The sequence below is a fragment of the Gordonibacter massiliensis (ex Traore et al. 2017) genome (assembly GCF_019731765.1).
Lineage (GTDB): Bacteria > Actinomycetota > Coriobacteriia > Coriobacteriales > Eggerthellaceae > Gordonibacter > Gordonibacter massiliensis.
Window position 1 is genome coordinate 1 of sequence record NZ_JAASIO010000001.1, and the last position, 230,686, is coordinate 230,686.

Annotated in this window: 175 protein-coding genes, 4 tRNA genes and 1 riboswitch (1 of these 180 cut by a window edge); of the genes, 68 read left to right on the top strand and 111 right to left on the bottom strand. The window is 64.3% G+C overall.

Annotated features, from left to right (window positions below):
* Positions 1–205: 205 nt before the first annotated feature.
* Positions 206–952, bottom strand: coding sequence for a GTP pyrophosphokinase (locus HCH03_RS00005; RefSeq protein WP_080143957.1), 747 nt, complete (start codon positions 950–952; stop codon positions 206–208).
* 255 nt (positions 953–1,207) lie between these two features.
* On the opposite strand from HCH03_RS00005, the gene HCH03_RS00010 reads away from it, so the two are divergent.
* Positions 1,208–2,005 carry a MerR family transcriptional regulator gene (locus HCH03_RS00010; RefSeq protein ID WP_221687876.1) on the top strand — a complete coding sequence of 266 codons (798 nt, stop codon included), beginning with the start codon at positions 1,208–1,210 and terminating at the stop codon, positions 2,003–2,005.
* 285 nt (positions 2,006–2,290) lie between these two features.
* On the opposite strand, the gene HCH03_RS00015 is transcribed toward HCH03_RS00010, so the two are convergent.
* The 3 genes from HCH03_RS00015 to mazG form a co-directional block, all read right to left on the bottom strand.
* A complete protein-coding gene (locus tag HCH03_RS00015; protein WP_221687877.1) occupies positions 2,291–4,045 on the bottom strand; it encodes an FAD-dependent oxidoreductase in 1,755 nt (584 codons plus the stop codon).
* An 89-nt stretch (positions 4,046–4,134) separates the two neighbouring features.
* The gene (locus HCH03_RS00020; RefSeq protein ID WP_368042392.1) at positions 4,135–7,977 is read right to left on the bottom strand and encodes an EAL domain-containing protein; all 3,843 of its coding nucleotides are present in this window, start codon (positions 7,975–7,977) and stop codon (positions 4,135–4,137) included.
* A gap of 94 nt (positions 7,978–8,071) precedes the next feature.
* Positions 8,072–9,067 carry a nucleoside triphosphate pyrophosphohydrolase gene (gene mazG, locus HCH03_RS00025; RefSeq protein WP_221687879.1) on the bottom strand — a complete coding sequence of 332 codons (996 nt, stop codon included), beginning with the start codon at positions 9,065–9,067 and terminating at the stop codon, positions 8,072–8,074.
* Between the two features lie 156 nt (positions 9,068–9,223).
* Between mazG and HCH03_RS00030 the strand changes: the two genes are divergently transcribed.
* A complete protein-coding gene (locus tag HCH03_RS00030) occupies positions 9,224–9,688 on the top strand; it encodes a hypothetical protein (protein ID WP_221687880.1) in 465 nt (154 codons plus the stop codon).
* Positions 9,689–9,852: 164 nt separating this feature from the next.
* Positions 9,853–10,752: a VIT1/CCC1 transporter family protein gene (locus HCH03_RS00035; RefSeq protein ID WP_221687881.1), complete on the top strand. Its 900-nt coding sequence runs from the start codon at positions 9,853–9,855 to the stop codon at positions 10,750–10,752.
* Positions 10,753–10,794: 42 nt separating this feature from the next.
* Here the strand turns inward: HCH03_RS00035 and hcp are convergent, their stop codons facing one another.
* On the bottom strand, positions 10,795–12,456 hold the full coding sequence (gene hcp, locus HCH03_RS00040) for a hydroxylamine reductase (protein WP_246599399.1): 1,662 nt from the start codon (positions 12,454–12,456) through the stop codon (positions 10,795–10,797).
* A gap of 310 nt (positions 12,457–12,766) precedes the next feature.
* Between hcp and HCH03_RS00045 the strand changes: the two genes are divergently transcribed.
* From HCH03_RS00045 to HCH03_RS00055, 3 genes are read left to right on the top strand one after another with little or no spacing between them, the layout of a single operon-like run.
* Entirely contained in the window at positions 12,767–13,441 is a 675-nt protein-coding gene (locus HCH03_RS00045) for a Crp/Fnr family transcriptional regulator (protein WP_221687882.1), read from the top strand.
* On the top strand, positions 13,438–14,082 hold the full coding sequence (locus HCH03_RS00050; protein WP_221687883.1) for a cysteine hydrolase family protein: 645 nt from the start codon (positions 13,438–13,440) through the stop codon (positions 14,080–14,082). The genes HCH03_RS00045 and HCH03_RS00050 overlap by 4 nt, the downstream gene beginning before the upstream one ends.
* Positions 14,079–14,936 (top strand): TrmH family RNA methyltransferase, encoded by an 858-nt coding sequence (locus HCH03_RS00055; protein ID WP_221687884.1) that lies wholly within the window; start codon positions 14,079–14,081, stop codon positions 14,934–14,936. The genes HCH03_RS00050 and HCH03_RS00055 overlap by 4 nt, the downstream gene beginning before the upstream one ends.
* A gap of 519 nt (positions 14,937–15,455) precedes the next feature.
* On the opposite strand, the gene HCH03_RS16205 is transcribed toward HCH03_RS00055, so the two are convergent.
* From HCH03_RS16205 to HCH03_RS00075, 5 genes are all read right to left on the bottom strand, one after another.
* Positions 15,456–15,797, bottom strand: coding sequence for a DUF559 domain-containing protein (locus tag HCH03_RS16205; protein ID WP_246599515.1), 342 nt, complete (start codon positions 15,795–15,797; stop codon positions 15,456–15,458).
* A complete protein-coding gene (locus HCH03_RS16210; protein ID WP_246599638.1) occupies positions 15,794–16,387 on the bottom strand; it encodes a hypothetical protein in 594 nt (197 codons plus the stop codon). The genes HCH03_RS16205 and HCH03_RS16210 overlap by 4 nt, the downstream gene beginning before the upstream one ends.
* A 636-nt stretch (positions 16,388–17,023) precedes the next feature.
* Complete coding sequence (locus HCH03_RS00065) at positions 17,024–18,835, bottom strand: MDR family MFS transporter (RefSeq protein WP_221687886.1); 1,812 nt, start codon at positions 18,833–18,835, stop codon at positions 17,024–17,026.
* Positions 18,836–19,216: 381 nt separating this feature from the next.
* Complete coding sequence (locus tag HCH03_RS00070; RefSeq protein ID WP_221687887.1) at positions 19,217–20,074, bottom strand: TIGR04282 family arsenosugar biosynthesis glycosyltransferase; 858 nt, start codon at positions 20,072–20,074, stop codon at positions 19,217–19,219.
* Positions 20,075–20,171: 97 nt separating this feature from the next.
* Positions 20,172–20,603, bottom strand: a complete 432-nt coding sequence (locus HCH03_RS00075) for a universal stress protein (RefSeq protein WP_080143970.1) — start codon at positions 20,601–20,603, stop codon at positions 20,172–20,174.
* A gap of 360 nt (positions 20,604–20,963) precedes the next feature.
* On the opposite strand from HCH03_RS00075, the gene HCH03_RS00080 reads away from it, so the two are divergent.
* The 6 genes from HCH03_RS00080 to HCH03_RS00105 all read left to right on the top strand — a co-directional run bounded on the left by HCH03_RS00080 (position 20,964) and on the right by HCH03_RS00105 (position 26,371).
* Positions 20,964–22,334 carry a dihydrolipoyl dehydrogenase family protein gene (locus HCH03_RS00080; protein ID WP_221687888.1) on the top strand — a complete coding sequence of 457 codons (1,371 nt, stop codon included), beginning with the start codon at positions 20,964–20,966 and terminating at the stop codon, positions 22,332–22,334.
* Between the two features lie 200 nt (positions 22,335–22,534).
* Positions 22,535–23,101, top strand: coding sequence for a rhodanese-like domain-containing protein (locus HCH03_RS00085; protein WP_221687889.1), 567 nt, complete (start codon positions 22,535–22,537; stop codon positions 23,099–23,101).
* 227 nt (positions 23,102–23,328) lie between these two features.
* On the top strand, positions 23,329–24,699 hold the full coding sequence (locus HCH03_RS00090) for an FAD-dependent oxidoreductase (protein ID WP_221687890.1): 1,371 nt from the start codon (positions 23,329–23,331) through the stop codon (positions 24,697–24,699).
* Between the two features lie 211 nt (positions 24,700–24,910).
* Positions 24,911–25,294 carry a rhodanese-like domain-containing protein gene (locus tag HCH03_RS00095; protein WP_185903868.1) on the top strand — a complete coding sequence of 128 codons (384 nt, stop codon included), beginning with the start codon at positions 24,911–24,913 and terminating at the stop codon, positions 25,292–25,294.
* Between the two features lie 137 nt (positions 25,295–25,431).
* On the top strand, positions 25,432–25,581 hold the full coding sequence (locus HCH03_RS00100; RefSeq protein WP_185903869.1) for a DUF5679 domain-containing protein: 150 nt from the start codon (positions 25,432–25,434) through the stop codon (positions 25,579–25,581).
* 79 nt (positions 25,582–25,660) lie between these two features.
* Positions 25,661–26,371: an aquaporin gene (locus tag HCH03_RS00105; protein WP_246599402.1), complete on the top strand. Its 711-nt coding sequence runs from the start codon at positions 25,661–25,663 to the stop codon at positions 26,369–26,371.
* 107 nt (positions 26,372–26,478) lie between these two features.
* Here HCH03_RS00105 and HCH03_RS00110 read toward each other — a convergent pair whose 3' ends face one another.
* Both HCH03_RS00110 and HCH03_RS00115 read right to left on the bottom strand, forming a co-directional pair.
* Positions 26,479–27,375, bottom strand: a complete 897-nt coding sequence (locus tag HCH03_RS00110) for a LysR family transcriptional regulator (RefSeq protein ID WP_221687891.1) — start codon at positions 27,373–27,375, stop codon at positions 26,479–26,481.
* A 156-nt stretch (positions 27,376–27,531) separates the two neighbouring features.
* On the bottom strand, positions 27,532–28,452 hold the full coding sequence (locus HCH03_RS00115) for a LysR family transcriptional regulator (RefSeq protein WP_221687892.1): 921 nt from the start codon (positions 28,450–28,452) through the stop codon (positions 27,532–27,534).
* 346 nt (positions 28,453–28,798) lie between these two features.
* On the opposite strand from HCH03_RS00115, the gene HCH03_RS00120 reads away from it, so the two are divergent.
* The 3 genes from HCH03_RS00120 to HCH03_RS00130 are packed head-to-tail and all read left to right on the top strand — an operon-like array spanning position 28,799 to position 32,122.
* On the top strand, positions 28,799–29,794 hold the full coding sequence (locus HCH03_RS00120) for an acyl-CoA dehydratase activase-related protein (RefSeq protein ID WP_221687893.1): 996 nt from the start codon (positions 28,799–28,801) through the stop codon (positions 29,792–29,794).
* Positions 29,781–31,097: a hypothetical protein gene (locus tag HCH03_RS00125; RefSeq protein ID WP_246599403.1), complete on the top strand. Its 1,317-nt coding sequence runs from the start codon at positions 29,781–29,783 to the stop codon at positions 31,095–31,097. The genes HCH03_RS00120 and HCH03_RS00125 overlap by 14 nt, the downstream gene beginning before the upstream one ends.
* Positions 31,094–32,122: an acyl-CoA dehydratase activase gene (locus HCH03_RS00130; RefSeq protein WP_221687894.1), complete on the top strand. Its 1,029-nt coding sequence runs from the start codon at positions 31,094–31,096 to the stop codon at positions 32,120–32,122. Before HCH03_RS00125 ends, HCH03_RS00130 begins: the two co-directional genes overlap by 4 nt.
* 524 nt (positions 32,123–32,646) lie before the next feature.
* Here HCH03_RS00130 and HCH03_RS00135 read toward each other — a convergent pair.
* Positions 32,647–33,153 (bottom strand): nitroreductase family protein, encoded by a 507-nt coding sequence (locus HCH03_RS00135; protein WP_221687895.1) that lies wholly within the window; start codon positions 33,151–33,153, stop codon positions 32,647–32,649.
* Positions 33,154–33,506: 353 nt separating this feature from the next.
* Between HCH03_RS00135 and HCH03_RS00140 the strand changes: the two genes are divergently transcribed.
* Positions 33,507–34,028 (top strand): gamma carbonic anhydrase family protein, encoded by a 522-nt coding sequence (locus HCH03_RS00140; RefSeq protein WP_221687896.1) that lies wholly within the window; start codon positions 33,507–33,509, stop codon positions 34,026–34,028.
* Positions 34,029–34,297: 269 nt separating this feature from the next.
* On the opposite strand, the gene htpG is transcribed toward HCH03_RS00140, so the two are convergent.
* The 3 genes from htpG to HCH03_RS00155 all read right to left on the bottom strand — a co-directional run bounded on the left by htpG (position 34,298) and on the right by HCH03_RS00155 (position 39,781).
* Positions 34,298–36,223 carry a molecular chaperone HtpG gene (htpG, locus tag HCH03_RS00145; RefSeq protein WP_221687897.1) on the bottom strand — a complete coding sequence of 642 codons (1,926 nt, stop codon included), beginning with the start codon at positions 36,221–36,223 and terminating at the stop codon, positions 34,298–34,300.
* Between the two features lie 191 nt (positions 36,224–36,414).
* Positions 36,415–37,350: an SGNH/GDSL hydrolase family protein gene (locus HCH03_RS00150; RefSeq protein WP_221687898.1), complete on the bottom strand. Its 936-nt coding sequence runs from the start codon at positions 37,348–37,350 to the stop codon at positions 36,415–36,417.
* Positions 37,351–38,368: 1,018 nt separating this feature from the next.
* On the bottom strand, positions 38,369–39,781 hold the full coding sequence (locus HCH03_RS00155; protein ID WP_221687899.1) for a sodium-dependent transporter: 1,413 nt from the start codon (positions 39,779–39,781) through the stop codon (positions 38,369–38,371).
* A 165-nt stretch (positions 39,782–39,946) separates the two neighbouring features.
* Between HCH03_RS00155 and HCH03_RS00160 the strand changes: the two genes are divergently transcribed.
* Positions 39,947–40,144: a DUF4177 domain-containing protein gene (locus HCH03_RS00160; protein WP_185903880.1), complete on the top strand. Its 198-nt coding sequence runs from the start codon at positions 39,947–39,949 to the stop codon at positions 40,142–40,144.
* Between the two features lie 30 nt (positions 40,145–40,174).
* Here HCH03_RS00160 and HCH03_RS00165 read toward each other — a convergent pair whose 3' ends face one another.
* The 7 genes from HCH03_RS00165 to rarD (HCH03_RS00195) all read right to left on the bottom strand — a co-directional run bounded on the left by HCH03_RS00165 (position 40,175) and on the right by rarD (HCH03_RS00195) (position 50,286).
* A complete protein-coding gene (locus tag HCH03_RS00165; RefSeq protein ID WP_221687900.1) occupies positions 40,175–41,413 on the bottom strand; it encodes a LuxR C-terminal-related transcriptional regulator in 1,239 nt (412 codons plus the stop codon).
* Positions 41,414–41,573: 160 nt separating this feature from the next.
* Positions 41,574–42,986 carry an SLC13 family permease gene (locus HCH03_RS00170; RefSeq protein ID WP_221687901.1) on the bottom strand — a complete coding sequence of 471 codons (1,413 nt, stop codon included), beginning with the start codon at positions 42,984–42,986 and terminating at the stop codon, positions 41,574–41,576.
* A 12-nt stretch (positions 42,987–42,998) separates the two neighbouring features.
* The gene (locus HCH03_RS00175; RefSeq protein ID WP_221687902.1) at positions 42,999–43,817 is read right to left on the bottom strand and encodes a 4Fe-4S dicluster domain-containing protein; all 819 of its coding nucleotides are present in this window, start codon (positions 43,815–43,817) and stop codon (positions 42,999–43,001) included.
* A 4-nt stretch (positions 43,818–43,821) separates the two neighbouring features.
* On the bottom strand, positions 43,822–46,431 hold the full coding sequence (locus HCH03_RS00180) for a molybdopterin-dependent oxidoreductase (protein ID WP_221687903.1): 2,610 nt from the start codon (positions 46,429–46,431) through the stop codon (positions 43,822–43,824).
* 41 nt (positions 46,432–46,472) lie between these two features.
* A complete protein-coding gene (locus tag HCH03_RS00185; protein ID WP_221687904.1) occupies positions 46,473–47,783 on the bottom strand; it encodes an MFS transporter in 1,311 nt (436 codons plus the stop codon).
* Positions 47,784–48,161: 378 nt separating this feature from the next.
* The gene (locus HCH03_RS00190; RefSeq protein ID WP_221687905.1) at positions 48,162–49,253 is read right to left on the bottom strand and encodes a mandelate racemase/muconate lactonizing enzyme family protein; all 1,092 of its coding nucleotides are present in this window, start codon (positions 49,251–49,253) and stop codon (positions 48,162–48,164) included.
* A 52-nt stretch (positions 49,254–49,305) separates the two neighbouring features.
* Complete coding sequence (gene rarD / locus HCH03_RS00195; protein ID WP_221687906.1) at positions 49,306–50,286, bottom strand: EamA family transporter RarD; 981 nt, start codon at positions 50,284–50,286, stop codon at positions 49,306–49,308.
* Between the two features lie 168 nt (positions 50,287–50,454).
* Between rarD (HCH03_RS00195) and HCH03_RS00200 the strand changes: the two genes are divergently transcribed.
* The 3 genes from HCH03_RS00200 (at position 50,455) to HCH03_RS00210 (ending at position 53,702) form a co-directional block, all read left to right on the top strand.
* Entirely contained in the window at positions 50,455–50,880 is a 426-nt protein-coding gene (locus tag HCH03_RS00200; RefSeq protein WP_080143998.1) for a MarR family winged helix-turn-helix transcriptional regulator, read from the top strand.
* A 1-nt stretch (position 50,881) separates the two neighbouring features.
* The gene (locus HCH03_RS16215) at positions 50,882–52,891 is read left to right on the top strand and encodes an MFS transporter (protein WP_246599407.1); all 2,010 of its coding nucleotides are present in this window, start codon (positions 50,882–50,884) and stop codon (positions 52,889–52,891) included.
* Positions 52,892–53,015: 124 nt separating this feature from the next.
* Entirely contained in the window at positions 53,016–53,702 is a 687-nt protein-coding gene (locus tag HCH03_RS00210) for an HAD hydrolase-like protein (protein WP_221687907.1), read from the top strand.
* 87 nt (positions 53,703–53,789) lie between these two features.
* On the opposite strand, the gene purB is transcribed toward HCH03_RS00210, so the two are convergent.
* A complete protein-coding gene (gene purB / locus HCH03_RS00215; protein WP_221687908.1) occupies positions 53,790–55,133 on the bottom strand; it encodes an adenylosuccinate lyase in 1,344 nt (447 codons plus the stop codon).
* Positions 55,134–55,484: 351 nt separating this feature from the next.
* Here purB and HCH03_RS00220 point away from each other — a divergent pair, with 351 nt between their 5' ends.
* Entirely contained in the window at positions 55,485–56,021 is a 537-nt protein-coding gene (locus HCH03_RS00220; protein ID WP_368042393.1) for an MOSC domain-containing protein, read from the top strand.
* A 330-nt stretch (positions 56,022–56,351) separates the two neighbouring features.
* Here the strand turns inward: HCH03_RS00220 and HCH03_RS00225 are convergent, their stop codons facing one another.
* The 8 genes from HCH03_RS00225 to HCH03_RS00260 form a co-directional block, all read right to left on the bottom strand.
* Positions 56,352–57,029 carry a potassium channel family protein gene (locus HCH03_RS00225; protein WP_080144003.1) on the bottom strand — a complete coding sequence of 226 codons (678 nt, stop codon included), beginning with the start codon at positions 57,027–57,029 and terminating at the stop codon, positions 56,352–56,354.
* A 188-nt stretch (positions 57,030–57,217) separates the two neighbouring features.
* On the bottom strand, positions 57,218–57,883 hold the full coding sequence (locus tag HCH03_RS00230; protein ID WP_080144004.1) for a potassium channel family protein: 666 nt from the start codon (positions 57,881–57,883) through the stop codon (positions 57,218–57,220).
* Between the two features lie 267 nt (positions 57,884–58,150).
* Positions 58,151–58,966 carry a CMP-2-keto-3-deoxyoctulosonic acid synthetase gene (locus HCH03_RS00235; RefSeq protein WP_221687909.1) on the bottom strand — a complete coding sequence of 272 codons (816 nt, stop codon included), beginning with the start codon at positions 58,964–58,966 and terminating at the stop codon, positions 58,151–58,153.
* Positions 58,967–59,267: 301 nt separating this feature from the next.
* Positions 59,268–60,458 carry a PspC domain-containing protein gene (locus HCH03_RS00240; RefSeq protein ID WP_221687910.1) on the bottom strand — a complete coding sequence of 397 codons (1,191 nt, stop codon included), beginning with the start codon at positions 60,456–60,458 and terminating at the stop codon, positions 59,268–59,270.
* A gap of 34 nt (positions 60,459–60,492) precedes the next feature.
* Positions 60,493–61,872, bottom strand: coding sequence for a hemolysin family protein (locus HCH03_RS00245; protein WP_221687911.1), 1,380 nt, complete (start codon positions 61,870–61,872; stop codon positions 60,493–60,495).
* Between the two features lie 158 nt (positions 61,873–62,030).
* A complete protein-coding gene (gene trhA / locus HCH03_RS00250; protein ID WP_246599408.1) occupies positions 62,031–62,807 on the bottom strand; it encodes a PAQR family membrane homeostasis protein TrhA in 777 nt (258 codons plus the stop codon).
* An 81-nt stretch (positions 62,808–62,888) separates the two neighbouring features.
* Positions 62,889–64,892 (bottom strand): PH domain-containing protein, encoded by a 2,004-nt coding sequence (locus HCH03_RS00255; protein ID WP_246599527.1) that lies wholly within the window; start codon positions 64,890–64,892, stop codon positions 62,889–62,891.
* Positions 64,892–65,380 (bottom strand): PH domain-containing protein, encoded by a 489-nt coding sequence (locus HCH03_RS00260; RefSeq protein WP_185903896.1) that lies wholly within the window; start codon positions 65,378–65,380, stop codon positions 64,892–64,894. Before HCH03_RS00260 ends, HCH03_RS00255 begins: the two co-directional genes overlap by 1 nt.
* A 202-nt stretch (positions 65,381–65,582) precedes the next feature.
* On the opposite strand from HCH03_RS00260, the gene HCH03_RS00265 reads away from it, so the two are divergent.
* The gene (locus HCH03_RS00265; RefSeq protein WP_246599409.1) at positions 65,583–67,142 is read left to right on the top strand and encodes an ATP-binding protein; all 1,560 of its coding nucleotides are present in this window, start codon (positions 65,583–65,585) and stop codon (positions 67,140–67,142) included.
* 53 nt (positions 67,143–67,195) lie between these two features.
* Positions 67,196–67,639, top strand: a complete 444-nt coding sequence (locus HCH03_RS00270) for a GatB/YqeY domain-containing protein (protein ID WP_080144010.1) — start codon at positions 67,196–67,198, stop codon at positions 67,637–67,639.
* 103 nt (positions 67,640–67,742) lie between these two features.
* Here the strand turns inward: HCH03_RS00270 and HCH03_RS00275 are convergent, their stop codons facing one another.
* Positions 67,743–68,012 carry a helix-turn-helix domain-containing protein gene (locus HCH03_RS00275; protein ID WP_438821615.1) on the bottom strand — a complete coding sequence of 90 codons (270 nt, stop codon included), beginning with the start codon at positions 68,010–68,012 and terminating at the stop codon, positions 67,743–67,745.
* Between the two features lie 94 nt (positions 68,013–68,106).
* Here HCH03_RS00275 and HCH03_RS00280 point away from each other — a divergent pair, with 94 nt between their 5' ends.
* A complete protein-coding gene (locus tag HCH03_RS00280; RefSeq protein WP_185903897.1) occupies positions 68,107–68,373 on the top strand; it encodes a helix-turn-helix domain-containing protein in 267 nt (88 codons plus the stop codon).
* A gap of 96 nt (positions 68,374–68,469) precedes the next feature.
* Here HCH03_RS00280 and HCH03_RS00285 read toward each other — a convergent pair whose 3' ends face one another.
* The 8 genes from HCH03_RS00285 to HCH03_RS00320 all read right to left on the bottom strand — a co-directional run bounded on the left by HCH03_RS00285 (position 68,470) and on the right by HCH03_RS00320 (position 79,838).
* A complete protein-coding gene (locus HCH03_RS00285; protein WP_080144012.1) occupies positions 68,470–69,183 on the bottom strand; it encodes a response regulator transcription factor in 714 nt (237 codons plus the stop codon).
* 53 nt (positions 69,184–69,236) lie between these two features.
* On the bottom strand, positions 69,237–70,901 hold the full coding sequence (locus HCH03_RS00290) for an ATP-binding protein (protein WP_221687912.1): 1,665 nt from the start codon (positions 70,899–70,901) through the stop codon (positions 69,237–69,239).
* Positions 70,902–70,937: 36 nt separating this feature from the next.
* Positions 70,938–71,600: a TorD/DmsD family molecular chaperone gene (locus HCH03_RS00295; protein ID WP_221687913.1), complete on the bottom strand. Its 663-nt coding sequence runs from the start codon at positions 71,598–71,600 to the stop codon at positions 70,938–70,940.
* Between the two features lie 78 nt (positions 71,601–71,678).
* Positions 71,679–72,278: a 4Fe-4S dicluster domain-containing protein gene (locus HCH03_RS00300; RefSeq protein ID WP_221687914.1), complete on the bottom strand. Its 600-nt coding sequence runs from the start codon at positions 72,276–72,278 to the stop codon at positions 71,679–71,681.
* Positions 72,279–72,290: 12 nt separating this feature from the next.
* On the bottom strand, positions 72,291–74,903 hold the full coding sequence (locus HCH03_RS00305) for a molybdopterin-dependent oxidoreductase (RefSeq protein WP_221687915.1): 2,613 nt from the start codon (positions 74,901–74,903) through the stop codon (positions 72,291–72,293).
* A 243-nt stretch (positions 74,904–75,146) separates the two neighbouring features.
* A complete protein-coding gene (locus HCH03_RS00310; RefSeq protein WP_221687916.1) occupies positions 75,147–76,220 on the bottom strand; it encodes a DUF4190 domain-containing protein in 1,074 nt (357 codons plus the stop codon).
* A gap of 220 nt (positions 76,221–76,440) precedes the next feature.
* Complete coding sequence (locus tag HCH03_RS00315; RefSeq protein WP_221687917.1) at positions 76,441–77,262, bottom strand: 4Fe-4S dicluster domain-containing protein; 822 nt, start codon at positions 77,260–77,262, stop codon at positions 76,441–76,443.
* A 2-nt stretch (positions 77,263–77,264) separates the two neighbouring features.
* Positions 77,265–79,838, bottom strand: a complete 2,574-nt coding sequence (locus HCH03_RS00320) for a molybdopterin-dependent oxidoreductase (RefSeq protein ID WP_221687918.1) — start codon at positions 79,836–79,838, stop codon at positions 77,265–77,267.
* 297 nt (positions 79,839–80,135) lie between these two features.
* Between HCH03_RS00320 and HCH03_RS00325 the strand changes: the two genes are divergently transcribed.
* Entirely contained in the window at positions 80,136–81,632 is a 1,497-nt protein-coding gene (locus HCH03_RS00325; protein ID WP_221687919.1) for a response regulator transcription factor, read from the top strand.
* Positions 81,633–81,875: 243 nt separating this feature from the next.
* Here HCH03_RS00325 and cydB read toward each other — a convergent pair whose 3' ends face one another.
* Together cydB and HCH03_RS00335 are read right to left on the bottom strand one after the other, a co-directional pair.
* A complete protein-coding gene (cydB, locus tag HCH03_RS00330; protein WP_221688407.1) occupies positions 81,876–82,907 on the bottom strand; it encodes a cytochrome d ubiquinol oxidase subunit II in 1,032 nt (343 codons plus the stop codon).
* A gap of 8 nt (positions 82,908–82,915) precedes the next feature.
* On the bottom strand, positions 82,916–84,397 hold the full coding sequence (locus HCH03_RS00335; protein ID WP_221687920.1) for a cytochrome ubiquinol oxidase subunit I: 1,482 nt from the start codon (positions 84,395–84,397) through the stop codon (positions 82,916–82,918).
* A 377-nt stretch (positions 84,398–84,774) separates the two neighbouring features.
* Here HCH03_RS00335 and HCH03_RS00340 point away from each other — a divergent pair, with 377 nt between their 5' ends.
* The gene (locus HCH03_RS00340) at positions 84,775–89,403 is read left to right on the top strand and encodes a lectin like domain-containing protein (protein ID WP_221687921.1); all 4,629 of its coding nucleotides are present in this window, start codon (positions 84,775–84,777) and stop codon (positions 89,401–89,403) included.
* 50 nt (positions 89,404–89,453) lie between these two features.
* Here HCH03_RS00340 and HCH03_RS00345 read toward each other — a convergent pair whose 3' ends face one another.
* The 5 genes from HCH03_RS00345 to HCH03_RS00370 form a co-directional block, all read right to left on the bottom strand.
* Positions 89,454–90,773: a diguanylate cyclase domain-containing protein gene (locus HCH03_RS00345; protein ID WP_221687922.1), complete on the bottom strand. Its 1,320-nt coding sequence runs from the start codon at positions 90,771–90,773 to the stop codon at positions 89,454–89,456.
* A 53-nt stretch (positions 90,774–90,826) separates the two neighbouring features.
* Complete coding sequence (gene hypD / locus HCH03_RS00350) at positions 90,827–91,924, bottom strand: hydrogenase formation protein HypD (RefSeq protein WP_246599413.1); 1,098 nt, start codon at positions 91,922–91,924, stop codon at positions 90,827–90,829.
* Between the two features lie 263 nt (positions 91,925–92,187).
* A complete protein-coding gene (locus tag HCH03_RS00355; RefSeq protein ID WP_221687923.1) occupies positions 92,188–92,427 on the bottom strand; it encodes a HypC/HybG/HupF family hydrogenase formation chaperone in 240 nt (79 codons plus the stop codon).
* 50 nt (positions 92,428–92,477) lie between these two features.
* Positions 92,478–95,279 (bottom strand): carbamoyltransferase HypF, encoded by a 2,802-nt coding sequence (locus tag HCH03_RS16220; RefSeq protein WP_246599414.1) that lies wholly within the window; start codon positions 95,277–95,279, stop codon positions 92,478–92,480.
* Positions 95,280–95,553: 274 nt separating this feature from the next.
* Positions 95,554–97,260 (bottom strand): glucose-6-phosphate isomerase, encoded by a 1,707-nt coding sequence (locus tag HCH03_RS00370; protein WP_221687924.1) that lies wholly within the window; start codon positions 97,258–97,260, stop codon positions 95,554–95,556.
* Between the two features lie 265 nt (positions 97,261–97,525).
* On the opposite strand from HCH03_RS00370, the gene ngr reads away from it, so the two are divergent.
* Positions 97,526–98,290 carry a nigerythrin gene (gene ngr / locus HCH03_RS00375; protein ID WP_221687925.1) on the top strand — a complete coding sequence of 255 codons (765 nt, stop codon included), beginning with the start codon at positions 97,526–97,528 and terminating at the stop codon, positions 98,288–98,290.
* Between the two features lie 452 nt (positions 98,291–98,742).
* Here the strand turns inward: ngr and HCH03_RS00380 are convergent, their stop codons facing one another.
* From HCH03_RS00380 to HCH03_RS00390, 3 genes are all read right to left on the bottom strand, one after another.
* A complete protein-coding gene (locus HCH03_RS00380; protein ID WP_080144027.1) occupies positions 98,743–99,456 on the bottom strand; it encodes a LytR/AlgR family response regulator transcription factor in 714 nt (237 codons plus the stop codon).
* A gap of 339 nt (positions 99,457–99,795) precedes the next feature.
* A complete protein-coding gene (locus HCH03_RS00385) occupies positions 99,796–100,677 on the bottom strand; it encodes a tyrosine-protein phosphatase (protein WP_221687926.1) in 882 nt (293 codons plus the stop codon).
* 304 nt (positions 100,678–100,981) lie between these two features.
* Positions 100,982–102,394 carry a Sapep family Mn(2+)-dependent dipeptidase gene (locus HCH03_RS00390; protein WP_221687927.1) on the bottom strand — a complete coding sequence of 471 codons (1,413 nt, stop codon included), beginning with the start codon at positions 102,392–102,394 and terminating at the stop codon, positions 100,982–100,984.
* A gap of 286 nt (positions 102,395–102,680) precedes the next feature.
* Here HCH03_RS00390 and HCH03_RS00395 point away from each other — a divergent pair.
* Positions 102,681–102,763, top strand: a tRNA-Leu gene (locus HCH03_RS00395).
* A gap of 155 nt (positions 102,764–102,918) precedes the next feature.
* Here HCH03_RS00395 and HCH03_RS00400 read toward each other — a convergent pair.
* The 6 genes from HCH03_RS00400 to HCH03_RS00425 form a co-directional block, all read right to left on the bottom strand.
* Positions 102,919–103,146: a hypothetical protein gene (locus HCH03_RS00400; RefSeq protein WP_221687928.1), complete on the bottom strand. Its 228-nt coding sequence runs from the start codon at positions 103,144–103,146 to the stop codon at positions 102,919–102,921.
* Between the two features lie 335 nt (positions 103,147–103,481).
* Positions 103,482–107,312 carry a phosphoribosylformylglycinamidine synthase gene (locus HCH03_RS00405; RefSeq protein ID WP_221687929.1) on the bottom strand — a complete coding sequence of 1,277 codons (3,831 nt, stop codon included), beginning with the start codon at positions 107,310–107,312 and terminating at the stop codon, positions 103,482–103,484.
* A 115-nt stretch (positions 107,313–107,427) separates the two neighbouring features.
* Entirely contained in the window at positions 107,428–108,063 is a 636-nt protein-coding gene (locus HCH03_RS00410; RefSeq protein ID WP_185903910.1) for a hypothetical protein, read from the bottom strand.
* A gap of 74 nt (positions 108,064–108,137) precedes the next feature.
* Positions 108,138–109,010, bottom strand: a complete 873-nt coding sequence (locus HCH03_RS00415) for a phosphoribosylaminoimidazolesuccinocarboxamide synthase (RefSeq protein ID WP_221687930.1) — start codon at positions 109,008–109,010, stop codon at positions 108,138–108,140.
* 85 nt (positions 109,011–109,095) lie between these two features.
* A complete protein-coding gene (locus tag HCH03_RS00420; RefSeq protein ID WP_368041240.1) occupies positions 109,096–110,691 on the bottom strand; it encodes an ATP-binding protein in 1,596 nt (531 codons plus the stop codon).
* 55 nt (positions 110,692–110,746) lie between these two features.
* Entirely contained in the window at positions 110,747–111,457 is a 711-nt protein-coding gene (locus HCH03_RS00425; protein WP_015539178.1) for a response regulator transcription factor, read from the bottom strand.
* Positions 111,458–111,745: 288 nt separating this feature from the next.
* Here HCH03_RS00425 and HCH03_RS00430 point away from each other — a divergent pair, with 288 nt between their 5' ends.
* Positions 111,746–113,209, top strand: coding sequence for a Tat pathway signal protein (locus HCH03_RS00430; RefSeq protein WP_368042394.1), 1,464 nt, complete (start codon positions 111,746–111,748; stop codon positions 113,207–113,209).
* Here HCH03_RS00430 and HCH03_RS00435 read toward each other — a convergent pair.
* The 3 genes from HCH03_RS00435 to HCH03_RS00445 all read right to left on the bottom strand — a co-directional run bounded on the left by HCH03_RS00435 (position 113,206) and on the right by HCH03_RS00445 (position 119,776).
* Entirely contained in the window at positions 113,206–117,102 is a 3,897-nt protein-coding gene (locus HCH03_RS00435) for a bifunctional diguanylate cyclase/phosphodiesterase (RefSeq protein WP_221687931.1), read from the bottom strand. The genes HCH03_RS00430 and HCH03_RS00435 overlap by 4 nt on opposite strands.
* A gap of 466 nt (positions 117,103–117,568) precedes the next feature.
* The gene (locus tag HCH03_RS00440; protein ID WP_221687932.1) at positions 117,569–119,347 is read right to left on the bottom strand and encodes an InlB B-repeat-containing protein; all 1,779 of its coding nucleotides are present in this window, start codon (positions 119,345–119,347) and stop codon (positions 117,569–117,571) included.
* Between the two features lie 352 nt (positions 119,348–119,699).
* A tRNA-Met gene (locus HCH03_RS00445) sits at positions 119,700–119,776 on the bottom strand.
* Positions 119,777–120,025: 249 nt separating this feature from the next.
* On the opposite strand from HCH03_RS00445, the gene HCH03_RS00450 reads away from it, so the two are divergent.
* Complete coding sequence (locus HCH03_RS00450; protein ID WP_221687933.1) at positions 120,026–120,817, top strand: amidohydrolase family protein; 792 nt, start codon at positions 120,026–120,028, stop codon at positions 120,815–120,817.
* 112 nt (positions 120,818–120,929) lie between these two features.
* On the opposite strand, the gene HCH03_RS00455 is transcribed toward HCH03_RS00450, so the two are convergent.
* From HCH03_RS00455 to menB, 6 genes are all read right to left on the bottom strand, one after another.
* Positions 120,930–122,261, bottom strand: a complete 1,332-nt coding sequence (locus tag HCH03_RS00455; RefSeq protein ID WP_221687934.1) for a hemolysin family protein — start codon at positions 122,259–122,261, stop codon at positions 120,930–120,932.
* A 414-nt stretch (positions 122,262–122,675) separates the two neighbouring features.
* Positions 122,676–124,124: a uracil-xanthine permease family protein gene (locus HCH03_RS00460; protein WP_221687935.1), complete on the bottom strand. Its 1,449-nt coding sequence runs from the start codon at positions 124,122–124,124 to the stop codon at positions 122,676–122,678.
* Positions 124,121–124,699 (bottom strand): xanthine phosphoribosyltransferase, encoded by a 579-nt coding sequence (locus tag HCH03_RS00465; RefSeq protein WP_221687936.1) that lies wholly within the window; start codon positions 124,697–124,699, stop codon positions 124,121–124,123. Before HCH03_RS00465 ends, HCH03_RS00460 begins: the two co-directional genes overlap by 4 nt.
* A 362-nt stretch (positions 124,700–125,061) precedes the next feature.
* Entirely contained in the window at positions 125,062–126,624 is a 1,563-nt protein-coding gene (locus HCH03_RS00470) for a basic amino acid/polyamine antiporter (RefSeq protein ID WP_246599415.1), read from the bottom strand.
* A gap of 101 nt (positions 126,625–126,725) precedes the next feature.
* On the bottom strand, positions 126,726–129,539 hold the full coding sequence (gene menC, locus HCH03_RS00475; protein WP_221687937.1) for an o-succinylbenzoate synthase: 2,814 nt from the start codon (positions 129,537–129,539) through the stop codon (positions 126,726–126,728).
* A 57-nt stretch (positions 129,540–129,596) separates the two neighbouring features.
* Positions 129,597–130,436 carry a 1,4-dihydroxy-2-naphthoyl-CoA synthase gene (gene menB, locus HCH03_RS00480; protein WP_080144045.1) on the bottom strand — a complete coding sequence of 280 codons (840 nt, stop codon included), beginning with the start codon at positions 130,434–130,436 and terminating at the stop codon, positions 129,597–129,599.
* 259 nt (positions 130,437–130,695) lie between these two features.
* Here menB and HCH03_RS00485 point away from each other — a divergent pair, with 259 nt between their 5' ends.
* Positions 130,696–131,721 carry a hypothetical protein gene (locus HCH03_RS00485; protein ID WP_221687938.1) on the top strand — a complete coding sequence of 342 codons (1,026 nt, stop codon included), beginning with the start codon at positions 130,696–130,698 and terminating at the stop codon, positions 131,719–131,721.
* Positions 131,722–131,855: 134 nt separating this feature from the next.
* Positions 131,856–132,413 carry a TetR/AcrR family transcriptional regulator gene (locus tag HCH03_RS00490; RefSeq protein WP_221687939.1) on the top strand — a complete coding sequence of 186 codons (558 nt, stop codon included), beginning with the start codon at positions 131,856–131,858 and terminating at the stop codon, positions 132,411–132,413.
* A gap of 63 nt (positions 132,414–132,476) precedes the next feature.
* Here the strand turns inward: HCH03_RS00490 and HCH03_RS00495 are convergent, their stop codons facing one another.
* From HCH03_RS00495 to HCH03_RS00505, 3 genes are all read right to left on the bottom strand, one after another.
* Positions 132,477–133,343 carry an alpha/beta fold hydrolase gene (locus HCH03_RS00495; protein ID WP_221687940.1) on the bottom strand — a complete coding sequence of 289 codons (867 nt, stop codon included), beginning with the start codon at positions 133,341–133,343 and terminating at the stop codon, positions 132,477–132,479.
* Between the two features lie 391 nt (positions 133,344–133,734).
* Positions 133,735–135,642, bottom strand: coding sequence for a 2-succinyl-5-enolpyruvyl-6-hydroxy-3-cyclohexene-1-carboxylate synthase (gene menD / locus HCH03_RS00500; protein ID WP_368042395.1), 1,908 nt, complete (start codon positions 135,640–135,642; stop codon positions 133,735–133,737).
* A gap of 137 nt (positions 135,643–135,779) precedes the next feature.
* Positions 135,780–137,189, bottom strand: coding sequence for an isochorismate synthase (locus HCH03_RS00505; RefSeq protein WP_221687942.1), 1,410 nt, complete (start codon positions 137,187–137,189; stop codon positions 135,780–135,782).
* Between the two features lie 389 nt (positions 137,190–137,578).
* On the opposite strand from HCH03_RS00505, the gene mscL reads away from it, so the two are divergent.
* Positions 137,579–138,040, top strand: a complete 462-nt coding sequence (gene mscL / locus HCH03_RS00510) for a large conductance mechanosensitive channel protein MscL (protein ID WP_080144051.1) — start codon at positions 137,579–137,581, stop codon at positions 138,038–138,040.
* Positions 138,041–138,067: 27 nt separating this feature from the next.
* Here mscL and HCH03_RS16525 read toward each other — a convergent pair whose 3' ends face one another.
* Positions 138,068–139,552 (bottom strand): helix-turn-helix transcriptional regulator, encoded by a 1,485-nt coding sequence (locus HCH03_RS16525; RefSeq protein ID WP_281421032.1) that lies wholly within the window; start codon positions 139,550–139,552, stop codon positions 138,068–138,070.
* A gap of 422 nt (positions 139,553–139,974) precedes the next feature.
* On the opposite strand from HCH03_RS16525, the gene HCH03_RS00520 reads away from it, so the two are divergent.
* Positions 139,975–140,364, top strand: a complete 390-nt coding sequence (locus tag HCH03_RS00520) for a response regulator transcription factor (RefSeq protein WP_185903924.1) — start codon at positions 139,975–139,977, stop codon at positions 140,362–140,364.
* A gap of 347 nt (positions 140,365–140,711) precedes the next feature.
* Here HCH03_RS00520 and HCH03_RS00525 read toward each other — a convergent pair whose 3' ends face one another.
* Positions 140,712–141,950 (bottom strand): hypothetical protein, encoded by a 1,239-nt coding sequence (locus tag HCH03_RS00525; protein WP_147581395.1) that lies wholly within the window; start codon positions 141,948–141,950, stop codon positions 140,712–140,714.
* Positions 141,951–142,303: 353 nt separating this feature from the next.
* On the opposite strand from HCH03_RS00525, the gene HCH03_RS00530 reads away from it, so the two are divergent.
* Positions 142,304–143,977 (top strand): amidohydrolase, encoded by a 1,674-nt coding sequence (locus HCH03_RS00530; RefSeq protein ID WP_185903926.1) that lies wholly within the window; start codon positions 142,304–142,306, stop codon positions 143,975–143,977.
* A 72-nt stretch (positions 143,978–144,049) separates the two neighbouring features.
* Here the strand turns inward: HCH03_RS00530 and nhaA are convergent, their stop codons facing one another.
* Positions 144,050–145,582 carry a Na+/H+ antiporter NhaA gene (nhaA, locus tag HCH03_RS00535; RefSeq protein ID WP_221687943.1) on the bottom strand — a complete coding sequence of 511 codons (1,533 nt, stop codon included), beginning with the start codon at positions 145,580–145,582 and terminating at the stop codon, positions 144,050–144,052.
* Between the two features lie 328 nt (positions 145,583–145,910).
* On the opposite strand from nhaA, the gene msrB reads away from it, so the two are divergent.
* A complete protein-coding gene (msrB, locus tag HCH03_RS00540; protein ID WP_246599419.1) occupies positions 145,911–146,969 on the top strand; it encodes a peptide-methionine (R)-S-oxide reductase MsrB in 1,059 nt (352 codons plus the stop codon).
* Between the two features lie 8 nt (positions 146,970–146,977).
* On the opposite strand, the gene HCH03_RS00545 is transcribed toward msrB, so the two are convergent.
* From HCH03_RS00545 to HCH03_RS00575, 7 genes are all read right to left on the bottom strand, one after another.
* The gene (locus HCH03_RS00545) at positions 146,978–147,247 is read right to left on the bottom strand and encodes an ACT domain-containing protein (RefSeq protein ID WP_080144061.1); all 270 of its coding nucleotides are present in this window, start codon (positions 147,245–147,247) and stop codon (positions 146,978–146,980) included.
* Between the two features lie 26 nt (positions 147,248–147,273).
* On the bottom strand, positions 147,274–147,843 hold the full coding sequence (gene folE, locus HCH03_RS00550; protein ID WP_221687945.1) for a GTP cyclohydrolase I FolE: 570 nt from the start codon (positions 147,841–147,843) through the stop codon (positions 147,274–147,276).
* A 233-nt stretch (positions 147,844–148,076) separates the two neighbouring features.
* Entirely contained in the window at positions 148,077–148,934 is an 858-nt protein-coding gene (locus tag HCH03_RS00555) for an exodeoxyribonuclease III (RefSeq protein WP_221688411.1), read from the bottom strand.
* A 666-nt stretch (positions 148,935–149,600) separates the two neighbouring features.
* Positions 149,601–150,071: a 23S rRNA (pseudouridine(1915)-N(3))-methyltransferase RlmH gene (rlmH, locus tag HCH03_RS00560; protein WP_080144063.1), complete on the bottom strand. Its 471-nt coding sequence runs from the start codon at positions 150,069–150,071 to the stop codon at positions 149,601–149,603.
* A 358-nt stretch (positions 150,072–150,429) separates the two neighbouring features.
* Positions 150,430–151,260 carry an arylamine N-acetyltransferase family protein gene (locus HCH03_RS00565; protein ID WP_221687946.1) on the bottom strand — a complete coding sequence of 277 codons (831 nt, stop codon included), beginning with the start codon at positions 151,258–151,260 and terminating at the stop codon, positions 150,430–150,432.
* 193 nt (positions 151,261–151,453) lie between these two features.
* Positions 151,454–153,022 (bottom strand): LCP family protein, encoded by a 1,569-nt coding sequence (locus HCH03_RS00570; RefSeq protein ID WP_221687947.1) that lies wholly within the window; start codon positions 153,020–153,022, stop codon positions 151,454–151,456.
* Between the two features lie 144 nt (positions 153,023–153,166).
* Positions 153,167–155,518 carry a MurT ligase domain-containing protein gene (locus HCH03_RS00575; RefSeq protein WP_221687948.1) on the bottom strand — a complete coding sequence of 784 codons (2,352 nt, stop codon included), beginning with the start codon at positions 155,516–155,518 and terminating at the stop codon, positions 153,167–153,169.
* Between the two features lie 774 nt (positions 155,519–156,292).
* Between HCH03_RS00575 and HCH03_RS00580 the strand changes: the two genes are divergently transcribed.
* From HCH03_RS00580 to HCH03_RS00600, 5 genes are all read left to right on the top strand, one after another.
* Positions 156,293–157,423 (top strand): polysaccharide deacetylase family protein, encoded by a 1,131-nt coding sequence (locus HCH03_RS00580; RefSeq protein WP_368042396.1) that lies wholly within the window; start codon positions 156,293–156,295, stop codon positions 157,421–157,423.
* Between the two features lie 298 nt (positions 157,424–157,721).
* The gene (locus tag HCH03_RS00585) at positions 157,722–158,996 is read left to right on the top strand and encodes an ArsB/NhaD family transporter (protein WP_221687950.1); all 1,275 of its coding nucleotides are present in this window, start codon (positions 157,722–157,724) and stop codon (positions 158,994–158,996) included.
* Positions 158,997–159,156: 160 nt separating this feature from the next.
* Positions 159,157–159,232 (top strand) — tRNA-Thr (locus HCH03_RS00590).
* 554 nt (positions 159,233–159,786) lie between these two features.
* Positions 159,787–160,035: a helix-turn-helix domain-containing protein gene (locus tag HCH03_RS00595; RefSeq protein ID WP_221687951.1), complete on the top strand. Its 249-nt coding sequence runs from the start codon at positions 159,787–159,789 to the stop codon at positions 160,033–160,035.
* Between the two features lie 45 nt (positions 160,036–160,080).
* Positions 160,081–160,470 (top strand): hypothetical protein, encoded by a 390-nt coding sequence (locus HCH03_RS00600; protein WP_221687952.1) that lies wholly within the window; start codon positions 160,081–160,083, stop codon positions 160,468–160,470.
* Between the two features lie 162 nt (positions 160,471–160,632).
* Here HCH03_RS00600 and HCH03_RS00605 read toward each other — a convergent pair whose 3' ends face one another.
* On the bottom strand, positions 160,633–160,860 hold the full coding sequence (locus tag HCH03_RS00605) for a hypothetical protein (RefSeq protein ID WP_080144067.1): 228 nt from the start codon (positions 160,858–160,860) through the stop codon (positions 160,633–160,635).
* A gap of 292 nt (positions 160,861–161,152) precedes the next feature.
* Here HCH03_RS00605 and HCH03_RS00610 point away from each other — a divergent pair, with 292 nt between their 5' ends.
* Positions 161,153–161,431, top strand: coding sequence for a hypothetical protein (locus HCH03_RS00610; protein ID WP_221687953.1), 279 nt, complete (start codon positions 161,153–161,155; stop codon positions 161,429–161,431).
* A 108-nt stretch (positions 161,432–161,539) separates the two neighbouring features.
* On the opposite strand, the gene HCH03_RS00615 is transcribed toward HCH03_RS00610, so the two are convergent.
* Positions 161,540–162,034, bottom strand: a complete 495-nt coding sequence (locus HCH03_RS00615; RefSeq protein ID WP_221687954.1) for an HsmA family protein — start codon at positions 162,032–162,034, stop codon at positions 161,540–161,542.
* 247 nt (positions 162,035–162,281) lie between these two features.
* Here HCH03_RS00615 and HCH03_RS00620 point away from each other — a divergent pair, with 247 nt between their 5' ends.
* The 8 genes from HCH03_RS00620 (at position 162,282) to HCH03_RS00655 (ending at position 170,729) form a co-directional block, all read left to right on the top strand.
* On the top strand, positions 162,282–163,115 hold the full coding sequence (locus tag HCH03_RS00620; protein WP_221687955.1) for a stress response protein nst1: 834 nt from the start codon (positions 162,282–162,284) through the stop codon (positions 163,113–163,115).
* Between the two features lie 249 nt (positions 163,116–163,364).
* Positions 163,365–163,850, top strand: a complete 486-nt coding sequence (locus HCH03_RS00625) for a universal stress protein (protein ID WP_221687956.1) — start codon at positions 163,365–163,367, stop codon at positions 163,848–163,850.
* 206 nt (positions 163,851–164,056) lie between these two features.
* A complete protein-coding gene (locus HCH03_RS00630; protein WP_221687957.1) occupies positions 164,057–164,755 on the top strand; it encodes a response regulator transcription factor in 699 nt (232 codons plus the stop codon).
* Positions 164,756–164,979: 224 nt separating this feature from the next.
* Positions 164,980–166,554, top strand: a complete 1,575-nt coding sequence (locus tag HCH03_RS00635; protein ID WP_246599421.1) for a HAMP domain-containing sensor histidine kinase — start codon at positions 164,980–164,982, stop codon at positions 166,552–166,554.
* Between the two features lie 57 nt (positions 166,555–166,611).
* Complete coding sequence (locus HCH03_RS00640) at positions 166,612–167,556, top strand: TVP38/TMEM64 family protein (RefSeq protein ID WP_246599425.1); 945 nt, start codon at positions 166,612–166,614, stop codon at positions 167,554–167,556.
* 195 nt (positions 167,557–167,751) lie between these two features.
* Complete coding sequence (locus HCH03_RS00645; protein ID WP_221687959.1) at positions 167,752–168,123, top strand: demethoxyubiquinone hydroxylase family protein; 372 nt, start codon at positions 167,752–167,754, stop codon at positions 168,121–168,123.
* A 401-nt stretch (positions 168,124–168,524) separates the two neighbouring features.
* Entirely contained in the window at positions 168,525–169,337 is an 813-nt protein-coding gene (locus HCH03_RS00650; protein WP_221687960.1) for a family 1 encapsulin nanocompartment shell protein, read from the top strand.
* A gap of 231 nt (positions 169,338–169,568) precedes the next feature.
* The gene (locus tag HCH03_RS00655) at positions 169,569–170,729 is read left to right on the top strand and encodes an ATP-binding protein (protein WP_221687961.1); all 1,161 of its coding nucleotides are present in this window, start codon (positions 169,569–169,571) and stop codon (positions 170,727–170,729) included.
* A gap of 105 nt (positions 170,730–170,834) precedes the next feature.
* Here the strand turns inward: HCH03_RS00655 and HCH03_RS00660 are convergent, their stop codons facing one another.
* On the bottom strand, positions 170,835–172,676 hold the full coding sequence (locus tag HCH03_RS00660) for an ABC1 kinase family protein (protein ID WP_221687962.1): 1,842 nt from the start codon (positions 172,674–172,676) through the stop codon (positions 170,835–170,837).
* Between the two features lie 121 nt (positions 172,677–172,797).
* Here HCH03_RS00660 and HCH03_RS00665 point away from each other — a divergent pair, with 121 nt between their 5' ends.
* From HCH03_RS00665 to HCH03_RS00720, 12 genes are all read left to right on the top strand, one after another.
* The gene (locus HCH03_RS00665; protein WP_246599427.1) at positions 172,798–173,784 is read left to right on the top strand and encodes a DMT family transporter; all 987 of its coding nucleotides are present in this window, start codon (positions 172,798–172,800) and stop codon (positions 173,782–173,784) included.
* A 158-nt stretch (positions 173,785–173,942) separates the two neighbouring features.
* Positions 173,943–175,139, top strand: a complete 1,197-nt coding sequence (locus tag HCH03_RS00670; protein WP_221687963.1) for an ATP-binding protein — start codon at positions 173,943–173,945, stop codon at positions 175,137–175,139.
* 427 nt (positions 175,140–175,566) lie between these two features.
* On the top strand, positions 175,567–176,877 hold the full coding sequence (locus tag HCH03_RS00675; protein ID WP_185903943.1) for an FhaA domain-containing protein: 1,311 nt from the start codon (positions 175,567–175,569) through the stop codon (positions 176,875–176,877).
* A 55-nt stretch (positions 176,878–176,932) separates the two neighbouring features.
* Positions 176,933–177,346 (top strand): FHA domain-containing protein, encoded by a 414-nt coding sequence (locus HCH03_RS00680; RefSeq protein WP_080144081.1) that lies wholly within the window; start codon positions 176,933–176,935, stop codon positions 177,344–177,346.
* Positions 177,346–178,605 (top strand): Stp1/IreP family PP2C-type Ser/Thr phosphatase, encoded by a 1,260-nt coding sequence (locus HCH03_RS00685; protein WP_221687964.1) that lies wholly within the window; start codon positions 177,346–177,348, stop codon positions 178,603–178,605. The genes HCH03_RS00680 and HCH03_RS00685 overlap by 1 nt, the downstream gene beginning before the upstream one ends.
* A complete protein-coding gene (locus tag HCH03_RS00690) occupies positions 178,602–181,370 on the top strand; it encodes an FtsW/RodA/SpoVE family cell cycle protein (protein ID WP_221687965.1) in 2,769 nt (922 codons plus the stop codon). The genes HCH03_RS00685 and HCH03_RS00690 overlap by 4 nt, the downstream gene beginning before the upstream one ends.
* A gap of 87 nt (positions 181,371–181,457) precedes the next feature.
* Positions 181,458–183,437 carry a Stk1 family PASTA domain-containing Ser/Thr kinase gene (gene pknB / locus HCH03_RS00695; RefSeq protein ID WP_221688413.1) on the top strand — a complete coding sequence of 660 codons (1,980 nt, stop codon included), beginning with the start codon at positions 181,458–181,460 and terminating at the stop codon, positions 183,435–183,437.
* Between the two features lie 184 nt (positions 183,438–183,621).
* A complete protein-coding gene (locus tag HCH03_RS00700) occupies positions 183,622–184,323 on the top strand; it encodes a LemA family protein (RefSeq protein WP_221687966.1) in 702 nt (233 codons plus the stop codon).
* Between the two features lie 135 nt (positions 184,324–184,458).
* The gene (locus tag HCH03_RS00705) at positions 184,459–185,577 is read left to right on the top strand and encodes a C40 family peptidase (RefSeq protein WP_221687967.1); all 1,119 of its coding nucleotides are present in this window, start codon (positions 184,459–184,461) and stop codon (positions 185,575–185,577) included.
* Between the two features lie 122 nt (positions 185,578–185,699).
* Positions 185,700–185,775: transfer RNA gene (locus tag HCH03_RS00710), tRNA-Arg, on the top strand.
* Positions 185,776–186,107: 332 nt separating this feature from the next.
* A complete protein-coding gene (locus HCH03_RS16720) occupies positions 186,108–188,003 on the top strand; it encodes a putative Ig domain-containing protein (RefSeq protein ID WP_221687968.1) in 1,896 nt (631 codons plus the stop codon).
* 428 nt (positions 188,004–188,431) lie between these two features.
* The gene (locus HCH03_RS00720) at positions 188,432–189,157 is read left to right on the top strand and encodes a hypothetical protein (protein ID WP_221687969.1); all 726 of its coding nucleotides are present in this window, start codon (positions 188,432–188,434) and stop codon (positions 189,155–189,157) included.
* A 22-nt stretch (positions 189,158–189,179) separates the two neighbouring features.
* Here HCH03_RS00720 and HCH03_RS00725 read toward each other — a convergent pair whose 3' ends face one another.
* Both HCH03_RS00725 and HCH03_RS00730 read right to left on the bottom strand, forming a co-directional pair.
* Positions 189,180–190,559 (bottom strand): sensor histidine kinase, encoded by a 1,380-nt coding sequence (locus tag HCH03_RS00725; RefSeq protein WP_221687970.1) that lies wholly within the window; start codon positions 190,557–190,559, stop codon positions 189,180–189,182.
* Positions 190,549–191,229 (bottom strand): response regulator transcription factor, encoded by a 681-nt coding sequence (locus HCH03_RS00730; RefSeq protein ID WP_221687971.1) that lies wholly within the window; start codon positions 191,227–191,229, stop codon positions 190,549–190,551. The genes HCH03_RS00725 and HCH03_RS00730 overlap by 11 nt, the downstream gene beginning before the upstream one ends.
* A 158-nt stretch (positions 191,230–191,387) precedes the next feature.
* On the opposite strand from HCH03_RS00730, the gene HCH03_RS00735 reads away from it, so the two are divergent.
* The 4 genes from HCH03_RS00735 (at position 191,388) to HCH03_RS00750 (ending at position 194,579) form a co-directional block, all read left to right on the top strand.
* Positions 191,388–191,612 (top strand): hypothetical protein, encoded by a 225-nt coding sequence (locus HCH03_RS00735; protein WP_185903952.1) that lies wholly within the window; start codon positions 191,388–191,390, stop codon positions 191,610–191,612.
* Between the two features lie 18 nt (positions 191,613–191,630).
* Positions 191,631–192,575: an efflux RND transporter periplasmic adaptor subunit gene (locus HCH03_RS00740; protein ID WP_221687972.1), complete on the top strand. Its 945-nt coding sequence runs from the start codon at positions 191,631–191,633 to the stop codon at positions 192,573–192,575.
* 74 nt (positions 192,576–192,649) lie between these two features.
* Complete coding sequence (locus tag HCH03_RS00745; protein ID WP_281421055.1) at positions 192,650–193,438, top strand: ABC transporter ATP-binding protein; 789 nt, start codon at positions 192,650–192,652, stop codon at positions 193,436–193,438.
* Positions 193,416–194,579, top strand: a complete 1,164-nt coding sequence (locus HCH03_RS00750; RefSeq protein WP_221687973.1) for an ABC transporter permease — start codon at positions 193,416–193,418, stop codon at positions 194,577–194,579. Before HCH03_RS00745 ends, HCH03_RS00750 begins: the two co-directional genes overlap by 23 nt.
* 105 nt (positions 194,580–194,684) lie before the next feature.
* Here HCH03_RS00750 and HCH03_RS00755 read toward each other — a convergent pair whose 3' ends face one another.
* The 6 genes from HCH03_RS00755 to HCH03_RS00780 all read right to left on the bottom strand — a co-directional run bounded on the left by HCH03_RS00755 (position 194,685) and on the right by HCH03_RS00780 (position 202,850).
* Positions 194,685–195,647: a 4Fe-4S binding protein gene (locus tag HCH03_RS00755; RefSeq protein WP_221687974.1), complete on the bottom strand. Its 963-nt coding sequence runs from the start codon at positions 195,645–195,647 to the stop codon at positions 194,685–194,687.
* Positions 195,634–196,371, bottom strand: a complete 738-nt coding sequence (locus HCH03_RS00760) for a 4Fe-4S dicluster domain-containing protein (RefSeq protein WP_221687975.1) — start codon at positions 196,369–196,371, stop codon at positions 195,634–195,636. Before HCH03_RS00760 ends, HCH03_RS00755 begins: the two co-directional genes overlap by 14 nt.
* Before the next feature lie 717 nt (positions 196,372–197,088).
* On the bottom strand, positions 197,089–197,766 hold the full coding sequence (locus HCH03_RS00765; RefSeq protein WP_221687976.1) for a TorD/DmsD family molecular chaperone: 678 nt from the start codon (positions 197,764–197,766) through the stop codon (positions 197,089–197,091).
* A 704-nt stretch (positions 197,767–198,470) separates the two neighbouring features.
* Positions 198,471–199,349: a dimethyl sulfoxide reductase anchor subunit family protein gene (locus tag HCH03_RS00770; protein ID WP_221687977.1), complete on the bottom strand. Its 879-nt coding sequence runs from the start codon at positions 199,347–199,349 to the stop codon at positions 198,471–198,473.
* A 2-nt stretch (positions 199,350–199,351) separates the two neighbouring features.
* Positions 199,352–199,924, bottom strand: a complete 573-nt coding sequence (locus HCH03_RS00775) for a 4Fe-4S dicluster domain-containing protein (protein ID WP_080144099.1) — start codon at positions 199,922–199,924, stop codon at positions 199,352–199,354.
* 1 nt (position 199,925) lies between these two features.
* Complete coding sequence (locus HCH03_RS00780) at positions 199,926–202,850, bottom strand: molybdopterin-containing oxidoreductase family protein (RefSeq protein ID WP_080144100.1); 2,925 nt, start codon at positions 202,848–202,850, stop codon at positions 199,926–199,928.
* A gap of 1,304 nt (positions 202,851–204,154) precedes the next feature.
* On the opposite strand from HCH03_RS00780, the gene HCH03_RS00785 reads away from it, so the two are divergent.
* Complete coding sequence (locus tag HCH03_RS00785; protein ID WP_185903960.1) at positions 204,155–204,595, top strand: MarR family winged helix-turn-helix transcriptional regulator; 441 nt, start codon at positions 204,155–204,157, stop codon at positions 204,593–204,595.
* Between the two features lie 39 nt (positions 204,596–204,634).
* On the opposite strand, the gene HCH03_RS00790 is transcribed toward HCH03_RS00785, so the two are convergent.
* Complete coding sequence (locus tag HCH03_RS00790; protein ID WP_221687978.1) at positions 204,635–205,588, bottom strand: MSCRAMM family protein; 954 nt, start codon at positions 205,586–205,588, stop codon at positions 204,635–204,637.
* A 706-nt stretch (positions 205,589–206,294) separates the two neighbouring features.
* Positions 206,295–206,391: riboswitch (glycine riboswitch) on the top strand.
* A 114-nt stretch (positions 206,392–206,505) separates the two neighbouring features.
* Between HCH03_RS00790 and HCH03_RS00795 the strand changes: the two genes are divergently transcribed.
* Positions 206,506–208,035: an alanine/glycine:cation symporter family protein gene (locus HCH03_RS00795; RefSeq protein ID WP_438821616.1), complete on the top strand. Its 1,530-nt coding sequence runs from the start codon at positions 206,506–206,508 to the stop codon at positions 208,033–208,035.
* Positions 208,036–208,655: 620 nt separating this feature from the next.
* On the opposite strand, the gene HCH03_RS00800 is transcribed toward HCH03_RS00795, so the two are convergent.
* The 20 genes from HCH03_RS00800 to HCH03_RS00895 all read right to left on the bottom strand — a co-directional run.
* A complete protein-coding gene (locus tag HCH03_RS00800) occupies positions 208,656–209,021 on the bottom strand; it encodes a tRNA-binding protein (protein ID WP_368042397.1) in 366 nt (121 codons plus the stop codon).
* 9 nt (positions 209,022–209,030) lie between these two features.
* Positions 209,031–209,543, bottom strand: a complete 513-nt coding sequence (locus HCH03_RS00805; RefSeq protein WP_080144103.1) for a shikimate kinase — start codon at positions 209,541–209,543, stop codon at positions 209,031–209,033.
* Positions 209,519–210,592, bottom strand: a complete 1,074-nt coding sequence (locus tag HCH03_RS00810) for a DMT family transporter (protein WP_368042398.1) — start codon at positions 210,590–210,592, stop codon at positions 209,519–209,521. Before HCH03_RS00810 ends, HCH03_RS00805 begins: the two co-directional genes overlap by 25 nt.
* Positions 210,593–210,640: 48 nt before the next feature.
* Complete coding sequence (gene rarD / locus HCH03_RS00815; protein ID WP_221687979.1) at positions 210,641–211,606, bottom strand: EamA family transporter RarD; 966 nt, start codon at positions 211,604–211,606, stop codon at positions 210,641–210,643.
* 12 nt (positions 211,607–211,618) lie between these two features.
* Positions 211,619–212,890, bottom strand: a complete 1,272-nt coding sequence (locus HCH03_RS00820; protein WP_221687980.1) for an MFS transporter — start codon at positions 212,888–212,890, stop codon at positions 211,619–211,621.
* Positions 212,887–214,065 (bottom strand): hypothetical protein, encoded by a 1,179-nt coding sequence (locus tag HCH03_RS00825; protein WP_221687981.1) that lies wholly within the window; start codon positions 214,063–214,065, stop codon positions 212,887–212,889. The genes HCH03_RS00820 and HCH03_RS00825 overlap by 4 nt, the downstream gene beginning before the upstream one ends.
* Positions 214,062–217,058, bottom strand: a complete 2,997-nt coding sequence (locus tag HCH03_RS00830; RefSeq protein WP_221687982.1) for an acyl-CoA dehydratase activase-related protein — start codon at positions 217,056–217,058, stop codon at positions 214,062–214,064. Before HCH03_RS00830 ends, HCH03_RS00825 begins: the two co-directional genes overlap by 4 nt.
* 28 nt (positions 217,059–217,086) lie before the next feature.
* The gene (locus HCH03_RS00835; RefSeq protein WP_185903966.1) at positions 217,087–217,365 is read right to left on the bottom strand and encodes a hypothetical protein; all 279 of its coding nucleotides are present in this window, start codon (positions 217,363–217,365) and stop codon (positions 217,087–217,089) included.
* A gap of 129 nt (positions 217,366–217,494) precedes the next feature.
* Positions 217,495–217,827 (bottom strand): hypothetical protein, encoded by a 333-nt coding sequence (locus tag HCH03_RS00840; RefSeq protein WP_080144108.1) that lies wholly within the window; start codon positions 217,825–217,827, stop codon positions 217,495–217,497.
* Positions 217,828–217,869: 42 nt separating this feature from the next.
* The gene (locus HCH03_RS00845; protein WP_221687983.1) at positions 217,870–220,278 is read right to left on the bottom strand and encodes a molybdopterin-containing oxidoreductase family protein; all 2,409 of its coding nucleotides are present in this window, start codon (positions 220,276–220,278) and stop codon (positions 217,870–217,872) included.
* A 135-nt stretch (positions 220,279–220,413) separates the two neighbouring features.
* Positions 220,414–221,778, bottom strand: coding sequence for an MFS transporter (locus tag HCH03_RS00850; RefSeq protein WP_185903968.1), 1,365 nt, complete (start codon positions 221,776–221,778; stop codon positions 220,414–220,416).
* 375 nt (positions 221,779–222,153) lie between these two features.
* Positions 222,154–223,116: a LysR family transcriptional regulator gene (locus tag HCH03_RS00855; RefSeq protein ID WP_221687984.1), complete on the bottom strand. Its 963-nt coding sequence runs from the start codon at positions 223,114–223,116 to the stop codon at positions 222,154–222,156.
* Positions 223,117–223,740: 624 nt separating this feature from the next.
* Complete coding sequence (locus HCH03_RS00860) at positions 223,741–225,096, bottom strand: histidine kinase (protein WP_221688416.1); 1,356 nt, start codon at positions 225,094–225,096, stop codon at positions 223,741–223,743.
* A 90-nt stretch (positions 225,097–225,186) separates the two neighbouring features.
* Entirely contained in the window at positions 225,187–226,155 is a 969-nt protein-coding gene (locus HCH03_RS00865) for a sulfite exporter TauE/SafE family protein (RefSeq protein WP_221687985.1), read from the bottom strand.
* A gap of 126 nt (positions 226,156–226,281) precedes the next feature.
* Complete coding sequence (locus HCH03_RS00870; RefSeq protein WP_185903971.1) at positions 226,282–227,580, bottom strand: glycosyltransferase family 2 protein; 1,299 nt, start codon at positions 227,578–227,580, stop codon at positions 226,282–226,284.
* 231 nt (positions 227,581–227,811) lie between these two features.
* Entirely contained in the window at positions 227,812–228,393 is a 582-nt protein-coding gene (locus HCH03_RS00875) for a QueT transporter family protein (RefSeq protein ID WP_221687986.1), read from the bottom strand.
* Between the two features lie 344 nt (positions 228,394–228,737).
* Complete coding sequence (locus tag HCH03_RS00880; protein WP_221687987.1) at positions 228,738–228,992, bottom strand: response regulator transcription factor; 255 nt, start codon at positions 228,990–228,992, stop codon at positions 228,738–228,740.
* Entirely contained in the window at positions 228,989–229,687 is a 699-nt protein-coding gene (locus HCH03_RS00885; RefSeq protein WP_221687988.1) for a hypothetical protein, read from the bottom strand. The genes HCH03_RS00880 and HCH03_RS00885 overlap by 4 nt, the downstream gene beginning before the upstream one ends.
* A gap of 3 nt (positions 229,688–229,690) precedes the next feature.
* Positions 229,691–230,404, bottom strand: a complete 714-nt coding sequence (locus tag HCH03_RS00890; RefSeq protein ID WP_221687989.1) for a TorD/DmsD family molecular chaperone — start codon at positions 230,402–230,404, stop codon at positions 229,691–229,693.
* 145 nt (positions 230,405–230,549) lie between these two features.
* Positions 230,550–230,686: the 3' portion of a 4Fe-4S dicluster domain-containing protein gene (locus HCH03_RS00895; RefSeq protein ID WP_221687990.1), read on the bottom strand. Its footprint extends 484 nt past the window's final position; 137 of the gene's 621 nt are visible here — the last part of the coding sequence; the start codon falls outside the window, past its right edge; the stop codon is at positions 230,550–230,552.

Here is a 230,686-nt window from a genome sequence, read left to right on the forward strand (position 1 = left end):
CATGCAACAGTCCAGTGGACTGTTGCACTCCCGAGCACGCGGAGCGGGCGCAGGGAGGCGTCGCGAAGCGATGAGCGACGCAAGCCGCCGGAGTCGAAGGATCCCGTGCGGCGCCAGCAGCAAGCGCTTTCGGCTGGTGCCGCACGGGATCCTTCGACTCCGCGCTGGCGCGCTCCGCTCAGGATGACAGGTTGGCAGGTCTCGCCTAGTCGTCCATTTCCAGCGCGCGGGCCAAGATCTGCATGCGGGCCTCCACGTCCTCGATGATGCGGCTGCAGTCCTTCAGCTCGTCACGCGAATCGATGCCCTCCACCTCGCTCACGGCCTTGTACTTCAGGTCGTGCTCGAGGCTGGCCCAAAAGTCCATGGCGATGGTGCGCAGCTGCACCTCCACGGGTATGAGCTCCTTGTTGTCCAGGAAGTACACGGGGATGCGCACGATGACGTGCAGGCTGCGGTAGCCGTTGGGCTTGGGATTGGCGATGTAGTCCTTCACCGTGACGATGGTGAGGTCGTCCTGCTTGCGCAGAAGTTCCAGCAGGTTGTACACGTCGTGGATGTACGAGCAGATCACGCGCACGCCCGCGATGTCCATGATGTAGCGCTCCATGTTCTCGAGCGTGGGTTCCTTGCCGTAGCGCCCCAGCTTCTCGAAGATGCTCGCCGGCTTCTTGATGCGCGACTCCACGTGGTGGATGGGGTTACGGTGCTTCTTCAGGTTGAGGTCCTGGTCGAGTATCTCGAAACGCACTTCCATCTCGCGCATGGCGGCCTGGTACTTCTGGATGATCTCGCGCGTCTTCGCCTCCATGTCCTTGAGGCGGGTGAGCTCGTCGATGGGCTCGCGCAAATCGTCGGTGACGCTGAAGGGAGGGCGCTCGTCCGTCTCCTCCTGCGCCTCCCCCACGACAAGGCGATGGTCGAACGGCGGCTGCTGCGATGCGTCTGGCATGGTGTAGGCTCCTTGGCAATGATGGCAGTGCTCCGATTCATGATAACGCCCCGCAGGTGCAGGGCGCAGACCCCCTGCGCAATCTCGCGCAAATCACCAGATGCCTTAAGCGGGCGCGACGCAGCAGACGTTGCGGACGCGGCGATGCGGGCGGTGCGTTGCCCGACGGCACCGGCTTCCCTCCGCTCCCTCGCCCTGTGGTATGCTGCTCGCGGGGACGACCGCCGGCACGCCGGCGCGAGGGAGGGATTCGCAATGTACCGCATCAAGGAGTTCGCGGCGATGACGGGGTTGCCGCCGTCGAAGATCAGGTTCTACGAGAAGCACGGCCTTCTGGCCACGCGCCGCGAGGAGAACGGCTACCGCGTGTTCTCGCCCGAGGACGCGTTCCGCTCGAACGCGTTCCGCGTGCTGCTGCAGTACGGGTTCACCGTGGAGCAGGCCGTGGCCATGCTCGACGCCGAGCAGGGCACCGACGAGTTCAAGCGCTCGCTGGAAGACCAGCAGGCGAAGCTGCTGCGCGAAGCCGACCTGCTGCGCTACCGCCTGGCGAAGATCGACAGTGCGCTCGAGCTGATAGACGGAGGCGGCCAGGCCGCGTTCACGCTCATGGACGCGCCGGACCAGGTGTACGTGAGCGCGTCGAAGGGGCGCGATTTCGGCGTGTCGGTGGACAACGAGCGCGAGATCGCGCTGTTCTACGATCTGCTGAGCATCACCAGCTGCGCGCGCATCATCGCCAAACGCGACTTCGAAGCGCCCGGCGACGCGCTCGACCCCAGCTACGTCATAACCATGCCCGAGAGCGAGGCGCATCGACTGGAGGGCGTCGACCCGGCGCACCTCGGACATCTGTGCCTGGGGAAATGCGTCCGGTTCCGCCGGCGCGTGACGCGGGCCGAAAGCGTGCGCAAGGAGACGTTCGCCGACCTGTTCGCCTATTTGGACGATCACGGCTACGAGCTGCGCGGCGACACGATACTGTTCCCGTCGTTTTTGAACCTCGACGGCAACGGCAGCGACATCGAGACGCTGTTCGTGCCCGTGCGGTAGGGACAGGCACGCCCCGTAGGGCAAGGGCTCTGTCCTTGCCGTTCAACAAGCAGTGTTGTCGCAGGTAGCCGGCGAGGAGAGCCCTTGCCCTACGGGGAGGCCACCGAAAACACATGGTTTTGCGCCGCTTGAGGACGGCCTTCCGTTGGATCGTTCGGAACGCGCGCTGCCCCGCCGACGGAGGGAAGAGGAGAGTCGGCGGGGCAGCGCTTGGAGGGGAGGCCGCGCCGCCTTGGCGAAAAGGGCGGCGGGGCCTATGAGAGTTGTCTTACCGGGAGGAAACGCCTACGCCTTGAGGGCGGCCACGGCCTCTTCGGCGGCGATGTAGCCGGAGTCGATGCACAGGCCGTAGCAGTAGCCGGGGATGTCGTAGTAGGGCGAATAGTACAGGCTGCCCGCGTCGGTGCCGGCCGCGTACAGGCCGGGGATGGGATCGTTCGTCTCGGCCGCCAGCACGCGGCAGCAGTCGTCGATGCGCACGCCGCCGAACGTGCTCCATGCGCTGGGCTCGTTCTCGGTCACGTAGAACGGCGGCGTGGCCACGGGCGACAGGTACCAGGGGTTCGCGCCGAACTCGGCGTCGACGCCGGCGGCGCAGTACTCGTTGTACTGGGCCACCGTTTCCGGCAGCTCGTCGAGCCCGAAGTGCTCGGCCAGCTCTTCCAGCGAGTCGGCCTTGAAGCACCAGCCCTCCTTCACGCCCTCCTCGATGTCGGCGGGCAGGTTCGTGAGGATGCGGTCCTTGAAGTAGTTGCCGATGAACCACGTTTCCTCGGTGGCGCCCTTGGCCGTGGTGTAGTTGTACAGGCCCTCGGTGGTCATGGCGTCCACGTAGGCCTGATCGACCACGGCGTACCACGGCGAGTTCTTGAGGATCTGCTCGGAGCCGTAGCTCATGGGGTAGTCGCACAACAGGCCCTCGTTGATGAAGCGCTTGCCCTCGGCGTCGACCAGCAGGCAGCCGTACAGGCCGAACTTGAACGCGGTGTTCTGGTCGAACTTGTCCTGCTTGGCCGGGCGCGTGGCGTCGGCATGCGTTCCGCCGTACTCGCAGGGGCAATAGCCGTACGTCTTCTCCAGCGCGGCGCCGATCTTCTCGGCCGCGAGGATGGTGTCGCCGGTGCAGATGGAGTCGCCGCCGCGCGCCACGTTGAGCTTGCGCGTGTGCAGGAAGCGCTCCTGCAAATCGCGGTTGCCCAGGTAGCCGCCCGCCGCCAAAATGACGGCCTTGGCGTTGAAGGCGATGTTCTTCTTGTCCTTCTCCACGGCGTTCACGCCGGTGACGGCGCCGTCGTCGCCCGTGACCAGCGAAACGAGCGCGGTGGAGAAGCGCACCTCCACGTTGTTGGCGGCCAGCGCCTCCTCCCACAGCGTCGCGCGTTCGTCGGACGCGTTCATGATGGCGTGGAAGCCGCCCTTCTCGCCCATGAACGGCGTTTCGAAGCGGAAGTTCTTCTCCTCGAACGTGTAGCCGATCTCCTCGAGCTGGGCCACGGCGTCGGCCGACGTCTCCAGGCAGCGGCGCATGAGAGCCGGATTCGGCGTCCAGTGCGAGTAGTTCATGACGTGGGTGAACGCGTCGTCGACGGTGAGCGTGGTGCCGCCGGGCTTGTTCTGCAGCACGTCGGTGCCCACGGCGAACGGGCCGGATACGTAGATGCCGTTCGGGGCGGCCATGTTCTCGCCCTTCTCCAGCACCACCACCTTCGCTCCGCCCTTGGCCGCGCGCAGCGCCGCCATGAAGCCGGCCGCGCCGCAACCCACGACCACCACGTCGGCGTCCACCGTCTCCTCGGCTGCGAACGGCTTGTCGTCGGACGCCTGCGCGCCGGCAGCCGCGTCGGCTTCCTTGCCGCCGTTCTGCTGCGGCGCGCACGCCGCGAGCGCGCCCGCCGAGGCGATGCCGAGCGCCGACAGCGCCGCGCCCTTCAAGAACCCGCGACGGTCGATGCCGCGCTTCGGCGCCGTCTCCGCGGCCGCCTCGACGGCGACCTGCTCGATCTCGTTCGTCTGGATTCCCTCGTTGCCCTGCTTTTCCATGATGAGCCTCCCTTTCCCCTTGTGGTTGAAAAGCTGCTCTCACGGTAAGGCCTGAACCATGTCGAAGGTCAAGGGTTTTGGGGGGAACGCTAGCCGCGATGCACCTGAATGCGGTTCTTTCCCATTCGTTTCGCCTGATAGAGGGCCTCGTCGGCTTTAACGAACACATCGCGGTAGGTTTGGTCGTCCATGCGGGTGGCGTAGACGCCAATGCTGATGGACGGCGCGTGGTCCAAGCCCGGCACCGCCGTGGAGGATATCTGGTTTCGCACCCGCTCGAGCTTGCGCAGCACCACATCGAGGTCGATCTGCTTGAGCAGCATCACGAACTCGTCGCCTCCCACGCGTCCCAAAACATCGCTTTCGCGGAAGTTCGCGCGCAGCACGGAACCTACCGTGTGCAGCAGCGCGTCGCCCTCCATGTGGCCGCTGCTGTCGTTCACCAGCTTGAAGTCGTCTATGTCCAGCACGACGCACACGCTATGGCCCCGCACATCGGAGTCCGCCAGCGCGGCCGTGATCAAATCCTGCGTTGCCGCATGGTTGCTCAGGCCCGTGGTTGCGTCGTATTCGGCGCGGTAGCGGAGCTCGCGCTCGTCGTCGATGTTCTCGATGAGCCCCACCAGATGCCAAGCCCCCGCCTCGTCGTGCGCCACGAACAGGTTGGCACGATACCACGCGAAGCCGCGCCCGTAATAGTCGGCGCGGTACTCCACGCTCACCTTGTCCGCGCCGCTGCGGGCATCCTCGAACATTTGGCGCACGTCGTCCAAACTGTCGGGATGGATCACCTCGCTGCGCGAGCTGGCGAGGGTCTCCAAGTAACGGGGTATGATCTGGGCCTCGGTGCCGTTGCCCGTCAGGTCGATGTACAGCAGCACCGTGTCGGTGTCGGAGTCGTAGTCGAAGCTGATCTTGTGGGTCATCTCGCTGAGCAGGCGATAGCGCTCGTCCTGCCACGCCTGCTTGCGGCCTTCGGTCGCCATGCGCTCCGTCACGTCCTTGTTGCAGCACAGCAGGCTGGCATCGGAAACCCGGACGAACGTGCTCTGGCACCATCTGACCTCTTCGTCCGTGCTCACCTTGTAGGTGCAGGTGGACGGCTTTCTTCCATCGCCCTTCCAGCATTCTTCGGCGGTCTTGCGCAGCCCGGCCCGCTCCACGGCATCGGGAAGGCATCGCATCCACCGGCCGAACGCCTCGTCGAGCGGAAGCACGGCGCCACTCGCGTCGGGGCGCTTGGAGGAGTACAGCATGCGGTACTGGTTGCCCTGGTGGTTGAATTCGAATATCTCGTCGTACACCGAGCAGAGCACCTTCGCGTAGCGTTGCAGGTCGCGTTCGTGGCGCTGCTGCTGTTTGTCCGACACGTCGATGAACGCGCTCTGCACGAGCGGCGATCCCTCCGTCATCGCCTCGAGCGCCGAAGTCCCCTCGATCCATCCGACCGACCCGTCGCGCCGATAGTAGCGATACAGGAAATCGACGGGAGGGGCCCCGTTCGTGAGCATCGCTATCGTCTCGCGATGCCGGGGAACGTCGTCTTTGTAGATGGGCACGAGCGCGTCGCCGTCGGACAGCGCGAGGTACTCTTCCATCGACTCGTACCCCATGATGTCGCAGGCCTTGCTGTTGATGGACACGATGCGGGGATGCGCGTCGGCCGTGTAACGCACGATACCGCAGGGGATGGCGTCGTAAAGGCGCCGCTGGGCTTCGTTCTGCGTGCGAAGCCTGAGCTCGTTGCTCTTCTCGGCCGTTACGTCGATGGCCACGACCACCACGAAGAAGGCGTCCTCGTCGCGGTACACCACCGATGCCGACAAGTGCGCCCAACGATGCCCCTCCGTCCGGTGCTTCACGCGCACCGTGCACGACGCGCCCCGGTCTCCGGAGCGCAGCCTTTCCAGCGCGGCTTCGACAAGGGGCCGGTCGTCTTCGAGCACGACGGCAGCCGTGCCGGACTTCGCCCAGCTCAGGTATTCCTCGCGCGTGCAGCCGGCGAGCTCCGCGGCCGCATCGCTGAAGTCGAGCACGCGGGGGCCGTCTTCGTCCACCTCGTAGAACAGCAGCCCTCCCGGTATAGAGCTCGTCGTGGCCGCCAGCCGGTCGCGCAGCGCCTGCTCTTTGGTGGCCTCCTCCCCCATGAGGTACAGGATGCACGTGTCGCCCATCCGCGACAGCAGACGGAAGCGAAGGCGCACCCAACGGCCGATGCCCCGCCCGCTGTGGTAATGGAATTCGCACGCAGCGTCCGGCTCGCCATCCTTTGCACGGCGCAATGCCACGCATAGCGCATCGCGATCCTCGCGGGAAAGCACGGAGACGAGGTCCTTGCGCAGAAGGGCGGCGGTCTCGTCGTTTTCGGCTATGTCCAACAGCTCCGCGAACTCGTCGTTCAGGCGCACCAGCTCCAGCGAGCGACCGTCGTACTCCGCAATGGCCGCGGCGCCCACGTAGCCGTTGAATATGAGGGCCAGCTGGGATTCGGCGTCCCAGAACTCCGTCACGTCCTCCCGCAGCATTTCGGCGCGCGGGCGGTCGACGTCTTCGGCGTCCAGCTCGTCGAACAGGCTTTCGAACGCGGCGCGGTCCACGGGTTTCGAGAACAGGTAGCCCTGCATGTACTCGCAGCCCACGCTGGCCAGATACGCGGCCTGCTGGCGCGTTTCGACGCCCTCGGCGATGGTGGGCAGGTCGAGCCAACGCGCCATGCGCACGACGGAGGCGAGGATGAGGCCGCCGCGCGCGCCGGCATGCGCGTCGAGAAAGCCCATGTCGAGCTTCAGCACGTCGACCGGCACGTCCTTCAGCGTGTTGAGCGACGAGTAGCCGCTGCCGAAGTCGTCCATCTCCACGGTGAAGCCGGCCGCGCGCAGCTTCGTGACGACGTCGATAAGCTGTTCGGGGGCCTCCATGTAGGCGCTCTCGGTGATCTCCAGGTGCAGCAGGTCGGGGGGAACGTCGTAGCGCTCGACCAGGCCTGTGAGGTACGGGCACAGGTCGGAGCAGTAGATGTCGGCGCGCGACAAGTTCACGGACAGGCGCGGCACGCGCTGCACGCCGCGTTCGTCTATCCAGGCGCGCAGACAGCGGCACGCCTGGTCCCACATGTAGAAGTCGAACGTGGCTATGAGCCCGTTGCGCTCGAACACGGGGATGAATTCCATAGGGCCCAACAAACCCTTTACGGGATGGTTCCACCGGGCCAGAACCTCCGCCCCCACCATGCGCCCCGTGGCATAGCGGTACTGAGGCTGGAAGAACGGCACGAACTGGCCGTTTTCCAGGGCCACGATCATCTCCCCGGCAAGCTCCTGCTCCTTGAGCACCGAAGAGCGAAGGCCCTCGTCGTAAAGCACGTACTTGCTTCCCACGTAGCCGCTTTTTGCGGAGCGAAGCGCGAGCAGCGCGCGGTCGCACATGAGGCTGACGTCGAGCGAGGGGTCGTCGACGGCGTACAGCCCCAAGCGCACGAAGAACGTGAAGTCGTCGCGATAGGACGAGAACCATTCGTCGAACCGGGCGAGCAGCGCATCGGGATCGAACGAAGAGCTCGGACAGCAGCACACGAAATGGTCGGCGCGCAACCGGGCGGCCACCGCTCCCGAAGGCATCACGTCGCGTATCATGCCGCCGATATCCGAGAGCAGCCGATCGCCCATCGCCGTGCCGAACAGGTCGTTGTACACCTTGAAGCGATCGATGTCCCCGTATACGAGCACGTACTGCTCACCGGGATGGCTGTCCAAGAGGGTGCGGACCCGCTTGCCGAACCCGTTTCTGCTCAGCAGCCCCGAGAGCGCATCATGATCGGAAGACGAGGCTGGGAGCCCCCCCCCCCGCCTTCTTCTTTTGTCGACGAGCCTTTTGCGATTCCAAGTTCCCATGCAGGACGCATCGCCCTCCTCGCCTTCTCGCTCGACTTGCATACCTGATGTCGGAGGTACAGTTTAGCGCTTATGGGAGGGCAGCGCCATCAATACGACCTGCAAAGATTCGTTTAATCGCCCGGCGGGCCCTCCCCTAGCGGCCCGGTGCGGACCGCTCGGGACGCTCGAGCTCCTTGGCCTGGCGCCACAGGGCCTCGCGCCCGTCGGGGCCCATCTCTTCGAGAGAGACGCCCTGGGCCCACGCCGCCCCTTCCATGAACGACCAACGACGGCGGAACTTTCCGCAGGTGGAGCGCAGCGCGTTCTCGGCATCCACGCCCATGCGGCGACCCACGTTCACCAACGCGAACAGCACGTCGCCGAACTCGTCCTTCACGTTGGCCACCGCCCGCTCGGCCGCATCGGCGTCACCTTCCGCCACGCCGGCGTCCACTTTGCCGTTGGCCGCCTTCGGAGCTTCCGCGTACGCCTCCTGCAACTCGTGCACCTCTTCGCGCACCTTGTCCCACACGTCGTCGAGCGCGTCCCACTCGAACCCGGCGGCTGCGGCTTTCCGCGAGATCTTCTGCGCCTGCATGAGCGCCGGGAAGCTCGTGGGCACCCCGTCGAGCAGGCCTTTCGGCGCAGCAGTGCCGACGTTGTCCGCCGCAGCGCCCTTCGTCGCCGAGGCAGCGCCTTCTTCCGCAGGCGTTGCGTCCGTGGAAGGGGCTGCTTCTGCGCCCGCGGCGCGCTCGGCCATCTTCACCTGGTCCCACAGGTCGAGCACCTCGGAGGCGTTGTCGGCGCGGGCCTCGCCGAACACGTGGGGATGGCGGCGGATCATCTTCGCGTTCACGTCGGCGCACACGTCGTCGATGTCGAACGCACCCTCATCGGCCGCTATCTGGCTTTGCAGCACCACCTGCAACAGCACGTCGCCCAGCTCTTCGCGCAGATGCGCCGGGTCGTTCGACTCGATGGCGTCCACGGCCTCGTAGGCTTCCTCTATCATGTTGTGCGCGATGCTCTGGTGCGTTTGCGCCTGGTCCCACGGGCATCCGTCGGGCGCGCGCAAGGCCGCGATAGTGGCCACGAAGTCGTCGAAGGCGGGATGGTCGGTGGGCGCGATGCGCTCGTGCTCGGTCGCCATGGGTGCTTCCTTTCAGCCGATGGTCTGCAAGCAGTATACCGCTCGACACCGCAGGCGCGAGCGAATGCGCTACACTCGTCACGGTACGAACGCGAAGCGCGCGGCGCGAACCGGAGCACTGTAGGATTCCCTACAAGAGGCGAAAGGCAGCGGGCAATGGACAAGCGAGGGTTGACACGGAGCCGAAAGGCGGCAGGCGTCGCGGCGCGCGTCGCCGTGGCGCTCGTGTTCGCCATCAACGTGCAGTGCGCGGTGTCGTTCGTGCTGCGGCCCGAGGCGTACGCGGGCGGTTTCGAGCTGGCCGGCGTGCCGGGCGCGGCCGCAGTGCGCGGGCTGGGCGTGGCCTTCCTCATGTGGAACGCCACCTATCCCGCCGTCATCGCGAATCCGCGTCGTTTCCGCTCGCTGTACGCGGTGGTGCTGGCGCAGCAGTGCGTGGGGTTGATCGGCGAGGCGTGGATACGCTGCTCGCTGCCTGCCGGCCATGCAGCGCTCTCGGCCTCCATCGAGCGCTTCATCGCCTTCGACGCCGCCGGGCTCGCGCTCATGGCGGCGGCGTTCGTATGGATGCTGCTGGTCGATCGGCGCTGCGCGCGATCAACCGACGGCGGGCGCCCATAGCCTTGGGCTCTTGGTCCTCGAAACCCCGTCCGTAAGCCAGCCCTCGTCTGCGGTGCCGCATCATCGATTTCCCGTTCTCAGGTTTTCGCTTAAGAAGGCCGTCGGGGCTTTTGCACGGTATACTGGGGAGTCGTTCGCAACGGGACTATCGAGGAGCAAAGCACATGACCGAGAACGCTACGATCGCGCCGACGCTTTCGCCGGCGGCGCTCGCGCAGATACGCGCGTTCCAGCAAAACGAGGTGACAGAAGCCGCGGTGTACCGCCGCATCGCCGCGCGCACGAAGGACGAGGGCAACCGCACCACGCTTCTGCGCATCGCCGACGAGGAGGCGAAGCACGCGGGCATCTGGCAGCGCTACACCGGCCAGGAGATGCGCCCCCAGCGCGGCAAAGTGCGCCGCTACGCGCTCATCGCGCTCGTATTCGGCTTCACGTTCGCCGTCAAGCTCATGGAGAAGGGCGAGCAAAAGGCCCAGATATCGTACGAGGAGCTGGCGAAGGAAGCGCCGGAAGCGCTCGAAATCCGCGATGACGAGGAAGCGCACGAGAAGGCGCTGCTGGACATGCTGGACGAGGAGCGCCTGTCGTACGTGGGCAGCATGGTGCTGGGCATGAACGACGCCATGGTGGAGATGACCGGCACGCTGGCGGGCCTCACGCTGGCCATGCAGAACACGCGCCTCATCGCGCTGTCGGGCCTGATCACCGGCATTGCGGCCACCTTGTCGATGGCGTCGAGCGAGTACCTGTCGTCCAAGAGCGAGGGCCGCTCCGACGCGCTCAAGTCGGCCACGTACACGGGCATCGCCTACGTGGTGACGGTGGCGCTGCTCATCTTGCCGTACCTGCTGTTCGACGAGTCGCACTATCTATGGGCCATGGGCACCATGGTGGTCATCGTGCTGCTGATTTTGGTGGTGTTCAACTACTACATATCGGTGGCGCAGGACCTGCCGTTCAAGAAGCGCTTCGGCCAGATGGCCGGCATCAGCCTGGGCGTGGCGGCGCTGTCGTTCGTCATCGGCATCTTGGTGAAGCAGTTCCTGGGCGTGGACATCTAAATAGGTCCCAAAAGGGGCAGGCACCTTTTGGGACCTATTGCCTTACGAAAGGATTGCGGCCAAATCGTCCTCGGGAGTGCTGATGGGGCGCACGTCGAACTCGCGCACCAGCACGTCCAGCACGCCGGGGGACACGAACGCGGGCAGCGTCGGGCCCAGGTAGATGCCGCGGATGCCCAGGTGCAGCAGCGTGAGCAGGATGCTCACGGCCTTCTGCTCGTACCATGACAGCACCAGCGTGAGCGGCAGGTCGTTCACCTCGCACTCGAACGCCTCGGCCAGCGCCACGGCCACGCGGATGGCGCCGTACGCGTCGTTGCACTGCCCCATGTCCATGAGACGCGGCAAACCGGCGATGGTTCCCAAGTCCAGATCGTTGAAGCGGTACTTGCCGCACGCCAGCGTCAGGATGATGCTGTCATCGGGCGCTTGTTGCACGAAGTCGCGGAAGTAGCTGCGCCCCGGACGCGCGCCGTCGCAGCCTCCCACGAGGAAGAAGCGGCTGATGGCACCCTGTTTCACCGCGTCGACCACCGTATCGGCTGCGCCGAGGACGGCGCCGTGCCCGAAGCCCGTGGTGAGCGTGCCCGACGCATCGCCCGCAGCCGCGCAGCCGCCCTTGCCGTCGCTCTCGCCCGACTCGCCCTCGGTGGCGCCGAACGCGTGCGGCTCGGCGTAGCCGCCCAGCTCCAGCGCGCGCTCGATGAGCGGCGCGAAGTCCTTGCCGCCGTCCCCGTCTGCGCCGATGCGCGTTGCGCCGGGGTACGCCACGGGACCCGTGGTGAATACGCGGTCGGCGTAGGAGGCCGCCGGCGGCATGAGGCAGTTCGTAGTGAACAGGATGGGCGCGGGCAGGTCGGCGAACTCGACGCGCTGGTTCTGCCAGGCCGTTCCCAGGTTGCCTTTGAGGTGGGCGTAGCGCTTCAGCTCGGGGTAGGCGTGCGCGGGAAGCAGCTCGCCGTGGGTGTAGACGTTCACGCCGCGGCCCTGCGTCTGGTCGAGCAGCAGCTTGAGGTCGTGCAGATCGTGACCCGAGATCACGATGAAGGGGCCGACCTCCACCGTGCGCGCCACCGCCGTGGGCTCGGGCGTGCCGAACGTCTCGGTGTTCGCCTGGTCGAGCAGCTCCATGCAGCGCAGGTTCACCTCGCCCACCTTGAGCGACAGCGGCAGCAGCACGTCGGCGTCCGCCTCGGCGTCGGCCAGCGCGGCCAGGCCCTCGTGCAGGAAGGACGACACCGCATCGTCGCGATAGCCGAGCGCCGCCGCATGGTAGGCGTAGGCCGCCAGCCCGCGCAAGCCGAACAGCACGAGCGACTTGAGCGAGCGCACGTCCTCCGGCGCGTTCCACAGCAGGTCGAGATCGTAGTCGGGTGCGGCGTCCACGCCACCGGCCCCTGCGGCCTTATCGCGTACAGCGCGCACGCGCCCGACGAGGTCGCGCAGGTCGGCATCGTCGAAATCAACATTGGTGAGCGTGGCGAACAGGCCCTCCATCGCCAGATCGTCCGCCGCGCGCCGAGCGTCCCCGCCGGTGCCGGCCGCACGCACCGTCTGCGCAAGGCCCACGAGCGCGCCCGTCACCTCGTCCTGCAGGCGTGCCGTGCCCGCCTGCTTGCCGCACGCGCCTGCCGCACCGGTGCACCCGGAGCATCCCGCCGTCTGCTCGCACTGGAAGCAGAACATCGTCATCGTCTCGTTCATGATCGTCCTCTCTCGCGCTCTCATCCGTATGCCGTCGTTCAAAGGGCGGGGCTGCATCGAACGCGCCGCTCCGCCGGACCTGTAGGGCAAGGGCTCTGCCCTTGCCGCCCGACAAGGCACGTTTTCGCAGGTCGCTGGCAAGGGCAGAGCCCTTGCCCTACCGCGCGATCGCGAAGAGCGTACGTTGGCGACTTTTGATACAGCCCCGTTTTCCCGAACGGCCGCCGCACGCGCCGTCGCTTGCCTTGCGGGGCTCACTCTACGATAATGGGTTCGTTGTTTCCGTTGTATATACAACAAAGGAGTACGAATGGACGGCCACCTGCCTCTCATTGCGCGCTCGCCGCTGTTCCGCGGCATCGAGCCCGACGAGATCGAGGCCATGCTGGGCTGCCTGGACGTGCGGCAGCGGCACATACCCAAAGGCGATGCGCTGCTGCGCGTGGGCGACGTGACCACGTCCATGGGTCTGGTGCTGGAAGGATCGGTGCGCCTGGAGCGCGAGGACTACTGGGGCAACCGCGCGATCTTGGCGTCGTTCGGCCCCGGCCAGTCGTTCGCCGAGGTGTACGCCTGCGAACCCGACCTCCCCCTCGACATCAACGTGGTGGCGGCCGAGGACGCCCTTGTCATGCTCATGGACCTGCGCCGCATCACCACCATGTGCCCTTCCTCGTGCGCGTTCCACGCGCGGCTCATCCGCAACCTGCTGGGATGCGTGGCCCGGCGCACGCACGCGCTCACCCGCAAGATCGAGCACACGTCAAAGCGCACAACGCGCGCCAAACTGCTCTCGTACCTGTCCGACCAGGCGAAAGCCGCCGGATCGAACCGTTTCTCCATCCCGTTCGATCGCCAGGAGCTGGCCGACTACCTGTCCGTTGACCGCAGCGCCATGTGCGCCGAACTGTCGCGCATGAGAAAAGAAGGTATCATGGACTATCGGAAAAACGAATTCGAGCTCAAGGAGGGAAGCGCGCTATGATCGATCCTCGAAAAGCGGCACTCATCATCATCGACATGCAGAACGGGTTCATCGACCCGGCATCGGCGCTGTGCGTGGAGGGGGCGGCGGCCACGGTGCCGGCATGCTCGCGCGCGCTCGACCGGGCGCGCAGTTTGGGTATGCCCGTGTTCCACGTGGTGCGCGAGTACGCCGAAGACGGCTCAGACGTGGAAGCGGTGCGCCATGACGCGTGGCGCGACGGCGGACGGCCCGTGTCGCGGGCCTGCGCGAACCCGCATTCGCTGGACGAGCCCGCGCCGCTCGCCCCGCAACCCGGCGACCGCGTGATCGTGAAGCCGCGGTTCTCGGCGTTCTTCAACACGAACCTCGACAACGTGCTGCGCCGCTTGGACGTGGGCACGGTGGTGCTCACCGGCACGACCACGCCGAACTGCATCCGCACCACCTGCTACGACGCGCTCTCGCTCGACTACAACGTGGCCGTCATCGAAGATTGCACCTCATCGCGCACGCCCGCCGTGCAGGCTGCGAACATCGAGGACATGGCCCACATCGGCGCGCAGATGATCACCTGCGAGGAGTTCTGCAAACGCGGCTTGGACAACGTGCGCGACGTGTCTGCCGAGGTGGCGGCCGCCGTGCGGGGGCTGCGCCCGTGATCGTGCGCGTGGACACGCTGGACGACCCGCGGCTCGATGCGTACGCGCGGCTCACGGACGTGCAGCTGCGCAGCAGGCTGGAGCCCGAGAAGGGGCTGTTCATCGCCGAGTCGGGCAACGTGATCGAGCGCGCCCTCGAAGCCGGCATGCAGCCGCTGTCGCTGCTCATGGAGGAGAAATGGCTGGACGCCCTGCGGCCCGTCATCGAGCGCGCGGCCGCCGCGAACCCCGACGCGCCCGTGTTCGTCGCCCCGCGCGCCGAGCTGGCGAAGCTCACGGGTTTCGAGCTGACGCGCGGGGCGCTCGCGGCGTTCCGACGCCCCGCGCTGCCGAGCGTGGCCGACGTCGTGCGCGACGCCCGCCGCGTCGCCGTGCTGGAGAACGTGACGAACCACACGAACGTGGGCGCCATCTTCCGGTCGGCGGCGGCGCTCGGCATGGACGCCGTGCTGGTGACGCCCTCGTGCTACGACCCGCTGTACCGCCGCGCCGTGCGCGTGTCCATGGGAACGGTGTTCCAGATCCCCTGGACGCGCATCGGCGAGGACGGCGAGTGCACCGACCCCCGCAAGGCCACGAGCGGCGCATGGGCGACGGCGGGCATCCCCCTACTGCGCGAGCTGGGTTTCGCCACGGCCGCGTTCGCGCTGTCCGACGACTCCGTGTCGCTGGACGACCCGCGGCTGGCGGCCGAGGAGCGCTTGGCCCTCGTGTTCGGCACCGAGGGCGACGGCCTCTCCCCCGTCACCATCTCCGGCTGCGATTACACCGTGCGCATTCCCATGCAGCATGGCGTGGACTCCCTGAACGTGGCCGCCGCCAGCGCCGTAGCCTTCTGGGCGCTGCGACGCTAGCGACAAAACTGCAAAACCCTTCTATATTCCTTGCTGTTGCGTCGAAACCGGCACGCCTTTCGCATAGCCTTTGATAGCGACCCGGCACTATCCGGCTCGAACGGGTTTACGTGAATGCCGGTGCAGCGGCGTGCCGTATGCGTACTGGCACGAATTTACCGTTATGAACGATTTTCTTTGCTTGCTTTATCACTGTCCTCCTGTAATCCCAGGTCAGATTTTTTGATCAGCACAAGAATCGTTCATAACGGTAAATTCGTGCCAAGGCAAGCCGCATCCGCTGTTAAACCGCCATCGACACTACGCAAGCCAACGAGTTGTCATCCTGAGCGAGTGGAGCGAGTCGAAGGATCCCGTGCGGCGCCAGCCGGATGCGCCCCGGCTGGCGCCGCACGGGATCCCTCGACTCCGTCGGCTCGCGCCGCCTCCGCTCAGGATGACAACCTGGCCGGGTGCATGCCAATATTGGTTTATCAGCGGAAAGCCGCAAAGCGGATATTCGTATTTCCCGTTGGGCGCCTATCGTCCGAGCAGTTCCCGATGCAACCTCATGTTGACACGCGTGAATTCGGGATCTTTGTACCGAAGCCTCTTCCCAACCCGCTCGGCGATCACGTGCGCGATCCCGTTCAACGAGCCGCCGTGATCGATCTGCTGCTTCGTAACCGAAAGCGACGTGATCCCCATGGACACCAGCGCATCTCGGCGCATCGAGTCCTTCGCCATGCGCTCCACTTCGACATGGTCGCCGCCATCGTACTCAACGTCGAGCCGGGCCTCCGGCCAGTAAAGATCGCAGACGAGGTAGGTTCTGCCTGCAATGCGCCGCTCCCTTTTTCCTAAGTCGACTCGACAATTCATTGGGGCATCGGTATACCGTATCCTCCCATTCGATACGGCAGGCACAACAGCATAGCCAGCGCGGTTTCCCGCGGCGATGCCGAATTGTTCGCGACATAGCGCAGAGCGTAGCTCGCGTTCTTTTTTCCGTGCATAGGGCCAAGGCTCGCCAAGAATGCATCCAGTCGGTCGACGGTAGTCAACGGCGCACACTCCCGCACGTCACCGTTGGTCGTGTCGTAGGTGCCGCACAACTCGAAGCCTAGTTGGATGAGTTTCTCGATCCCCCACACGGCGGCCATTTGAACGAAGCACAACTCAGGCGAGCATACGCAAAAGCCGTTTTGCGTGTCGAGGACGGACCCGACGGGGAGCGCTGCACTTTCCACATGGCAGACCACCTCGCTCGATGTTCGACGCACGGAGTCCTTCGACACGAGCACGTGGAGAGGGCGCGCAAGCCACCACGGGCCGGGCTCGGCAAGTCCCCCTTTCCGGGGCGGCTCGTCAAGATAGAGTCTTGGATCGTCGACGGCAAGGAAGCTTCGCGAGCCGACGCGCACTGATCTCCAGTATTCCAACGCGGATATGTGGCACAGAACCGGTTTCATGCTCTCATATTATATTACCTACATTGTCAGTTATCTTTGCATTGGCACAAAAGGATGGTTATGAACGATTTTTCGCTAAAGCGAAAAATCTGACCTGCAGTTTTTTCAGAATATACCATCAGATATCATTGAAAATCGTTCATAACCGTTATTTTGCGCCAAAGCCCTCACACTCCGCTGTTAAACCACCGTTGACATGCACCCAACCAGGTTGTCATCCTGAGCGGAGGCGGCGCGAGCCGCCGCAGTCGAAGGATCCCGTGCAGCGACAGCAGCAAGCGCTTTCGGTTGGCACCGCACGGGATCCTTCGACTCGCTTTGCTCGCTCAGGATGACAATGCGTTGGCTTGCGGAATGTCAATGCTGGTTTAACAGCGGACCTCACGCCGGTGTGCGAATGGCCGGCAACGCATATCTGCGCGGAGTCGCAGTTTAATGCGGAACGCCGGACTGTTAACAGGGCAGCACGGCGAGACGCACTGGCGGGATCAACGGCGAGCCTCATGATGGCATAGAGACCAGCCGGAAAACGCGGACGACGGCGAGCCTGAGACCACGCCCGCGCGAAGGGCGCAGAAACGAAACCGCACGCACACGCAAGGCCCTGCAAAGCCGGCTCATAGCCATACCTTCATCCTACAGCGAGTCGTCGGAGGCGTGGCCGGTGTGGTTCACGCTCTTGGCCAGGGGGTTCTCCTTCAGGGTGAGCATGAGGAGGAAGCCCACGACAAGCAAGGGCACCACGTACAGGAAGATGGGCACGAGGGCGTCGGAGTAAGCGGTGGTGATGATGTCGCGCGCGGGGCCGCTCAAGTGGTCGATGAACTCCGGCGTGATGCGGTTCATGCTAATGTTGTCCGTTCGGGGCAGCTGCGCGGCCAGATCCGCCGCCAACCGCGACGTGAACAGCGCGCCCACGAGCGACGCGCCCAGCGTGGAGCCGATCTGGCGGAAGAAGTTGTTCGCCGCCGTAGCCGTGCCCACGATGGCGTGCGGAAACTCGTTCTGCACGATGAGCACGAGAATCTGCTGGCCGAGCCCGATGCCGAAGCCCAGCACGAACAGGAACACGCCCGTCACGAGCAGCGACGTGTCCGGCGTCAGGCGCGACAGCAGCACGAAGCCTACGGCCGCCACGGCGCAGCTGGCGATGGGCATCCACTTGTAGCGGCCCGTCTTCGTGGCCAGGAAGCCCGTGCCCACGGCCGTGATCAGCACGCCGGCCATCATGGGGAACGTCATGAGCCCGGCCTGCTCGGGCGCGAGACCGTCCACGATCTGGAAGTACGTGGGCAGATACGACACCGTGCCCATCATGCCCAGCATGATGAACATTCCCGTGACGGTGCACACCACGAAGTTGCGGTTCTTGAACAGAAGCAGGGGGATGATGGGCTCGGCCGCGCGCCGCTCCACGAGCACGAACACCACGGCCGCCACCAGGAACAGCGCGAACAGGCCGAGGATCTGCCACGACAACCACGGGAACAGCGTGCCGCCCCACGCGGTGGCCAGCACGAGCGACGACACCGACACGGCCATGGCCATCATGCCGCCCACGTCCACCGGCGGCCGATCCTGGCGACGCTCGGGATTCGTGAGGAAGAACGCCACGGCCCCGATGGCCAGGAGCGCCAGCGGGATGTTGAACGCGAACAGCCAGCGCCAGCCCGTCACCTGCACGAACCAGCCGCCCAGCAGCGGCCCCACCACGGTGGATACCGCGAACACCGAGCCCATGACGCCCATGTACTTGCCACGCTGCCGCGGCGGGATGATGTCGGCGATGGTGGCCTGCGCCAAGATGATGAGGCCGCCGCCTCCCAGCCCCTCCACGGCGCGCCCCGCGATGAGCCCGTCCATGCTGGGCGCGAGCCCGCAGGTGGCCGACCCCACGATGAAGACGGACAGCGCCACGATGAACAGGTACTTGCGTCCAAACAGGTCGCCCAGCTTGCCGTAGATGGGCATCATGATGGTGGAGGCCAGGATGTAGGCCGTCGTCACCCACTGCATGTGGTCGACGCCGCCCAGGTCGCCCACGATGGTGGGCAGCGCCGTGGCCGTGACCGTCTCGGACAGCGTGGACACGAACATGGCCAGCAGCAAGCCCGCGAACACGGCTGCCACGCCGCGCTTGCGCTCGGGCTTGGGCTCGGCAGCCGGCACGCCGCCTTGGCGGGCGGACGCCGCCGCGAGCTCGCTGGCGCGGGCGGCCGCGGCGCGCTCGGGTGCGGACAGGGAGGCCGACGACGGACTGGCGGCTTCGGATCTGCCGGCAGCCGCGTGCTCGTCGCGCACCTTCCCACCAGGCGCGTTCCCGCCGGAAGCGCTGCTCCCATCAGCCGCTTTGCCAGCCGGTCTACCGCTCGCCCGCTCCGTTTCCGCCGCCTCGCGCACGCGCGCCTCGTCAGCCGCCGTGCCGCCCGTTCGATCCACGCCTTCCATAGCCGCTCCTTCGCCGTTGCATACCTGCCGTCAAGTATCGGCGAAACGGTTGGCTTGGCGCGCCGCACCCTACATTGGAAAACGCGCCGTCAGCGTTTCGAGAACGGAAGGACAAGGCCCTTGCGGCGAAAGCGCCTGCGCGAGCCGAAGGCGCGCAGCCGAAGGATCTTCGGCAACGGAAGGCAACCTGCGCTGAGGATCCTTCGACTGCGCGCTACGCGCTCCGCTCGGGATGGCAAAAAAAGGGGGCGCGGCCCCTTGCGTCCGCTCGGGATGACAAGAGGAGACCCGCCCCGTTGCGTCCGCTCAGGATGGCAAGAGGAGACCCGCCCCGTTGCGTCCGCTCGGGATGACAGGGGGCGCGCTGCTGCAGCGAGCCTCTTACCGGTCGATCTCCTCGCGCGGGTCGTGCAGGTCGTTCGGCGGAACGCGCACTTCGTTCCAGCCCATCTGCTTGAGGGCGTCGGCGGTGCGCCAGGGCGGCGTGACGTCGTCGTGCCTCGCGCAGTAGCACAGCGCCTCCACCACGGTGATGGCGTGCATGAGGTCGGCCATGGTGTCCACGTCGGGGATAGGCGGCAGGTACAGCGCGGGAAGCCCCTGCTCGCGCGCCTTGGCGATGTAGGCAGGCAGCACGGTGAGCCCTTCGGCGTTGTAGAACACGCCCGCGTGGTCGAAGTCCGTCTCGCGGGTCCAGCCGATCACCGACACGCCCATCTCCTGGTCGGGCGCAAGCACGATGCCGCCGCCCGGCATACCGTCCAAGCGGTGCAGCGCGTCGAACCCGGCTATGACGTCGGCTTTCGTAAGCGCCGGCATGTCGGCGCCCATGGACAGCACGGCGTCGGCGCCGCGCTCGAACGCCTGCGCGAACGCATGGTTGTAGTGCTCGTCGAAGCTGGAGCCCTCGTCGGCGATGAACGTGATGGGGCGCGGCCACGCGCCCGCCTTGTGGTACAAATCGCGCATGACCTCGACGTTCGACGCCGGCGTCGTGGATATGATCAGCTCGTACACGTCGAGCACGCCTTCGGCTTCGGCGCGTTCGGCCGACCGCGCCTCAAGGTCGGCCATCGCCGCGCAGCAGATCTCCGTCACGTCGAACAGCATGCAATGGTACAGCGCGGAAGCCACCTCGGGCGTGAACACGCCGTCCTTGAGCGTGGTCAGGCGCGTTTTCACCAGACCCGGCACCGGCGGCTTGCTGAACAGCACCAGCGCATTCTTGCGTTCCCTCAAACCTTCCTCCTTGTTGCTCTCGGCAGACGCCGTCGCGTGCGGAACCGCCGCGCACGGCTCACATCGTGCGCTCCCCCGCGGCCCCGCACATCCTGTGCTACTTGGCGATGAGCACCGGCACCTTCGCGCCGTTCACCACCTTGTGGCTGACGCTGCCCATGTACTCCTTGAGCCCGCTCAAGCCGCGATTGCCGATGACCACGAGGTCGTAGGCGCGCTGCTCGGTGAGCTTGATGATCTCCGTCGCCGGGTTCACGCCCGTCAACAGCAGCGTTTCGGTGCGCGCGGCGACGTCGTCGCTCATGTCGCCCTCCATCTTGGCAAGCACGTCCTCGCCGTCGGAGATCATCATGTCCAGGATCTCCTTGAAACTCGCCGTCTGCGATTCGTCCAGCAGCGGGATGGGAACCACGTACACCAGGTCGAGATGCATGTCGGGAGCGGGAGCCGCCAGGGCCTCCGCCACTTCGAGCGCGCGCTTGGCACCCTCGGATTCGTCTACGGCCACGAGCACCTTGTTGATTTTCATGTCGCGCTCCTTTCGCGCGCGCCCCGTTCGAACGCGCTTGTCGCCTGCGAGCTTCCTTCACCTACCAGTATAAAGGTTTTCGCGGGCCGCGCGAGCCGTTGTTCGAAGGCGGTTGATTCGGCTGGACGATGAGCCCGTCCGCCGCTGCCCGCATCGCGGTTTGCCAACGATTCGGTTATGGCACGACGCACACCCGGTCCTGCAGGCAGGCAAAAACGGCTGCGGGCGTAGGATGGCGCTATTGGACATGATAGGCGAAGCGCCTTGCAGCGACGCGGCGGGAGAACCGCCCGACACCGCACGCACGATCAGCGTCGTTCGATGCGCAGGAGCAAGGCAAACCCGAGGAAAGGAAGAACCATGGACCAGGTGGACGCGGCGATCATCGGATTCGGAGCAGCGGGCAAGCCGCTGGCGTTGGACTTGGCGAACGCGGGGCTCACCGTGGCCGTTATCGAGCGGTCGAGCCGCATGTACGGCGGCGCATGCGTCAACACGGCCTGCCTTCCCTCGAAGATGCTCGTGCACGCGGCCGCCGAAAGCGCGTTTCAAGGAGGAGAGTTCCCCGAGCGCTCCGAGCGCTACGAAGCCGCGGTCGACGAGAAGAACGCCGCCACGGCGCGCCTGCGCGAGCGGAGCTACCGCGCGCTCGCCGACAACCCGCGCATCGAGGTCGTCGACGGTGAGGCGTCCTTCGAGGACGCAACCCACCTGATCGTGAAAACGGACGACGGGGAGCGCCGTATCGAAGCCGCCCGCACGTTCATCGACACCGGCTCTGTGCCCGCGCTGCCCGACATTCCGGGCGCGGACGGCAAGCGCGTGTACACGAGCGAAACGCTGCTGGACGTGAAAGTGCTGCCCGAGCGCGTGGTCGTGGTGGGCGCGGGCTATGTGGGACTGGAGTTCGCGTCGCTGTTCGCCGATTTCGGCGTGGACGTGACGGTGCTGCAGGGCGGCGAGGAGCTTTTGCCCCACGAAGACCGCGACGTGGCACGCGCCGTGCGCGAGAACTTCGAGCAGCGCGGCATCCGCCTTGCGCTGGGGGCGCACGTGAAGAGCATCGACGACGACGTGGCCCAGGTGCTCGTGGTGGCCGACATCGACGGCAAGGAGGAACGCATCCCCGGCGATTTCGCACTCGTTGCCACCGGGCGCAGGCCTGCAACGGCCGATCTGAACCTGGATGCAGCCGGGGTGAAAACGGACGAGCGCGGAGCCGTCGTCACCGACGAGCACCTGCGCACCACCGCACCGAACATCTGGGCCTTGGGCGACGCGACGGAGGCAAGGCAGTTCACCTACATCTCGTATGACGACTACCGCGTAGCGGCTTCGGACGTGCTGGGCGACGGCAGCCGCACGCGCGACGACCGAGGCGCCGTGCCGTCGTGCATTTTCGCCAACCCGCCCTTCGCCCGCGTGGGACTCACCGAGCAGGATGCGCGCGACCAGGGCTTCGACGTGGTCACCGCCGTGCTCGAAGCCAAGGACATGCCGAAAGCTCCGCTGCTGGGCAAGCAGGCGCTGCTTATGAAAGCCGTGGTGGACAACGCCACCGGCCGCGTGCTCGGCGTGCACTTGTACTGCTCGGACGCGCCCGAGATCGTGAACCTGGCGAAATTCGCCTTGGACGAGGGCCTCACCGCCGCCGATCTGCGCGATGCCGTGTTCACGCACCCCACCCTCACCGAGGAGCTGAACAACCTGTTCGCCAAGGTGGCGAAGTAAGCGCCGATCCTCCGCAGCAGCCGCGGCCAAACGCGCCGCGCCGACCGTGCGACCCGCAGGCTTCCGCGGGCCGCACGGTCTTTTCTTTCGAGAATCATCCCTTTTCTCCTTGACAGCGTTAACTGTACGCACTATTGTTACAGTCAGTAATTGTACCTATTGCGATTACATTTAGAATGCGACCGGAGAAAGGGGCGGATATGCGAGCCGACGGCAGGAAAAGGAAAGCGTTAGCCGCTGCAGCCGCTACGGTGGCCTTGGCGGCGGTGCTCGGATTGTCCGCGTGCGCGAACACCGCACCGAGCGAGGGAACAAGCACGTCGGGCGATGGAGGCGGCAGCGCGATGAGCGGGTCCGGCTCGGACGGCGGCATGACGGGCGGTTCGAGCAACGGCATGATGGAAGGCTCGAACATGGCCGGCAAGAGCGACGCCGCGAACGCCTACCGCAAGATCACGGCCGAGGAGGGCAAGGCCCTCATAGACCAGGGCGGCGTCACCGTCGTCGACGTGCGCACGCCCCAAGAGTACGCCGACGGCCACGTGCCCGGCGCCATCAACATCCCGAACGAGGACATAGGATCGACGCCGCCGTCCGAGCTGAACAGCCTGGACGACAAGCTCGTGGTGTACTGCCGCACCGGCGTGCGCAGCAAGCAGGCCTCCGACAAGCTGGTGTCCATGGGCTTCACCGACGTGAACGACATGGGCGGCATCGTGGACTGGCCCTACGACACCGTGACCGGCAACGCCCCCAACGGATCCTAGCGGCCCATCCCCCCTGCGCGAAGCATCCGTTTTCGAGCATTCGCGGGAGGGGTTCGGGGGAGCGCGCCGCCACGACCGAACTCGTAGTTGTGTGGGCAAACGCAACCTCAACGAGTCGCGCCACGTCGGCGCGCTCCCCCGAACCCCTCCCGCGCTCTCGACGCTTCCCGCATCCTGTCCGAACCCCTTTGCACCCCGTTCGCACTCCCCTCTCGAAAGGAGCCATCATGAAGCAGGTCGACGCAGCCATCATCGGTTTCGGCAAAGGCGGCAAGACGCTGGCGGGCGCGCTCGCCGGTGCGGGCAAGACGGTGGCGCTGGTGGAGCAGTCGCCGAAGATGTACGGCGGCACCTGCATCAACGTTGCCTGCATTCCCACGAAGTCGCTCGTGCGCTCCGCCGCGCTGTCGGCGGCCCAGGGCGGCACGTTCGACGAGCGCGCCGCGCGCTACGCGGCGGCCATCGACGAGAAAGACCGCGTGACCGACCTGCTGCGCACCAAGAACTACCGCAAGCTGGCCGACCTGCCGAACGTGGAGGTGGTGGACGGCACGGCGTCGTTCGCGGACGCGACGCACCTGCACGTGAGCACGCCCGACGGCGGCACGGAGACCATCGAGGCCGCGCAGGTGTTCGTCAACACGGGGGCCCGCCCGTTCGTGCCGCCCATCCCCGGCGCCGACGGCCCGCGCGTGCACGTGAGCGAGACGCTGCTCGACGTGCGCAAGCTGCCCGGGCGCCTGGTCATCATCGGCGGCGGCTACATCGGCATGGAGTTCGCTTCCATGTACGCGAACTTCGGCTCGCAGGTCACCGTGGTGCAGAACGAGGACGCGTTCCTGCCGCGCGAGGATGCCGAGATCGCGGCCGCCGTGCTTGCCAGCGTGGAGGAGCGCGGCATACGCGTGGTGCGCGGGGCAAACGTGCTGCGCATCGAGGACGAGGCGGAGCACGCCGTCGTGGCGATCGAGGTCGCCGGCGCGGAAGAGCGCCTGCCCGCCGACGCCGTGCTCGTGGCCACCGGCCGCCGCCCCAACGTGGCCGGTCTCAACCTCGAGGCGGCCGGCGTGGAGCTCACCGAGCGCGGTGCCGTGCGCGTCGACGAGCACCTGCGCACCACCGCGCCGAACATCTGGGCGATGGGCGACGTGGCGGGCGGGCTGCAGTTCACCTACATCTCGCTCGACGACTTCCGCATCGTGAAGGCCGACGTGCTGGGCGACGGCGCGCGCACCACCGAGAACCGCGGCGCGGTGCCGTACAGCGTGTTCATCGACCCGCCCCTCTCCCGCGCCGGCATGACCGAGCGAGAGGCGCTCGATGCCGGCTTCAACGTGAAGGTGGCGAAGCTGCCAGCGGCCGCCATCCCCAAGGCGCAACTGCTGCAGAAACCAACGGGTCTGCTGAAGGCCGTTATCGACGTCGACACCGACCGCATCTTGGGTGTGCATCTGTTCTGCGAGGAGTCGTACGAGATGGTGAACACGGTGAAGATCGCCATGGATGCCGGGCTTCCCTACCAAACCCTGCGCGATGCCGTGTACACGCACCCCACCATGAGCGAGGCGTTCAACGATCTGTTCGCCGTGATCGCATAACGCGGACGGGCGCGTTGCCCAGCCGTCGGCCAAGCTTGCCGCGATGCTATCGCGGCTGGACGGCGCGCCCCGATTCCCCTTCCGTCTTGGAAGCTTCCGCTTGACATGTCCCGCCAAGAGATTTACTGTTACCGTTGTAAACTGTAATTGTATTGGATACATTTAATCTCTTCTCGCATGGATCGCTTGAAGGGGCGGATGGGAGGACGGCATGGCAAACGAGGAAGGGTCGGTCAAGGTGGTCATCACGGCCGACGACCAACGGGCGCTCGATTCGGACGCGTACCATTTGATCTCGTCCGAGGCCGCCGAAGACCTTATCGACCAGGGCGGCGTGACCGTCTTGGATGTGCGCTCGCCCCAGGAGTACGCCGACGGGCACCTGCGCGAATCGCTGAACATTCGCTACGACAGCCTCGACCCGCTGCCCGCCGAGCTCGAAGGCCTCGACCGGGACGCTCCCGTGCTCGCCTACTGCCGCACCGGCAACCGCGCCCGGAAATCCTGCGCGCAGCTCATCAACAACGGCTTCACCAACGTGTACAACATGGACAAGGGCATTCTCGACTGGGCCGGCGTGACGGTGGCTTGGTAAAGGGGCACATCCGCCGAAGAACGGTCGCCCGATGCCCGATGTCAAGCCGTTCAACAACATTTTAACCGTATTGACATGGGATTACTCTCCAACGACGATAACAACGCCAACTATTGCTCAAGGAGAGGAGCCGACCCATGGCCGTCGAAGCGTACTGCATGAAGTGCAAGGAAAAGAAAACCATGAAGGACCCCGTCGCGGGCACGACGAAGAACGGCAAGCCCATCACGAAGGGCACGTGCCCGGTATGCGGCAGCACCATCTGCCGCATCGGCAGCATGAAGTAGCGGCCGGCCTCAACCGGCACGCTCGCGCTTCGCGCGGGCCAAACGCAAGCATTCATTCAAAGCAAGGGGAGCCTTTAGCATGGAAGTTACACCAATGAAGAAGTACGCCGCGGAGGCGTTCGGCACGTTCGTGCTCACGCTGTTCGGTTGCGGCAGCGCCGCCGTGGCGGGCGCGACGCTGGGCACGCTGGGCATCGCCATGGCGTTCGGCCTGTCTATCATCGCCATGGCGTTCGTCATCGGCAACGTGTCGGGGTGTCACATCAACCCGGCCGTGTCGTTCGGCCTGTTTTTGGACAAGCGCCTGTCGGGCAAGGATCTGATCGGCTACTGGATCGCCCAGTTCATCGGCGGCATCGTGGCAGCGGCCGCGTTGGCGCTCATCATCAGCATGTGCGATCTGGGCGGCGTGCTGGCCACCGGCCTGGGCTGCGACGGCTACGAGGCCGCGTCGGCCGTGGGCATCTCGCTCGCGGGCGCCCTTATCGTCGAGGTCGTGCTCACCTGCATCTTCGTGCTCAGCGTGCTGGGCTCGACGGCCGACGAGCGCACGGCGCCCTACGCCGGCATCATCATCGGCCTCACGCTGGCGTTCGTGCACATCATGGGCATTCCGCTGACGGGCACGTCCGTGAACCCGGCGCGCAGCTTCGGCCCGGCCCTCATGATGGCCTTCAACGGCGATATGACCGCGTTGTCTCAGGTGTGGGTGTTCATCGTTGCCCCGCTCGCGGGCGCCGCGCTGGCCGCGCTCGTGTGGATGGGCCTGAAGCAGAAGGCCAAGAAGTAGCCTTTGGGCGAACGCCCTGCGGAAAGCGGCCCCTTCGGCATATGCGCGGAAGGGGCCGCTTTTGTTTGGCGCGAACCGGTGCCCCGCAGAGCAGCGCCGGCCGCGCGCTACTTCAAGAAGGGAAGCCCACCGCTCAAGCGCAGCTTCTCCACCACGGAGTACGTCGCGGCGCCGTGGCCTTTCAAGCAGACGATGCAGATGGGCACGGCCATGGCGTCCTTCGAAGCCATAAGCCGCACCGTCAGCAGCGGGCTCGTGCGCCCGAGAGCGGGAATGCCCGTAGTGAAGATGAGGCCGCCCTCGCTTAGGAACTTCATGACGCCGTCCAACGAAAGCTCGACGAAGTTCAGACGCGCCTCTCGCTTGCGATAGTTTTCGACGATGGTGTCGTTGGCGCGATCGAACCAGCTCGAACGCGCTATCGGGTACGGGGCGAGGTCGTCCAAAGCGACCACGTCTTTGGCCGTAAGCGGATGGCGAGAGCCCATCATGACGCCGGCGGGAACGGTGCCGATAGGAAAGCAGTCAATGTCGGCATGGTTGAAGGCCCCCACGGTGACCAACGCGTCGAACGTGCCGTCGACCAGCCCCTGGTACCCCGCCTCTCCCGTGGCAAGATCGCAAGTGACATCGATCCCAAGCTGGCTCTTCATGAACGCCACGGTGTTTTCGCGCACCAGCTCGTTTCCGGGAAATGCCGGCGTATTCAACGCGAGCCGCAACCGACTGAGCACGCCTCCGCACTCGCCGTACGCGGCAGCGAACGATTCGAGCTCCATGAACCCCGTGATCACGCCTTGGGCCTTCTCGTAGAACGCTTGGCCGAACGGCGTGGCGCGCACGCCACGGCTGCCGCGTACCAAAAGGCTTTGCCCCAGCTCGCGCTCAAGGTCGGCGATGGCCTTCGAAACCGCCTGCACGGTGACGTACAGCTCTTTGGCGGCCGATGACAAGCTGCCGCGTTCTACGGTCTTCGACAGGTATACGATTTGCTTTATATTCAACGACGCACCTTACAGAGCCAGAAAAGTAAGCACAGCAACTGGCTATTGTACAAGGCCTTGCATACCGTTCACCGGTCATACGATCCATTCAAATATATTTTTAGGTATCTGCAATATTAAACTTGACAGAAACGAAGGCACCTGAACCAATCAAGCCTACTTCGTCGAAGCGGTGGGCGCGCCGCCGCCCAGAACCACCAGCTCTCCCGCCAGCCAGCGTTCGAACGCAAGGTACGAAGATGTTTTGCGGTCTTTCAAGCTCACCAGGCAGATGGGCACGGCCACGGCGTCGCCGGACGCAATGGGCCTTATCACCGTCCCGGGGTACATCTCGCCCAACGCTGGGATGTACACCATGAGGCAAACGCCGTTTTCGACCATGATATGGCGATCGAAATCGTGCGGGTCGAGCGTGATGAAGCTCATGTCCGTCTTGCGCTTGCGGTACACGGTGACGATGGACTCGTTGAAATTGTCGAACTCCGACGACAGGGAAACAGGATAGTCCGCCAAATCGGCAAGGCTCACGGAATCCCGACCCGCCAAGGGGTGGTTTTTCGCCATGACCACGCCGGGGGAAACCGTGCCCACCGACACGCAATCGACGGCGGCGTTCGAGAACGCCCCGATGGTGATGAGCGCGTCGTAGCCTCCCGCGCGCAGCTTCGCGATGCCCTCGGTTCCGGTGTCCAAAGCGACGCTCACGTCGACGCCCAGGCCGCGCTTCGCGAACAGGGCGATGCTCGCACGCGCCTGCGCGTTTCCGTAAAACGCCGGCGAGCACAGGGCGAGGTGCAAGGCGCTTGCCGTCTCGTGCTCCCGATACTCTTTGGCAAAAGCCTCGAGCTCGCTGAAGCCCTTCAGAACCAGTGCGGCTTTCTGGTAAAACGCCTTGCCGAACGGCGTGGGGTGCACGCCGCGGCTCTCACGCACGAACAAGCTGTGCCCCAGCTCCCGCTCGAGGTCGGCGATGGCCTTCGAAACCGCCTGCACGGTGACGAACCGCTCCTTCGCCGCCGCAGACAAGCTGCCAAGTTCGACAACCGACGCAAAATATCGGATCTGCTTGATATTCAATGGCTTCGCTTTCAAACCGCACCTCATGACATCTTCGTTAGAATTCTACTGCGCCGCTCTCGGCCCGCCCGCCCGACGGGACCCATTCAACTTCTTTTGAAACCCTTTTGTTACTCTTCTTCCGCACAGGGTAGCGGTACAACGACACCAGATCCCTATCAGCGGCACATTGTCGCCGGTCATCGGCCTACTTCCACATGAGGAAACATCGAACTGCCACCGCCGGGCCAAGCTTGAAACGACCCTCGGGCCGCTTGGAAGGTTTGTGGCGAACCGCGCGCCGGCACGGCGGGTTCCCCTCGAAGCGATACCATGAGGCCAACCGCTGAGCGAACGAAGGGATCGCATGGGCCTCCTCAAGCAGAACGACTACGCCGACGTGCGCAGCGTGGGCATCCCCCGGGCGCTGCTGTACCATCGATACGGCACGCTGTGGGAGGCGTTTTTCCACGAGCTGGGACGCGAGGTGGTGCTCAGCCGCGAAACGGACCGTGCGCTCGTGGACGAAGGAAGCGCCCTGTCCGTGGACGAATGCTGCCTGGCTTCGAAAGCCTATCTGGGCCACGCCGCCAGCCTGGTGGGCGCCTGCGACGCGCTGTTCGTTCCCAGCATGGGGAACATGGGTCACCATCTGGGGTTCTGCACGAAGTTCCAAGCGCTGCCCGATTTGGTGGAGAACACGCTGCGCGACCGCAACGTGCGCGTGGCGTCGTGCTTGGTGGACGTGACCGAGGAGCATATGCCGATGCGCGAAGCGTTCCTCGATCTGGCGAGCCGCTTCGGAGCGAATCCTCGCGAGGCGAAGCGCGCCTGGAAGACGGCTTTCCACGAGCAGGAGCGCGCCGATCGGGCGGCGACGGGCGCGCAAGAGCGGCTGCTGGCGTCGCTCGGCTCCCTGCAAGGCAGCGAACGGCCCTTGGCCATCCTGCTGGTGGCGCACCCCTATCTGGCGCACGACCCCTATCTGGGCGGCAGCGTGACGGACCCCCTCGAACGCATGGGGGCCACGGTGCTCTACGCCGACGAGGCCGACCGCGAGCGCGCGCTCAAGGCCAGCTTCGACTTCTCGGCCACGATGCCGTGGGTGGTGAACCGCGAGCTCGTCGGCGCCATCATGCTTTTGCACGAGCACATCGACGGCATCGTGCTGGTGAGCGCGTTCCCCTGCGGGCCCGACTCCATGACCGACGACGCCATCATGCGCTGCATCCAGGGCAAGCCCATCTTGAACCTCACCATCGACGCGCAGAGCGGTACGGCCGGCCTGGAAACGCGCATCGAGAGCTTCGTGGACATCCTGCGCTACCAGAAGAAGGGAGGCTACGTGCATGACCGGCACTGACGAAACCGCTTCGGAACGCGGCGGCTCCACTCCGATCGAACGGGGCCGCGCGTGCGACGGTGCGGCGCCCTCCGGAGAAGGCGAGCGCGGGATCGGCACGGACGTCGAGAACCTGCTCGGCCGCGCCGACGGATCGGACGACACGCTGCGCGCCCGCATCGCCCTGCAGATGGAACGCAAGCGCCCGCCGCGCCTCGTGCTGCCGCGCCCGCGCCCGAAGCGCGACCGGCACGCCCGCACGCGCGTGGCCTTCCTGCGCTACAGCTACTACGACATCGTGTTCAAGTTCTTCGTGGAGCACGTGCTGGACGCCGACTACCTGCCCCTGCCCGAGCCCACGAAGCGCACGGTGGAGCTGGGCAGCCGCAACTCGAGCGATTCGGTGTGCGCCCCGTTCAAGCACATACTGGGAGACTATCTGGAGGCGCTGGAGCTGGGGGCCGACGTGCTCGTGCAGTTCGCCGGCCCCTGCCGCCTGGGCTACTACGGCGAGCTGCAGGAATCCATCCTGCGCGACTTAGGCTACGAGTTCGAGATGCTGAACTTCGCCACCGTCACGGGCAAGCCGCTCACGGAGTACATCGAGGTGTGCAAGAAGAAGGTGAACCCGAACCTGTCCGTGCCGCACGGCGTGCGCGGCATGCTGATAGCGTTTCAGATGATCGAGTACCTTGACGAGGCGCAGGACTACTACTTGGCGCACGCCGGCTTCGAGGCCGAGCGCGGCTCGTTCGACCGCGCGCTGGCCGCCTACCACGCCGACCTGCGCACCGTGGCGAACGAGCGCGACCTGGCCGAGGCGCACAAACGCGGCATGGCCGCGCTGCGGGCTCTCGAGGTGCGCGTGCCCGTCCGGCCGCTGCGCGTGGGCGTGGTGGGCGAGTACTTCACCGCGGCCGACCCGCGCTCGAACCTGGGGTTGGAGCGCAAGCTGCTGGATATGGGCGTGGAGGTGCACCGGATGCTGAACATGACGAACCGCAACCTGCGCTACCACGAGAAGAACCTGCGGGCGGGCATCTCCGACTACGTGCGCTACGACATGGGCCCCACGTCGAGCATGACCATCGCCGCCACGCTCAAGTACGCGCAGGAGGGCTTCGACGGCGTGGTGCACCTGAAGTCGTCGGGCTGCACGCCGGAAGTGGACTGCATCCCCGTGTTACAGCAGGTCAGCCGCGACACGGGTATGCCCATTCTATATTTGAGCTACGACTCGCAGACCAGCGACACGGGTCTGGACACCCGACTCGAAGCGTTCTACGACATGCTGGCCATGAAGAAGGAGAGAACGGCATCATGACGGACGCCTACCTGGGCATCGACATCGGCTCCATTTCCACGAAGGGCGTCGTCGTGGACGCCGACCGCACCATCGTGGCGCGGTCGTATTTGTGGACGGAGGGCAACCCGGCGGACGCGGCTCGGCGCGTGGTGGCCGACCTGGCGATGCAGATCGACCGCGACGCCGTGCGGGTGCGCGCCGTGGGCACCACCGGCAGCGCGCGGCGCCTCGTGGGCGCCATGCTGGGCGCGGCCGTGGTGAAGAACGAGATCACTGCGCACGCCGTGGGCACGACGTACCTGCACCCGGATGTGCGCACCATCTTGGAGATTGGCGGGCAGGACTCGAAGATCATCTGCGTGGAGGGCGGCATAGCCGTGGACTACGCCATGAACACGCTGTGCGCGGCCGGCACGGGCGCGTTCCTGTCCAGCCAAGCGCACCGCCTGGGCGTGGAGGTGGAGGAGTTCGGCCCCATCGCGCTCACGTCGAAGCGGCCGGCGAACATCGCCGCGCGCTGCACCGTGTTCGCCGAGAGCGACCTGGTGCACAAGATACAGGTGGGCTACGCGCGCGAGGATATCATCGCCGGGCTTTGCCGCGCCGTGGCGTCGAACTACCTGAACAACGTAGGCAAGGGCAAGAAGATAACCGCCCCGGTGGTTTTCCAAGGCGGCGTGAGCAAGAACGTGGGCGTGGTGCGCGCGTTCGAGGACATGCTGGGCATGGAGGTGCTCGTGGATCCCGACGGCCACCTCATGGGCGCTTTCGGCGTGGCGCTCTTGGCCGCCGAGGCGAGCGCGGGCGCGAGACGCGGCGCGGGGGCGGCCGGGGAAAGCGACGGCGGCGAAGGAGACGGCGAGCCTTTCCGCGACGGCGCGTTCGACTTCGACGCCGTCGGGGATTTCGCGTTCAAGACGCGCGAGATCGAGTGCTCCAAGTGCGCGAACCACTGCGAGATCATCTGCGTCTACCGCGACGACGCGCTCATCGACTCCTGGGGCAACCGCTGCGACCAGGGAGCCGTGAAGGCGGGGCGATAGACCCGCGCGCGGGCTGACCCGAACACCCTTCGAAGCGCCCGCTCGCGCACGGCGCGAAAACCGCCCATCCGGGCTGGCTTCGCGGGCGGGTCGCCGCCCGCACGGGTTGGCGCAGGGGCAGGTCGCCACCTGCACGAGTGGCCGCGGGGCGGGTCGCCGTCCGGGTTGCACGCGGGCGTCGCTGCCTAGGTTGTCCGCAGGGCGTCACCGTCCGCCGGGTTCCCCTTTCAGACACAGCACGGAATGCATCGCGCGCGAAGCAAGTGCAAAGTTAACCTTGGTTTCGGAGCAAAAATCACGGTAGGGTACCGCAGCGGCTCCTGCACCCCGGAGGAGCGATTGCGTTTCCCCTGATCGCGTTTTCTTGCTTTCCCACGACAGGCGCGAAGAGCCCTTCAAGAGGCACTTTGCAGCCGAAAAGCGGTACCCAACCGTGATTTTTGACCCGAAAACGGCCTTCTTCGCGCGCCGGCCCCGCGCTTTCTCGCCGCGGAACCTGCGGCCGGGCTTTTTCCGCACCGCGTCTAGCTCAACCAGTGCACGCGGTCTTCCTCGTAGCGGTCCTTGCCCTTCGCGACCGGCTCGACCTCGGGGCGGCCGAGCGCGATGACGGCGAACGGCTTGAGGCCCGCCGGGGCGCCCACGATCTCGGACACGGCCGCCATGCGGTCGGGCTCGGGCGCGATCCCCATCCACACGGCGCCGAGCCCCAGATCGACGGCTTCCAGCAGGATGTTCTCCACGCAGGCGCTCATATCCTGCACGGCTATCTCGGGGAAGCGCAGGCCCTCCGTGCGCATGCACGGCACGATGGCGCACGCCGCGCCGGCGGCCGGCTTCGCGTAGGGGCTCGCCTCCGACAGCAGCTGCAGCGTGGCCCGATCGCGCGCCACGTAGAACTCCCACGGCTGCTGGTTGCCGCCCGAGGGCGCCGCCATGCCCGCGCGCAGCAGCTTGCGCACCTCGTCATCGGTCATCGGATCGTCCGTGAACTTCCGCACGCTCGCCCGCTTGAAAATCGCGTCCACCATGTTGTGCCTCCTTCTTTCGAGCAACTGTATGGGTCAATGATATCGTGCGTCGAGCTCGCCGTCGGATTTCGTTTTCCAAAATCAACAGAGGCTCGAGCCGCGGCGCCCTAGCGCGCTTTCCGTCTTTCGGCGCGCGGCGGCGCGATGCGATTGCCGGCAATGCCCGCCACCGGCGCTTGCACAGCCGGTCGCCGTCGTTCGACGATACCGGCCCCGCACTCGGATGTTCCCAGCCGTTAGGCGAAAGAACGCCTCCCGACGGTGCGCTTCGCTCCGAATCGCATGAATCTTGCGATGCGGCGCGGAGCTTCCTTCGGGATACTGCGTGGAGCAACCAAAGGAAAGGAACCGGCATGCTCGTGGAATTCAAAGGGATGTTCCCCGACGTTGAGAAGGCGGCGTTCATTGCGCCGAACGCGGCCGTCTGCGGCGACGTGATGATGGACGAAGGGAGCTCGGTGTGGTTCGGCGCCTCGATTCGCGGCGAGGTGGCGCCCATCCGCATCGGCAAGAACAGCAACGTGCAGGACAACGCCATGCTGCACAGCGACTATGACTGTCCCGTCACGCTGGGCGACCGCGTGTCGGTGGGCCACAACGCCGTCGTACACGGCGCCACTATCGAAGACGACGTGACCGTGGGCATGCACGCGACTGTGATGAACGGGTGCGTGATCGGCCGCGGCTCGATGATCGCGGCCGGCGCGCTGGTGAAGGAGCGTTCCGTGATCCCGCCGTGCTCGCTCGTGGTGGGCGTGCCCGGCAAGGTAATCCGCGCGCTCGACGCCGAGACGGTCGCGCGCAACATCGAGCACTCCCAAGAAGCCTACATCGCTGATGCGCGAGAATACGCGCAGGCCCGTGTGGTGCGGTAACGGCGGGACAGCGGTTGCGCGAAGCGCGAAGAACCATTCGGATAGATCGTTGGGGCGCTCTCCGAGCGCCCGTTCGCGCGAAGCGCGAAAACTATCGCCCAAGTTGGCGTAGTAAGTCAGCGAGAGGGGCCGGGGTGCGTCGGATTCGCGGGATCGCGCAGGTGCCGCGTACAACGGGTACGCAAGCCTGCGGGATCGCACGAAGGCGGCGTGCCCCGGCCCCTCGCAGCGTCGGCAGGTTCCGCGGGCCGGAGGCCCGCGGAACCAACCTACATCAGCTTCGCCACGTTCTGGGCGAAGGCGACCGGGTCGTCGATGGGCATGCCCTCGACCAGCAGCGCCTGGTTGTACAGCAGGTCGGCGTACAGGCGCACTTTGTCGGTGTCACCGGCTTCGTGGGCGGCTTTCAGCGTGTCGAACACGGGGTGCTTGGCGTTCAGCTCCAACACGCGCTGCGACTTCACGCCGTCGGGGCCTTCGGGGCCCTTCGACAGCACGCGCTCCATCTCCAGCGACACGGGGCCCTCGGTGGTGACGCAGGCGGGTGCGTCGGTAAGGCGCGCGGACACGGCCACCTTGGTCACCTGCTCGCCCAGCGCGTCCTTCAGGGCCTTGAACAGGTCCTCGTTCTCCTTCGTGGCCTCCTCGGCCTCCTTCTTCTCGTCCTCGGTGGCGAAGTCGAGGTCGCCCGATGCCACGTTCTTGAGCTCCTTGGCGCCCTCGCCGTCCTCGTTCGCGCCGTAGTCGCGCATGGCGGTGAAGCAGAACTCGTCAACGTCCTGCGTGCACAGCAGCACGTCGTAGCCCTTGCCCAGCACCGTCTTCACGATGGGCATCTTGTTCAGGCGCTCGACCGAATCGCCGGCGGCATAGTAGATGGCGGGCTGGTCAGCGGGCATGCCCTCCACGTACTCGGCCAGCGTCACGAGCTTGTCCTGCTTGGCGGAGTAGTACAGCAGCAGGTCGGCCAGCGTGTCCTTCTGCGCGCCGTAGCTGGCGTAGATGCCGTATTTCAGGCCGCGGCCGAAGTTCTCGAAGAACGCCTCGTAACCCTCGCGGTCGTTGTCGCGCATATCCTCCAGGTCGGACGTGATCTTCTTCTCGATCTTCTTGGCGATGGCGCGCAGCTGGCTGTTGTGCTGCAGCGTCTCGCGGGAGATGTTCAGCTGCAGGTCCTGGCTGTCCACCACGCCGCGCACGAAGTTGTAGTAGTCAGGCAGCAGCTCTTCGCACTTCTCCATGATGAGCACGTTGGAGCTGTAGAGCGCCAGGCCCTTCTGGTAATCCTTGCTGTACAGGTCGAACGGCGCGCGGCTCGGCACGAACAGCAGCGCGTCGTAGGACAGCGCGCCTTCGGCGTGCACGGAGATGGTGCGGGCCGGGTCGGCGAAGTCGTGGAAGTCGGTCTTGTAGAACTCGTCGTACTCCTCCTGGCCCACCTCGGACTTGCGACGCTTCCAAATGGGGATCATGGAGTTCACGGTGTCGAGCTCGGTGTAGTTCTCGAACTGCGGCACGTAGTCGTCGCCGGCGTCCTCGGGTTTCGGCAGCTCGCGCGACTTCGTCACCTCCATGCGAATAGGGTAACGCACGTAGTTGCTGTAGCGCTTCACCAGGTCCTTCAGGCCGTATTCGGACAGGTAGGTGTCGTAGTTGTCGTCGTCGGTGTTGTCCTTGAGCGTGATGATGACGTCGGTGCCGTGCTCGGCGCGCTCGGCCGGCTCGATGGTGTAGCCTTCCACGCCGTCGCTCTCCCACGCCCACGCCTCATCGCTGCCGTAGGCCTTCGACACCACGCGCACGCTCTTGCCCACCATGAACGAGGAGTAGAAGCCCACGCCGAACTGGCCGATGATGTCCACGTCGTCGCCCTGCACCTCGTCGTTCTCCATCTTGAACGCCATGGAGTCCGAGTGCGCGATGGTGCCCAGGTTGCGATCGAGCTCGTCCTTCGTCATGCCGATGCCGCTGTCCGACACGGTGACGGTGCGGGCGTCCTTGTCGAAGCTCACCTGGATGGCCAGCTCGTCCTTCGAAAGCTGGATGGACTTGTCGGTGAGGCTCTTGAAGTAGAGCTTGTCCACCGCGTCCGACGCGTTCGAGATGAGCTCGCGCAGGAATATCTCGCGGTTCGTGTAGATGGAGTTGATCATGAGGTCGAGCAGCTTCTTGCTCTCTGTTTTGAACTTGCGCATGGTGGCGTGCCTCTCCTTCGTCTGGAACAGTTGCTTCCACGGCAAGACCGCCGGACGGGCCGCCCCCGACGCGCGCTGCGCATCGACCTGTCTTAGCAGTCTAAGCCTTCGAGTGCTAAAACGAGATTGTAGTACGATGGCGGACTATGTCAAGAAACGCCATGCGAAAATGCGCCGAAGCTCACACGATCTCAGCAGTTGCGCGCACCCCGGTTGCACGCGAGCAACCACTGGCTGCCGGTGGCGCCGGCGTGGGGGCAGCCGATGCAGGAGGGTTCCTCGCAGGTCTCGGCGGAGGGCGGGGCGTCGGTCGCCGCAGCAGGCGACGTGGCGGCTTCGACGATGCTCTCGGCCAGCACCGTGGAAGCTCCGGAGGCGCGTTCGGCCTCCATCGCGCGCAGCACCAGCGCGGCGAACTGGCGCATGCCGCGCGCCGTGGGGTGCGTGCCCTCCAGGCCCTCGTAGTCGCGGCCGAGCGCGCCCACGTCGGCCACGCGGCAACCTTGGCGAGCGGCGGCGTTGCGGATGGCGGCGTTGTAGGCGTCGAGATGCACGCCGCGCAGGCGGTACGCGAACGTGGAGCCGTCGCGGCCGACCACGCGGCCCGGGCACAGGGTGCAGCACCAGATTTCGGCGCAGGGATAGGCGGCGCGCATCCGCGCGAGCATGGCCTCGTAGGCGGCTCCGAACCGCTCGGCCGCGTCGGCAGGCGCCAAACCGGGTTCGCGTTCCTCGCCCAGCGCGACAGCGTCCAGACACACGGGCAGCGCGTTGCCCCGGCCGGCCGCTTGGGCGTCCGCCCCACCCCATCCGTAATCGTTGATGCCGATGAACACGAGGATGACATCGGGGGTCTGCCCGTCGCGCGCGAGCGCCGCGATGCGCTCGGCGCTGTTGCCGGCCGGAAAGCCCGCGCCCTCCACCATGCTGCCCGAGTACGACCCGTTCGCCAGAAGCTCGCCGTCCAGCGCACCCACCACCTGCGCCCACCACGTGTCCTGCGGCGCGAGCACGCCGGTCGCCTCCAGCCGTTCGCTTTCGTAGAACACGCGGAAGCCCTCCGGATTGCACCCCTCGAACGTGCTGATGGAATCCCCCAGAATCGAGAACAGCCGCTTTTCCGTCATCGCTTGCCCTTCGTCGCCTCGTCGTATCCGGCCGCGCACGGCAGCGCGCGGCAGTTCGGCGACCATGATACTAGAAGCGCCTTGTTTCAGGTCATGCAACAACCCGAAACAAGGCGAAATGCAATTTCGCCCAAAAAGATGCCCGACCTCTTTTAAAGCACGGAGGAAGCGCCGGGAGCGTTTCGGAAACGGGACCGCAAGGAGGCTCGACCGCCGACGGGTTGGCGTCTGTTTGTCCGCCGTTAAACCAGCATTGACATTATGCAAGCCGGCGCGTCGTCGTCCTGAGCGAGCGGAGCGTTCGACGGTCCGGGGCTGTCGAGGCCCCGGGCACGCGGAGCGGGCGCGGGGAGGCCCCGCGAAGCAGGGACGGAGGATCCCCGTGCGGTGCCAACCGAAAGCGCTTGCTGCTGGCGCCGCGCGGGGTCCCTCGACTGCGGCGGCTCGCGCCGCCTCCGCTCGGGATGACAACCTGGGTGGGCGCATGTCGATGGCGGTTTAACAGCGGATTCTAGGCCGTCGACGCAAAAATCACCGACGCCCCCGTTTCCGAAGCGCCTGCGGAAAGATCATGCTGCTTTCAGCATCTTGCGACCTGCGGAAACATGCTCAACGCGCGAAGGCGGACGCCCCCGAGAGCTTTTGAGCGGGGGGCGTCGGTGATTTTTGCACCAAACGCAGGATTCTCCATGCTAAACCGCCGTTGACATTACGCGAGCCGGCGCGTCGTCGTCCTGAGCGAGCGGAGCGTTCGACGGTCCGGCGGGCTGTCGAGGCCCCGGGCGCGCAGAGCGGGCGCGGGGAGGCCCCGCGAAGCGGGGGCGGAGGATCCTGTGCGGCGACAGCTGCGACGGCCTGGTTGGCACCGCACGGGATCCTTCGACTCCGCGCTACGCGCTCCGCTCAGGATCACAGAGGGGGCGCGGTACTGCGCTCGGAGCGAAGGGCGCAGCGCCGCGCTTGGGACGACGGGCGGGGCGCAGGGCGCACTAGGAGCGGCAGGCGGAGGCGCAGCTGGTTACGCGAATCCCAACCACACGGCGAACTTCGGCACGTAGCCCATCACGAATATGACCAGGATCAGCGCCGGGATGCCGAATTTCAGCCACAGACGCGACCAGGCGGGGAAGCGCGCGCCCGTGCCCGTGTCGGCCTCGGCCAGGAAGTTGTCCCAGCCCCAGCCGCCCTTCGTCACGCAGAACAGCACGTAGAACAGGCTGCCCAGCGGCAGCAGGTTGTTCGACACGATGAAGTCCTCGATGGACTGGATGTCGCCGATGGCCGGAATCTGCACGCCCGCCAGCACGTTGAACCCGAGGGCGCACGGCAGGCTGAGCACCGTCACGATAACGGCCGTGCGCGCGACCGCCGTCTTGCGCGTCCAGCCCCACTTGTCCATGGACCAGCTGATGAGGTTCTCGAACACCGCGATGATGGTGGACAGCGCCGCGAAGCTCATGAACACGAAGAACAGCGCGCCCCACAGCTGGCCCATCGGCATCTGGTTGAACACGCTGGGCAGCGTGACGAACACGAGCCCCGGGCCGCTGTCCGGCTCCACCGCAAACGCGAAGCACGCCGGGAAGATGATGAGGCCCGCCACCAGGGCCACCGCCGTGTCCAATCCGCAGATGCGCAGCGCCTCACCCGTGAGCGAGCGCTCCTTGCCGATGTAGCTGCCGAATATCTCCATGGCCGAGATGCCCAGCGACAGCGTGAAGAACGCCTGGCCCATGGCCGCGTACACGGCGTCGCCGAACGTGGCCCACTGCTCGGCGGACGTCGCGCCCGCGAACAGCTTGCCGAAGTCGGGCACGAGGTAGAACTTGAGGCCCTCCAGGCCGCCCGGCAGCGTGACCGCGCGCACCACGAGCACCGCCATGATGCCCAAGAGGCACACCATCATCACCTTCGTGACGCGCTCGACGCCCTTCTGCAGCCCCAGGCTGCACACGAGAAAGCCCAGCACGATGACCACGAGCATCCAGCCCACCAGCTCGGTGGGGTTCGCCAGCATGTCGTTGAACACGGCACCCACGCCCGCGCTGTCCAGGCCGTTGAACGCGCCCGTGCCCATCTTCACCACGAACGACAGCATCCAGCCGCCCACCGTGGTGTAGAACATCATGAGCACCATGCACCCGATGTAGCCCCACCACGAGAACCAGTGCCATTTGCCCGACGGCTGCAGCTTGTCGAACGCCGCCGCCGAGCTCTTCTGGCTGGCGCGGCCCACGGCGAACTCCATCACCATGACCGGCAGGCCCAGGATGACGAGGAATACGAGGTACATAAGCACGAACGCCGCGCCGCCGTACTCGCCCGTGATGTAGGGGAAGCGCCACACGTTGCCCAGCCCGATGGCGCAGCCCGCCGATATCAGGATGAACCCCAGACGCGACCCGAACCGCTCCCGCTTGGCCTCGGCCATGCCACACCCCTCCGAAAAAGTCTTGTACGATATTGCCCCATTGGCAAAACGTTGCAATTGTACCCTAACAAGTCGGAGAAATGCGAAGCGTTGCGCGTTCTTGCGCGCTCGCCGCACAGACCCTATGATGTGCCTCAAGTCGGGCTTAATCGAAGGGGCGCGCCCATGAAAGAATACGAGTACGTAAGCGTCGACTACAAGATGATGGAAGTATTCATGCTCGGACGCGGCATCTCGGAGCATCGCGAGATCATCGACGACTACGCGGCGCGCGGCTACCGCTACGTCGACTCCATCATCACCGAGGTCGACAACGCCGCACACATTCGAAAGATCGACCTCGTTTTCGAAAAGGACGCCTAGCCGCGAACTCGCCCTACTCCTCGCCGCAGCTCAGGCGCCTTCGACCAACTCCTCCTCCACGAGGGCGAGCAGCTCTTCCTGGGAATGGATGCCCATCTTCTTGTAGATGCGGTAGATGTGGCTTTTGACGGTGGGGACGGAAAGGTACATGCGCTCCGCGATGGCCCGGGCCGTAAGGCCGTCCACCAGATGGCCAAGCACCTCCCGCTCGCGCGAGGAGATGCCGTAGCGCGCCTCGAGGTCCGCCAGGCCCTTCTCGTCGAAACCGGCGCCCTCCTCCTCGGCCTGTTTGAACGACGTGATGTCGCTCGGCACCAGCGAGAGGTAGGGCGACGCCGCGAGCCTCGAATAGTAGGCGTTCAGCTTCGCGATGAGGCTCTTGATGTACGGGCTGTCCAAGACCTCCTTCTTGGCCGCGAACCCGACTTCCAGGTAATACGGCTCCTTCATCTGCACCGCCACCGTGGCGTCGTCGCTCGAGTCCACCAGCTTGTGGAAGGCCGGAACGAACGTGATGGCCTCGTCGTTGGCTACGACGCGGAACCGAAAGGCGCTGTCGCTCGTAACCATGTAGATGGCGTTCTTCCCGAACACCTTCTCGGCCACGCGCTTGATGTCGCCGTCGGACGAGACGATGGGGCGCGATAGGATGTCGGCGCGGCTGAGCGCCCGCTTCGTGGCCAATTCCGACTTCTTGGACACGAGCACCTGGTCGTAGGAGATGAGGTACGGCTGGTATTCGAAGCCGTTCGACTGCAGCTTCTCGACAAGCGCCGCATTCCGCTCGTCGTCGGGGCTGAACAGGCAGAGCAGGCCGAGGGCGACGCAATCGTCCCCCTCGGCCTGCTCCAGAAGGTTGTCGACCACTTCCGCGTTGTCGCACTGGAAGTAGCGCGCGTTCGCGAATATCTGGTCGAAGCTGTCTATCAGCGGGTTGAACAGCGCCACGTCAAACGCGACGTTGTTCAGGTACACCAGAACGGTTTTCTCGGAAATGCCCGATTCGCTGGAGCGGATGTCGGCCACCCGGTCGATCATGCGCTGCTGGATGCGCAGCAGCTCCTTCGCGTCGTCGAGCAGGGCCTCGCCGTACGTGCTCAGAACCACCTTGCCCTGCGTCCGCTTGAACAGCTGGCACCCCAAGCTCGATTCGAGCGCGGACAGCGAGCGGCTCATACCCTGGGGCGTGATGAAATCCTCGTTCGACGCCGCGGCTATCGACCCGAGCTTCGCCACATCGACAAAGTACTTCAGGTAGTTCGTCTGCATTGCCTCACCGCCCTCGTCGCGCGCGGTCGCCGCGTTCGCACGAGCGCCAGCCGCGATCACCGGGCCGTGCCGCCAAGCTCAACCTGCGGCACGGCCGCGAAATCCAGATGCCTTTTCACCATGATAGCATGCTCGCGCGCGGCGCCTCGAGTCTGTGAACTTACGCCAATCCGAGCGCCCCGGCGATGAGCGGCGTGATGGAAACCGATATCACCACCATCACCAGGCTGGGGGCCCAACCCGTCTTCACCATGTCGCCGAACGAGAAGTACTTCCGGTTGCTCGAGTACGACAGCAGCGGCACGCCGTCCAGCGGAAGCATGAGGGCGATGGCCGACCACCACGCCACCATGACGCACGTGGCGGCGATGCTGCCGCCCATGCTCGCGATGATGCTCGCGAACGGCACCGCAATCAAGCCGGCGCACGCAGGACCGGCGGGTATGACGTTGTGCAGCAGGCAGGCGATAACGGAGAGCGCGATCATGGTCGCGAGGAGCGGCCAGGCGGTCATCGGCGCCATGACCACGTCGACGAGCCATTGCGTCGCGCCCGTGCCCATAAGCGCGGCCACCAACACGTTCACGGCCATCATGAGCAGCATCATGCCCCACGGGCTGTCTTCCAGGAAATCGTTGAACTGGATGGCATCGACGCCCGGGAAGAACATGAAGCCCAGCGCGATGAGGCTGACCACGGTGATGTCGATAAAGGGGATCCACGAGCTGAGAATCCACACGACCATGGTGACGAGCATGACCGCCAGGCCAGCTATCTCGTGGCGGGGGATCTTGCCGAGCGACTGGGCGCGCGCGATGCCGGAATCCACGGCGCTCTGGGTCAGCGGCTCGGGCTTGAATATCTTGATCAGCGCGAACCAGCCAGCGGGGATGGTGATGAGCGCCATGGGGAAGCCCATAGCGAACCACTGGACGAAGCTGATGGAAACGCCGAAGTTCTGCTCGATGAGCGTCATGGCCAGCACGTTGATAATGCAGCCGGAGGGCGTCATGGCGCCGCCGATGGCGGCTGCCCACGGGATGCCGATGGCTATGCACTTGGCGAACGCCGACTTCCCGCCCGTGGGGGTATCGTTGGCGTCGAGCACCGTGTAGGCGATGGGCAGCATGACGGCGCACAGCGGCAGGTTGTCCATAAGCGTGGAGATGAGCGCCGTGCCCACCATGAAGCCCAGGAGCACGCGCGGCGAGCTCGTGCCCGCCCACGACAATATCTTCCCCGTCAGGCGCACGGCCAGCGTCGACCGCGCGATGAAGCAGGCGAACGCGAAGCAGCACAGGTAGAAGATGATGGCGTTGTTGATGGAGGCGGTCCAGGCGCTGGCCGCGTCCATGATGCCGAGCAGGGGTATGAGGCCGACCATCGCCCAACCGGTTATGGCGATGGGCATGACCTCGGTCACCCAGAACAGGATGGCAACCACGAAGATGACCAACGACATCTTGCCGCCGAACGTCAGGCCCTCGGGGTTCGGCGCGAAGGCGACGGCCGCGAGGGCGGCGATGCCGGCCAGGATGATGACGAAGCGGATGAGAGGTGATTTCTTGCTCATGCTACAACTCCTTTATCGCGGCTGGTCGACGAGCACGTCGTCGAGCACGACGTCGGCGTGCGTGCAATCTGCCTCGAGCTCGATCGGCGCGAAGCCGTCCGCCTCGATGCGCACCCGGTAGTGCCGCTTGCCGCATTCGTCGTATTGAAAATCGCCGAACTCGTCGGTCTCGAGACTCGCCACGCACGAGCCGTCGTCGTCGAAGATGCCCACGCGGGCGCCGATGACGACCTCGTTCTCACCGCGGTTCGCCACCGTGCCGGCGATCCAGCGCTTCGGACGGTTCAGGTAGTACACGTGCGAACCCGCGCCTTCCAGCTCCTCGGCAACCGAGGCCGCGTCGAGTTCGTCCGCGAAGTCCTCCAAGTCGCCGTAGCGCAGGGCGCCCGTCGCGCACACGTCCACGCAGCGCGGCTCGCTCCAACCGTTGTCCATCAGGTGGGTGCACCCCGTGCACTTCTGGGGAACGTCCAGGGCCTCGTTCCAGTAGACCATTCCCAGGGGGCAGGCCTCGGCGATCTGCCGCTGCCCCTGCGCCTTCGCGGGATCGATGATCACCACGCCGTCCTCGCGGCGGTAGACCGCGCCGCCCTCGGCCGCCTTCATGCAGGCCGCGTCGTCGCACATGCCACAGAACGTGGGCGTGTAGGCCACGCGCACCACCGGCACGCGGCCGCGCTCTTTCTGCTCGACCTTGCACCAGAACTGACCGGTGGTCGGTTGCGGCAGCGCGTACGGGCTCCAGTCGTTGTCGCAATGCTCGTCTTTGCAGGCCAACTGGCAGTTGAAGCAGCCGTTGCACCTGTCCAAATCAACTACGAGGGCTTTCATGTCCCTACTCCTCCCCTATCAGATAGTCGCGAACGTCGGCGCCGTACTCCGGCGAGTAGTTCTTGCGACCGAATTCTTCCGGATACCGCGCGGCCAACTCGAACACGTCGACCTTCTCCACGCCGGCCAGATAGCCGGACGTCACCTCGCCGCTGGCGTTTTTCGAGGACGTGTGCGTGGGACAGATGAGGTTGATGTCGCCACCGCGATCCAAACCGCCGATGCCCGACACGATTACGTCGCTGTTCGCCCCATGATCCATGTACACCACGCCGTCGCGCACGCGCTCGGTGACCCGCGCGCCGCCCAGCACGGCCCCGCGCTCGTTGAACACGCTCACCACGTCGCCGCTCTGTATGCCGAGCTTCGCCGCGTCGGAGGGGTTCAACCACACGGGCTCGTAGGCGTAGCCGTCGGGGCCGACGACCTTGCACGTCTCGATCTCGCGGAACCACTCCACGTCGTCGAACTCCGCGTGCACGCGCCAGCGCGGGTGGTTCGACTCCACGAGGAACGGGTACTTCTTCGCGCGCTCGCTGTTCAGGCGGTCGTCGTGGCCGTCGCCCGCCTCGATCCAATGGGCCACCGGGCCGCGGATGTGGTCGTCGGGAAACTGCTCGGCGAGCGTGGGCGAGTAGTACTCGATCTTGCCGGACGGCGTCTCCAGCGGGAACATCTCGGGATTCTGCGCGAACCCGCTCAAGCCCACCATCTGGTCCTCCCAGCCCTCCACCGTGGGGATGAGTTGGTAGCGGTTGCGCTTGAACGCCTCGAAGTCCAGCTCGTCGGCCGGGATGCCGCACGCCTCGTAACCTTCCCTGATCTGCTGCTCGACCGTCTTTCCGCCGGTCATGCGGTGCTTGACGTCCTCGTAGACGCCGCCGTAGCGCTCGAGCTTCTCGGCCACGGCCTGCACGGCCTCCCAGTCGGACCGGGCCTCTCCCACGGGGTCGATGGCGGCCTGCTCGTAGATGACGGCGTTCCACTGGCCGCTGTCGCAATCGGTGCCGAAATCGCTCGTCTCGAACTTCGTGCAGATGGGCAGCACGATGTCGGCGAAGCGCGCGTCGTCTTCGAACCAGGGCGCCTGCACCAGGTAGAACTCCAGGTTGTCGCTCTTTAGGGCATCTTGGTACTCGTAGCCGCCGTTCAGGCTCGTGGAGAACGCGGGGTTGTCCGACCAGAGCATCTTGATGCCGGCGTTGCCGTCCGTGGGGAACTCCAGCTTGACGAACTGGTCGGGACGGTCGTTCGCCGCCGTGCCGTGGCCGTACCAGCTGAACGACTCGCCGCGCAGGGCCTTGTGCACGTGGCACTTCGCGATCATATGGTCGGCGTTGCTGCCGATGATCCACCCGTTGTAGGCCGCGGCCGTGCTCGGCGCGAGCTTCGAGGGCGGCATGGGGCTGCACGACGTCATGCCGAACAGGGTCCACTCGATGAACTTGATGGAGATGCGCCCCGGCATGCCCACGCCCTGCATGCCCAGCAGGTAGACTTCGAGGCGCGCCGGCTCGTGCGCGAACGCGGCGCGGATGAAGGAGCCGCCGTTGCAGTGGGCGATGGACACGTTGTGCCGCGCCCAGTAGCGGGCGAGCGCCTTGATGCGGTACGCGGGGATGCCGCAGATGGGCTCGGCCCATTCGGGCGTCTTCGGCACGCCGTCCTCGTTGCCCAGCACGTAGTACTCCAACCAGTCGAAGCCGATGGCGTGCGTTTCGACGTAGTCCTTCTCGTAGGTTCCCTCGGTCAGCCACACGTACGCGATAGCCAGCTGCAGGGCCGCGTCGGTGTTGGGAAGCACGGGGAACCACTTGTCGGCGTGCACCGCCGCGGTGTAGTTGCAGTCGGGCGCGATGGCGATGTGCTTGATGCCGCAGTCGTCGAACCAGTACGCCAGCTTCGAGGCGAGCTGCCCGCCCCACGCCGACGTCGTGGTCTCCAGGTCGCACCCCCAGTACAGCATGGCATCGCAGTTCTGGGCGATGTCCTGCGCCGTGTTCGTGGAGTGGGTGTTCTGCCCCACAGGGTCCATACCCCAAGCGTGCTTGGCCCCCCAGTACCAGCCCTCCCAGCTGTCGGGGTTGCGCGCCTGCACGGTGTAGCCGCCGCACAGCTCCAGCAGGCGCGTCATGCAGCCGTGGGGCGCATGCACCGCCTTGCTCTCGCCGTGGCCGTCGGCTTGGCACAGGATGGAGTACGGGCCGTACTCGTCGTGCACGCGCTTGATCTCGGCGGCGATGATCTCGGTGGCCTCGTCCCACGATATGCGCACGTACTTGCTCGTGCCGCGCGTCTCGGGGTGGCGCTCGCCTTGCGGATCCCAGTCGACGCGCTTCATGGGATGGGCCACGCGGTTCTTGGAGTACGTGCGCCGCTTGTACACCAGCGGGAAAGGCGGCGTGTACGACTTCATACCCGGTTCGAACGTCGTGCCGTTGCGGCCGGTCAGCGTCCAGTAATTCAACTCGTCCTTCGTGTACTGCTCGTCGTAGTGCACCGGCCTGATGCGCACAAGCTTGCCGTCCTTCACGTCGGCGGCGACCATGTTCGCCCCGCCTCCGCAGGCTTCCAACCCCAAATTGTGAACGACGGTCGTATCTGCTATCTTCATGCCTCTTCCTCTCACTCTTCGTCTCGTCTAGCAAGTCTTGGCTACTGGGCCTCCTCTGCATCTTGGGCGGCGCGCTCGGCCACGCGCACTTCGTGGACCTTCTTGTCCGATTTCACGAAAACGATGACGGCGACGGCCGCCAGAACCGCAAGCGGAGCGAGGACGAACTGGCCGTTCGCCTGCCAGCCGATGGAGGAAACCGTGGGCGAGACCACGTAGCCTCCCACCACCTGGGCCACGCCCGTGGCGAACGCCATGGTGGCGAGCGCGAGGTCCGTCTTTTTCGGCTCGGGCACGAGCACCGGCGTGATGGCGCGGGTCCCCGTGGGAACGAGCGCGCCGCACAGGCCCATGACGATGCTGGCCGCCCAAGGGCCGGTCATGTCCGACCCCGGCGTGAAGTACAGGAAGCCCATGCAAACGGCCACCAGCAGGTACCCTGCGGCGATCATCCACTTGCGGAAGTTGAGCTTGTCGGCCGCCACGCCGAAACCGATGCCCAGGGGAATGGAGATGAGGGCCGTCCAGTTGGGCAGCATCGACGAGTCGAACACGCTCAGGCCCTTGACGTTCTGCAGGAACGTCGGGTACAGCGTGTTGATGTTCGCCACGTAGTCGAACACCCACACGAAGAAGAACGCGCACACCACGATGCCGGCCACCATGAAGTTCTTGCCGGGGCGCTTGCGCTTCGACGGATCGCCGTCAAGAAGCTCGTTCTCCGGAACGGCCGGCATCTTGCAGCTGACCAGCAGCCAGACGATGGACACGACCTCCATGGCTATGGACACGTACCAAACGGGGTGCCACGAGAACGGAACCGCCGCGCCGCCCGCAGCCTCGAAGATCATCGGAGCCGTGAAGAACGCGATGACCACGCCCACCGGCGTCCACTGCGACCAGATGCCCATGCAGAGCCCCTGGTTCTTCAAGGGGAACAGACGCGGCATGATGTTCGGCCCGATGACGCAGATAAGGCCGTAGGATATGCCCTCGAGCGTGCGCCCCACCAGGAACAGCGCGGTATCCGTTGCGAACACGCACACGAGCGACCCCACCAACTGCAGAACCGAGGTCACGACGATCGAGAACTTGATGCCCAGCCGCTGCATGACCAGCATGCCGGGAAACGCGAGCAGCATGCCCGCTATCGAGTACACGCCCATGATCTGGCTGAGCATGTCCACGGACATTCCCAGATCGGAGCCGATGTACTGAATGGCCGGCGCGGCCTTGAACTGGTTGAACGTGGCGGTGAACCCCAGAAAGAACAGGGCCGCGAAGCATATCCACCGCTCTCTCGAGTTCAGCTGCCTGTCTTGAACCCCGTACTTCGCCACCGATGACGCCATAAGCCCCCTCCTCCTTCGAACGCACTCCCCTTATCGCAGCGGGGGACGGTTGGGAGCAGGGATAGCTCCGGCAGAAGGGACGATGGTCCTTGTTCGAATCGAACCCGTCGTCCGACCGTTCGACCGCGCAAGGATATAGTGTCAAAGGTGGGCGGCCGAAACCATAAACAACGAATCCGCCAGGGGTTCATACTCTGTTGCGACTCATACTGCGCAGGGAAACAGGGCATGCGGAAGCGTGGGCATGCTTGTCCGAACAGGCATTTCTTTGGGATTATGATCGGTTGCGAGCGTTTCGATGACGCGTTCGGTTAGATCAAATTGATACGGCCGCCATCCTTGAACGCCGCCCGCCCGGTATGATTTTTTGCGCCGCGCCTACCGCACTGTGTACTTCTCGACGGCTTCCTCGTTCAGCGTCACGCCGAGGCCCGGCCCGGCGGGCGGGTAGACGCGGCCGTCCTCCATGCGTATCTGCTCGTTGATCAGGCTGGGACGCGCAGGATCCTCGTAATCCATGAACTCGCAGGGGTAGCTGATGGTTTTCAGCGCGCAGCCCATATGCACGATGGCGGTCATGCCCAGATCGCTCTCGGACTGGCTGCCTATCATCATCGGACGGTGGTACGCCTCGCACAAAGCCGCGATCTTGCGACCGTAGGTGTAGCCGCTGCGGGGTATCTTGATCATCATCACCGAGAGCGCGTCGATGTCTATCTGGTGCGCGATGTCGTACAAGGTGAAGTTGCTCTCGTCCCCCGCGATGGGGATGTCGATGGCGTGCGCCAGGCGCACGCGGTCCTTCTCGTTCGTCGCGGCCATCGGCTCCTCGAAATAGTCCAGCTCGCCGCGCAGCGCATCGTGCACCCGCTTCGCCTCGAAGTACGTGTAGCTCTGGTTGCCGTCGATGTAGAGCCTCGTGTCGCGCGTGACCACCTGGCGCAGCGCGTGCACGCGGCGGATGTCGGCGTCCGCATCGACGCCGCCCTTCACCTTGAAGGCCCTATACCCTCTGCCGTTCAGCTCGCGCGCCTGGTCGAGCATGGCCTCGTCGCTGGTCAGCCACAGAATGCGGCTCGGCTCGATGCTGTCGCGGTAGCCGCCGAGCAGCTTGCGGCACGGCAGCCCGCACGCCTTGCCCATGATGTCCCACAGCGCCACGTCGATGCCGCCCTTGGCGGCGAGGTTTCCCTTGATGAACGCCATCTTCTCGTGGACCTTCTCCACGTCGAACGGGTCGATGCCCGCCACCAGCGGCTCCAGCAGGTCGTTGATCACGTGCACCATGCCCACCTGCGTCTCACCGTAGATGTTCTCGCGGGGAATGGCCTCGGCGATGCCCTCGACGCCTTCGTCGGTCATGATCCGCACCAGCACATGGGCCTGGCTGGTCATGCGCCCGGTGGCCCATTCCATGGGATGAGGCAAAGGAAGGTTCACCGGAACAGCCCGCACGCTTTGGATCTTCATGCTCGATCATCGCCTTTCGTCTGCGCCGGGGATCGAATTTCCCCGGCCGCTTCTACATCGCTCCGTCAGCCGGAACCCGGTTGGCGATTGCCTTCTTCTTCCTGCTGTTCAAGGCCGCTTCCACGCCGATGGCCGCGATGCCCAGCCAGATGAGCGCGAAGCAGATGCCGTGGGCGAGCGTGAACTGCTCGCCGTAGAACGCCACGGCCAGCACCAGCGCGATGGTGGGGCTCACGTACTGGATGAAGCCGATGACCGTGAGCGACACGCGGTTGGCGGCGGCGGAGAACAGCAGCAGCGGAACGGCCGTCAGCACGCCGCATCCCGCGAGCAGCGCCATGTCCGCCACCGGCCCGGTGACAGCCATGGCGTCGGGCGTGGCCGGCACGATCTGCCAGATCCACGGCGCGATCGCCCCCACGCCCAGCGCCACGGCGCCGATGAGCCCCGTCAGCAGCGACTCGAACGCCATGCCGGGCAGGGCCGGGTAGCCGCCCTTCTTCTTCACCGCGCCGTACACGCTGAACGTGAGCGCCAGCGCGAAGGCTATCCAGATGTCGCCGCCGTTCGCGACGATGAAGTACCCCACGCCCAGCGCGGCGAGCGCCGTGGCGACCTTCTGCATGGGGGTCAGCCGCTCTTTGAAAACGATCATTCCCAGCGCGATGCTGCACAGCGGGCACAGATAGTACCCGATGCTCGTCTGCAGCAGGTGCCCGCTGTTGGCCGCCCAGATGTACACGCCCCAGTTGCACGAGACGATGAGCCCCGAGGCCAAAAACGTGCGCACCGCGCGCGGATCGCGGAACAGGTAGAGGAAGCGCGTTCGCTTCACCAGCACGCACAGGGCGATAACCGCCGCGCACGACCACACCATGCGCCACGCCAGCACCTCGAACGCGGGAATGGCCGAAAGAAGCTTCCAGTACACGGGCATAACGCCCCACAGCAGGTAGCATCCCAGCCCCTGCAAGAACCCCGTCCGGTCGGTACGCTGTTCGCTTTCGCCTTCCGCCACTGCCTGCTCGCTCACAAACCCGCTCCTCGCTCTCGATATATCCGCTGCATTATACCTCTACGCCGGCTACCCCTCGACACCGAAACGCAACGGGTCGGTAGACCGAAGGTTGCTTGACGGTGTCGGAGGCAAACGTTATTGTTGTCGCTACAACTGTTTAGCTCGACCACCGAAGGACCGCCCATGTTCATGAACGACATATCCATCATCGTGCGCCACATGCGCGTGTTCGCCGAGCGCCGCATGGCCGAAGAGGGGCTCGGTTTCCCCGAGCAGCTCGTGATCATGTGCCTCGCGGCCAGCGGAACGTCGAACCAGGAGCGCATCGCGTCGTTCCTCGACATCGACAAGGGCGCCGTGGCGAAAACGGTGGCGAAGCTGGAGGCGAAGGGGCTCGTGGACGGCAGGACGAACGAGGACAACCGCCGCGAGAAGATACTGTCCCTCTCGCCCGCCGGCCGCCAAGCCATCGAGCGCATGCAGGACGCGCTGGCTTCTTGGGAGGACCACGTATTCGCAGGCGTCGACCGCGAGGACCGCCTTGCCGCCGAGCGCGCCATCGCCCGCATGGCGCAGAACTCGCACGCCATGATCAGGAACGAGGACTAGCATGTCGCGATCGAACAGCAAGGGCTACGTGATCGTGGCCGTCGTGTACCTTTTGGGGCTTTTCATCGGCGCGCTCGACACCGGCATCGTCACCCCCGCCCGCACCGTCATTCAGGGAAGCCTGCACGCCGACGAGCAGTTGGGTGTGTGGATAATCACCATCTACACGCTGGCCTACGCGGCCGCCATCCCCGTAATGGGCAAGCTGGCCGACCGCTACGGCCGCAAGCCCATCTACCTTACCAGCATCGCGCTGTTCGGCGTCGGCTCGCTGTTCTGCGGCCTGGCCCAGGACTTCGGCAGCTTCGAGCTGCTGCTGGCGGCGCGCGCGGTGCAGGCCATCGGCGGAGGCGGCATCATGCCCGTGGCCACCGCCGAGTTCGGCACGGCGTTTCCCGAGGAGAAACGCGGTATGGCGCTGGGCCTCGTGGGCGGCGTGTACGGCATCGCGAACGTGTTCGGCGCCTCGGCCGGCAGCTTGATACTCGACGTGTTCGGGCAGCAGAACTGGCAGTTCATATTCTACGTGAACATCCCCATCTGCCTGTTCATCATGGTGGCGGGCGCGCTCGTGCTGTCGAACTCCAAAGAGCGCGACGTCCGGCCCATCGACGGTTGGGGGATATGCGTGCTCATCGTCATGGTGCTGAGCCTGCTGTACGGCCTGCGCAACCTCGACTTCTTCGACTTCGGGAACTCCATCGCCTCCCCCGAGGTCTACCCGTTCCTCATCGCATTCGTCGTGCTGCTTCCCGTGTTCGTGTTCGTGGAGAAACGCGCCTCCGACCCGGTGATGAGCCTGGCGTATTTCAAGAACGCCAGTATCGTCATCACCCTCTTGCTCTCCATCATCACGGGCGTGGTGATGATGGGCATGATCTTCATCCCGCAGTTCTCGGAGAACGCCCTGCGCATGCCCGCCGGGTCGGGCGGCTATTTCGTCATCATCCTGGGCGTGTTCGCCGGGGTGGGCTCGCCTGTGTCGGGCAAGCTCATCGACCGGTTCGGCGTGAAGGTGGTGCTGGGTTTCGGGCTGGCCGCGTCGGTTGCGGGCTCGCTGTTTTTGGCCCTGGTGGCCACGGCCTACCCCACCGTGGTGAACGTGGTGGCAAGCCTGGTGCTCATTGGGCTGGGCATGGGCTTCACCATGGGCACGCCGCTCAACTACATGATGCTGGCCAAGACGAAGGAGGCCGAGGCGAACTCGGCGCTCGCCACCCTGTCGCTCGTGCGCTCCATCGGCACGGCCGTGGCGCCGGCCGTCATGGTGGCCTTCCTCGCCCACGCGGGGGCGACGGTGCAGGACAACCTCGCCGACGAGCTTCCCAACCAGGTGAACGTGCCGCTGCTGGACTACGAGCAGGAGGTTACGGACAAGCTGGACGAGCTCAAGGCGAACGACGCGCTTGGCGACCAACTCGGCGACATGGACCTGCCCGATCTGGCGTCCATGCACACCGTCGACGTAAGCATGGACGCGTCCGACGGCTCGGTCGACGTGCCGGACGATGCGATGGAGGCCATGAAGAACGCCGACGTCACCACGATCGTGGGCGACGCGAAAGCGCTTGCGTCCGCCATGTTCGATCAGATGGCGCCCACGATAACCAGCGATATCGATGAAGGGCTGGACAAGGGCCTGAACGGCGTTGACGCGGCGCTATCCGAGGTCGAAGGGAAGCGCGCCGACCTTGAGCAGGCCGTTGCGGCCATGGGACCTGCCGCCCCGCCGGCCATGCGCTCGGGTGCCGATGCGCTGCAAAGCGCGCAAGGCGAACTGTCCACCTTGCGCGACCAGATGCAGGCCATGAAGGACAGCGTGCCGAAGGCCCTCGAAGGCGCCAAGCAGGATTACCTGCACCAGATCGACGATCGCTCCGAAGCCATAGAGTCCGCGTTCCAGCGAACGCTCAACGAGGGATTCCGCGGCCTGTTCCTGCTGGTGGGAGCCTGTTCGGCGGTAGGGTTGCTGCTGCTGGCCTTCTACCGCAACGAAGGCGCGAAGGCGTAGGGAGCGCCGACGCAAGCTTGCATGCTTCCACGTCGATGCCGCGCCGAATACGCAGGTTGCCCGCTCTGCTACCATAGAGGGCAACCTGTTCGCCTTTGCTCACCTTCGAAACGGAGCGTTTGCTATGTACCGCTACGTGCTTTTCGACCTCGACGGGACTTTGACCGACCCGCAAGAAGGCATAACCGCCTGCGTTCAGCACGCGCTCGCCGCGTTCGGCATCAGCGAGGCTGCCGACCAGCTGACCCACTTCATCGGGCCGCCGCTGCATCGCTCGTTCATGGAATGCTACGGTTTCACCGACGCCGAGGCAACCGAGGCGGTGCGCGTGTACCGCGAGCGCTTCGGCACGCTGGGCATCTTCGAGAACCGCGTGTACGAAGGGGTGCCCGAGCTCTTGGAAGAGCTGGCCGACGCGGGCATCGTCACGGGCGTGGCCACCTCGAAGCCCGAACCTTACGCGGTGCGCATCCTCGAGCACTTCGACCTCGCTCGCCACTTCGACGTGGTGGCCGGCAGCAACATGGACGGCTCCCGAACCGACAAGGGCGACGTCATCTGCGAGGCCTTGACCCGTCTCGGCCAGCCGAGCAAGCGCGAGGTGATCATGGTGGGCGACCGCAAGCACGATGTGGAGGGCGCGCGACGCGAAGGCATCGACGCGATAGCAGTGAGCTGGGGCTACGCGCCCGAAGGAGAACTGGAAGCAGCCGCGCCCGCTTTCTTGGCGTCGACGTTGTCCGACCTTCACGACCTTCTGCTCCACTCGAATGGATGCTCGAAAGACAAAGGAGAACAATCGTCTATCTAAAATCTGCGATCAAAGCATTTCAGAAAAACGGGTGCAGATTCTAGACCTGCACCCGTTTCGATCTGACCAGCTTATGCGGTTAGCTCCTTAGAACTCCAGCTCCTTCAGTCGGTCGAACACAACGTCCTTGCGGGTGAGGAAGTCCCAAGGGTCAAAGATCTCGTCGAGCACCTCGGCTGAGAGGTTCGCCTCGGGGTCGGCTTCGAGGTTCTCGCGATAGGTGGGGCCGTCCACGGCGTTCTGGATGTCCTCCCACACCTTCATGGCGTTGCGCTGCACGATGACGTAGGCGTCCTCGCGGCTGATGCCGGTGTCCACCAGGGCCAGCAGCACCTTCGAGCTGAAGATGAGGCCCTTCGTGCGCCACAGGTTATGCTCCATCTTGGCCGGGTAGGTCTGCAGGCCGTCCAGCATCCACTGCATCTTGCCGAACATGTAGTCCAGCGCGATGAAGCTGTCGGCCAGCGCCACGCGCTCGGCGCCGGAGTGGCTGATGTCGCGCTCGTACCACAGCGCCACGTTGTCGAACGCCACCTGCGCGTTGCCCTTCACGGTACGAGCCAGGCCGCAGACGCGCTCGGCCGTGATGGGGTTGCGCTTGTGCGGCATGGCACTGGAGCCCTTCTGTCCCTTCGCGAACGGCTCTTCGGCCTCGATGACGTCGGATTGCTGCAGCAGGCGCACCTGCATGGCGATGGACTCCAGCGTGGAGGCCGTCACGGCCAGGCCGGCCATCACCTGCGCGTGGCGGTCGCGCGCCAGCACCTGCGTGGACAGCGGGTCGGCCTCAAGGCCCAGGCGCTCGCACACGTACTGCTCGACGAACGGGTCGATGCTTGAGTACGTGCCCACCGCGCCGCTGATGGCGCCCGTGGCGGCAACCTTGCGGGCCTCCTCCATGCGCGTCTGCGCGCGCTTGAGAGCCCAGGCCCAGCTGCCGAACTTCATGCCGAACGTCATGGGCTCGGCGTGGATGCCGTGCGTGCGGCCCACGCACAGCGTCTCCTGGAACTCGAAGGCGCGGCGCTTGCACGTCTCGCCCAGCTGCTTGATGTCCTCAAGAATGATGTCGATCGCCTGCGTGATCTGGTAGCTGAGCGCCGTGTCGCCCAGGTCGGACGACGTCATGCCGTAGTGCACCCAACGGCTGGGCGGCTCCTGGCCCTCCGGCACGTCGGCATCGATGTACTCGGCCATGTTCGTGGTGAACGCGATGACGTCGTGGTTCGTCACCTTCTCGATCTCGTCGATGCGCTCCACGGTGAAGTCGGCGTGCGCGCGGATCCACGCGGCCTCTTCCTTCGTGATGCCGGACTTGCCCAGCTCGGCCTGCGCCTCGCACGCCAGCACTTCGATTTCCTTCCAGATGTTGAACTTGTTTTCCAACTCCCAGATGGCGCCCATCGCCGGGCGCGTGTAACGGTTGATCACGCCGGTCCCTTTCCCACGTCGTACCTGATGGCAACCAGCATACCGCACCGCGGGCAAAGCGCGTCGTTTTCCACGGAAAGCGCCGAGGGAATGCGCGTCGAAAGAAATGGGCTGTACAGCGTCCTGCAAGCACCTCAGCACAAAATAACGGTTATGAACGATTTTCGCTTCTACGCGTAAAGTACGACCTGGGATAATACCGCGATCACTTGAAAACAAGAGGCCAAAATCATTCATAAACGTCATTTTGTGCTGAGGCAATCTGACGGATGCGCTATCGCTTGACTTCCTTATCTTTGTTCGAGTAGTATATTTCCTATTATTTCACTAGGTTATTAGGAGGCATCGAACGTGGATCAGGTATTGAGCGAGGGGTGCGCACGCGGGCGCGTTCGTTCCGTGAACGTGTCGAAGCGCAAGGGTGGCCGCAAGACGCCGTGCGCGGAAGGCGTGGCCGTCGAGGCCCACCGCGGCGTAGCGGGCGATGCGCATGCCGGCGACTGGCACCGGCAGGTGTCGCTGCTCGCATGGGAATCCATCGAGAAGGCGCAAGCCATGGGCCTGGACGTGGCAGAGGGCGACTTCGCGGAGAACGTCACCACCGAGGGTATCGACTTGCTGTCGCTGCCGCTGGGCAGCCGCCTGCGCATCGGGGGCGACGTGCTGTTGGAGCTGTCGCAGATCGGCAAGGTGTGCCACACGAAATGCGCGATCTACCACCTGGCCGGCGATTGCATCTTCCCTCGCGAAGGCGTGTTCTTCGTAGCGCTAGAGGATGGCGAAGTGAAGCCAGGTGATCCCGTCGAGGTGGTTGCCCTCGGCGACGACACCTGCGCCTACACCCCGCCCGAAGCCTTGGAGGAACTGCGCACGGCGCATGAGCGATAGGCTAAGCACACGATAGCTCGTCATGTCGAAGGGCCGCGCAAGCTGGGCGTGCGGAAACGAAATAACCTGAAGAGCCGTATGGAACGCGAGGGGGAAGACGCTCCGGGTAGACCGTAGGGGCGATCTCCAGAGCGCCCGTTCGCGCGAAGCGCGAAAACAGACCCGCAGGTTGGCGTAGTAAGTCAGCGAGAAGCCCCCTCGTGCCCGAGATTCGCAGGATCGCGGAGGCGAAGCGTACTTCGGTACGCGAGCTTCCGGGATCGTGCGAAGATCGGGTGCGAGGGGGCTTCGCAGCGTCGAGTCGTTCCGCGGGCCGTAGGCCCGCGGAACCTACAGCCCCTTGAACAGCGCGCGTACCTCGTCCAGGACTTCGGTGTCGGCTACGACGATGGCCTTGTCGCCGGGGTACAGCACGGTTTCCTCACCGGCCACTTCGACGTTGTCGTCGTCCTTGGGCGACACGGCCGCTATCAAGCTGTTCTCCGGCATGGGCACGGAGGAGGCCAAGATGCCCGCCTCGTTGGAGTGGTAGCGCATGCGCGGCACGGTGATCTCGGTGAGCAGCACGTTGCCGTGCGTGAGCGACGACGCGACGCTCACGCTGCCCAGCAGCGTTTCCTCCTCGATAAGGTTCGCGATGAGCGTGGTGGACGACACGCTCTCGATGCCCACCTCGCGGAATATGCGCAGGTTTTTCGGGTTGTTCACGCGCGCGATGCAGCGCGGCACGTTGAACACGCGCTGGGCGATTTCGCACGACACCAGGTTGTCGTCGTCCTGGCCCGTGGTGGCCACGAACACGTCGGCCTTGCGAATGCCGGCGTCCTCTTGGTACTTCGAATCGCAGCCGTCGCCGTGGATAACCAGGTAGCGCCCCTCCAGCACGATGGACAGATGGTCCGCCGTCTGCAAGTTCTCCTCGATAACGGCCACGTCGTTGCCGCTTTGCAGCAGCACCGAGGCAAGGTACTCGCCGATCTTGCCGCCTCCCGCGATAACGATGTACATTAATCTTCCTTTCATGACAAACTTACCGGTCCATCAAGGTCAGCGAGGCTTTCTATGGTGCCCCGTATTGCCGTGTTGCGCGGCCGAGCGTGCTTCGCACGCGAGGGTAAGCGCATAAGCGGCAAGGCGGGGTGCCATAGAAAGCCGCAGCGTCGACCCGTTCCGTCGGCTGGCAAGCCGACGGAACCTCAGTCCTGAATATAGCGAGAGAACTGGGCGATGAGCTCGTGGCGTACGCAGACGAGCACGGAGTCGCCGTGGTAGAGGATCGAATCGCGCGTGGGGATGGACGATGCCGAGCCGTCGCCGCGTTCGAACGCGATGATGCGCACGTCGTGGTCGCGCTCCATCTCCGACACGCGAATGGTGCGATGATCGGTGTCGCGCCAGCTGAGGTCGAGCGAGAAGCGCAGCAGCTCGAATTCGCCGAACGTGTCGATGTGGGCGCCATGGCCCGACACGATCTTGCTGAACACGTCCTCGGCCACCAGCGACGTGCCGCACACATGGTCGATGCCCAGCTGCATGTAGGCGCGCTCGTGGTCGGGGTTGTACAGGCGCGCGATGACGTGCGGCACGCCGAACAGGCGGCTTCCCACTTCGGCCACCATGAGGTTCGTGTTGTCGAACTGCGTGACGGCGGCGATGACGTCGCAATCCTCCACGCCCGCCTTCACGAGCGTCTCCTCGTCGAAGCCGAGGCCCTGCACCGTCGATCCGTTGAAGTTGCGGCCCAGGTTGGCGAACGCGTCGGCGTTGCGGTCGATGACGCACACGTTGCTGCCGTTGTCCGACAGCATGTTGGCCAGCTGCGAGCCCACGCGGCCGCAACCGACCACGATGACATTGCTCATACCGATCCTCTCATCAAGCGCATCGCATGCGCCGATTTTCTACTGAACCCAGCATACTGCATGTGCCGCGCGCACGGCCAGCATCGCCATCGAACGGCAACAAACAAAACGCCCATCGTTCCGCATCGTCCAACCCTCCAGAGTCGATCAGGAAAATAGGAACGGGCGTTTCACGAGAGAAAAGCCCGACGCGCAGCAGGGCCGCGATATGAAAAACGCCGGCTCAAAGTGGCCGGCGTTCCAAAAACTAGGCTCGCATGGGAGCGATTAGATCATCTGCATTTGGCCCAGCGTGGCGTTGAACCAATGGTCGGTGTTCGGCGGGCAGTACTTCGCTGCGTTCGCATACGTGATGGAGTAGCCGTAGCCTTGCGCCAAACCAGCCACATGGGCGTTGATGGCCTCTTCCCAGTTCGACCAGCTTCGGTCGCCCCAGCCCCACGCGTTGTACGGAAGGAAGCACTTCACGCCCTTCGAGCTCTCGGTGTTGGAAATGGCAGGCGACCAGCGCGGGTCAACGCCGTTGTCCCAAGCGGCCGTGGCGAACGTCACGCCCTGCCCCGCCAACGGCGATCCGGCCAGATAGGCGTCGATGCGCTGGGTCCATTCCGCGATGAAAGCTTCCTTGCCCACGGAGAAGTCCACGTCGGGCAAGCTGGCCAACGCCGAAGCGGCGCTGTCTTGGGCGGCCTTCGCCTGCTGTTCGGCCTTCGCGGCCTCGGCGGCGGCCACGCGAGCAGCCTCCTCGGCGCGGGCGGCTTCCTCGGCGGCACGGCGCTCGGCCTCTTCTTGCTCTTCGATAGCCTGGATGCCCTTGGAAATGTCGCGCTTGGCGGTGCTGACGAGCACCGTCGCTTCGCGCGCGGAAGAATCGGATGCGCTCTGCGCGAACGTCGTTGAGTCCGCATCGGACGCCGGCGCGCTCATGGCGTCGATGCCGAACGCATCGACTTCCTGCGCGCTGCCGCCTGCGGAGGCGATGCCGAAGCCGATGCACCCTGCGAGCACGATGGATGCGCACCCAACCGCCGCTACTTTCGCGACGATGCTCGACTTCCGCTGCTTGTATCGTATGTCAGCCAAACCTCGGTTACCTTTCATTGACAGCGCACGACCAAGCCGCCGAAGCGGTGACAGCGTAGTAGATTGTGGTGGGTGGTTGCTGCCGAAGGGCCGATATGCTGTTTTGTCGGGGTTCATTTTAGCTTATCGAACCCCTGGGGGGCAAAAAAGTATGGAGACGGCCTCCACGTTTTGTTCGCTTGACAAACGCAGATACCCCGGAGGCGCAGGTCGCCACCCATCATCGGACCATGCGTTTTTTTCGAACATTTCAACCCGTGGTGAAACGCGACGGGCAGCGGCGCGGGCCGCCGACGAGAAGTTAGCGGGCGGGCGTCACGCTCACCTCGAAGGGGAAGGAGAACTCTCGGTCGAAAGGCAGATCCACCACGAGGTAGTCGAGCGGACCGGGAACGGAGAACCACATGAGGCCGACGATGCAAAGCAGCACGAGGCACAGCGACCCCGCAAGCAGCAACCGCGGAGAGTGCATGGCGCCACCCGCGATAAAAAGCCCCGCCGCCACGATCAGCAGCGGCCACAGGTTGGCGAGCACGCGGGGCACGGTAGCCCATCCCACCACGCCCAAGCTCATGCTCAGCAGGGCGGTGCCCAAGAAGAAGAACGCAAGGCCGCCCGCGATCCGCGCCATGCGGCGGCCCGGCACCGCCGGCACCGCCAGCTGCAGAATGCCGATGACGATGAGGAGAAGCGGCCAGAACTGCCACCACGACACCCCGTCGATGCTCCCTGACAAAACCACGGCGACGCCGAAGGACAGCAGGAACGCGCCGAGCATCACGGCGGCCTTCACGACGTTCTCGCGCTCGGGCCGCGCGGCCCCGGCCCGAGCGCGCTGCGTTACGCAACGCGTTCGAGAAGCTCGAGGCTCCGCCGGGTGCGAAGAGCCTGCGAGGCCCGGCTGCTGCGGCATCGGTCGGTCGACGGCGTCGGATCCGGCAACCTGTCGCTCGGCAGAGGTCGAACCCGGCTCCTGGGAGCGGGCGCAGGCGGGCGGAACGCTCTGCGCCGCCCGCTCTCGCTCTTCGCCTGCGGGAGCTTGCCAGCCGGGAGCGTGCCATCCTGGCGGCGCCTGCCAGCGTGCCTGCCGAGCGCGCTCGGCGGCCTCGGCCGTGGGCGGTTCGGGAGGAACGTGCCCCGTGCCGGCATAGGCGTCGTAAGGCAGGTGCTGGCAGGCGGCCGCCACTTCCGATGCGGCGCGCGCGGCGTCGTCGGCCCGATCGCGCGCGGTTCCGTAGTCGATGGAGCCGTACGTGTCGGACCTCACGGAATGCGGCTCCACCTCCACGGGCCCGGACTCGTCCGGAGCAACCGGCAAAACGATCCACAGCACCGCATAGGCCACGGCGAACAACCCTGCGGTGAGCAGCGTGAGCGCGACGGCGAGGATGCGCGCCACCAGCGGATCGAGGTCCAGGCACTCGGCCGCACCGGCGCACACGCCTCCGATGAGCGCGTGGCGAGAGCGATAGAGCGTCCTTTCCGACTTCATGCCGCCTCCTGGCCGAACCGTTTGCGCCGCAAGGCTATAGCGACCCGCGGTGCGAAGCGCCTTCGGAAGCAGGCTCTTCGGCGCGTGTCGCCGACGCGCCCGCTTCGCTCCCTGCGGAACCGTCCGGCACCGCTTCGCGCGTCACCCGGATGTTCGAAATGCGCCTGCGCCGCATGGCTTGGATCTTGAACCGGTATCCGCCGAACTCGAACTCGTCTCCCACCTGGGGCACGATGTCTATCATGCCCATGAGCCATCCCGCGATCGTCTCATAGTCGTCCGACTCGGTGACGGGCCAGCTTAGCTTGAGCGCGTCCTCCACGGGGAAGCGGCCGTCCACGAGCCACGTTCCGTCCGACAAGGGCGTGATGAACTTGTTCTCGATGTCCGACTCGTCGATGATCTCGCCCACGATCTCCTCGACGATGTCCTCGACCGTGATCAGGCCGTCGGTGCCGCCGTACTCGTCGACCACGATGGCCATCTGCTGCCGGTTCGTCTGCATCTCGGAGAGCAGGGGGAACAGATCCTTCGTCTCGGGCACGAACATGGCCTCGTAAGCGTAAGCCTCGACCGGCTCGTTCTCCTTGCCGTCCATGAGGGGTGCCAGCAAGTCCTTGTAATGCACGATGCCCACGATGCGATCGATGTCCTCGTGGTACACGGGCAGGCGCGAGTAGCCCGTGCCGCGCATGCGCTCCACCGCCTGGCGCACGGTTTCGACGTCCTCCACCAAGATCATGTCCACACGCGGCTGCATGACCTCGTGCACCGTCATGTCGCCCAGATCGAGGATGTCGTGGATCATGCGCTTCTCGTCGTCCAGCAGCTCGTCGTTGTCCGTGACCATGTACTTGATCTCTTCCTCGGACACGGTCTGCCGCTCGTCGGCGTCCTTGATGCGCAGCAGGCGCGACAGGCCGTTCGCCGACGCCGAGGTCAGCGCCACGAGCGGGCGCGCGATCTTTTGGAACACCATGAGGGGGCCGGCCACCGTCTTGCTCACGCGCTCGGCGTCGGCCAGCGCCATGCGCTTCGGCACGAGCTCGCCCACCACGATGCTCAGGTACGACACGATCAGCGTGATGAGCACCGGAGCCAGGCCGGGCGCGATGAGCGTGATCCAATCGACGCCGAAGCTCGAAAGCCACTGCGCCAGCGGGTCGGACAGGTTCGTGGCCGCAGCGGCGGACGCGAAGAAGCCCACCAGCGTGATGGCGACTTGTATGGTGGCAAGGAACTGGCCCGAATCGCTGGCCAGGCCCAGTGCGCGCTGGGCCTTCTTGTCGCCTTCGTCGGCCTCTTTCTGCAGCAGCACGTGCTTGGCGTTGACCAGCGCCATCTCCGACATCGAGAAATAACCGTTTACCAATACGAGCAGGAAGGTGACTACGATGCTAATCCATATGTCCATGTAAGCGAAGCTCACTCCTTAAGCGTTGCGGATGCGTGCGGGCCCGCCCTTGCGATCCCGCCTTCGCGCTTTCGCGCCGACCGGAGGTGGCGGTACGGAGGCCGCCTCTCTCCGGCAACCGTGGGGCTGTCATGCCCGCGCGCTCGTGCACGCAACGGCTACATAATATAGAGCGCGATAGCGAGGAACTGGCACACGCTACCGGCAAGTACCCAGAGATGGAAGATCGAGTGCATGTACGGGATCTTCTTCAGAACGTAGAAAACGCAGCCCACGGTGTAGCACACGCCGCCGCCCACGAGCAGCCACAGGCCCTCGGCAGGCAGAGCGGCGACGAGCGCGGGAAGGAACCACACGACGCTCCATCCCAGCAGCAGGTAGAGCACGGCCGATATCCACCGCGGACGGAACACCCAGAAAGCCTCGCAGGCCACGCCCGCGAGCGCGACGGCCCACACGAACGCGCACAGCCACAACCCGCCTGCATCGGCGAGCGAAATCAGGCAGAACGGCGTGTAGGACCCGGCTATGAACAGGTAGATGCAGCTATGGTCCAGTATCTTGAAGATGCGCTTCGCCCGATCGACGGCGATGGCATGGTAGAGCGTGGACATGGTGTACTCGAGCAGCATCGTGAACACGTACACGAGCGCGGCGAACAGGTAAACGCCTCCCCCGTCGTCCAAGGCCCGCATCACGAGGATGGGAATGGCCGCGATGGCCAGCAAGGCTCCTATGCCGTGCGTTATCGAGTTGGCGATCTCCTCGCCCAAGGTGTACTCGCGCACGTTGCGCTGCTTGTTCACGGCGCTGGCCGACGTGGGGGAAACCTGGCCCCGGCGCGTGTGGGCTTCGGCCAAGTCGCGCGGCTTGAGCTGCGACGGCACCCACTCGGCGGCGCATTGGGGCGCGTGCGGAGGAGCGGCTTCGTCCAAAGAAGCCGCAGAGGAGGACGAGTCGGGGGTGATACTTCGACCGTCCCGAGCGTCAGATGTCGCAGGCACGTTCATAGTGCATTACTCTACCACATTTCCCCTCGGCTTGAGCCAATCGAGCCAGCTGCGGGCATCTTCTTCACAGACGTCAATCAGGCGTATGGTCGTGCCGCCCACGCCGGCGGCCGTGCGGGCGTTGACCGTGGCCGTGCGGGCGCGGCGTTGGAACGGGTTCGTTTTCGCGAAGCCGAACTGGATCTTCTTGCGCGGGAAACTCACCGTCTCACGCGCGAAGCCGCCGTTGCTCACCTGCATGAAGCGCTCGTTGTACGCGAAACCGGATCCGCGGAACCACAGCACCGCGCCCACGATGTCCAGCACGAACAGCACGATGCACAGGGCGTAGCCGATGAAGGCGCCCGTGTTGAGGTAGAACAGCATCGTCGTCCCGCCGGCATCGAGCGGAACGAACGCGTTGGCGCACACCTGGCCGACGGCGATGAGCACGGCCAGCCAGAAGCCGCTGCCTTGAAGGATGCCGCGCCGTATGAGCGCGCGACGCAACGCCACCGGCGCGACGGGCGTGCTCTGGACCGGCACGTCGGCGAACTCGGGAACCAGGCCCGCCAATATCTCGGGCACGCGGTCCATCTTCACGAACGGATGCACGACCAGCCCCGGGCTCAGGCTCTTCTGCTGCTCATCCGAGCTCTCGGCCATCGCGTCGATCTTGCCGAGCGAGAGCTCGCAGTAGCCCAACAAACGGCGGATGAAGCTCTGCTTCACGATGACGGACTGCACGCGATCCACGCTGACGCCCTGGAAACGATGCTGCAGCAAGCCGTGCTCCACCTCGATGCGGTTGTCGCGTCGGCAGGCGCGAAAGCCCCCGAACGAAAGGCAGGTGCCGATGATGGAGAACAGCCACACCACCGCCATCACCGCAAGCAGGAGCACGGCTCCAGCGGCTATGAGGTTGCCGCCGAACAACTGCGACCCCACCGAAACCAGCTGGCCGACAAACGGGTCGAAGCGCCCGGCAACGAGCGGAGCCACCTGGCCCGCGATCTGGGCCGCACCTCCCAAGAGGCCGATGACGATGAGCGCGAACGCCGTGTTGTTGGACAGGCCCGTGAACACGAGCTCCTTATTGCTCAGCCCGTACTCGTACGTCACCTGGCCCGTGTCAACGGCCGAGCCGCCGAACACGCCGCGCACGTCCGTCCATATCTCGGCCGGCGCGTCCAGCACGTTGCGGGGGGCCTGCGCACCCGCGGCGACCGCCTGCGCGGCGGCATCCGCCTGCGGCAGCACCACGCCGCTCGCCGCTGCCACGGCCAGGGCCGCCTCTTGAGGCTCCATGCCGCCCTGCACGGCCGCGGCGTATTGCTTGCGCGCGAACAGCTCCGCGCGCAGCTGCTCGGCCTGCGCTTTCTGCACATACGGCACTGTCACGGCCTTGTTCGACGAGCCGCCTGCCGTGTCGATGCTCACCGTGCACACGCCGAACACGCGCTGAAGCAGCGAGGCGCGCTGGTCGACTGATTGGATGCGCTGGTAGGGCACGTGCACGCGCTTCTTGTTGAAGATGCCCGAGAAGAGGTTGAACTCCTCGGCGCCCAGCTCGTAGTACAAGTGCTTGTACGACAGCCATTGGATGAGGGCCACCACCCCTATGATGAGCACGAGGCTCCCCATGGCGATGGCTATCACCAGCAGCAGGATGGGCAGGTCTCCCCCGATGCGCTCGCCCTCGGCCAGAGCCCCAACGAAGCCGGAGAAACCCGAGACGAGCATCACGAAGAACATGGCGACGCCCACCTGCAGGCTGCCGAGCCAGATGTAGCTGTGGTGCACATGATAGCGGCGAGGTTCCTGCGAGGCCTGAGGCGTCGGCTGGGGATACGGCTGGCCGTAAGGCGCGGGCTGCTGCCCCGGACCGGGCGCGTAAGGAGCAGGGTACGGCTTCTGCGCGGCATACGGGTCTTGGCCGTACTGCGGCTGGCCGTAAGGAGGCTGGCCGTACGGTTGCGGTTGCGGCTGCGGCTGAACCGGCTGCGGAGGCTGCTGCGGGCTCTGGGTCATCACACGTCCTCCTGTGCGAGACGGGCCAGCTCGGCTGCCTTGTCGCGCAGCTGTTCGGCGGTTTGCACGTCCAAGCCGGGGATCTCGTGCTCGCCGGCAGCCGTGGCCACCGTCACGCTCGACAGGCCGAAAGCGCGCAAAATGGGGCCTTGGCGCGTATCGGTGTTCTGCACGCGAATGAACGGGATGATGAACCGCTTGCGCCACACGATGCCGCGCGCGATATCAAGGTAGTCATCCGAAAGCTCGTAGCGCCAGCGCGCGAAGCGGATGGGGGGAAGCACGACCAGCCACACGATCAGGCACAGCGCATACAGCCCGACGATGATGGCCAGCGTCGCGAACAGCCAGCCGGCGGGCTCGACCGCCGTCGCGATGGCGAACGGCACGAAGCAGACGAGGAACAGCAAGGTGAGCCATATGGCGTCGTTGATGCGCCACACGCGCTTGATCTTCGGATTGAGCTGGTTGACCGGCAAGTCTCTCATGGATGTCCTTTGCTCGAACGATACGCGCGACCATCATATCAAAGCGTCGGGATATTCCCCTTGCGACCGGCCCACTTGTAACAATGTTTTTTCATGCAGGCGTGCTCGCTTGTTTTCTATAAACTTGTAAAAAATACTTGTAAAGCTTTGTTTATAAGTTTATAAGTAGAGAAAACACTCTTCACCACGCAAGGAGAACGCCATGCTTCCCGACATGAGCGACCAAGAATTCGAATACGCTCTCCATCGCATGCGCGTGGCAGGCACCGACACCCAAGGATTCGAAGTGAAGACCTGCGGCAAAGCGCTGAGCCGCGATATCGGGCGAACGATATCGGGATTCGCAAACGGTTCAGGAGGCATGATACTTTGCGGTTTGAGCGAAAGCGACTCGTTCAAACCCGTCGCAGGGTTCGACGCGGCCGCCATGCAGGACGCAATCGCCAACTTCTGCAACGAAAAGATGACGCCGCCCATCCGGCCCATCATCCAGCTGCGCCTTTACGAGAACGCCCCCATAGTCGCCGCCTACATTCCCGAGTTACGGCCCAAGCAAAAACCTTGCTATGTTACGGCTTGCGGTTGCTATGGCGGCTCGTTCATAAGGGTGGGAGATGGGGATCGCAGGCTTTCGGGATACGAAATCGATCGGCTGCTGAACGAGCGGGAGCAACCGCGCTACGATGACGAGATCGTGGTCGAAGCTTCCTTCGAAGACTTGGACGATCAGCTGGTCGCGGACCTTCTCGAACGCGAGCGCGCCATCCACGCTTCCCATTTTAGAAAACTGGACGACGAAACGGCACTTTGCAAGCTTCACGTGCTCAAACAAGACGAGAACGGGGCGTTGCACCCAACCAAGGCCGGCCTTGTTGCCCTGGGGAGCTATCCGCAGGAGTTTTTTCCCAGCCTCAACGTCACCTTCGCATGCTACGTTGGCAACACGAAGGGGGAATCGCTTCCCGACGGGCAGCGATTCGTCGACTCGTTCACCTGCGTCGGCCCGATCCCTACCATGGTGTACGATGCGGTAGCGGCGGTTCGCAAGAACATGCGCATAGGAAGCCGCATCGAGGGCGCTTTTCGCCATGATGTGCCGGACTTCCCCCTCGCCGCCGTACGCGAGGCGATTACCAACGCCCTCATGCACCGGGACTATTCGGCCGATGCGTGCGGCACGCCCGTTCACGTCGACCTGTACGCCGATCGTCTGGAGGTCACGAATCCCGGAGGCCTGTTCGGCACGGTGACCATCGACACGCTCGGCGGACGCTACACGATCAGCTCCCGCCGCAACCAGTACCTTGCGAACATCTTGGAAAGCACACCGTACGAACGCAGTGGATTTGTTGCAGAAAACCGTGGTTCTGGATACCAGGCTATCGTGTCGGAGTTGGCAAAGGCGCAGAAACCCGAGGTCGTTCCGTTCGATTCAATCTCCCTCTTCTCCCTCACGTTCCCGTTAGAAAGCAGGGGCAGCCTCGAACTCGGAGCCGCAGCAAGCAATGCCCCTGTTGCCAAGACGAGGGAAAGCGTCGAATACGCGATCGTCGAAATTGCCGCCGCCCGAGAAACGGTCAGCATGAGCGAATTGCTGGAATTGACCAAACGCTCGCGCCCCACCGTCCTCAAACGGGTGCGCGACTTGGTGGCGCGCGGCGTGCTCGTGCCCACCGAGGCTCGCACAAGCCCCAAGCAGCGCTATCGGTATGTCGGAAGCTCACAAGGCGATGCAGGGCCGCTTGCGCAAGGTCGTCGATAAGTGCGTTATACTCGGCATCGTAATGAAGAGCACACGAGGAAAGCGAGGACGGCATGAAGTACGACGAGCTTAAAGACGAGATCAAGGCCGCTATGAAGGCCAAGGACAAGCCCCGGCTGTCCATTTTGAGGCAGGTGCACGGGGAGATAAAGAACATCGAGGTGAACGAGCGGCGCGACATCGTCGACGCCGACGTCGACGCTATGCTCAAGCGCCTGATCAAGCAGACGAAAGAGACGCTGGACGGCTCCATCAAGGCCGCCAACGACCAGGAGCGCACCGACACGCTTGCCGCACAGGTGTCCATTCTGGAAAGCTACCTGCCCAAGCAGGTGTCGGGCGACGAGCTGGACGCCCTCATCGACGAGGTGCTCGCCGAAACGGGTGCTTCGACGAAAAAGGACATGGGCCGCGTCATGGGCGCCCTCACCCAGAAGACCGCCGGCAATTTCGACAAGGCGGCCGCCGCGAAAACGCTGGGGCAGCGCCTCGCGTGACCCGGCAAGCGCCCTTTCCACGCGACGCACCAGAACTGTTGCCGGAGGTGGATCCCGTCCCGCCTCCGGACTCGAAACGCGCGAACCGCTCCGCTTGCTCGATTCAGCGCAGTTCGACGGGATAGCACACGATGTCCCCGTCCGTCAGATCCTCCGCCGGCTTGAACGCCAGCAAATCACCCGGTTGACACCCCAGGCACTCGCATAAAGGATCCAGCGTCGAAAACCTCACCGCTCTGATCTTGCCGACTTTCATGTGGGACAGGTTGACGTTCGTGATGCCCACTTGAGCAGCGAGCTCGTTCAAAGACACCGTCTTTTCGCGCATCACCCTATCCAGAGTAACCACTATAGGCATTTCGATAACCGCCATCGTCGTCCACCGTTAGACCCCCATGCGAGCAACACCCTGGTTATGACTGGATATATGCCGCCATCGTTCCTTCATCATAACATACGCTGATCCCATGGAGCGCAACTCGAAAACCGATGGAACCCCCAACGTCAAGCCTGATGTGGGCCGTCGGCTTCGCGCGTACCGGACGCGCGAGGGCCTGTCGATTCGCAGGCTCGCGCTCATGACCGGCGTCGACCGCACCAGCATCAACAACATCGAGCTCGGCCGGCTCAACACCACCGTCGACACGCTATCGAAGCTAGCGGACGGGCTCGGCATCGAGCTGGGCATGCTCTTCGTCGACGAGGATCGCATCATTCCCAAGAACAAAGAGTAAGCGACCATCCGCCCGGCGCAGCTGAACTTTGCGAACGCGGGCGGGAAAACAGCTTCCCTCCACAGGTCGCGCGCGAACGCATCCGGGTTCGCGCGCCTACCGGCGTTCGGCGAATTTGTACCCCACGCGCCACACGGTGAGCAGGTACTGCGGCTGGGAGGGGTTGTCCTCGATCTTCTCGCGTATCTTGCGCATGAACACGGTGATGCTGCTCTCGTCCACCTCGCTGTCCTCGCCCCAGATGTGCGCGAATATCTGCGCGCGCGTGAACACCTGGCCGGGGTTGGCCGCCAGAAGCGCCAAGATCTCGAACTCCTTGGCCGTGAGGTCGACCTTCTGGCCGCGCAGGCGCACCTCGTACTGGTTGAAGAACACCTCCAAATCGCCTGTCGAGGAGCTGCCCTCGCGGTTCACGGCCTTCGCGAACGAAAGGTCGTCTTTGTGACGGCGCAAATGCGCCTCGATGCGCAGCAGCAGCTCGTCGGGGCTGAACGGCTTCACCACGTAGTCGTCGCCGCCGGCTTTGAAGCCGATGCTCTTGTCCACGATGTCGCCCTTCGCCGACAGGAACACGATGGGGATGCGCCGTCCGTCTTCGCGCATGCGCCGGCACACGTCGAAGCCGTTCATGCCCGGCATCATCACGTCGAGCAGCAGCAGGTCGGGCTTTTCGGCAGCGAGCACCGCAAGGCCCTCCTCGCCGTCGAACGCCGCGCAGAACGCGTAGCCCGCATCCTCCACGATGCGCCTCATGAGCACGTGCAGGCTCTCGTCGTCGTCGATGAGCATCACTTTCGCCGCACTCGTCATACCTCCCCCTTCGCCTTGTCCAACACAGCCGGTTTTTCCGAAGCCCGCCGCGCTCAGCGGTTGCCCACGCCGTCCACCGGTATGCGCACCGTGAACACGCTGCCAAGCCCCGGCTCGCTTTCCACCGAGATGGTTCCCCCGTGCATCTCGGCGTACTCCTTCGCCAGCGACAGGCCCAAACCCGTGCCGTTGTAGCTGCGCGACGCCGACGAGTCCGCCTGCACGAAGCGGTCGAAGATGCGCCGCTGGTCTTTCTTCGCAATGCCGATGCCCGTGTCCGCCACGCGCAGCCACACCTGCCCGCATTCGGGATGGTGGCTGATGGCAAGGTGCACGGTGCCGCCCTCCGGCGTGAACTTCACCGCGTTGCCGCACAGGTTCTCCAGCACGTGGCGCAGCTTTTCGAAGTCGGCCGTGATCAGCGGCACGTCCGCATCGATGTCGCAGGCGAACGCGATGTCCTTCCGGTTCGCCAGCGGCTGCACCACGGCCCGGACCATGCCGACGACGTCGCCCAGGTCTACCGTTTCCATGTTCATCTCTATTCTGCCGGCGTCGAGCCGGCTCATTTCCAGTATGTCGTTGATCATGAGCAGCAGCGCGCGGCTGTTCGCCTCTATCTCGCGCCGCGTTTCCGCTTCCTTCTCGTCGGCGGGGTCGCTGTTGCGGTTCAGCAGCTCCGTGAACGCGATGATGGACGTGAGGGGCGTGCGAAGCTCGTGGCTCATCATGGCCAGGAACTCCGACTTGTAGCGGTTCTCGTCGCGCAGCCGCTCGTTGGCCTCTTCCAGCTGGGCACGCTGCCGCTCGAGCACGGCGTTGGCCTGGGCCAGCTGCGCGGTGCGATCCTGCACCTGGGTCTCGAGGTTACTGTAGATGCCGGCCAGCTCGTGCGCCATCTCGTTGAACTCGGTCATGAGCGTGTTCATCTCGCGCGACGATTCGGTGTGCGCGAGCTCCACGTCCAAATCGCCCGTTTGGATGCGCTCGACGCCCGCCTGGATCTTCTGCAAGGGGCGCGTGACAAGGTAGGTGAGAGCCAGGTAGATGATGACCAGGCACATGACCAGCATGCCGCCGAAGAAGATGACGTCTTGGACCACGGCGCTCTTCTCGCTGTCCATGTACACGTCGAGCGGAATGACGATGCTGATGGCGCCGCCCACGTCGCCGGTCTTCCATCCCTCCTTGGCGTAACCGGTCACGTCGATCTCGCCGGCCGGCTCGCCGTGGCAGTCGAGGCAGTTCTCCTCGATGCGCATTGGGGCCGAATAGCGGAACACCTCTTCGCCTTGGAATTCGGTGATCTGGTAGAACTCGCGGCATTCGGGATCGGCGTAGAACGCGTCGAGCGCGACGGCCTCGAACTCGTCGGGCTGGTCGGAGGCGTTGCGCGGGTTGAAGTTCACGAAGCGCGTGGTGTAGGAGGACTGCGAGGTGAACAGCTGGCCGATGCTGCGGCCCACGATGGCGCAGTGCAGCCCTTGGTACACGCCGTCTTCCGTATAGGATATCTGCTCGAGGCGGTACTGGTTCGACGCCATGAACTCCCACACGGCGTCCATCTGCTGCGTGAGCACCATGCCCTTCTCGCGCAGCTCGTTCTCCATCTGGGCGCGCTTGTTCTCGGACGTCCACGCGAGGTTCGCCACCAAGGAGATGGCTATCAGCGCGATGATCAGCCCCGCGAACTTCGTCTTCAGCTTGATGTTCCCCATGACGCTCCCCTCCCCCTCCGGCGTCGTGGCGCGTCCTCACTCCAGGGACAGCAGCTCCTCCAACACGTCGACGTCGCGCGCGCAGACCAGCGCGGCCAACGCCGCGAACGACGGGTAGAAAGAGCTTACCTTACCATAGGCAAGCAGCCGATCAGCGAACGATCCCACCCACACGAGCAGATGGTTTCGCAGGAAATCGAGCTGGATGCGCATCAACTCTCTCGCGCGAGGCGTGTCCCCTGCCGTCAGCTTTTCACACGTATCAGAAGCGAGCGCAGCCATAAAGTCGAGCTCCGTGGCTACATGATCGTCAGCCTCATGCGGATATCCTGCCGCAACGTAACCGGCGTTTTGGTAGGCTTGGCGAACGGCTAGCGTGCTCTCTTGAAACAACAGCGGCTCGCCGGTAACATACACCGACTCCCATGGCGGTGCGGGCAGTTTATCAGGCCCAATGAAAAGCTTCGTATATTCGCTGCGCAAACATTCAAGGCCGCAAGAAACACTTGCCTTAACGGCAAGGAGCTGCAGGCGGGTGCCTTCGCCAGACTCATCATCCAAAAGCGCGCATTCCTCCAGCGTGTGAGCTTCCGCCACGACGTCGAGAAAAGCTTCATCGGGCTCAACCGCAAATGCACGGTTCACATAAGTATAAAGAAATCTTCGATTGCCCAACAGCAGCAAGATCGAGTCATCCATAGAGACCCCTCCCTGACGCGAGCCGCAGTGACAAGGAGGGAGGGTATCCGTCACTGCGGCTCTGTCATCGAATAATGTTTACAACACCACCGGGACCGGATTCGGCGTCAGCGCGACCTCCTTAGCATCGATAGCAACCGATGGATTCGTCTGGGTGGGGTCGGGCAGAATCGCGATTGCGTCTACTGCATCGGGATGCGCGGAACGCAATTCGTCTATCGGACCGAATTCCAATGCCCGCATGGGACATGCCGCCACGCACGCCGGCTGCTCGCCCATCGCTCGCAACTGAATACAGGCGTCGCATTTATGCACCTTGTTGATAGATTCGATGTACTGTGGCACACCGTAAGGACAAGCTTTAACGCAGTATTGGCAATCGATGCACTTCTCGTCATCATGTTGAACCGTGCCATCTTCTTCGTCGATGTACATGGCCGCATTCGGGCAAACTGCAATGCATGCAGGATCTTTGCAATGATTGCAGGTGGCTGCATAGTGATATACCTTAGCCGTCGGATACGAACCAACCTCGTAATCGGTTACATGACGAAACAATATGCCGATGTCGAGATCGTTCTTATCTTTGCAGGCAACCTGGCACGTTTTGCATCCAATGCAGTTCCGTTGGTTGAAATAGAAACCTTTGCGAACCGTTTCTTTCTTTTCCTTGGCCATTTCTAACCCCCCTTATTCCCCAGATACGATACGCAACGGCTTATCGGCGTCGGCTACAAGAGCCGCTCCGCCGTACTTCTCCACGCGTGCGATGCAGGTGTTCCAGCCCGAAGTTCCCTGTCCTGTGGGAATGGCACCGCAGAGAATATTGTCTGCGCCCGCTGTATCGGTCAAATCGGTCTCGTCTTTGTCAACCCACGCACCATGGGGCAGCATAATCACACCGGGCATTACGCGGTTCGTCAGCGACACTTCTCTGAGCGTTTGCCCATGAGGGCTCGTGAGCAAAACCGTATCTCCGTCGGCAACACCTTGAGCTGCGGCGTCCTCCGGATTCAAAAAGACAGGGTTTGACCAAGCCTCTCGCAACCACGGAATATTGTCGAATACCGTATGGGAGCGACGCAGATAGTGAATATCGCACACTTGGAAGGGGTAGTCGCCTTTAACCTTTCCAGCAAAGTCCGCAAACGTGCTCTCGTATCCATCTTCGGGAGCAATGTATGTTGGAATGGGTTTGATTTCGCTGTAACCGAAATCGTTGATCCTTTTAGCTAGGCCGCGTGAGTAGATCTCCTGCTTACCGCTTTCGGAGCTCTCCAGCGGATTAGCTGCAGGATCAGCCACGAAAGATTCATAGGCCACGTATCCGTAATTATCGCCAGGTTTGCGTTCAACTTGATACACGCCTTTTTCTTTTAGCTCCTCAAGCGCTATTTTGCCTTCTTGCGGCTGCCCTTCAACTCCCCAGTTCTTGATGTCGTCGTCCGTGATGGTAACGAGGGTGCTCCACGTTTTGCCGTCATCCTCGAGAACTTGAGCGCCCGCTATCTGATTGAAGAACTGCTGCTTCTCGTCGAACGGATACACCGACTTCTCATCTATATCTAGTTTTTTAGCTAGCTCCGTAGCGATCCACTGGTCGCTATGACCTTCGTACAACGGTTCGACAACCTGCGTGTACATAATGATCATCTCACGATTGCCCGTGAGAAATCCTCCAGGGCGCTCCCAGTACGTATCGAGGGGCAAGATGATATCGGAATACTTGGCATTCGTGGTAAGGAACTGCGCGTGCGTGACAACGAAATCGACTTTGCGGTGAGCTTCGATACCAACGTTCATGCCATCGTTTGTTTGCAGCAAGCATCGGCCCGCATGATAAATAACATGTATGTCGATAGGACGAACCTCGCAGGGGGCCTTTAGATTTCCACCGACACCGTTCCAATGGTAAGTGCCTTCGACGATTGCGGTCCACATTTCGGAGTAGTTTAGCGCATCATCAACAGGGTTCTTTATATTCTCCAAACCGTCTTTGCCAGCCTTCACCAAGTCTGGACCGTTGTTTCCCGCTTTGCCATGCGTGCTTAAACCCGTCATATGACCCGGCTTGCCCATGTGACCCGTCATGGCGCCGATGGTCATGATCATTTGCGGAAGACTGTCAGCGTTATGGTTGCGGCCCGTCGACCATGAAGGAAGGATTGCGACTTTTTTCGAAGGTTCCAACTCGTGCGCAAGCCATTTGATCTGTTCGGGCGAAGCGCCACACCGTTCCGACGCCCATTCGGTTGTCTTCGGCGTACCATCGTAGGTACCTAATACGTAATCTTTGAAATTGCCTGCGGGGTCTTCTCCTTCCGGCATATGCTCGGAATCGAAACCAATGGTGCATTTGTTCAAATAGTCCCAATCGATCAACGGGCTGGCCGGACCGTCTTCCGTGATAAGCACATACGCAACTCCCAAAAGTAAGGCAACATCCTGGCCCGGCCTGCAAGGAACCCACTCTGCATCTAGCAGGTTGTAAGTCTCGTTGTAATGCGGATCAATGCCAATGAACTTAGCGCCTGCCTTCTTCGCCTGCAAGAACATATAAGCAGGATTGCCTGCAGAACTCCACGCAGGGTTTCCTCCGATAAACACGATAGTATCGCATGTCCAAATATCAAAACGATCGTTGATACCGGCATCGCCCATACCGTCAAACCCAATATGACCAGGAGTAAACTTCCATGTGCCGTACGAAGTCGTACCCCAACCGGACGTGTAACCTCCAAACGCACTTAGCGTGCGCCCTATCTCTGTTCCTTGACAAAAGATGGAGTTGTTTCCGTACTTCTCTTTCGCTTTCTTGAGTTCATCGGCTACGTACGTTAAAGCTTCGTCCCAGCTAATACGTTCCCATTCGTCCACACCGCGCAACTGTCCATTAGGGTTATCGGGGCTCCAGCCCTTGCGCTTCAAGGGATATTTGATGCGATCGTCCGCGAAAACTTGCTTGCGCTGGGAGCGTCCTCGAACACAGGCGCGCTGCTGAGGATATTCGGGGCTGTCTTCGTGAGTGTCATCCGTTTTCTGCCGTATCACCACGCCGTCTTTCACAAGCGCTTTGTTCAAACAACGGCCACCGCAATTATGCCAGCAGGCGGCAGTCACCCATGTTCCATCGACAGCAGCGGCCGTTCCTTCAGCAGCATCGCTTGCCGGCTCAACCTTGTTTGCGCATCCCACCAAGCCTCCGCCTACGGCTAGCGCGGCCGTGGCCGCGGCGCCCGCCTTGACGAATCCCCTTCGGCTCATCGTCGAAGACTGCCGAACCTTCTCCACGTAGTTCGCCATCATTCCTCCTCTTGCTTGAATCTCCCCCTAGAGAATCGACACGTTCCGTGTCTACCTGCGAGATTACAAACTTGAAACATTAATAGCAATGCTCGCTACCTTGAATGTTTCTTAAGAAGATGTTTCCCGATTATTAATGATAAGCCTGCTCGTACTTTGCCCGAGCACGAAAAAGCGGGCCATAAAGGCCCGCTTTCACCGCATGCGAGGCTGCCGGCAGGCAGCCTGTTCGAACGGACGAGGTTAGATCGTGCCGAACAGATACTCCATCTCGTCGGCCCACGAGTCCTCGTCGACGGTCCACGTGCCGTCCTTCTTGGTCAAATCGAGGCTGACGTAGTTGTCGGTCATGTCCGCGGTTTTGGCCATGGCGGCGTTGAACAGCTCGCCGAGCTTGGCCTTCACGGTGGCTTCGTCCATGGAGCCGGCCTCGACGGAGTTGGCGAAAGCCTGCGCGTCGGTCATGAACGTGGACGCGAAGGCGTACGCGTCGCGCATGGTCACGTCGGCGTACACGGTTCCCGTGCCGTCGCTGTACGTGTAAGCGCCGTCGAGCTCGTAATCGAAATCGGCGAGCAGCCACTGGGCGAACGCCGCAGGGTCGACGCCCAGCTCGGAGAGGCTGTAGCCGGAGCTGGCCGAGAACTCGGTGTCGAGGTCGGTCGCGAGCTTCTGCACGAACGCCGCATCTTTGTTCTTCAGCTTGTCGAGCTCGGTTTGCACCGCCGCTTCAGCCTGCTTCTCGTCTTCGGTCTTCTCGAAGTACGAGCTCGCATCCGAGTACGAGGAGCCGTTGTTCGTCACCGAGACCGCATCGGGGTGGGCGGCCACATAGGCGAGCGCGCCGAACCCGATGACCAGGTACAAAATGAACGCGAGCACGGACAGTACGATGCCGATGATGCCGCACACTTTGCCGCCCGTGGCCTTGCCGTCCTTGCCGGCTTCCTTCACGGCCTTCACCGCGAGCACGATGGCGACGATGCCCAGGATGATGCTGGGCAGGATGGTCCCGGACAGCAAAATGGCGAAGATGCCGCACACCAACGCGGCCGTAGCCTTGCCGCTTTTGGCCGGAGGCTGCTGGTAGTAGCCGGGCATGGGCTGGCCGTACGGGTTCACCGGCTGGCCGTTGAGGCTCACGGGCTGACCGGGCGCCGTCGGCTGCTGGGATTGCGCGTAAGGCGATGCGGGCGGTTGCTGTCCCGGCGCGGGAGGAGGCGGCGTGGGCGACGAGTAGGGCGCGCCGGTCGGCTCGGGCTGCTGAGGCTGGGGAGCATCGGGCATGGGAGTGGGCTGGTCTTGGTTGTCTGCCACGATCATTCCTCTCTGGTTAGGTGCATGGTTAATCAATACCTTGCCACTATACTATAGAGAAGAAAAGGACCGGCTCGAAAATCGAGCCGGTCTTGGAGTTTCGCGTATTTTGTTACTTTGCATCGAGTAAAAACTGTCCGCTCAGCCCACACCCTTATGTCGCCATCCGTAACTCAAAAAACGAAGTTCATCAGCGAGAACGCGCAAACGAGCCAATAAATCAACTCAAAATCGGCCACATCCTTACCACGTCGAGATCTTTAGACTCGCGCAGGTCGACATCCGTGATGACCTTGCGCTTGTAGCCGTCTTTCGCAAAAGCAATCGTGTAATATCCTGGCGCCGCGACGTCGACGTGGAAGTCACCGAACGTTCCAGAATATCCCGTGACCTCCGCGCCCGTCACCTGATGCGTAACGGTGACGAGAGCCCCTTCGATGCAATCCTCGTCGTCCTTCGTCGCAAGCTCTCCCGCGACGAATTTTCGCGGCAGCTTGACATAGGCGACCGACGGCTTCGTGGCCAACTCGGGCATCAAACGCTCGATCGGTGCGTACAGGTTGTCTTCGGTGAGATCCTCGGTATCGACAAATTGCAGCGCGTCATTGGGGCACGCACGAACGCATCGCGGCATCTCCCAGCCGGCATCGAGCAGATGGGCGCACATGGTGCACTTCTGGGGAATCTCAAGCTCCTCGTTCCAGAACACGGCATGATAGGGACAGGCATCCACGATGGCCTTCTTGCCCTTGGCTTTTGACGGATCAATGATCACGATCCCATCGTCGCGACGATACACGCTGCCCTCTCCCGCAGCAATGCACGGTGCGTTCTCGCAGTGTTGGCACATGACCGGCACGCGGTGCAGCTTCATATGAGTGCCCGAGGCAGCCTCCTTTTCATATACTTTTACCCACCACTGGCCATCGCCTTGGGGCGCTGAGATCGGCGACCAATCGTTATCGCAATGCTCGTCTTTGCATGCAACCCAGCAGTTCGAGCACTGTAGGCAGCGAGAAGGATCCACAAGTATCGTTTTCATGCTTACGCCTCCCTATTCCACGTGCGGAACTTGCCGCTCCACCCCTCGGGATACTGTTCTGCGATCTTTTCCAAATCGGCTTTTTCGATCTCGATGAGAGTCGAGTTGTAAGCGCCTCCCAGGTGATGGACGGACATCTCCCCCGCATTGGAAAGCACCTGGCTGTCGCCCCCGCGATCGGGCGCCCCGAAGCCGCCGTCGAGCGGATCGTTCCATGCGCCATACGCGAACTGCGCTACGCCTCTCGGCACGCGGCAGGTAATCCGAAGACCGCCCATGGCGCTGCCTCGCGCATTGTAGGCAAGAACAATATCGCTCTCAACGAGACCACGGGCTTTTGCATCCTCCGGGTTCATCAATACGGGCTCGTACCAATAGCCGTCAGGACCCTTGACCTTGTACGCTTCCGTCAACCACGTGCAATCGTTGTATTTGCCGTGGAAACGGAATTTCGGATGAGCCATCAGCTGTTGCAGAGGATAGCGCTCCTTCAACTCGGCAGACTCGTACCCCTCCTTCTCGGGAATGTAGTGCGGCACCGGCGGTATCTCCTCGTTGTAGCCGTACTTTTCCCAAACAAGCGTGGAGAATATCTCAACCTTTCCCGTAGGTGTGGGCATTGGATTGGCCTCCGGGTCGTGATAGAACCCGTTGAACTGCTTGTCTGGCTCGTAATCTTGCGGAGCAGGCCACACGTAGTACCCTTTCTCCCGAAGGTCTTCGAACGGCACGGGGATATTCGTTTTGCCATGTATTTTTCGAAGGAAGTCCACTTCGGTATTGCCCTCTAGGTACGTGTCTTTGAGTCCGAATCGATCGGCAACCTCTGCAAGGATGTCCATATCGGTCACGCTCTCGCCCACCGGGTCGATGCATCGCTGATGGTAGATGGCAGAGCGGAGTCCCACGTAGGCGGCGGGGACGTATTGCCCGCAGCAAGCAGGCTCGGTGAGATCCTCGCGTTCGTACATCGTCGTGGTTGGCAGAACGAGATCGGCCATGCGGCAATCGCGATCGAACCATGGCGCACTTACGAAAAACGCTTCTATCTTCGGATTGCGAAGGAAAGCGAGATGCTTGTTGCGATCGGGCGGATTGGTGCAGCTGGAACCACGTTGCCACAGGAAATGAATCTCGGAGCAGCCCGGTTCCGGGTAGTCGCGCTCGTTGAAGTATTCTTCGGCGCACGTGTTGAAAAGATCGCCGCCGTAGTAATGAAGTTCGCCTTCCTCGATGGCTTCGGAGAGCTTTTGGAAGGTGAGGTGCTGCGGAACTGTATTGAGCTGGTAGTGCTCGCATACTGCGTTCATGCCGCCATCGGCATACCCAAAAGGTCCGATCTGGTTTACCTTGTCGTAGGGGCCAGAAAGCGACAGAAACGGGCCGATCATATTGGATCCCGGTTTGCCCATGGCCCTCATCATGCCGAGCGTGGCAGCCAAACGAGGGAACTCCTCCGCAAATTCGCGACGGCACGAGCCTCCGCAGAACACCCAAAACGACGTGGGACGCGCGGCCCATTCGCGAGCGAGCTTCCAGATAACGCGCGCGGGCACGCCGCAGTGCTCTTCAGCCCATTCGGGCGTTTTCGGGATGCCGTCGGCCGCTTCGCCAAGAATGTAGGACTTGAACGAAAGGCCCTCGGGGACACCCTCGGGAAGATGCTCCTCGTCGAATCCGATGCAATGAGTATCAAGGTATTCCTGCTCGTAAGTGCCTTCGACAATCCAAACATAGGCGATTGCGCAGGCCATTGCGCCATCCGTCCCCGGCATAATGGGAATCCACTTGTCGGCGTATGCGAGCCCCGTCTCGTTGTAGAGGGGCTCGATAAGAATTACTTCTTTACCGAGCTCTTTCCACCAGCGCCACAAACGTGCCTGATCGACTCCGCCGTAAAGGTTGTGGAACATCGGATCGTTGCCCCAGAGAATAATGAGGTCGTCGTTTTCGGAGATGTCGAAGAGCGTGTCCTGAGCGGGCGGGATGCCCTGAGAAGCCCAATGCCCCCACATGAGAGAAGCGCCCGCCGCCCATCCCTCCCAAGAGTTGGGGGTAAAGTCGATATGGGTTGATCCGATCATATCCCAGAAACGCACCCAATCACTGAAGAAATAGTGCAGGGAACCCCACTCGGGATGGGCTGAATAGAACTCCGAGAGAGCCGAATTTCCATAGGTCTCGATAATTCGCCTCATCTCGTTTTCTATGATGTCGAACGCTTCGTCCCACGAGATACGCTCGTATCCTCTCAGTCCACGGTTTTGCGTGTTTCGCTCGCCACGTGGATCCCAATCGACGCGCTTCATCGGATAACGCACGCGATTCTCCGAATAGGCCATCTGCTTGCCGATCATTCCCCAAGGAAGCAGCGGGTGGGTCAGCGGAGGTTTGTAGGTTTTCCCGTTCACGTCGCAGTGCCAAGAATCGACATCGTCTGGGTCGAATTGCATCGGCTCGACTCGGATGATCCTCTCATCGTTCACCGAAACCATAAGAGGCCCCGCCGTGGAGCAGGTTGTGCGTCTGACGCCTGTCACGTCTTCCGTTTTCATCGAATGAGATTTTTCCACCATGATTCCTCCTTCTCGTAGCCCAATTCCAACTCGTCTTCATTTCGCGCTCCTCCGCACGCGCATGCCCCAGTCAAGACCCCCCTATCGAAAAGAGCTCCTGCCTGATAGCGCAGCGAACGCGGAGGCTTTCCAGATTCGTTCCTCTCTGCTATCGTTTGGGTGATTCGACCGCCATCCGTCCTCATGCTCCTTGAAGACGAAAACTGCCGGTATCATCGGCGCTGAACGAGCGTCGGACAATCGGCATCGAGTCTGATTTCCGATGTCATGCAAATCGGCGACGAAAGGCAAACGCGTATGGCGAATTGCAGTATCGATAGCACTGACGTGGTGAAACGCCCCGATACCTTCATCATCGTCATATTTATCAGCGGGTTTTCTTGCTTTTTGGCTTGGCCGCTGATAACCGTGCTTTCCGCCTCGTTGCCCGACTTTGCCGCAGGCCCTTCGAGCGACCTCAACGCATCACAACTCGCCGCTCTCGCAGGAGCCCTTCTTATGCTTCTTTGCTCGCTGCTTGCCCCGGTTTCGAAACGACTCGATTCATGGCGTCGATCGAATGTCCTGTCATTTGTCATGGCGGCGGTTATGATAGCTTTTCCCTTGTGTGTGTTTTCCCGACTCGCAGGAACAGCTATCCCCTACGTCTTAGAACTCGTTTTATGGTTCTTGGAAGGAACATCTTTCGCTCTTTTGCTTCTACATTGGGGAGGGGCTTGGGATCTATACGTCCACGCATATGGGAAGAAGGACATCGCCGTCAACCTGCTGTCTTCGGTTGTGATCGTTGCACTCGTATGTGCGGTTTGCGCCTATGCTCTTTCGAGTTTTTTTCTCGTTGCCCTAGCCGTCGTTTCCGTCTTCTCGTTGGCGGCTTGCCGATGCTTCACCTTTCTCGCGTCAAAAGATGCGGGCTCTGAGCCCAAAACCTTGGACGGGATCGTGAAGCTTCCGCCTCGCCAAGCCTCGTTCGTGGTCGTGATCAGCTCGTACGGATCGTTCGCCCTCTTCCTCTGCGCCGGCACGATCGGCGGAACCGGCGCCCTTGCCATTGTTGCAGCGGCGCTGCTCATTGCCTGCATAGCGCTTACGGCAGTACGCGCGCTCAAAGGCACTGCCCCTCGGTTCCTTTCCGTCGAACGCATCTCTTTTCCCCTGGCAGTTTCGGGAACCCTTGCCGCACCGTTTATCGATTGGCCCATCGCCATGGTCGGCATGGCGTTCGTCAGCATCCTAGGCGTGAGCGCCTTCATGATCTCTCATTGGGAAATGCTTGTGAACTGGTCTTCCCATTTCAAACTTCAGTCCATATACCACTACTCCTACGGAACATTCACTTTGGCGGGAGGCTCCATACTGGGCGCCATCACGAGCTCGTTGGTGCTCATGGATTTCCTGCCGATCACGCTTTCCGCTTCGGCAGTCTGCATCGTCGCGTTGCTCTGCGTTGTGATAATTAGCGCGTTTTCCCCTTACGATTCCGAGCCAGTCTTCGACAGCTTCGAAGGCGGTATCACCAAAACCCATGAGCACAAAGGAATCTGGAAAGCCACTGTGGAAGACATTTCGCAGCACAATCAGCTCACGCCGAGAGAAAAGGAAGTGTTCGAGTATTTAGCGAAAGGCAGAAGCGTTAAATACATCAGTGCGAAACTCGTTATTTCGGAGCACACGACCAAAACCCATGTGTATCGCATATATAAAAAGTTAGAAATCAACGGGCAGCAAGAGCTGCTCGACATGGTTGAAGAGAATCTCGCTCAAGCGAAAAAAGCGATCGTAGGCGAACGATAACAATCGAACTTGGAGTCGATTTTCGGATGGACCATTGCACTCACGACAGCGACTTCAACCGTTTCGATTGAATTGACCAGCCTTCAGCGAAAGGCACGCCCGCCTTATCATCAACACCGCCAAATAGTCGCGACAAAACAAACCGCACCTCGAAAGGAGGTGCGGTTCTAAATCGACTCGAAGCATCGAGGTTCGCGGGAAACGCGGCTCGCCGACACGTCGCCGGCGAGCCGCGTCGATCGCCTAGTAATGGGCCAGATCGTCGTCGGTCACGCGCCCGCGGAACGTGCGGTAGATGATCACGTGGTACACCAGCACCAACGGCAGGCCCACGCACGTGATGATGGTCATCCACATGAGCGAGAGCTCGGACGAAGCGGCGCTCATGAGCGTGATGGAAGGCCCGATGCTGTCGGCAGAGGCGACCACCAGGTTCGGGAACATGGACGCGGCCAGCAAGCCCACCAGAACGAACGCCGACACCGACTGTCCGAGGAACGCCCCCTTGTCGCAGTCCTTCTTCTTCGCCAACACGATGGACGCCACGATGCCGGCAACGAACAGGATGGCGAACAACCAGCGCGCCACGCCCAGCAGCGGTTCCATATCGGGCTGGATGACGAAGTGGCCGTACACCGACACGCACAGGAACAGCACCAGCGCCACGATCTGCAGCGGCATGCGCAACTTGGCCGCACGCGCCTGCAAATCGGACGGCTTCGGCGCCTTGAGCGCGATCCACGTGGCACCCGCCGCCATGAACATGGCCAGGCCCAAAAGTCCGCACAGCAGCGTGAACGGAGTGATGAGGCCCAGCAGCGGCATGCCGTTGTAGTTGCCCGCCGCGTCCATGGGAATGCCCGCGTAGATATTGCCCACGGCCACGCCCAGCAGCAGCGCCGGCAAGAGCGATCCCACGAAGAAGCAGCCGTCCCACACCTTGCCGTACTTTTTGTCGTGCCCGCGGTACTCGAGCGAGACCGCGCGCACGATCAAGCCGAACAGCACCAGCATGACCGCCAGGTAGAACCCGGAGAACGTGGTGGCGTAGGCGGGCGCGAACGCCGCGAACAGCGCACCGCCGGCCGTGAGCAGCCACACCTCGTTGCCGTCCCACACCGGCCCGATGCTCCGACGCACCACGGCCTTGTCATGGTCGTTTTTCGCCACGAACGGGTACAGCACGCCCGCGCCCAAGTCGAACCCGTCAAGCACGAAGTAACCGGCGATGAGCACGAAGATCAGGAAGAACCACAGCACGTTGAAGAAAGTCATATCCACGGCTACTCACCGCCCTTCACAACAGCGACGTCGTCCACGGGAGCGAACCCGGGCACCGCTTCCCGCCGCTTGGCCTCGTCGTCGCTGGCAGCCTCGGCATCCGTCGCCTTCACGACGGGGCCCTCCTTGATGAAACGTCCCATAACGCGCGCCCATGCGAAGATCAGGAACACGTACACTAGGAAGAACAGCACCATGGTGATGAGCAGCTCGGGCGACGACACCGACGCGGACGCCGCGTCGTTCGTGGCCAGGGCCACGCCTTCGGGGCCGGTGGCCGACGGGTAGACCACCCACGGCTGGCGCCCCATCTCCGCCGTGAACCAACCGGTCTGGATGGCGATGAGCGGGAACACGGGCGATATGACCACGAGCCGCTGCAGCCACTTCATGTTCTTGATGGAACCGCCCTTGCGGAACGAGAACACGATGGCCAGAATGGCCGTGATCATGATCAGGCCGTACATCATGACCATGAGGTGGTACGTCTGGAACACGAAGCCCACCGGCGCCGTCTCAGGATCGAGCGCGCCGTACTGCTCCGTTTCGGAAAGCGAGTTCAAACCCTGGAACTCGGTGTCCCACGTGCCGGTGGCCAGGAAGCTGGTGCCGCCGGGAATGGCGAACGGGGTGACGACCTTTTGGTTCTCCTCGTCGACCCAGCCGAACAGGTAGAGCGGCGGAACCTCGTCGTCGTACATGCCTTCCATCATGGCCAGCTTCGTGGGCTGCTCTTCGGACACCACCACGGCCGACGCGTGCGCCGTGAAGATCATCACGCAGCTGGTGACGATGCCCACCACGGCACCGACGCGCATCGTTTTCATGGCGAAGTCGGAATGCTTGCCCTTGAGCAGGTACCAGGCGCCCACGGCCATGGCCACGAACGCGCCCATGATGAGCAGCGCTACGACCACGTGGCCGTAGCGGGCCATGAGCGACGGGTTGAACGCCGCGCCTAGGAAGTCGGTGATGACGGCCTTCGAGCCGTCGGCGGACAGCTCGGCTCCGGCCGGCGTCTGCATCCACGAGTTGGCAATGAGGATCCACAGCGCGCTCAAGCACGAGCCGAACCACACGAGCCATGCGCTCACCAGGTAGAACTTCGGCGACACGGTCTTGCGGCCGAACAGCAGGATTCCCAAGAACACCGATTCCAGGAAGAAGGCCAGCAGGGCCTCGGCCGCCAGCGGCGCTCCGAAGATGTCGCCCACGAAGCGGGAATAGTCGGCCCAGTTCGTCCCGAAGGAGAACTCCATCGTGATGCCCGTGGCCACGCCGATCACGAACGTCGCGGTGAAGATCTTCACCCAGAATTTGGTGGCCGCCGCGTCCTTCTCGTTGCGCGAGCGGTAGTACCTGGTTTCGTTGATGGCTAGGATCAGTCCCAAACCGATGGTCAGCGGCACGAAGAAGAAGTGATAAGCCGCCGTCAAGGCAAACTGAATTCGCGCCAGCATCACTGGATCGGAAAAGACATCCATGGCACACCCCCTTACATCTCTCGCCTTGCCCTCCGCGCCGCACGTTTCATGCGACGCGCTATAATTGCTACCATTTTAGCACCAATTAAACAGAAATGCTACGAGCGAGCGCTATATTTTCCCCTTCGCCTTCTTCGGCCGTTTTTCGGCTGTCTCGAAGCCCGTTACCCCATGGTAAGCGGCCTGGGCAAAACGCGTCGATTTCGATACAAAAACGTTGACCGGCGAGCCTCGTGTTTCAACGGAACGCCGCCGCGGCAGCCCTTTCACCCCGCGTTGGTGTCGCGAGATCGGGCATCCACGTCGCTCGCCCAAAATCTAGCAGACGAGAGCGCGGTACCGGCTATACTTCACGAAGATCGACATTGGAGGTTCCCATGATCATGCGCCGTGCGTTCTCGCTGCTCCTGTCCTTCTCATTGGCAGTGGGCCTCGCTCCCCTTGCGCCCCTTCAAGCGCATGCGGCGGAGCCGGACGACCCAGACGAGCTACGCGACAGCCTCGTACTTTCCGCGTCCGATGTCAACCCCGACTACCTGGCCTACCTCAACGGAGAAGCCGAGGTCGGGGCGTCGACGCTCGACCTTTCCTACCTCAACGATTCCATCGCAAGCGGCGCCGGCGCGGCGATGTATGCAAACGACCTTCTGCCGACGGCCTTCGACCTGCGCGACGAGGGAGTCGTGGGGCCGGTGCTCGACCAAGCAACCACCAGCAACTGCTGGGCATTCGCCAATTTGGGCGCGGCCGAGAGCAGCGTGCTGCCCTACTATCCCACCGCGCAGTTTTCTCGGGCCCATCTGGCCTGGTTCACCTACAACGGTAACGAGGAGCAGGAGGTGGACGGAGCTAAGCTCTACCCCCAGCAAGCCTACGAGACGGGAGCTTGGGACCAGCAGGCCATCGGCACCCTGGCCGCCTGGAAAGGGCCGGTGTTCTCCTCAACCGTACCGTTCCAAGCCGAATACGTGGACGAGAGCCTGCGCTACGCCTCCGACTTCCATCTGCAAGACGCCTACTACCTCCCCACTTCGCTGAACGGCATCTCGGGCGCCGCGCTCGAGCCCAGCATCGACGCCGTCAAGCGCATCATCCACGACGAGGGGGCCGTCACGGTGTCCATCGCCACGAAGGGCGATCACTTTTACTCCACCGACGCGGTCGGCGATACGGGTCGCCAGACCATGTACACGAGCCAGAAAACCAATATCGACCACGCTGTGCTCATCGTAGGCTGGGACGACGCGTTCGACCGGTCGAATTTCGGCGCTCCGGAAAACGAGCTGCCCACCCGCAACGGCGCCTGGCTCGTCAAGAACAGCTGGGGAGCCGACTGGGGCGAAAGCGGCTACTTCTGGCTCTCCTACGAGGATCGGTCGGCCGTGTACGGGGCCACCCTCAAGCTGGAATCGAAGGACAACTACACGGGCAACTACCAGTACGACACCATGGGCTGGCGCACGAGCCTCGCCGTTTCCGCAGGCTCGGATATCGAAAACCCCGACGCGCCCTCCACCGGCAGCAGGGGCACGGCGTACATGGCCAACGTGTTCACGGCGAAGGGCGACGAGACGTTGGAAGCCGCCTCGTTCTACACCACCGACGAGGGCACGGAGTACGCCATCGACGTCTATCTGAACCCCGAGGAGGGCAACCCGGCATCGGGCACCAAGGTGGGCGGAACCCAGGAAGGCGCCGAGGCCTACCCCGGCTACCACACCATCGAGCTCGGCCTCGACCTGCGCGCGTCCCTGCATGCCGGCGATACGTTCTCGCTGGTCGTGCGGCTGGAGAACCCCCAGTACGCCAACGCCGTTCCCGCCGAGGCGGTCATCGGACGCGGCGACGCGTTCCAGCCGACATACGTGGGCAAGGACGCGAACGGCAACGACGAGATCAGTTACGTGTCGGCCGACGGAACCACGTGGACAACGCTGGGGAAGTCGCTGAGGGACCCCGGCGGCGCGTCCGTGTACGCCACGAACGTCTGCCTCAAAGCGTTCACGCAGGAAGCGGGCGGCACCGGCGCGACGTGGCCGCCCGATGAGCCGACTTCGTCGCAGGTGAACGGCATTACCGTCAAAAAGACCGTCACGCAGACGCTCGAAGGTCGCCCCTTCGACATCGACTCCATCGAATACCTTGATCTCGGAAGCGCGCTCGAAGAAGGCGGGGCGCGCACGAGCTTCGACGTGTTCATGCCGGAAACCTCCTCCTTCGCAGAAAGCTGCTCCTACTCGGTTGCCATCCTGCCGACTTCGAACCAAGCGGTCACAGCGTCGCTCGACGGAGGCGAGACCGAGACGCTGGAGAACGGGAGGTTCGGGCCGTCGCTCGCTTTGGGGAACCTTGCCACCGGGCCGCAAACCGTCAAGTTGGTCAGCAGCGACCCGAGCGGATCGAAGGCTCCGACCACGTACGAGCTGCGCTTCCACGCTTCCGAAGTCACGTTCGACGTTGCGGCGGAAACCGTCAAGTTCGACAGCGAGCGCTTAAGCGTGCTGGCCCCCGACGGCGTCACCTGGCTCGCCCCCGGCGACCGCGTATCGGAGTGGTCAGTGGTGAGCGGCCTGCCCCAGCAGCAGATGGCCGTGTACCCCCGCGACCGGCAGGAAGGCGAGCCGCTGTACCGCGTTGCGGTGCCCTGCCGCGAGCCCGACCTGGTCGAAGGACGGGTGACGGTGAACTGCCCCACCGAAACGCTCATCATCAACGCCGACAACAAAGTGCTCACGGCTTCGTATCGGGCGGACATGAGCGAGCCTTTCTACCTCGACGAGAGAACCGTTTTGGAGCCGGGGCGGAGCCTGTACCTGAAAAGCGGCGGGCCGGCAGGACGGTTCTCCTCGCTGAACGCGCTCCACGTTGACGTGCCGGAACGCGCACCGGCACCCGCCGCGCCGACCGTGGCGGAGGCGACCGCGACCTCGGTGACGTTCGCCTATCGCCCCGACGGGCGCGCACTCGAGTACCGCTTGGCGGACGCTGCTTCGCAAGGCTGGCAGAGCTCACCGACGTTCAGGGATCTGAAACCTGGAACCAGCTACCCGTTCCAGGTTCGCGCGGCCGCATCGACGTCCGCCGCAGGCGGAGGAGGCGGTTTGGGGTCGGACGGCCCGGGGTCTGCCGACGGCGCGAGCGCGGATGCCGTCGCAGGCGCGGACGAGGCGACGGGCTCGTTCGCCTCCGAGCCCGTGGAGGTCGTCGCGAGCACGGCGACGCTGCCGAGCAGCTACGACCTGCGCTCGGAGAGCGAGCTTCCCGCCGTGCGCGACCAAGGACTCTACAGCACGTGCTGGGCGTTCGCGGCGTTGGCGTCGCTCGAGTCGAACCGCATCGCGCAGGGACGCGCCGACAGCTCCATCGACCTTTCGGAGACGTCGCTCGTGATGCTCACCTACCAGCACCGCGCGCTGCACGACGGCGATGCGTCGGTTCTGGACCGCTACGCGGTCTCCTCGAAGGACGAGGGGCTCGGGGCGCTCGGCCTGCTGACGGGCGGCACGTGGGGCCATGCGGTGAGCACGCTCGCGCGCTGGCAGGGAGCGGCGAGCGAGGAAGCATGCCCCTACGTGGTAGGCGAACCCGGCGAGTTCGAAGACGCCGCGAACGCCATGAACGCGGCAGCCGGGGCCACCGTAGGAGGCGACGGCGTGCGCTTGGACTACGCCCTAGAGCTGCCCAGCCCCTTCACGACAAGCACCGGATCGGGAGCTGCCGGCGGCGATCTGGGCGACGACGGGCAGAGCGCGGACCTGCCCGCAAGCGATGCCGCACGCGAACCTGCGAGCCGCTACTCCGCCCAGAGCGTGTCGGCCAGCGGGAGCGCGGGCGCCATCGACCCGCTCGCCTACGAGAAGATCAAAGCCGCGCTGCTGCGCAACGGCGCGCTCGACTTCGGCATGCGCGAGCCGTACGAAGACGACGGCTACTGGGCGAGCGCCGACGTGGCCCAAGAGGTTCGCAAGAACCACTGGTTCTACGACGCCGCCGAGCAGGACTATGCGGTGAATCACTCCCTCTCGCTCGTGGGCTGGGACGACGCCTACGCCAAGGAGAACTTCACCATCGAGGACAAGGACGGCGCGAAGCACACGCCGTCGACCGACGGTGCCTGGATCCTCCGCAACAACCGCGGCGAGGACTTCGGAGACGGCGGCTACCTGTACGTTCCCTATGAGGAGCGGGCCGTGCGCGCACCCGTCGCGCTCGTCGCCGAAAGCGGGGAGACGGGCACGTTCGACTACGAGAACAACTACCAGTACGACTCGCTGCACGCCGTGGGCCTGCAGGCCCCGGCGGACGACTCCACTCGGGCCGCCAACGTGTTCACGGCGCAGGGAGCCGAACGCCTCGAAGGCGTGGGCGTGTGGGTCACGTCCCCGAACACGCGCGTGAGCATCGACGTGTACACCGACCTCGCCGACCCCTCGAACCCCGAAAGCGGCACGAAGGCGGAGGGCGCCCACACCGAATTCGACACGCTGTACGCCGGGTACTTCACGCCCCAGCTGGCCGGCGCGGTCGATCTGGAAGCGGGCGAGGCGCTCGCCGTCGTGGTGACGGAGACGCAGCTCTACGACGCAAACGGATGGGCCCTCATGAGCACCACCGTGCCGCTGGAAGGTGCCCAGAAACTCGGCGAGGATGCGCACGGCTCGCCCCGCTACGACAGCGTGCCGCACGTCGATGCCGGCCAGAGCTTCGTGTTCGAGAACGGAACCTGGAGCGACGTGGCCGCCGTGGCCGACGCGCTCGCAGAGCGCACCGGCGCGCCCGTGGGCAACGTGGCGGTAAAGGCGTTCACGAACCCGGCCGACAGCCCCGTCCCCGTCGAACCGGGTACGCCCGACAACCCCGGCGATTCCGGCGACGGATCCACGCCGAAGGAGCTCGTCTCGACCGGCGATCCGCTGCTTGCGGCAAGAGCCGTCGGCATCGTGGCAGCCGCACTTGCCATGCTGGCGCTGGCCGCAGCCCGTCGGAGGCGCACGCGCTTGGGATAGGCGTGTGCCGCAACGGCCGGGCTCGCGCCGCGGCTGGGGCCGGGTAGCGGCTACCTCACCGGGGACTTCGCCTTCGCGGTGCGCTTGACGGCGTACATGCTCGCGTCGGCCACGCGGATGAGCTCGTCGTAGTCGCTGCCGTCTGCCGGGTAGGCGGCTAGGCCGACGCTCGCGCCGATGGTCCACTGGCAGTCCTCGAGGGCAAACGGCTCTTCGAGCGCCCGCTGCAGACGGTTGGCGAACTCCCGGGCATCGTCGCCGACGAGCCCGCTCACCGCGGCGACGAACTCGTCGCCGCCCACGCGGGCCAAGATACCCGCCTCGCCGCAGACGGAGCGGAAGCGATCGGCCACCTGCACCAGAAGCTCGTCGCCCTGCTTGTGGCCCAGCGTGTCGTTCACAGCCTTGAAGCCGTCCAGATCCAGGTAGAACAGGCTGAACGGCACCTCGCGCGGCCCGGCGCACCAACGCCCGATCTCCTCGGCGAACCAGCGCCGGTTGTGCAGGTTCGTCAGCTCGTCGGTGGTGGCAAGCTCGTGCAGGAAGCGCCGCTTGACCTGCATCTGCCACACCACCACGCCCAGCAGCAGGCTGACAAGCAGCCCCACCGCGCCCGTGGCCACCACCTTGCCCCAATCCACCCATCCGGCATCCGGCGCCACGCTGAGAGTCCAGTCGTGGTTGGGCACCGGCACGGTGTAGGTGACGGGATCGTTTTCCGGAAGCGCGCCGGACGAGGCTATCGTCAGATGCGCGCCGTCCTCCCCCTTCGTGTAAAGTTCAAAGCGATAGCCCTTCTCCTCGAGGTCCGAGAACAAGATGGGGTCGAGGGCGGCCGGCAGGTCGAGGACGATCACCGTGAAGCCCCAGAACGTTTCCTGCCCGTTCGCGTCGGTGAGGAAGATGGGGTTGCGCGCCACCAAGCCGAAGCCGCCTTGGTTCAGCACGTAGGGGCCCGAGAGCGTGATCTGCTTCGTCTCGAGCGCCAGCAGGGCGTCGTCGCGCCGCGCGGGATTCTCGAAGATGTTGCTTCCCAGCGTGGGCTCGTTGCCCTCGAAGGGGTACACGTAGCGCACGATGCCGTCCGGCAGGTACTGGATGGCACGGACGCCCGACCCTTCGGAAAGCGAACGGGCCAGGTCGATGAACGTTTTCTCCGTCAGCCCGCCGCCGTCCGCTATTATCATGGCCTCCATGATGTCGGTTTTGTGGAACAGGCTGTCGAGCAGCGAGGTGATGCGCGTGCTGTACACCTGGTTGGTGCGCATGGCCTCGTTCCGGTCGGTGCGCACATCGTCCCAGGCGAAGTACGTCACCAGCACAGCCACCACCAGCGCGCTGACGACGAACGCCACCGCGGGCAGCGGCATCTTCCCCCCGCTTCGTTTTCCCCTTGTCACGCGCCCCCCTCTTCCCTATCGGCCTAGTAGTAGCGGAAGTACGCGGCGCAGCTTCCTTCGCTCGACACCATGCAGGGGCCCACCGGGTTCTCGGGAGTGCACACCTTGCGGAACAGGGGGCACTCGTTCGGGGCCATGATGCCGCGCAGCACGTCGCCGCAGCGGCAGCCCTTCGGGTCCTGCGTGGGTTCGATGGGCGGGTCGAAACGGCGCACGGCGTCGAACTCCGCGAACTCCTCGCGGATGCGGTAGCCCGAGCCGGGTATCTCGCCCAAGCCGCGCCACAGCGCCGTGCACGTCTCGAACACCTCGTCGATGGCCGCCAGCGCCACGGGGTTGCCCTCGGGCATGACGCCGCGCGCGTAGGCGATCTCGATCTCGGCGCGGCCCTCGTGCAGCTGGCGCATGATCATGGCGATGCCCTGCAGCACGTCCACCGGCTCGAAGCCGGTGATGACCCCGGGGATGCCGTACTTCTCGGCCAAGAATTGGTACGGCGCGGCGCCGATGATGGTGCTCACGTGGCCCGGCAGGATGAGCGCGTCCAGCTTGAGCTGCGGGTCGTTGATGATGGCTTCCAGCGCGCCGGGCATGTTCTTGTGTGCGCCGAACACGGTGAAGTTCTTGAGGCCCGCGTCGCGCGCCCGCTTGATGGCCATGGCCACGAGCGGCGTGGTGGTTTCGAAGCCCACGCCCACGAACACGATCTCGCGCTCGGGATGCTCCTGCGCCAGGCGCAGCGCGTCGAGCGGCGAGTACACGATCTCCACCGAGCGGCCGGCCGCCTGCTCCTTGAGCAGGCTCGACGTGGATCCGGGCACGCGCGTCATGTCGCCGAACGTGGCGATGGTCACGTTCTCCACCCGCGCGAGCGCGATGACGGTGTCGATGTCGCGGTTCGACGTCACGCACACCGGGCAGCCGGGACCGGACGCCAGGCGGATGCCCGCAGGCATGAGGTTGCGGATGCCATTGCGCGCGATGGCCACGGTGTGCGTGCCGCACACCTCCATGAGCGTGGCGCTCTCCGGGGCCAGCTTCCCGATTGAGTCGATAAGCCCGCGAGCAAGCGTCGGGTCCTTGAACGCCGCGAGTTCGGCTTCCATGTTATGAGCGGTCATACATCCTCCAACGAAAGGTTATGGATCGAAACGCGTTCCTTCGAGTGCGTCGCGGGTCGTCCCCGAACGGGCTTTTCCGATACGCCGCGACCTCTTCCGTAGGGGGCGATCTCCAGATCGCCCGTTCCGGCGAAGCCGGAAAAGCAACCGATGGCCGCGTTCTCGCGCTCCGCGCGAGCGGGCGATCTGGAGATCGCCCCTACGAGGACGGCTCCCGGTTCGAATCGACGTTCCCGGTGCGGCTTGGCGGGAACAGCACCCCGTCAAGCAGGGATATCCTCGCCTGCCAGTTCGGGGAACTGCTTGATGAGGTCGATGGTCTCCTGCGCGTAGTCGGCGTCCACCACCTCGATGGCGAAGCCGGCGTGCACAAGCACGAAGTCGCCGACGCCGGCCTGCGGCGTGAGGTCGACGGCGATGTCTCGCGTCACGCCGAGGATGTCCACCGTCGCCAGGTGGTTGTCCTTCAGTTCGGTGATTTTAGCGGGTATGGCCAAGCACATGGTTCATGCCTTCTTTCAAATTGACGGCGCCCCTTGCAGCGGTCGCGCCCCTACGCGCCGCCCTCGGCAGCGCCCTCTTCGTTCGAGGCCCATGCTACCACAGCTTGGCCGAACGAGATGCACCCGTCGTTGGGCGGTAGATCGCGGTTGACGGCCACCGTGAAACCTGCACGCTCGAGCGCGGCCAGCGCGTGCTCCACGAGGTAGCGGTTCATGAACACGCCGCCCGACAGCGCCACGACTTCGATGCCGTACACGGTGCGCGCCAGTTCCGCCGCCATGACGACGGCCTGAACGAACGCATCATGGAAGCGGCGCGCGATCACGGGAACGGGCACCCCGGCCGCCTTGTCGTCCAGCAGCGCCTTGAACGTGGGCGCCGCGTCGAACAGCACGACGGACGTGTCCTGCGCGGTGCTTTCGGCCGTAGCGGTGTTCTTGACCACCTCCATGGCATAACGCGAAGAGTCATCATCTTGGGCGAAGGCGCAGGGTTGGTCTCTGTCATCCTGAGCGGAGGCGCGAAGCGCCGTAGTCGAAGGATCCCGTTTGGCGTCAGCCAAAAGCGCCCCCGCTGGCGCCGCGCGGGATCCTTCGACTCGCTCCGCTCGCTCGGGATGACAAGGGGACGGCTCCGCTCGCTCGGGATGACAAGAGGGCTGCTCCGGTCGCTCAGGATGGCAACAGGCATCGGATGTCATCGCGGCTTCCAAGAGGATGGCGGGCTCGCCTTCGTACGTGGGCTCGGTGCACACGCCCAGAAGCGCGCTGGCCGCGTCGAACAGGCGGCCGACCGACGAGGTCATGGGCGTGTTCAGCCCCCGATCGATCATCTGCTCGCACACGTCGGCCTGCTCGCCCAGCGCCATCAGCGCATCGGCAGCTCCCGGATGCTCCAGCAAGTCGAACGCCCACAGCGCGCCGTAGGCCATGCGCAGGGGATGCTTCACGCACGCGGCGCCGCCCGGCATGGGCACGTAGGCGAAGTTCGCGAAGCGCTCGAATGCGCGCAGGTTACTGATGAGCACTTCGCCGCCCCAGATGGCGCCGTCCACGCCGAAGCCCGTGCCGTCGAAGGCGATGCCGCACACCGGACCGGCCAAACCGTGCTCGCCCATAACCGAGACGACGTGCGCGTGGTGGTGCTGCACCTCCACAAGCGGCAGGCCACGCGTGCGGCTTTCCTCGTGCGCCCACTTCGACGTGAGGTACTCGGGGTGCAGGTCGCACGCCAAAAGGTCGGGCTTGATCTCGAACAACGTCTCGTAGCGGTTCTTCGCGTCGAGCCATGCGTCGTAGGTCTCGGCGTTCTCCATGTCGCCGATGTGCTGCGACACGAACGCCTCGACGTCGCGCGTGAGCGCGAACGTGTTCTTCTGCTCGGGCCCGGTGGCGAAGATGGACACCTTGTCATCCCGAGCGGAGGCGCGAAGCGCCGTAGTCGAAGGATCCCGTTTGGCGTCAGCCAAAAGCTCCCCCGCTGGCGCCGCGCGGGATCCTTCGACTCGCTCCGCTCGCTCAGGATGACAAGGGGACGGCTCCACTCGCTCGGGATGACAAGAGGAATCCTCCGGTCGCTCAGGATGGCAAGGGGACGGCATCGCCAACGGCAAAGGGGCGTAGCCGCGGGCGCGGCGGACGAACTGCACGGCTTCGCCCGCGCTTCCGGCGGCGATGACGCGCACCACCGAATCGTCGTAGCGCGCGCGTATGGCGCGGTCGTGGCCGATGAACGCGTCGGCAACGCCCGCCAGCTTCCCGTAGGCGTCCTCGTCGTCGATGACGATGGGTTCGTCGTGGATGTTGCCCGAGGTCATCACCAACATGCCGCCGCCCCCAGCTTCGATGAAGTCGTGCAGCAGCAAATGTTGCAGCGGGGTGTAGGGCAGCATGACGCCCAGCTCGGGCAGGCGGTCGGCCAGACCGGGGGCGAACTCCGCGTCAGAGCGCTTCTTCAGCAGCACGATGGGGCGTTGCGAGCCTTCCAAGACCGCGGCCTCGGCGTCGTTCACCTCGCACACGCGACGCACGTCGTCCGTGCTGGCGGCCATGACGGCGAACGCCTTGCCCTCGCGCCGCTTGCGGGCGCGCAGCTTCGCCAGCGCCTCGGGGTTGTCCGCGTCGCACACCAAGTGGAAGCCGCCGAGGCCCTTCACAGCCAAAATGCCGCCCGCCAGCAGCAGCTCCACGGCGCGCGCGAGGATGGCGTCGCTCTCCTCGCGCGTCGCGCCCCAGCTCACCGGGCCGAGCGGCGCTTCGATGTCGCCGCCCTCGTGCTCGCGCCAGCTGATATGGGGGCCGCACTCGAAGCAGGCGTCGGGCTGCGCGTGGAAGCGGCGATCGAGCGGGTCGCCGTACTCGCGGGCGCAGCGCTCGCACATGGGGAAGTCCTTCATCGACGTGCTCTTGCGATCGTAGGGCAGCTTCTCGATGATGGTGAAGCGCGGGCCGCAGTTCGTGCAGTTGATGAACGGATAGCGGTAGCGGCGGTCGTTCGGGTTGAACAGCTCGCGCGTGCAGTCGTCGCAGGTGGCCAGGTCGGGCGACACGAGTGTGGTCTTCTCCACGGCACCGGCATCGGAGAAGCGTATCTCGAACGAGTCGAAGTCCTCCAGCGGCACCTCTTTAAGCGTGATCTCCTCCACATGCGAGGCGGCCGGCGGGTTCTCGGACAGCTCGATGACGAACTCGTCGAGCAGCTTCGCCTCGGCCTCCGCATGGATGAACACGCCGTCGGTGGCGTTCAGAACCCATCCTTTGACCAGGTACTTCTTCGCCAAACGATAGACAAAGGGGCGGAAACCCACCCCTTGCACGATGCCTTTGACCTGTATGTCCAGCGCTTCGATCATCTGTCACCTCGTCGTCTATTCGCGCAAAGCGCGAACTATGCCGCACCGGTTTCGTTGCCAATCCCCGCAGGTTGGCGCTAGTAAGTCAGCGAGGGCGGCTGCTGCGTTGACCGGAGCTGTATCAAAAGTTCGAAACGTGCGCCTCTCCAAGGCCACCCGGTAGGGCAAGGGCTCTGCCCTTGCCGCCCGACAGAGGCGTCTCCGCAGGTTGACGGCAAGGGCAGAGCCCTTGCCCTACAAGACAGGCAAAGCGGCACGTTTGATGCAGCCCCTCCTAGTCCAGCGTTGCCAAGATGTTCGTGATGACCTCGGACAGCGCGCGCAGCGTCACCCCCGAGTTGTCCGGCAGATGCAGGTGCACGCAGCGGCGCCCGCGCTCGGCCAGCGTCACCAGGTCGCCGGAAGCCTGCGCCTTCGCAAGCGTGCCCAGGCTCTCGGCCTCTTGCGAAAGCGGGATGTCCTTCAACTCGTCGGCGGACAGGATAAGGAACACGCCGTTGTTCTGGCCGCCCTTCTGCAGCTGGCCTGTGGAATGCAGGTAGCGGGGTCCGACCTCCAGGCACGACACGGTGCGCCGGCTGGCCGCCACGCCATGGCGGATAAGCTCGAGCGCTTCGCGCCGACCCTCGCCCGTGAACGGAAGGAACGCGTTGAGCGCGAAGTAGTCGCCCGGCTGGATGCTGGTTAGAAGAGCGCGCAAGGCGCTGTGCACGTCGGTGCAGTCCTTGAAGCACGGCGCGAGACGCACTTCCACCTCGCCCATGTGCACGTCGCCGATGAAGTCCTGCACGAAATCGGGCTCGGGCTGGCCCCCTTCCAGAATATTGAGCACGACGGCCTTCGCCGAAGCCACGTCGGGCTGGTCGAACGGGCACACCTTCATCAGGTAGCCGCACATGGCCACGGCGTACTCCCACATGATGAAATGCTCGGCCAACTCCTCCACCGAGTCGATTTTGAAGTTCGCCCGCGGAATGGTGGGGTCGATGTAGGACAGGCTCATCTCGAAGTTCTTGCGCTCGTCCCACAGGTCGGTCTTCGTCTGGTACATGATGACGCTGCGGTCGCCTGGGTCGTTCGTGAGCAGCAGCGAGTCTATCTCGATGTTCGGCAGGATGCCCTGGCCGTCCTTGCCCAGGCTCTCGGCCACCAGCTGCTCTATCCACAGGCCGAGCACGCGGCCGCGCTTCGGCGTGAGGAACGAGAACTTGTTGCGTCCCTGCAGGTAGTTGTCGTACAGGAACGCCGCGAGCCCGATGGCCGGGTTGTCGATGGCGTCCTCGCTGCACCGCTGCTCGGCCTCGACGGCATGCTCCATGACCTCTTCGAGGTCGATGCCCACCAGTGCGGCGGGAAGCAAACCGAACACGGACAACGCGGAGAAGCGGCCGCCCACGGACGGCTCTCCGGGCAGCACGGCCGCCCAGCCCTCCTCATGCGCCTGCCGTTCCAAATCGGAACCGGGGTCGGTGATGGCCACCAGATGCTGGGCGAGTTCTTCCTCGGTCATGGTGTCGCCCACCGCGTCGCGCACCGCGCGCAAGGCGAGGCGCGGCTCGATGGTGCCGCCGCTCTTCGACGAGATGACGAACAGCGTGTTCTCGGGCTTCGCTTCGGCCAAGATGGCGCGCACGCGCACGGGCGAGTCGGAGTCGAGCGTCTTGAACGTTATCTTCGACGAGTCGGGCTTGTTGTACTTCGTGATGGTCATGGGTGCCTGCGTCGAACCGCCCTGCCCGATGAGCACGACGGTGTTGAGGCCTTGGGCGATGATCGAGTCGGCGAACGCCTGGATGTCGCGTAGCGGATACGGCGGATTGCTGGCAAGGTCCGTCCATCCCATATAGCGCTCGGCACACGACTGCGCTTGCTCTGAGAAATCGTACAAGCTCGCGTCCTTGGCATGAACGCGACTGGCAACGCACTCCTTCACGAGCGTTTTCGCGGAGGGATACAGTTTTTCCATATCACCGGAAATCATGGAACCTTCTTTCAGCGTAGTTCCGCTCATTCTAGCAAACGGCGAAAGGAAGTGCCCGCGATCCCCCCAGCTTGTGATGGAGTTGTGTACGTTCGGTCGTTAAACGGCCCTTCCAAAATAACATCATTTTGCTGGTATTTCTTATTGATTTTTATTACTAATTAATATATTGTATCGAAATGTAATCGAGCGCATGAGAGGGCCGCTCGAACGGATTGCCGATGCGCGCGTCGAAACGCGCGTCGCAGGAACAGGAGGGGTTTCCATGTCCGACATCTCCAGGCGAAATTTCGTGAAGAACGCTGCCGTTGGCGCCGCCACCGTCGGAGCACTCGGCCTGCTGGCCGGCTGCTCGCCCAAACAGGAGGAGCCGGCGCCTCAAGCGAACGCCGACACCGCCACCGACAACGCCTCGCCGACCGTACTCGACCCGAAAACGATGCCCGACGCCGCCACGGCCAGCAACTTCAACGTGGTGGAGGAAAGCGCCACCGCCGTGGGCACCACGCTCGACAACCTCAAAACGGCCATCACGGGCGAGACGGGCGCCACCACGAAGTACGCTGCCTGGGCGAAAGTCGCCGAGAAGGCGGGCTACGACCACATAGCGCGCCTGTTCACCTGCACGTCGGACGCCGAGAAGATCCACATCGAGCTGGAGTACAAGCTGGCCCAGAAGCTGGAGCCCGGATACCAGAAACCCGAGCCGCCCGAGGTGCCCGAGCATACGGTCGATCTCAACCTCATCGCCGGCGCGAACGGCGAAATCTACGAAACCTCGGATATGTACCCCTCGTTCATCAAGGTAGCCCAAGAGGAGCAGAACAACGAGGCCGTGCAAGTGTTCACCCGCGCCAAGCTGGCCGAGGCCTACCATGCCGAGCGCTACCTGGACGCGTACAACACCATCGACACGCCCACCGACGAAAAGTACTACCTCTGCCCCGTCTGCGGCTACATCCACAAGGGAGAGAACTTCACCACCTGCCCCATCTGCCTGGCTCCGAAGTCCTCCTTCAAGGAGTACTAGGCGTTTCTCCGCCCCCGTGGGACGTCCTTTCTCAAAGGAGCTTGCAGACTGCTGAAATGCACGTTTGCGACGACTGTTCCATAGGAGATCGTATCGGAAGCGGCCGCGGCGCACTCCCCTCGCGGCCGCTTCGTAGGAAGCCGCATCAAAGGGACCGATTCTCCGTTCTTGTAGGGCAAGGGCTCTGCCCTTGTCGCTCCATAGGCAGCGTTTCGGCAGGTCGACGGCAAGGGCAGAGCCCTTGCCCTACCGAGCGGCCACCGGAAACGCGCGGTTTGACGACCTTCGATACGGCCTCTCACACGAACAGATATTTCACGTGAAACACTCGGAAACTCAAATTCGTTCATCACATATTTCGTTCCAAAAAAAACGACTCGCCCCATGCTTCGAGGCGAGTCGTTTTTTAGTCGTTTGCTCCAGGTCGACCGAACGGGGCAAGACCTCGTTCGCTACAACCCCAGCGCCTTCTTCAGCGCGGACACGCGGCGGCGGGAGACGGGGATCTTCTCGTCCACGGCGTTCAGGGTGAGCAGCAAGGTGCCGCCGGATACCGATTCGATCTCCTCCACCATGGACAGGTTCACCAGGTATCCGCGGTGCACGCGGAAGAACCCGTGACCGTCCAGGCGCTTTTCCAACTGGGCCAGGCTCACCGTGGAGAAGTAGCGGTCCGTGTCGGTCTGCAGGTACGCGTAGTCGTCGCGCGCCATGACGAAGCGGATCTTGTCGATGCCGATGAGTATCTTCTTCCCGCCCTTCTCGACGGGGATGCGCTCGGACTTCTGGGCGGCCACGTGCAGCGACACGTGCTCGCGCACGCGGGAGATGGCCTGCGACAGGCGCTCCGTCTCCACCGGCTTCACCAGGTAGTCGATGGCACTGACCTTGAACGCCTCGAGCGCGAACTCGCTGTACGCCGTCACGAACACCACGGCGGGCGGGAACTTCAGGTGCTGCAGGGCCTCGGCGAGCTGCAAGCCGGTGGCCTCGGGCATGTTCACGTCGAGGAACATGACGTCGACCGGGTATTCCTTCAGCTTCTCGATGGCCTCGCGCACGCTAGCGGCCTCGGCAACCACCTCGGTTTGCCCCAACTCGTCCAGCAGGAACTTGAGTTCAGAGCGCGCAGGAGCCTCATCATCGACGATCATGGCCTTCAACACGTGAACCTCCTCGTTTTTCCGAACCCCTTGTTGCTTGAGTCTCTTTCGCCATCATTATAAATCATGAGAAGCGGAAACAGCGGAGAAGCCCGAATCTACGAAGTAACCAAACCGTTTTCGAGTGCGAACGCGACGATACTCGAAAATGCACCGGCATGCGGTGCCTCGAAGCGGGCGGACGGCACATGGGCAAGGATGAGGACGAGGGTGAGGGCGGAAGGGGCGAGGACGGCAGCTCGAAGCGGCACCGCAAAGGCCCTCGTCATAGCTCGCAAGCGCCCTGCAGGCTTTGCTTGCCTCGCACCCGTAATCCTCTGCCCTCCAGAAAGCGACCCCCTCCTACCCTTGCGGGTCGTCGGTCAAGTACCGCTCTCGCAGCGCCGCCCTCTTCTCGTCGGTCACGCCGATAGCCCGTTCGACGTAGGCGTCCAGCCCGCCGAACTCCTTCTCGATCGCATCGAGCGCCGCTTGCATGAAACGCGGATCGGCGGAGTTTATCACGTGGATGCTGGCGTCCAGCTTGTCGGCCAGATGGTAGGTGGCAAGCGCCTTGGCGATATCCTCGGTTCGCGACGCCACGTAGCGGTTCGTGGCCTGATAGTCTTTCATGATGCGGTCGCGCGAGGCTCCCAGCACATGCAGCATCAGCATCGTGGCCAGGCCCGCACGGTCCTTCCCGATGGTGCAGTGCCACAGCACCGATCCCTCTTCGGTGGCCAGCACATCGTCGAAGAACGAGGCGAAACCGCGCTGGCTGGCCTCGTCGAGCACCATGCGCTCGTAGATGTCCATCATGATCTGGGCAGGATTGTCCTGCACGGCGCGCAGCATCTTGAGCGCGCCTTTGATACCGCCTTCGCGCGTGACGCCCAGCGTGGAGGTGTTGAGCACAGGCGCGTTCTCGAAGCGAACGCCCATGAGCTCGTCTTCGGGATCGGGCTTCTCGCGCCGCTCCTCTTCGGTGCGCAGGTCGACCACCGTGCGCAGGTCGTAATCGTCCGCGAGCACGGCCAGATCGCGCGTCGTGGCGCCGTCCAGCGCGCCCGAACGCAGCAGGCGGGCATGCTTCACGTAGCGGCCGTCGGCCACGGGTATGCCGCCGATGTCGCGCGTGTTCGGCAGCCCCTCGAGTTCGATGCGGCCGTCGGGCGCGTCCTCGAGCCCTTCGGCGTCGGCGATACCGAGGACGGGCGAGAAATCGTCGGGCACGGTGTCCACCATGGTGGCCTTCCTTTCAACAGGGAAAAACGAATGCGAGTCACCGCGGGAAGCGGATCCTTCGACTTCGCGTCTTGTGACGCTCCGCTCAGGATGACACAGGGGACGTCTTGCGGCGTTCCGTTCGGGATGACGTAAAGCGAGTCCCTCGGCGCGCACTCGGGATGGCGCAAGGGAGGTCTTCGGCCACGCCCAGGATGACACAGGACGAAGCCTCCCGAGCGCTCAGGATGACTGAGCAGGCTGTCATCCTGAGCAACCGAAGGGAGTCGAAGAATCTTCGAGCAGCGAATCTGCCGCACATCCTTTACTTCAGATCGAGCCCCATGAGCTTGTCGATGGTGAGCGCGTAGATCTTGAAGGACTGCTTCAGCAGATCCTCGCTCACACCCTCGTCCGGGCCGTGCATCATGCCCACCCATTCGGGATCCTTGATCCACGGCTTCTCGGGACCGAAGCTCGCGCCGCTCTTGAACTCACGGGCGTAGGTGCCGCCGCCCATGGTGAAGGGCTCGGCCTGCTCGCCCGTGGCCTCGTTGTAGGCGTTCAGCAGCGCCTGGATGACCGGGCTATCCGGTTTCACCAAGAAAGGCTCCATGAGCAGCGTGTTCTCGAACGAACCGCCGATGGCCGCAGCTTGCTCGCGCACGCGCTCCGTGATCTCGTCGGCCGTGATGGATGTGGGGAAGCGGCTGTCGAGCGTCTGGACGAAGCGGTCGTCCTCCAGCTTGATGGTGCCGCCCACCACGGTGAGGGGCCCGAAGTACTCGTCGGCGCTCTTGATGCCGAGGCCGCTGCCGTCCGTGTGGTTCAGCAGCTTCTGGTCGAGCTCGAAGAACGCGCGCTCGTCGGCACCGCACAGGCCGTGCTCAAGCAGATAGTCCACGATGAGGCCGATGGCGTTCACGCCCTCGTCGGGCGTGGAGGCGTGCGCGCTCTTGCCGGTGGCGTCGAGGCGCGCGCGACCGGGACCGGCCTCGGTCACCACGATGCGGTCGGTGTTCGGCAGTTCCTTCGCATCGGCGTTGACGATGGCGTGGGCCAGGCCCGGAACCGCGTTCGTTGCCATGCCGCCCTCGAACTCGACCACCACGCGGGCGCAAGGCTCGATGGGTTTGCTCATGAGCATGCCATCGTAGCCGCCCTTCTCGCCGTAGCACACGGGGAACTCGGCGTCGGGCGTGAACAGGAAGGCCGGGTCATCGTAGTGTTCGTGGTAGTACGCCACGTCGGCCATGCCCGACTCCTCGTTCGCGCCGAACAGGAAACGGATGGTGTAGGGGAATTCGACGCCCTGGTCTTTCCAGAACTTCATGGCGTGCAGCGCCATGACGCTGGGCCCCTTGTCGTCCAGCGTGCCGCGGCCCACAAGGTAACCGTCCTTGCGCGTGACATCGTAGGGTTCGAAGTTCCAGCCGGGGCCGGCCGGCACGACGTCCATGTGACCGATGATGCCGATCTGGGTGTCGCTCTTGCCGGGGAAGTCGGCGAAGCCGATGTAGCCTTCGGCGTCGTGCGTCGAGAATCCCATGTCCTCGGCCATCTTGAGCGCGGCCGTGAGCGCGGCCTTGGGACCGGGGCCGAACGGGGCACCGTCGGCCTTCTTGTCGTCTTCCTGGAAGCTGGGGATGCGCACGAGCGTGGCGATGTCCTCCACCATAGCGTCCCAGTTGTCGTCGAGGTACGCGTCAATTTTCTTAGTCAGTTCTTCGTGCTCCATACCGTTTCCGCCTCTCTGTCGAGTGGGTACGTCGTTGGCGCCAACGCGGCCTAAGGAGGCGTCGGCGAAGATCATTCCATTATGCCCCTTGTCGAAACGCCGCGCCAGAACATCATGCATATGTTGAGGTACCGTAGGTGCGAATGTCCCAAATGGGGACGCTAGCGAGGATATCGGCGACCGGCATGGAACGTCGCGAGCCCTCCCTGCTGTCATCCGGAGCATTCGCGCAGAGGGCGATTTTCCCTCGACGTGGTCGGCGGGTTCCGGTATACTTTCTTCTTGCGCCCGAGTGGCGGAATGGCAGACGCGGCGGTCTCAAAAACCGTTGTCCTAGACGTGCGAGTTCGACTCTCGCCTCGGGCACCATCCGCAAACAGGCCGAGCTCGCCGAGGGAGATCTTCGCCTTGGCGAGCTCGCTGCTTTTCTCAGGAAATTCATCTTTTCCTGTCGGACGTTTCCCGTTCGATATCAGGGTGCGGTATAAACAAGCGCCGCACCAGCCACATCATCCAGCGACGATCTACGTCGTGATCGGCAGTTCCAAGTCTTTCACGGCCGCGTCGCTCAAGGTGAACTTGAGAGGTCGTTTCGAAACGACGGCAACAAGGCCCCTCTCTTCCAGATCTTTCAGATACTTCCGAGCCGTCTGCGTGCTCACTTCCGCATGCGCCGACGCATCGCAGTACGGCAGTGGAAATCCGCCGAAACGCACGAAAATGCGAGCAAAGTTGCGTTTCGAAACCTGCATTCGCAGCCACGCCTTCAAGCAATTCTTGAATTGCCTGTTCAGAGACTTAGTGCGTTGCACGACGAACGAGGCAGGGCATCTTCACCGCCCTGAAACGCAACATTGCTCGCATTTTCGTGCGTTTCGGGCATCCTCCACTGCCAAACCACCATTGGCATACACCCGGCCAGGATGGCAATGCGTTGGCTTGCGGAATGCCATGCATTGTCGCCCGAAAGCCGCGGTTTTGAAACTGAAAACGCGGCTTTCGGGCGACAATGCTCTCGCGCCGCGCCATGAAAAACGCGACGCACCCGGAGGTGCGCCACGCGAAGGCAACGTTCTGTGGAGTTCGCCTAGTCCGTGAAGTACCCCACGCCGCCTTCGAACAGCGGCTGGAACAGGTCGCCGGGGACGTTTTGGTACAGGCCGGCGCCGCGGCGCTCGCTGTGGCCCATCTTGCCCAAGATGCGGCCGTCGGGGCTCGTGATACCCTCGACAGCCCACGCGGAGCCGTTGGGGTTCACGTCCAGATCCAGGGACGGCACGCCCTGCTCGTCGACGTACTGGGTGGCGATCTGGCCTCTCTCCTTCAGCTCGGCCAGCAGTTCGGGGCTGGCAACGAAGCGGCCCTCGCCGTGGCTCACGGGCACCGTGTGGATGTCGCCCACCTCGCAGCGGCTGAACCACGGCGACAGGCTGGACGCCACGCGCGTGCGCACGAGACGGCTCTGGTGGCGGCCGATGTTGTTGAACGTGAGCGTGGGGCAGCTCTCATCCATGGGGCGGATGTCGCCGTAGGGCACCAGGCCCAGCTTCACGAGCGCCTGGAAGCCGTTGCAGATGCCCAGCATGAGGCCGTCGCGGTTCTGCAGCAGGTCGCGCACCGCCTCCGTCACCGCCGGGGCGCGGAAGAACGCCGTGATGAACTTGGCGGAGCCGTCGGGCTCGTCGCCGCCGGAGAAGCCGCCCGGCAGCATGATGATCTGGCTGTTGTTGATGAGTCGCACCAGCTCGGCCGTGCTCTCGACCACGGCGTCGGGCGTGAGGTTGTTGATGACGAACGTCTCGACCACCGCGCCGGCCGCCTCGAAGGCGCGGGCGGAGTCGTACTCGCAGTTGTTACCCGGGAACACGGGGATCACCACGCGCGGGCGCGCGATAGTGCCGTTGTAGGTGAGAGGGATGGCGCTTGTGAAGGACAGCGGCTCGACAGGGAGGTCTTCCTGCTGACGCCGCGCGGGATCCTTCGACTGCGCGCCTTCGGCGCTCCGCTCAGGATGACAAAGGGTAGGCGCTTCGGTGCTCTGGTCGGTGTGGCAAGGGGAGGGCCCTCCGGCGCTTCGGTAGGGGAACACGGGTTCCAGCTGGGCTTCCCAGGCTTCCTGCAGTTCGGCCAAGTCGGCGGTCTCGCCGGCGGCGGCGAACTCGTAGGCCTCGGTGGTCTCGCCCACTTCGTCCACGCGCAGCGCGTCGGTTGCCACAGGCAGCTCCACGCACGGCGCCAGCTCCACGAGGAAGCTGCCGTACGCGGGCGCGAACAGCTCGTCCGACGTCACCTGGTCGGCCAGCTTCACGCCGATGCCGTTGCCCATGCACATCTTGAACAGCGCCTCGGCCGCGGCCCCGTAGCCCGGCGTGGACACGGCCAGCGCATCGCCGCTGCCGATGAGCCGCTCCACAACCGCAAGGGCCTCCAGCAGCCCGGCGGCATCGGGCAGCACGCCGTCGTAGGCAGCGGGCGCGATGCGCACCACGCGGCTGCCCGCCTGCTTGAACTCGGGAGACGTCACGCGATCCACCGACCCCACCGCCGTGGCGAACGACACCAGCGTGGGCGGCACGTCGAGCTGCTCGAAGCTGCCGGACATGGAGTCCTTGCCGCCGATGGAGCCCACGCCCAGGTCGATCTGCGCCTTGAGCGCGCCCAGGATGGCCGCCGCGGGCTTGCCCCAGCGCTCGGGCTCGTCGCGCAGCTTCTCGAAGTACTCCTGGAACGTCAGGTACATGTCCTCGCGCTTGAAACCGGCGGCCGCCAGCTTCGCCACGCTCTCCACCACGGCCACGTACGAGCCGTCGAACTGGTTGGCCTCGGTCAGATACGGGTTGAAGCCCCAGGCCATGCCGCTCACCGTGGTGGTCTCGCCGAACACGGGGAGCTTCGCCACCATGGCCATGGCCGGTGTGAGCTGGCGCGCGCCGCCGAACGGCATGAGCGCCGTGGCCGCGCCGATGGTGGAGTCGAAACGCTCCGACAGGCCCTTGTTCGAGCACACGTTCAAGTCGGTGACCAGCGCGTGCAGGCGCTCGCCCAGCGTGTCGCCCGCCCACGTGCGCTCGTAGGAGCCGCCGCGCAGCACGTGCACGTCCTGGTGCTTCGCCGCGCCGTTGCTGTTGAGGAACTCGCGGCTCACGTCCACGATGGTCGTGCCGTTCCACTCCATGCGCACGCGCGCCTCTTCGGTGACCTCGGCGATGGGCGTGGCCTCAAGGTTCTCCTCGTGCGCGAGCGCGATGAACGCGTCCACGTCATCGGCCGCCAGCGCCACGGCCATGCGTTCCTGGCTCTCGGCGATGGCCAGCTCCGTGCCGTCCAGACCCTCGTACTTCTTCGGCACCTTGTTCAGGTTCACGAACAGGCCGTCGGCCAGCTCGCCCACGGCCACGGACACGCCGCCCGCGCCGAAGTCGTTGCAGCGCTTGATCATGCGGCACGCGTCGCCGCGACGGAACAGGCGCTGGATCTTGCGCTCCACCGGCGCGTTGCCCTTCTGCACCTCGGCGCCGCAGCTTTCCAGCGAGCCCAGGTTGTGCGCCTTGGACGATCCCGTGGCGCCGCCGATGCCGTCGCGGCCCGTGCGGCCGCCCAGCAGCACGATCACGTCGCCCGGCGCGGGCGTCTCGCGCCGCACGTGGTCGGCCGGCGTGGCGCCCACCACGGCGCCGATCTCCATACGCTTGGCCGCGTAGCCGGGATGGTACAGCTCGTTCACCTGGCCGGTGGCCAGGCCTATCTGGTTGCCGTAGGACGAATAGCCCGCCGCAGCCGTGGTCACCAGCTTGCGCTGCGGCAGTTTGCCGGGCAGCGTCTCGCTCACCGGCACCAGCGGGTCGGCCGCACCGGTCACGCGCATGGCCTGGTACACGTAGCTGCGCCCGGAAAGCGGGTCGCGGATGGCGCCGCCCACGCAGGTGGCCGCGCCGCCGAAGGGCTCGATCTCGGTGGGATGGTTGTGCGTCTCGTTCTTGAACAGGTACAGCCAGTCCTGTTCCTCGCCGTCCACGTCAACCTTCACCTTCACCGTGCAGGCGTTGATCTCCTCGGACTCGTCGAGCCCGGTGAGGATGCCCTTCGCCTTCAGGTAGCGAGCGCCGATGGTGCCCATGTCCATGAGGCACACCGGCTTCTCGTCGCGCCCCAGCTCGTGGCGCATGGCCAGGTACTGCTCGAACGCGGCGCGCACGGCCTCGTCGTCGATGACGATGTTCTCCAACTCCGTGCCGAACGTGGTGTGGCGGCAGTGGTCGGACCAGTAGGTGTCGATCATCTTGATCTCGGTGATGGTGGGGTTGCGCCCCTCCTCGGCGAAGTAGCGCTGGCAGAACGCGATGTCGGCCGCGTCCATGGCCAGGCCGCGCTCGGCGATGAACGCCGCCAAGCCCGCCTCGTCCAAATCGAGGAAGCCCTCCACCGTCTCCACCATGGGCGGCACCGGCTGCTCCATCGCCAGCGTGTCGCGCGGCTCCAAAGACGCCTCGCGCGCCTCGATGGGGTTGATGACGTAGTGCTTGACGGCGGCCACGTCCTCGTCGGACAGCGCGCCCTTCAGCAGGCACACCTTCGCGCTGCGCACCTCGGGGCGCTCGCCCTGGCTGATGAGCTGGATGCACTCGCTGGCCGAGTCGGCCCGCTGGTCGAACTGGCCGGGCAGGTACTCCACGGCGAACACGACGGCGCCATCCGCCTCGGGCATCTCCAAAGACGCCACGTCGGACTGCGGCTCGCTGAACACCGTGGGCACGCACTGCGCGAAGAGCTCCTCCGAGATGCCCTCCACGTCGTAGCGGTTCACCAAGCGCAGGCCCTCGAGGCCCTCGATGCCCAGAATGTCGCGCAGCTCGTGCGCGAGCTGCTGCGCCTCCACGTCGAAGCCGGGCTTCTTCTCCACATACACGCGAGAAACCATGGTGTTCTGCCTTTCCCCCTCGTATAATCGAACGGCGCTTCTCCATCTATGCGCGAACGGGCGGGGCAAGCCCCGCCCCTGCGGTTTCGACCGTGCGCGCAAGCGGACAGGCTGCTTACTTCTTCGAGTCCTGCGGCTGCTCCTTGGCCTCCTGCTTCTCGGCCTTGGCCTCCTCCGCCTTCGACAGGCGGAAACCGCTGCCGAACAGGCCGCGCTTCTTAGGCTTCTCCTCTTCGGCGGGAGCCTCGGCGGCCTCGATCTTCTTGGACTTCTGCGCGGCCTTCTGCTGCTTCTCTATCGCGCGCTGCTCTTTGGACTTGCGGCTCTCCATCTCTTCCTGGTAGGCGCGGCGAACCTTGCGGATCTTCGAGAAGTCAACGTAGAGCGCTCCGATGATGCAGACGTAGGCCAAGCCCAGCATGACGTAGCTCACCGGATCGGGGAACCATGAACGGCCCAGCCACGACAGGGCCGTGGCCGCGATGGCGCCGATGAGCAGCGCCCACCATATCTTGCGCAGGCGCTTGTACTGCGGCGTGGGCGGATTGTAGTACTTGCGGTCGAGCTCGCCCTGCTTCTGGCGGGCGACCTTCTTCTCGGCCTTCTTCTGCTGCTTCGTCTTCTCCTTGGGCTGCACGCGCACCGTCGCGGCCGCCTTCGATTTCGGCTTCATGGACGCGGCGCTCTTGCGGGTCTGGCCCTGGTGCTCGTCGGTCTGATAGCGGTCGTTCATGGGGTTGCGTTGGGACATGGGTTATTGCTCCTTCAACGACGGAATGCGCACAGCCCTCTCAGCCGCACGCATTCCGCTGACATGCACTGGTATTAGTACGCGAACTTCTTTCCCGTGATCTTCTCGTAGGCTTGGATGTACTTCTCGCTCGTCTTCTCGATGACGTCTTGGGGCAGGCGGGGCGGGTTGCCCTGGCGGTCCCAGTTGGCGGAGAGCCAGTCGCGCACGAACTGCTTGTCGAAGCTGGGCTGGTCCTTGCCCTCGGCGTACTCGTCGCCCGGCCAGAAGCGCGAGGAGTCGGGCGTCAGCACCTCGTCGGCCAGGATGATCTGGCCGTTCAGGCGGCCGAACTCGAACTTCGTGTCGGCGATGATGATGCCCTGCTTCTCGGCGTGGTCACGCGCCGTGGTGTACACCTTCAGCGCAAGGTCGCGCAGCTGCGAAGCGTCGTCCTCGCCGATGATCTCCACGAGGCGCTCGTAGCTGATGTTCTCGTCGTGGTCGCCGATCTCGGCCTTCGTGGACGGCGTGAAGATGGGCTCGGGCAGCTTCGAGGAGTTCACCAGGCCCTCGGGCAATTGGATGCCGCACACGGTGCCCTGCTTCTGATACTCCTTCAGGCCGCTGCCGGCCAGATAGCCGCGCACGATGCACTCGGCGGGGAACATGTCGGCCTTCTTCACCAGCATGAAGCGCCCGCGCAGGTAGTCGGCGTACGGCTGGAACTGCTCGGGCAGATCGGCCACGTCGGCGGAGATCAGGTGGTTCTCCACCACGCCGTCCAGCAACTCGAACCAGAAGCAGGACAGCTGCGTGAGCACCGCGCCCTTGTGCGGGATCTCGTCTTCCAGGATGTAGTCGAACGCGGAGATGCGGTCCGACGCCACCAGCAGAAGCCGGTCCCCCAGGTCGTAGAGATCGCGCACTTTGCCTTGCGCGTCGGGCTTGATGTCCATTCCGGTCATGGTCTGCTCTGTCCTTTCATCGACGCGCCGCACGCCTTGCGGCGGCCGGCGTTTTTCGTATGCGCTCCATTATCGCGCAGTTTGGCTATTTGCGCCCCTTGGGCCGCGACTTTTGCGGCTTTTCTTTCGCCCTGGGCACCTTCTGCAGCTTCGGCTGCTTCTGCTGGCGCGCCTTCGGTTGGCGACCCTCGTCGTACAGCGGAATGTGGATGGTGAAGCAGGCGCCCTCGTTCTTGCGGCCCTCCACCTGCACCCAACCGCCGTGGCGGTCCACGATCTCCTTCACCACGGCCAGGCCGATGCCCAAGCCGCCGCTCTCGCGGTTGCGTCCGGCGTCGGCGCGCCAGAAGCGCGAGAACACCATCTTCGCCTCTTCGGGCGAAAGGCCGATGCCCGTGTCGCGTACGGCGATGGACGCCATGAGGTCGCCGCGCTTCACTTCCACGGTGATGTGGCCGCCCTCGGGCGTGTAGCGCACGGCGTTGGAGATGAGGTTGGCCGTGGCCTGGCGGATCATGTCGGCGTCGCCCAGCACGCGCACGTCGTCGTCGGCCTGGTATTCCAGCGTGAGGCCCGAATCGGTGACGAAGGCGTCGTGCGTGGCGATGATGCCCGAGATGAGCTGCCCCACGTCCACGACCTCTTCCTTCATGGGGTTCGCGCGGTTCTCCAAGCGCGACAGCTTCAGCAGCGAGTCCACCAGACGGCTCAGGCGCTGCACCTCGGAGTTCACCGTTTCCAAGTGCTCGGGGTCGGCCTCGAACACGCCGTCGACCATGGCCTCCACCGTTGACTGGATGGCCATGAGGGGCGTGCGCAGCTCGTGCGCCACGTCGGTGGTCAGGCGCCGCTCGAGCTCGCGATCCTTCTCCACCGAGTCGGCCATCTCGTCGAACGTCTCGCCCAGGCGCGCGATCTCGTCTTCGCCGTGCAGGTCGGTGCGGGCGGACAGGTCGCCTTCCTTGATGGCCTTCGCCGTCTTCGTCATGCGGTTGATGGGGCTCACCAGGTTGCGTGCGAACAGGAAGCCAATGCACGATGCCAGGAGTATGGCCATGGCCGCCGCGAAGAACATGGCCTGGTAGGATTTGTCGCGGAACTCCTCGTCGGTCGAACGCAGCAGCGTGTCGGAGCCGAGCACCCACACGCTCACCGAGCCCACCGCCTGTTCGGAAGGCTGGCCTTGGTCGATGACGATGGGCACCGTGACCATCTGCTCGGGCTTCGCGTGCTTCGGGATGAGCGAAACGCCGTCCGCGCCGTCCTCCTCGTTTTCGATAAGCGTGGAGTCGAACACGATGGACGCCTCGCTGTTCGCGGGCACGAGGTTGTCGACGACGCGCATGCCGATGCTCGGCGTGACGTTGACCATGTATCGGGCGGGCGCGAGCGTTTGGGCGTCGAACGTACCCGACTTCTCGTAGTTCTCCGCGATGTCCTGGGCGACCTGCTGGGCCGTCCGTTCTATGTTGTCGCGCGTGTACGTTTGGAAGTGCTGCTCCCACACGAACGACACCACGCCGATGGCCACCAGCGCGGTCATGGCCGCGATGAAGGCGAACGCCGCCGTCACACGGGTTGTGTACGAAAGGTTGTCCCAGCCCAGCCGCTTGTGACTGCGCGCGTCCGCGTCGTCCGCGCCCGCCTTGCCGATGGGTCCGGTCGTCGCCGAGTCTTGCACGCTTTGCTCCTCCTGCACCGGTTACGCGTTCACGCTCGAGGCGTCCGCGCGGTGCTTACTGCTGGACTTTGGTCGGGTCTTCGAAGCGGTAGCCCACGCCGTGCACGGTGTGCAGCCACTTCGGGCTGCGCGGGTTGTCGCCGATCTTCGCGCGCAGGTTCTTCACGTGGCTGTCGATGGTGCGCTCGTAGCCCTCGAAGTCGTAGCCGAGCACCTTCTCCACCAGCTCCATGCGCGAGTACACGCGGCCCGGATAGCGGGACAGCGTGGTGAGCAGCTTGAACTCGCTGGCCGTGAGATCGATCTCCTCGCCGTTCACGAGCACCTTGTGGCCCGACACGTCGATGGTGAGCTCGCCGAACTCCAGCACTTCGCGCTGCGGCTCGGAATCGGCGTGCACGCGGCGCAGCAGGGCGCGGGCGCGGGCCACGAGCTCGCGGGGACTGAAGGGCTTCACCAGGTAGTCGTCGGCGCCCAGCTCCAGGCCGATGATGCGGTCCTCCACCTCGCCCTTGGCCGTGAGCATGATGATGGGCACGTCGGAGTTGTCGCGGATGGCGCGGCAGACGCGCTCGCCCGGCACGCGGGGCAGCATCAGGTCGAGGATGACCAGGTCGAAATGGTGCTTCGAGAACTCTTCGAGCGCTTCCTGGCCGTCGCCGACCGCCGTGACCCAGTAGTTCTCGCGCTCAAGATAGGCCGTCACCGCGTCGCGGATGGCCTTTTCGTCTTCAACAAGCAGTATACGTCGCGTTTCGTTGCTCATGGATACCACCTCTGGTCGTTACCGGCTCGGATCACGCCCGGACGCGTATCCCGTACGCGCCCAGTTCCGAGCGTCTAGGTCGTGTTTGCGTTTATTGTAGCAATTACCCTCGAAGCAGCTGGAACCCGTACGGGAAATGACACAATATCCACCATGGTAACCCGCAGATCAACACATGCTAACCACGCGAAACCCGGTGGCGCGACCAAGCGCAGCGCGCAGCGGCGCGGCGCCGCCTTGGGCGGCGGCACGTACGTCGGTGGAAAGAAAAGCGCGCGCGGCGGACACGTGGGCAACGTCGGAAGCTTTGGTGGCGACCTGGGAGGAGCGGGCTCTTCCCGGACGGCGGCGCGCAGAAGCGCGGCCGGCGCGGGGCGCAACGGGCAGAAGGCCTCCGTCGGCCCCAACGGCGCCCTCGGATCGGGCGGCGTGCACAAGCGCGGCGCCTCGGGAGCCGGCTCCGGCGGAGGCGGGGTTCGCGTTCCCACCCCGAGCGGCGGTGAAGTGCTCCTCACCCGACGCCACTTCCTGTTCGGCGCCGTCGGCGTGGCGGCCCTCGCCGCCGCAGGAGGCGCGGCGACCGTGGTCATCAAGCAGCGGGAGGAAGCCGCCAACGACGTGACGGTGCTCGAGGTTCCCGCCTCGTCCGTGACGACGCTGAACACCGCCGACACCGAAAGCTCGTTCACCCTGATAGAAGACACCGCCTCGCGCATGAACCTGGCCGCGCGCTTCGAGCTGCCTTACGGGTCGCTCGTCTGGGCCAGCGGCGACGACGTGGCCGCCTGCCTGGTGCCCACCGACCAAGGAAGCCCCCTTGCGCAGGTGGCCTTGCTGCTGCTCGGCAGCGGCAACCAGGCAACCGTGCTGGAACAGGCCGTGGGACAGGACGAAGGGTTCGACATCTACGACGTGCGCGCCACGGAGACGGGCATGGTGTGGGCGGAGGCCGACATCCTCGACGGCATCTGGCGCGTGTACACGGCGCGCCTCGACGGTGCGACCCTCGGCGAACCGCACCTGGTGGACGAGGGCGACAACCAGTGGGAAACGCCCACCATCGCGGCCGCGGGCTCCCACGCCTTCTGGCAGGTCATGCCGAGGCTCGACGGCGATAGCAGCGCGGAGGACTCGCTCGTGAAACGCGCGACGATGGCGTCGGGGGCGACCGAGACCGTCTACACGTCGCACGGCCGGCTGTGCACGCCGCCCTACGCGCTGGACGACTCGGTCGTCATCACGCCGCGTGCGGAAACGTCGGGCACGTACTACCAGCTTACCCACCTGGATGCGACCTCGGGCAACGTGCTGGACACCATGGTGCTGCCGCGGTCGATGAGGCCGCTGGAAGCGGGCTACGGCGACAACGGGTTCTCGTTCTCGTTCGATGCCTGGTACACCTACGGCGACGGCATCGCCAATATCGGCACGTACACGCCCGCCTCGCGCGTGACGGATGGGAACTACAGCGGCGCGCCGTGGTTCTCGTTCGGCTTGGCCCCCACCGCGCCGCCCGCGTGGTGCGGCGGCTACTTCATCGTGAAGTCGAAGCGCACCGTATGCGGCATCGACCTGAACACGAGCGAGTACTTCGCCCTGCAACCCGAGAACGGCTCGGACGATTACGGCGAGTACCTGGCGTCCACCGGATCGAACAACCTGGTGGTCACGTACGCCAACATCGACGACAAGCCCATCGACGGCGAACCGAAGAAGTACTGCCTCGTGAGGGCCTGGTCGCCGGTGAGCTAGAGGCGCGGCAAGAAGCCGCGCTCGAAGTCCTCGAGGGGCACGGGGCGGCTGTAGAGGTACCCTTGCCCAAGATGGCAGCCCAAACCCTGCAACATAGTCTCTTGATCGGGAGTCTCTATGCCCTCCGCTATGACGTCGACGCCCAGGTCAAAGCACATGCCCACGATGTGGCGCACGATGGTCTGCTTGATCTTGTCGTCGGCGAGCGTGTCGATGAGGCTCTTGTCGAGCTTGACCACGTGGAAGCTGATGCTGGAAAGGATGGAGAGATCCGTGTACTTCGTGCCGAAATCATCGAGCGACAACGAGAACCCGACGCGCAGCAGCTCGGAGGCCACCTGGTACAGCACGCCCCTGCCAACGGTGCCGAAGCTTTCGGTTATCTCGATCTCCAGCATGCTGCGGTCGATGTCGTAGCGCGAGGTGATGCCCTCTATGCTGGGGATGACGTCGCTTTCCAGCACCGTACGACGCGATAGATTCACCGACACGGGCACGGCGCGCTCCTCGCGCTTCCAGCGCTCGAGCAGCTTGGCCACCTGCTCCAACACGAAGAGGTCCGCATGGCGAACGAGCCCGTTCTCTTCGAGCGCCGGAATGAAGCGACCGGGAGGCACGATGTTGCCGCTCGCATCGCGATACCGGATGAGGGCCTCCGCCCCCACCGTGCGCCGCGTGGACAAATCGACTTTCGGCTGCAGGTACACGAGGAAGTTGCCGTTTTCGATCGAGGACACGATACCCCGCAGGGCCTTGCGCCGGCTGTCGTCGGATACGTCCTGGGCTTTGTCGTGGAAGCGCCGCTTGTCGGCCTCCATCGCCGCCACGGCTTGGTTGGTAAGGACCTCGAGGTTCTTCTCCACGTCGTCCCAAGAACACCCTATCGCCACGGTGAACAAGCCGTTGCCCTCTATCACTTCGCGCATGTCGCCGATGCGCCGTTCGAGCTCCTCCCGGCTCAGGTTCGGGGCGATCACGGCGAACTCGTCTCCGTTAAGGCGGTACACGTTCTCTTCGGAAAACGCGTTCGTCAGCATGAAGGCGAACTGTTTCAGGTAGTAGTTGCCTTCGGCGAAGCCCTTCGCGCTGTTGACCTGCTTCATGTTGTTCACATTCGCCGACACCACGCCCACGCATCGAACGAGATCGGCGTCGAACGCGGCCACGCAGCGCTCGTAGCCCTCGCGGTTGAGCACGCCGGTCAACTCGTCATGGCTGCTCGCGTACAGCAGGTTCTCCATCATGCGACGCTTGCGCACCTCGCTGACCACGAATATCGGGAACCGCTCCAAGAACGCCACGTTCTGCAGATTCGCCGTCAGGTTCTCAACCGAGATATAACTAGGAGGCCGGCCTTCGCGCTGATCGTCGCGCACGACGACCCAGCGCGCGTTGTCGATGCTGTTCTCGCGCATGTACTGGTACAGAACGAACGACGAGCGCATCACCGACTCGGGGCTCTCTATCAAAACGGGCTCTTCCCACTGCTGCACGGCCAGCCACGAGTCGAGCGCACGATCGTCGGGAGCCGTCGGGCAAACCGCGACGCCGTCACGCGACCAGAACGTGACGCACTGGTACGACGAGGCCTCGTCGTCGAACGACCAAAGACGCACGGAATCGGAGCGGAAAAACCGACCGATCGCCTCCAACGCGCAGTGGATCACCTCGGCGAGGTCTTTGGCCGCGCTCATCTGCTGAATGCCCGCCAACAGATGATGCCCCTCCGACGTACCGTTGTCGAGCGAGTCAACGATGCTCTTGTTGTTCGATATGTCCACGGCGATGGCGAGCAACGCCTCGCGACCCTTCCAGTTCACCAACTTGTTTTTCAGGAGGAATTCCTGTTCGAGCGATTCGTTGTCGTTGCGCCACATGAAGAACTTGTCGGTCGACCAGTTCGCCTTGCTGCAGAACGGGCACGGAGAGGTGCGCCGATGCATGGCTTCGTAGCATTTCATGCCCAAGCAGCTCGAAGCCGTCTCGCCGATGCGCTCGTAGAACGCCTCGTTTCCGCAGATGAGCGTGAACGTATCCGGGTCGACGAGGTAGGCCATCTCCCCCTGTTCGGAAAGGAATTGCGCGAATGCCGCGGCATCCTCGCCGGAGGCGGACGGAGACGAGGACGAAGAGCCGTGCGCGGCGAGCAGAGGCCCTGGCGCAGAGGCGCCGGCTACGCCCTCGTCCCTCGAGAAAGCGTCGAAGGGCACGTCGGCGGCTCTTCCCTCGTTTTCCGCGTTTCCCGCCGCTTTGCTTTGCACGTAGGAAAGCCGGTTGCCCGCATCGCCGGAAGAGCCTGCGCGATGGAACACGTAGGTGTCCTTGCCTTCGTCTTTTGCCAGATACAGCGCCGCGTCGGCCTGGCTGAACGCCGTTTCGTACGGGCTTTCCCCCGAAAGCAGCGTCACGCCTACGCTGCAGGTGATGGGCGGATCGACCTCGTGCCTAAGTTGCGCGAACATGTCTTCGAGCAGTTGGGCGATGTGGTCTTCGTCGCGCGCGTCGTCCACGTACAGGATGAACTCGTCGCCGCCAAATCGTCCGAGCACGTCGAGCCGATCGATGCAACGGCTGATGGCGTCGACGAATCGCAGGAGCGCCCGATCGCCAGCTTCGTGACCGAACCGGTCGTTGACGTCTTTGAAGTCGTCGACGTCCAAAATCATGAAAGCGCTCACGCGACCGGGCGGCCGGTCTCGCAAGCGCTCGCGAATAGCGGTTTCAGCAGATTTCTTATGCAGTATGCGCGTGAGCGGATCGCGCTCCGACGAGCTTTGGAGCATGAGCTCCTGCCGCTTCTTCTTGTCGATGTTCCTGATGCGCAGCAGAGCCAGCACATGATGCGTTATCGGATCTTTCAGCAGATGAGCCGTGAACTCCATCCACACCATCTTGTTCTGGTCGGCGATGCGACGGAACTCGCAACCCAGTCGGTCGATGCCGTTCTCCAACGATGCGACGAAGTTCTCGCACCGCATGATATCGGAATAGTGGGCTCGATCGTCGGGGTGCACGACCTTGTCCATGAACGACCCGACGATGTCGGAGTAAGACGTGGTGGAGATGAGCTCGTTGTACAGATTCCACATGCCCCCAACTTTTATCAGCACGTCATCGGTGGCGTCGAGGTGCGCATAGGCGGTTTCTTCGGCAAGCATCGCGTAGTAGAACTGCGTTTCGTTCAGGTAGGTCATCGCCAGTTCTTTATGTTCGGTTATGTCCATGAACACGCCGCCGCCCGAAGACCTGCCGGGAATCAGCGGATTTTCGCATCCCGCGAGAGTGAGCCGATACCAACGCCATTGCCCGGTATCGGGCGAGGGCCCGCCCAAACGCAGATCGCACACGCAGCGCACGCCTGAGCATGCCGAGCTGGAGAACGCTTTTTCGAACGCCCCCACATCCTCGGGGTGAACAAGCCCCGCGCGGAGCATGGCTCCGGGAAAATCAGGACAGGTTGTCCCCGGTGCCCCAACAGGTTCCAAGAGGGACGAGGAGAAGATGATGCGTGCCGTCCGGCTCGCGGCATCGTACGAGAACGCCTCGAAACCCGCCGTGGCAGCCACGCATGCGCCGAGGTTCATGAATTCCCCCAGTTCGGCTTCCAGGCGCATCTCGTGGGTGCAATCGCGTGGCAAACAGCATATGATCGGCCCCTCGTCCTGCTGCAAAACAAAGGCCATCGTCTCGAATTCGCGCTCCTCGTCGCGCACGACCACGCGATGGTGGAATTTCGTGGATCGGGACGGCGCGCTCGCCGCTTGCGCCATATTCACGAGACGGCCGACGGCGTCCTGATTCCACAGGGCGCTCAACCGGCTGGCGTAGCGAAAGCCCATCTCCTCGGGCGTGCAGCCCATGAGTTCGTAAAACGCTTCGTTCGCCCAAACCATGGTGAAATACTCATCGCATTTCACCATGCACGCAGCAATCGGCAAAACGGATATGTCGGCTAACGCCAACCCGCTTCCGCCCCGGCATCCCTCTGAGGGAAACTCCTCACCACGCGTCATGGCGCCTTCTTCCGATCGACGCGGATAGTACGCCGCGTTCTCGCATGAAACGACGAAACGAACGGCGCGTTAAAATACTACCACTTCAATTGCATATTATAGTACCTCACTGGAAAGCACAAGGACAAAGGCCTCAAAGAGCGGGTAAAACCGCTGGTGGTTCCGTAAAAGCTCGGGAAGCAGCCGCCTTGGGCCCAAGCGTGCGCGTGTCGGCCGGAGGCTGTGCGGATCCTTGACGCGGGACCTCGCACCCGAGGCCCCATATCCCCGCTGAAAGACGGAAAAGGCCGGAAACGCATGCTTCCAGCCTGCAAGTTCGAGATCCCGTATCGCTATGAAACGGTTATCACAGGTCTTTCGCCTTCCGCTTTGCTCTCGCGAGCACCATGAAAGCAAGCGCGACGCCGGCTGTCCCTGCGAGCGCAAGTCCCCCGAACATGCCGGCGTCTCCTGTTCGAGCAAGCGTTTGCCGAGAAGGAGTATCGGAATTGGGCGCAGGTGCCGGGATGTCAAGGGGCACGAAGCGAGCATACAGCGTCATGGCATCGCTGCACGTGTTGCTGAAATCCCAGACGGTATCGAAACTACTGGTGGTATACCAGTTGTCGAAGGCATAGCCGTCCACGTGAGGGTCGGGAGCGGGCTTGGTTACGGCTGTATTCCGTTCAATGGTCACATCGCCAGGAGGATTCGTGCAGGTAAGACCTTGGCTTGCGGTATCGAACGATATGGTGATGTCGCGACTTATGCCATCTCCTCCCCAGTTCACCGCGATATAGGCACGGTCCGAAAAGCAATCAGCGCCGGTAAAGGTGCCCTGAGCCGTAGTGGGAACATAGTCGGGATCCCCGATAATGCCTTGCGCTAAGCGATTCTGCGTGGGGGTTGTTGAAGCGAGCTTTTGAAAGGCGCCCTCGAACATTCCCGTTTGATTAAGAACGGAAGAGTCAAACCGAGGAAATGCAAACACCCCGTTCACCTGAAAGCTCGGGCCTCCAGCCCGACTGAACATGTTGCTCGCGAAGTTGTCGCCTACGCTGCCAAGGTTTTGGGGGAGGTTGAATGCGTTGTTCATGGTGAAGGCGTATCCGGAACAGCCTTCAAACATATTGCTCGCGAAGTTGTCGCCCGCGTTGGCCAGATTTTGGGGGAGGTTGAAGACGCCGTTCATGGCGAAGGCGTCGCCGTTGCAGCCAGCAAACATGTTGCCTGCAAAGTTGTCGCCTACGCTGGTGAGGTTTTGCGGGAGGTTGAAGATGCTGCCCATGGTGAGGGCGGCTTCGCAGCCAGAAAACATGTCGCTCGCAAAGTTGTCGCCTACGGCGGTGATGCTGTTCCACTCATCGCTGAACGTGAAATCATCTCCCATGGTGAGGTTGCGGCAGCGACTGAACGTGTACCTCCATTCATCATGAGGAACGGTTGAAGCGGCGACGTCCCTCGTCATGGAGGGAGTAAGGGGGCTTTCCACGTCGTACATTTTGTCTCTGTTTGCCTGAGCGTTTGCGCCTTGATCGTCCGTAGAGAATCCAAACGCGGCAAGCCAGGCTGCTGTATTAGAAGAGCTGCGAGGGTAGATGATAATGCGGTAGACGCCCGGCGAGAAATAGGTGTGTTCGATGCCAGCGGAGGAACCGATGCCGCTTGTGTACTGCTGAGTAGTGTCTCCCCAAGTGATCCACCAATCATATGTTTGTCCAAGTCCGCCTCCCGAAGTAGGAATGGAGAAGGATAAGTCATCAGCAGTCACTTTTATCCGGAATATAAATACTTCAGTGGCACGTGGTGCAGTTGCTTGAAGAGCAGTGTTCGTTTGTTGTTGGACAACGGCGAAAGCGTCAGTGGCGCTATCCTCATTTCGCGTGCTCACAGACTCAAGGTTATCAAGCGCTTCTTGCTCTTGTGACGTAACTTCCTTTTCGCCACGTTGTTCTTGGGTGTCCGCTACAACACTATCTACGCTGTTAAAAGAAAGGCCTGATTCTTGTGCATGCGCTACGGCGGGGAAACCTGTAAGCATAAGCAGGGCCGTCAACAACAGAGGGAGAAAAGGAATCTCGAAGTTTTTTCTTTTGGCAAATATCGAAGAACGCGAATCGACTTTGCGGTAAGTTCCATGAAACATGGTTCGCCCTTTCTCTCGTTGGCTTCTTAAGCTCAAGACCAACAAGGACTTTCTTCCATAGCGCGAAGCGTACACAGGGCCTTCTGCGATAAAGAGCGCCGTCTGATTGCAATAATAAAGCAACATACTATACTTTTGGCGAAACCGGAATAGCGAACGATCTGAGAATAAAGTTGACGCTTTTTGGGCTTCACTCCAACGCTGCCGTTTCCTGAAAGACAACCGCGCCAAAACCAAAGACCACCAGCTGCGCGTGCAACGAAAAGCCAGGGTTATAGGCCAAAAGCCGGGTTAGGGTTTTGGGCTTAAAGACAAAAAGGCCAGCCATCAACATGGCTGGCCTGACTATGTATGGTCGCGGGGGCAGGATTTGAACCTACGACCTCCGGGTTATGAGCCCGGCGAGCTACCAGACTGCTCCACCCCGCAACATTGGCGCCTGCCCCTCCTGTCCGGTATACTGCAAACAGGAAAAGCGGCAAGATTGAATATTACGTGCGTTCACCGATACATGCAAGACTTTTCTTTTCCTCCACGAAATATCCTCAATTAGAATGAGAGCGCGCTCGCCTTGCCCAACAGGTCGCCAAGACTGATTAACGCGCACGCGGCGGTGATGCAGTACAATCGATGCGAAACCGTACGAATCGCATCGAGAGCAACCGAGGAGCGCCCCCTATGACCGTCATCGACGTCCACGCCCATATCTACCCCGAGAAGATCGCCGAGCGAGCCGTCGGCGCCGTGGGCGACTTCTACCTGGTGGACATGTACGGCGAAGGCACGGCGGCGCATCTCCTCGCCTCGCAGCAGCAAGCGCCCATCACGCACTTCGTCGTACATTCCGTGGCCACGAAACCCAGCGCCGTGGCCAGCATCAACGACTTCATCGCCGAGCAGTGTCGCATCCATCCCGAGCTCATCGGATTCATGGCCATGCACCAAGATCTCGAGGACCCCGAAGCCGAGATCGAGCGCGCGATCAGCTTGGGCCTCAAAGGCATGAAGCTGCATCCCGACACGCAGAAGGTGAACATGGACGATCCGCGCCTCATGAACGTGTACGAGATGATCGAGGGGCGCCTGCCGCTCATCGTGCACACGGGCGACTACCGCACCGACTTCTCGCACCCGCGCCGCCTGAAGAACATCCTGCATACATTCCCCAACCTCGTGGTTGACGCGGCGCACTTCGGAGGCTGGTCGGTCCCCGAGATCGGCTACGACGTGCTGCACGACGAGAACGTGTTCATCGACGTGTCCAGCTCCATGGCCTTTGTGGGCAACCGCCGCACGAAGGAGCTCGTGGGGATGTGGGGGGCCGACCGCGTCATGTTCGGCTCCGACTTTCCCATGTGGGATCCCGCGCGCGAGTACGACACGTTCACGTCGCTCGGCTTCTCCGACGACGACCTGGAGAAGATGCTCTGGAAGAACGCCGAGCACTTCACCGGCGTGAGCGCTTCTTAACCTGCCGGTACGGCAGAACCGGCAGGCGACATGGTTGCCGAAGATCCTTCGACTGCGCTCACTGCGTTCGCTTCGCTCAGGATGACAGAAGGGCGACACCCTTGCGGTTCGCTCAGGATGACAGCTTGGCGCTTTCCCCTTCAGGCTCTGTCTCCAAAACCACGCGCACCTTGTCGATGCGGTGGCGGTCCATGTCCACCACGGTGAACGTTGCCTTGCGGTCATCGTGCTCAACGGTCACGGAGTCGCCCTCGGCGGGAATGCGGTCGAACAACGACAGCAGCAGGCCGCCGGTCGTCTCGCACTCGGAAGCCTCCTCGGGCTCGAAGCCGATGAGCTCCTCCACGTCGTCTATGGGCATGGAGCCGTCCACCAGGTAGCTTCCGTCGTCCAGCTTCACCACGTCGTTGGCGTCGCCGTGCAGGTATTCGTCGTCGATGCGGCCCACGATCTGCTCCATGATGTCGCTCATCGTGACGATGCCCGACGTACCGCCGTGCTCGTCGATGACCACGGCGATCTTCGTGTGCTTCGCCTGCAGCGTTTGCAGCAGCTTCGCGATGGGAATGCCCTCGGGCACGGCCTCGATCGTGCGGATGCGCAGATCGTCCATCGTGCTGTCGGGCGGCATGGTGTAGAGGTCCTTCACGTGCACGAAGCCGACGATGCGGTCCTTGTTGCCCCGACACACAGGATAGCGCGTGTACTTGTACTGCGTGATGAGCGCCATATTCTCTTCGAGCGAGTCCTCCAAGTCGAGGCAAATGACGTCGGTGCGCGGCGTCATGATGGCCTCGGCGTCCTTGTCGCCCAAGTCGAAGATGTTGTCCACGTACTCGTTCTGCTCGGGGTCGATGAGGCCGCTTTCGGTGCTCTCGTCGATGAGCAGCATGATCTCCTCGTCGGTGTACACCTCGTGCTCGTTGGCGATGTCGTGGCCCAAAAGCTTCATGACGCCGTTCGTGATGGAGTTGAACAGCCACATGATGGGATACGTGATGCGGTAGAACCACACGAGCGGCGTAGCCGAGAACAGCGCGTAACGCTCCGTGGAGAAGATGGCGAGCGATTTGGGGATAAGCTCGCCCACCACGATATGCAGGGCGGTGATGAGGATGAAGCCGATGGCCACGGAGATGGCCTCGATAGCCGCCTCGGGCAAGCCGAACATCTCGAAGAAGGGGCCGATCAGCTTGGACACGGCCGGCTCGCCCAACCAGCCCAAAGCGAGCGAAGCCAGCGTGATGCCCAGCTGGCAGGCGGACAGGTAGGCGTTGACGTTGTCGGCGACGAGCTTGGCGTACTTGGCGCCGCCCTTGCCTTCTTCGACGGCCATTTCGATCTGGGATTTGCGAACGCGGACGAGCGAGAATTCTGCAACGACGAAAAAGGCGTTCATGAGCAAGAAAAATACGACAAGCACAAGGCTTAACGCAGGGTGCATTAAAGCTGGTCTCCTTAGGTTCGGTTGTCAAGGCCTGCCGTCGCGGATTGCCGTACCGCGCGTAGGGTGGCAGGTTTTGGCTGTCCTGGTAAGTTGTACCATCCCTCAAGGCCACGGCCGGGAAAAACTACTCTATATACAGAAGTTGACACCGTTTTGCAACGTTCCCAACGAAACCCGGCAAACAAAGGCTCGGGCAACGTGACGAGAACGTAAGCGAAAGCACAGGGACCTGCAAGGTTGACGCAAGGTGCGGCAGGTAAGGTGAATATCGTACGAAGCCCCCTTACGAAAGGAGCCCGTTATGAAAAAGATATTCGTGACCATGGCGACGCTGGCCGCCATGGGAGGCCTGTTCGTCTACGTCGCCCTGCAAGCGCCGCGCTTGGAAAAGGTCCGCTAGCCTACGGCGTGCTACACGCGCGCCAGATCGCCCTCGTCGACGTCGAGCGCCGGAGCGTCCATCGGAGACGCGACGTTTTCACTGCCTGCAGCCTGCACGGCTGCGGGCTCTTCTCCCGGCCGATCGTCCGTGCGCTCCCCCGCCCGCGCGTCGTCCACCTTCGCCTCACGCGGCAGCACGAGGTTCGCCACCACGGCCACCAGGAACACCACGGCCACGCAGTTCTCGGCGAACACGCTCTGCACGATCTCGGGGAACACCGCGAACAGGGCCGACGCCTGCGTGAAGCCGATGCCCACGGCCAGCGACAGCGCCGCGATGGTGATGTTGCGCTGCGTGAAGCCGGCCCGCGCGATCATCTGGAAGCCGCTCACGATGATGTTGCCGAACATCATGATGGTGCAGCCGCCCAGCACCGCCTCGGGCAGCGACGAGAACAGCACGCTGATGACCGGCAGGAACGCCGCCAGCACCATGATGACGGCGCCGGTGGCGATGGCCTTGCGGTTCACGACCTTCGTCATGGCCACCAAACCCACGTTCTGCGAGAACGACGTGATAGGCAGGCAGCCGAAGCATGCCGACAGCGAGCTCACGAAGCCATCGCAGGCGATGGAGCCGGTGAGCTCCTTCTCGCGCACCTCGCGGTTCAGGCCCACCATGGCCAGCGCCGACGTGTCGCCGATGGTCTCGGTTGCCGACACGAGGAAGATGAGCGTGACCGACACGATGGCGCCCACGTTGAACTCGGGCGTGAACGGCATGAGCTGCGGCAGGGCGAACAGTTGCAGGTCCGCGAACCCGCTGAAGTCAACCGCCCCCATGAACAGCGCCACCACATAGCCTATCACCAGGCCGAACAGCACGGAAAGCTGCTTGGTCTTCCCCTTCGCGAGCACCTGGAACACCAAGCACGACACGAGCGAGATGGTGCCCAGCACCAGGTTCTGCGGCGATCCGAAGTCGGGCGCGCCGCTGCCGCCGCCGAACGACGTGGCGCCCACGCCCAGCAGCGAGAAGCCGATCGACGTGACCACGACGGCCGCCACGATGGGCGATATGATGCGCCGCCAGTACTTCGCGAACAAGCCCAGCACGCCCTCGATGACGCCGCCCACCATGATGGCGCCGATGGCCGTGCTGTAGCCGTACGTGGCCACGATGCCGCACAGCACCGTGACGAACGTGAAGCTGATGCCCATGACGATGGGCAGCCCCGAGCCGATGCGCCACAGCGGAAACAGCTGGATGAGGGTGCCGATACCCGCAATGAGCATGGCGCTTTGGATGAGCGTGCCCGTTTGGTCGGCCCCGAGCCCGGCCACGCCAGCCACGATGACGATGGGGGCAAGGTTGGCCACGAACATGGCCAGGATGTGCTGGATGCCGTAGGGAACGGCACGCAGCAGGGGGATGTCGCCGTCGAGCTTGAACAGCTCCTCGTGCTTGAACTGCTTCATCGGCGGAACTCGATCTCGCCGGTGTCCGGGTTCATGGCGTCCACGATGGCGAGCGATTCCAGGCGGTAGCCGCGATCGCGCAGTTCGGCCCCGCCGGGCTGGAAGCCCTTCTCCACCGCGATGCCGATGCCCTCCACGGTCGCGCCGGCCTCGTCGACGAGCTCGATGAGCCCGTTGAGCGCGCAGCCGTTCGCCAAGAAGTCGTCGACGATGAGCACATGGTCGTGCGGCCCCAGGAACTTCTTGGACACGATGACGTCGTACACGCGGCCGTGCGTGAACGACTGGATGCGCGTGGTGTACATGTCTCCGTCAAGGTTGATGCTCTGAGCCTTCTTCGCGAACACCACGGGCACGCCGAAGTGGCGGGCGGCCACGCAGGCGATGCCGATGCCCGACGCCTCGATGGTGAGGATCTTCGTCACGGGCGCATCGGCGAACAGGCGCTTGAACTCGGCGCCCATGGCGTCGAACAGGTCGATGTCCAACTGGTGGTTCAGGAAGCTGTCTACCTTCAGGACGCCTCCCGACTTCACCACCCCGTCGCGCCTGATGCGCTCCTCCAACTGCTCCACGTTCCCGCCTCCGTCGTCCGCGATCCGTCTCTCAAGCCCACCGCCCGCACGCTCCGCGCGCGGCGGACCAAACCTCTGGAGGACAGTGTAAAGGACGCGCGCGCCGTTGGGAACGGGTCAATTGCCTGAACAGGCACGAAAGGCGTCGGCGTTGGGGAGACGCGCTCCTAACCCACCGGGGGAAGGAGCGCCACCCATAAATCCAAACCGCCGAAGCGATTCTTAGAGTCGTGGGGAGTTAGCAGCTCCCTGCGGCTCGCCCAGCATTGTGGCAGATTCCTTCGGCTATGCCACTCATACCGGTGCGGAACCCTCGCAGCTCACGCATGGCGCGCACCGCCAGCATACGCCCCTGCCGAAGCCTACAGCACAACCTGTCCGGTTACGATGAGCACGACCGACGCCACGGCGGCGGCCAAGATGATGAACACCACCACTTTGTCCAGCGTGCTGCGCAGGTACGGTTCGTTGCGCTCCTTCTTCCCCTTGATGTACATGAGGATGCCCGGCGCGTACAAAAGCGACATGATGGTGAGTCCCACCGCCCCGCTGGCGAACGCCAGGAAGAAGCTGTACACGACGCCGAATATGCCGAACACGCGCCACAGCGCGATGCTGCCGCCCAGCTTGCCCTTGAACGCCTGCGGCTCCGTGAACGTGAGCTTCGCGAAGTACGCCGCCGACAGCAGGTACGGCAGCAGGATCATGCCGGCCGAGATGGTGTAGAAGAACTGATACGTGCTGTCCGAGAACAGCATGATGACGAGGAACGCCTCGATGATGACGTTCGTGACCACGAGCGTGACGATGGGGGCGCCTTTCTTGTTCGTCTTAGCGAACGCTTTGATGAACACACCCTGCTCAGCCGCCTCGTAGGGCGACTCGCTCGACAGCACCGTGTAGCCCAGCATGGCCCCCACCAGCGACAGCACCACGCCGCAGTTGATGAGGATGGCGCCCCACTGCCCCACGGCCGCCTCCATGACGCCCGCCAGCGCCGGGTTCTCAAGCTCGGCCAGCTCGGACAGCGGCATGACGCCCATGGAAAGCACGCTGACCAGCAGGTAGATGGTGAGCACGCACACGAACGCAATGACCGTGGCCTTGCCCACGTCGCGTTCCTTCTTCGCGCGGCCCGAGATGGCCACCGCGCCCTCGATGCCCACGAACACCCAGATGGTCACCATCATGGTGCCGCTCACCTGGTCCCAGAACGGCAGACCGGGCTCGGCGCCCGTCGCAAGGTTCGCCATGAAGATGCCCAGGTCGAACTTTTGGAACAGGATGATGGCCGTGATGGCCACGAAGATGGGGACGATCTTCGAAATGGTGATGACGGCGTTGACGCCCGTGACCTCTTTGATACCGCGCGACACGAGGAACACGTAGAACCAGATAAGGCAGCTGGCGCCGATGATGGAGGGCAGGTTGTTCCCTCCGCCGAAGATGGGGAAGAAGTACGACAGCGCGCCGAACAGCAGCGCCGAAAAGCTCACCGTGCACAGAAGCGCGCTGATCCAATAGCCCCAGGCGCTGTTGAAGCCCAGGAAATCGCCGAAGCCGGTGCTCGCGTAGCTGTAGATGCCGCCCTTGAGCTGCGGCTTGATGCGCGTGAGCGCGAAGAACGTGAGAACGAGGCACAACACGCCCACCGCCGAGATGCCCCACGCCGTGAGAATGGCCGTGCCGCTGGCGCCGCCCGCCGCCTGGTCGCCGGCCAGCGTGAACACGCCGCCGCCGATGATGAGCGTGATGACGGTGGTGACGAGGCGAAATATGCCCAATCCGCCCTGCGGCTGGGGAATGCCCGGCGATCCGGAGCCCGATTCGACGTCGAGGCCGCCTTCTGCCGTGGATGCGGTCGGCGCAACCGCAGGGCTCGCCTGGGCCGTCGATGCGGATTGGTGCGATGCGGAAGCGCTCATGAAACCACCGTTCCTCGTCGGGTTGACCGCACCATAATACCCCACCGACCTGTATTACGTCAGAGCGTTATGCAATATTTTGAATGCCGTTAACGAGGACGTCAGCGCGGGCGCTCGATCACCCTTCGATCAACCAGAACGCCGGCCAAGGTGGCGCGGTTGAGGTCGCAGCCCAGGCCGTGCTCGTGCCCCGCGCGGTTGAGCGTGACCAAGCCGCGCTCGGCCGTGTGCGGCGGGTCGGTGACGTCGGCGGCGAAGTAGCGGGCCGTGGCTCCGATGTCGCCGGGCGCCTCGACGCCGGGCAGTGTTTCGAACGCGGCGTGCAGGCGCTTGGACACACCGGTGTCGTACATGCCGCCCATCCACACGGTGAGGTCGCGCGAACGCGCGAGACGGAGGAAGTCGAGCGCCGGTTGCACGCCGCCCATCTTGGCGATTTTGAGCGCGTAGCAGCGCAGTTCGGGGTGCTGCAACGCCCGAGAGAGGTCGTGCGGGCGGACGATGGATTCGTCCAGGCAAATGGGCGTGGCCAAACTGCGCTGCAGGCGAACGAGACGATCGAACAGGTCGGTCGGCCCGACGCCGGGCTGGCGGCGCGGATCGAGCGGCTCCTCGATCCAGGCGGCACCGCATTCGTCGAGCGCCCGCAACTCGTCCAGATCGCGCTCCGCAAAGCTCTGATTCGCATCGAGCGTGATCATGAGCTGCGGATAGGCTTCGCGCACCGCCTTCACGGCAGCCAGCGAAGCGCCCGGAGCCACCTTGAGCTTCACGCGCCGGTAGCCCGCCTCCACGCAACGCTGCACGGCAGCCACCGTCTCGGGCGGCGCGCCCACGCCCACCACGGCGCCGGCCGGCACGGACGCCTGGCCGGCCGCGGAGCCCTTCGGCGCGGTGCCGCCTATGAGCTGCCAAAGCGGCTTGCCCACGATCTTGCCGTAAAGGTCCCACAGCGCCGGCTCGAGCGCGCCCTGCGCGAGCGGGAACGACGCCGCCTCGGCGCATGAGGCGAACGAAGCGCTGGCCTCGGAGGGATGCAGGTACACCTCGCTCAGCACCAGGGGCGCGAGCGCGCTTTCGATGGCATGCACGTCTTGGTCGAGCGTTTCGGGCAAATACCAATCCGTCGCGAACGCGACGCACTCGCCCAGACCCACGCGTCCGGCGTGGTCCTCCACCTCCACGATGACGGATTCGCGATCGCGCAAGAACCCCTTCGCCGTTCTGAACGGGCGCGCGAACGGCAGGCGTATGCGGTACAGCGTCACGCGCACGACCTCTATACGCTGCTCGTAAAGCGCCTGAAGCGCGGCGCGGTCGATCTTCCCCACGCCCGTGCGCGGGAACTCGTCGAGCACGCAGATGCACCGGGGCTGGTAGAGCTTCGACAAGCGCGTGCTCAGGCTGGCGCGCACGGTGGCGGCGAACTGCTGTGGCGTGGCGGCCGGTGAACGCAGCGGTGCGGCGGTGCGCTCCCGCTCGACGAACGCCACGGGGCGGCGCCCCCAAACGGCGTCGGGCGCGCCGAACACGTAGGCCTCGGCCACACCGGGCACCCGCACGAGCTTGTCGCGAATCTCGGCCGGATAGACGTTCTCGCCGCCCGACACGAACATGTCGGCCGTGCGTTCTTTCACGTAGAGCCGCCCTGCGCCCAACGCAGCCGTGTCCCCCGTGAGGAAGAACCCATCCACCGTGTAGGCGGCCCGCGCGTTCAAATACCCTTCGAACACCCCGGGCCCCTTGACGGCCAAGCGGCCGAAACCGTGCTCGTCGGGATCGACGATGCGCACCTCGTAGCCCGGCAGCAGGCGCAGCCCGCCGTCGAACGATGTCGTGACCTGCGCGTGGGCTATCTGGCTCGACGTCTCCGTCATGCCGTAGCTCGCGAAGACGCGGGCTCCCGCGGCCGTGGCGCGCGCAAGCGTGTGCGGGTTCGACGCGGCCCCGCCCAGCAGGATGCAGCGATAGTCCTTCAACGTTCCCGCTTCGTCCTCGTTCAGCAGATCCTGCAGCATCTTGTCGACCACCGACACGTGGGTGACGTGGGAGCGCGCCGCGTCGCCCAGCAGGCGCGCCGCGTCGAAGCGACGGTAGAGTATGAACGGCACGCATCCCAGCAGGCTGCGCACGATCACCTGGAACCCCCCGATATGGTACAGGGGAAGCGCCGCCTGCCACATGCCGACGCCCGGAGTGTTGAGCGCGGCGTTCGAAGCCTCGGCGGCGCGGCAGAGCTGGTCCCAGGAAAGCGGCACGGCCTTCGGTTTGCCCGTCGTTCCCGACGTGAACATGACGAGCGCCCGCGTTTTCGCGTCGAACACATGCGCGGACCGCTCGGCGAAGTGGATGATCTCCTCGAGCGCATCCTGCCGCTGCGTTTCGTCGCGCCGACGCCGCGCTGCGCGGTTCGAGGTCACGCGGCCCAAACCGCGCGACGAGCGCGGCGCGGCCGTGGCAGCCGTGGCGCGCGCGGTGAAGCTCGGGCGCGCCGTATGGGCGGCGTGCGGGTCGTACCGGTCCTCGCCCGCAAGCAGCGCGGCGGCGCGGTCGAGCAGCCGCGGCGCGTCCTCCTCGTCAACGCGCACCGCGATACGCGACCCCAAGCAGCGTTCCAGCTCCAGCAGACGGCTGAGCTTCTCGCCCGAGGCGAGCCGGTTGTTCACGGCCACGATGGTGAAGCTTCCGTAGGCGGCGGCCAGGATGAGCAGCACGTACAAAGGGCAGTTCGGCAAATCGACCGCAACGCAGTCTCCGCGCTGCACGCCCCGCGCTTGCAGATGGCGGGCGAGCGCCGCCGCAAGCATGCGCACCTCGCGGTACGAGTACGGCGCCTCGTCGCCCGCTTCGTTTACGTACGTGAAGCACGTCCTCTGCGGGTATCGGCGAACCATGCTTTCGAATGCGCTGATCATCGCCTGTCTGCTACTGCCTTCCCGCGCGCCCGCTCGCACCGGCGCGCGATCTGAATCCTAGGGAAACTTCGGGAACTGGGTGAAATCGGGCGCGCGCTTCTCCTTGAACGCGTCGCGGCCCTCCTTCGCCTCGTCGGTGGTGTAGTACAAAAGCGTCGCGTCGCCCGCCAGCTGCTGGATGCCCGCCAGCCCGTCGGTGGCGGCGTTGAACGACGCCTTCATGAAGCGCAGCGCCGTGGGGGAAAGGCGCAGCATGTCGCGCGCCCAGCTCACGCATTCGGCCTCGAGCTGCTCGAACGGAACCACCTTGTTCACCAGGCCCATCTCCAGCGCCTCGGCGGCCGTGTACTGGCGGCAGAGGTACCAGATCTCGCGGGCCTTCTTCTGGCCCACGATGTTGGCCAGGTAGCCCGCGCCGTAACCGGCGTCGAAGCTGCCCACCTTCGGGCCCGTCTGGCCGAACTTGGCCGTCTCGGCCGCGATGGACAGGTCGCACAGGATGTGCAGCACGTGGCCGCCGCCGATGGCGTAGCCGTTCACCATGGCAATGACGGGCTTGGGCACCACGCGGATGAGGCGCTGCAGGTCCAGCACGTTCAGGCGCGGGATGTTGTCCTCGCCCACGTAGCCGCCGTTGCCGCGTATCTTCTGGTCGCCGCCGGAGCAGAACGCCTCGTCCTCGTGGCGGCCGCCGTGGTTGGCGCCGGTGAGGATGATGACGCCGATCTCCGCGTCGTCGCGCGCGACGGTGAACGCGTCGTACAGCTCGTTCACCGTGAGCGGCGTGAACGCGTTGCGCCGTTCCGGTCGGTTGATGGTGATCTTGGCGATGCCGTCGCTGGTTTCGTAGATGATCTCGCGATACGCTTTGCCCGCCTGCCACGCGGTTTCGCCCATGGCCGTCCTTTCATCGCGCGCCCGAACGTCCGAGCACGCCTGCTATGGAAGATGTTCGGTAGGATGAGCATATACTACCGCGCCGCGCGGCCGCGAGCTACCGAACGCAGAATATTCCCGAAAAGAAACGAGGTCAGTCAACGAAAACATGAGCCTCCGCCGCGTTCCCGCCTATTCCGATAGCTAAATTTATAGACTATTGTTTATTTAGATACATTATTCTATAATACAGGGAAAGGCGAGACGGAGGAGGCTGACCATGGACGCAACCGCTACGCTGACGCGCACCTGCCTGAACCGATCGGTGAAGCTGCGCTGCTTCTCGCAGGAACGCGGCTCGCTCTTCGACTACGCCGACGTCGAGAACCTGGGGCTGTACGTCCACGTTCCCCCCGACGCGTCCGACCGCGACCGCCGTCGACGCCGTTCCGCCTACGAGGGAAGCGAAACGGCCGCCTGCGTGAGCGCGCTCGCGCGGGAGATCGAAGCCGTCGGCTCGTCCTCCTGGCGCGCGCCGATCAGCCTCTCGGCACGCGAGGCCGCGAGAAACGGAGCGCTTCGCACGCGCTGCGCAGGCAGCGAGGCGAAGAAGCGGATCACCACCCTTCACTTCGGCGGAAGCACCGCCCGCCTGCTCGACGGAGGCCTGCTCGAGTTGGTGCAGGCGGTCGAGCGGCGCTTCGAGATAACCGAGGGCATCGGGTTCGAGCTGCGGGCCGCCGACGCGACGCCGCGCAACCTGCAGGCGCTTCGCCGGGCGGGCGTTCGGCACCTCGTCGTCGTGGCGAGCGGCGCTTACGCCCTCGAAGACGCCCTCCCTTCGACCGGGAGCTCTTTGGAACGGGCGCTTGCGGTTGTGGGAGGCATCCCGTTCGAAACGGTGTCTGCGGCTTTCGCGTTCGGAGAGCCCGGTCAGACGGTCGCCCGGTTGCAGCACGACATCGATCGGGCGTTCTCCCGCGGCGCCAACCACGCGTCCATTCGCCCCTGTTCGGCACGCATCGTCGCGCGGGGCGAGCGTCCCGAACGCGGGCGGAATCGGCCCGGAACGCCGCACGTCGCTTTCGGCTGCTCGGCAACGGCGTTTCTAAAAGGCCGGTTCGAGGTGGACGCGTTCTCGCTGTCGGAATACGCCGAGCTCGTGCACCAGCGGCGCGCACCGGCTGCCCTCACCCTCAAGTTCGTCGAGCGCGAGCGCGTCCTGCGTTTCCTCGCATGGGCGAACCGCCAGTGCAGAAACGTGGTCGCTCGCAGGCGGCCGCGCCGTTCTCCCGCCCGCTTGTAGCTCGCGCCGGTATCGGCGGTTCGGCCATGCGAGGAAAAGACCTGTTTTTGGGCCGCCACCTTGGGAGAGAAGCCCGGGAAGTCGTACTATAATGCTCAACAGCGCAAGCGCGACCGCTCGAGCGAGGAGACCCGATGTACGTCGAACCGAAAGATTCCCGGCAACGCTACACCAAGCAGTGCTTGTTCTCGTCGTTCGAACGCGCGTTGCAGGACAAGCCCGTATCCGACATCACGGTGAGCGAGATCTGCAACGACGCCGGCATATCGCGCAAAACGTTCTACAAGTACTATTCCGACCCGTTCGCCTTGCTCCTTGCCATGCAGGACGACCTGTTCGCAGGTTTGGGCGAGCGCCTTGCAGAGCTGCCCCCCGACGTGTACGCCATCTCGTCGGCCATCATCGACTTCGTCGCCGAGCACCGCGTGGTGACGAAGGCGGTGTTCGAGAACCGCGGAGAGGGAAACCTTATCGACCGCGTGCTCGACCAGCTGTACGTCACGTACCATGAAAGCTGGGAGCAGGCGAACCCGGACATGGCGGAAAGCGACGTGGAGTTCCTGTTCCATTACGTGACCTCGGGGTGGGTCGGCATCGTGAGGCTCTGGCTGTTCAAGTACCCCAGCATGGACGTCGACGAAGTGAAGGCCCGGGCCGACTCCCTCATGAAGCTCACCACGCCGCACGCCTGAGGCGGCAGCCGGCGCCTCGATCTTCCCGCTTCGCGCATCGAGCCCGCCCGACAGGAAGCATGGCTATACGCAGGCGAAGAAATCCTCGAGAACGCGCACGTACGCCTCGGGCGCCTCGAGGTGCACGTTGTGGCCGGCGCCCTCCACGATGCGCGTCGCGCAGACGTTGGATTCGCGCAGATGCTCCGCGAGCGCACAATACTTCTCATCGAGCGCGCCGGCCAGGTACAAGACCGGAACTTCGGCATCCCGCAAGGTACCCAAGCAATCGAGCACGGCATCCCGACCGGGCATGGCATGCTGGCCCGCCTCCTCGAACGAGCGCGCGAGGGCTTCGGCGTCGTTCGCCAGGCGGCCCGCACGAAGGCGCTCGCGCACGTCGGGCGGCAGCTCGCGCTGCGTGGCGAACAGGGGTAGCCGCTCCCAAGCACCCATGAACGCTTCGACGCCCTGCTCTCGGAGGCGGGCGGCGTTCGCAACGTCGCGCGTGCGCGCGGCTGCGCGTTCTTCGGAGCTGGCGGGCCCGAGCCCCGTGCTTTCCAGCACGAGTGCCGCAAAGGGGCGAGGGTCTTCGATGGCAGCGGCGAGCGCGACACGGCCGCCCATGGAGTAGCCCGCCACGGGCACCGAAGGCACGGCGCGTTCGCCTGCCACATGCTCAAGGAAAGCGACCAGGGCATCGGCGGCCCGGTCGAGCCGGAAAAGGCGCGCGTCCTGGGGTCGGTCGCTACCACCATGCCCCACGAGATCGAGCGCGACGACGGGGCGCCTGCGACGCAGAAGCTTGGCAACGTCGTCCCAGCTGTCGGCGCTCTGCGCGAAACCGTGCAGCAACACGACGGGCGCGACTTCGGCGGCATCGCCTTCCCAAACGAGATAGCGGTAGCGCACGTCGCCGTGTCGGAAGAAGCGTTCCCGGTTCGTCATCATGCGACCTTTCTCGGTTCGGCCCGCGCTCGCGCGGACGAGAGGTGGACAAAATTCGAAGCTATGGTAATTAAACGTGCTGAAATTCTAAAAGCTCCGCAGACCGACAGTTCGAAAGAAATCAAAAGTCCTGATCAGATGCTTGCCTTCTCCATTTGAATAGTGCGCTTCCGAAACAAGCTGCCATGCCTTTCGTTTTTATCAATGACCATATAACTTATATATAAATCGCGATTCCCTATCGCGCAAAGCGCAGCCGAACCGAAGGCGAAGATTCGCGCACCCCCAGCGCATTGCGCACGGCATCCAACTGCGAAATGAGCCAGCAGGAGCACGGCCGCCCATGACCAGGCGGCGCTTCGCGCACGGCATCCGACATCCGACGACGCTTGGATCACGACCAATAGGGCGCATAGCGGCCCTTCAACCCGGAAAGCGGCACGCGCACTTCGATAAGCGAGATGCCGGGCGTTCCCAAAAGCTCGCGGTACGCCTCGTCGAACGTCGGAACCGTGTTCGCGATCCGATACGGCACGCCGAACGCGCGGGCCGCCGCACCGAAGTCCACGTCTTGCGGCGTGAGGAACAAACGCTCGAAGTACGGGTCGTCGGACTGCTGGGGCAGCATGTCGAAAATGCCGCCGCCGTTGTTGTTCAGCAGCACGATGACGATGCTCGGCGCCGCACCGGGCGCGCCGTCGCCGCGCGCGGCTGCAGCTTCCCGCCGCACGCGCAGCTCGCGCTGGAGCGCGAGGGCGTTCAGGTCGTGCAGCAGTGTAAGGTCGCCCGTGAGCAGCGTGGTCTGCTCGAAATGCTGCGCCGCGCCCAAGGCCGTGGACACCGTGCCGTCGATGCCGTTCAAGCCGCGGTTGCACAGCACGGCGAGGGGCCGGCCGCCTTTGAGGTAGAACGTGTCGAGCGCGCGCACGCTCATGGAATTGGCCGCGAACAGGCACGACCCCTCGGGAGCCAGCTCCACCACGCGGCGGACGAACGCGCCTTCGAAGCCTTCCGCCACGTCGTCCACTGCCGCAATGCGCGCCCAGGCGGCGTCGTTGGCAGCGATCCAAGCGTCTGCGAATGCCTGCTGCTCCAATCCTGCCTCGCCGCGAGCCCGACCGCTGTCGGACTCGGGGGCAATCGACCGCACATCGCGCAACCGACACAGCGCATCGACGAATTCGATCGGCTTGCAGCGCACGAAAACATCGGTCGCGGCGTTGAAATCGCGTGTCTCGAACGGATCCACGACGATCTGCAGCGCATGCCCCGAGGCCGCCATCTGCGTGGCCTTCTTGGAAACGGGATAGCGTCCGAAACGCACGATCGCCTGCGGGACCAGCTCTTCGGCCGCGCTTCCGCCCGCGCCCAAAACGGAATCGTAGTTGTCAATGACCAAGGAGGACCCGAAGCGCCGCAACCCCGACAGCGGGTCGGCCAGCAAGGGAACGTCATACGAAGCCGCCCAAGCGAGCACGCGGGCGGCTTCGAGCTCGGTCGCGCACGAGCCCTCGCCCGCAAACGCGAGAACGCGGCGGCCTTCGAAGAGCGCGGCAACGCGCGCGGCCTCCTGCGGATCAAGCAACAGGGCAGAGCCCATAACCCGCGGCCCGCCGTCGCGGCGGACCGCCTCGAACAGCCCCTCGACCGCGAGGTCGGGCTTGAGCGGCTCGTCGAGCGGGAAGTTCAAATGCACGGGGCCGCCCTCGCACGCGCCCGCGATGCGCGCGGGGCCCACGACGGGCTGGGCGGCCACGCCCGGTCCGTTGGCCGTCGCCAAAACTCCTGCGGCGTCGCTCTCCCCGCCCGCCGCGATGCACGCCTCGCGCGCCGCTTGGCGGGCGAACGCGAGCGCCGCGTCGTCGGAGGTGGGCAGCGGCATCTGCCGGAACGCGCGCACGTGGTCGCCGTACGCTTTCAGCTGGTCGCACGTTTGCGGCGCGCCGAGGCCCTGCAGGCGCGGCGGGCGATCGCCCGTCAGCACCACGAGCGGCACGCGCGACGACTCGGCCTCCAGCACCGCCGGATAGTAGTTCGCCACCGCCGTGCCCGATGTGCACACGAGGGCCGCCGGGCGCCCGCTCGCCTTCGCCAGCCCCAGCGCGAAGAAGGCGGCGCCACGTTCGTCCACGTCCACGAACAGCCGCAGCCGCTCTGGGTGGCGGCGCGCCAGCTCGTAGGCCACCATCGCCAGCGGCGTCGACCGCGATCCCGGGCTCACCACCACCTCGCGCACGCCCCAGCGCGTCAGCTCGTCGAAGAACGCACCCAGAAACAGGGCGCCGGCCGTGCTGGTTGGCACCGCGCGGGATCCTTCGACTCCGCGCTGCGCGCTCCGCTCAGGATGACAGGTGGGGGGCTGCGCGCTCCGCTCAGGATGACAGGCGGGGGGCTGAGCGCCGGGATCAGGACGGCGGGCGCCGACCGCGGGATCGGCGCTCATCGGGCACCTCCGACGCGCTGGTCGTTCGTAAGGTCAGCGAGGGTTTCCATGGCGCCCGAGCTGGGGTCGATGGCGGAGGCGTGGCGTACTGCCGTACGCGAGCCTCCGACAGCGGCCGCAGATCGGGTGCCAGGGGAAGCCGCAGCGTCGGCGTCGTCCTCTCCGTTGAAAGCGGAGAGGACCGTCATAAGCTTCATGCCTATCTCGTCGTATTCGTCATCGGCCACGCTGCCGGCCACGATGCCGCAGCCCGCGTACACCCAGCCGATCTCGCCGTCGAACACGCCCGTGCGCAGCGCCACCGAGAACTCGCCGTCGCCGTCGCCGTCCACGTAGCCGCATGCGCCGGCGAAGAAGCCGCGATTGTACGCCTCGATGGAGCGGATGAGCATCTTCGCCTCGCCCACCGGCGTGCCGGCCACGGCCGGCGTGGGATGCAGGTCGCCCTTCATCTCCCATAAATCGACGCCCTCCAAGATGCGCGCCCGCGCCGGCGTGCACAGGTGCTGCACGTGCGTGAGCGGCAGGATGCCCGGCTCGGCGGGAACGTCCACGTCGTAGCACGTGCGGCGGAACACCTCGCGGATGAACCGCACCACGTAGTCGTGCTCGGCGCGATTCTTCGGATCGGCCATGAGCTCGGAGGCCAGCCGCTCCCGGTCGGCCTCGGTGGCGCCGGCCGGGCACGTGCCCGCCAGGCACATGCTCTCCAGCTCGTTGCCCGTCTTGCGCACCAGCAGCTCGGGCGTGCATCCGCAGAAGAACACGTCGGCGTAGCGGTACAGCAGCACCGTGCCGCGCGCGGGCCCGTCTATCAGGTTCACCAACAGGTCCTTCGACGAAAAAGGCCGCTCGGCCACCAGCCGCTGGCGGCGCGACAGCACCACCTTGTCCACGCGCCCCGCCTCGATGGCGGCCAGTCCCGCGCCCACGGCCGCGCGCCACGCCTCGCGCGAGTCGGGCTCGACGGAATACGGCACGCTCTGGCGGCGGCGCGGCGGCGCGGCGAGCGCCTGGCGCGCGAACCGCTCGATGCGCCCCGCGTACACCGGCCCGAGCGAGTTCACCTGCAGCAGCGTTCCGCGCTCGTTCTCGATGAGCACGATTTCCGGCAGCATGAACTTCAAGCGCGGGAACGCCTCGAACAGCTCGTCGGTGGGCGCAGGGTTCTCGGCGTCGAAACGGTTGAACGAGAAGTACACGGGCGGCTGGTCCACCGGACCCTCCAGCTCGCTTTCGGCATCGTCGAGCGTCGGCAGCGCGATGCAGCGGCCGAGCCCCATATAGCGGCACGCGCGGCGCTTGTCGTAGTAGACGAACTGGTCGGTGAAGCCTTTCTGCAGCACGCAGAACGCGTCGACGATATCGGCATCGATGGGTCGCGTATGCGAGAATATCCTGGTCATGGTTCTCCTTACCGCTCAAGCCGCCTCGTGCGCCGCGCTGGTTCGCAATCGGGCGCCGCGCACGGCACCCTGGTCTTCGCCCTGCCTATGAACGCACCGAAGCCGCCAGGAAACCGCCCCGCGCCGCCGCCATGCGCACGACGGTATAGTATACCCGTCCGCACGCGCCGAACCGCAGGACGTCGGCAAGCACGCACCCGAATCGGCCGTTCGAGAATCATTGCCCGATCCGTGCCCGAGCGGGCCTCCTCCTGCCGCCATCCCGAACGGAGCGCCAAAGACGCGCTCGAACCAGATGCAGGATCGTCAACGACTCCGTGGAAGTTTTGCGCACGCGCTCGGCGACCTCTATACTGGGCCAACAACCAGCCGTACGCGAAAGGCCCGCTATGAGGAAGTTTCTCCAGGAGTTCAAAGATTTCATCAACCAAGGCAACGTGATGGACCTGGCCGTGGCCGTGGTCATAGGCGCCGCGTTCACCGCCATCGTGAACTCGGCCGTGAGCGACCTCATCATGCCCCTCGTGGGCGCCTTCACCGGCGGCATCGACTTCTCGGACATGAAGCTGTACCTGCCGCTGGGCGCCGGCAACTCCGCCATCGCCTACGGCAACTTCATCAACGCCGTCATCCAGTTCGTCATCATCGCGTTCGTGGTGTTCCTGATCGTGAAGGCCCTGAACAAGGCGCGCTCGCTGGCCACGCGCGGCAAGCAGGCCGACGAGAAGGAGGCCCCGCACTGCCCGTACTGCCTGGAAGAGGTGGCGGAAGGCGCCACGCGCTGCCCGCATTGCACGGCCGAGCTGCCCGCCCCGGCCGCACCCGTCGTCAAAACGCCAGCGAAGGCGTAAGGCCGCAGGGCGACCACCGAGCGCGCGTCACTGTCCTTCGGGAGGAAGCGGCGCCTCCCCTTCGGTGGAGAACATCTTCTCGCGCTTGGCAACGAACGCCTTCAGGTCGCTCTCGGAGTGGATGTCTATCTTGCCGTAGAGGTTGTGCAGGTGCGTCTTGATGGTGTTCTGCGTGATGAACAGCTCCTCCCCTATCTCCTTGCGCGTCTTGCCCAAGATCACGCTGTGCATGATCTCCAGCTCACGCTGCGTCAGACCGTAGTCTTGCGCGATAACCTCGCACGTGCGGAAGATGTCGGTTTCCTCGTCGGGGTTGCCGGGGCGCACGAAGCCCCATCCCGTGCGCATGTTCGCGTTGTTGGTGAGGAGCAAGGCGGCGAACAGCACTAGGAAAGCCAGCACGCAGAAGAACATGATGGTTTGCTCCGAGTTCACGAAAACCTGCAAGGCCACGCTGCCTATCACCACGCCGAGCGCCCGACCCGTCATCAACGCCGTGCTGGGACACGAGGCAACCCAGGTGGCCGGCTGGTCGCAGCTTTTGATGAGGTACGACCCCAGCGCCCACAGCACCAGGTCGAGATACAGAAAGCCGGTCGTCTGCAGCACGCCCGCCGCCACGGACGACGGCCCCAGCACCCCCACGGCCAGCAACCCGAGCCCCGCCAAGGGGAACCCTATCTGGTAGATGGAGCGGTTGAAGTCCATTTGCAGCACCATGGCCACGAGCAACGCCAGCAGCGCCGCAAGGAAGTACCCCGCGGAATCGGGCATCGGAACGAAGGCGCCCGAGAAACTCATGAAGCCCAGCGGTATGCCCAGCGCGAGCCCCTGGGTGATGGACGTGGCCATAAAGCGGTACGGTATGAGCAGGTCGTTCGTCGATTCGCGATACAGCACCTTCTGATCGGGAAAAGCCTGCGCCTTCGAAAGGTAGAACGTCAAAACGATGAACGCGGGCAGCACGAAAGCCATCACCCACTTCACCCACGGATCGAGAAACGAGATACCCAGCGCCAACAGCGCCGTGGCGAGCGCGGCCGCGATGCCGAACGTCAGCGTAGGCGTCACCCCCAGCATGCCGAAGATACGCCCCAACTCTATATGGATGCCCATCGTGCCCACGGCCAGCATGACCATGCCCAGCGCCAGCGCCGCGAATCTGAACGGCTCGTTCGCTATCCCCGCATGCGTTTCCATAAAGAGGAAGAATATCCCCAGGGTCATGCTCGTGACGAGGAACCACAGGTATCCGTTCTTGTCGAACACCTTGATCTTCTTGAACCGGAACGCGAAGAACAGGCACACGCACGCGCAAACGAACATGAACGGAACGATCATGGAAAAGGAGAAACCGGCCACCTGGAACGAGTCGGGAAAGAAAAAGCCCTCTATGAACAGCAGGGCAGCGAACGTCCGATATCCGACGAAACACACGAACAGCGTCGGCTGCTCGCGCACGTCGTGGACAACCTTGCGTATGCCTCCGCGATGAACGCCCTCTGCTTCCATATTGGCCCCCCGATAACCAATCGCCTCGCATGAGCGAGCGCATGGAGGACCGCGGAAACAAACGCGTTGCCCCCTTCGCGCTTCACGGCGAGTATACCTAATACTTATCGAAAAGCATCTAATACATGAGGGGTGAGATGCCTTGTCGAGACAAACCACCTCTGGTGGAGGATGGCGTTCGCCTTCGTGAAATCTCATGATGCGAGTCAGCACATGCGCCATGCCCGGCATTTCCGAGGAAGGAACGTGGCAAGGAGGTGAACAGGGGACGGGCATGAACATGAGCGCATCATTCACGTTAGGTTTCTAATGCTTCAAGCTGAAGTTTCGCAAGAAAGCGGAAACCGAAGTGTCACCCCCTTCCCCTCCTTCGGGTCGCTCCCGAAGGAGGGGAAACCCCATGAAGGGAGGCGTCGTTCGACATGGCAAGCCAGACCCCCGCTCAAGGGCAAGACCGCTATCTGGACTTCACGAACGCCCAAGGCCTCTGCTTCCGCATGCAGGTGGAAGACGATCCCACCGACGCCTGCGCGTTCACCGTCCGCGTCACCCCGCTTTTCGAGCAGAGCGAGCGGAGTGCCCAAAGCGCTGACTTTTCCTCCCCACAGCAGAGCGGCCTTCTGTCCGCCCTCACGGCACGCGAGCGCGACGTCGCGCAGCTGATAGCCGAAGGGTTCACGAACGAGCAGATCGCCCTTCGCCTGTGCATCAGCCTCTCCACGGTGAAATCCCACATCCAGAACATCTTCGCCAAGGTTCACGTAGCGAACCGCACGGCGCTCGTGGCCCTGCTGCACGAAACCGCCCGCTAAACCTTTCGCCCGGCCATCCGAGGCCGCCCGAGAAGACCGCGCGCCCACTGCTTTCCACTCAGCCATCGGAATTACCCGACCCCACCCTGTAGGGCAAGGGCTCTGCCCTTGTCGCTCAACAAACAGCGTTTTGCGGGTTGCCGGCAAGGGCAGAGCCCTTGCCCTACGAGGCAACCTCGGAGGGCGCGCGTCGTGGCGCCTTTGACCCCCCCCCGCCAGCGAACGCACGGCCCCGCGCGTCCTCCTCCCCAAAAGCCAAAAGCCCCCGCCGCGGGGACTGAAGGCGGCGGGGGCTCGGGGGTAGAAATGTCGGGCGCGCTGTCGGGGCGCGCCTCGACCGAGTAGGCTTAAGCGAGCATCGGCATGACCAGGTACATGACCGCAAACGACCATGCGGTACACACCGTGAAGATGGAAACCTGTATCAGGCAGATGGGGTGGTAGGTTCCCTTGAAACGGAACACCTTGAGCACCCACTCCACCAGCGGCGCGAACACCACGGCGCCGATGAGAATGGTGGGGATGACGATGGCCCAGCTGGGCGGATAGGTGCTCACGATGGCGGAAGCGAACACGATGCCGGCGAACGTGAAGGCCATGCCGGTTTTCTTCCACTTCGGGTACCAGATGAGGATGGCGAGCGCGCCCGTGACCACCTGCACCAGAATGAGCAGCGGGAAGTTGCCGGAGCCGTAGGCGGGATGCAGCGGGTTCATGATCCACGACACGATGCCGCCCACGTACATGCCGATGGTCGCCCACGAGCTGCCCCAGATGGTCAGCTGACCGATGTCGCCGAAGATCTGGTGCACGAAGAACTTGCTCTTGTTCTGGTCCGTGGGGTTGGGAGCCTCGGCCGGCGCCGGGATGGTCATCCACGGCATGAGGCGGAATATGAGCGAGCAGAGCGGCACCACGACGGCCACGCCGGCGGACACGGCGATGAACAGCGGCAGACCCAGCGGGGACACGATGCCGTAGAGCAGGGCGTAGCACACCGGGCAGGTGACGAGCGTGCCCAAGATGAGCGACGTTGCCACCTTCTTCAGGTCGGCGCCGTAGAAGATCACGAACACCTGCACGGTGAGCACGGTGGCGAACGTGGGGATCCAGCCGCTGGCGAACAGGCCGCCGTAGATGAGCTGGCCTAGGATGAGCGACAGGCACGTCGTCACGAACATGGTGGTGAAGATGTGGCCGTTGCCCGCCACGCCGGTGCCGGCATGGGCCGACTTTTTGCGCTCAAGGGCGGCGGCCACGAAGCCCATGATGATCATGCCGATGGAAGCCGGAAGCGCCGCGATGAACGAGCCTTCCGTCAAGTCGGCGAAGAACCAGGCCACGCGATAGAGGGGCGATCCCTCGATGCAGCCGGTCATCATGGTGCCGAAGTCATAGATGAAGTCGTTGTTCATGAGCATCGGCTGCACGTAGCTCATCAGAGCGTACAGGGCGATGGCCGCGACGACGGTGATGCAGAACGCCGGCAAGATCTCCTTGCGCGATCCTGCCGTCGAGGACGCTTTCGACGAAGCGGGCGTTTCAGCGACGACGGATGTATCCGCGTCGGCAATCGTATTTTCCACGAGGGCACCTTCTCTCGTATCCGATGAATAGAACCGCGCAGAACCCCCGACGAAAAGGGCGGCGCATCGCGCCTGTCGTTTCTGCACGCTATGGATGGACCGAGGAAGGATTGGCTTGGGCACATCCTACCCTAGTTCTCCGGCCGCTGAGAATCGGCCGAAAGTACGATAATCCCGCGCGATATCGTCCTTCCGGACGGTGGCGCGCCGCACCGTTTTTTCCTATGCTGTGCGACGGGGATGATACAAGGGTTTCAAGACGCTGTCGGGCGATGCGGCTTCACGGTCGCAGGCCGGCGAACGTCCTTTCCGCTTTTTCGCGAACAGCGACAACGGAAGAGGAGAGCCCCATCATGAAAACGTGGTATCCCGAGGCCGATCTGGTCATCCAGCATCCGAAGATCTACACCGTCGCCATCACCTGCGACGAGGTCAAGGAAGGCAAGACCGACTTCCCCATCATCGAAGACGGCGGCGTGGCCGCCAAGGACGGCAAGGTCATCGCCGTGGGCACGGCCGCCGACGTTCAGCGGTTCATCGGCGAGCACACCCAGGTCATCGACGCCTCCGGCAAGATCCTCACCCCGGGCTTCGTCGAGTGCCACATGCACTGCAAGTGGACCGGCGAGCAAATGCTCAACCTCGACTTCAACGGCGTGACGAGCCGCCAGGCCATTCTCGACGCCGTGGCCGAGAAGGCCGCGAACACCCCCGACGGCGTGTGGATCGAGGGCGACGGCTGGAACGAGCTCATCTGGGAGGACAGCCAGGAGGTCATCACGCGCCGCGAGCTCGACGAGGTCGCCCCGAACAACCCGGTATTCCTGCTGCACATGTCCGTGCACACCATCGCCGCGAACTCGCTCGCGCTCGAGGCGTGCGGCTACACGAAGGACACGCCGCAGCCCGAAGGCGCCGAGATCGGCCACTACGACGACGGCGAGCTCGACGGCCTGCTGTACGAGAACGGCGCGCTCCAGCCCATGCTCAAGACCAAGCCGGCACTGACCGACGACGAGCACCTCGAGAGCCTCGTGCTCATCGGGCAGCGCCTCAACTCCTTCGGCATCACGAGCGCCATCGACGCGAACCTCAACTACAAGCAGATGCACATCTACAACGAGGCCAGGAAGCAGGGCAAGCTCAGCTACCGCGCCAACCTCATGTTCTACCTCGACCCGCAGTTCGGCTCCTTCGAGGACAACCTGCGCCGCCTCGAGGAGATGGACTGCGTCACCGGCTTCGGCGACGAGATGCTCAAGCTCAACGGCTGCAAGGTCACGCTCGACGGCATCACCGCCGCCTTCACCGCCGCGATGAACCGCCGCGAGTACCGCCAGCGCCCCGGCTACTACGGCGACACCATCTACACGCAGGAGGAGATCGACGCCCTCGTGTGCAAGGCCACGGAGCTGGGTTGGCAGTTCGGCATCCACACCATCGGCGACATGAGCGAGGACCGCGCGCTGCACGCGTTCCAGGAAGCGAACAAGATCCGCCCGGTCAAGGAGCTGCGCCACTACCTGATCCACTACCAGCTGCCCTACGAGGACCAGTGGCCCATCATGAAGGAGCTGGGCGTGGGCGTGTGCCTGCAGCCGACGCTCGTGTCCCAGATGGGCGAGGAGCCGCTGTTCTGGCCCGAGCAGGTCGAGCGCTTCCAGTCGCCGGGCCTCATGTTCAAGAACGGCATCCTGGCCGGCGGCAGCTCCGACTCGCCCGTGGTGTCCCCCAGCCCGATGCTCGGCATGTACTACGCCGTCACGCGCCTCGATGAGACGACGGGCAAGACGCTCTCCAAGGGCGACGAGTCGAAGGTCACGCCTATCCAGGCGCTCATCATGTGGACGAAGAACTCCGCGTTCTTCAGCCACGACGACGACAAGATGGGCTCGGTGGAGGTGGGCAACTTCGCCGACTTCGCCATCCTCGACCGCGACTGCTTCGCGTCCGACGATCCGACCGACATCCGCGACGCGCAGGTCACCACGACCGTGCTCGGCGGCAAGGTGGTGTACGAGGCCTAGCCCCTCGCTCGCATCGCACCGCGCAGAGCGCCTTGGCCCGCCGCGGCCAAGGCGCTCTTTTTTCTCGCGGCGTCACGCCTTGCTTTCCCGCGCCGCTTCCTCGTCGGCAACCGTCTCTTCCGCATCCCCGTCGTCGGTCACGTGGCGCAGCACGAAGAAGCCCGCGATGCCGGCGATGAGCGAGGCCGCCAGAATGGCCGCCTTCGCCACGGCGATGGTGCCGGGGTCGACGAACGCCAGGTTCGTCACGAAGATGGCCATGGTGAAGCCCACGCCGCCCAGCACGGACACGCCGGCGATATGCCCCCAGCCCACGCCCTTCGGCAGATCGCTCAGGCGCAGTTTCACGGTAAGCCACGTGGCTAGGAAGATGCCGAGCGGCTTGCCGAACAGCAGGCCGCAGAACACGCCGATGGTCACGGGGTTCGTGATGACGGCGAGCGGATCCATGCCCACGAGCACCACGCTGGCGTTCGAGAACGCGAACAGCGGCAGGATGACGAAGTACACGGGGATGTGCAGGCGGTAGTCCAGGCGCGTGATGGGAGGGATGGCCATGCGCGACACGCGGCCGATCTCGTCGAGCTCCGCCAGGTACTCTTTCTGCACGATGTCGGGCTCGCCGGGATCGTAGCGCTCGTCGGCCTTGCGCGCCCGCGCCGCGAACCAGCCCGGAGCCCGGTCGAGCTTCACCTGCGATTGCGCCGGTATGGCCAGCGCCAGCAGCACGCCCGCGATGGTGGCGTGCACGCCCGACAGCAGGAAGCACACCCACATGGCCAGCCCGATGAGCACGTACGGCCAGAGGTCGTACACGTGCAGCCGGTTGATGACGAGCGCGCCGGCGAACAGCGCCAAACCGCCCACCAACCACGCGATATCGAGGTCGGCCGTGTAGAACACCGCGATGACCAGGATGGCGATCATATCGTCGGCGATGGTGAGCGTGGACAAAAACGAGCGCAACCCCGCCGGAACGCGGCTGCCCAGCAGCGCCAAGATGCCCAGGCAGAACGCGATATCGTTCGCCATGGGAACGCCCCAGCCCTGTTCGAAACCGCTGCCCGCGTTCACCACCGTGTACACGACAGCGGGCACCACGGCACCGCCGGCCGCGCCCAAGATGGGGAGCAACGCCTTGCGCGGGTTGCGCAGCTCGCCCGCCGTGAGCTCGAACTTTATCTCCAGGCCCACCAACAGGAAGAATATGGCCATGAGGAAGTCGTTGATGAAATGCTCCAACGACAGGTGCGGCGCGAAGCTTCCCAGCGAGAAGCCCAGGTCGAAATCGTGCCAGAACGAGGCGAAGTACGGCAGCACCGGCGTGTTCTCGATGACGAGGGCCGCCACGGCCGCCGCCAGCATGAGCATGGTCGCGCGTGTGGACGAGTGCGTGAACTCGAGGAACTTGCGCCTGCGGCGATGATGGTGCCGCACCTCCGGTTCGAGGATGCGCTCGGTGGGCGAGCAGGCGGGATCGCCGGTCAGGCAGGCGCCGTCGGCAGGCTGTCGAAGGGGCCGCGCTCCGTCGGGCGCGTCCGCTGCCGCGCCTCCGTCGGAAGCCGTATCCTGTGCGGCATGCTTATCGTTGTAAGTCTCGGTCATGGTGCCAGTATACGGAAAAACCGGCTTCAGAGCCCTCACGGCCCGGTAACGTCAGAGAGTTTCCGGTTCTCGTTCTCAGGCCCAACCGGTTAGTATCGGCATTGAACGTGTCTTGTATATAAATGTTGTTATTTTAGTTACATTTTAGAATGCCGGCCGCCGAGGAAGCTCGATCGCAGTAATATCCTACGATATCAATAGGTTGAAGGAGGCTGCCATGCTGGGACGTATCGGACGCTTCGTTGTTTCATGCGCCGCGTTGGCGGCCATGGCGCTCGTCGGCCTTTCTTGCACGTCCCAAAACACCGGAGAAGGAGGTTCTGCGCCCATGTTTGCCAACCTAGGGAACGATCTCACGTACAACGAGGCCAAGGCGCTGCCGTTGGAGCATGCGGACATCGATCGAAACAACCTGCACGAGGTGTACTTCGCCGGAGGGTGCTTCTGGGGCGTCGACGCCTACTTCTCGCTCGTGCCCGGCGTGGCCGACACGGTTTCGGGATACGCCAACGGCACCACTGAAAACCCCACCTACCAGGAGGTGTGCCGCGGTAACACCGGTTTCGCCGAAACGGTGCGCGTGCGCTACGATCCCTCCGCCGTATCGCTTGAGACGCTCGTCGGGCAGTATTTCGGGCTCGTCGACCCGCTGAGCGAAAACCGGCAGGGAAACGACGTGGGAACCCAGTACCGCACGGGCGTCTACTACACCGACGAAGCCGACCGCAGCGCGCTTGAAAAAGCGTTCGAGAGCGAGGAGGCGAACGTCGGGCAGAACCTTGCGGTGGAACTCGAGCCTTTGGCGAACTTCTACGAAGCCGAGGAGTACCATCAGGACTACCTCGACAAGAACCCCACCGGCTACTGCCATATCGACTTCTCGGGCCTGAAAGCGTTCGCGGACGACGCGGGCGGCAAGGGTTCGCTCGACCCGACCCGGTACCAGAAGCTCGACGATCCGGCGCTACGCTACCAGCTGACGAAAGAGCAGTACGACGTAACGCAGAACGCGGGCACCGAGCGGGCGTACACGGGCGCGTACCACGACAACCAAGAGCAGGGAATCTACGTGGACGTCGCCACCGGCGAGCCGCTGTTCTCGTCGGCCGACAAGTTCGACTCGGGAACCGGATGGCCCAGCTTCACGAAGCCCATTGACCCCGATGTCGTGGTCAAGCGCGAAGACGGCAGCTACGGCATGGTCCGCACCGAGGTGAGCAGCCGCGTGGGCGATTCGCACCTGGGCCACGTGTTCACCGACGGCCCCGCCGACAAGGGCGGCCTGCGCTACTGCATCAACAGCGCCTCCCTGCGCTTCGTTCCCCTCGCCGACATGGACGCCGAAGGCTACGGCGATCTGAAACCGCTGGTGGAGGATGCGGGCTAGGACGCTCCCTAGATCTTGTACATGTACTGGAACACGTCTTCGCGTTGGATGATGATCTGCATCCCCACGTCCTCGCCCACCTTCTCCAGGCGCTCCTGCACCGTGTTGAAGTCGGCGACCTGGGGGTCGAGCGTGGTGAGCATCGTCATGGAGAAGATGTCGTCCAGGATGGTCTGGCTGATGTCGTCGATGTTCGCGCCGCAGTCGGCCAGCGCCGTGGCGACGGCGGCCACAACGCCGCTGCGATCCTTGCCCAGAACGGAGATGACGCACTTCATAGGTTGGTTCCTTTCCTCTTGCACTATTAATCCCTGCGGGCGAATATGAGCGACAGGGCCTCGGCGCGGGTGGCTTGGCTGCGCTCGAACGCGCCGCGGACGGCGCTCGTGGTGGTTTTCGCGCCGGCCTTCTTCACGCCGCGCATGCTCATGCACAGATGCTCCGCCTCCAGCACCACGATCACGCCCTGGGGGTGCAGCTGCTCGATGAGCGTGTCGGCGATCTGCGAAGTCAGGCGCTCCTGCACCTGCGGGCGCTTCGCGAACACGTCCACCAGGCGCGCGAGCTTCGACAATCCGCAAATGCGCCCGTCGGCCGCCGGGATGTAGGCCACGTGCGCCATGCCGAAAAACGGCACCAGGTGGTGCTCGCACATGGAGTAGAACGGGATGTCGCGCACCAGCACCATTTCCTCGTGGTGCTCGTCGAACGTGGTGGCGAAGTGCTCGGCCGGGTCTTGCTCCAGACCCGCGAACACCTCCTCGTACATGCGCGCCACGCGCGCCGGCGTCTCGCGCAGGCCCTCGCGGTCGGGGTCCTCGCCCACCCCTTCCAGAATGAGCCGCACCCCCGCCTCTATTTTCGCAGCGTCCATAACCGTCTTTTCTCGTCGTTGGTCGAATGCATGATAGCACGACGCCTTGCGCCGCCCCGCCCGCAGAGGGCGTCGCGCACGGAATCGCCGCGTGCGGAAACGCGCACGAGGGCGGGAAGCGCGACGAAACGCGTTCGGAGCGCGTTCGTGAGCAAGCGGCGCAAGACAAGGCAGACCGCGTTTGGGCGGCGCCAAGCGGGCCGCACTCGTGGCGCGGCGCGGAAGGATGGTCGCTACAGGGCCAGCTCCAAACCCACGGGACAGTGGTCGCTGCCGTAGACCTCGTCGTAAATGCAGGCGCTCTCGATCTTCGGCGCCAGCTCGTCGCTCACCAGGAAGTAGTCGATGCGCCAACCGGCGTTCGTCTGCCGCGCCTTGAAGCGGTAGCTCCACCACGAGTACGCGCCCGTGACGTCGGGATGCAGGTGACGGAACGTGTCCACGAACCCCGCGCCCACCAAGTCGGTGAACTTGCCGCGCTCCTCGTCGGAGAAGCCGGCCTTGCCGCGGTTGGGGCCGGGGTTCTTCAGATCGATCTCCTGATGAGCCACGTTGAAGTCGCCGCACATGATCACGGGCTTCGGGTCGGCCGTCCGGCCGGGCTCGGTGAGCGGCAGCTCGGAGATCGTGGGATGGCCCTCGCCCGGCGCCGGCTGCTCGAAGGGCACGCCGGCGGGCAGCACGCCCTCTTCGAGCCCCTTGCAGAAGTCGCGGAAGGCGTCGTCCCACTCCATGCGATGCGCGATGCGCGCCAGCTCGTTCTGCGCGTTCGGCGTGTACACGTCGACGAACCAGAAGGCGGGAAACTCGAGCGCGACGATGCGCCCCTCGGCGTCCAGGTAGTCGCTGCCCAGGCCGTGCAGCACCTGCAACGGCTCCTGCTTGCTGAACACGGCCGTGCCGGAGTAGCCCTTCTTCTGGGCGTAGCTCCAGTACTCGCGGTACTGCGGCAGGTCGAGCGTGGCCTGGCCCTCCTGCAGTTTCGTTTCCTGCAGGGCCACGACGTCGGCGTCGAGCTCGCACACGATGTCCTCGAAGCCCTTCTTCATCACGGCGCGCAAGCCGTTCACGTTCCACGAGATGAAGCGCATGGGCATTGCCTCCCTTCACGCGCCGCCCCTCGAAACGGCGCTTCCTGTTTGCGACCAAGTATAGCGGAGATGAAGGGCTTGTTGACGCCAACAAAGAACGTCGACCACCTCGGCGTTGTGGCCACCCCCTTCCCACCTGGCGAAAAGAAAATCCGTCGGAGATGCGCCGGATGCGCGCAAAGTTTATGCAAGGTCTAGACGGTCGAGACGTTAGATTCTTGCAAGGTCGACGCGGTCCCGCGACGGCCGGATTACGGGCGCCCAGCAAGGTTGCGGAGGTAGGATAGGAACCACGGAGCGCAAAGGCGGCGCGGTGCCACACCCCTTCCCACCCATGTCCCCTCTTGAAGGGCCTTGCGGAGGGAGGTGGATACCATGACCGATTTGGTTTTGATTTCGGCGGTGCTTCAGCTGATAGCCAGTGCGGTGTACCTTGCCGCGGTAATACTGGAGCGGCTCCCGGTCCGCAAGGACAGGGAGCCGTAACAAAGACCAAACCGCCTAGGCGATTCGAGGGCCGTGGGGAGTTACCAGCTCCCTGCGGTCCGCCTGCATTATAGCAAACGCGGCCGCTTCATGCCACTTATAGCAGTGCGAAAACATGCTCTCACTCCTTAAGCGACCGAACCGAGAAGGTTCGACGCACTCGAGCGGAGCGTCGGTCCCTTATTTGTGATACGGTTCGCCTCGCGATATCTTCTGGGCGCGGTACAGCTGCTCCAGCAGCACGACGCGGGCCAGGTTGTGCGGAAGCGTGATGGGACCGAACGAAAGGGTCTCGTCCGCGCGCGCACGCACGGCCTCGCTCACGCCGTCCGAGCCCCCGATGACGAACGATATATCGCTCGATCCCCCCAGTTTGAGCGCGTCGATGCGCCGCGAGAGCCCTTCGCTCGAGCGCTCCTTGCCGTCGATGGCCAGCAGCACCACGTGCGTTGCGTCGGGAAGCGCCGCCAGGATCGCGGCGCCTTCGCGCTCGCGCGCCGCGTCGACGCCCCCCGCCCGCGCGGGATCGACGTCGGCGACCTCCTTCACCACCGTCTTCCCATACGGCTGCAGGCGTTTGAGGTACTCGGCACAGGCGTCCGTCCAGAACCGCTCCTTCAGCTTCCCCACCGCCACCACCGTGAATTTCATGAATACCCCGTCTCGCACCTTCGTTTTGCATCGTGGCACATGATAGCGCATGCGAAGAGAAGGGGGCGCGCCGGTTCCCCCGTAGGGGCGATCTCCTGATCGCCCGCTCCGGGGGACCGGAAAAGCAACCGAGGGCCGCGTTCTCGCGCTTCGCGCGAGCAGGCGATCAGGAGATCGCCCCTACGGGGACCGCCATTGCAGACGAAGTCAAGACGACCGTCGGCTAGTCGGGCAGAAAGAAGGCCGGGGCTTCGAATCGAAGCCCCGGCCAAACGTCTACCGTGCTTGGAGAACCCGACCAGCATGCCGGCCGCCTGCGCAAAGGGGGCTTGGCGAAGAGCCCCGACGGCTGCAGCGGCTAGTCGGGCAGCACGATATCGAAGTATGCTTCCAGCAGTGTGCGGAACTCGGCGTCCGTTTCCACGATGCGCGTCTCCTTGCCTTCGGCCGTCACGCGCACGAACCGGTCCTTGGTGATGGACACGTTGCCGTCCTCCGTGCGGCGGTTGACCATCCTCCGCTGCGTGAACACGGAGTCGGGGTGCGTCGAGCAGTAATAGGAAAGCGGCACGCAATCGGTGAGGGCCGCCGGGGCGTCGAGCAGGGCGAACACCGGCGTGGGCTCCACGGCTTCCCCGCCCTCTTTCGCAGCCGCGAGCTTCGCGGCGCTTCCGCAGTAGATAACGTGCCACCAGCACGAATCGTGCAGCTCCACGCGGAACACCTGCCCGCGCGACTCGAATTCCGCTCCGTCGACAAGGGGGATGGCGCAGGCCGGCGTGGGTCCGCCGTAACCGACCTCGGCGATGTAGCGCCGCCCGTCCAGCGTCGCGATGATGCCTCGATGCAGTATGGGGTACACGTAGCCGCGGTCCTTCAAACTGCGCCCCAAGCACGGCATGGTCTCGACGCCCGCGTCTTTGAGAAGCGCGTCGAACAGCGCGTTGAGCTCGAAGCAGTAGCCTCCGCGCTTGCCTGCGACGATCTTCTCGAACAAATCCGGTATGCCAAGCGAGATGGGTCGGTGATAGTCGCAAACGTCCAGGTTCTCGAAGGGGATGCTGCACTGGTGCGCGAAGATGATCCGGTCGAGATCGTCCTTGGTCAACGGGCTCTTCGGTCGATCAAGGCCCAGCCTCTCCCAGTACCGATCGACATCCGGCAGATCCTCGTAGAGTTCCTCGTACATGCGGCACCCTTCTCGCAGACGCCGCGCAGCCCTTCGCATTCCAGGCGCGGCGGCGATCCCCTTACCATTGCCGGATCATTCTACGGTGGAATGCCGGAGCCGCGCTTCCCTCTACAGGGTCTATAAGCTTCGATAGATCGGCCCGAAAGGCTGAATTTCGCCAAGTGGCCCGTGGGCTGGGCAGGGGAAGGCCCTATCCCTCCCAGTCGGCGCCGAGCACGACGAGGAAGTCGCCTTCGAACGCGTACGCGCCGGAGTTCTGCTGGGCTTTGCCCACGCCGATGGCGTTCGCGATCTCGCGCGCCTCGGTGGCCTGGTCGCCGCGCTCGTACACCACGATGGTTTGCGAGTAGTCGAAGCTCTCGGCGTTGCCCGTTTCCACGGTGTAGCCCAAAGCCTCCAGCTTCTCGGCCGCCACGGCGCCCGCGCCCGCCAAGCCGTTGCCGTTCTTGACCGTGACCGCGCTCGTCTTCTTCGCCGTCGAGCCGGAGGTCGAAGCCTGCTTCTCCGCGTTCGCCGCGCCCGATCCGGTGATGGCGAGCACGGTGCCCGACGTTTCGTCCACCTCGTCTTCCTCGGTGGGCGGCAAGCCCTGATCGACACGCGACATCATGGTCTTCCACGCGGCCGTGTCGAGGTACTCGTACCAACCTCCGTTGATGTAGGCCGCGGTCGTGGGCTCCATGGCCGTGTAGATGTCCTTCTCGGGATCGAGCCCGCGCAGCCCCGATGCGATGGACAGGATGTCGCCGATTCCGAAATCGGTGGTCACGTACTGAGAGAGCGCCTGCACCGAGTTGACCATCGTGGCCGCATCGGACGAGAGTATCTTCTTGGCGATGGCGGATAGCACGAGGCGCTGGTTGGCCGCGCGGTAGCGGTCGCCGTCTCCGAACTCGTCGTAGGCATGGCGCGCGCGGCAGAGGATGAGCGCCTGGTCGCCGTTGAGCGTTTGCGGACCTTGAGCCACGTAGCCGCCCGCGTCCTCGTCGTCGATGGTCATGGGCACGTCCACCTCCACGCCGCCCAGCGCGTCGACGATGTCCTTGAAGCCGTCGAAGTTGATCTCGGCGTAATGGGTGATGGGAACGCCGGCAAGCTTCGATACCGTTTCCACCGTGTACGCCGCGCCGCCGATGGAATGCGCCGCGTTGAGCTTCTGTTGGCCGTTTTCGCCCATGTCCACCAGCGTGTCGCGGTGGAGGGACACGAGCGTGACCTTCTTGCCCTGGGGATCGATGCGCGTGAGCATCATGCTGTCGGAGCGGAACTGGTCGCCCGCGTACTCCTCGGAAGCCTCGCGGTCGGAGGAGCCGTCCGTGCCCATGAGCAGCATGTAGAACGGGCCGCCTTCGTAGGGTTGGCCGGCGCCCGCCTCGTTGAGCACCCGCTGCAGATCGGCGTCGATGCCCTCGTGCAGGTTGTTCGACACGGTTTGGTAGTACGCGAACGCCGCGCCGGCACCGCCGAGGCACAGCACGGCCGCCACAACGACGGCGATGAGCGCAATGCGCTTGCGCTTTGCGCGTTTGCGGCGCTGGGTGTACTCGGCTTGAGAGACGCGGCGCGTGTAGGGGCTGTCGTCGTCGCGACGCGCCTCATTGCGCGTACGAGCGGTCGGCCGACCGTAGGACGAGGGGTCGAACGAGTCGCGGCGCGTGTACGCACCGTTGCGGGAAGCCTCGTCGGGGCGACCGTCGACACCGATGGAATCGGACGACCGGCGGACGGGGCGGCGCTGATTGCTTCTTCTGCTACTCATAACCGTTCATTTTGACGGGCGGAACGCGAAGGGGCAAGCGCTGGCCGGCGTTTCTAGGAAAAAGCCATAGACTCGATTCCCATCTCGGGTTTTGACGCTGGCTTGCCGTCGGTGCGGCAAGCACGGCACGGCGACGAGCCCGAGCTACCCCACATTCAGCCGGCGGCACACGTATTCGTTCGCCGCGTTCTCCACGGCATCGTCCAGCGCGCTCAGAACGGGAGTCGGCATTCCCGTGCGGCGGGCACGGCGCTCGAGGGCGCGGGCGAGCAAAGCGTCGGCCACCTCGGGGTTCTTCGGCAGCAGCGGCCCATGCAGATAGGTACCCACCACGTTGCGGTAGAGCACGCCGTCGCGCTTGTCATCGTCGTTGTTGCCGTGGCCTGTGGAGGACGCCACCTCGCCGAACGCCTCCACACCGGCACCGAGGTGCGTGCGTCCCGCATGGTTCTCGTAGCCCACGACCGGGCGCGTGGCGAGCGGCGAGCGCAGCACGATGTTGCCGATGAGCCGATTGCCCGACCCACCGTGAGCGCGCTCGGTGGTCATGTCCACCAACCCCAGACCACGCACCACTTCCTCGCCCAAAAGCCACTCGTGGCCAAGTATCTGGTAACCGCCGCAAATGGCCAGCAGCACGCCGTCGTCTTCCACGTAGGCGCGCAGGTCGTCGCGCATGCCCATGAGCCCCTCGGAGGCGAGCCGCTGCTCGCGGTCGGGACCGCCTCCTAAGAACACCAGGTCGACGCCCGTCAAATCCACGTGCTCGCCATGGTTCACGCGAAGAACCTCCACGGAAACGCCGCGATCGAGCGCGCGCCGTTCGAGCACCTTCACGTTGCCGCCGTCTCCGTACAGGTTGAGCAGGTCGGGGAACAGGTGCGCGATTACCAGCGGGGGCGCCGCAGTGCCGGCCCGACTGCCCGAACCTGTCGCATCGTCGGCAATCGCCGTAGGGGCGACCTGCTGGCCGTCCGCGGGATGCTGGGAACCGGCGTTTGCGGCGGCCGACGCCCGGTCGGAAGCGTTCGGTGCGCTTGCCGCACGATCTGCGTCATCGGGAGGCACCGCGCCGGGCGATCTGGAGATCGCCCCTACGGAGGGCTCGCGGGTTGCAGGCTGGTTGGATGCCGTAGGCACGGAGGGTTCACGGGTTGCGACAGGCTCCTCGGACGCGAGCCTTCCCAGTTCGGCATGTACGGCGGGCAGGGCCGTGTAGTTCGCGATCACGTAGGCGCGCGCGTCGGCCGGCAAACCGCCCAGCTGCGCGAACATCCCAGCCGCGTCGTCAACCAGCGCGGCGTCCAAGCCGGCGTACTTCAGGCGCACCTGCACGTCGTTTCTGCGGATGCCGCCCGCGAACACGCGCAGGCCGGGCTGACCGGCCAGCTCCTCGAAGTCGATGTCCCACAGCCACGACACGTCGCGGCCGTCGCCCTCCTTGTCGTTCACGAAGAAGGCCACCGCCTTGGGGCCCTCGTCCTGCAGGATGATCTTGATGTTCTGGTTGAAGCCCGTGGGGTTCTTCGCCAAGTTGAGCAGGGTGGACCTTCCCATTACCGAGAATTCCTGCAAGCGCCCGTTTTGCGGATCGAACGCGTCGATGGCGCGCTGCAGCGCCTCGGGCGCCACGCCCACCAGATCGGCCGCGGCCCAGGTGGCAAGCAGGTTGTACACCATGTACGCGCCGCTGAACGCCGCCTTCAGCACGGCGTCGCGCTTCGGGCCGTGCGCGGCGAAGGCCAGCCCGTCGGCCCCCAACCGCACGTCCCGCGCCTCGCAGTCCAGCGCCGGGCGCGCGAACCCGCACGTGGGGCAGCGGTAGGAGCCCAGCTGGCCGTACTGGCGGTAATCGTATTCCAGCATGGTGGAGCAGCGCTGGCACATCTGCGCGTCGGCCACCGTGTTCTGCGGCAGGTGCAGGTCCTCGCCCACGCCGAAGGCTATCGTGGGGTTGCCCACGCGCTCGGCGATGGCCGCGCACAGCGGGTCGTCGGCGTTGAACACGAGCGCGGTGTTCGGCGAGGTCGCCAGCGCGCCCGCGATGCTTTCCTGAATGCGGTCGATCTCGCCCACGCGGTCCAGCTGGTCGCGGAACAGGTTCAGCAGCACCACGTAGCTCGCCTGCAAATGCGGCAGGATCTTCGCCAGCCACAGCTCGTCGCTTTCGAACACGCCCCAGTCGGCCTCCTGGGCGTGCAGCAGCGCCGTGGCCACGCCGGAGTCCAAGTTCGCACCCGTGCGGTTGCACACCACGCGCTGACCGGCGGTTTCAAGCGCGTCGGCCAGCAGGTTCGTCACCGTGGTCTTGCCGTTCGTGCCCACCACGCACACCGAGCCCTTCCGCAAGCGCGGCGCGAGGTCGGCGATGACGCGCGGGTCGACGTACAGGGCGATCTTTCCCGGAAAATTCGCGGCGGGACGGTGGAACACGTGCTTCAACCCCCACGTGGACACGGCGCTGACGGCGCGTGCGGCGGCGAACTGCAAGCCCATGGGCAATCCTTTCGGTTCGAGACGCGCCCCAGTATAACCCTTTCGCCCGGAGCGGCCGAATCCGCTGCGGAACGCCACCGCGTTCCCTCCATACAATTTTCAGTAGAAGGCATCTCGAGGCCTTCTTGGTGCTGGTTTGGTAGTGTTATGGTGTTAAATTGCCGGCAAGCACAAGGCCACTCGCGGCGGAACGACTCCGCACGGGCCTTTTACCCACGTTTTCCGATAGAATACGCAGGAGACGATTAACGACAGGCACGTGTACGTTCGATCGCCATGGGAGCGGAAATGCATGATAACTACGGTCAAGGCTCTGAGCGCAACGCGAACGGAGGGCTAACGCCCCGACCGGATCGGGCGCGCTCCGACAGCGCGCGCCGCAGCGCCTCCGAAAACCGGCGTGCCCGCGAAGGCGGCTCATATTCAGGCAGCGGACGCGGCTTCGAACGGACGGGCTCGACGGCGGAAGAGCGCGCAGCAGGGCGCCCGATCGCGCACCCCTCCTCGCGCGGCGGGGGCAGACCGACCCATTCGGGGCGTATTCCGCAGCAGAACTCGGGCCGAGTTCCCCGACAGGGTTCGGGCCGCATCCCCCAGCAGGGTAGAAGCCAGCACTATTCTCCGTCGCCGAACGCGCAGACGCGCCCGCGCAGGACGAGCGACGCTCCGTCCGGGCGCAGCCGCGAGGAGCATCCGGCTCCCGGCCAAACCCCCTACCAAGACCGCGACCGCTATCTGCGCATATCGCAAAAGCCGGAGCGCAAGGGCCGACGCGTGGCGGGAGTGCTGGTCAGTTTGGGCGTGGTGGCCGCCGTTGTCCTCGGCGTTGTGCTGTTCGTGCAGAGCCTCCCCGCCAACATCACCCTCAACGGCGCCAGCATCGAGGTGCATGGCGGCAAGACGCTCGCCGACGCCTTGTCCGCCAGCGGCATCAAGCCCCAACCGGGAGACCTGTTGGCCGTGGACGGCAGCGTTTTGGAGGCGGGCAAGGGAAAGCCGTTCTACGCCACGGTCAACGGCGCGGTGGTGGAGGAGCTGGACAAGAAGCTGGCCTCGGGCGACGTGGTGGAAATAGGCAACGGCGGACCTATCGAAGAGCCGTCCGACGCCGTGGAGGAAACGATCCCCTGGACCGCGGTCAAAGAGGGAACCGGAGCCATCCACGTGATGGAAGGCGAAGGCAAAGACGGCGTCAAAGCCACAAAGACCGGCAAGACGTCCGGCATCAAGGCCGAGCAGGTCACGCAGGAGCCCAGCGACATGGTGTGTCGCAACGTCACGCCGAACGTGGGCGACGACAAGGTGATCGCGCTCACGTTCGACGACGGCCCCTGGGGCAAACAGACCGGCGAGGTGCTGGACGTGCTGGCCGCCAACGACGCGAAGGCCACGTTCTTCACGGTGGGCAACCGCATCGAACGAGACGACGGCGCCTCGTTCGTGAAGCGGGCGGTTTCCGAGGGACATCAGGTTTGCACGCACTCCTACGACCATGCCTCGGGCAGCGGCCAAAGCGTGAACCTGGGCTACATGACGCCTCAAGAGCAGGTGGACGAGATAAAGAAGGGATACGCCGCCATCGAAGCCGCAACCGGCACCGAGGCCAGCCGCATCGTACGCGTGCCCGGCGGCAACTTCGGCGAGGACGTGGTGAAGAACATCGGCCCGCTCATCAAGGCGGAGATCGGCTGGAACATCGACTCGAACGACTGGCGCCGTCCGGGGCCCCAGGCCATCGTCGACGAGCTCATGGGAGCCTGGCCGGGCGCCATCGTCCTCATGCACGACGGCGGCGGCGACCGCTCGCAAACCATCGAGGCACTCAAAACCGCCCTGCCCCGCTTGAAGGAGCAAGGCTACCGCTTCATCACCATCGACGAGCTCATGCAATATCCGCTGTCGTAGCACGGCGGCCGCCGAAGCCGCGCCGATTTCGTCCGGCAGCATGCAGAGGCCAACAGGGTCGACCTCTGCGATCGGCTTGGAGGGCGGTTGTTTGAGACCGTTCACCCACCCGACCCGTCCGTTGAGCGTCTCCGAAGACACGTCGCGGACAACCTCATGCGCGCGGCGATTCGTCCTGTTGCTCGAACCGCGATATTGGTATAGTGGGGGAATCTGGTCGCTTGGGCGAGCCGACCGCTTTCAAGCGGTCGAACAGCCGCGAGGGACATCGTATAGCCCGGTTCGCAGGGGAGCTCGCATGGACGTTAGCCAAATCGTATCCGTCGCCGTGTTCGTCGTGGTCATGGTGGCCATCATGACCGAGAAACTGCACCGCTCGCTCGCGGCCATCGTGGGCGCGATGGTGGTGCTGGCGCTGCACGTGCTGTCGTTCGACGCCGCCATGGAGCATATCGACTTCAACACGCTGGGCGTGCTTTTGGGCATGATGCTGTTCGTGTCCGTGGTGAAGCTGTCCGGCATGTTCGAATTCTTGGCCATCAAGTGCGCACGGCTGGCCAAGGGCGATCCCTGGAAGGTTATGCTGCTGTTCGTGCTGCTCACGGCCGTGCTGTCGGCGTTCTTGGATAACGTGACCACGGTATTGCTCATTGGGCCCATGACGCTCACGGTGTGCAAGCTGCTCGACGTGAATCCTATCCCGTTCTTCATGACCGAGATCCTCGCGTCCAACATCGGCGGCACCGCCACGCTCATCGGCGACCCGCCGAACATCATGATCGGCTCGGCTGCCGGGTTCACGTTCTTCGACTTCATCCTGTACGACGCGCCGGCCGTCGTGATCATCCTAGCCGCCGTGCTGGCGGTGTTTTACTTCCTGTACGGTCGGAAGATGCACGTGAACGACGAGCATCGCGCGCGGATCATGGAGCTGGACGAGCATGCGATGATCAAGAACAAGCGCCTGCTCAAGCAAAGCTACGTCATGATCGGGCTCGTGGTGGTGGGCTTCATGGCTCACGGTGCGCTGGGGCTCGAATCGAGCGTTATCGCGCTCGGCGCGGCCGGCATCATCATGCTCATCTCGGGCGAGAGCATCGAGGAAGCGCTCTCGAACGTGGAGTGGACCACGCTCGCGTTCTTCGCCGGCCTGTTCGTCATCGTGGGGGCCATGGCGGAGACGGGCGTCATCGAGATGCTGGCGCAGGCGCTCATCGGGGCGACGGGCGGCAACGTATTCGTCACCATGCTCGTGCTGCTGGTGGGGTCGGCCGTCATTTCCAGCTTCTTGGACAACATTCCGTTCGTGGCCACCATGATCCCCATCCTGCTGGCCATGGAGTCCACCGGCATGGACGTGACGCCCCTGTGGTGGGCCGTGTCGCTGGGCGCCTGCCTGGGCGGCAACGGCACGCTCATCGGCGCGAGCGCCAACGTGGTGCTGTCCGACATCAGCAAGAAGCACGGCCACGAGATCACGTTCGTGCAGTTCCTGAAGACGGGCTTTCCCATCATGCTGCTGACCGTGGTGATCGCGGGGCTGTACCTGGTGGTGCGGTTCCCGCCGGCGTAAGGACATCGGCGGCGGTTCGTCTGGAATGCTCGCATGCTTCCCGTAAGCCGAGCATGCTGCATCGAGCAGCCAAGAAATCTGAGGATTGCGCGTCGACCTCTTGCAGGTGGAAGCGCCTTTCGGTATACTTCATTCTCGCGCTTCGCAAAGAAGCCGTGTTGCCAACGTGGCTCAGCTGGTAGAGCAACGCACTCGTAATGCGTAGGTCAGCGGTTCGAATCCGCTCGTTGGCTCCAGAAAAAGTGCAGGCCAGATGGTGAAAATCGTCTGGCCTGTTTTCTTTCCGAATAGCCAAAGATTAGGCGTAAAGGTCAGCGATCTAGCAGACGAGACGTAGCGGGATTACGAAGGCCCCAAGCCGGTTCTGCTTCCCTCGCTTTCCATAGGCGAAGGGACTTACAGCCCGTCCCGCAGCCTGTGGTAAGGGAGGGAAGCAGAACCTCAGCCGTTATTGCAGTCAAAGCCGTTACGGGCATTGATTTTACAAACAAGTTCATTCATGGCGCTTGCAAGCGAATCGTGTTCACCCGTTGTCATGACCATTGCGCCCCGCCGCAAAATGGACAGCATTTCAACGACTGCATTGGGTAGCTCGACGATTCGCAAGCTCCATCTCTATAAGATCGCAACGAACTAGTCGCACATTCAGCCTTGCCCCTTGAAGCGGCCTTCGATTCATCGTCTCGCACCTCAACCCCCTCAGCTGAACCATGTCGGTTTTAAATCAATCATCACAAATATCAGTGATCACTGATATTTGATTATAGGTTACTTCATATCGTGTGCAGATATGGATGCTCAATCTAGAAAAGAACTTCTTGGATCGCGCATAAGAGCCTACCGCGAGGCTGAGAACATCACCCAAGAGCGCTTCGCCAGTATGGTGGGCACGGCCCAGTCGTACTTGAGCGACATCGAGGCGGGGCATATCAACGTGGGCTTTGACCTGCTTTGCCGCATCGCCGACGGCTTGGACGTCTCGCTAGGCGCTTTGGGCGATTTAGACCCGGATAGATGGCTGGATAAGGGCGATAAGTAGAATTAGCTAGTACGAGTCAAGAGCAGCTCATCTATAATCATTCTCATGAAACAACCCAAAGGAAAAATCATCATCGCGCCAGACCTCAACGTCTGGCCGCACGAATACGAGACCGCCAAGGCGCTCGCCATGGCGGGCATGACGGTGGAGTTCATCCGCCGCAGCGAGGAATACCGAACCACCTCTGCAGACGTGATCATCGACGGCGTGGAATGGGAAATTAAAGCGCCTAAAGCCATCAATCCAAAGGCTATCGAACGCAACCTTCGCAAGGCGAGTCATCAGGCGGTGAATATCGTCTTCGACTCCCGACGCATGAAAGGCGCTTCCGATACGATCATAGAACGCGAGCTGAGAAACGGATGCGCGAAGGTCAGAGCGATCAAGCGTCTGATTCATGTGAACCGTAGCGGAACCGTGATTGACATTCGGTGATTACGCTGTAATATGTACTTAGCAAAGCGCCCGAACGGTGAGTTATCACCTACCTCCGGCGCTTTCTTCATTTATGGCCAAGCCGCCTACTCTTTCGCGTCGGGTAAAAAACGGTCAAATTTCGCCGAGAGGGTGGAATCCACCGCAAGCGCACCAATGATGCTACGGCCGGTTAACGGGAGAAGGCGCGGTGCCAAACGGCGTGCCGCAATCGGGACAGACCAAAACGAGGCCAGATCTTAAAACCGTTTTCGCTTCCTCGCATTTCGCGCAATAGAAAACAACCTGGTTCGGGTAGCTGATGCCACCCGATGCCTGCTCGAGCTCGTCCCCATCGAATTCGACGCCCTCGCAAGGAAAGCAGTCGGCAAGCACTCCTTCGACCACCATGATCGACCCGCCCCCTTTCTACGTGCACCGCACGCGAAGCGTCCCCTATCTGAATCATAGACCGAATCGCAAGCAAAACGCGAGATCATGCGCACGAACACCCCTCCAAACGAAACGAACGCCAACATGCGCGGCCGTGCTCAACGGCAGGGTTATCTTCAAAGCCCGGGCATTATCATAGTCAAGCGCCCAATAAGCGCGCTTTCGTATCGGCACGTCGGCGGCTGTGGCGAAGCGATCGTCGCAAAACGCTGATAGCAAGCAGATCGCAGAGTGAAAAGGAGCCATCATTATGGGACTTATCAACATGGGAAAGAACGCGGAAGACAAGGCGCTGGAGAAGCTGGCTGTGTACTTGGACAACATGAGCCTTCAGGAGAAGGACGGAACGGTCCATGCGGGCGCGTTCGAGCTGGCGGGCGGCTATAGTCGCAAGAACACGTCCCGCATCCTCAACGGCGTGCTGGAGTTCATGCAGAAGCAAGGCTACGAAATTGTGAACATGCAGATAGCCCCCAGCGGCATGGGCGACAGTCTTATGAGCTGCATGGTGCTCGTCGTGTACAAATAACCTGCCGTGCCCTTGCCGGCGTTCCCGCACTCGCATGGCCCCACTCGCCGCTTGCGGCCGCCGTCGCGTTCGATCCGCAACGGCGGCCGTTGCGACTGACAAAGGGCGTTACCCGCGCGAAGCGTGGCGCTTGCGCCCGCGCAGGGCGGTGAGGACGACCAGAAGGGCGGCGGCGCCCACCACGACGAGGGAGCCGATGCCGGCCTGCAGGTTGGCCAGATGCAGCATGGGCACGCCCTGCAGAACGCCCAGCGTGTACGGCATGAGCCAGAACAGCCACACCACGATGCTGAACGTGTGGAAGCGCTGCTTGGCGCGATCGCTGCCCCGAACGTACGTGACGGTTGCCCAGGTGGCGTGCGCGGCCATGAGCACGATGGCGAGCACGCCGGAAGCAGCGTGCATTCCCAAGGCGGCGTCGCCCCCGCTTTGCGCCATGAGCGTCATGATGGTGGTGCCGGTGGTGTCGAAGGCGAAGCCCGTCCAAAACAGAACGAGGTTGCGTTTCGTGAGCGAGTGCCGACGTTCGTCGAACACCCCGATGGTGTAGAACACGAGCGCGAGGCTGATGGTGGCCGTCGCCAATATCAATTGGATGGACATGGTCGATCGCTTCCTTTCGTTGGCCGGGCTCTGCGCAAGCAGGCTCCGAACGCGGGCATTTTCGAAAATGAACATCGTTCATTTAAACTGAACGGCGTTCATTATAGTCGTGACGCAGAGGAATGCAAGCCTTTTCTGAACAATGTTCATTTCATGGCGTCATCGCCTCATGAACGGGCGCGTGACACTCGCTGTACCGGGGAGTTGGGGATGGTACCATCGTCGCTTCCCGACGCGAGGAGCGCGCATGAAACCGTATTACGAAGGCTGGTACATGAAGCAGCAGCAGGGAGACGACATCCTCGCCGTCATCCCCGGTCGCGCCCAAGACGAGGCTTTCATCCAGGTGGTCACGGCGAACGGATCGCGCTACGTGCCCTACGAGCTGGAGGATTTCCGCCTGACCAGGAACCGCAGCATGCGCGTGGGCAGAAGCCTGTTCTCGCCGCGCGGCATGATGCTGGACGTGGACGCGCCGGGCATCCGCCTCTCCGGCCGCCTGCTCTACCGCGAGCTCGCGCCGCTGCGCTCGGACATCATGGGACCGTTCGCCTTCCTTCCCATGGAGACGAAGCACACGGTGTTCAGCATGAGGCACCGCGTGGACGGGCAAGTGGAGATCAACGGCCGCACGCTACGCTTCGACAAGGGCAAGGGCTACATGGAGGGCGATCGCGGGCACAGCTTCCCCCGCGGGTACACGTGGATCCAAAGCTGCGACTTCGACTGCGCGGCCTCGGTCATGCTCGCGCTGGCCGAGATACCCTTGGCCGGAATGCGCTTCACCGGCTGCATCGGTGTGGTGTGGATCGCGGGAGTCGAACACCGATTCGCCACGTACCGCGGCGTGCGCATCGTGAAAGCCAACGACACGCTGGTTGAGGTGAGGCAAGGCGACATGTCCTTGCGGGTGGAGTTGCCCGAGGCGGAGGGGCACCGCCTGCAGGCGCCCGCCCAGGGCTCCATGGAGCGGCCCATACGCGAAAGTCCCGCCGTGCCCGCGCGCTTCCGCTTCGTCAAGGACGGTCGAACGCTGCTCGAAGCCGAGGGGCGCACGAGCTTCGAGCTGGTGGCGTCCTAGGCGGCACCGCGCTTCCGGCTTCGCCGAAGCGACCGTCAGATGATCGCCCACCCGCGACAGCCAGGCGCGGGGCATCCGTCGGCAGCCCACGCCCCGCTCCCGGTGTTGCGCGCCGCATGAACGCGCAGCCCCCGACCCCGCGCCCCGTGCCGTGGAGGCGCATCGGCACACGGCGCAGGACGCTGCTGCTATACTGAACGCAACATAACCGCGCGCCGAAACGGCGCCTGGCGGAAAGGGGCTGCGTCCATGCTGTACGACAACATCCTGGTTCCCTACGACGGATCGGAATCGGCGCGAGCCGCGCTGGCGGAGGCCGTGCGCTACGCGCGCGAGGACCCGGGGGCCGCGCTGCGCATCATCCAGATCATCGACACGGAGCAGCTGGTCATCGAGCGGTTGGAAAAGGAAGGGCGCAACACCACCGACGAGCTGTCGTCCGTGCTGCTGCACGCGCATTACGACGAAGCCGTGAACGAGGCCGACGCGGCGCTGCACAAGCAGATCGACCGCATGCTCAAGGGCCTCATGAACGAGATCACCATCGAGCTTCTGGAGGAAACGGTGCCCGGCGAGCAGATCGTGGCCTATGCCGACGAGCACGCTTGCGACCTGATCATCATGGGATCGCGCGGGCTGGGGGCCCTGCGCGGCATGCTGGGCAGCGTGAGCAGCCACGTGCTGCGCCAGGCGAAGGCGCCCGTGCTGGTGGTGAAGCAGCGCGCAGAGGGCTAGTCGACCTCCCCACCGTAATCCCGAGCATCTGCCCGCCGGCGGACTGCCGAGCGTTCGCACGAGACGTTTGCGAAACCGCGCATCCAACGGCTTTTGATGCGGTCCTGTTCGGCCGTTGATGGTTTGTCGACATTCTCGTGCTATGCTCGGCCTTCGAGCGTCTGCGAGCGACGCGAAACCGACACAGCGAAGGAGAGCACGCGACCATGACCGAGCGCGAACGCGAGCGCCAAGCAACGCTGCTCGTCGCCGATGACGAGCCCGATATCGTGGAGATGCTGGCCGAGTACTTCACCGGTCGCGGTTTTCGCGTGCTCGAAGCGAGCAGCGGCCAGGAGGCGCTCGAACAGGCCGCGCACGCTCCGGATCTCGTGTTGCTGGACGTGGGCATGCCGCGCCTCGACGGGTTCGAAGCGTGCCGCCGCTTGCGCGAGCATCTCACCTGCCCCATCCTGTTCCTCACTGCGCGCGTGGAGGACGTGGACGCGCTCGAGGGCTTCGCCTGCGGCGCCGACGACTACGTGCTCAAACCGTTCTCGCTGGCCGTGCTGGGCGCGCGCGTGGACGCCCATCTCGCACGCGACCAACGCCAACAGGTGAAAGCCGAGGTGCGCTTCGACGGAGACGTGGCCATCGACTACCGAACCCGCACGGTGACGGTGGCGGGCGCGCCCGTGGACCTCACGCGCCGCGAGTTCGACATCGTGGCGTTCCTGTCGAAGCATCCCGGCCAGGTGTTCGACCGCGACCGCATCCACGAGCGCGTGGGCGGCTGGGAGAACGAAAGCGACTCGCAGGTGGTCACCGAGCATATCCGGCGCATCCGCAACAAGCTGGCCGCGGCCGGCGTCGAGCGCGACCCCGTGGAAACGGTGTGGGGCATGGGGTACCGGTGGCGCGCATGAGAAAACGCCGTCCAGGCGCAGAGCCGTGCGCTGCGGGAACGCCGGCATCCGCGGCGCGATCTGGCGCACCGGCGGCGCCGCTAAGTTCCGGCGCGCCGAACATGCCGGCAGCTGCGAGCGCATGGCCGCCCCCGCAACCCGTCGCGCCGCCGCCAGGCAGGCGGCCCGGGCGCCTCACCCGTTTGAGGGAGCGGTGGCGCAACGCCTCGCTCAAAACCTCGTTCATGGTGTACATGCTGGTGTTTCTGTTGGCAGCGCTCGTGCTGTCCACCGCGACGGGATCGCTGTTCGGCGGTCTGCAGAACCAGACGACCGCCGACGCCTACGAGGTTGCGGGCCTTTACCTATACGACAAGGAGGCCGACGCGCTCGTGCCCGCCCGCACGGTGGAGATGTCCGTCGACGGCAGCTCGGCATTCGTGCAGACGATGCGCAACGGCATAGAATCGATCGCCCGGGAGAACCTGTCCGACGACACCAACGTCATGGACGCGAGCGATTACGCGCTCTATTCCGGCTCGGTCGATTCCGGTTCCGACGAAGCATCCGGCAAAGAGGGCCTCTACCCGGACGCGTCGATAGCAAACCTGCCCGCCTACGACGCGTGGGCGCGCGACCGGTTCGACGCATGGCTCGCCGAAAACCCCGACAGCCCCTACGCCTCGTTCTTCGCGACGGGAACCGCGAGCGGCGACGGATCGCCGACGGAGGGGCTTATGACGTCGGCGATCGGATACTACCTGAACACGCCGCCCTCGCCGGGCGCGCAGGCGCTCAACACCCTGTTCGGCCTGCTGTCGTTTCTCATGTTCCCCCTGTGGTTCGGCGTGTGCATCTTCGCCGCGGCGCGCCGGTTCTACCGCAAGCGCCTTGCTCCCGGCCTAACCGTCTTGGACGACGCGGCCGCCAAGATAGCCGACCAGGACCTCGACTTCACCGTGTCGTACGACCGCAGCAACGAACTGGGCCGGCTGGCCCGTTCGTTCGAGACGATGCGCGCGTCGCTCGCCGAGTCGCAGCGCGCGCTTTGGCGCACGGCCGAAGAGCGCAAGCGGCTCAACGCCGCGTTCGCGCACGATTTGCGCACGCCGCTCACCATCTTAAAGGGCAAGATCGAGCTGCTGGAGGCGCGCGTACGGTCGGGCGATGCGTCGCCCGAGCAGATGCATGCCTCCTTTGAATCGCTATCGGCGCAGGTGGAGCGCCTGGAGCGCTACGTTGCGGCGATGAGCGGGCTGCAGAAGCTGGAGGACCGCGTTGCCGAGCCGGCCGTGCAGCCGTTCGACGCCGTGGCCGAAGCCGTGAAGGACATCGGCCGCACGCTCTGCCGCAGAACGGGCGAGGCGGAGGGGCAAACGAACGGCTCGGACGCGACGCACGGCACCAAACGGGCCGAGCGCGTCGCCTTCGCGCTCTACGTGAGCGCGCGCTGCGACGCCGACCGGCCGACCCTCGCAGTCGACCGCTCTCTCGTCGAGGAAGTCGTCGAAAACCTTGTGGGCAACGCCGCCCGTTTCGCCGCGGCGCGCGTCGAAGCGCGGCTCGATGTGCGCGACGGTTTTCTCGTGCTCGCGGTGGAAGACGACGGGCCGGGGTTCTCGCCCGAGGCTCTGGCGCATGGCTGCGCGCCGTTTTTCAGCGAGACGCCGTCGAAGGACCACTTCGGCCTGGGGCTCAACATCGCCGCCCTGCTCTGCGACAAGCACGGCGGAAACCTGGAGCTGGACAACCGACCCGAAGGCGGGGCACGCGCGACGGCGCGCTTTGCCATGAATTTTCCTGCCGTTGACAAGCGGTAGATATTTGCCCCGTAGCATCGGAAGCGTACCGAACGCACCCGAGAAACGGAGCATCGCATGGAAGACACCGCCACGCCCCGCGCGCCCCTTGCGCCTCGCCCGGCCCGCACACCCCGCACGACTCCGGTTGCGCACGGCATCGCGACAGCGGTAGGGGTTTCGCCGGCTGCCGCGAGCGAACCGCACCCGGCGGGAGAGCGACCCGCGTCGCAGTCGGCGCGGGCGTCGCGCCCGTTTCCGGTTGCGCACGACGCTGCGGCGGCGCGAGCGGCTTCTCCGTCGAGCGAGCGTACCGCCGCCGAGCACCGCGCGCTTGTCCGCAAGCGCGCGGCCGTCATCGCCTGCCTAGCGGGCATCACCGTCGTGCTGGCCGCGCTGTGCGTGCGCTTCGGCCCCGAGCTGCTCGCCTTCGTGGGCGACGCCTCCCGCTTCCGCGTCTGGGTCGATGAAACCGGAGCGCTCGGCCGCGTGTTGTTCGTGGCGGCCAACACGGCGCAGATCGTGTTCGCGTTCCTACCCGGCGAGCCGCTGGAGCTGGCGGCCGGCTACGCGTTCGGGTTTTGGGAGGGCACGCTGTGGTGCCTCGTGTCGAGCGCGCTGGGAACCGCCATCGTCATGCTGCTCGTGCGCGCCTTCGGCATGCGCGTCGTGGGGCTGTTCTTCCCTCCCGAGAAGATAACCTCGATGCGCTGGCTGCGCGATGCGCGACGCTTCGAACTGCTGCTGTTCCTGGTGTTCCTGATTCCCGGCACGCCGAAGGACCTGCTCACGTACGTGGCCGGCCTGGGTTCGAGCCCCGTGTGGCGCATCGTCGCCCTCACTGCGGTGGGACGCATCCCCTCGGTGGTTTCGTCCACGCTGGCGGCAGGGGCGCTGGGCGACGGCAACTACGGCGTGGCAGCCGTCACCGTGGCGGTTACCCTCGTGCTCGTGGGCGCGGGCGTGCTGGCTTACCGACGGCTGGCGAAGCAGCAGGACGAAGCGGCCGAGCCAATCGGTTGAATTGTGCTTATTGAGAGAAATTCTCAATAAGGTGCATCATTTTTCGAGACATTCGCTGACATCGGGAGTACCATATCGGTAAAGGTAAGAGACGAACCGCCGCTTGGCACGTCGCTCGCATACGGAAAGCACGCCGTACCTCCGAAAACCGGGCCGATTGCGCCGAGAACGGCACATCGAAAGAGAGGGAACACCATGCCCAGTTTTGCCAACCCGTTCGCCGGAAACGTCGACCGCAAGATGACCAACGCCGAGCTGATGCAGGCGCTGCGCCTGGACATCGCCGGCGAGCTCGAGGCCATCTACCTGTACGAGTCCCACTACCTGGCCACCGACGATCCCGCCGCCAAAGCCGTGCTCGGCGACATCCGCGACGAGGAGAAGGCCCACATGGGAGAGCTCATCACCCTCATGCGCCATCTCGACCCCAAGGAGACGGAGTTCTTCCTGGACGGCGAGGGCGAAGTGAAGGAGATGCTGGAGGACCTGGGCATCGCGACGGACGGCGAGATCGCCCCGGCACCCGCCAAGCCCGCCGCCGCCCCCACCGTGGGCGACCTGGCGTAAGCGAAGCGAGAAGCGCTGCGCACGCCGCACGCGAGGTGCTCGCTGCTCGCGTGCAAGACGGCGAGCCGATAACGGGCGTGCGAGGCGCAAGCGATATGCTGTTCGCTTGCAGCGTGTTCGCCGCGGGCGTCTCGTCCGCGGCGAACACGCGACCGCGGGGCTCGCTTGGGCGCGCAGCACGCATGTTACGCTCGGCGCACATGTCGCACACGACACGCCTGCCGCACGCAGCACCTAGGTCGCACACAGCGCGCCGAATGTTTCACGTGAAACATTCGTTCGTCTTCGGTCTTCTCGCAAGCGCGGGGCGAGCGTCGATCGCTGCCGGACCGCTGCCGAACGTTGCGCGCAGCAAATCGTTTTTCCGCAATTGTTTTTTCATCGAGCGAAAGGAATTCACCATGGATTACCTGGCTAGAGATTCAGCCGATCTGTCGGTCGAGCTGTGGACCCGCATCGACGACGCCGTGATCGGCACGGCCCGCAACCAACTCACCTGCCGCCGCTTCCTGAAGACCTACGGGCCGCTGGGCGCGGGCGCCACCACCGTCGCCGTGGACGGCGTGGGCAAGGGCGAGGTGCTGGAGGACGGCATCGGCCGCATCGTGGGCCGCACGCAGCTGGAGCTTCCGCTGTTCTACGAGGACTTCACCCTGCTCGGCCGCGACTTGGAGCTGGCTGCCCAAACCGGCATGCCGCTCGACCTGGCCCCCGCCATCGCCGCCGCCAAGAAGGCCGCGCGCCGCGAGGACGACCTGATCTTGAACGGCAACGCCGCCCTCGGCACCGCGGGCCTGCTCACCGTCAAGGGCACCGCGAAGGTGAAGAAGGGCGACTGGAGCAAGGGCGAGAACGGCTTCGCCGACGTGGCGGCCGCCGTGTCGCAGCTTGCCAAAAACGGCTACTTGGGCCGCTACGCGCTGGTCGTGGCGCCCGACCTGTACCTCGACCTGCAGCGTCTGCAGCCGAACACCGGCATGCTGGAGATCGACCGCATCCAGAAGCTCATCGGCGACAACGTGTACATGACCAGCGTCATGGGCCCCGGCAAGGCCGTGCTCGTGTGCGCCGAGCCGGAGTACCTGGACCTGGCTTTGGGCCTGGACCTCTCCGTGGGCTACCTGGAGCTGGCCGATTTCAACCACACGTTCCGCATCATGGAGACGGCCGCCCTGCGCGTGAAGGACCCCGCCGCCATCGTCGTGCTCGCATAGGCTCGCGCGAAACGCGCAAAACGCACCAACCGATCATCGAAGGGCAACGACGCAACCCGTTTAAAAAATCGACACTGAAAAATGGTTTGCAGCTACTGTGACTCCGACAGCCACGCTTAGCGCATTCAACCGCAACATGTTATGCAGAACGGGGAGTAGACTTTATGCAGAACGGGGAGTAGACTTTATGCAGAACGGGGAGTAGGCAAGATGATAGGGAAAGGGCGGAGTATGATTCCACGCAGGATAGAATCGAAAATGCTGGACATGGCCGCAAAATTCCCCATCGTTTCTTTAACGGGACCTCGGCAGAGCGGAAAATCGACTTTGTTGAAGGAAAGCTTTGCCGAATATCGCTATGTATCGCTCGAAGACCCAGATGTGCGTGCTTTCGCTTGCGACGACCCGCGTTCGTTCCTCAAACTTTACGACAACCACGTTGTCATCGACGAAGCCCAGAACGCGCCCGACCTGTTCTCGTATTTGCAAAGTGCGGTAGACAAAACCGGGGATCCTGGCCAGTACATCCTTTCCGGCTCGCAAAACTTCCTCATGATGCAGCACATCAGCCAATCGCTCGCAGGTCGCGTCGCCGTATTCAAGCTGCTCCCCTTCTCTTACCGCGAGCTGGCCGAAGCCGGCAAAAGCCCCTCCGATATCGAGGACTGGATGTGGACCGGAGGATACCCACGCATCTACGACCGAGACATCAATCCCAACGACTACTTCCCTCATTACGTGCAGACCTACCTGGATCGCGATGTCAGCCAGCTGGGATCGGTACGAAACCTTACGGCCTTCAATGCTTTCGTACGATCATGCGCCGCGAACATCGGCGGGATTATGAACATAACGAGCTTGGCGAACACGTGCGACATCGATGTCAAAACCGCGCGAGAATGGCTCTCCATCCTAGAGACCAGCTATCTCGTCTTTCGCCTTCCCCCCTATCATAAAAACTTCGGGAAGCGCTTGGCGAAACGGCCCAAGTTGTACTTCTACGACACCGGCTTGGCTTGCAACCTCCTGGGCGTCCAGGCCCCCGAAAGGCTCAGGCAGCATGAAAAACGCGGTGCCCTCTACGAGAACGCTGTCATTGCAGAGCTGATGAAACGCATCCTCGCCCAAGGAAGATCCCCGGAACTGTACTACTGGCGGGATGCCAACCAGAAAGAGGTCGATCTTCTCATTGACGAGAACGGTATGCTGTCGCAAGCTTGGGAGATAAAATCGTCGGCAACGTACAAACCGAGCCAGTTCTCAACCCTCGAGTCCGTTGCATCGCTCGCGAATCTGCCGCCCGAGCATCGCTCTGTCGTTTATGCGGGCAACGATTCTTTCGAAACGAAGCACGGCACCGTCATGACGCTGGCGGACATCGACAAGGATTGATCGCACACCGTGGTATCCGATCTCCCGGCATCGCCGCGAGATCGGGTGCGAGGGCGGGCCGCAGCGTCGAGTCGTTCCGGCGGCCGGCAGGCCGCCGGAACCCGCCTACTCCACCTTCTCGTCGTTGCGTTGCTGGTGGCGGGTGAGCAGGACGCGCCAGATCACGTAGACACCCAGCACGAACGCGCCCAGGTACCCCAGGATGCCCAGCAGCGGCACGCCCAGCAGCTGCGGCTGCATGGCCGTTTGCGCTATGAGGCTGGAGCCCACGAACAGGCCGGCCGAGATCAGCGCCATGGCCACGATGCCGCTCACGGAGTAGAGCGCTGCGGTGAAGTCGCTCGGCACGTGCAGGTCGGCGCCCACCTTCACCTGCCCGCGATCGAGCATGTCCAGCGTGTGCGACACCTGCGTCGGCAGGCGCGTGGCCGCCTCGGCGGATGCGGTCGTGGCGGTGAACAGGCTCTTCGCTTTCGCTTCCAACGCGTCGAGGTTGAGCATCTGGCGCCTCACGTGGTTGGATATGATCTCCACCACGCTCGCCTCCGGCGCGATGTCCACCAGCACGCCCTCGATGGTCATCATGCCGCGCGCAAGCATGGTGAGCGACGGCGGCAGCGTGAGGTTCTGCGTGCGCATGACCTCGATCACGTCGAGCAGGGCCGTGCCCACGTTGATGTCCGCCAAATCGGCCGACGCATACGAGTCCAGAAGCGCGCTTATCTGGCCGAGCAGCAGCCCGTGGTCCACCGGCCCGTGCGCCTTGGCCAGCGCAAGCAGCGCGTCCTTGAGCGCGAACGCATCGTTCTGGGCCACGGCGGTGAACAAGCGACCCACGATGGCCCGCTCGGACGACGAGAGCGACCCCGTCATCCCCAGGTCGATCCACACGATGTCGCGTCCGCGCACGAGGATGTTGCCTGGATGCGGGTCGGCGTGGAAGAAACCGTCGTCGATGACCTGGGTGACGTAGCTCTCGGCCAACCGCCTCCCCAGCGCCGCCGGATCGTCTCCCTGGGCGCGCAGCGCGGGCACGTCGTTGATGTGCACGCCGTCGACGTACTCCATGACCAGCACCTCGTCGGTGCTGAACGCGGGGTACGGACGCGGGCTCTCCACGTGCGGCTGGTCGGCCAGCTCCGCGCCGAAACGCTGCAGGTTGCCCAGCTCCACCGAGAAGTCCACCTCTTCGGCCGTGGTGCGAGCCAGCTCGTCCACCAAATCGCCCAGCGTGAGCATGATGCCGTCGGGCACGTGCGTGAGATCGGCCAGGGCCAGCGCGTGCCGGATGAGCGTGATGTCCTCGGCCATCTGCTCCACCACGTTGGGTCGGCGCACCTTCACGGCCACGACCGTCCCTTGCTCCGTCGCGGCCCCGGCGGCAACGCCCGCAGCCGCGTCGGCGGCGGAATCCTCGCCCGCGCTCCGACCTGCGGCGCCAGAGGAATCGTCGCCCGCGTCTTCTTCCGCGTCCCCGCCCGCGCCTCCAGCCGCTTCCCCCGCCGCAGGCCGCTTTTCTTGCGCGCCCGCCGCCACCGGGTCGCCCAGCCCCTGCGCCAACCGCGCGCGATGCACCTGGGCAACCGACGCCGAACCCAGCGGCTGCTCCTCGATGTCGGCGAACGTCTCGCGCCACGGATGCCCCAGCGACGCCTCTATCGTGTCCACGATCACCGAGAACGGCACGGGAGCCACGTTGGCGCGCAGGGTCTTGAACGCATCGGCGTAGGCTTTGGGAATGACGTCGCTGCGGTTCGAGGCGATCTGGCCCATCTTCACGAACGTGGGCCCCAGATCCTCCAGGATGGCCGTGGCCTTCTCGGGCGTCAGTCCCGAAAAGGCGTGGTGCTCGCGCAGTATCCTCTCGATCTCGTGCATGCGATGGCCGGACGTGTTGTCGCGCAGCGTGATCTCGGCCGCACGCAGCACTTCGCGGAATGTGGGCATGGCTCGCCTCCTCGTCGTTACAGCCGCCCCATCGTAGCATGCGGCGTCTCCGAGCACGACTTGACTCCTTGATTCAACAGCAAGCTGAAAACTAGCAAGGGCGTGGTATGATGCAGCGGCTATGGCCCGCATCGTGAAAACATCCGCTTCTTTGCCGCTTTGGACGTACAAGGCGTTCCTGTTGGTGGCTGCGGCCATCTGGGGGCTGGGCACCGTGGTCATCAAGTCGACGGTTGACGCGTTCCCGCCCGCCTGGATCGTGGGCGTGCGCTTCACGGCCGCGGGCATCATCCTGGGCATTATCATGCTGCCCCGCTTCAGGAAGAGGATCGATGCCGACCACCTGCGCAAAGGCGCCGTCTTGGGCGTGCTGGTGTTCCTGTCCTATTGGAGCAACTCCACCGGGCTCACCGACACCACGGGGTCGAACAGCTCGTTTCTCACCTCGCTGTACTGCGTCATCATCCCGTTTCTGGGATGGGCGCTGCGCGGGCCGCGACCCACGCGCTTCAACATCGCTGCCGCCGTGGTGTGCGTGGCGGGCGTCGGGTGCGTGTCGTTCGCGAGCGGCGCGGGCTTCTCGCTGCGCTTCGGCGACCTGATCACACTGCTGTCCGCCCTGTTCCTGAGCTTCCATGTCATATACACGTCGAAATTCGCGCCCGGCTGCGACATGACGCTGCTCACCGTCATCCAGTTCCTCGTGGCGGGCGTGCTGGGCCTTGCGGCCGGGCTCGCCTTCGAGCCTCTGCCGAACTTCGCCGAGCTGGGAGCAGACACGTGGACGAGCCTGGCCTACCTGGCCGTGTTCGCCTCGTGCGTCGCCCTGCTGCTGCAGAACCTGGCGGTGGCCCACGTGGACCCGGCGCCCGCCTCGCTGTTTTTGGCCACGGAGTCGGTGTTCGGCGTGCTGTTCTCGGTGCTGTTCTTGGGCGAGCTGCTCACGGCGCCGCTGTTCGCCGGCTTCGCGCTCATCTTCGCCGGCATCGTGGTGAGCGAGTACCTGCCGCAGCGCGCCGTGAAGAAAGCCGCGGGCGAAGCGGAAGCGGCACCGGAAGCCGAGCGGCCCGAGCAGGGCGACGAAGACTCGCTGGCAAACCGCTCGTAAGAACGGTAGCCCCGAAGGCGCGTCTCCTCATCGAATTATCTCTCATAATGCAGCCCGCGAACCTACTTCCTTTTACTTTGCTCGCTAGTCTCCCTTGCATATATTCTCCTATTACGAGAAAATACAAGATATTGAATTTCTCGTAATAGGAGAGCGCCATGAAGCTCATACGCCGAAACGGCTACCTGTCGAAGCTCGCCGAGGTTGAAGGGACACCCGACATCAAGGTGATCACCGGCGTGCACCGCTGCGGCAAGTCAAAGATTCTCGAGATGTTTGCCCAAGAGGTGCAGGAACGCGACCCGCAAGTCAACATCATCCAGGTTAATTTCAACCTTGTTCAATTCGAACCGCTGCTAGAATATCGTGCTTTGTGCGATCATATCGAAGGCCAATATATCGAGGGAACCCAAAACTACGTGTTCATCGACGAAATCCAGATGTGCAAAGGGTTCGAGAAGGCCATCAACAGCCTGCACGCCTCCGAAAAGTACGACCTGTACATTACCGGTTCGAACGCCTTCCTTATGAGCAGCGACCTCGCAACGCTGTTCACTGGGCGTACCTTCGAGCTTCCCGTCTTCCCATTCTCCTTGGCGGAGTTCATGCTTTACTACGAGTTGGACGACGCAACCGACGCCTTCGCGCGCTACACGATCGAAGGCGGTATGCCCGGCTCCTACGCCTACAGAACCGACGAGACACGCTACTCCTATGTCGCCGACGTGTTCGACACCCTCATCGTTCGAGACATTCGGCAAAAGCACGGCATCCGCAATGTGGATGCGCTCGACCGCGTTGCGGATTTCCTGATGGACAACGTATCGAACGTCACGTCATCAAACAGTATCGCCGAAACGCTATCCCGCGTCGGCTCCAAAACAAGCGACAAAACAGTCGGCTCCTATCTAGGCTACCTCTGCGACGCCTTCGCCTTCTACAGGGTACGCCGTTACGATACGCGGGGGAAACGCTACCTTGCGTCTGGGAACAAATACTATCTGAGCGATCATTCCTTCCGATACGCCAAGCTGGGCACCAGAAACATGGACTACGGACGCGTTTACGAAAGCATGGTGGCCATCGAACTGATGCGTCGCGGCTACGAGGTATACGCCGGCATGCTCTACGAGAAAGAGATCGACTTCGTGGCGATGCGGCGCGGAGAAAAGCGCTACATCCAGGTGAGCGACAACATCTCGGACAAGGGCACGTTCGAGCGCGAGTGCGACCCTCTGCTGAGAATTCGCGACGCTTATCCGAAGATTGTTTTAGCCAATACGCATCATGATCTATACACCTACGAGGGGATTGAAGTGCGCGACCTCGCTTCATGGCTCGCTTCGCCCGAATAAGCCGGACGCAGACAACCCATCACCCGTACACGGTCAGCAGGTCGAAAAACCGATCAAACGTTGAGGGAGGTCAACCGAAAAGAACCTAAGACGAGCATCGCACAGCTACAAGCCGTTCCCTCTCCCGCCATTGATCCGCTCGCACTCGCGCCCCCGCGCCTCGACCTACGAGACCCGCATCCGAGTATCCCCCTTAAAGATTAATGACGATTGCGTAAAGGACGCCCAGAATAGCAGGGCTTTATGGCAAGATGGAGCATTGCATAGTCATATGCAGGGACACACGACGACCACGCTCGCGCGCACGGCACGCGAGCCGGCGATGCAGGCGCGCGAAACCTGCCGGCGCTCGATCGCGCACGCGGGGCACTGCGACCGCGCAAGGCAACTTCACCGGTCGAGACGCGCGCGATAAGGAGACACGACGATGGGCTTTCTTTCGAGGTTCGAAGGCAAGATGGAAGACACGTTCGAGGGAGCGGCCGACCGCATGGTCAACGCCCCCATCTCGCCCGTGCAGATTGCCAAGAAGGCCGAGAAGCAGATGCGCCGTGAGAAGATGGTGGGCGCCGGAAAGCAGTACGCCCCCACGCTCTACACGGTGCTCGTGAACCCCGAGGACGACCAGCGCCTGTTCGGCTACTATCCCACGCTGGCCGGGGAAACGGAGACGTACCTGGCGGCGAAGGCCGCCGACGAAGGGCTGGTAATGGATGGGCAGCCCCTCGTGCGCTTCATCGTGGACGAAGGGTTGAAGCACGGCAAGTTCGACGTCATCGCCGAGCCGGTGGCCGCGCCCATCATCGCCCAGTTGCGCGCCGAGGAGATGCAGCGCTACGGCATCGGCGGCGGGGCGGCTCCGGCAGGCTACGGCGCACCGGCCCCCGCGCCCGGCTACGGCGCGGCTCCGGCCCAACCCTACGGCTACGGTCAGCCTGCGGCGCCCGCCGGCGGATACGGAGCGCCCGGCTACGGCGCGAACGGCGCCGCGTTCTCCGGCTACGCCGGAGCGGGCGATCAGGAGATCGCCCCAACGGGTCAACCGAGAGCTGCGTATCCGGCAGCGGATGCCGCGCCCGCCTATGCCCAGCCCCAGCCCTATCAGGACCTCGACGCGGGTTTCGATGAAGCCGCAGGATACGACGACTTCGACCAGAACGGCAAGCCGCCCCTGCCCTACGTGCCCGAAGACGAGATAGACTACTCCATCGACTACGGCGAGTACACGTTCGACAGCCAGGACTTCGACGACTACCGCCAGAACGGCCGCTCGCAAGGCGCGCCCATCCCCAACGGCGCTGCGGCGGCGGGAGCCGCAGTCGCGGCAGGCGCGGCGGGAGCCGCAGCCGGCTATGCCGCCCAAGCCCCCGCAGGGGCGCCCGTCGCCGCCGACACGGTGGTGTTCGCAGGCGGAGCCGGACAGGCCAACCCCGTGCCCGACCAGCGCGCGGTGCGCGCGAGCCTCATCGACACCACGAACAACCGCACCTACACGCTGGCGACGTCGCGGTTGCTCATGGGCCGCGAGTCGAAGAACGACATCGTGGTCAACGACATCAACGCCAGCCGCACCCACGCCGAGCTGCGCTTCGAGCCCCAGGGCGTATGGACCATCACCGACTTGGGCTCCACGAACGGCACGCTGGTCAACGGCGCCGAGATAGCCACCCAGCCGTTGTACGAGGGCGACCGCATAACCATCGGCATGACGAACTTCGTGTTCACCCAGGCGCAGTGACGCAGGAGGACGCGCGGATGATAGTTTCCGACCGCATAGAGCGAGGAGTGCACTCGTGATCGACGTCGTACTGCTGATCGGACGCCTGCTGTTCGTGGCGCTGCTGTACCTGTTCCTGTTCGCCATCATGAAGACCGGCATCGGCCTCGTGCGCGGCCAACGCAAGAAGGAGCGCACGTGGAACCTGTCGGTGGAGCGCGGCCCCAAGGAGCTGCGCGGCGTGTCCATCGTCGTGCGCGGGCCCGTTATCGTGGGCCGCAGCCCCGGAGCCGACATCGTGGTGGGCGCGGGTTACGTGTCGGGCCGCCACGCGCGCTTCTCCCTCATGGGGCAGAACCTGTTCGTTGAAGATTTGGGCTCCACGAACGGCACGGCCGTGAACGGGCAGCTCATCGGCGAGCCGGTGGCCCTTAAGAACGGCGACGTGGTCAACGTGGGCGACGTGGCCATTCGCGTGAGGTTCGCCTAATGGCCGCCGAACGCTCGTACAAGTCGACGCCGCACACGCGCAAAGGCGCCACCACCACGTTCGGCAGCCGCACCGACATCGGCTGCTTGCGCGACCACAACGAGGACAGCCTCATCGTCACGCCTCCCCTGTTCGCCGTCGCCGACGGCATGGGCGGGCACGCAGCCGGCGAGGTGGCCTCCGAGATTGCCGTGAACGTGCTGGCCGAGCAAGCGCCGGCCCATCCCGACCCCGAGGCCCTCGGCCGCGCGGTGGAAGAGGCGAACCGCGCCATCATTCACGCGGCCCACGAAGGGCGCGGACGCGAGGGCATGGGCACCACCGTGACCGCCGCCATGCTGGAAGGCGAACGGCTCATCGTGGCCCAGGTGGGCGACTCGCGCGCCTATCTGCTGCACCAGGGCAAGCTCCAACAGCTCACGCGCGACCACAGCCTTATGGCCGACATGATAGAAGCCGGGCAACTCACGCCCGAGGAGGCGCGCACGCACCCGAACCGCTCGGTTATCACCCGCGCGCTGGGGAGCGACCCGCACACCCAGCCCGACCTGTACGAGATCAACGTGGAGACGGGCGACCGTTTGCTCGTATGCTCCGACGGCCTTTCGAGCATGGTGCGCGACCAGGACATAGAATCGGTGCTGGCCCGCGTGCGCGACCCGCAGCGTTGCGCATCGCAGCTGGTGAACGAGGCCATAGCGGCCGGCGGCCACGACAACGTCACCGTGATCGTGGCCGACGTCACGGGCTTCGCCGAGGTGCGCCGCAAGAAGATGGCGCGCAAAACGAAATTCAGCATCGCGCTCGTGCTCGTGCTGTTCGCCGCCATCGTGGGCGCCACGGCCTGGGGCACGAACGAGTACCTGCACAACGCCGCCTACCTCATCGACCAAGACGGCAAGGTGGCCATCTACCGCGGCGTGCCGGGCAACGTGTTCGGCCTGAGCTATTCCGAGCTGGTGGAATCCACGGACGTGGCGGTGAGCGACTTGCAGCCCGGGTTCCAGGAACGGCTGAAGGACGGCTGGCGCGTGGACAGCGTGGAAGCCGCCGAAGAGCTGGTCAAGGAATACCAAGCGGACATCGACGCCAAAGCGAAGCAGGGCGAGGCCCAAAAGAGCGCCCAGGGTTCAGCCGCCGGCGACAAGACCGCAGACGGCGCCTCGACCAACGGCTCGACCGCGACGGGTGCCGGCGCCAACGGCTCGCCCGACGCGAACCCGTCCGCTTCCGCCGGCACCCAAGGCGGTGCCGCATGACGCGGCGCAACATCGAGCTCATCCTGCTGTGCGTGGCGGCGCCCTTCGTGGTGCTGCTGTTCGCCATGCTGGCCATAAACAAGGGGCAGAGCCTGGACGCCACCACGCTCGGGGTGCCCATCGGCATCTTCGCCGCGTTCGTCATCGCCCACTTGGCCACCCGCAAGTTCGCGCCCAAGGCCGACCCGGCCATCCTGCCCATCGTGTTCGCGCTTTCGGGCATAGGCATCTGCTTCGTGGAACGCCTGGCGCCCAAGCTCGCCTTGGGCCAGGTCATGTGGCTGTTCCTGGGCGTGGCCTGCATGGTGCTGGTCATGGTGCTGGTGCGCAACCTAGACAAGGTGGCCAAGTACAAGTACACGCTCATGATCGTGGGCTTCCTGCTGCTGCTCTCGCCGCTGGTGCCGGGAATCGGCCAGGAGATCTACGGCAGCCGCATCTGGCTGTCCATCGGCAACACATTCTCGTTCCAACCCGGCGAGATCGCGAAGATCGTCATCGTGCTGTTCCTGGCAGGCTATCTGGCGCAGAACCGCGAGATGCTCTCCGTGTTCACGTGGCGCGTGGGCCCGTTCAACCTGCCCGATATCCGCGTGCTGCTGCCGCTTCTGCTCATGTGGCTGGTGGCGTTGGTCATCGTCGTGTTCGAGAAGGACCTGGGCAGCGCGCTCGTGTTCTTCTTCCTGTTCCTCATCATGCTGTACGTGGCCACCGGCAAGAAGTTCTTCCTGGTGGTGGGTCTGGGGCTCATCGCCATCGGCGGCGTGGGCGCTTATCTGGCGTTCGGCCACGTGCAGGTGCGCGTGAACAATTGGCTCGACCCCTTCGCCGACGCGCAGAACACGGGCTACCAGCTGGTGCAGGGCATCTACTCCATAGCCGACGGCGACCTGTTCGGCGTGGGTATCGGTCGCGGTTTGGCCGAGCAGATCCCCGTGGTGGAGAGCGACTACATCTTCGCCGCCATCGCCGAGGAGATTGGCCTGTTGGGAGCGGCCGGCGTGCTGCTGCTGTTCCTGTGCCTGGCCATCCGCGGCTTCGTGACGGCGGCGCGCGCGAAGAGCGACGTGAGCTCGCTGGTGGCCGTGGGCCTCACCACCATGATCGTGCTGCAGGCGTTCATCATCGTGGGCGGCATCACCCGGCTCATCCCCCTCACAGGTCTCACGCTGCCCTTCATCAGCCAGGGAGGATCGTCGCTTCTGGCCAGCTTCATCGCCGTGGGCTTCCTGCTGCGCTGCGGCGACGAGGGCACCGGCGTGGAAACCGAGGTGGCCAGCGCCACCAGCTCGCTGCATGCGAACAGCGTGCTGGGGCGCGTGTCGCTGGGCAAGCGGCTCACGCACGCCATACTCATCCTGTCCGTGCTGTTCGCGCTTCTGGTGGCGAACCTCACGCTCATCATGGTGGTGCAGGCGAACTACTATCAGAACATGCCCGGCAACAACCACACGCTAGCGAAGGAGGCGCGCACCGAACGCGGCACCATCTCCACCTACGACGGCACGGTGCTGGCGCAGAGCGTGCAGCAGGACGATGGCACGTACGAGCGCGTCTACCCGGCGGGCGATCTGGCCAGCCAGGTGGTGGGCTACGCGTCCACGCAGTTCGGCACCTCCGGCATCGAGGCCGCCGAGAACGACACGCTGAAGGGCCAGCAGAACTTCGCCAGCTGGACCGACGTGCTGAACTCGCTGGCGGGCATCGGCGGCGTGGGCAACGACGTCACGCTCACGCTGAACTCCAAGATACAGCAAGCCGCGCAAGACGCGCTCTCGGGATACGCAGGCGCCTGCGTGGTTCTCGACCCCGATACGGGCGCCGTGCTGGCCATGGCCTCCTCGCCCACGTACGATGCGGCCGATTTCGCGGCGGAGATCGAGAAGGCCAATGCCAACCCCGACGGCGTGAGCACGTTGCTGAACCGCGCGATTCAAACGCTCTACGCCCCCGGCTCCACGTTCAAGATCGTGACGTTGGCAACGGCGCTCGAGGACGGCGTGGCGAAGGAGGACACCGTGTTCTCGTCGCCCGGCACCATGGAGATAGGCAACGGCACCGTTTCGAACTTCAATAAGAACGATTACGGCAACATCACGCTCGCCCAGGCCACGGAGCTGTCGAGCAACACCGCGTTCGCCCAGTTGGGCGTTGATATGGGCGCCCAAAAGCTCGTAGACGGAGCCGAGAAGTTCGGCTTCAACAAGGACATCGACTTCACGCTGGACACCGCCCTCATGTCGCTCATGCCCGAACCCAATGAGATGACCACCTGGGAAACCGCCTGGGCCGCCGCCGGCGAGCCGGTGAACCCCATGAACCACAAGAGCCCCGCCGGCCCGCAGGCCACGGTGCTCGAAATGGCCATGGTCGGTTGCGCTATTGCCAACGACGGCACCATCATGAACCCCTACCTGGTAGAGGGCATCTACAACGCCAACGGCGAACGCAGCTTCACGGCCACGCCCAACAAGTTCCTGCAGGCCGTGAGCAAAGAGACGGCGAACCGCGTGAAGGACGTGCTCAAGGGCGTCGTCACGAACGGCACGGGCACCGCGGCCGCCATCGACGGCGTGGAAGTGGCCGGCAAGACGGGCACGGCCGAGAAAACGAACAGCAACGACAGCTGGTTCGTGGGCATGGCCCCCGCCGACAACCCGCGCGTGGTGGTGGCCATCAACTTGGAGGACGCCGCCGAGGGCACGGGCACCGAGCGGGCGCAAAATGTGTTGAAAACGGCCTTGCAGGTGCAAGGGCTTTTGTAAATAAGGTATGCTTATGGCAATCGTATCAACCCTATGCAATACCGCCATGAGCATGTGACCTAAAGGAGCAGAAACGTGACCGGAAACATGACAGGCAGGGTGTTCAACAACCGCTACCAGATAACCGAGCGCATCGGCATCGGCGGCATGGCCGAGGTGTACCGCGCACAGGACAACGTGCTCGGGCGCCTGGTTGCGGTGAAGGTCATGCTGCCCCAGTACGCCGCCGACCCCAACTTCACCCAGCGCTTCAAGCAGGAGGCTGCCGCGGCCGCCAACCTGCAGAGCCCGTACATCGTGAACGTGTACGACTGGGGCCAAGACGACGGCACGTACTACATCGTCATGGAATTCGTACGCGGAAGCGATTTGAAAACGGCCATCAACGAGCGCGGTGCCATCAACCAGCGCAAGGTGGCCGAGATTGGCTCGCAGGTGTGCCAAGCCCTTACCGTGGCGCACAACCTGGACATCATCCACCGCGACATCAAGCCGCAGAACATCATGGTGCAGCCGGACGGCAACGTGAAGGTCATGGACTTCGGCATCGCGCGCGCCAAGAACTCCGTGATGACGCAGACGTCGTCGGTGCTGGGCACGGCGCACTACATCTCGCCGGAGCAGGCGCAGGGCAAGGAGCTCACCGCCGCCAGCGACATCTACTCGCTGGGCATCGTGCTGTACGAGGCCGCCACGGGCAGGCTGCCCTTCGACGGTCCCGACGCCGTGAGCGTGGCCATGAAGCAGGTGAACGACCTGCCGGCCCCGCCGCGCGAGATCAACCCCGACATCGATCCCGGCCTCGAGGCCATCATCATGCGCGCCATGGCGAAGAACCCCGCCGAGCGGTTCGCCACCGCGCAGGACATGCGCTACGCGCTGAACGACTACCTGGCCGGGCGTCCCGTGAACGCGGGCAGCTTCACCAGCGCCGAAACGGCCATCATGGGCGGCGTGGTTCCCCCTATGGCCGTGGCCGACGGCACCGCCGTCATGCCCGCCATGGGCGGCAACGGCGTGAAGCCGGCGGGCACGCCGAACGGCGGCAAGAACTTCCGCGTGGACGACGGCAAGAAGAAGAGCAACAAGAAGACCATCGGCATCGTCATCGGCATCATCGCCGCGCTGGCCGTGGTGGGCATCGCGGCGTACGCCCTCATGGGCGGCTTCGCCACGGGCGACCCCGTGCCCGACGTGACGGGCAAAACCGTCGAGGAGGCCACGGCCGAGCTGAAGGCCGCCGGCTTCGAAATGGGCACGGCCGACCAGAAGTACGATGAAAAGGTCGAAGCGGGCAAGATCATCAGCCAAGACCCCAAGGCCGGCGACAAACGGGAGAAGGGCTCGAAGATCAACGTGGTGGTGTCTCAGGGCATCGAGCAGATCACCGTTCCCGATTTAACGGGCAAATCACTCGAAGAGGCGAAGCAGGCCCTGAAGGACAAGGGGCTGATACCGAGCGCAGGCGAGGGCAAATACTCAGACTCTGTTGCCAAGGGCCTTGTTGTGGGAACGAACCCTGCAGCAGGGACCAAGGTCAACAAGGGCGACACCATCGAATACTATCCGTCGCTCGGCTCCGAAGGCTCCGAAGTGCCGAACGTGGTAGGCAAGTACGAAGGCGATGCCGTGGCCACACTCAACAACGCTGGATTCAACGTTACGACGGATTATGCGTCCAGCGACACTGTCGCCGAGAACATGGTCATCAGCCAGAACCCTTCGGGAGGCAAGACGCTCAAGGATGGCGAGACCGTTAACATCGTGGTTAGCACCGGGAAGGCAAAGCCCTCCAGCTTCACCGTGACCGCCTCGGTTTCGGGTGAGGGCGGCTACGTGTCCCCGACGTCCATGGAGGTTGACGAGGGCGGTAGCATCACGTTCCAAGTGACGCCCAACAACGGCTACACGGTGTCATCCATCACCGATACAAACGGCAACTCCTACACCGTGTCCCCCAGCGGCGGCAGCTTCACCGTGAGCAACGTGAAGAACAGCATCGCCGTGACCGTGGTGTTCAAACAGTCGACGCCTACCCCCACGCCAGACAGCGGCACGACGAACTAACTGCAAGAGCAAGCAACGAGAAAGCCGCCTATTGGCGGCTTTCTCGTTGTCGGGCGACAAGTTCTGCCCATACGCCCTGTCGAGCAGTTGCCATCGCAACAACAGCTGCATGCACGTTCGATCATACGACCCCGCAGCGTCGTACACTGGGTGGATTGCCCGCGAATTCGAAAGGCCCTTCGGAATGAATCACGTCCTTATTCCCCTAGTCCTCGCAGCCGTCATCGTCGTCGCCGTCTGCCTGGTTTCCCTAGCGAATCTGAAGTCGCAGCAGCGCGATGTCGAAACCGCTTGGCACCATCTGAACGAACTGAGGCGGCACGGGATCGAAATCGTGCCCACGTTCGTGGCCGCCGTCGAAAAAGACGAAGAGGCGTCGCGTGAATCGGGTGATGCATCCACGCCGCTGCGCCGGGCGCTGAACGACGTCGAGTCCGCCTCGCGCGCTGCCATCCAGGCCGACAACCCTCCTGCTGCCGCAGCTGCCGACGACCGGCTCGTGCAAGCCGTCGAGCGCGTGTACGCGGCGGCGGAGGTCGATGCAGCCTTCGTGGCCAGCACCGCCAGCCGCCAAGCGAGCTCCGAGCTCGATTCCGCCATGAGCGCCATCTCCCAAGAGCAGCAGATATACAACAACACGGCCACCATCGCCGCCAACGCGCAGCGCTCTTTCCCCGCCGTGCTGTTCACCAAACGCCTGGGGCTGAGCGAGCCCGAACGCTACGAATCGGAAGCGGCCGTCCGGCGCGCCGCGCTCGACTGGACCCGCGAAAGCCTTCCTTCGCTCGCCGATGCGTCGCCCCATGTCATGAGCCCCCAAATGCTCTGGGTATCCAGCATGGCCGACTTCGCCATGGACGACCGCACCACCGAACGACGCCGCTAGCGCACTTAACCAGCACCGCAACGTCCCTCCCTGTATCTGGACTTTTGACGTGCATTTTCGTCATGTATGGGTTGCGTGCTATGATATAGGGCACATTCGCTCAACCATGCCCCAGGCCCATCAAGGAGGTACCGCATGCAAGAGCCCGCACCCGCCCTTTCCCGGCGCTCGTTCGTCGGCGGCGCTGCCATCGTAGCCGCCGCTTCCCTCGCTTGCCCCTCGACCGCGTTCGCCGTGACCGCCGCCGAGAAGCAAGCCGAAGCCGATGCCGTGCGCAACCAGCTGGTCGGACTGAACGTCGATCTCGAAGCAGCCGCCGAGCGCTACTACGGCGCGCTCGACGAGCAGAACGCCGCGCGCGCAGCCATGGAAGCCGAGCAGGTCAAGATCGACGAGGCGAACGCCCGCATCGGCGACCTGCAAGATCATTTGGGCACCCGTGCCCGCAGCATGTACCGCTCGGGGTCCGCTACGTTCCTCGATTTCCTCATGGGCGCCACGACGTTCTCCGAATTCACCCAGAACTGGGATATTCTGAGCGGCCTCAACGAGAACGACGCGCAGATGGTCGCCGAGACGAAAGACCTGCGCGAAAGCGTGGAGGCTTCGAAGGCCGAGTACGCCAAGCAGGAGAAGATAGCCGCCGACAAGGCCGCCGAGGCCAAGACCATCAAAGACGAGGTCGAAGCCAAGATCGCACAGGCTGACGCACTCATGAACTCGCTCGATGCCGAGGCGCGCGCCCTGCTTGAAGAAGAGCAGCGTGCGGCAGCCGCGGCAGCAGCCGCCCAAAAACAGGCCGAACTGGAAGCGCAGCAGGCGCAGCAGAACCAAGGTGGAAACAACGGCGGCGACTCCGATATTCCCAACACGCCGAGCGGCGGTGGTGGCAACGGCGTCGAAGTGCCCTCGCAGGGGTCAGTCGCCGATTTCGCCATGAGCCGTATCGGCTGTCCCTATGAGTGGGGCGCAGAAGGACCAGACTCGTTCGACTGCTCCGGCTTGGTCACCTGGGCCTATCGTCAGGTGGGCATATACGTGCCCCATCAGAGCGAGTCTCAATACAGCGCCGCGCGACAGCGCGTTTCTGTCGCCGAAGCTCGCCCCGGCGACGTACTTTGGCGCTACGGGCACGTGGGCATCGCCGTCAGCAACGGAGGCACGCATTACGTGCACGCACCCGACAAGGGACTGCTCGTGCGCGACACCGATTCGCTCTCTTGGTCGGGATTCACCTGCGCACTGCGGTTCTAGCACCGGCTGCACAACCAAGAACGCAACGAACGCCCGGGCAGTGCCCGGGCGTTTTCGCAGTCTCGCCACGCATCGTTCGTCTCGCTCCACAGGTTGTCAGGTAATGCTACAATAGCAGCCATGCCTCCGTAGCTCAGGGGACAGAGCACCGCTCTCCTAAAGCGGGTGCCGCGCGTTCGAATCGCGCCGGGGGCACCATTGAAACTCGCAAGCCATCGGCCTTTATCGGCCGATGGCCCATGAACGCCTCGCATCTCTTGCTAAAGCGATTTCAACCTGCCATAATCCATGCATTAAATCAAAGTGATACGATTAACTTTGAGCTTGAGGAAGAGGCAGCCATGGGAATCACGCCCCCCCCCCGTCACCTGCATAACCCGCTCGGCCTCCCTGCTGCGATGACACGTGCGTCGCATGGAGGCTCAGATGCAGCCCGAGGTGTTCGGAGGGGCCTCCTCGCTCTTCTTCTGGCGCTCGTCCTAGCGGCAGGCCTCGTTCCGACGGTGCCGTCGCAGGCTTTCGGGGCTGTTGTGGATTCGGGCATCGACGGCGAGTGCACCTGGATACTCACAGACTACAACAACAATACGCTGACGATAGAGCCGACGAATGGCATAAGCGGGCGCTTGAGCGAGCACGACGGAACCCCGCGGGGATGGCAGGCATATGCCAACCTCGTTGAGAACATCGCCGTTAAGGAAGGCGTGACCGCACAAGGCGATATGCGATCTCTGTTCTCCGGAATGGCCGCCATGAAGACGATAACCCTGCCCAATTGGGACTTCGACCAGGGTATCACGAATACGCAAAACATGTTCGCCGGCTGCACGGCGCTCAGGAGCATTACGCTGCCCGATGACTTCGGCGGCAAAATCACAGACGCGCAAAACATGTTCTCCGGCTGCCAGGCGCTTGAGAGCATTGATCTGCGCGATGACTTCGGCGGCTCGACCTTGAATGCAACCGACATGTTCCTCAACTGTCCAGTCCTTTCGGTCGTGTATCTGGGGGAGAACTGCAACGGAAGCCTTCTGGCCCAGGTTCCCGACACCCCTCGGGATGAATATGTTGACACATGGGTCCGCGGCATCGAGGAAGCGACCTACGACAACGGCGTGGAGCCGAGCGGGCTACAGGCCGACTACGAGAGCGCGGGAAGCCCCCGGTCGGTCTACGTGCGACAGCACGCCGAAAACATCGCACCGCTCGTGCCCAAGACGAGTGCCTCCTCGACGGCTGGCGACACGATCGAGATGTTCCTTGAGAACCCTCCGGATCCAGGCATGTTCGCGACGTTCAGCCTCGACGGCAAAACCTGGCAGGCCTCCCGCTTCTTCTCGGGACTCAAACCCCTCACAACCTACGACGGTCTCCGAGCCCGGTACGCGGGTCCCGCCTACAAGCTCGCATCGGTGAGCGAGCCCGTCTCCGTCACAACGCGCGGGCGCATAAGCTACGAACCCAACGGCGGCTCGGGAACCATGAAGCCTACCGATGGGGCGTCCGGCGACTCATCTGCCCCTGCGGCCGAAAGCACGTTCACACGCCCCCAATTCCAATACAAGAGGTTCAAGGAGTGGAACACCTTGTCCGATGGCAAGGGAACATCCTACAAGCCAGGTGATCAGGTTCCCTTCGTAACGGGCGGCAACACGCTTTACGCTGTCTGGGAGGATTACGTGCCTCCAAAAATCACCACCACCGATCTTCCTACCGCGAAGACAGGGGATTCGTACCATCAGAAGCTTACCGCTTCGGGTGACGAACCCATAACGTGGAGCGTAGCCACCGGTGAACTGCCCGCGGGGCTTACGCTCTCTCCGGACGGCATCATCTCCGGCATTCCGAGCGTCAAGGGCGTATTCACCTTCACCGCCAAGGTTGCAAACGACCTTGATGATATCGACACCGCCGATTACACGATCACCGTGGTGGGCCCGCCTGTCATCACGGTCTCCTCGGACACGCTCCCCGCAGCCGAGCCGGGAAAGCCCTACCGCTTCCACTTCACCTCCGACGAGGACGCTCCGGCGACGGATGCTTCGGCCCTCCCCGGTTCCGCGAGCCCCCTCGCCAGCGTCCACAGCGTCTCGAGCGACGCTCTGGTGGTCGATTCCACCCTCAACGCAACCGGCGTGTCGTGGAGCCTCGAAGCGGGCGCGTTGCCTGACGGGCTTTCACTGACTCCTGACGGCGAGCTTTCCGGCACGCCGCACGACCCAGGCACCTACACTTTCACCGTGAAGGCGACCAACCGCTACAGCTCCACTGCGCAGACGTTCCATCTCGCGGTGAACTCGCCTGTCACCCTCGTTGCCACAGGCGACGGCCTTGCCGGCGCAACCGCAGGCCTGGTTGCCCTGTCGCTTTTCTGCGCCGCAAGCATGACCGCCCTTTCCCTGCGCCGTCGCGCGCGCAGGCGCTAGGCCGGTATCCGCCTTTTGCCCTGTAGGCCTTTCGTTCAGAATGCCTACAGGGCGTTTCGTTTGATTCGACCGGTTTTGAATAGCCGAAACCTGGTAAAAGGTAACGAAGGGCAGTAGACATGACATCCTGCACCGGTCGTGCGGATGTGATGCAATCAGGCCAATCGATGGCGTCCCGCCTAGCCGGGCGGCATCGGTTGACTAGACTAAGCCGGGAACTTGTTCAGGGTCGCCCGGCTTTTCTGTTTCCCAACACCGTTCGCCTTACTCCTTCCTCGCCACCGCCCTCCCTTCACTCCTTCTCCGCAGGCCGACCGTTCACCGGCTTGCCGACAACGTCAGCTACGAAAGCGGTCACATGCGGTAGGCTCCAACCGTTCATCGAGTGCCCGCGCACAAAAGAGACACGGGCAAGAGAAGGAGGCACCATGAAGAAGATCGTGGCCATGGGCGCAGCGGCGGCGCTGGCCCTCACGTTGGCGGGCTGTTCCGGCGGCACGGCCGACCAGCAGCAATCCGGCGAAGGCGCGCCGAGCGCTTCGCAGGACGCGCAGAACGCCGCACCGGCGAAGGAGAACAAGCTGACCGTGACCGACTCCGGCTGGTCCGTGGACGACCAGGGATACGTCCATTACGGCATCATCGTTAAAAACGAGGGTTCCCAGGGCGCCTTGTTCCCCACCATCAAGGTGACGGGTAAGGACGAGAGCGGCAACGTGGTATCGTCCGACCAGCAGACGCTCATGTCCCTGCGTCCCGACCAGGAAGTGGCCTGGGGCGGGCAGGCCGGCAACGGAACGGCGCCGGCCACCGTGGAGTTCGAGCTGAGCGTGGGCTCCAACAACTGGCAGGACTCCGACGAGAACATCGACATGTTCAAGGTCGACGGGGTGTCCGCCCAAGATAGCGGCTACGGCACCGTGAACTTCGTCGGCGAGATAACCAGCCTGCTCACCGACACCGATATGGACCAGGTGGCCGTGAGCATCATCCTGCGCAACGGCGACGGGGCCATCGTGGGCGGCTACACCGGCTTCGCCGAAAACCTGGCCGCCGGCGCCACCACGTCGTTCGACGTGCTGGGTTACGGCGTGCCCGAGTACGTCGACTTCGAAGCCTGGGCCCAGCCGTGGATGGTGGCTTCGCAGAAGTAGCGGAAAACAGCCCTGATGATCGTCAGCGCGCCCGCGCCTTCGGCAGCGTAACCGTGACGCAGGTTCCCCGCGGCTCGTTGCCCTCGACCGCAATGGTTCCGCGGGCGCGCTCGACGAGGGCGCGGGCTATAGAGAGGCCCAAACCGCTGCCGGGCGTGGTGCGCGCCGCGTCGGCGCGGTAGAAACGCTCGAACACCTGCTCTCGATCCGCCGGGTCGATGCCGCAGCCGGTGTCCGCAACCGACACCGCCACCCGGCCGGCGCGTTCCTCGCAGCGCAGCTCCACGACGTCGCCCTCCTCCGTGTACTTGAGGGCGTTGTCCAGCAAGATGCCCACCACCTGCCGCAGCGCGTCGGCATCGATAAGCGCCTCGCCCGCAGGCTGCGCAACCACTGTCAGCGTCTTGCCGCCCACCTCCGCCACGTCGGCGTACAGGTCGCCCACTTCGGCCACGACGCCGGATACGTCGACCGGCTCCATCTCGCGGTCGTCGTGGACAGGGGCGTCGGCCGACGACAGCGTCATAAGGTCGTCCACGAGGCGCGCGAGGCGCTTCGTCTCGTCGGCGACCGCGTTCACGTCTTCGAACTTGTCCACGACGCGGGCATTCGGATCCGCCAGCAGCCGCTCCTGGGCGGCGCGGATGATGGCCAGCGGGGTGCGCAGCTCGTGCGAGGCGTTCTGCACGAACTCGGTCTGGCGGTTCATGCTGGCCACAATGGGCTTGATGGTCTTGCGCGACAGGAAGTAGCTCGCCGCCGCCGCGCCCAGCACGGCCGCAACCAGATAGATGACGAGCATCTTCGTGAAGTGGTCGAGCAGCGCCAGCTCGGAGTCCACGTTCACGAGCACCTGCAGGTAGTCTTTGGACTCGGAACCCTCCACCACGTAGTTGACGCACCGGTACGCATGCCCTCCTGCCCGAGTTTCGTACACCCGGCCGATGCTCTCCCGATCGAAGGGGACGTCGTTGAAGTACGTGGGGTAGACGGAGTAGAGGCCCTCCGTGTGGAGCGGCTGCCCTTCGGCGTTGCGCCACAGGTAAATGAGCTGGGGGTTCGAAGCCACGTAAGCCTCGCTGGTTATGATGATGCTTTCGGCGGAAGCGGCGGCGGCGTCGGTTCCGCTGTTCCGTGGAACGAACTCGATGTCCTCGCGGATCTCGGCGTTCGCCCCCAGGGACGGCTCGGATCCCACACTGCCGCCTGCCGGATCGGCGGCAACGGCCATCGCCACATCGCGCACCTCGTCCAGCTGCGCATCGGCCGTTCGGTACACGTTCGCGCTCACCAGCTGGAACACCAGCACGCCGAACAGCGAGAACAAAAGGGCGAACGCCGCGAAGAACAGCAGCGTGTTGCGAGCGAGTATGCGGCGGACGCGCCGTTCCTCAAACCTCATCGTCGGCCGTCCACACGTAACCCGCGCCGCGAATGGTTTTGAGGAAGCCGTCGTAGCCGTGCTCCTTGAGCGCCTTGCGCAACGCGCTCACGTACACCTCCACCACGTTCGACGACGTGTCGTTCAGGAAGCCCCACACCCGGTCGAACAGCTGCGTTTTGGAAACGAGCTGCCCTTCGTGGCTCACCAGGTACTCCAGCACATCGTACTGCTTGCCCTTGAGCGCGACCGGAGCGCCCTCCACCGTGGCGCGCTTCGTGTTGGGGTCGAGGACCAAACCGCGAAACGCCAGGGTATCGAGCGTGCGCACGCCCATGCTGCGCCGCATGATGGCCTGCGCCCGCAGCACCAGCTCATCGCGATCGAACGGCTTGGCCAGGTAGTCGTCGGCGCCCAGCCGCAGGCCGCGCACGCGATCGTCGCGCGCGTTCTTAGCCGTGAGCATGAGCACGGGCGTCTCGACGCCCTCCGCACGAAGGCGCTCCATGACGCCGTAGCCGTCTATTGCCGGCAGCATGATGTCCAGCACCACGAGGTCGTACACGTCCTGCCGCGCGAAGAACAGCCCTTCTTCGCCGTCGAACGCCTGGTCAACGGCATAGCGATCGCCGAACGCCTCGGCTATGGCGCGCGAGATGGCGCGGTCGTCTTCGATGATGAGTATCTTCATGCGGCCATTCTAGCATCGGCCACCTTAAAAGTTGCTGAAACGAACGCCGTCGTTCGGCGGCGATCCGGCGGCGCAAAAACCCGTCGGCGTTTCAGGAAGTTTTAAGGTGCCTTTCGCTACGATGCCCCTCGCATTGAACGACACGGGAAGGAGACCGTATGAGTTCCAGGACCATGAAGATCATCATCGGCGTGCTGGCCGTAGCGCTGGTGATCGTAGGAGGGCTGGCCGTGCTGAAGAACGTCGGCGGCTTGGGCGGCGGGCAGGAGAACATCGAGCTCCAGAGCGGTGGAGAGCTGTCGTCCGGCTCATCGATGGAGGGAACGACCGCCGACATCGTGACCCGCAAAGACGGCGTCGCGGTCATCGACGGCAGCAACTAGGGACGGCAGGGGCAGATCATGACCAACAATAGCGTGCAACAGCGCAAAAAACCCTCCGTCGGCCTTGTCGTTCTCGCCCTCGCGCTCGCCGTGGCGCTGGGCGGGGCCGCCTGGTGGCTCGTCGCGGGCGACGAGGCTTTCGGCGGTGCCTTGAAGGGCCTGGGCGGAAGCGACCCTGCCGAAGAGGCTCCCTTGCCGACGGCTCCGGTGACCAGGGAAACCATCGAGAAGGCCGTTACCGGCGCGGGAGAGGTGAAGGGAAGCGCCACCGAGAAGCTCAAGCCTGCGAAATGGCGCTACTTCTCCAGCTTCGACGCCCCTCTGAACAAGCTCGTGCGAGCCGGCGAGCCGCTCGTGTCCTACACGTACGGCGACCCCCTGGTCGCCCCGTACGACTTGGTGGTGAAGTCCTACACCATGCCCAAGGCCAAAGAGGAGCTCTCGCAAGACGAGCACTTCGTGGAAGTGGAGCGCGTGGACACGGTGCATATCGAGATGCCGGTGTCCGAAAGCGACTTGGCCAGCTTGGCCGAGGGCCAGGAAGTCGACGTCGCCATCGGCGACCAGGCGCCGCGCGCGGGCGTCATCTCCAACATCAACCAGGTGGGCGCGTACAACGCGAGCGGGTCGAAGTTCACGGTGACGGTGGACGTGGTCAACGACGGCAGCATCTGGCTGGGCATGTCGGCCACGCTCTCCGTGAAGGTGGCCGTGGCCGAGAACGTGCTCGCCGTGCCCGTCAGCGCCGTGTCGGGCGCCGACGACGCGAAAACCGTGACGGTGCAGGGTGCCGACGGCACGACGCGCACCGTGCCGGTGACCACCGGCATCTCCGACGGCACGTTGGTCGAAGTGACGGGTGAGCTCAACGAGGGCGACCTGGTGGTGTTGAACGAGGTTCCCTCCGCTTCCGACGGCGAGGCGGGCGTGATCACGACCATGGTCAGCGAGGCGGCGGTATGATGACGGAGAGCACGGGGACGCACGCGAAGGAACGCCCCTCGTCCGCTGCGAGCGACACCTCTTCCACCATCCGCATGGAGCGGCTGGCCAAACGCTACCCGATGGGCGACGAGGTGGTGCACGCCCTCGACGGCATCGACTTCTGCGTGGACGAGGGCGAGTTCGTGGCCATCGTCGGCCCGTCGGGCTCGGGAAAGACCACCCTCATGAACATCATCGGGCTGCTGGACGTGCCCGACGACGGCACGTATACGTTGGACGGCCAAGACGTGGCGCTGCTCGCCGACAACGAGCTGGCCGACCTGCGCAACCGCTCGATCGGGTTCGTGTTCCAAAGCTTCAACCTGCTGGGATCGCTCACCGCGCTGGAGAACGTGAAGCTGCCGCTGACCTACCGCGGCACGAGGCCGCGCGAGGCCGATGCCACCGCCCGCCGTTATCTGGCGAAAGTGGGGTTGGAAGGCCGCGAGCGGCGTCTGCCGAGCCAGCTGTCGGGCGGCCAGCAGCAGCGCGTGGCCATCGCCCGGGCGCTCGTGGGCGAGCCGAGGATCATCCTGGCCGACGAACCCACCGGCGCGCTGGACTCGCACACGAGCGTCGAGATCATGGAGCTGTTCAAAAGCCTGCACCGCGAGGGGCAGACGGTGATCCTCATCACGCACAACCCCGATTTGGCCGAGCAGGCCGAACGCGTGGTGCGCATCGCGGACGGGCGGTTGGGCGCGAGCGAGCGCGGGCACGAGGGCGAACGGCGCGCGGTTTGCGACACCGTGGGCGGCAACGACGCCGCACCGGCAACCGCCGTGGCGCGGGCGGCAGCGGAACGGGAAGGAGAAGCCCATGCGACGCGTGCAAACGGTTAGAACCGCGCTGTCGAGCATCTCCCGCAACAAGCTGCGCACGGCGCTCACCATGCTGGGGCTGGTTATCGGCATCTCGTCGGTCATCGTGCTCGTGGGCATGGGCGACGGCTCGAACCGGCAGGTGGAGGAGCGCATGAAGGCGCTGGGCGGCGACATCCTATCCGTCTTCGTCTTCGACGAAGACGGTCTTGCCTACGAGGACATGGAAGCCCTGCGCGCGCTGCCCGGCATCGGCTCGGTCGCGCCGTCGAAGAGCGTGGGCGGCGATCTGACGGCGGGGACGCGCAAGACCAAACGCGGCATGGTCGAAGCCTCCGACGAGCACTACCTGTCCGTGCGCAACCTGAAACTCGCCGCAGGGCGCAGCCTGTCGTCGGTGGATCGCGAGAACCGCTCCAACGTGTGCGTCATCGGCACGAACACGGCGAACGACTTGTTCGGCACGGCAGACTGCGTCGGCAAGACGCTCAAGATAGCCGGTATCCCGTTCACCGTAGTGGGCGTGCTGGAGAGCACCGGGCAGACGATGGGCCTGAACGCCGACGGGCTCGTGCTCGTTCCGCTGACCGCCGCGACGAGCCTGGGCGGCGACGCGAAAATCGAATCCGTGTACGCGCGTCCCGCTGTCGACGACGGCGTGCCGCTGGCGAAAGCGGTTTTGACCGGCTACCTGTCGGGTGCGAAGGGTATTCCCTCCAACCAGTTCTCCGTCATGTCGCAAGACGAGATGCTGGGAGCGTCCGACCAGATCAACCAGACTATGACGCTGCTGCTGGGCGGCATCGCGAGCATATCGCTCGTAGTTGCGGGCGTCGGCGTGATGAACGTGATGCTGGTGTCGGTGACGGAGCGTACCCGCGAGATAGGCATCAAGAAGGCGCTCGGAGCGCGACGATCGGACATCCTGCGGCAGTTCCTGGTAGAAGCGCTGCTGCTCAGCCTGATCGGCGGCGGCGTGGGCATTGCGGCGGGACTGGCCTTCGGCGCGCTGGCGGAAGGCATGGGCATGGCGTTCGCGGCGTCGTGGGGCGTCGTAGGCGTGGCCGTGGCCGCCAGCACCGCCATCGGCCTGGCGTTCGGCATCTTCCCCGCCTATCGGGCCTCGCGCCTCACGCCCATCGAGGCGCTTCGGCAAGAGTGACGCACGGGTGCCCGGCGACGTTGGCGCCGGGCACCCCCTCATGCCGCCCCCGTGCACGGGGGCGGCGCCAAGCAGCGCTTCCGAATACCTGGCAACAAGCAAGTGCTACTCGGACTTCGAGGCAAGGTCCTCGTCGGACGCCGGAACGGCGACGGGAGCCTCGGGCGCCTTCGGAGCGCTCTTCGAGGCGCCGAAAGCGAGTTTGATGGACTTCGTGGGGCAGTTCTCCAGGCAGTCGCCGCACAGGGTGCAGGCTTCCAGCGTGGGAGCGTCGGCGGTTGCCACGTCGATGTTCTCGGGGCATACGGTGGAACAGGTGCGGCATCCCTCGCTCGAGATGCAGGTGGCGCAGCTCGCTTGCGGGCGCACGCCGAATCCAAGCTTCGTGCGCGCCTTCTCCACCAGGCCGAAGAAGAAGCCCAGCGGGCAGATGGCCGCGCACCAGCGCTTGAACAGGAACAACTCGGCCAGCAGCATGAGCGGGAACACGATGAGCTCCCAGCCGGGCTGCAGCAGCACGAACACGCGGTTGAGGGCCCACAGCGTGCCGAACACGAGCCCGATGGGGCACAGCAGGCAGAACACGGGGAACCCCACGGCGAACGACACCACGAGCAGCACCGCCAACACGATGCCCTGCGTCTTGATGCCGGGCGCGCCCTTGGCACAGGCCGAGCATCCCGAAGTTTTACGGCTTGGAGCGTCGGACGTCGCCGAGGTGCCTTCTTCGCAGGTCGTCGGCGCACCCTCTTCGCACGCCTCGCCGCCGCGCCCGTAAAGACCGCGCGGCGTGTGGCCGCCGAAAACGTTCTTGAGCAGCTGCGATGGGCACACCCACGAGCAGAACACGCGGCCGAGCAGAAACACGATGGCCAGCACCGCCAGCACGCCCGGAAGCAGATGCCACGGGATGCTCTGCGACGCCGCCGCGATCTGCGCGAAGCCCACCGGGCACGCCAAGCAGAGCGTTCCGACGGGCAGCGCGCCGCCGAAGTGGGCCGACGCCACCGCCACCACGAGCACCGCCAACGCCACGACGATGCGCAAGGCGCGCTTACGCGTTTTCATGGCCGGCCCCCTTTCCGTCCTGAGGTCCGTTCGGATGAACGCCCTGGGTATGGGCCGCCAACGGATCGGATGCGCACGCGTAGCGCCCGGAAGCCAGCTCTTCGCTGGTCACAGAGCCTGCAGCATGTGCCGCCTCGCTCGCACGCGACACCACCACGATGCCCTTGTTTTGCACGCTCGCATCGTAGGCGCGCAGCGATGCCGAAGGGCACACCTGCTCGCAACGCCCGCAGCCGTCGCAGAAATCGGGGTGCACGACGGGGCGGTCATGATCGTCCAGTGTGATAGCGCCCTCGACGGGGCATTCGTCCTTGCATACCGTGCAGCCCGACCAATCCCACGCCACGCAGGCGTCCTTCACCACCACGGCGACGCCCAAGTCGCGCTCGCGGGTGCCGCCGTAGGAAAGCGCGCCCGTGGGGCACGCGTCCACGCACTGCATGCAGAAGTCGCAGTACCCGTGCTCGAACGCAAGCGTAGGTGTGCCGTACGCAACCAGACTTTCAGCCAGCGGCACCGGCGTGACTATGCCGTATGGGCAGGCTTGCAGGCACCGCTGGCAGCGGTTGCACGCCGCCGCCAGGCGCACGTTCGACTCCGCGCCCGGCGGGCGCACGAAGGGCCGGTCGACCTGCCCCGTTGCCGCGCCGAACCCACCCACGCCCACAAGCGCCACGCTGGCAACGCCCGCCGCCACGAACCCGCGCCGCGTGATATCCGTCATCGTTTCCTCACTCCTCTATCCACGAGAGCCCCCGTAGGGGCGGCCAGCAGGCCGCCCGGCGCGTATGGCCGCTCACACCTGTTCCGCATGGCGAGCAGCAGGTTGATTCCGCTGCGCGCCGCCTTGCTTCCCCACTTGCGTATCACCGCACCGGGCGGGGCAAGCCCCGCCCTTACTGTTCTTTTCGAGCTGAGCGGGCAGCTCCCCACCCCTCCCCTGTTCCTTTGGAGCCGAACGAGCTGCAGGACACCCCCTCGCTCCCTATGTTGAACCGCCATCGACGTTCCGCAAGCCAACGCATCACCGTCCCGGGCGAATGCGTGCCCGCCGTCGAGGGAGCGCGCTCGCCGTCGTCTCGGGCGAATGCGCGCGCCCTGTCATCCTGAGCGAGCGAAGCAAGTCGAAAGACCCCGCGCGGTGCCAACTGAAAGCGCTTCGGCTGCCGCCGCGCGGGATCCTTCGACTCCGGCGGCTTTCGCCGCCTCCGCTCAGGATGACAACCTGGCCGGGTGCCTGTCGATGGCGGTTTAACATAGAGCCCCTTGCTCTCTTGGCACGATTTTGCAGGTATGAACGATTTTCATCGCCTCCATGACCCGAAAAATTGCATAACGCCTGTTCGCCCAAATCTATTGCGACAGAAAATCGTTCATACCTGCAATTTTCTGCCAAGCCGATACACCCTTGCAAACGAACGGCAGCCTCCGGCAACCTCCGTTAGGAGAGCACCTCCGCCACGGCGGCTTCGTCAGCCTTCAGGTACGCCTCGGTGAAGGCGGCCAGATCGAGGTAGAACCCGTCCTCGGCGGCTTTCCGCATATCGCCGATGAAACGCTCGATCCAGTTCAGCAGGTGATCCTGCAGAAACGACCGCTGCGCGCGCAGCTGCCGCTCGGCACCCGCCTCGTCGCCGGCCCTCAGCGCCTCGACGGCGCGACCGCACAAGAGCGCCATGAACGCCAGCTCCACGGCCAGGTGGTCCTCCGGCTCGGTGAAGCCGGGGTTCTTCGCAAAGCCCGCGTCCCGGTAGACGCGCAGCACCTGGCTGTAGGCGTCCTGCATCATGAGGCCGCCTTCGCTCGTGTACACCGACTCGTACGGAAACGCCTTCTGCGCCGTGCGCGGCCCCATGCCGAAGAACACGCGGTCGAACGTCACGGCCAGCATCTCGAGCTGCTCGTCATCGCACGTCACGACATCGGCCTGCAACGCCGCGAAGCCGTCGGCCAACGCCGGGTCGTCCGACTCCACGCGCGCCGCCTCGGCCAACTCGGTGGCGAACGCGGCGTCCAGCTCTTTCTCGTAGCAACGCGAGAGCAGCGCGTACACGCGGGCGCGGTTCTCGCAGAAATCAACCAGGTTCTCCACCAGTTCGGCTGACATGACCTCTTCCATGATTGACGCTCCTTCTTCGTTGTCATCGGCCGTCCCCCGTAACGGAACGCAGCGGGGAGGGGTGGCTGCATTCCGTCACGGGACGCGGTCGAACAGGGCTTGCATGACGCGGTTGCGACGCAAGGTGGTACTTGCCACGCGTTCTGCCTTTGGCAGGGCGTGCGGTTGCGGCGGGAAGGTGCGCTCGCCGCATGGCGGTTGCGGTTCCGAGTCGCCGCGCCGGGCGGGCTGCTGCCCGCCCCTACGGGGGTACCCCCAACCGAGTGTGCGGTTGCGAAACGGAGTGCGTTCTTCCGTAGGGGCGTTCTCCAGAGCGCCCGTTCCGGCGAAGCCGGAAAACCGACCGGGTGCGCAGTTGCGACAAAAGGGTGCGCTCGCCGCATGGCGATTGCGGTTCCGAGTCGCCGCTCCGGGTGATCTGGAGATCGCCCCTACGGGGAAAGCCGTCGCAGGATGATCCAAAACTCCCAGGCCTTCCACCTCAACGAACAGGCGACCCCGCCGGTTGAACCTCTCCCCTCAGTCACACGTACGGCACCCCCGCGCGTAGCGCCGGGCCTTGGCCGGGGGTGCGCCGCGAGATTCCGCAGGAGCCGGACAGCCCCGTGGGCTGTTCGCGCGACCTCAGGACTGCCCGAGCGCCGTGCCCCCGGCCAAGGCCCGGCGCGGACAGGTTGAACCACCAACCTGTCCGCCACCAAACCTTACCGGTAAATGAACTGCTCCACGCTCGTACCCACGCCGTACATGATGACGCGCAAAACCACTGCGCCCACCACCGAGCACGCGCACGCTGCGAACATATACCCGGCCAGCGTCGACGGCTTCACCGTGCCGGTGCCGCCTTCGCCCTTCGTCGCCTTCACGCAAGCCAGCACCGCAAGCGCCGTCGGAGCAACGAGCCCCACCAGCACCACGCCCAGCCAGAACATCACGGCCAAGTCGCCCGCAACCAAACGCTCGATCGAGCGCGAGGGAGCCTGGTATGGCGCCACGGCGATCCAGATCACGTAGGCCAGCGACGTCACCACCATGATGATGACGCCCGCCAGAGCCAGCTTCAACGCAAAGCCGCCCTCCTCGGAGGCCTTGCCGCGCAGCAGCACGAGCCCCGCCATGAGCGTCATGCCCATGGCCAAACCGCCGCCCAGGAACATGAGGGGCAGTGCCGCGCTATCCCAAGCGGGACGCGCCGCGATCAGGTACGAGGCGCCGGCCACCACCGGCAGCACCAAGCCCAGCACCGCGCCCAGCACGCCGAACACCTTGCTCGCGCCGGGGTACTCCTTCTTCGCCAGCACCAGGTACACCAGCGAAACGATGCCCATGATGGCGACGGTGAACAGCTCCTTGGAGAGCCCGGAGCCCAGGTTGCCCAGCAGGTGCGTCGCGCGCTCCGGGTGCCCCATGTGCAACACCGACACGCAGCCGCCCACGGCCAGGCACACGAGCGCGATCAACGCGCCCATGAAGCGCACGTCCTTGAACTTGCCCTTGAGCTCGCCCACGCCCAGGAACACGAAGCATCCCGAGGTCACGCCCAACAACACGCTGAATATCAAAAGGGGCCACTGGATTTCCATGCTTACTCATCCCCTTTCCAAGAGAAGCGGTCCAAGCCGTACGTCACGCCCGGATGGTTCCCCACGTCCTTGAGCTTGTGCGTGCTCTTGCGGGCGATCATCTTCGACACGTCCGACTCGGGGTCGTCCGCGTCGCCGAACAGGCGCGCCTGGCCCGGGCAGTGCTTCACGCACGCCGGTTTCTCGCCCTTGTCGATGAGGTGCGCGCACATGGTGCACTTCTCGATGACGCCCTTGTCCTTGTCGGCGTCGTAGGTACGCACGCCGTAAGGGCAGGCCATGACGCAGTACTGGCAGCCGATGCACTTGCTGTGGTCCACCAGCACCACGCCGTCCTCGCGCTTGTAGCTGGCGCCCGTGGGGCACACGCTCACGCACTGCGGGTTGTCGCAGTGCTGGCACGCCACGGGCAGGTAGTACATTTCCAGGTCGGGGTACGTGCCGGACGGACCCACCGTCAGCACCTTGTTGTAGTAGGTGCCCAGGCCCACGTTGTTCTCCTGCTTGCACACCACGGCGCAGGAGTGGCACCCGATGCAGCTATCCAGATCGATTGCGATGATGTTGCGCGTCATGCTACTTCGCACCTCCCTTCACGGTCACCTGCGACACGCCGTCCTGCTGATCGTCGGCGGCGATCTGCTCGGCGCTCAGAGGCAGGAATATCTTCAGGTCGTCTTCGTTCATGCAGATGTTCTTCGGCGCGCCGTCCTCGGCCTTGTAGATCTTGCACAGGCCGCCGAAGTTGTCGGTGCCCACGGCGGGGTCGTAGGGGCCGTTGTTCTCGAACAGGATGTTGCAGTTCGAGTCCAGGGCGCCGTGCAGGTCGTCCGTGGCCTCGCGCTCGGGGAACCACCAGTCGTGCTCCACGTGGATCATGCCGGGCTTGATGGCCTCCGTGAGGTTCGCGCGCTGCTTGATCTTGTCCACGTACGTCTCGATGACCACCCAGTCGTCCTGCTCGATGCCGTGCTCGGCCGCCGTGGCCGGGTTGATGTCGACGGTGGGGAACATGTGCACCTCGCGCATCCATGGGCTGTTGCGGTACTCCGTGTGGAAGAACGCGTGGGAGCGGCCGCCCGTGATGAGCGTGTACGGGTAATCGTCGGTGAGGTCGGGGCGCGACAGCTTCGTGATGGGCGGCTCGATGTACATCGGCAGCGGGCCGTTGCCGTACAGCAGCAGGTCCTCGGACCACATCTCCATCTTGCCGTTGTCGGACTGCGGATGCGCCGGGATCACCTTGCCGTCCGGCGTCTTCGTGCCGGGGAAGCGGTACACCGATCCCATCTTGTTGCCGCGGTACATCGTGTTGAAGCCCGGCTTGAAGTCGCTCGTCTTGCGCATGAAGCCCGTCTCGTACTTCGGTGCCTGCTTCACCGTGGCCATCTCCACGCCGGTCACGCTGATGCGCTCGCGGAAGTCCTCGAAGCTCGAGCACGACAGCTGCGGCGGAAGCGTGGCGGGGCCCTTCACCATGTAGTCGAAGAACTCGTACTTGTCCTTCCAGTACATGTCCACGTCCATGTACTTCGCGAACTCGAAGCAGATGTCCATGTCGTCCTTGCACTCGCCCAGCGGCTCGTGGAACGGCTGGCGGATGAGGTACGTGTGGCTGGTGGGGTAGCCGTGGCCGGAGTGCGCCCACTCCACGCGGTCAACCTCGTTGGGGTGCGCGGCCGGCAGGATGATGTCGGCGAGCTCGCCCGAGGGGGTCATGTACAGGTCCACGTTCACGAAGAAGTCCAGGTTCTTGAAGCCCTCGATGATCTCCTTGCCGCCCTCGATGGACAGGATGGGCTCGGAGGTCTGCTGCCAGTAGCCGTGGATCTGGAACGGGTCGCCCTGCGCCATGGCCTTCGTCGTGGCCGCGCCGAAGCCGCCCTGCTGGCCGTAGATGACCTGGCCGCCGGAGTTCTGCGTGGTCTCGCGCAGCTCGCCCGTGGCGTCGTCGGCCACGAGGATCTGCTGGTAGCCGGTGTTCTGGCACACGGACAGCTTCTTGATGTTCATGGCCGTTTCCTTGCGGCGCTGCCCCATGCGGCCCTGCTGGTTGGGCACGACGTCGAACATGAACGAGTCGTAGCCGGTGGCGGGCTCGCGGCCGATGTTCTGGCCGCCCTTCGTGTCGAAGTTGCCGGCCAGCGCCATCATGATGGTGAACGCCTGCGAGATGCCGGACGTGTTGATGGAGAACTCCACCTTCTGGCCGCGCGTGAAGCACGCGTGCGGGCTGGCGTCGATATAGGTTTGGATGGCCTCGCGGATCTTGTCCTCGGGCAGCTCGCAGAACTCGGCGGCGCGCTCGATGGTCCACGGGGTGACGTGCTCCACCAGGATGTCCCAGCTCGTGCGGTACGTCTTGCCGTTGATCTCATGGCTGCCGGACAGCGCCGGCTTCGCGTCGGCCACGATGTTGCCGGCCTCGTCGAGCCACTGGAAAGCCTTCTCGCCGCCCACGCCCTTCTTGTTCTGCCAGTCGCCGGACCAGAAGATCAGCTGGTCGTGCGCCTCGTCCCACGCAGGGTACAGCTCCTCGTTGCCGCCTTCCTTCATGAGCGACTCGCGCAGCTGGTAGCCCGTGCCGTTGCCGTTCGCGTCCTTCTCGTCGATGAAGAACGGGGCGTTGGTGTAGAAGCGCGCGAAGTCCTCGGCGCACTTGTCCGAGTGGATGATCTCGTTGATGAACGCCAGCACGAGCGCCATGTCGGAACCGGGGCGGATGGGAAGCCAGATGTCGGCCTTGCTGGCCGTGCACGTGTAGCGCGGGTCGACGCAGATGACCTTCGCGCCACGCTCCTGCGCGCGCTTCACGGTCAGCCAGTCGTAGTAACCGCGGCTGCGCTCCTGGCGGCACCAGATGAGGATGCAGTCGGTGTTGTTGCCGTCCCAACCGGTGTACTGCGTCTCGTCGCCGTACAAACGCTGGCTGGTGAAGTACGAGCCCACCCAGCACAGGTTGCCCACGCCGAACGTGGCCGTGCTGCCCAGCTCCAGCCACAGCTTGTTGATGGCCTGGAACTGCAGCATGTCGCGGCCGGTGCCGTACTGGTGCGCGATGGTGTGCCAGCCGTACTGCTCGCCGATCTCGGTGTAGCGCTTGGCGGCCTCCTCGTAGGCCTCTTCCCAGGTGATGCGCTTCCACTGGCCGGAGCCCTTCTCGCCCACGCGCTTCTGCGGGTAGCGCACGCGCAGCGGGTTGTACAGCTCCTGCGGAATGGCGAAGCAGCGCCCGCACAGCGTGCCTTCGCTGAACAGGTCGGGGTTGCCCTCGATCTTCACCAGGCGTCCGTCCTTGACGTGCCCGAAAAGCGCGCAGCGGCCGTAGCACTGGCGGCACGCGCTCGGGATGATCTTCACGTCGTCGGACGAAGTCGCTTTTGCGCCGTCTGCCGCGTCGTCCGCGAAGGCAGCCCCGGCCTGCGAACCCAGCAGCAGCGTCGAGGCGGTCGCTACGGCCGAGGCCTTCACGAAGCCTCGGCGGCTCATCTTAAGTGACATCTCTCCTCCTCCTTTTGATCTCGTCGCCAAGATTCGCCGCGACGGAGCAGGAGAAAACGCGCGAACGACGCGCAAACAGGGATGCTGGGATCGAGCAAAGTAACTAGGTGCCGGCCCCTCGGGGTGTGTGCGCCGTGCGCTCGCACCTCGCAGTGCGCTCGCCAGCACGCTCGCCCCTCGCAGTGTGCGCGCCCCTCGCGCGCTTCCCTCTCCTCCTTGCGGCAAATTACTTGCAGTGCTAATTATATTTACTGCAATTATTAGTTCAACATGTAAAAACGAAGAATAATCTTGATCTGCCGCCTCGAGAGGTTTTAGCTCGCGTGCAAAACAGAACACGGCATTGAGGCGCAACGTTCCGCCCTGAATAGGGAGCGAAAGACCAAGCGTCCAGAGTCAAAGATGGCAAAGAAGCAACCTTGTCGACCTTCGCTCAACGAGGCAAGACACCCTCCCTGCATTGAACCGCAGTTGACCTGCGCGACATTTGGCCGCTCGAATCGAAGCGCTTGAAAGCCAACCGCCTCATTGCACTAGTTCCAGCCTTTGTCGGGTCTTTTCTCTTGATCTCGCCTTGGGGAGATTCCGATGAGAGAACTCTGCGGAGTTGCTGACGACCCACTCCGAATGGCCCTTCGCCCCCCTTGCATCCCAAAGAACCTCCACGTGAGTCGACCCACTTCGCAGCGAGCGAACCGACCCGATCACATCAATGGCAACGCGATACGGAGCACCACCGTTTTGTACAAAAATCACCGACGCCCCCGCTCCAAGACCGCCTCCGGGAACCTCCGAGGCCCAACTATGCAAGAGCCGTGCGAGTTTCCGCAGGTGGCGAAAACGACAGCCATCTAGGTCGCCTAAAGGGGCTTCCAAACAGGGGGACGTCGGTGATTTTTGCGCCGAGCAGCCGTCGTCCGCTGTCAAACCGCCATCGACATAGAGGGCCGTCGGCTTGGACCAATCCTGATTTGACGGCGGATGCGGTATTCGCGGCTGAGCCTCCACGACGCGTCTTTGCACAGCGCGCGACGACAACCTGGCCCACGCAATGGCATGGTCCACCTTCGCTGAGCCGTGGCCGACGAAACGAGGTCGGCAAGGAGATTCGACCGAAAAGCTTTTGGTTTCTTGACGAGGGCGGCCCGCTTATGGTTTCTTGTAGGTTGAGAGAACGCGAAACGCCGTGCCGAACGACCGTGCCCTTCCCTTTGCGCGATCGCCCGTCCCTTTGCCCGGCGCGATGCGCACAACCTTCGCGACGGCGCATCGCCGCCGTCCGGCGCACATCAGAAGGGTTCAGCATGGAGAGCAAGCACAATCGCCTGATAGGCTACCTCGTGTACGACGCGCAGCGCTGCATAACCAAATCTCTCGAGACCACGCTCAAACCCTACGACATCACTCCCGGTCAATGGAACCTTATAAACCAGCTCGACCAGGCCGGGGAGCTCTCGCAAAAAGATTTGGCCCTGCTCACGCACAAAGAGCAAGCCACCATCACGCGCTATCTGGACACGCTCGAGCGCAAGGGCCTCATCGTGCGCAACAAGCACAAGACCGACCGCCGAGCGCATGTGGTATGCACCACCGAGAAGGCCCACGAGCTTATCCGCACCGTGCTGCCGCTCACCGTCGACACGGCGAACCGCCTGATAGAGGGCATCGACCAGCACGACATCGACACGTTCGTGAACGTGCTGGCCGAACTCAAGAAGAACGCTGAGATCATCTCCGGCGACTGACGGGAGCCCTGCTTACGCCTGCCGCCGGAGACGATTCGGCTAACGACGCTTGCGACGCGCCGCGAAAACGCCCGCTCCGCCGAGCGCGGCCAAGGCAAGCCCCGAAACGAGCGCCGTCGACACGTCATCGCCGGTGGTCGCCAACTTGGCGACCGGTTTGTCCGCAGCAGGCGGCACGGCAGGCGGGGTCGGAGGGGTCGGCGTCTTGGTGTTGGCGAAGGTGAGCTGGATAGGAACGGTGTAGTCGGCCGTTATCTCGAACTCCAAGGGGGTGGAGTCGAGTTCGTACCCAGCCGGCGCCTCGATCTCCACGAACCGGTACGACCCCAACGGAAGACCTGTGGCGGACACGATGCCGCCAACATCCGCGACGAGCCGTTCGCAGCCGGCGACCGCCGCCCAGGATCCATCGGCTGCCCGCTGCTCAAGCCTGAACACGGCCCCGGACAACGTGCTCGCAGGATCGTCGGCATCCACCTTCTTCAACACCACGTCGCCCAGCACGGGGCTCTTCTCGTTGGGGAACACGAGCCCGACGGGCTCAGTGGAAGATCCATCCACAACGAACTGAATCGGCGTCTCGTTGAGCTCGTAGTCCGCTGGAGCTTCGATCTCCACGAAACGATACTCGCCCAATGCGAGACCGTCCACGTCGATCAAACCCTGAGCGTCGGTCGTCAAGCGTTCGCAACCGGGCACGACCACCCAATCGCCGTTCGAGTTGTATTCCAGCTTGAACACGGCGCCCGCAAGCGTCGTCGCCGGATTGTCGGCATCCACCTTTTTGAGCGAGGCGCTGCCGGAAACGGCGAAGGGCTTAGCCTCCGCACCGCCGGGAATCGCGCTTCCCGTTGTTGCTGCGAGGTCGGTCGAGAGCTGGGCGTCCTGAATGCCCTGAGATTCGGCGCTCGGGGTTTGCTTCGTTGAGGCAAGCTCTTCAACATCGGAATCGAAACGGGCTGGATCGTCGATCGCCTGATCGGATGGGCGCACGGAAGAGACCGCCGACACCCCCGATTCGACAGAGGCGCCCGAAACGTCCGATAGAGGAGCGCATTCGTCCGCACCGGCCGCGTTCGCGGATGCCGGCGCACCGAAAGCGAGGGCGCAGCACATGACAACGGAAAGGAGAACGGCGAATGCCTTTCCCCGAAAAAGCCTTGAAGCGCCTGGAGCCGAAAGTTGAACAGAATTCGTATTGACCATAGCCTCTCCCATCCAGAAATCAAAATGCACGTTTCATCGAACGCCAAGAACATCCCAAGCTGTCGGGCGCGCCGTTGCCAAATCGTTACGGGTGCGCCGCAGCGCCAAAATCGCGAAATCGAGCGAGGTTCGTATGCTTTCGAGGCTGTGGCCTCGTTCGAGGAAAGATAAAGGCGACCGTACTTGCCTACTGGGTTCAGCACCATAATACGAACGCGTTCCCCCTTTTTAGCGGGCAGAAGGGAGTGCGTTACCGAAGCGTAATGAGCAGAGCGGCCTCCGAGTTCCCCTGTGCCGCCTACCGCGCGCTTCGCCGGGCCTTCTCGCACCGCGCGCGCAATCGCGCCCCGTAAACCGGGCCGTTCGGAAAGCGAAGAAGCGGCCTTCGAGCAACAAAGGCGTTCACAAGCGGCGGGTTACTTGCTACAATGTGCCGGCACAATTTCATAGCGTCACCCCGTTGATACGTTCTGGATCGCATGAGACAGGACGAGGAGGGGCCTCTGGAGAATCCCGTTCACGGGTGCCGAAGGGGCAAGGCGGTCGAACAGCCCGCTGAAACTCTCAGGCAAAAGGACAGAGCAAAGCTGCCAGCTTGTTGCGCGCCCGCGCTTTTCCTCATCCGCATATCCTCCAGAACGGCCGCCCATCCCAACGGGTTGCGCTGAACTTGCACGTACGTGTTCGCATCGAGGAGGAAACTGGTGGAAAGCTTTTTCAGCGTTATCAACGATGGACTCGTCGCCATAGACGACTTCATCTGGGGAGTGCCGCTAATGGTGCTCATCCTGTTCGGCGGCATCTTGCTGACCGTGCGCCTGCGCGCGGTGCAGTTCCGGCAACTGCCGCGCGCCCTGCGCTACATGGTGAAGAACGAGAAGGACGGAACCGGCGAGGTCACGAGCTTCGGCGCGCTGTGCACGGCACTGTCAGCCACCATCGGCACCGGTAACATCGTGGGCGTGGCCACGGCCATCGTGGCCGGCGGCCCGGGCGCGCTGTTCTGGATGTGGCTGGCCGCGCTGTTCGGCATGGCCACGAAGTTCTCCGAAGGTCTGCTGGCCGTGAAGTACCGCAGCATCGACAAGAAAACCGGCCACGTGCTGGGCGGCCCGTTCTACTATATCGAGCGTGGCATGGGCAAGAACTGGCGCTGGCTGGCGAAGATCTTCGCGTTCTTCGGCATGTGCGTGGGCCTGTTCGGCATCGGCACGTTCACGCAGGTGAACTCCATCTCGTCGGCGTTCACCGGGTTCTTCGACCCCGACAAGAACGTGACGGTGAACATCCTGGGCATGGACTACTCCATCTTCACCGTTATCGGCTCGCTCATCTTGGCGCTGCTCGTGGGCTTGGTGGTCATCGGCGGCCTGAAGCGCATCGCGAAGGTGTCCGAGCGCGTGATCCCCGCCATGGTGGTGCTGTACGTGGGCTTCTCGCTCGTGCTCATCTTCACGAACCTCGACAAGGTGCCCGGCGCGTTCGTCACCATCTTCGAGAGCGCCTTCGGCCTGCAGGCGGCGGCCGGCGGCATGCTGGGCGCCATCATCGTGGCCATGCAGAAGGGCATCGCGCGCGGCATCTTCTCGAACGAAGCCGGCCTGGGCTCCGCGCCCATCGCCGCGGCGGCCGCGCAGACGAAGGAGCCGGTGCGCCAGGGCCTCGTGTCCATGACCGGCACGTTCCTCGACACCATCGTGGTGTGCACGATGACCGGCCTCGCACTGGTGATGACCGGCGCGTACCAGATTCCCGGCCTTGAGGGTTCCGCCGTGACCACGGCCGCGTTCCAGGCGGGCCTGCCGTTCATTCCCGGCGACGTGGTGTCGTTCGTGCTCATGGCGTGCCTGGTGCTGTTCGGGTTCACCACCATCCTGGGTTGGGACTACTACGGCGAGCGCTGCCTGGAGTACTTCAGCAACGGCTCGATGAAAGCCGTCAAGGTGTACCGCTGGCTCTACATCGCCGCCGTGTTCATCGGCCCCTACATGACCGTGGCCGCCGTGTGGACCATCGCCGACATCTTCAACGGCCTTATGGCGCTGCCGAACATGATCGCCCTCATCGCATTGTCCGGCGTGGTGGTGAAGGAGACGAAGGATTATTTCGAGCGCCTGCGCGCCGCTGGAGACGAGGACGCCATGGAGCCGCACCTGCCCGGCGACAACTGGGACATCCCGCCCATCGACCCCATGAACCAGCCGGATTCCGACACGGCCGGGGCTCAGGCGTAGAGCACGCTGAGAGTGAAACGCGATAACCGGAGCAAAGACGCCTGCCAGATCTGGCAGGCGTCTTCTTTTTAAAAGGAAGTCTTCGATCTCTTCGTCACGAACGTCACTGACCGCCCATCGCGACAGGCATTCCGCATGGCACGAACGCTCGCAAAGCGACGAGATCGGCCATTATCCGAAGTGCTTGAAAGCTAACCGGTTCTTGCATGCAAAGAGGCTTCCACGAACGCCGACCGGCTTTGCAGCGAATGGGCCGACCTGACCGCATCAACGGCAATTCGGCATGGAGCGCCTCCGTTTTGCACAAAAATCACCGATGCCCCCGCACCCTAGGTCGCCGCCAAGAACCTTCGAAGCCCGTCCCTGCAAGAGTCGGGCGAGTTTCCGCAGGTCGCAGAGAACGGCAACCAGAGAGGTCGCCTCGAGAGACTCCCTGACACGGGGATGTCGGTGATTTTTGTACAGCAGGACTAAACAAGCTGAACGCTTTAAGTGCGCAATGGCTCTTGCAAAGCAGAATTGTGATTTGTTTTCCCGGTCCAAGCAAGGAAAAGCCCGTGTTTCACGTGAAACACGGGCCGTTTTCGCAATCATGAATAGGACGGAGGAGCCGAAACAGCCTATCCCAGCCGGACGCCGTTGGGGACTTCGCGCTCGGGGACGGCGAGGGCGGGGAGGATGCCGTCTTCGTAGCCGATGTCGTAGATCATGCCCTCGGACACCTCGCCGGCCATCTTGCGCGGAGCCATGTTCACCACGAACAATGCTTGGCGGCCCTCCAGCTCGGCCTTGCAGTCGTCGCGCTCCCCCTTCATGCCCGAGAGGATCGTGCGCGTGAAGGCGCCGAAGTCCACGGTCATCTTGATGAGCTTCTTCGACTTCTCGACGTCGTCCACGCGCACGATGCGCCCCACGCGGATGTCGAGCTTGTCCAAGTCGTCGAAGGTGATCGGCGGCTTGACGGGCGCGACCTCGATCGGCTCCACAACGGGTCCCTAGCGCAGCGCGTCGGCCACTTTGCGGGCCGCGGCGGTGATGGATAGGTCGTCGATGTTCACGGTGATCTCGGCGTACTGCTCGTACAGCGGCTTGCGCTCGTCGTAGAGCTCGCGCAGGCTCATGCCGATGCCGCCCTTGAGCACCACGCCGCGCTCCTGCAAGTCGTGCAGGCGGCGCACCAGCTCCTCATAGGATATCTGCAGGTACACCACGCGGCCGATCTCGGCCAGATGCTTCATGGCCTCGTCGGAGTACACGGCGGAACCGCCCGTGGCGATGATGGAGTTCTCGGCCTGGATGTCGCGCAGGATCTCGTTCTCCACCTCGATGAAGCCCTCGGGGCCGCACGCGTCGATGAGCTTCTGCAGCGTCTTGTCGCACTGGCTCTGGATGACGAGGTCGGCGTCGACGAACTGATAGTTCAGTATCTTCGCCAGCACGATGCCCAAGGTGGACTTGCCCGCGCTGGGCATGCCGATCAGGACTATGTTGTTCCGCTCTTGCTCCATGATGCCTCCTCTTGCGTCGATTCGACGGCTGCCAGGTCGCCGGCGTCCCGGCCGTCCAGCGCAACCGCCGCCTCCAAGGACACCACCGGCCCTCCGGGGGTTTCCAGCGCCACGGCGGGCACGTCGTCGTCCGCTCTGCGTTTCAACGGAAACGTTTCGCTCACCACTATAGCAATGAAGATAAGGGCGAAGCCGCCCACGAGGCGAAGCCCTATCTCTTCCCCATACAGCAGCACGCTGAACAGCACGCCGAACACGCTTTCCAAGCTCAGGAACAGCGAGGCCTGCGCCGGCGGCACGTGCGCGAGCGCCACGTTCTGGATGACGAGCGCCACGCACGAAGCGAACACCACGAGATAGGCCATGTTCATCCAGAAGGCCGGCGTGAGCGACTCGGCCGGAGGCAGCGTTTCGAAGCAGGCGCCGTACGCCACGCCGCACACGCCGCCCACGATGAACTGGAGCGTAGTGAGCACGAGCACGTCGTTCGTCTCGGAGAACTTCGACACGTACACGATGTGCACGGCGAACAGCAGCGCCGACACCAGCGTCATAGCATCGCCGAAGCCCATGGACAGCTCGGAAAGCGAACCGGTGAGCGACACCAGGCCTATGCCCGCCACGGCCATGACGGCGGCCACGAGGTTGAACGCCGTGGGCCGCTTGCGGGCGATGACCCACCAGGCGAACGGCACAATGACGCAGTACGTTGCCGTGAGGAAGGCGTTCTTGCCCGGCGTGGTGTGGTCGAGCCCGATGGTTTGCACCCAGAACGCCAAGTAGCACAGCACGCCCAGGATGATGCCCTTCACCAGGTAATCCTTCGCCGTCTCATGCGAGAAGGCGATGCGCAGGCGACGGAAGAACAGCGCGAGCAGGATGGCGCCCGTGGCCAGGAAGCGGAAGCCGATGAGGTAAGCCGGCTGCAGCACGTCCACGGCGTCTTTCATGACCACGAAGCTGAGGCCCCATATGATGGTGGCCACAACCAGCAGGAGCTTGTAGACCCCCGTCGGAATGCGATCCTGTATGCCAGCGAGATTTTTCACAGCGGCCCATTATACGGCGCGAGCCGCGCGAAAGATAGGGTCGAACCGTCAACGGCCGCGTCGATCGAACATGGAACGCCCCCTTTGCCCGCGAAGGGTCTCCCAGGCCACGGCGGCCAACCCCGCCCAGATGAGAACGAAGCTTGCCAGCTGCCAGGCGTCGGGCAGCTCGCCGAAGCACGTCACGGCCAGCAGCATGACGATCGTCGGGCTGATGTACTGCAGCAACCCCAGCAGCGACAACGGCACGCGGTTCGCGGCGGCCGAGTACAGCACGAGCGGACCGGCCGTCACCACCCCGCTGCCCACGGACAGCACGGCGATGCCCGCGGCCGACGTGACCGCCAAAGCGTCGGGGGCCGTGCGCGCCACGTCCCAGAAGCCGGGGACAACCCAGCCGATAGCGAACAAGCCCGCACCGAGGAGCACCGCGAACAGCGATTCGACGGCCATGCCGGGCAGCGCATCGTAGCCGCCGCGCTTCTTGACGGCGCCGTACGCGCTGAACGTCGCGGCGAGCGCGAGCGATATCCAAATCGACCCGCCGTGCGCCACCGCGAACAGGACGGCCCCGCAGGCGGCCAGCACCGTGGCGAGCTTCTGCATGCGCGAAAGCCGCTCATGGAAGCTCACGAGCCCGAGCACGATGCTCGTGAGCGGGCTGAGGAAGAAGCCGAGGCTCGTCTCCAGCAGGTGCCCGCTCGTGGACGCCCAGATGTAGACGCCCCAATTGGCCGCGATGAGCACGCTCGAAGCGCCGAACGTCGCCCACGCGCGGCGCTCGCGCAGCAGCGGCAGGAAGCGCGCGTGCAGCGCGAGGCACAGCGCGATCGAGAACGCGCAGGACCACACCATGCGCGTGGCCAGCGCCTGCAAAGGCGGTATCGCCGAGAACAGCTTCCAGTACACCGGGATAACGCCCCAGATGGCGTAGCAAACGGCGGCCTGCACCAGCGCGATGCGCCCTCCCCGCTCAGTGCCAGGCTTCCCGCGAGCCGCTCCCGCGCCGCGCATGACCGTGCGCCCCTACCGCTGTCGTTCGACGGCGCGCGCCTGGTTGCGACGCAGCAGCCGGAAGAACGCCGCGAACCCTGCGAGCGCCACCACGACGATGAGCGCGACCGCCGCGTACACCGCGAAGTCCCCGTTTTCCACGCCGCCGAGCGCACGCGCGCCTCCGGCGGCGAACGAGCTGAGCAGGGCCGCGCTCGCCATGTTGAAGTTCGCCAGCGCGAGGTTCTCGGCGTAGTGCTTCTGCCCGAACTGGCTCCGGGCGAACGCGGAGGCGATCACCGGCACGCAGCCGTACGAGAAGCCCACGAGCAGCGCGCCCGCCACGAACAGGGCCGGGACGCGCGTGCCCGGCGCGAACGAGCACGTGAGCGCCACCGCGCCGAGCAGGGCCGCCAGCGACGCCGACGCCATGACCGCGCGCAGCCCGAACCGGTCGAACACCACGCCGATCACGATGCGCGCGACCCCGTTCGTGGTGGACACCAAGCCCACAAGCAGCGTGGCGAACCCGGCTTCAAGCCCCACGGCCAGCGCGGCCGGCTTCGCATCGCCGATGATCATGAGCCCCGCGCAGATGGCGCAGGTGGCCCACACGCTGTAAACCCAGAACAGCGGGGTGCGCACCATAGACGTCTCGGATTCCGCCTGCGGGGCGCCCGCCGCAGCCCGCTCGCCCGCATGCTCGGACGAGCCGTCGTCGCTCGACGGATCGAGCGCGATCATCGGAGCGGGCTTGATGACGAGCGCCGTCGCGCCCATCACGAGCGCGATGAGCGCCGCCAGCACCAGAAACACCGTCCTCCATCCCGCCAGGTCGATGCCCGCGGCGGCGGCCGTGCCCAAGACGAGCCCTCCCAGCCCGAAGCCCATCATGAGCGCGCCCGACGAGAACCCCACGCGCTCGGGAAACCACGCGTTCACCGTGGCGATGATCACGTTGTAGGCGATGCCGCATCCGCCGCCGCACAGCACGCCGTAGGTCACGTACAGCGCCGGGAGGCCGCCCGCGTCCAGCACGAGCGCGGTCGAGGCGAACCCTCCCACCAACAGCACCCCCGCTATGAGCATGGTCGGACGGAACGAGAGGCGCGCGTTGAGCCTGGCCCCGAAATAGCCCCCGAGGCAGAACGCGATGATGGACAGGGTGAACACGAACCGCATGCTCTCCCGATCCCACCCGAACTCCTCCCCGATGGGAGCGGAGAAGTTCGACCACGAGTATATGAGGCCGAGAAAAAGCAGCGACAGCACGCCGGTGGCAAGGTAGCGCATGCGATGGTTCATGGGTTCCTCCTTCGTTTCGCCGCGCGCTTCGCGACGGTGGTCATAAGCTTGATGCGGTTCACCTGGTTGACCTCGCTCGTGCCGGGATCGAACTCGATGGTGGCGAGGTTGACGTCCGATCCTTCGGCTGCGCACCGCGCACGCAGGGGCTTGAGCGCCCCTTGGCCCGCCACGTGCCCCGCCAGGCACCCGAACGCGCGGGCGTACACGAGGTCGCGCACGCCCGCGCGGACGAACAGCCGCGCATAGCCCGCGATGGTCCAACCGGCTCCCTGCACCACGTGACCGGGCACCACGTCGGCGGACGCGCGCTTCAGATCCTGCACGGTCGAGCAGGAGAAGCCGGCTGCCGCACGGTTCTTCAGCGCGGAGCACCGCTCGTCCAGCGCCTCGCGCAACGGCTCGGCGACGTCCTTCTGCTGCAGCGAGAATACCGCCAACGGCAACAAGTACGGCAGCGCCGCCTCGCATCCCTCGCGTTCGAGGCACGCCGCGAGCCCGGCGTTCATGCCCTCGTCGAACACGGCGGGCAGGGTGCCCACCACGCCCACGACGGGCCTGCCATCGCGGTCGGGCACGCCGAAGCCGTCCATCGCCGCGTCGAAGGAGCCCAGAACGCTCGCGAACGAGAGCCGCTCATCGGAGGCGAGGGATGCGCAGAACCCCTCGCGCTGCGAGGAAAGCAGGTCGTCGAAGGCGCGCGCGTCGTCCTCGTCCAGATACGGCCGAACCCGCAAGCGGGCTTGCAACAGCACGTCGCCCAAAGCCACGGCGTCGGCGAGGCGCGCGACCGCCCGGGCGTCGCGGGACAGCGCGTCCAGCGCCTCGTCGGCGCCGAGCACGCCCGCGCCCTCCCCCAACCCCGCCGCATCGAGCGCGTGCGCCACCAGGTACGGCGCATCGTCGCCCCGACAGAACACGCAGAGCGCAGGCACGACCACGCGCGCCGGCTCCGCGACGCCGGCCGCTTCGCGGCGACGCTCCCGCAGCAGGGACACGGCGCGACCGGCGGAAAGCAGCGCCGCGTAGCAGGCGTCGTTGTTGACCGTTTCCAAGCCGGCGCGCACCACGTCCTCGCCCGATGCCGAGGTCACACGGCACGGCCGGCCGACGCCGGAAAGCGCGGCCTCGACGAGCGGCGCATGCCAAGGCGAGCAGAACGGCACGACGATCATCGCGCACCCCCTCTCCGCAGGCGGTCCTCGCGCGCGGCGACCATGGAGCGCACGCGGATGCGCGTGGCGGCCAGATCCACCATCTCGTCGATCTTGAGCGCCGTGAGCGAGCGCCCGCGCGCTTTGAGCACGGCGCGCGCCTGGTCGACGGTCACGGCGTCCAGCCCGCATCCGAACGAGTACAGCATCACGAACTCCAAGTCCTCGCGCTCGGCCGCGAACCGCGCCGCACGCAGGATGCGCTCGGGGTACTCCCACCGGCTGCGCGGCCCGTCGGACCCCTCGCCCGCCTCCGGCACCGGAAGCGCGTCCTCGGTCAGCACGGCGAACCCGTACGAGCGCAGCAAAGCCGGAACCGCATGGTTCGCCGCCGGGTCGCCATGGTACGGCCGACCCGCCAGCACCACGCCCGGCACGTCGTGCTCGGCCATGTACGCCAGGGCCTCGCGCCCCGCATCCGCGACGTCCTGGCGGAAGCGGCCCAGCTCGCGCGCGGCTTCGAGGGCGGCCCGCTCCACTTCGGAAAGGTCGAGGTCGGAAGCGAGGGGTTGCAACGCCTGGAGCAGTGCCGGGGCGAGCCCCGTAGCCGGCTTTTCGCCTTCGAGCAAGGCCTCCACGTGCGGCATGACCAGCTTCATGCCGCGCTCGTGCACGAAGTCCACGTTCGCATCGAGCACGAAAGGATAGCCGGCGAGCACCGGGCAGGATCGCCCCTCCGGCTTCTCGGCGTCGACGTACGGCAGGAACACCGCCGGCACGCCGCGCTCGGCCAAGTCGACGAGGTGCGCGTGCATGAGCTTGGCCGGAAAGCACAGCGACTCGGAGGGGATGGTCTCGAGCGCGCGGCCGCGCAGCGCCGCATCCGGCAAACGGGAGGGCACCACGCGAAAGCCCAGATGCGTGAGCAGCGTGTGCCAGAACGGGTAGAGGTCGTACATGCCCAGCGCTCGCGGCAGGCCCATGTCGCCGCGCGGTGCCTCGTTCGACGGCAGCGAACGGTACGCGAACAGCCGCTTCAGCCGGTATGCGAACAAATCGGGCAGATCGTTGTCCGGGGCGTCCTCGCCCAACCCTCGCTCGCAGCGGTTCCCCACCGTGAACGTGCGCACCGCGTCACCGTCGTCGAACGTCGTGATCGTCAGCCGGCAGGCGTTGCCGCACCGGCCGCACAGCTCGGTGCGCTTGCTGCTGGCAAGCCGCTCGACCTTGTCGCGCGAGAGCAGGCCCGATCGAGAACCCTCGCGGGCACGGTCGCGCGCGATGAGGGCCGCTCCGTACGCGCCCATGTGCGCGGCCAGCGCCGGGCGGGCCACCTCCGCCCCGTACAGGTTCTCGAACGCGCGCAGCACGGCGTCGTTCATGAACGTGCCGCCCTGAACCACCACGCGCCGGCCGAGCGAGGCCACGTCGCGAGCCCTGATGACCTTGTACACCGCGTTGCGCACGACCGAGTAGGCGAGCCCGGCGGCTATGTCGCCCAACGCAGCCCCTTCCTTCTGAGCGTGACGCACGCGCGACGTCATGAACACGGTGCAGCGCGTGCCCAAGTCGACCGGGCGGCGCGCCCGCACCGCCGCGTCGAGGAACCGGTCGAAGCGCACGTTCATGGACCAGGCCATGCCGCTGAGCAGCGCCCCGCACCCGCTCGAGCAGGCCTCGTTCAACACGATGTCGTCCACCGCCCCGTCGCGCAGCCATACGCACTTGATGTCCTGCCCGCCGATGTCCAGGATAAAGTCGGCGTCGGGCACCAGCTCCCGCGCGGCGCGCACGTGGGCCACCGTCTCCACCTCCCCCGAGTCCAGGGCGAACGCGCGCTTTAGCAGCTCCTCCCCGTAACCGGTCACGCACGCGTGCGCCACCTCCACGGCCAGCGTGCCGTCGTGGCGCAGCGGCAGGTGCTTCCACAAATCCACGAGCATCGCCTGCGCGGCCTCCACCACGCTTCCCGCCGATCGCTCGTAATAGGTGCGCAGCACGCACCCCTGCTCGTCTGCGAGCACGTACTTGATGGCCTCCGAGCCCGAGTCCACCCCCAAGAACACGCGGCCCTCGGCGCAGCTCAAGTCCGCCCGCGGCGCGTTGAGCGCGGCGTGGCGCCGCACGAATTCGTCGTACTCCTCCTCCGAGGCGAACAGGGCGTCGAGCCTCTCCAGCGTGGCGTCCTGGTCCCACTGGGCGGCGTCGAGCCGCTCGATGAGCGCGGCCAGCGTCATACCCTCGCCGTCCCACGCGTCGAACGCCGCCCCTTCGGCCACGAACAGGTGGCCGTCGGGCGGCACGACCGCATGCTCGTCGTCCAGCCCCAGGCGCAGCTTGAACCGCTCGCGCAGCGCCGACAGGAAATGCAAGGGGCCGCCCAACAGCGCGACGGTTCCCCCGATGGGCCGGCCGCAGGCCAAACCCGCAATGCACTGCGCCGCCACGGCGTCGAACACCGATCCGGCGATGTCCTCCTTCGGCACGCCTTCGTTGAGCAAAGGGCGCACGTCCATCTGGGCGAACACCGCGCAGCGCGAGGCTATGGCGTGGACGGTGCGGCAGCCGTGCGCGCACACGTTCAGCTTCTCCGCGTTCATATCCAGCATGCCGGCGATGGTATCGATGAAGCCGCCGGTTCCGCCCGCGCACGTGCTGTTCATGCGCAGCTCCTCGCCGCCGGTCAGGAACAATATCTTCGAGTCTTCGCCGCCTATCTCGATGGCGACGTCCGCCTGCGGGATGCGCCGCTCGATGGCCGTGCGCGCCGCCACGACCTCCTGGGTGAACGGAAGGTCGAGCAAATCGGCCAGCTGCATGCCCGCCGACCCCGTGACGCCCACCGTCATGGGCTCGCTCGGGAAATGGACGAGGGCGCGCGCGAGCGTGTACCCCAGCGTTTCCCGCACGTTCGACAGATGGCGTTCGTACGATTCGTAGAGCAGCGTGAGGTCGTCGTCGAGCACCACGAGCTTGACGGTTTTCGATCCTATGTCCACGCCTGCGTGCAGCATTTCCATCCCCTCCCCTGAAAGCCGCAGGTCACGAATTGTTCGGCTCGTCCCACGGGAACACCGGCGCGGGGCGCTCCACACGACGCGCCTTGGCGGCGGCGGCCAACTCCAAGATGCGGTCGTGCTCGACTTTCTTCTTGTCCAGGTACGCCTGCTTCGCGCGGGCGCGCATGTCGTCGGTGATAGGCTCGCCGCAAGCCGGGCACGCATCGTCGAGCAGGTTGATGGCACCGCCGCAGGCGGCGCAGGTGCCGTGCTTGTCGTAACACTTGCCGCAGCGCGAGCAATCGGTGCACGCGAACGTCATGACCCACCATCTCCTAACGCATTTGCGAGAACATGAGATCGCCGGTGCAACGACCACGTTGCACCGGCGGCGAAAAGGTGGTCGGCGCTGCCCGCGGGGGACGGACGGCGCCGACCGGAGAACGTAACGCTAGCGGTACAGCGCCAGATGGCCTTCGGTGGTGTCGGCCAGCTGCTTCATCTCCTCGAGCTCGCCGACGTGCAGGGCCTTCGAGATGCAGATGGCCGCGCACGGCGCGTTGCCCTCCTCCTTCTCCAGGCAGTTCGCGCACTTGTCCAGGCGGTACGCGTACGGCGACATGAACATCTCGTGGCGGCCGTCCACCACGTCGGGCTTGCCCAGGAAGCAGCGCATGTACGTTTCCGTGACGGGCAGCTGGTAGTAATCCTGACACGCGAGCTGGCAAGCGGAGCAGCCCACGCAATAGTCGAGCTCAACGAGCACGCCAATTTTCTTAGCCATGGTTCATCCCTTCATCTTCGTCGAATGTCTTTTGCCGTCACGCTATTCGGTGAACTTCGAAATCTTGCACAGGCTGCTGCGCATGGGGGCGGCGCCGAAGCCGGGGTCGGATCCGTCGGCCGTGGTCAGCACGTTCGGGTTGGCTTCGTTCCAGCTGTAGCCGGGCAGGTTGAGCTCCTTGCATTCGTGCTTGTAGTTCGGACGGCACATGCTCACGGCACCCTTGATAACGCCCTTGGATATGCGGGCCTTGGCCTTGATCTTGCCGCGCAGGCTCTCCACCCACAGCCACTCGCCCTCGGAGATCTGGCGCTCACGCGCGTCTTCCTCGTTGAGCTCGATGTAGGGCCACGGCTCCAGGATGCGCTGGTGGGCGATGTTCGTCCAAGCGGAGTGGTAGAACGCGTAGTCGCGGGCGCCGGTGGTCAGGCACAGGTCGTATTCCTTGTACAGGTCGGGCGTGGAATAGGGGCTCTCGAACGGCTCGTTGTAGCTGGGCAGCGGGGAATCGTAGCCGTAGGAGGGCATCTGCTCGGAGTACACCTCGATGCGCATGGTGGGCGTCTGGAACTTCACGAGGCCCTTCTCATGCTGCCGCGTCGTGCGGTTCTCGCCGCCGTACTCGATGAAGTAGCCTTGCTTCGCCGCCACCTCGTAATCGGTGATGGGCTCCTTGCCGTTGGGAATGAGGTGGAACTCGTTCAGACGCCACAGCTGCATCTCTTCGGAGCTGTTCCACGGCCAGAGCTCGGGATCGAAGCGCTTGCCCAGGTTGCGCATGAAGTCCCAGTCGTCCCACGCCTCGCCGGGGGCCTTCACGGCCTTCTGCGGGATGTTGAACGGGCACGGCTCGGGATAGAGCTCCTCGTCGAAGTTGCCCACGCGCTCGGACCAGTGCGCGGCCGGCAGCACGATGTCGGCAAGCTCGGCGCCCGGCGTCATGAAGTAGTCCATGTTCACGTTGAGCTCCAGCACGTCGGACAGCAGCGCCTCGTGGATCTTCGTGGCGTTCTCGAAGCAGCCCAACGGGTCGTTGGCCACGGAGATCATGACCTTGACGGGCCACGGCTCGCCGGTGAGCATGGCGTCCCACACGTCGTTGGGGATGTTGGCGTTGCCGTACACCTGCGTGTACATGGGGTGCTTGTCGTAGCCCAGGCGCAGCTTGGGAGGCACGCGGTCGTACGCGGTGATCTTCGGGTCGAGCATGAACTCCCAGAACGTGTTGAAGTAGATGCCGCCCTTGTCGTCCAGCGGCGGGTTCAGCAGAAGCTGCAGGATGGTGATGGCGCGGCCGGACTGCAGCGCGTTCGACGTCATCATGCAAGCGCCCAGGTACGCGGTCAGAAGCGACGGCTTGTCGTCGGTGGGGTTCGTGATGATCTCGAACATCTCCAGGATCTTCTCGACCGGGGTCCACGTGACGGCGGAAACCTTCTCGGGCGTCCAGACGGCGACCTCGTCCTTGTACGTTTCCAAGGCGGTCTTGCACGTCTTCTTGCTGCCGTCCTTGAGCTCGACCTCGAACGCTCCCATGAGCGTGGGCTTCACGCCGTCGCGGTCGAAGCTCTCGCTTTCGGGGCGCCAGATGGCAATGCCGCCGGCATTCTTGTCCCACACCACGTAATGCTCGTCGGACCCGTCTTCCACCAGGTCGGACTCGCGCAGCATCATGCGGGCCTCGTTGTCCACGAGGAACGGGGCGTTCGTCCACGTGGTGAGCATCTCCTCGGCGGCCAGGAACTTGCCGCTTTGGAACATGAGGTTGGTCAGGCCGAGCGCCAGCGCGCCGTCGGTGCCGGGACGCACGGGAACCCACAGGTCGGCCTTCGCGGCGATGTCGCGGAACACGGGGTCGACCACCACGACGCGCGAGCCGTTGCGCTTGGCGTCCATGATGCGCAGGCCGCTGTACTGGCGCGAGCGGATGGGGTTCGTGCCCCACATGACGATGGAGCCGGCGTTGCGGTAGTCGCACGCCTCATGCGGGTGGAACATGCGCCCGTAGGTCACATGCGTCTGGGCCAGGTTCGGCAGCAGGCACACGTGCGTCGGCCACACCTTGCCGCCGCCGTTCCACGTGTTGTTCAGGCGGTCGAGGAAGTGGTTCGAACCGCGGCCCGTGCCCTGCGAGATGATGACCGACTGCGGGCCGTACTGGTCGATGGTCTCGCGGATCTTCTTCTCGATGATGTCGAGGGCCTCGTCCCAGGTGATGCGCTCCCACTTGCCCTCGCCGCGCTTGCCGGCGCGCTTCAGGGGGTACTTGAGGCGGTCGGGATGCGCGTGGATCTCCTGCGCGGAGAACGCCTTGACGCACAGGATGCCGTCGTTCACCGGGTTGTTCGGATCGCCCTCGACGCGCACGATCTCGTCGTTGTCGTTGACCGTGAGAATGACGCCGCACTTGGAATGGCAGTCGAAACAGACGGTCCTGACTTTCTTCTCCATGATGTACCTCCGTTTTCATCTCTCTCGTCGCTTCGCAGGCAGGGCCGTGCGAAGAAAACCTTGCGTGCCACCGTGCCCTGCGCCCGAGGGCGTTCCCCTTCCGTCAACGGGCGCAGCGCGCGGCGGGCCGTGCGGCTAGAACGTCTTGTCCTTCGTCTCGGGACCGAACAGGAATACCAGCAAGCCGGGAATGATGACCATGGCGGCGGCTATGTACATGGTCACGTACACGCCGAAGCTGGTCATGACGCCGGCCAACACGATGGGGCCGACGATGGAACCCATGCGCCCCCACGAGGTGGCCAGGCCGTTGCCCGTGGTGCGGATGCTGGTTTCGTACAGCTCGGGCGTGTACAGCGCCAACATCATGGCGTTCAGATACTTGCCGAACTGGTAAAGCACGCCGGTGACCAGCAGCATGACGAGCGTGGTGGACGCGCCGTAGGCGATGCCGAAGATGGACGTGCACAAACCGGCGATGAGGAACGTCTTTTTGCGCCCGAACTTCTTGGCAGACCAGCTGGTGAAGAACCAGGCCGGGATACCGCCCAGAATGCCGATGGTCACGAAGCCGGTGGACTGCACCACGTCGAAGCCCTTCTCGATGAGGATCGTCGTGAGCCAAGTGGTAAGGCCGTAGTCGCTGAACATCGAAATGAACCAGATGAAGAAGCACAGCACGGTGACCTTGAGGTACTTGGAGCTGAACAGGTCCTTGAACGACGCCTTGACGTTCGTGCGCTCGATGATCTCAACCGGCGGCAGTTCCTTGTGCCGCGCGATGGCCTCTTGCTCGAACTTCGTGCAGATGGCGTCGGCCTCCTCGTAGCGGCCCTTCGCCTCCAGCCACAACGGCGACTCGGGACATATTTTCACGATGCCGATGATGAACAGCGCGGGCAGGGCCTCGGCCAGGTACACGCCGCGCCAGTCGAAGTGCGGCAGGATGAGCACGGTGAGCACGCCCGCCACGGCGAAACCGACCGGGGTCATGAGCTGGTAGAGCGTCATGAACTTCGGACGGTCCTTGCCCGACACGATCTCGCTCAGGTAGCTGAGCGCGACCGGGAACTGGGCTCCCAGGCCGAGACCCAGGATAAAGCGCATGGTGAACAGGTAGTAGATGTTGGGCGAGAACACGAGCGCGAAGCCCGCGCACCCCCAGATGAGCATCGAAACGATGATGGTCTTCTTGCGGCCCACCTTGTCGGCGATACGGCCGGCGACGATGGCGCCGAAGAACATGCCCAAGAAGCAGATGGACGAATAGTATCCGCCCGTGGCGGCATCCATGCCGAAGTACTCGCGGATGGTCGGCATCAGAAAGCTGGTGCCGCCCAGGTCGATGGTCTCGGCGAACCAGCCCATGAGCACGAAGAAGATGATAAGCGCCGTATGTGGCGATGTCGGGATGCGATTCATACGATCGGCTACCGAGACATGCCCCTCCCCTTTGGCTGCAGGCGGTGCGGAACCACCGGCGGCGACGGCATCTGCCATACGATCAACCTCCTCTAGATTCGATTTCCCCTTGCCGCATCGACAGGCGCGATGCGGCCGAATTGGAGCGGTAGTGCGCGCTCCCCCTTTCCCCGCTCTCTCCGCGTCAACCTTGTTCGCCCAAGATACGCGGCGCGGAAGCGGCGGTCGATCAATGGCTCGTTGCGGCGGTTAAACGAATTGAGAAGGCGTGGAAAAAGCGCATAGATCGCCATGACCTCGATAAACGAGGCCGTGATTCCGCTGCTGCCGTGTAGGGGCGCTCTCCAGAGCGCCCGCTCGCGCAAAGCGCGAGAACGCGAGCCGCGGTCGCTTTCCGGCTGCGCCGGAACGGGCGCTCTGGAGAGCGCCCCTACGGGCAACCGGGAAGATCTTCTACACCAGCTCGTACGTGTCGAGGTACCGGGGTTGCAGGCTCTTTTCGGCCACCGTCTTCTTGATGTAGTTCACCACCGCCTCCACATGCGGACGCGCACGGTTCTCCGGCGTGGCCAGCAGGCCGAACTCCGTGCTGAAGAACCCCTCGGTGGGCACCGTGACCACCCGGTCGGGCAGCGTGCGCAAGCCTTCGACGAGCTTGGGTGCGAACCCCACGGCCTGATGCTCCAAGATCTGCACGAAGATGATCGACCCGGCGTTCGTCACCGTCTTCACGTTGTCTTCCAAGATGTAGTCGTCGAGCGCGTCGCCCAGCACGGTGTCCTTGTAGCGCGCGACCGGATAGGGGTCGATGTCGCGAGGACGCACGACTTCTTGCTTGGCCAGCGGAGAGAACGACGACACCATGGCCACGAGCGGCGAGGTGAACAGCGGCTCGTACACCATATCGCGCTCCTCCACGAGCTCGTCGACGTAGCTTCGGTACTTTTCCGTCATGGGCAGCGAGATGATGCCGAACGACTCCTCCCGATCGCGCGACAAGATGTGCGGCACGATGCGGTAGATGTTCGACTCGTTGAGCTTCACCTCGAACGAGAACTGCCCGGGCCGTTGCAGGTTCAACAGCGAGATAAGATACTGCGACACGCACGAGGTCACCGTGATGCGCACGATGCCCTTCGACGGTGCCATATCGGCCAGCTTGTACTCGGTGAGCGACCCACGCGCCTCGTCGTACAGCTCGACGATACCGTCGATGCGACGGCTGAGCTCCTCGCCGGCGGGCGTGAGCGCGATCATGTTGTTCTGATAGGTCATGAGCGTGACGCCGAAGTCCTTCTCGAGCTGGTGCAAAGCCCTGCTCAACCCCTGTGGCGTCATGAAGTAATGCGCGGCTGTTTTGGATATCGACAGCGTCCGCGAGAAATCCTTGAAATAGTACAGGTACTCAATGTGCATTGCGACCACACCTTCTCGTCTTCCCCAAAACGTATGTGTGCAGTACCCGGACGCGACGACCGCGGATAGTCTCCCCAGTCTATCCGACGGTCGTCGCGCTCGCAATTTCTTGATAAGGGTCGTCAGGTTAACGATTGGGCCCCCTTGACTGCCCCTTATGCGCCCGGGGCGGGCGGTTTCGGCTGCGGCGGCGTCGCAGGAGCTCCGGGCACTTGAGCTGCGCCGGGCATGGTGGGCACCGCCGGAGCATCGGGCCCCGGCAACGGCTCCTTGCAGAACGGGCACGTTACCGGGCGGAAGTTCGGCGATACGATTTTCTTACCGCAGGCTGGGCAAATGAGTGGACCCGACGTGGTATCCGGCGGTCTGAAGCACATGGCAATCCCCTTTCCCCCTCGCGCGTCAGCGTCGAGGAATGTCGTTCGGCTTTTTCACTATATGAAAATGCCGAGCGGGGGACAAACAACGAACGATCCCACTCCCATCAACCGTTTGTTGCGCGGAAAGTCGACCGCAGAACGTTGCGAAGGGCGATTTTGTCATCGATTTGTCAACTCGCGCGATCGTCGCACCGGCGCGCGGGCCGCACGGTCAAGACACAGGTCACGCAGGCGTCGGCGTCGTTTAGTGCTCGCGCAACGCGCCGTTCTTCAGCACGAGGGTGACCTTCGTGCCAACGCCCAGCTCGCTCTCCACTTCCATGCGCGTGCCCGACCCGAAGTAGCCGCAAATGCGATCGTGAACGTTCTTCACGGCGATGCCGCATCCGGTGGACGATTCGGGGTGCAGGATGTTCTGGCGCGCCTCCTCGTTCATGCCCACGCCGTCGTCCGCCACGCACACCACGACGTCGTCGCCTTCGACCACGCCCGTCACGGCGATGGTGAGCTTGCCCTCCGAGGGCATGGCGTGGCGCACGGCGTTCTCCACCAGCGGCTGGATAAGGAAGGGAGGCACCATCATGTCGTCGACGGCCGGCTCGATATCCACTTCCATGGCCACGCGGTCCTCGCCGAAGCGCGCGATCTCGAACGTGAAGTAGCGCTTCGTCTGCTCCATCTCGCGCGCGAACAGGATGAGGTCGGCCGAGTCCTCCAGCGTGCGGCGGTAGAACACGGCGAACTCGCGCAGCAGCACGCGCGCCTTCTCCGGATTCGTGCGGATGAGCGAGGCGATGGTGTTGATGGTGTTGAACAGGAAGTGGGGGTTGATCTGGCTCTGCAGCGCTTTCAGCTCCATGCTGGTGGCGAGCTTCGTCTGCTCTTCCAGCGCCGAGGCCGCCATCTGGGTGGACAGCAGCCGGCCGAAGCCCTCGGCGATGGACTTCTGCGTCTCGCTGATGTGGCGGGCGCGGCGGTAGTAGAACTTGAGCGTGCCCTCCACGGTGTGCCCCACCACGAGCGGCACGATGATGGCGGCCTTGATGGTGGACGATCCGGACGGGAAGCCTATCTCCTCGGGCGTGAACAGGATGCGCCCCCGGCCGTCGGCGAGCGTGGCGTGCGTGGCGTGCGTGCGGATGACGCTGCCGGACGGATTGTCCGCCTCCTCGTAGCCGGCGTATCCCAGGATATGGTCCTTGTCGGTCACGGCCACGGCGATGGCGGCCGTGGACGGCAACAGCAACTGGCAGATGCGCTGAGCGGCCTTCTCGGTCATGCCGTCCTTCATGCAGTCGAGCGTTTGGCTGGCCAGCCGCAGCATGGCGTCGGACTGGCGCGCGCGCACCGAGTCGGGGTCCATGATCAGGCGAATGACGACGACCAGGGAAAACGTGAACACGATGCCGGCAACGATAAGCACGCCGATGCTGCGGTACGGCGAGATGGACGACCATATGAGCACGAGGCCGGCCAGCACCGTGATGGTGAACATGCCCATTTCCAGCGTGAAGAAGCGGGGCAGCGCGGGCTTGGCCTCCGTCGCATCCTGTTGGACCTGTTGCAAGGCGAACCTCCTCGTCGAGGGTGAGGGCACCATCCTACCAGCAACCGGCGCGATATGCACGTCCCCGTTGCCTTTTGCCGCGTTCGTTCTTTCGTTTGAGCCGGCGGGGAGGCGCGTCGCCCTTTATCCCAAAACCCCCATCTCGTTCAGCGCGAGCACGGCGGCGGCCACGATGAGGAACCCGCCGAAGATGAAGCGCAGCGTGCGCTCGGGCACGAGGCGCACGAGACGCGCGCCGATGACGGCCCCGGGGATGGAGCCGATCGCCACGGCGATGCCGGCCAGGTAGTCGATGTTGCCCAGCAGCCCCTGCTCGATAGTGCCGGGAATGGCAAGGAGCATAACGGCGATGAGCGATGTGCCGGAGGCCTGCTTCATGGATATGCCCACGAGCGAGAGCATGAGCGGCACCATGATGAACCCGCCGCCGACGCCCACGTACCCCGAGGCCAAGCCCGCGCCCAGCCCGATGGCCGCCCCGATGAGCAGCTGCTTGCGCGTGAGCTTGGTAGACTCGTCGGCACCGGCCGGAGAAGCCGCCGCAGGTCCGCCAACGTCAGCGAGGGTTTCCGCAGTGCCCGATATCGTGGGGATGGCGGAGGCGCCGCGTACTTCGGTACGCAAGTCTCCGGCATCGCCGCGAGATCGGGTGCTGCGGGAAGCCGCAGCGTCGGCAGCTTCCGTCGGCCGAGAGGCCGGCGGAACCGCAGAGGGCTTCATCTTCCAAGCCTTGCGCAGCATGTTCACCGCAGAATAGCCGATGATCAGCGCGGCGGCCAACATGACCAGCCATGCGGGCGATATCGTGGCGAGCCACACGCCGATGGGCGAGGTGCAAGCACCGCCCAAACCCGCGGCAATGCCGAGCGACGGGACGCACGTTTTGTGCCGCACGTGCGAAACCGCGCCCGAGATGGACGTGGGTATGATGGTGAACAGCGACGTGGCCGTGGACATGATGGGGCTCATGCCGAAGGCCAACCGGAATATCGGCACCAGGACCGTGCCTCCGCCGATGCCCAGCATGCCCGACAGGATGCCGATGCCGATGCCGACGAGGGCGGGTAAAACGAAAGTAGCAAAGATGTCCATAGACGCGCCTGCCAATTCCCTACCAGATCAACGATATGCACGCGTCCCAGTGTAACGGAAACAGCAAGACGCGCACGTCAAAGGCGCGTCAATTCCGCGAACGTCAAGCCTGCGTTGCCCGCGTGCCTATTCCGCGATGTTCAGACGGATCTCGCTCGTCACGCCGGGGTCGATACCCGCCGACGCCGCACCGGCCGCCGCAGCCTGACGGGGAGCGTCCACGCCGGCCTGACGCTGGGCCGCCGACTTCAGCAACGCCGTGCGCAAGATCTGGTCGTTCTCCATTCGCGCCATGAGCTCGGGCCACACGAACTGGAACTCGAAGTACTTCGAGCAGTTGCGCTGGGCATACGTGGTGGCCTCGCCCGTGGCGGCCTTCGCCGCCTTGCGGTAGGCCTTCTTGTCGGGACGCGCCAGGCTGCGCAGAAACGCCGTCAGGCGGATGCGCCGCGTGATGCCGGGCTCGAGGAACGGACCCGGATACGGCTCGAGCGACGAGGGTTTCACCTGCAACAGGTCGATCTGCGTGCGGCTGTACTCCATCTTGCGGAACTCGTAGAGCCAGCGGAAGATGTCCTGGCGGAAGCGCGTTCCCTCGCTCTCGGTCTCGGGCGGCAGGTGGCGCAAGCTCCACTGGTTGTCGAGCCAGATGTCCGAGCCGTACATGCGCAGGTCGAGCATGTAGTCCAAATCCTCGCCGCGCGCGATCCACGGGTCGAACGACAAGCGCTTGAACGCCTCCTTGTGCAGCGCGAGGCAACCGCCGCACACGTGGTTCGAGCGCGACAAGCGCGGGCCGCGCATGGCCTTCGCCATCATCTTGTTGAACGCCTTGCCCTGTTGCCAGAAATGGTTGTACCACCTGTCCTGGCTCTTCGAGAAAAACGTTCCCTCAGAGTTGTAGTAGAAGCCGGTTTTGGCCAATATGGGGATGCCCTTCTTCGTGAGCTTGCCCAAACCGTACATAGCCTTCTGCAAGAAGTCGGCATCGTCCACGACCTCGTCGTCGTCCAGGAACACCACGGAATCGAAACCGAGCGTGTTCGCCACCACCAGGCCCAGGTTGCGAATGGCCCCGTAACCCGACAGGCCGATCTCCTTCGACAGCTTGCCCAAGCCCAGCTGCTCCATGCGCTGCTGGATAAGCCCGAGTTCTGGCGCTCCCACCACGGCCACGTTGAGCGACGGGTACTGGGACACCTGCGTCTGCACCTTCTCGGCCGCCTGGTTCTCGATGGAAGGCTCGCTCACCACGAGCACCACGATCTGCCCGAGACCGCGCACCTTCTGCAGCGAATGCAAGAGGCGCGGCAGCTCTCCCGGAGCCGAGATGGGAGTGGCGTGGTCGTAGGTGGTGAGCACGCTGCCGCCTTCCTTGCGGCGGCGGGCAGAGACGAATGTCGGTATGACGATAACCGGGTTCATGCGCTTCCTTCGAATCGGCGAGCCGACGGCTTCGCCTGAGCGGCCGTCGTCAAAACTGATTCATTGTACCGCGCCGTTCGCGCTTTGGCTCTGACCCCGCCTGATTACACCGAATATGCGAAGGGGGGGGGCACGCGCTGGTGATTCCCCGGATCATTTGCTTCCTTCGTAGGGGCGATCTCCAGAGCGCCCGTTCCGGCGCAGCCGGAAAAGCAACCAGCACAACGCAGGTCAGCCCTGCGAGGCCTTCGCCGGCTGCTTCACCACGTTGAAGCGCTTGAGCGCCGTGAGCAACGGCAGGCCGAGCACGTACATGACCAGCGCCTCGCCGAGGCCGGTGGCGACCAAGCCGAACAGGTACATGGGAATGTACGCCCCGTCCAGCGCGATGCTCGTGAACGGGATGGTGTAGAAGCCCAGGCCCTGCAGCAAAAGCGGAAGGTAGGCCGGCACGATGACCGCGTTCGCGATGACGGGGCCGAGCAGCGCGAGCTTCGGGCGTTTGCGCATCTTCCAGCACCACAGCGCGCCGAGGAACGTGGCCAAGCTGCCGAACACCACGTCCAACAGGCCCAACGCCCCCGTGCCGTTCACGGCCAGCGCGATGAGGTTCGCCACGATGCAGCCCACCGTGAGCCCCGGCACGGCCGCCGGCGTCAACACGGCCAACACGCACACCGCCTCCGAGATACGAAACTGCACCGGACCCCACGCCAGCCCCTGCAACAGCAGCAGCGCGACGAGCGTGGCGGCAGCGTACACGGCCGCGATCATGCCCGCTTGGGCGACGTACGACGATCTTCCCTTGTTCATGGGATGCTCCTTGTCTCCACACGGCCTATCGGCCGCGGGCTTTGGGCAACGAATAAACCGCGAGTGCAGGGCCCAACGATGCAAACACGGGACAACGATCGAGAAGAACGCGAGATTTCCACCGAACGAAGCCGCTGCGAAGTATAGCACATGCGAAACTTGGCAAGCGCATCTCGACATTTCTAAGGATAAAAGCCCGACATTTCTTAGGGTAGAACTCCGACAAAAATAAGAGTTGCCAAATACGGTAGCAAAAGGACGTCAACTTCGGTATCTCCCTTGATAGCAACGTTTATCCGCCGGGCGGCGCAAAAGTTGACGGGGCATCAAGGCGCCAGCGGGTTTTACGCCGACAGCGTTTGGGGCACCGCTTCGAGGCGGTCGAGCAGGTGCTGTTTAGAGGCGGCGCCCGTTTTGCGGTAGATGTGCTTGACGTGGGTTTTGACCGTGTCCTCGGCGATACCGAGCTCGGAGCCGATACGCGCCCTGCTGCGCCCGCGCGCCAGGAGCCTGAGCACGTCGAACTCGCGCGGCGTCAGGCCGCAGGCCCCCGCGAGGACGCAGCACCGGGCATCGACAGTATCGGTCGCGCGCATCATGCGGGCACCTGGGCCTCGTTTTTCAAACCGGCTCGGCGGTCGCGCACGGCACGAACCACGCGCAGCACCGCATAGGCCCCGAACACCACTGAGTACACGACGATGCTCGTCTGCGCAGCCTCACCGCCGCGCAAGGCCGAGGGCAGCAGCATAAGCAGCAAATGCACGTACACAAGCCCGAAGAACGGATAGGCCAAGAGCTGTACGCGTTTCCATGTGCCGGTCTTCATGCGCTTCTTCACCACGTTGAACGACGTGACCCCCAGCACCAACAACAGCGCGAACAGCACCAAAGCCAAAACGAGCGCTGCCAATACGTTGCCATCAATCCTTCCCGCAAGCAAGCGAGGCGCATAGGAAACCAAGTACATGGTCATATGGCCCAGTGACAAAATCCAGGCAACGATGGAAAGCTCGGCGCGAATAGGTCGCAACCATGTCCCTACCTTGGATTCGCGCGCGAACACGCCCAAGTACATAACCACCACGAACAGCGCCAAGGACAGCATGCACTTCTGCACCAGCACCAACAGGAGCGACCACAAAGGCCGCGGCAACGGAACGTACGCGCCGCATATGAACAGCATCACCAACGCCACAGCCAACACATAGAACAGCACCGGCCAACGCTTGACCGGGTTGCGCAAGGCGAAGCAGGCAAGGATCGTTGCCGCTAGAACGATAAGAAACTCCATGAGCTAACCTCGGTTCTTCCACCGCGTGATGTCGGCGCCAACCTCGTCGAGGACGAGCTCGCCAAGCGTAGCCAACGCGGCGTACTCGCCGCCAAAAGTCTGGCGAGGAGCCTCTTCCCGCGTCTTGTCCATGAAGAGCGGCAGCCAGCACGACGCGTGCTCGTCCCAGAACCGCGCCGCCCGTTCGCGCCATGTCTCGGCGTCGTCGACCCGCCCTTCCTGAACGGCCGCGGCGGCGCTGCCGTAGAGATACGCCAAGAACGAGAGCTCGTTCCACACGCTATCGCTCGGTTCCTTCCGCGCGTTCTTGGGCAGCACGCCCGCCTCGCGCATATGGCGCTCCACGTCGAGCGTCCGTGCCGAGCGGAACAGCGAAGGCGCGCCTTGATGGTTCTCGGCGGTGTAGCGGAACGCCGCTTCGTACGGCCAAACCGGCACGTCGTTTCCGGGAGTCAGGTACAGGATGGTATGTCCTTTGCGCAGCACGCCCTCAAAGTGAGCGGCATCGACGCCCGTAAAGCCCTCCAAGCACCTATCCGCGCGATCGCGCGCCGCTTCGGGGGCGCCGGCGTCGGACAGGCACGCAATGGCATCGTCGCGAAACGACCCGTCGGCCAAAGCCGCTGCCAGAGCCTCGTCGGGAAAGGCGAAAGCCGCCGACAGCAGCTCGCACGAGTCGGCAAAGCCCACTGCGCACCGCACCTCGTCCTCGTTCATGGGAGTCCTTTCCCCTCGTCAACCCTCTCGTTCGAACCCGCCCACCGTCCGAGCGAACGCGGAGCGGGATGGGACGGGGCCGTCGCCGCCGGAACCCTTCGGTTTTGCGCCGCCGCACGATGCTCGAGCGGCGGCGCAAGGCAGATTACTTGATATAGCTGACCTTCGGGCTCGTGCCGTCCTCTTCTTGCAGACGGGTGGCCTCACGGCTCGCAAGGTACCGCGAAACGTCGGACTCAGGATCGTCGAGGTCGCCCCAATGGCGTGCGCGGGCGGGACACA

Excerpts from the sequence above, each read along its gene's own strand:
- HCH03_RS00005 (WP_080143957.1), bottom strand. The coding sequence starts at position 952 with ATGCCAGACGCATCGCAGCAGCCGCCGTTCGACCATCGCCTTGTCGTG.
- HCH03_RS00010 (WP_221687876.1), top strand. The coding sequence starts at position 1,208 with ATGTACCGCATCAAGGAGTTCGCGGCGATGACGGGGTTGCCGCCGTCG.
- HCH03_RS00015 (WP_221687877.1), bottom strand. The coding sequence starts at position 4,045 with ATGGAAAAGCAGGGCAACGAGGGAATCCAGACGAACGAGATCGAGCAG.
- HCH03_RS00020 (WP_368042392.1), bottom strand. The coding sequence starts at position 7,977 with ATGCAAGTCGAGCGAGAAGGCGAGGAGGGCGATGCGTCCTGCATGGGA.
- mazG (WP_221687879.1), bottom strand. The coding sequence starts at position 9,067 with ATGGCGACCGAGCACGAGCGCATCGCGCCCACCGACCATCCCGCCTTC.
- HCH03_RS00030 (WP_221687880.1), top strand. The coding sequence starts at position 9,224 with ATGGACAAGCGAGGGTTGACACGGAGCCGAAAGGCGGCAGGCGTCGCG.
- HCH03_RS00035 (WP_221687881.1), top strand. The coding sequence starts at position 9,853 with ATGACCGAGAACGCTACGATCGCGCCGACGCTTTCGCCGGCGGCGCTC.
- hcp (WP_246599399.1), bottom strand. The coding sequence starts at position 12,456 with ATGAACGAGACGATGACGATGTTCTGCTTCCAGTGCGAGCAGACGGCG.
- HCH03_RS00045 (WP_221687882.1), top strand. The coding sequence starts at position 12,767 with ATGGACGGCCACCTGCCTCTCATTGCGCGCTCGCCGCTGTTCCGCGGC.
- HCH03_RS00050 (WP_221687883.1), top strand. The coding sequence starts at position 13,438 with ATGATCGATCCTCGAAAAGCGGCACTCATCATCATCGACATGCAGAAC.
- HCH03_RS16205 (WP_246599515.1), bottom strand. The coding sequence starts at position 15,797 with ATGAATTGTCGAGTCGACTTAGGAAAAAGGGAGCGGCGCATTGCAGGC.
- HCH03_RS16210 (WP_246599638.1), bottom strand. The coding sequence starts at position 16,387 with ATGAAACCGGTTCTGTGCCACATATCCGCGTTGGAATACTGGAGATCA.
- HCH03_RS00065 (WP_221687886.1), bottom strand. The coding sequence starts at position 18,835 with ATGGAAGGCGTGGATCGAACGGGCGGCACGGCGGCTGACGAGGCGCGC.
- HCH03_RS00075 (WP_080143970.1), bottom strand. The coding sequence starts at position 20,603 with ATGAAAATCAACAAGGTGCTCGTGGCCGTAGACGAATCCGAGGGTGCC.
- HCH03_RS00080 (WP_221687888.1), top strand. The coding sequence starts at position 20,964 with ATGGACCAGGTGGACGCGGCGATCATCGGATTCGGAGCAGCGGGCAAG.
- HCH03_RS00085 (WP_221687889.1), top strand. The coding sequence starts at position 22,535 with ATGCGAGCCGACGGCAGGAAAAGGAAAGCGTTAGCCGCTGCAGCCGCT.
- HCH03_RS00090 (WP_221687890.1), top strand. The coding sequence starts at position 23,329 with ATGAAGCAGGTCGACGCAGCCATCATCGGTTTCGGCAAAGGCGGCAAG.
- HCH03_RS00095 (WP_185903868.1), top strand. The coding sequence starts at position 24,911 with ATGGCAAACGAGGAAGGGTCGGTCAAGGTGGTCATCACGGCCGACGAC.
- HCH03_RS00100 (WP_185903869.1), top strand. The coding sequence starts at position 25,432 with ATGGCCGTCGAAGCGTACTGCATGAAGTGCAAGGAAAAGAAAACCATG.
- HCH03_RS00105 (WP_246599402.1), top strand. The coding sequence starts at position 25,661 with ATGGAAGTTACACCAATGAAGAAGTACGCCGCGGAGGCGTTCGGCACG.
- HCH03_RS00120 (WP_221687893.1), top strand. The coding sequence starts at position 28,799 with ATGGGCCTCCTCAAGCAGAACGACTACGCCGACGTGCGCAGCGTGGGC.
- HCH03_RS00125 (WP_246599403.1), top strand. The coding sequence starts at position 29,781 with ATGACCGGCACTGACGAAACCGCTTCGGAACGCGGCGGCTCCACTCCG.
- HCH03_RS00130 (WP_221687894.1), top strand. The coding sequence starts at position 31,094 with ATGACGGACGCCTACCTGGGCATCGACATCGGCTCCATTTCCACGAAG.
- HCH03_RS00135 (WP_221687895.1), bottom strand. The coding sequence starts at position 33,153 with ATGGTGGACGCGATTTTCAAGCGGGCGAGCGTGCGGAAGTTCACGGAC.
- HCH03_RS00140 (WP_221687896.1), top strand. The coding sequence starts at position 33,507 with ATGCTCGTGGAATTCAAAGGGATGTTCCCCGACGTTGAGAAGGCGGCG.
- htpG (WP_221687897.1), bottom strand. The coding sequence starts at position 36,223 with ATGCGCAAGTTCAAAACAGAGAGCAAGAAGCTGCTCGACCTCATGATC.
- HCH03_RS00150 (WP_221687898.1), bottom strand. The coding sequence starts at position 37,350 with ATGACGGAAAAGCGGCTGTTCTCGATTCTGGGGGATTCCATCAGCACG.
- HCH03_RS00155 (WP_221687899.1), bottom strand. The coding sequence starts at position 39,781 with ATGGCCGAGGCCAAGCGGGAGCGGTTCGGGTCGCGTCTGGGGTTCATC.
- HCH03_RS00160 (WP_185903880.1), top strand. The coding sequence starts at position 39,947 with ATGAAAGAATACGAGTACGTAAGCGTCGACTACAAGATGATGGAAGTA.
- HCH03_RS00165 (WP_221687900.1), bottom strand. The coding sequence starts at position 41,413 with ATGCAGACGAACTACCTGAAGTACTTTGTCGATGTGGCGAAGCTCGGG.
- HCH03_RS00170 (WP_221687901.1), bottom strand. The coding sequence starts at position 42,986 with ATGAGCAAGAAATCACCTCTCATCCGCTTCGTCATCATCCTGGCCGGC.
- HCH03_RS00175 (WP_221687902.1), bottom strand. The coding sequence starts at position 43,817 with ATGAAAGCCCTCGTAGTTGATTTGGACAGGTGCAACGGCTGCTTCAAC.
- HCH03_RS00180 (WP_221687903.1), bottom strand. The coding sequence starts at position 46,431 with ATGAAGATAGCAGATACGACCGTCGTTCACAATTTGGGGTTGGAAGCC.
- HCH03_RS00185 (WP_221687904.1), bottom strand. The coding sequence starts at position 47,783 with ATGGCGTCATCGGTGGCGAAGTACGGGGTTCAAGACAGGCAGCTGAAC.
- HCH03_RS00190 (WP_221687905.1), bottom strand. The coding sequence starts at position 49,253 with ATGAAGATCCAAAGCGTGCGGGCTGTTCCGGTGAACCTTCCTTTGCCT.
- HCH03_RS00200 (WP_080143998.1), top strand. The coding sequence starts at position 50,455 with ATGTTCATGAACGACATATCCATCATCGTGCGCCACATGCGCGTGTTC.
- HCH03_RS16215 (WP_246599407.1), top strand. The coding sequence starts at position 50,882 with ATGTCGCGATCGAACAGCAAGGGCTACGTGATCGTGGCCGTCGTGTAC.
- HCH03_RS00210 (WP_221687907.1), top strand. The coding sequence starts at position 53,016 with ATGTACCGCTACGTGCTTTTCGACCTCGACGGGACTTTGACCGACCCG.
- HCH03_RS00225 (WP_080144003.1), bottom strand. The coding sequence starts at position 57,029 with ATGTACATCGTTATCGCGGGAGGCGGCAAGATCGGCGAGTACCTTGCC.
- HCH03_RS00230 (WP_080144004.1), bottom strand. The coding sequence starts at position 57,883 with ATGAGCAATGTCATCGTGGTCGGTTGCGGCCGCGTGGGCTCGCAGCTG.
- HCH03_RS00240 (WP_221687910.1), bottom strand. The coding sequence starts at position 60,458 with ATGAAGTCGGAAAGGACGCTCTATCGCTCTCGCCACGCGCTCATCGGA.
- HCH03_RS00245 (WP_221687911.1), bottom strand. The coding sequence starts at position 61,872 with ATGGACATATGGATTAGCATCGTAGTCACCTTCCTGCTCGTATTGGTA.
- HCH03_RS00255 (WP_246599527.1), bottom strand. The coding sequence starts at position 64,892 with ATGACCCAGAGCCCGCAGCAGCCTCCGCAGCCGGTTCAGCCGCAGCCG.
- HCH03_RS00260 (WP_185903896.1), bottom strand. The coding sequence starts at position 65,380 with ATGAGAGACTTGCCGGTCAACCAGCTCAATCCGAAGATCAAGCGCGTG.
- HCH03_RS00265 (WP_246599409.1), top strand. The coding sequence starts at position 65,583 with ATGCTTCCCGACATGAGCGACCAAGAATTCGAATACGCTCTCCATCGC.
- HCH03_RS00270 (WP_080144010.1), top strand. The coding sequence starts at position 67,196 with ATGAAGTACGACGAGCTTAAAGACGAGATCAAGGCCGCTATGAAGGCC.
- HCH03_RS00275 (WP_438821615.1), bottom strand. The coding sequence starts at position 68,012 with ATGGCGGTTATCGAAATGCCTATAGTGGTTACTCTGGATAGGGTGATG.
- HCH03_RS00280 (WP_185903897.1), top strand. The coding sequence starts at position 68,107 with ATGGAGCGCAACTCGAAAACCGATGGAACCCCCAACGTCAAGCCTGAT.
- HCH03_RS00285 (WP_080144012.1), bottom strand. The coding sequence starts at position 69,183 with ATGACGAGTGCGGCGAAAGTGATGCTCATCGACGACGACGAGAGCCTG.
- HCH03_RS00290 (WP_221687912.1), bottom strand. The coding sequence starts at position 70,901 with ATGGGGAACATCAAGCTGAAGACGAAGTTCGCGGGGCTGATCATCGCG.
- HCH03_RS00295 (WP_221687913.1), bottom strand. The coding sequence starts at position 71,600 with ATGGATGACTCGATCTTGCTGCTGTTGGGCAATCGAAGATTTCTTTAT.
- HCH03_RS00300 (WP_221687914.1), bottom strand. The coding sequence starts at position 72,278 with ATGGCCAAGGAAAAGAAAGAAACGGTTCGCAAAGGTTTCTATTTCAAC.
- HCH03_RS00305 (WP_221687915.1), bottom strand. The coding sequence starts at position 74,903 with ATGGCGAACTACGTGGAGAAGGTTCGGCAGTCTTCGACGATGAGCCGA.
- HCH03_RS00315 (WP_221687917.1), bottom strand. The coding sequence starts at position 77,262 with ATGAAAACGATACTTGTGGATCCTTCTCGCTGCCTACAGTGCTCGAAC.
- HCH03_RS00320 (WP_221687918.1), bottom strand. The coding sequence starts at position 79,838 with ATGGTGGAAAAATCTCATTCGATGAAAACGGAAGACGTGACAGGCGTC.
- HCH03_RS00325 (WP_221687919.1), top strand. The coding sequence starts at position 80,136 with ATGGCGAATTGCAGTATCGATAGCACTGACGTGGTGAAACGCCCCGAT.
- cydB (WP_221688407.1), bottom strand. The coding sequence starts at position 82,907 with ATGACTTTCTTCAACGTGCTGTGGTTCTTCCTGATCTTCGTGCTCATC.
- HCH03_RS00335 (WP_221687920.1), bottom strand. The coding sequence starts at position 84,397 with ATGGATGTCTTTTCCGATCCAGTGATGCTGGCGCGAATTCAGTTTGCC.
- HCH03_RS00340 (WP_221687921.1), top strand. The coding sequence starts at position 84,775 with ATGATCATGCGCCGTGCGTTCTCGCTGCTCCTGTCCTTCTCATTGGCA.
- HCH03_RS00345 (WP_221687922.1), bottom strand. The coding sequence starts at position 90,773 with ATGCCGCTGCCCGCGGTGGCGTTCGTCGTCAGCGCGCTGGTGGTGGCT.
- hypD (WP_246599413.1), bottom strand. The coding sequence starts at position 91,924 with ATGACCGCTCATAACATGGAAGCCGAACTCGCGGCGTTCAAGGACCCG.
- HCH03_RS00355 (WP_221687923.1), bottom strand. The coding sequence starts at position 92,427 with ATGTGCTTGGCCATACCCGCTAAAATCACCGAACTGAAGGACAACCAC.
- HCH03_RS16220 (WP_246599414.1), bottom strand. The coding sequence starts at position 95,279 with ATGATCGAAGCGCTGGACATACAGGTCAAAGGCATCGTGCAAGGGGTG.
- HCH03_RS00370 (WP_221687924.1), bottom strand. The coding sequence starts at position 97,260 with ATGATTTCCGGTGATATGGAAAAACTGTATCCCTCCGCGAAAACGCTC.
- ngr (WP_221687925.1), top strand. The coding sequence starts at position 97,526 with ATGTCCGACATCTCCAGGCGAAATTTCGTGAAGAACGCTGCCGTTGGC.
- HCH03_RS00385 (WP_221687926.1), bottom strand. The coding sequence starts at position 100,677 with ATGGTGGACACCGTGCCCGACGATTTCTCGCCCGTCCTCGGTATCGCC.
- HCH03_RS00390 (WP_221687927.1), bottom strand. The coding sequence starts at position 102,394 with ATGGAGCACGAAGAACTGACTAAGAAAATTGACGCGTACCTCGACGAC.
- HCH03_RS00400 (WP_221687928.1), bottom strand. The coding sequence starts at position 103,146 with ATGCAGGTTTCGAAACGCAACTTTGCTCGCATTTTCGTGCGTTTCGGC.
- HCH03_RS00405 (WP_221687929.1), bottom strand. The coding sequence starts at position 107,312 with ATGGTTTCTCGCGTGTATGTGGAGAAGAAGCCCGGCTTCGACGTGGAG.
- HCH03_RS00410 (WP_185903910.1), bottom strand. The coding sequence starts at position 108,063 with ATGTCCCAACGCAACCCCATGAACGACCGCTATCAGACCGACGAGCAC.
- HCH03_RS00415 (WP_221687930.1), bottom strand. The coding sequence starts at position 109,010 with ATGACCGGAATGGACATCAAGCCCGACGCGCAAGGCAAAGTGCGCGAT.
- HCH03_RS00425 (WP_015539178.1), bottom strand. The coding sequence starts at position 111,457 with ATGAGCAACGAAACGCGACGTATACTGCTTGTTGAAGACGAAAAGGCC.
- HCH03_RS00435 (WP_221687931.1), bottom strand. The coding sequence starts at position 117,102 with ATGGTTTGGGCGAACGAAGCGTTTTACGAACTCATGGGCTGCACGCCC.
- HCH03_RS00440 (WP_221687932.1), bottom strand. The coding sequence starts at position 119,347 with ATGTTTCATGGAACTTACCGCAAAGTCGATTCGCGTTCTTCGATATTT.
- HCH03_RS00450 (WP_221687933.1), top strand. The coding sequence starts at position 120,026 with ATGACCGTCATCGACGTCCACGCCCATATCTACCCCGAGAAGATCGCC.
- HCH03_RS00455 (WP_221687934.1), bottom strand. The coding sequence starts at position 122,261 with ATGCACCCTGCGTTAAGCCTTGTGCTTGTCGTATTTTTCTTGCTCATG.
- HCH03_RS00460 (WP_221687935.1), bottom strand. The coding sequence starts at position 124,124 with ATGAAGCAGTTCAAGCACGAGGAGCTGTTCAAGCTCGACGGCGACATC.
- HCH03_RS00470 (WP_246599415.1), bottom strand. The coding sequence starts at position 126,624 with ATGAGCGCTTCCGCATCGCACCAATCCGCATCGACGGCCCAGGCGAGC.
- menC (WP_221687937.1), bottom strand. The coding sequence starts at position 129,539 with ATGATCAGCGCATTCGAAAGCATGGTTCGCCGATACCCGCAGAGGACG.
- menB (WP_080144045.1), bottom strand. The coding sequence starts at position 130,436 with ATGGGCGAAACCGCGTGGCAGGCGGGCAAAGCGTATCGCGAGATCATC.
- HCH03_RS00485 (WP_221687938.1), top strand. The coding sequence starts at position 130,696 with ATGGACGCAACCGCTACGCTGACGCGCACCTGCCTGAACCGATCGGTG.
- HCH03_RS00490 (WP_221687939.1), top strand. The coding sequence starts at position 131,856 with ATGTACGTCGAACCGAAAGATTCCCGGCAACGCTACACCAAGCAGTGC.
- HCH03_RS00495 (WP_221687940.1), bottom strand. The coding sequence starts at position 133,343 with ATGATGACGAACCGGGAACGCTTCTTCCGACACGGCGACGTGCGCTAC.
- HCH03_RS00505 (WP_221687942.1), bottom strand. The coding sequence starts at position 137,189 with ATGACCAGGATATTCTCGCATACGCGACCCATCGATGCCGATATCGTC.
- mscL (WP_080144051.1), top strand. The coding sequence starts at position 137,579 with ATGAGGAAGTTTCTCCAGGAGTTCAAAGATTTCATCAACCAAGGCAAC.
- HCH03_RS16525 (WP_281421032.1), bottom strand. The coding sequence starts at position 139,552 with ATGGAAGCAGAGGGCGTTCATCGCGGAGGCATACGCAAGGTTGTCCAC.
- HCH03_RS00520 (WP_185903924.1), top strand. The coding sequence starts at position 139,975 with ATGGCAAGCCAGACCCCCGCTCAAGGGCAAGACCGCTATCTGGACTTC.
- HCH03_RS00530 (WP_185903926.1), top strand. The coding sequence starts at position 142,304 with ATGAAAACGTGGTATCCCGAGGCCGATCTGGTCATCCAGCATCCGAAG.
- nhaA (WP_221687943.1), bottom strand. The coding sequence starts at position 145,582 with ATGACCGAGACTTACAACGATAAGCATGCCGCACAGGATACGGCTTCC.
- msrB (WP_246599419.1), top strand. The coding sequence starts at position 145,911 with ATGTTTGCCAACCTAGGGAACGATCTCACGTACAACGAGGCCAAGGCG.
- HCH03_RS00545 (WP_080144061.1), bottom strand. The coding sequence starts at position 147,247 with ATGAAGTGCGTCATCTCCGTTCTGGGCAAGGATCGCAGCGGCGTTGTG.
- folE (WP_221687945.1), bottom strand. The coding sequence starts at position 147,843 with ATGGACGCTGCGAAAATAGAGGCGGGGGTGCGGCTCATTCTGGAAGGG.
- HCH03_RS00555 (WP_221688411.1), bottom strand. The coding sequence starts at position 148,934 with ATGCGCTTCATCTCGTGGAACGTGAACGGCTTGCGCGCCGTGATGAAG.
- rlmH (WP_080144063.1), bottom strand. The coding sequence starts at position 150,071 with ATGAAATTCACGGTGGTGGCGGTGGGGAAGCTGAAGGAGCGGTTCTGG.
- HCH03_RS00565 (WP_221687946.1), bottom strand. The coding sequence starts at position 151,260 with ATGTACGAGGAACTCTACGAGGATCTGCCGGATGTCGATCGGTACTGG.
- HCH03_RS00570 (WP_221687947.1), bottom strand. The coding sequence starts at position 153,022 with ATGAGTAGCAGAAGAAGCAATCAGCGCCGCCCCGTCCGCCGGTCGTCC.
- HCH03_RS00575 (WP_221687948.1), bottom strand. The coding sequence starts at position 155,518 with ATGGGCTTGCAGTTCGCCGCCGCACGCGCCGTCAGCGCCGTGTCCACG.
- HCH03_RS00585 (WP_221687950.1), top strand. The coding sequence starts at position 157,722 with ATGGACGTTAGCCAAATCGTATCCGTCGCCGTGTTCGTCGTGGTCATG.
- HCH03_RS00595 (WP_221687951.1), top strand. The coding sequence starts at position 159,787 with ATGGATGCTCAATCTAGAAAAGAACTTCTTGGATCGCGCATAAGAGCC.
- HCH03_RS00600 (WP_221687952.1), top strand. The coding sequence starts at position 160,081 with ATGAAACAACCCAAAGGAAAAATCATCATCGCGCCAGACCTCAACGTC.
- HCH03_RS00605 (WP_080144067.1), bottom strand. The coding sequence starts at position 160,860 with ATGGTGGTCGAAGGAGTGCTTGCCGACTGCTTTCCTTGCGAGGGCGTC.
- HCH03_RS00610 (WP_221687953.1), top strand. The coding sequence starts at position 161,153 with ATGGGACTTATCAACATGGGAAAGAACGCGGAAGACAAGGCGCTGGAG.
- HCH03_RS00615 (WP_221687954.1), bottom strand. The coding sequence starts at position 162,034 with ATGTCCATCCAATTGATATTGGCGACGGCCACCATCAGCCTCGCGCTC.
- HCH03_RS00620 (WP_221687955.1), top strand. The coding sequence starts at position 162,282 with ATGAAACCGTATTACGAAGGCTGGTACATGAAGCAGCAGCAGGGAGAC.
- HCH03_RS00625 (WP_221687956.1), top strand. The coding sequence starts at position 163,365 with ATGCTGTACGACAACATCCTGGTTCCCTACGACGGATCGGAATCGGCG.
- HCH03_RS00630 (WP_221687957.1), top strand. The coding sequence starts at position 164,057 with ATGACCGAGCGCGAACGCGAGCGCCAAGCAACGCTGCTCGTCGCCGAT.
- HCH03_RS00635 (WP_246599421.1), top strand. The coding sequence starts at position 164,980 with ATGGTGTACATGCTGGTGTTTCTGTTGGCAGCGCTCGTGCTGTCCACC.
- HCH03_RS00640 (WP_246599425.1), top strand. The coding sequence starts at position 166,612 with ATGGAAGACACCGCCACGCCCCGCGCGCCCCTTGCGCCTCGCCCGGCC.
- HCH03_RS00645 (WP_221687959.1), top strand. The coding sequence starts at position 167,752 with ATGCCCAGTTTTGCCAACCCGTTCGCCGGAAACGTCGACCGCAAGATG.
- HCH03_RS00650 (WP_221687960.1), top strand. The coding sequence starts at position 168,525 with ATGGATTACCTGGCTAGAGATTCAGCCGATCTGTCGGTCGAGCTGTGG.
- HCH03_RS00655 (WP_221687961.1), top strand. The coding sequence starts at position 169,569 with ATGATTCCACGCAGGATAGAATCGAAAATGCTGGACATGGCCGCAAAA.
- HCH03_RS00660 (WP_221687962.1), bottom strand. The coding sequence starts at position 172,676 with ATGCCCACATTCCGCGAAGTGCTGCGTGCGGCCGAGATCACGCTGCGC.
- HCH03_RS00665 (WP_246599427.1), top strand. The coding sequence starts at position 172,798 with ATGGCCCGCATCGTGAAAACATCCGCTTCTTTGCCGCTTTGGACGTAC.
- HCH03_RS00670 (WP_221687963.1), top strand. The coding sequence starts at position 173,943 with ATGAAGCTCATACGCCGAAACGGCTACCTGTCGAAGCTCGCCGAGGTT.
- HCH03_RS00675 (WP_185903943.1), top strand. The coding sequence starts at position 175,567 with ATGGGCTTTCTTTCGAGGTTCGAAGGCAAGATGGAAGACACGTTCGAG.
- HCH03_RS00685 (WP_221687964.1), top strand. The coding sequence starts at position 177,346 with ATGGCCGCCGAACGCTCGTACAAGTCGACGCCGCACACGCGCAAAGGC.
- HCH03_RS00690 (WP_221687965.1), top strand. The coding sequence starts at position 178,602 with ATGACGCGGCGCAACATCGAGCTCATCCTGCTGTGCGTGGCGGCGCCC.
- pknB (WP_221688413.1), top strand. The coding sequence starts at position 181,458 with ATGACAGGCAGGGTGTTCAACAACCGCTACCAGATAACCGAGCGCATC.
- HCH03_RS00700 (WP_221687966.1), top strand. The coding sequence starts at position 183,622 with ATGAATCACGTCCTTATTCCCCTAGTCCTCGCAGCCGTCATCGTCGTC.
- HCH03_RS00705 (WP_221687967.1), top strand. The coding sequence starts at position 184,459 with ATGCAAGAGCCCGCACCCGCCCTTTCCCGGCGCTCGTTCGTCGGCGGC.
- HCH03_RS00720 (WP_221687969.1), top strand. The coding sequence starts at position 188,432 with ATGAAGAAGATCGTGGCCATGGGCGCAGCGGCGGCGCTGGCCCTCACG.
- HCH03_RS00725 (WP_221687970.1), bottom strand. The coding sequence starts at position 190,559 with ATGAGGTTTGAGGAACGGCGCGTCCGCCGCATACTCGCTCGCAACACG.
- HCH03_RS00730 (WP_221687971.1), bottom strand. The coding sequence starts at position 191,229 with ATGAAGATACTCATCATCGAAGACGACCGCGCCATCTCGCGCGCCATA.
- HCH03_RS00735 (WP_185903952.1), top strand. The coding sequence starts at position 191,388 with ATGAGTTCCAGGACCATGAAGATCATCATCGGCGTGCTGGCCGTAGCG.
- HCH03_RS00740 (WP_221687972.1), top strand. The coding sequence starts at position 191,631 with ATGACCAACAATAGCGTGCAACAGCGCAAAAAACCCTCCGTCGGCCTT.
- HCH03_RS00745 (WP_281421055.1), top strand. The coding sequence starts at position 192,650 with ATGGAGCGGCTGGCCAAACGCTACCCGATGGGCGACGAGGTGGTGCAC.
- HCH03_RS00750 (WP_221687973.1), top strand. The coding sequence starts at position 193,416 with ATGCGACGCGTGCAAACGGTTAGAACCGCGCTGTCGAGCATCTCCCGC.
- HCH03_RS00755 (WP_221687974.1), bottom strand. The coding sequence starts at position 195,647 with ATGAAAACGCGTAAGCGCGCCTTGCGCATCGTCGTGGCGTTGGCGGTG.
- HCH03_RS00760 (WP_221687975.1), bottom strand. The coding sequence starts at position 196,371 with ATGACGGATATCACGCGGCGCGGGTTCGTGGCGGCGGGCGTTGCCAGC.
- HCH03_RS00765 (WP_221687976.1), bottom strand. The coding sequence starts at position 197,766 with ATGGAAGAGGTCATGTCAGCCGAACTGGTGGAGAACCTGGTTGATTTC.
- HCH03_RS00770 (WP_221687977.1), bottom strand. The coding sequence starts at position 199,349 with ATGGAAATCCAGTGGCCCCTTTTGATATTCAGCGTGTTGTTGGGCGTG.
- HCH03_RS00775 (WP_080144099.1), bottom strand. The coding sequence starts at position 199,924 with ATGACGCGCAACATCATCGCAATCGATCTGGATAGCTGCATCGGGTGC.
- HCH03_RS00780 (WP_080144100.1), bottom strand. The coding sequence starts at position 202,850 with ATGTCACTTAAGATGAGCCGCCGAGGCTTCGTGAAGGCCTCGGCCGTA.
- HCH03_RS00785 (WP_185903960.1), top strand. The coding sequence starts at position 204,155 with ATGGAGAGCAAGCACAATCGCCTGATAGGCTACCTCGTGTACGACGCG.
- HCH03_RS00805 (WP_080144103.1), bottom strand. The coding sequence starts at position 209,543 with ATGGAGCAAGAGCGGAACAACATAGTCCTGATCGGCATGCCCAGCGCG.
- rarD (WP_221687979.1), bottom strand. The coding sequence starts at position 211,606 with ATGCGCGGCGCGGGAGCGGCTCGCGGGAAGCCTGGCACTGAGCGGGGA.
- HCH03_RS00820 (WP_221687980.1), bottom strand. The coding sequence starts at position 212,890 with ATGAACCATCGCATGCGCTACCTTGCCACCGGCGTGCTGTCGCTGCTT.
- HCH03_RS00825 (WP_221687981.1), bottom strand. The coding sequence starts at position 214,065 with ATGATCGTCGTGCCGTTCTGCTCGCCTTGGCATGCGCCGCTCGTCGAG.
- HCH03_RS00830 (WP_221687982.1), bottom strand. The coding sequence starts at position 217,058 with ATGCTGCACGCAGGCGTGGACATAGGATCGAAAACCGTCAAGCTCGTG.
- HCH03_RS00835 (WP_185903966.1), bottom strand. The coding sequence starts at position 217,365 with ATGACGTTCGCGTGCACCGATTGCTCGCGCTGCGGCAAGTGTTACGAC.
- HCH03_RS00840 (WP_080144108.1), bottom strand. The coding sequence starts at position 217,827 with ATGGCTAAGAAAATTGGCGTGCTCGTTGAGCTCGACTATTGCGTGGGC.
- HCH03_RS00845 (WP_221687983.1), bottom strand. The coding sequence starts at position 220,278 with ATGGAGAAGAAAGTCAGGACCGTCTGTTTCGACTGCCATTCCAAGTGC.
- HCH03_RS00850 (WP_185903968.1), bottom strand. The coding sequence starts at position 221,778 with ATGGCAGATGCCGTCGCCGCCGGTGGTTCCGCACCGCCTGCAGCCAAA.
- HCH03_RS00855 (WP_221687984.1), bottom strand. The coding sequence starts at position 223,116 with ATGCACATTGAGTACCTGTACTATTTCAAGGATTTCTCGCGGACGCTG.
- HCH03_RS00860 (WP_221688416.1), bottom strand. The coding sequence starts at position 225,096 with ATGGTGCCCTCACCCTCGACGAGGAGGTTCGCCTTGCAACAGGTCCAA.
- HCH03_RS00865 (WP_221687985.1), bottom strand. The coding sequence starts at position 226,155 with ATGGACATCTTTGCTACTTTCGTTTTACCCGCCCTCGTCGGCATCGGC.
- HCH03_RS00870 (WP_185903971.1), bottom strand. The coding sequence starts at position 227,580 with ATGAACCCGGTTATCGTCATACCGACATTCGTCTCTGCCCGCCGCCGC.
- HCH03_RS00875 (WP_221687986.1), bottom strand. The coding sequence starts at position 228,393 with ATGAACAAGGGAAGATCGTCGTACGTCGCCCAAGCGGGCATGATCGCG.
- HCH03_RS00880 (WP_221687987.1), bottom strand. The coding sequence starts at position 228,992 with ATGATGCGCGCGACCGATACTGTCGATGCCCGGTGCTGCGTCCTCGCG.
- HCH03_RS00885 (WP_221687988.1), bottom strand. The coding sequence starts at position 229,687 with ATGGAGTTTCTTATCGTTCTAGCGGCAACGATCCTTGCCTGCTTCGCC.
- HCH03_RS00890 (WP_221687989.1), bottom strand. The coding sequence starts at position 230,404 with ATGAACGAGGACGAGGTGCGGTGCGCAGTGGGCTTTGCCGACTCGTGC.